The organism is Denitratisoma sp. DHT3, from assembly GCF_007833355.1.
GTDB lineage: Bacteria > Pseudomonadota > Gammaproteobacteria > Burkholderiales > Rhodocyclaceae > Denitratisoma.
Genome location: NZ_CP020914.1, coordinates 684,237 through 911,646, shown reverse-complemented (window position 1 = coordinate 911,646; position 227,410 = coordinate 684,237). Strand labels below are relative to the sequence as shown.

Annotated in this window: 204 protein-coding genes, 11 tRNA genes and 2 pseudogenes (2 of these 217 only partly in view); 119 read left to right on the top strand and 98 right to left on the bottom strand. The window is 64.9% G+C overall.

Annotation, left to right across the window (positions count from 1 at the left end):
- The 8 genes from B9N43_RS04135 to B9N43_RS04100 form a co-directional block, all read left to right on the top strand.
- Nucleotides 1-685, top strand: the 3' portion of a protein-coding gene (locus B9N43_RS04135; RefSeq protein ID WP_145841057.1) for a TetR/AcrR family transcriptional regulator. It extends 11 nt beyond the left edge of the window; the window shows 685 of its 696 coding nt (coding positions 12-696); its start codon lies off the left edge, out of view; its stop codon occupies nt 683-685.
- 114 nt (nt 686-799) lie between these two features.
- Nucleotides 800-2,071: a spinster family MFS transporter gene (locus tag B9N43_RS04130; protein WP_145841056.1), complete on the top strand. Its 1,272-nt coding sequence runs from the start codon at nt 800-802 to the stop codon at nt 2,069-2,071.
- An 18-nt stretch (nt 2,072-2,089) separates the two neighbouring features.
- Nucleotides 2,090-3,262 (top strand): sulfotransferase family protein, encoded by a 1,173-nt coding sequence (locus B9N43_RS04125; RefSeq protein WP_145841055.1) that lies wholly within the window; start codon nt 2,090-2,092, stop codon nt 3,260-3,262.
- A gap of 27 nt (nt 3,263-3,289) precedes the next feature.
- Nucleotides 3,290-4,744 (top strand): DUF1254 domain-containing protein, encoded by a 1,455-nt coding sequence (locus tag B9N43_RS04120; protein WP_145841054.1) that lies wholly within the window; start codon nt 3,290-3,292, stop codon nt 4,742-4,744.
- A 29-nt stretch (nt 4,745-4,773) separates the two neighbouring features.
- Nucleotides 4,774-5,592 (top strand): SDR family NAD(P)-dependent oxidoreductase, encoded by an 819-nt coding sequence (locus tag B9N43_RS04115; protein ID WP_145841053.1) that lies wholly within the window; start codon nt 4,774-4,776, stop codon nt 5,590-5,592.
- 124 nt (nt 5,593-5,716) lie between these two features.
- Nucleotides 5,717-7,045, top strand: a complete 1,329-nt coding sequence (locus B9N43_RS04110; protein ID WP_186453972.1) for a DUF1254 domain-containing protein — start codon at nt 5,717-5,719, stop codon at nt 7,043-7,045.
- A 136-nt stretch (nt 7,046-7,181) separates the two neighbouring features.
- Nucleotides 7,182-7,952: a sulfite exporter TauE/SafE family protein gene (locus B9N43_RS04105; RefSeq protein ID WP_315904556.1), complete on the top strand. Its 771-nt coding sequence runs from the start codon at nt 7,182-7,184 to the stop codon at nt 7,950-7,952.
- A gap of 106 nt (nt 7,953-8,058) precedes the next feature.
- On the top strand, nt 8,059-8,871 hold the full coding sequence (locus tag B9N43_RS04100) for an acid phosphatase (RefSeq protein ID WP_186453971.1): 813 nt from the start codon (nt 8,059-8,061) through the stop codon (nt 8,869-8,871).
- Nucleotides 8,872-8,885: 14 nt separating this feature from the next.
- Here the strand turns inward: B9N43_RS04100 and B9N43_RS04095 are convergent, their stop codons facing one another.
- Nucleotides 8,886-9,239: a hypothetical protein gene (locus tag B9N43_RS04095; protein WP_145841049.1), complete on the bottom strand. Its 354-nt coding sequence runs from the start codon at nt 9,237-9,239 to the stop codon at nt 8,886-8,888.
- A gap of 52 nt (nt 9,240-9,291) precedes the next feature.
- On the bottom strand, nt 9,292-10,149 hold the full coding sequence (locus B9N43_RS04090; RefSeq protein ID WP_186453970.1) for a tyrosine-protein phosphatase: 858 nt from the start codon (nt 10,147-10,149) through the stop codon (nt 9,292-9,294).
- A 364-nt stretch (nt 10,150-10,513) separates the two neighbouring features.
- Between B9N43_RS04090 and B9N43_RS04085 the strand changes: the two genes are divergently transcribed.
- The 19 genes from B9N43_RS04085 to B9N43_RS03995 all read left to right on the top strand — a co-directional run bounded on the left by B9N43_RS04085 (nt 10,514) and on the right by B9N43_RS03995 (nt 29,092).
- The gene (locus B9N43_RS04085; RefSeq protein ID WP_145841047.1) at nt 10,514-11,053 is read left to right on the top strand and encodes a glutathione peroxidase; all 540 of its coding nucleotides are present in this window, start codon (nt 10,514-10,516) and stop codon (nt 11,051-11,053) included.
- A 193-nt stretch (nt 11,054-11,246) separates the two neighbouring features.
- Nucleotides 11,247-11,999: a 30S ribosomal protein S2 gene (gene rpsB / locus B9N43_RS04080; protein ID WP_145841046.1), complete on the top strand. Its 753-nt coding sequence runs from the start codon at nt 11,247-11,249 to the stop codon at nt 11,997-11,999.
- Nucleotides 12,000-12,086: 87 nt separating this feature from the next.
- Nucleotides 12,087-12,983 (top strand): translation elongation factor Ts, encoded by an 897-nt coding sequence (gene tsf / locus B9N43_RS04075; protein WP_145841045.1) that lies wholly within the window; start codon nt 12,087-12,089, stop codon nt 12,981-12,983.
- Between the two features lie 5 nt (nt 12,984-12,988).
- Nucleotides 12,989-13,702 (top strand): UMP kinase, encoded by a 714-nt coding sequence (gene pyrH, locus B9N43_RS04070; RefSeq protein WP_145841044.1) that lies wholly within the window; start codon nt 12,989-12,991, stop codon nt 13,700-13,702.
- 9 nt (nt 13,703-13,711) lie between these two features.
- Nucleotides 13,712-14,269 (top strand): ribosome recycling factor, encoded by a 558-nt coding sequence (frr, locus tag B9N43_RS04065; protein WP_145841043.1) that lies wholly within the window; start codon nt 13,712-13,714, stop codon nt 14,267-14,269.
- 33 nt (nt 14,270-14,302) lie between these two features.
- Nucleotides 14,303-15,079, top strand: a complete 777-nt coding sequence (gene uppS, locus B9N43_RS04060; protein ID WP_145841042.1) for a polyprenyl diphosphate synthase — start codon at nt 14,303-14,305, stop codon at nt 15,077-15,079.
- Nucleotides 15,072-15,860 carry a phosphatidate cytidylyltransferase gene (locus B9N43_RS04055; RefSeq protein WP_145841041.1) on the top strand — a complete coding sequence of 263 codons (789 nt, stop codon included), beginning with the start codon at nt 15,072-15,074 and terminating at the stop codon, nt 15,858-15,860. Before uppS ends, B9N43_RS04055 begins: the two co-directional genes overlap by 8 nt.
- Complete coding sequence (ispC, locus tag B9N43_RS04050) at nt 15,857-17,044, top strand: 1-deoxy-D-xylulose-5-phosphate reductoisomerase (RefSeq protein ID WP_145841040.1); 1,188 nt, start codon at nt 15,857-15,859, stop codon at nt 17,042-17,044. Before B9N43_RS04055 ends, ispC begins: the two co-directional genes overlap by 4 nt.
- Nucleotides 17,041-18,414: an RIP metalloprotease RseP gene (gene rseP / locus B9N43_RS04045; RefSeq protein ID WP_145841039.1), complete on the top strand. Its 1,374-nt coding sequence runs from the start codon at nt 17,041-17,043 to the stop codon at nt 18,412-18,414. The genes ispC and rseP overlap by 4 nt, the downstream gene beginning before the upstream one ends.
- 4 nt (nt 18,415-18,418) lie before the next feature.
- Nucleotides 18,419-20,701: an outer membrane protein assembly factor BamA gene (bamA, locus tag B9N43_RS04040; RefSeq protein WP_145841038.1), complete on the top strand. Its 2,283-nt coding sequence runs from the start codon at nt 18,419-18,421 to the stop codon at nt 20,699-20,701.
- A gap of 15 nt (nt 20,702-20,716) precedes the next feature.
- Nucleotides 20,717-21,223 (top strand): OmpH family outer membrane protein, encoded by a 507-nt coding sequence (locus B9N43_RS04035; protein ID WP_261379385.1) that lies wholly within the window; start codon nt 20,717-20,719, stop codon nt 21,221-21,223.
- 16 nt (nt 21,224-21,239) lie between these two features.
- The gene (gene lpxD / locus B9N43_RS04030; protein ID WP_145841037.1) at nt 21,240-22,268 is read left to right on the top strand and encodes a UDP-3-O-(3-hydroxymyristoyl)glucosamine N-acyltransferase; all 1,029 of its coding nucleotides are present in this window, start codon (nt 21,240-21,242) and stop codon (nt 22,266-22,268) included.
- The gene (gene fabZ / locus B9N43_RS04025) at nt 22,265-22,711 is read left to right on the top strand and encodes a 3-hydroxyacyl-ACP dehydratase FabZ (RefSeq protein WP_222428792.1); all 447 of its coding nucleotides are present in this window, start codon (nt 22,265-22,267) and stop codon (nt 22,709-22,711) included. The genes lpxD and fabZ overlap by 4 nt, the downstream gene beginning before the upstream one ends.
- Nucleotides 22,708-23,490, top strand: a complete 783-nt coding sequence (lpxA, locus tag B9N43_RS04020; protein ID WP_145841036.1) for an acyl-ACP--UDP-N-acetylglucosamine O-acyltransferase — start codon at nt 22,708-22,710, stop codon at nt 23,488-23,490. Before fabZ ends, lpxA begins: the two co-directional genes overlap by 4 nt.
- An 84-nt stretch (nt 23,491-23,574) precedes the next feature.
- Nucleotides 23,575-24,735 (top strand): lipid-A-disaccharide synthase, encoded by a 1,161-nt coding sequence (gene lpxB / locus B9N43_RS04015; protein WP_145841035.1) that lies wholly within the window; start codon nt 23,575-23,577, stop codon nt 24,733-24,735.
- A complete protein-coding gene (gene rnhB / locus B9N43_RS04010) occupies nt 24,732-25,301 on the top strand; it encodes a ribonuclease HII (RefSeq protein WP_145841034.1) in 570 nt (189 codons plus the stop codon). Before lpxB ends, rnhB begins: the two co-directional genes overlap by 4 nt.
- Nucleotides 25,298-26,095, top strand: coding sequence for a TrmH family RNA methyltransferase (locus B9N43_RS04005; protein ID WP_145841033.1), 798 nt, complete (start codon nt 25,298-25,300; stop codon nt 26,093-26,095). Before rnhB ends, B9N43_RS04005 begins: the two co-directional genes overlap by 4 nt.
- Nucleotides 26,088-28,040, top strand: a complete 1,953-nt coding sequence (locus B9N43_RS04000) for a TonB-dependent receptor plug domain-containing protein (RefSeq protein ID WP_145841032.1) — start codon at nt 26,088-26,090, stop codon at nt 28,038-28,040. Before B9N43_RS04005 ends, B9N43_RS04000 begins: the two co-directional genes overlap by 8 nt.
- 134 nt (nt 28,041-28,174) lie before the next feature.
- Nucleotides 28,175-29,092: an ABC transporter substrate-binding protein gene (locus tag B9N43_RS03995; protein WP_145841031.1), complete on the top strand. Its 918-nt coding sequence runs from the start codon at nt 28,175-28,177 to the stop codon at nt 29,090-29,092.
- Between the two features lie 70 nt (nt 29,093-29,162).
- On the opposite strand, the gene B9N43_RS03990 is transcribed toward B9N43_RS03995, so the two are convergent.
- The 5 genes from B9N43_RS03990 to B9N43_RS03970 all read right to left on the bottom strand — a co-directional run bounded on the left by B9N43_RS03990 (nt 29,163) and on the right by B9N43_RS03970 (nt 35,790).
- Nucleotides 29,163-30,392: a DUF1015 domain-containing protein gene (locus B9N43_RS03990; protein ID WP_145841030.1), complete on the bottom strand. Its 1,230-nt coding sequence runs from the start codon at nt 30,390-30,392 to the stop codon at nt 29,163-29,165.
- Nucleotides 30,393-30,410: 18 nt separating this feature from the next.
- Complete coding sequence (gene mfd / locus B9N43_RS03985) at nt 30,411-33,854, bottom strand: transcription-repair coupling factor (protein WP_145841029.1); 3,444 nt, start codon at nt 33,852-33,854, stop codon at nt 30,411-30,413.
- 367 nt (nt 33,855-34,221) lie between these two features.
- Nucleotides 34,222-34,611 carry a polymer-forming cytoskeletal protein gene (locus B9N43_RS03980; RefSeq protein ID WP_145841028.1) on the bottom strand — a complete coding sequence of 130 codons (390 nt, stop codon included), beginning with the start codon at nt 34,609-34,611 and terminating at the stop codon, nt 34,222-34,224.
- Nucleotides 34,612-34,821: 210 nt separating this feature from the next.
- Nucleotides 34,822-35,358 carry a hypothetical protein gene (locus B9N43_RS03975; protein WP_145841027.1) on the bottom strand — a complete coding sequence of 179 codons (537 nt, stop codon included), beginning with the start codon at nt 35,356-35,358 and terminating at the stop codon, nt 34,822-34,824.
- Nucleotides 35,359-35,475: 117 nt separating this feature from the next.
- Nucleotides 35,476-35,790 carry a hypothetical protein gene (locus tag B9N43_RS03970; RefSeq protein ID WP_145841026.1) on the bottom strand — a complete coding sequence of 105 codons (315 nt, stop codon included), beginning with the start codon at nt 35,788-35,790 and terminating at the stop codon, nt 35,476-35,478.
- 272 nt (nt 35,791-36,062) lie between these two features.
- Between B9N43_RS03970 and B9N43_RS17725 the strand changes: the two genes are divergently transcribed.
- Both B9N43_RS17725 and B9N43_RS03960 read left to right on the top strand, forming a co-directional pair.
- On the top strand, nt 36,063-36,359 hold the full coding sequence (locus B9N43_RS17725; protein ID WP_145841025.1) for a helix-turn-helix domain-containing protein: 297 nt from the start codon (nt 36,063-36,065) through the stop codon (nt 36,357-36,359).
- A gap of 130 nt (nt 36,360-36,489) precedes the next feature.
- The gene (locus tag B9N43_RS03960) at nt 36,490-36,957 is read left to right on the top strand and encodes a helix-turn-helix domain-containing protein (protein WP_145841024.1); all 468 of its coding nucleotides are present in this window, start codon (nt 36,490-36,492) and stop codon (nt 36,955-36,957) included.
- Nucleotides 36,958-36,997: 40 nt separating this feature from the next.
- Here B9N43_RS03960 and B9N43_RS03955 read toward each other — a convergent pair whose 3' ends face one another.
- Nucleotides 36,998-37,756 carry an EF-hand domain-containing protein gene (locus B9N43_RS03955; protein ID WP_261379384.1) on the bottom strand — a complete coding sequence of 253 codons (759 nt, stop codon included), beginning with the start codon at nt 37,754-37,756 and terminating at the stop codon, nt 36,998-37,000.
- A gap of 326 nt (nt 37,757-38,082) precedes the next feature.
- On the bottom strand, nt 38,083-38,289 hold the full coding sequence (locus tag B9N43_RS03950; protein WP_222428791.1) for a hypothetical protein: 207 nt from the start codon (nt 38,287-38,289) through the stop codon (nt 38,083-38,085).
- 136 nt (nt 38,290-38,425) lie between these two features.
- On the opposite strand from B9N43_RS03950, the gene B9N43_RS03945 reads away from it, so the two are divergent.
- The 5 genes from B9N43_RS03945 (at nt 38,426) to B9N43_RS03925 (ending at nt 40,581) form a co-directional block, all read left to right on the top strand.
- Nucleotides 38,426-38,872 carry an NfeD family protein gene (locus tag B9N43_RS03945; protein WP_145841023.1) on the top strand — a complete coding sequence of 149 codons (447 nt, stop codon included), beginning with the start codon at nt 38,426-38,428 and terminating at the stop codon, nt 38,870-38,872.
- A 22-nt stretch (nt 38,873-38,894) separates the two neighbouring features.
- Nucleotides 38,895-39,743: an SPFH domain-containing protein gene (locus B9N43_RS03940; protein WP_145841022.1), complete on the top strand. Its 849-nt coding sequence runs from the start codon at nt 38,895-38,897 to the stop codon at nt 39,741-39,743.
- 15 nt (nt 39,744-39,758) lie between these two features.
- Nucleotides 39,759-40,301, top strand: coding sequence for a DNA-deoxyinosine glycosylase (locus B9N43_RS03935; protein ID WP_145841021.1), 543 nt, complete (start codon nt 39,759-39,761; stop codon nt 40,299-40,301).
- A 22-nt stretch (nt 40,302-40,323) separates the two neighbouring features.
- Nucleotides 40,324-40,399, top strand: a tRNA-Arg gene (locus tag B9N43_RS03930).
- Nucleotides 40,400-40,505: 106 nt separating this feature from the next.
- Nucleotides 40,506-40,581, top strand: a tRNA-Val gene (locus B9N43_RS03925).
- Nucleotides 40,582-40,627: 46 nt separating this feature from the next.
- Here the strand turns inward: B9N43_RS03925 and B9N43_RS03920 are convergent.
- Entirely contained in the window at nt 40,628-41,113 is a 486-nt protein-coding gene (locus tag B9N43_RS03920; RefSeq protein WP_145841020.1) for a DUF3016 domain-containing protein, read from the bottom strand.
- Between the two features lie 178 nt (nt 41,114-41,291).
- Between B9N43_RS03920 and B9N43_RS03915 the strand changes: the two genes are divergently transcribed.
- The gene (locus tag B9N43_RS03915; RefSeq protein ID WP_145841019.1) at nt 41,292-42,155 is read left to right on the top strand and encodes an HDOD domain-containing protein; all 864 of its coding nucleotides are present in this window, start codon (nt 41,292-41,294) and stop codon (nt 42,153-42,155) included.
- Nucleotides 42,156-42,168: 13 nt separating this feature from the next.
- Here B9N43_RS03915 and B9N43_RS03910 read toward each other — a convergent pair whose 3' ends face one another.
- The 5 genes from B9N43_RS03910 to B9N43_RS03890 form a co-directional block, all read right to left on the bottom strand.
- Nucleotides 42,169-43,392, bottom strand: coding sequence for a methyl-accepting chemotaxis protein (locus B9N43_RS03910; RefSeq protein WP_145841018.1), 1,224 nt, complete (start codon nt 43,390-43,392; stop codon nt 42,169-42,171).
- Between the two features lie 108 nt (nt 43,393-43,500).
- Complete coding sequence (locus tag B9N43_RS03905) at nt 43,501-44,508, bottom strand: quinone-dependent dihydroorotate dehydrogenase (RefSeq protein ID WP_186454046.1); 1,008 nt, start codon at nt 44,506-44,508, stop codon at nt 43,501-43,503.
- A gap of 14 nt (nt 44,509-44,522) precedes the next feature.
- On the bottom strand, nt 44,523-45,296 hold the full coding sequence (locus B9N43_RS03900) for an arginyltransferase (protein WP_409994724.1): 774 nt from the start codon (nt 45,294-45,296) through the stop codon (nt 44,523-44,525).
- 17 nt (nt 45,297-45,313) lie between these two features.
- Nucleotides 45,314-46,048 (bottom strand): leucyl/phenylalanyl-tRNA--protein transferase, encoded by a 735-nt coding sequence (gene aat, locus B9N43_RS03895; RefSeq protein ID WP_145841015.1) that lies wholly within the window; start codon nt 46,046-46,048, stop codon nt 45,314-45,316.
- On the bottom strand, nt 46,045-47,109 hold the full coding sequence (locus B9N43_RS03890; protein WP_145841014.1) for an ABC transporter ATP-binding protein: 1,065 nt from the start codon (nt 47,107-47,109) through the stop codon (nt 46,045-46,047). Before B9N43_RS03890 ends, aat begins: the two co-directional genes overlap by 4 nt.
- Nucleotides 47,110-47,192: 83 nt before the next feature.
- Between B9N43_RS03890 and B9N43_RS03885 the strand changes: the two genes are divergently transcribed.
- Nucleotides 47,193-48,839, top strand: a complete 1,647-nt coding sequence (locus tag B9N43_RS03885) for an ABC transporter permease (protein WP_261379383.1) — start codon at nt 47,193-47,195, stop codon at nt 48,837-48,839.
- 24 nt (nt 48,840-48,863) lie between these two features.
- On the opposite strand, the gene B9N43_RS03880 is transcribed toward B9N43_RS03885, so the two are convergent.
- Together B9N43_RS03880 and fabI are read right to left on the bottom strand one after the other, a co-directional pair.
- Nucleotides 48,864-49,883, bottom strand: coding sequence for a Fe(3+) ABC transporter substrate-binding protein (locus B9N43_RS03880; RefSeq protein WP_145841013.1), 1,020 nt, complete (start codon nt 49,881-49,883; stop codon nt 48,864-48,866).
- A 152-nt stretch (nt 49,884-50,035) separates the two neighbouring features.
- Nucleotides 50,036-50,833, bottom strand: coding sequence for an enoyl-ACP reductase FabI (gene fabI / locus B9N43_RS03875; RefSeq protein ID WP_145841012.1), 798 nt, complete (start codon nt 50,831-50,833; stop codon nt 50,036-50,038).
- Nucleotides 50,834-50,930: 97 nt separating this feature from the next.
- Here fabI and B9N43_RS03870 point away from each other — a divergent pair, with 97 nt between their 5' ends.
- A complete protein-coding gene (locus B9N43_RS03870; protein ID WP_222428790.1) occupies nt 50,931-53,039 on the top strand; it encodes an ABC transporter substrate-binding protein in 2,109 nt (702 codons plus the stop codon).
- 196 nt (nt 53,040-53,235) lie between these two features.
- Here the strand turns inward: B9N43_RS03870 and B9N43_RS03865 are convergent, their stop codons facing one another.
- On the bottom strand, nt 53,236-55,149 hold the full coding sequence (locus B9N43_RS03865; RefSeq protein ID WP_145841010.1) for an ATP-binding cassette domain-containing protein: 1,914 nt from the start codon (nt 55,147-55,149) through the stop codon (nt 53,236-53,238).
- Between the two features lie 190 nt (nt 55,150-55,339).
- Between B9N43_RS03865 and B9N43_RS03860 the strand changes: the two genes are divergently transcribed.
- Entirely contained in the window at nt 55,340-58,876 is a 3,537-nt protein-coding gene (locus tag B9N43_RS03860; RefSeq protein WP_186453968.1) for a PAS domain S-box protein, read from the top strand.
- A 6-nt stretch (nt 58,877-58,882) separates the two neighbouring features.
- Here the strand turns inward: B9N43_RS03860 and B9N43_RS03855 are convergent, their stop codons facing one another.
- Nucleotides 58,883-59,680 (bottom strand): enoyl-CoA hydratase-related protein, encoded by a 798-nt coding sequence (locus B9N43_RS03855; RefSeq protein ID WP_145841008.1) that lies wholly within the window; start codon nt 59,678-59,680, stop codon nt 58,883-58,885.
- A gap of 257 nt (nt 59,681-59,937) precedes the next feature.
- Nucleotides 59,938-61,473 (bottom strand): amidase, encoded by a 1,536-nt coding sequence (locus B9N43_RS03850; RefSeq protein ID WP_145841007.1) that lies wholly within the window; start codon nt 61,471-61,473, stop codon nt 59,938-59,940.
- A gap of 177 nt (nt 61,474-61,650) precedes the next feature.
- Between B9N43_RS03850 and B9N43_RS03845 the strand changes: the two genes are divergently transcribed.
- The 4 genes from B9N43_RS03845 (at nt 61,651) to B9N43_RS03830 (ending at nt 64,391) form a co-directional block, all read left to right on the top strand.
- On the top strand, nt 61,651-62,814 hold the full coding sequence (locus B9N43_RS03845; protein WP_145841006.1) for an NnrS family protein: 1,164 nt from the start codon (nt 61,651-61,653) through the stop codon (nt 62,812-62,814).
- Nucleotides 62,815-62,915: 101 nt separating this feature from the next.
- A complete protein-coding gene (locus B9N43_RS03840) occupies nt 62,916-63,437 on the top strand; it encodes a hypothetical protein (RefSeq protein ID WP_145841005.1) in 522 nt (173 codons plus the stop codon).
- 215 nt (nt 63,438-63,652) lie between these two features.
- Nucleotides 63,653-63,955 carry a DUF1778 domain-containing protein gene (locus B9N43_RS03835; protein ID WP_145841004.1) on the top strand — a complete coding sequence of 101 codons (303 nt, stop codon included), beginning with the start codon at nt 63,653-63,655 and terminating at the stop codon, nt 63,953-63,955.
- Complete coding sequence (locus B9N43_RS03830; RefSeq protein WP_145841003.1) at nt 63,924-64,391, top strand: GNAT family N-acetyltransferase; 468 nt, start codon at nt 63,924-63,926, stop codon at nt 64,389-64,391. Before B9N43_RS03835 ends, B9N43_RS03830 begins: the two co-directional genes overlap by 32 nt.
- A gap of 211 nt (nt 64,392-64,602) precedes the next feature.
- Here the strand turns inward: B9N43_RS03830 and B9N43_RS03825 are convergent, their stop codons facing one another.
- The 3 genes from B9N43_RS03825 to B9N43_RS03815 are packed head-to-tail and all read right to left on the bottom strand — an operon-like array spanning nt 64,603 to nt 69,253.
- Nucleotides 64,603-67,212, bottom strand: a complete 2,610-nt coding sequence (locus B9N43_RS03825; RefSeq protein WP_145841002.1) for a bifunctional aconitate hydratase 2/2-methylisocitrate dehydratase — start codon at nt 67,210-67,212, stop codon at nt 64,603-64,605.
- 24 nt (nt 67,213-67,236) lie between these two features.
- Complete coding sequence (locus B9N43_RS03820) at nt 67,237-68,232, bottom strand: HpcH/HpaI aldolase/citrate lyase family protein (protein ID WP_145841001.1); 996 nt, start codon at nt 68,230-68,232, stop codon at nt 67,237-67,239.
- 31 nt (nt 68,233-68,263) lie between these two features.
- Nucleotides 68,264-69,253 carry a malate dehydrogenase gene (locus B9N43_RS03815; protein WP_145841000.1) on the bottom strand — a complete coding sequence of 330 codons (990 nt, stop codon included), beginning with the start codon at nt 69,251-69,253 and terminating at the stop codon, nt 68,264-68,266.
- Between the two features lie 241 nt (nt 69,254-69,494).
- On the opposite strand from B9N43_RS03815, the gene B9N43_RS03810 reads away from it, so the two are divergent.
- From B9N43_RS03810 to B9N43_RS03750, 13 genes are all read left to right on the top strand, one after another.
- Nucleotides 69,495-70,223, top strand: coding sequence for a GntR family transcriptional regulator (locus B9N43_RS03810; RefSeq protein ID WP_145840999.1), 729 nt, complete (start codon nt 69,495-69,497; stop codon nt 70,221-70,223).
- Between the two features lie 92 nt (nt 70,224-70,315).
- Nucleotides 70,316-70,711: a succinate dehydrogenase, cytochrome b556 subunit gene (gene sdhC, locus B9N43_RS03805; protein WP_145840998.1), complete on the top strand. Its 396-nt coding sequence runs from the start codon at nt 70,316-70,318 to the stop codon at nt 70,709-70,711.
- A gap of 1 nt (nt 70,712) precedes the next feature.
- Nucleotides 70,713-71,060, top strand: a complete 348-nt coding sequence (gene sdhD, locus B9N43_RS03800) for a succinate dehydrogenase, hydrophobic membrane anchor protein (RefSeq protein WP_145840997.1) — start codon at nt 70,713-70,715, stop codon at nt 71,058-71,060.
- Nucleotides 71,061-71,062: 2 nt separating this feature from the next.
- Nucleotides 71,063-72,838: a succinate dehydrogenase flavoprotein subunit gene (gene sdhA, locus B9N43_RS03795; protein ID WP_145840996.1), complete on the top strand. Its 1,776-nt coding sequence runs from the start codon at nt 71,063-71,065 to the stop codon at nt 72,836-72,838.
- A 13-nt stretch (nt 72,839-72,851) separates the two neighbouring features.
- Nucleotides 72,852-73,562, top strand: a complete 711-nt coding sequence (locus B9N43_RS03790; RefSeq protein ID WP_145840995.1) for a succinate dehydrogenase iron-sulfur subunit — start codon at nt 72,852-72,854, stop codon at nt 73,560-73,562.
- Nucleotides 73,563-73,571: 9 nt separating this feature from the next.
- The gene (locus tag B9N43_RS03785; protein ID WP_222428788.1) at nt 73,572-73,832 is read left to right on the top strand and encodes a succinate dehydrogenase assembly factor 2; all 261 of its coding nucleotides are present in this window, start codon (nt 73,572-73,574) and stop codon (nt 73,830-73,832) included.
- Nucleotides 73,833-73,882: 50 nt separating this feature from the next.
- Nucleotides 73,883-75,172 (top strand): citrate synthase, encoded by a 1,290-nt coding sequence (gene gltA, locus B9N43_RS03780; protein ID WP_145840994.1) that lies wholly within the window; start codon nt 73,883-73,885, stop codon nt 75,170-75,172.
- A gap of 83 nt (nt 75,173-75,255) precedes the next feature.
- Nucleotides 75,256-78,105 (top strand): 2-oxoglutarate dehydrogenase E1 component, encoded by a 2,850-nt coding sequence (locus tag B9N43_RS03775; RefSeq protein WP_145843422.1) that lies wholly within the window; start codon nt 75,256-75,258, stop codon nt 78,103-78,105.
- Nucleotides 78,106-78,139: 34 nt separating this feature from the next.
- Nucleotides 78,140-79,393: a 2-oxoglutarate dehydrogenase complex dihydrolipoyllysine-residue succinyltransferase gene (gene odhB, locus B9N43_RS03770; protein WP_145840993.1), complete on the top strand. Its 1,254-nt coding sequence runs from the start codon at nt 78,140-78,142 to the stop codon at nt 79,391-79,393.
- Nucleotides 79,394-79,483: 90 nt separating this feature from the next.
- Nucleotides 79,484-80,923: a dihydrolipoyl dehydrogenase gene (lpdA, locus tag B9N43_RS03765; RefSeq protein WP_145840992.1), complete on the top strand. Its 1,440-nt coding sequence runs from the start codon at nt 79,484-79,486 to the stop codon at nt 80,921-80,923.
- Nucleotides 80,924-80,978: 55 nt separating this feature from the next.
- Nucleotides 80,979-82,055, top strand: a complete 1,077-nt coding sequence (zapE, locus tag B9N43_RS03760; RefSeq protein ID WP_145840991.1) for a cell division protein ZapE — start codon at nt 80,979-80,981, stop codon at nt 82,053-82,055.
- A 112-nt stretch (nt 82,056-82,167) separates the two neighbouring features.
- Entirely contained in the window at nt 82,168-82,680 is a 513-nt protein-coding gene (locus B9N43_RS03755; protein WP_145840990.1) for a peroxiredoxin, read from the top strand.
- Nucleotides 82,647-83,129, top strand: coding sequence for a peptidylprolyl isomerase (locus B9N43_RS03750; protein ID WP_145840989.1), 483 nt, complete (start codon nt 82,647-82,649; stop codon nt 83,127-83,129). Before B9N43_RS03755 ends, B9N43_RS03750 begins: the two co-directional genes overlap by 34 nt.
- A gap of 30 nt (nt 83,130-83,159) precedes the next feature.
- On the opposite strand, the gene mutS is transcribed toward B9N43_RS03750, so the two are convergent.
- The 4 genes from mutS to map form a co-directional block, all read right to left on the bottom strand.
- Nucleotides 83,160-85,787: a DNA mismatch repair protein MutS gene (mutS, locus tag B9N43_RS03745; RefSeq protein ID WP_261379382.1), complete on the bottom strand. Its 2,628-nt coding sequence runs from the start codon at nt 85,785-85,787 to the stop codon at nt 83,160-83,162.
- 161 nt (nt 85,788-85,948) lie between these two features.
- Nucleotides 85,949-86,025: transfer RNA gene (locus B9N43_RS03740), tRNA-Arg, on the bottom strand.
- A gap of 123 nt (nt 86,026-86,148) precedes the next feature.
- Nucleotides 86,149-88,728: a [protein-PII] uridylyltransferase gene (locus B9N43_RS03735; protein ID WP_145840988.1), complete on the bottom strand. Its 2,580-nt coding sequence runs from the start codon at nt 88,726-88,728 to the stop codon at nt 86,149-86,151.
- Nucleotides 88,721-89,521: a type I methionyl aminopeptidase gene (gene map, locus B9N43_RS03730; RefSeq protein WP_145840987.1), complete on the bottom strand. Its 801-nt coding sequence runs from the start codon at nt 89,519-89,521 to the stop codon at nt 88,721-88,723. The genes B9N43_RS03735 and map overlap by 8 nt, the downstream gene beginning before the upstream one ends.
- A 181-nt stretch (nt 89,522-89,702) precedes the next feature.
- Between map and phaC the strand changes: the two genes are divergently transcribed.
- From phaC to B9N43_RS03680, 10 genes are all read left to right on the top strand, one after another.
- Nucleotides 89,703-91,409 carry a class I poly(R)-hydroxyalkanoic acid synthase gene (phaC, locus tag B9N43_RS03725; RefSeq protein WP_186453967.1) on the top strand — a complete coding sequence of 569 codons (1,707 nt, stop codon included), beginning with the start codon at nt 89,703-89,705 and terminating at the stop codon, nt 91,407-91,409.
- An 86-nt stretch (nt 91,410-91,495) separates the two neighbouring features.
- Nucleotides 91,496-92,236 (top strand): acetoacetyl-CoA reductase, encoded by a 741-nt coding sequence (gene phbB, locus B9N43_RS03720; protein WP_145840985.1) that lies wholly within the window; start codon nt 91,496-91,498, stop codon nt 92,234-92,236.
- Between the two features lie 69 nt (nt 92,237-92,305).
- A complete protein-coding gene (locus B9N43_RS03715) occupies nt 92,306-93,046 on the top strand; it encodes a beta-ketoacyl-ACP reductase (protein ID WP_145840984.1) in 741 nt (246 codons plus the stop codon).
- A gap of 94 nt (nt 93,047-93,140) precedes the next feature.
- Nucleotides 93,141-93,707 carry a polyhydroxyalkanoate synthesis repressor PhaR gene (gene phaR, locus B9N43_RS03710; protein ID WP_145840983.1) on the top strand — a complete coding sequence of 189 codons (567 nt, stop codon included), beginning with the start codon at nt 93,141-93,143 and terminating at the stop codon, nt 93,705-93,707.
- Between the two features lie 24 nt (nt 93,708-93,731).
- On the top strand, nt 93,732-95,069 hold the full coding sequence (rimO, locus tag B9N43_RS03705) for a 30S ribosomal protein S12 methylthiotransferase RimO (RefSeq protein ID WP_145840982.1): 1,338 nt from the start codon (nt 93,732-93,734) through the stop codon (nt 95,067-95,069).
- The gene (locus tag B9N43_RS03700; protein ID WP_145840981.1) at nt 95,066-96,463 is read left to right on the top strand and encodes an FAD-binding oxidoreductase; all 1,398 of its coding nucleotides are present in this window, start codon (nt 95,066-95,068) and stop codon (nt 96,461-96,463) included. The genes rimO and B9N43_RS03700 overlap by 4 nt, the downstream gene beginning before the upstream one ends.
- Nucleotides 96,464-96,523: 60 nt before the next feature.
- Nucleotides 96,524-96,599: transfer RNA gene (locus tag B9N43_RS03695), tRNA-Ala, on the top strand.
- 11 nt (nt 96,600-96,610) lie between these two features.
- Nucleotides 96,611-96,686: transfer RNA gene (locus B9N43_RS03690), tRNA-Glu, on the top strand.
- Nucleotides 96,687-96,748: 62 nt separating this feature from the next.
- A tRNA-Ala gene (locus B9N43_RS03685) sits at nt 96,749-96,824 on the top strand.
- Nucleotides 96,825-96,835: 11 nt separating this feature from the next.
- Nucleotides 96,836-96,911, top strand: a tRNA-Glu gene (locus tag B9N43_RS03680).
- Nucleotides 96,912-96,974: 63 nt separating this feature from the next.
- On the opposite strand, the gene B9N43_RS03675 is transcribed toward B9N43_RS03680, so the two are convergent.
- Nucleotides 96,975-97,766, bottom strand: coding sequence for an outer membrane protein assembly factor BamD (locus tag B9N43_RS03675; RefSeq protein WP_145840980.1), 792 nt, complete (start codon nt 97,764-97,766; stop codon nt 96,975-96,977).
- Here B9N43_RS03675 and rluD point away from each other — a divergent pair.
- From rluD to B9N43_RS03630, 9 genes are all read left to right on the top strand, one after another.
- Nucleotides 97,765-98,739, top strand: coding sequence for a 23S rRNA pseudouridine(1911/1915/1917) synthase RluD (rluD, locus tag B9N43_RS03670; RefSeq protein WP_145840979.1), 975 nt, complete (start codon nt 97,765-97,767; stop codon nt 98,737-98,739). The genes B9N43_RS03675 and rluD overlap by 2 nt on opposite strands.
- Nucleotides 98,736-99,494: a peptidoglycan editing factor PgeF gene (gene pgeF, locus B9N43_RS03665; protein WP_145840978.1), complete on the top strand. Its 759-nt coding sequence runs from the start codon at nt 98,736-98,738 to the stop codon at nt 99,492-99,494. The genes rluD and pgeF overlap by 4 nt, the downstream gene beginning before the upstream one ends.
- A gap of 31 nt (nt 99,495-99,525) precedes the next feature.
- A complete protein-coding gene (locus B9N43_RS03660; RefSeq protein WP_145840977.1) occupies nt 99,526-100,314 on the top strand; it encodes a ZIP family metal transporter in 789 nt (262 codons plus the stop codon).
- 87 nt (nt 100,315-100,401) lie between these two features.
- Nucleotides 100,402-101,907, top strand: a complete 1,506-nt coding sequence (gene ppx, locus B9N43_RS03655; RefSeq protein WP_145840976.1) for an exopolyphosphatase — start codon at nt 100,402-100,404, stop codon at nt 101,905-101,907.
- Nucleotides 101,907-103,037, top strand: a complete 1,131-nt coding sequence (locus B9N43_RS03650) for an MlaE family ABC transporter permease (RefSeq protein ID WP_145840975.1) — start codon at nt 101,907-101,909, stop codon at nt 103,035-103,037. Before ppx ends, B9N43_RS03650 begins: the two co-directional genes overlap by 1 nt.
- A complete protein-coding gene (locus tag B9N43_RS03645) occupies nt 103,034-103,795 on the top strand; it encodes an ABC transporter ATP-binding protein (protein WP_145840974.1) in 762 nt (253 codons plus the stop codon). The genes B9N43_RS03650 and B9N43_RS03645 overlap by 4 nt, the downstream gene beginning before the upstream one ends.
- Nucleotides 103,795-104,694, top strand: coding sequence for an MlaD family protein (locus tag B9N43_RS03640; protein ID WP_145840973.1), 900 nt, complete (start codon nt 103,795-103,797; stop codon nt 104,692-104,694). Before B9N43_RS03645 ends, B9N43_RS03640 begins: the two co-directional genes overlap by 1 nt.
- Complete coding sequence (locus B9N43_RS03635) at nt 104,675-105,289, top strand: ABC-type transport auxiliary lipoprotein family protein (protein ID WP_145840972.1); 615 nt, start codon at nt 104,675-104,677, stop codon at nt 105,287-105,289. Before B9N43_RS03640 ends, B9N43_RS03635 begins: the two co-directional genes overlap by 20 nt.
- Before the next feature lie 83 nt (nt 105,290-105,372).
- Nucleotides 105,373-105,449, top strand: a tRNA-Asp gene (locus B9N43_RS03630).
- A 272-nt stretch (nt 105,450-105,721) separates the two neighbouring features.
- Here the strand turns inward: B9N43_RS03630 and B9N43_RS03625 are convergent.
- From B9N43_RS03625 to mltG, 5 genes are read right to left on the bottom strand one after another with little or no spacing between them, the layout of a single operon-like run.
- A complete protein-coding gene (locus B9N43_RS03625; RefSeq protein WP_145840971.1) occupies nt 105,722-106,357 on the bottom strand; it encodes an ankyrin repeat domain-containing protein in 636 nt (211 codons plus the stop codon).
- Nucleotides 106,354-107,130, bottom strand: coding sequence for a TatD family hydrolase (locus B9N43_RS03620; protein WP_145843420.1), 777 nt, complete (start codon nt 107,128-107,130; stop codon nt 106,354-106,356). Before B9N43_RS03620 ends, B9N43_RS03625 begins: the two co-directional genes overlap by 4 nt.
- Nucleotides 107,131-107,145: 15 nt before the next feature.
- On the bottom strand, nt 107,146-108,201 hold the full coding sequence (gene holB, locus B9N43_RS03615) for a DNA polymerase III subunit delta' (RefSeq protein WP_145840970.1): 1,056 nt from the start codon (nt 108,199-108,201) through the stop codon (nt 107,146-107,148).
- Nucleotides 108,194-108,808 (bottom strand): dTMP kinase, encoded by a 615-nt coding sequence (gene tmk / locus B9N43_RS03610; protein WP_145840969.1) that lies wholly within the window; start codon nt 108,806-108,808, stop codon nt 108,194-108,196. Before tmk ends, holB begins: the two co-directional genes overlap by 8 nt.
- On the bottom strand, nt 108,805-109,803 hold the full coding sequence (gene mltG, locus B9N43_RS03605; protein ID WP_145840968.1) for an endolytic transglycosylase MltG: 999 nt from the start codon (nt 109,801-109,803) through the stop codon (nt 108,805-108,807). The genes tmk and mltG overlap by 4 nt, the downstream gene beginning before the upstream one ends.
- A 110-nt stretch (nt 109,804-109,913) precedes the next feature.
- On the opposite strand from mltG, the gene B9N43_RS03600 reads away from it, so the two are divergent.
- The 4 genes from B9N43_RS03600 to B9N43_RS03585 all read left to right on the top strand — a co-directional run bounded on the left by B9N43_RS03600 (nt 109,914) and on the right by B9N43_RS03585 (nt 113,310).
- Entirely contained in the window at nt 109,914-110,924 is a 1,011-nt protein-coding gene (locus B9N43_RS03600; RefSeq protein ID WP_261379381.1) for a YgfZ/GcvT domain-containing protein, read from the top strand.
- A 2-nt stretch (nt 110,925-110,926) separates the two neighbouring features.
- A complete protein-coding gene (locus B9N43_RS03595; RefSeq protein ID WP_145840967.1) occupies nt 110,927-111,691 on the top strand; it encodes an NRDE family protein in 765 nt (254 codons plus the stop codon).
- 93 nt (nt 111,692-111,784) lie between these two features.
- Nucleotides 111,785-112,327, top strand: a complete 543-nt coding sequence (locus B9N43_RS03590) for a peroxiredoxin (RefSeq protein WP_145840966.1) — start codon at nt 111,785-111,787, stop codon at nt 112,325-112,327.
- 80 nt (nt 112,328-112,407) lie between these two features.
- Entirely contained in the window at nt 112,408-113,310 is a 903-nt protein-coding gene (locus tag B9N43_RS03585) for a recombination-associated protein RdgC (protein WP_145840965.1), read from the top strand.
- An 87-nt stretch (nt 113,311-113,397) separates the two neighbouring features.
- Here the strand turns inward: B9N43_RS03585 and B9N43_RS17125 are convergent, their stop codons facing one another.
- Entirely contained in the window at nt 113,398-113,562 is a 165-nt protein-coding gene (locus B9N43_RS17125) for a hypothetical protein (protein WP_186453966.1), read from the bottom strand.
- A 151-nt stretch (nt 113,563-113,713) separates the two neighbouring features.
- A tRNA-Asn gene (locus B9N43_RS03580) sits at nt 113,714-113,789 on the bottom strand.
- Nucleotides 113,790-113,984: 195 nt separating this feature from the next.
- On the opposite strand from B9N43_RS03580, the gene B9N43_RS03575 reads away from it, so the two are divergent.
- On the top strand, nt 113,985-114,365 hold the full coding sequence (locus B9N43_RS03575) for a YchJ family protein (RefSeq protein WP_145840964.1): 381 nt from the start codon (nt 113,985-113,987) through the stop codon (nt 114,363-114,365).
- Nucleotides 114,366-114,515: 150 nt separating this feature from the next.
- Here the strand turns inward: B9N43_RS03575 and B9N43_RS03570 are convergent, their stop codons facing one another.
- The gene (locus B9N43_RS03570; protein ID WP_186453965.1) at nt 114,516-114,890 is read right to left on the bottom strand and encodes a PPOX class F420-dependent oxidoreductase; all 375 of its coding nucleotides are present in this window, start codon (nt 114,888-114,890) and stop codon (nt 114,516-114,518) included.
- A 71-nt stretch (nt 114,891-114,961) separates the two neighbouring features.
- Between B9N43_RS03570 and B9N43_RS03565 the strand changes: the two genes are divergently transcribed.
- Together B9N43_RS03565 and B9N43_RS03560 are read left to right on the top strand one after the other, a co-directional pair.
- Nucleotides 114,962-115,696, top strand: coding sequence for a pseudouridine synthase (locus B9N43_RS03565; protein WP_261379380.1), 735 nt, complete (start codon nt 114,962-114,964; stop codon nt 115,694-115,696).
- Nucleotides 115,697-115,813: 117 nt separating this feature from the next.
- On the top strand, nt 115,814-117,445 hold the full coding sequence (locus B9N43_RS03560; RefSeq protein ID WP_145840963.1) for an electron transfer flavoprotein-ubiquinone oxidoreductase: 1,632 nt from the start codon (nt 115,814-115,816) through the stop codon (nt 117,443-117,445).
- A 60-nt stretch (nt 117,446-117,505) separates the two neighbouring features.
- Here B9N43_RS03560 and B9N43_RS03555 read toward each other — a convergent pair whose 3' ends face one another.
- Together B9N43_RS03555 and B9N43_RS03550 are read right to left on the bottom strand one after the other, a co-directional pair.
- Nucleotides 117,506-118,168, bottom strand: a complete 663-nt coding sequence (locus tag B9N43_RS03555; RefSeq protein ID WP_145840962.1) for an energy-coupling factor ABC transporter permease — start codon at nt 118,166-118,168, stop codon at nt 117,506-117,508.
- Nucleotides 118,169-118,288: 120 nt separating this feature from the next.
- Nucleotides 118,289-118,630, bottom strand: a complete 342-nt coding sequence (locus tag B9N43_RS03550) for a helix-turn-helix domain-containing protein (protein WP_145840961.1) — start codon at nt 118,628-118,630, stop codon at nt 118,289-118,291.
- Nucleotides 118,631-118,740: 110 nt separating this feature from the next.
- Here B9N43_RS03550 and B9N43_RS03545 point away from each other — a divergent pair, with 110 nt between their 5' ends.
- The 3 genes from B9N43_RS03545 (at nt 118,741) to B9N43_RS03535 (ending at nt 122,276) form a co-directional block, all read left to right on the top strand.
- A complete protein-coding gene (locus tag B9N43_RS03545) occupies nt 118,741-119,853 on the top strand; it encodes a transferrin-binding protein-like solute binding protein (RefSeq protein WP_145840960.1) in 1,113 nt (370 codons plus the stop codon).
- Between the two features lie 87 nt (nt 119,854-119,940).
- The gene (locus tag B9N43_RS03540) at nt 119,941-121,251 is read left to right on the top strand and encodes a surface lipoprotein assembly modifier (protein WP_145840959.1); all 1,311 of its coding nucleotides are present in this window, start codon (nt 119,941-119,943) and stop codon (nt 121,249-121,251) included.
- Between the two features lie 86 nt (nt 121,252-121,337).
- Entirely contained in the window at nt 121,338-122,276 is a 939-nt protein-coding gene (locus B9N43_RS03535; RefSeq protein WP_145840958.1) for an MBL fold metallo-hydrolase, read from the top strand.
- 19 nt (nt 122,277-122,295) lie between these two features.
- Here the strand turns inward: B9N43_RS03535 and rlmB are convergent, their stop codons facing one another.
- The 16 genes from rlmB to rpoE form a co-directional block, all read right to left on the bottom strand.
- A complete protein-coding gene (gene rlmB / locus B9N43_RS03530; RefSeq protein ID WP_145840957.1) occupies nt 122,296-123,024 on the bottom strand; it encodes a 23S rRNA (guanosine(2251)-2'-O)-methyltransferase RlmB in 729 nt (242 codons plus the stop codon).
- Entirely contained in the window at nt 123,017-124,072 is a 1,056-nt protein-coding gene (nagZ, locus tag B9N43_RS03525; RefSeq protein ID WP_409994723.1) for a beta-N-acetylhexosaminidase, read from the bottom strand. The genes rlmB and nagZ overlap by 8 nt, the downstream gene beginning before the upstream one ends.
- The gene (gene acpS, locus B9N43_RS03520; protein ID WP_145840956.1) at nt 124,069-124,446 is read right to left on the bottom strand and encodes a holo-ACP synthase; all 378 of its coding nucleotides are present in this window, start codon (nt 124,444-124,446) and stop codon (nt 124,069-124,071) included. Before acpS ends, nagZ begins: the two co-directional genes overlap by 4 nt.
- The gene (gene pdxJ / locus B9N43_RS03515) at nt 124,443-125,174 is read right to left on the bottom strand and encodes a pyridoxine 5'-phosphate synthase (protein ID WP_145840955.1); all 732 of its coding nucleotides are present in this window, start codon (nt 125,172-125,174) and stop codon (nt 124,443-124,445) included. Before pdxJ ends, acpS begins: the two co-directional genes overlap by 4 nt.
- A gap of 36 nt (nt 125,175-125,210) precedes the next feature.
- Nucleotides 125,211-125,945 (bottom strand): DNA repair protein RecO, encoded by a 735-nt coding sequence (gene recO, locus B9N43_RS03510; protein WP_145840954.1) that lies wholly within the window; start codon nt 125,943-125,945, stop codon nt 125,211-125,213.
- On the bottom strand, nt 125,942-126,823 hold the full coding sequence (era, locus tag B9N43_RS03505) for a GTPase Era (protein WP_145840953.1): 882 nt from the start codon (nt 126,821-126,823) through the stop codon (nt 125,942-125,944). The genes recO and era overlap by 4 nt, the downstream gene beginning before the upstream one ends.
- On the bottom strand, nt 126,820-127,491 hold the full coding sequence (gene rnc / locus B9N43_RS03500) for a ribonuclease III (protein ID WP_145840952.1): 672 nt from the start codon (nt 127,489-127,491) through the stop codon (nt 126,820-126,822). Before rnc ends, era begins: the two co-directional genes overlap by 4 nt.
- Nucleotides 127,488-127,856, bottom strand: a complete 369-nt coding sequence (locus B9N43_RS03495; RefSeq protein WP_145840951.1) for a DUF4845 domain-containing protein — start codon at nt 127,854-127,856, stop codon at nt 127,488-127,490. The genes rnc and B9N43_RS03495 overlap by 4 nt, the downstream gene beginning before the upstream one ends.
- 76 nt (nt 127,857-127,932) lie before the next feature.
- Nucleotides 127,933-128,733, bottom strand: a complete 801-nt coding sequence (lepB, locus tag B9N43_RS03490; protein ID WP_145840950.1) for a signal peptidase I — start codon at nt 128,731-128,733, stop codon at nt 127,933-127,935.
- A 42-nt stretch (nt 128,734-128,775) separates the two neighbouring features.
- Nucleotides 128,776-130,569 (bottom strand): translation elongation factor 4, encoded by a 1,794-nt coding sequence (gene lepA / locus B9N43_RS03485; protein ID WP_145840949.1) that lies wholly within the window; start codon nt 130,567-130,569, stop codon nt 128,776-128,778.
- Between the two features lie 59 nt (nt 130,570-130,628).
- On the bottom strand, nt 130,629-130,883 hold the full coding sequence (locus B9N43_RS03480; RefSeq protein ID WP_145840948.1) for a glutaredoxin family protein: 255 nt from the start codon (nt 130,881-130,883) through the stop codon (nt 130,629-130,631).
- Complete coding sequence (locus tag B9N43_RS03475; RefSeq protein WP_145840947.1) at nt 130,870-132,309, bottom strand: DegQ family serine endoprotease; 1,440 nt, start codon at nt 132,307-132,309, stop codon at nt 130,870-130,872. Before B9N43_RS03475 ends, B9N43_RS03480 begins: the two co-directional genes overlap by 14 nt.
- 32 nt (nt 132,310-132,341) lie before the next feature.
- Nucleotides 132,342-132,767 carry a SoxR reducing system RseC family protein gene (locus tag B9N43_RS03470; protein ID WP_145840946.1) on the bottom strand — a complete coding sequence of 142 codons (426 nt, stop codon included), beginning with the start codon at nt 132,765-132,767 and terminating at the stop codon, nt 132,342-132,344.
- On the bottom strand, nt 132,764-133,744 hold the full coding sequence (locus B9N43_RS03465; RefSeq protein ID WP_145840945.1) for a MucB/RseB C-terminal domain-containing protein: 981 nt from the start codon (nt 133,742-133,744) through the stop codon (nt 132,764-132,766). The genes B9N43_RS03470 and B9N43_RS03465 overlap by 4 nt, the downstream gene beginning before the upstream one ends.
- Nucleotides 133,745-134,254, bottom strand: coding sequence for a sigma-E factor negative regulatory protein (locus B9N43_RS03460; RefSeq protein ID WP_145840944.1), 510 nt, complete (start codon nt 134,252-134,254; stop codon nt 133,745-133,747). It lies immediately after the preceding gene.
- A gap of 2 nt (nt 134,255-134,256) precedes the next feature.
- Entirely contained in the window at nt 134,257-134,856 is a 600-nt protein-coding gene (rpoE, locus tag B9N43_RS03455; protein ID WP_145840943.1) for an RNA polymerase sigma factor RpoE, read from the bottom strand.
- Nucleotides 134,857-135,027: 171 nt separating this feature from the next.
- On the opposite strand from rpoE, the gene nadB reads away from it, so the two are divergent.
- The gene (gene nadB, locus B9N43_RS03450; RefSeq protein ID WP_145840942.1) at nt 135,028-136,620 is read left to right on the top strand and encodes an L-aspartate oxidase; all 1,593 of its coding nucleotides are present in this window, start codon (nt 135,028-135,030) and stop codon (nt 136,618-136,620) included.
- Between the two features lie 28 nt (nt 136,621-136,648).
- Here nadB and B9N43_RS03445 read toward each other — a convergent pair whose 3' ends face one another.
- From B9N43_RS03445 to B9N43_RS03390, 12 genes are all read right to left on the bottom strand, one after another.
- Entirely contained in the window at nt 136,649-137,425 is a 777-nt protein-coding gene (locus B9N43_RS03445) for a FecR domain-containing protein (RefSeq protein ID WP_186453963.1), read from the bottom strand.
- Between the two features lie 61 nt (nt 137,426-137,486).
- Complete coding sequence (locus tag B9N43_RS03440) at nt 137,487-142,478, bottom strand: beta strand repeat-containing protein (RefSeq protein WP_186453962.1); 4,992 nt, start codon at nt 142,476-142,478, stop codon at nt 137,487-137,489.
- Between the two features lie 114 nt (nt 142,479-142,592).
- Nucleotides 142,593-144,092 (bottom strand): ShlB/FhaC/HecB family hemolysin secretion/activation protein, encoded by a 1,500-nt coding sequence (locus B9N43_RS03435; protein ID WP_186453961.1) that lies wholly within the window; start codon nt 144,090-144,092, stop codon nt 142,593-142,595.
- 205 nt (nt 144,093-144,297) lie between these two features.
- A complete protein-coding gene (locus tag B9N43_RS03430) occupies nt 144,298-144,735 on the bottom strand; it encodes a protein YgfX (protein ID WP_145840938.1) in 438 nt (145 codons plus the stop codon).
- A gap of 12 nt (nt 144,736-144,747) precedes the next feature.
- Nucleotides 144,748-145,980: a beta-ketoacyl-ACP synthase II gene (gene fabF / locus B9N43_RS03425; RefSeq protein WP_145840937.1), complete on the bottom strand. Its 1,233-nt coding sequence runs from the start codon at nt 145,978-145,980 to the stop codon at nt 144,748-144,750.
- A 30-nt stretch (nt 145,981-146,010) separates the two neighbouring features.
- On the bottom strand, nt 146,011-146,250 hold the full coding sequence (gene acpP, locus B9N43_RS03420) for an acyl carrier protein (protein WP_145840936.1): 240 nt from the start codon (nt 146,248-146,250) through the stop codon (nt 146,011-146,013).
- Nucleotides 146,251-146,391: 141 nt separating this feature from the next.
- The gene (gene fabG, locus B9N43_RS03415) at nt 146,392-147,132 is read right to left on the bottom strand and encodes a 3-oxoacyl-ACP reductase FabG (protein ID WP_145840935.1); all 741 of its coding nucleotides are present in this window, start codon (nt 147,130-147,132) and stop codon (nt 146,392-146,394) included.
- Nucleotides 147,133-147,142: 10 nt separating this feature from the next.
- A complete protein-coding gene (fabD, locus tag B9N43_RS03410) occupies nt 147,143-148,075 on the bottom strand; it encodes an ACP S-malonyltransferase (RefSeq protein WP_145840934.1) in 933 nt (310 codons plus the stop codon).
- Nucleotides 148,076-148,091: 16 nt separating this feature from the next.
- A complete protein-coding gene (locus B9N43_RS03405; RefSeq protein WP_145840933.1) occupies nt 148,092-149,060 on the bottom strand; it encodes a beta-ketoacyl-ACP synthase III in 969 nt (322 codons plus the stop codon).
- Nucleotides 149,057-150,085, bottom strand: coding sequence for a phosphate acyltransferase PlsX (gene plsX / locus B9N43_RS03400; RefSeq protein ID WP_145840932.1), 1,029 nt, complete (start codon nt 150,083-150,085; stop codon nt 149,057-149,059). The genes B9N43_RS03405 and plsX overlap by 4 nt, the downstream gene beginning before the upstream one ends.
- Nucleotides 150,086-150,147: 62 nt before the next feature.
- A complete protein-coding gene (gene rpmF / locus B9N43_RS03395) occupies nt 150,148-150,327 on the bottom strand; it encodes a 50S ribosomal protein L32 (protein ID WP_145840931.1) in 180 nt (59 codons plus the stop codon).
- Nucleotides 150,328-150,350: 23 nt separating this feature from the next.
- Nucleotides 150,351-150,860: a YceD family protein gene (locus tag B9N43_RS03390; protein ID WP_186453960.1), complete on the bottom strand. Its 510-nt coding sequence runs from the start codon at nt 150,858-150,860 to the stop codon at nt 150,351-150,353.
- Between the two features lie 50 nt (nt 150,861-150,910).
- Here B9N43_RS03390 and B9N43_RS03385 point away from each other — a divergent pair, with 50 nt between their 5' ends.
- Together B9N43_RS03385 and B9N43_RS03380 are read left to right on the top strand one after the other, a co-directional pair.
- On the top strand, nt 150,911-151,489 hold the full coding sequence (locus B9N43_RS03385) for a Maf family protein (RefSeq protein WP_145840929.1): 579 nt from the start codon (nt 150,911-150,913) through the stop codon (nt 151,487-151,489).
- Nucleotides 151,489-152,259, top strand: a complete 771-nt coding sequence (locus tag B9N43_RS03380; protein WP_145840928.1) for an SAM-dependent methyltransferase — start codon at nt 151,489-151,491, stop codon at nt 152,257-152,259. Before B9N43_RS03385 ends, B9N43_RS03380 begins: the two co-directional genes overlap by 1 nt.
- A gap of 4 nt (nt 152,260-152,263) precedes the next feature.
- Here B9N43_RS03380 and B9N43_RS03375 read toward each other — a convergent pair whose 3' ends face one another.
- From B9N43_RS03375 to B9N43_RS03355, 5 genes are all read right to left on the bottom strand, one after another.
- Nucleotides 152,264-153,211 (bottom strand): S49 family peptidase, encoded by a 948-nt coding sequence (locus tag B9N43_RS03375; RefSeq protein ID WP_145840927.1) that lies wholly within the window; start codon nt 153,209-153,211, stop codon nt 152,264-152,266.
- Between the two features lie 48 nt (nt 153,212-153,259).
- Nucleotides 153,260-153,916, bottom strand: a complete 657-nt coding sequence (locus B9N43_RS03370) for an HAD-IIIA family hydrolase (protein ID WP_145840926.1) — start codon at nt 153,914-153,916, stop codon at nt 153,260-153,262.
- Between the two features lie 56 nt (nt 153,917-153,972).
- Nucleotides 153,973-154,746 (bottom strand): glucose 1-dehydrogenase, encoded by a 774-nt coding sequence (locus tag B9N43_RS03365; protein WP_145840924.1) that lies wholly within the window; start codon nt 154,744-154,746, stop codon nt 153,973-153,975.
- Between the two features lie 71 nt (nt 154,747-154,817).
- Nucleotides 154,818-155,501 (bottom strand): EthD domain-containing protein, encoded by a 684-nt coding sequence (locus B9N43_RS03360; protein WP_186453959.1) that lies wholly within the window; start codon nt 155,499-155,501, stop codon nt 154,818-154,820.
- 41 nt (nt 155,502-155,542) lie between these two features.
- Nucleotides 155,543-156,517, bottom strand: a complete 975-nt coding sequence (locus B9N43_RS03355; RefSeq protein WP_145840920.1) for an RluA family pseudouridine synthase — start codon at nt 156,515-156,517, stop codon at nt 155,543-155,545.
- Between the two features lie 448 nt (nt 156,518-156,965).
- Between B9N43_RS03355 and B9N43_RS03350 the strand changes: the two genes are divergently transcribed.
- Together B9N43_RS03350 and mgtA are read left to right on the top strand one after the other, a co-directional pair.
- Nucleotides 156,966-159,770, top strand: coding sequence for an Rne/Rng family ribonuclease (locus B9N43_RS03350; RefSeq protein ID WP_145840917.1), 2,805 nt, complete (start codon nt 156,966-156,968; stop codon nt 159,768-159,770).
- A 475-nt stretch (nt 159,771-160,245) separates the two neighbouring features.
- Nucleotides 160,246-163,011 carry a magnesium-translocating P-type ATPase gene (gene mgtA / locus B9N43_RS03345; protein ID WP_145840915.1) on the top strand — a complete coding sequence of 922 codons (2,766 nt, stop codon included), beginning with the start codon at nt 160,246-160,248 and terminating at the stop codon, nt 163,009-163,011.
- Between the two features lie 38 nt (nt 163,012-163,049).
- On the opposite strand, the gene dnaQ is transcribed toward mgtA, so the two are convergent.
- From dnaQ to B9N43_RS03330, 3 genes are read right to left on the bottom strand one after another with little or no spacing between them, the layout of a single operon-like run.
- Nucleotides 163,050-163,760 carry a DNA polymerase III subunit epsilon gene (dnaQ, locus tag B9N43_RS03340; protein WP_145840914.1) on the bottom strand — a complete coding sequence of 237 codons (711 nt, stop codon included), beginning with the start codon at nt 163,758-163,760 and terminating at the stop codon, nt 163,050-163,052.
- A 4-nt stretch (nt 163,761-163,764) separates the two neighbouring features.
- Nucleotides 163,765-164,211, bottom strand: a complete 447-nt coding sequence (gene rnhA, locus B9N43_RS03335) for a ribonuclease HI (protein ID WP_145840912.1) — start codon at nt 164,209-164,211, stop codon at nt 163,765-163,767.
- The gene (locus B9N43_RS03330; RefSeq protein WP_145840911.1) at nt 164,208-164,918 is read right to left on the bottom strand and encodes a class I SAM-dependent methyltransferase; all 711 of its coding nucleotides are present in this window, start codon (nt 164,916-164,918) and stop codon (nt 164,208-164,210) included. Before B9N43_RS03330 ends, rnhA begins: the two co-directional genes overlap by 4 nt.
- A gap of 30 nt (nt 164,919-164,948) precedes the next feature.
- On the opposite strand from B9N43_RS03330, the gene gloB reads away from it, so the two are divergent.
- Nucleotides 164,949-165,758 (top strand): hydroxyacylglutathione hydrolase, encoded by an 810-nt coding sequence (gene gloB / locus B9N43_RS03325; protein ID WP_145840909.1) that lies wholly within the window; start codon nt 164,949-164,951, stop codon nt 165,756-165,758.
- Nucleotides 165,759-165,942: 184 nt separating this feature from the next.
- Nucleotides 165,943-167,328: a transglycosylase SLT domain-containing protein gene (locus tag B9N43_RS03320; protein ID WP_261379379.1), complete on the top strand. Its 1,386-nt coding sequence runs from the start codon at nt 165,943-165,945 to the stop codon at nt 167,326-167,328.
- 145 nt (nt 167,329-167,473) lie between these two features.
- Here the strand turns inward: B9N43_RS03320 and B9N43_RS03315 are convergent, their stop codons facing one another.
- The 3 genes from B9N43_RS03315 to B9N43_RS03305 are packed head-to-tail and all read right to left on the bottom strand — an operon-like array spanning nt 167,474 to nt 171,770.
- The gene (locus B9N43_RS03315) at nt 167,474-169,456 is read right to left on the bottom strand and encodes an ABC transporter ATP-binding protein (protein ID WP_145840906.1); all 1,983 of its coding nucleotides are present in this window, start codon (nt 169,454-169,456) and stop codon (nt 167,474-167,476) included.
- The gene (locus B9N43_RS03310) at nt 169,453-170,793 is read right to left on the bottom strand and encodes an ABC transporter permease (protein ID WP_145843415.1); all 1,341 of its coding nucleotides are present in this window, start codon (nt 170,791-170,793) and stop codon (nt 169,453-169,455) included. The genes B9N43_RS03315 and B9N43_RS03310 overlap by 4 nt, the downstream gene beginning before the upstream one ends.
- The gene (locus B9N43_RS03305; protein ID WP_145840905.1) at nt 170,793-171,770 is read right to left on the bottom strand and encodes an ABC transporter permease; all 978 of its coding nucleotides are present in this window, start codon (nt 171,768-171,770) and stop codon (nt 170,793-170,795) included. The genes B9N43_RS03310 and B9N43_RS03305 overlap by 1 nt, the downstream gene beginning before the upstream one ends.
- A 130-nt stretch (nt 171,771-171,900) precedes the next feature.
- Between B9N43_RS03305 and B9N43_RS03300 the strand changes: the two genes are divergently transcribed.
- Nucleotides 171,901-171,976: transfer RNA gene (locus B9N43_RS03300), tRNA-His, on the top strand.
- 230 nt (nt 171,977-172,206) lie between these two features.
- Nucleotides 172,207-172,608, top strand: a complete 402-nt coding sequence (locus B9N43_RS17120) for a hypothetical protein (protein WP_186453958.1) — start codon at nt 172,207-172,209, stop codon at nt 172,606-172,608.
- Between the two features lie 51 nt (nt 172,609-172,659).
- On the opposite strand, the gene pgsA is transcribed toward B9N43_RS17120, so the two are convergent.
- Genes pgsA through B9N43_RS03280 form a run of 3 tightly spaced genes read right to left on the bottom strand, consistent with a single transcriptional unit; the run spans nt 172,660 to nt 175,699 of the window.
- Entirely contained in the window at nt 172,660-173,232 is a 573-nt protein-coding gene (gene pgsA / locus B9N43_RS03290; RefSeq protein WP_145840904.1) for a CDP-diacylglycerol--glycerol-3-phosphate 3-phosphatidyltransferase, read from the bottom strand.
- Nucleotides 173,233-173,259: 27 nt separating this feature from the next.
- Nucleotides 173,260-175,077: an excinuclease ABC subunit UvrC gene (uvrC, locus tag B9N43_RS03285; RefSeq protein WP_145840903.1), complete on the bottom strand. Its 1,818-nt coding sequence runs from the start codon at nt 175,075-175,077 to the stop codon at nt 173,260-173,262.
- Nucleotides 175,070-175,699: a uracil-DNA glycosylase gene (locus B9N43_RS03280; protein WP_145840902.1), complete on the bottom strand. Its 630-nt coding sequence runs from the start codon at nt 175,697-175,699 to the stop codon at nt 175,070-175,072. The genes uvrC and B9N43_RS03280 overlap by 8 nt, the downstream gene beginning before the upstream one ends.
- 129 nt (nt 175,700-175,828) lie before the next feature.
- Between B9N43_RS03280 and earP the strand changes: the two genes are divergently transcribed.
- From earP to B9N43_RS03265, 3 genes are all read left to right on the top strand, one after another.
- The gene (earP, locus tag B9N43_RS03275) at nt 175,829-176,977 is read left to right on the top strand and encodes an elongation factor P maturation arginine rhamnosyltransferase EarP (protein WP_145840901.1); all 1,149 of its coding nucleotides are present in this window, start codon (nt 175,829-175,831) and stop codon (nt 176,975-176,977) included.
- Between the two features lie 39 nt (nt 176,978-177,016).
- Nucleotides 177,017-177,574, top strand: a complete 558-nt coding sequence (gene efp, locus B9N43_RS03270) for an elongation factor P (protein ID WP_145840900.1) — start codon at nt 177,017-177,019, stop codon at nt 177,572-177,574.
- A 92-nt stretch (nt 177,575-177,666) separates the two neighbouring features.
- Entirely contained in the window at nt 177,667-179,208 is a 1,542-nt protein-coding gene (locus B9N43_RS03265) for a DHA2 family efflux MFS transporter permease subunit (protein WP_145840899.1), read from the top strand.
- Between the two features lie 21 nt (nt 179,209-179,229).
- Here B9N43_RS03265 and B9N43_RS17330 read toward each other — a convergent pair whose 3' ends face one another.
- From B9N43_RS17330 to tadA, 3 genes and pseudogenes are all read right to left on the bottom strand, one after another.
- Nucleotides 179,230-179,598: a GNAT family N-acetyltransferase gene (locus tag B9N43_RS17330; RefSeq protein ID WP_261379434.1), complete on the bottom strand. Its 369-nt coding sequence runs from the start codon at nt 179,596-179,598 to the stop codon at nt 179,230-179,232.
- A 69-nt stretch (nt 179,599-179,667) separates the two neighbouring features.
- Nucleotides 179,668-180,144 (bottom strand): annotated as a pseudogene (locus tag B9N43_RS17490) (L,D-transpeptidase family protein); the annotation flags it as partial.
- Entirely contained in the window at nt 180,145-180,591 is a 447-nt protein-coding gene (gene tadA / locus B9N43_RS03255) for a tRNA adenosine(34) deaminase TadA (RefSeq protein ID WP_145840898.1), read from the bottom strand.
- Nucleotides 180,592-180,801: 210 nt separating this feature from the next.
- Between tadA and B9N43_RS03250 the strand changes: the two genes are divergently transcribed.
- Complete coding sequence (locus tag B9N43_RS03250; protein ID WP_145840897.1) at nt 180,802-182,274, top strand: adenylate/guanylate cyclase domain-containing protein; 1,473 nt, start codon at nt 180,802-180,804, stop codon at nt 182,272-182,274.
- A 39-nt stretch (nt 182,275-182,313) separates the two neighbouring features.
- On the opposite strand, the gene ppdK is transcribed toward B9N43_RS03250, so the two are convergent.
- From ppdK to B9N43_RS03225, 5 genes are all read right to left on the bottom strand, one after another.
- Complete coding sequence (gene ppdK, locus B9N43_RS03245) at nt 182,314-184,983, bottom strand: pyruvate, phosphate dikinase (RefSeq protein WP_145840896.1); 2,670 nt, start codon at nt 184,981-184,983, stop codon at nt 182,314-182,316.
- Between the two features lie 38 nt (nt 184,984-185,021).
- The gene (locus B9N43_RS03240; RefSeq protein ID WP_145840895.1) at nt 185,022-185,675 is read right to left on the bottom strand and encodes a protein phosphatase CheZ; all 654 of its coding nucleotides are present in this window, start codon (nt 185,673-185,675) and stop codon (nt 185,022-185,024) included.
- 148 nt (nt 185,676-185,823) lie between these two features.
- On the bottom strand, nt 185,824-189,006 hold the full coding sequence (locus tag B9N43_RS03235; RefSeq protein WP_145840894.1) for an efflux RND transporter permease subunit: 3,183 nt from the start codon (nt 189,004-189,006) through the stop codon (nt 185,824-185,826).
- Nucleotides 189,007-189,016: 10 nt separating this feature from the next.
- Nucleotides 189,017-190,633, bottom strand: a complete 1,617-nt coding sequence (locus tag B9N43_RS03230; RefSeq protein WP_145840893.1) for an efflux RND transporter periplasmic adaptor subunit — start codon at nt 190,631-190,633, stop codon at nt 189,017-189,019.
- Nucleotides 190,630-191,901, bottom strand: a complete 1,272-nt coding sequence (locus tag B9N43_RS03225) for a TolC family protein (protein ID WP_145840892.1) — start codon at nt 191,899-191,901, stop codon at nt 190,630-190,632. The genes B9N43_RS03230 and B9N43_RS03225 overlap by 4 nt, the downstream gene beginning before the upstream one ends.
- Before the next feature lie 153 nt (nt 191,902-192,054).
- On the opposite strand from B9N43_RS03225, the gene B9N43_RS03220 reads away from it, so the two are divergent.
- Together B9N43_RS03220 and B9N43_RS03215 are read left to right on the top strand one after the other, a co-directional pair.
- Nucleotides 192,055-192,738 carry a heavy metal response regulator transcription factor gene (locus tag B9N43_RS03220; RefSeq protein WP_145840891.1) on the top strand — a complete coding sequence of 228 codons (684 nt, stop codon included), beginning with the start codon at nt 192,055-192,057 and terminating at the stop codon, nt 192,736-192,738.
- Entirely contained in the window at nt 192,735-194,168 is a 1,434-nt protein-coding gene (locus B9N43_RS03215; protein WP_261379378.1) for a heavy metal sensor histidine kinase, read from the top strand. Before B9N43_RS03220 ends, B9N43_RS03215 begins: the two co-directional genes overlap by 4 nt.
- Before the next feature lie 50 nt (nt 194,169-194,218).
- Here the strand turns inward: B9N43_RS03215 and B9N43_RS03210 are convergent, their stop codons facing one another.
- Complete coding sequence (locus B9N43_RS03210; RefSeq protein WP_145840889.1) at nt 194,219-195,118, bottom strand: patatin-like phospholipase family protein; 900 nt, start codon at nt 195,116-195,118, stop codon at nt 194,219-194,221.
- A gap of 183 nt (nt 195,119-195,301) precedes the next feature.
- Here B9N43_RS03210 and rsxA point away from each other — a divergent pair, with 183 nt between their 5' ends.
- From rsxA to B9N43_RS03155, 11 genes are all read left to right on the top strand, one after another.
- On the top strand, nt 195,302-195,886 hold the full coding sequence (gene rsxA, locus B9N43_RS03205) for an electron transport complex subunit RsxA (RefSeq protein ID WP_145840888.1): 585 nt from the start codon (nt 195,302-195,304) through the stop codon (nt 195,884-195,886).
- A gap of 226 nt (nt 195,887-196,112) precedes the next feature.
- Nucleotides 196,113-196,670 carry an electron transport complex subunit RsxB gene (rsxB, locus tag B9N43_RS03200; RefSeq protein ID WP_145840887.1) on the top strand — a complete coding sequence of 186 codons (558 nt, stop codon included), beginning with the start codon at nt 196,113-196,115 and terminating at the stop codon, nt 196,668-196,670.
- Nucleotides 196,670-198,385, top strand: coding sequence for an electron transport complex subunit RsxC (gene rsxC / locus B9N43_RS03195; protein ID WP_145840886.1), 1,716 nt, complete (start codon nt 196,670-196,672; stop codon nt 198,383-198,385). The genes rsxB and rsxC overlap by 1 nt, the downstream gene beginning before the upstream one ends.
- Before the next feature lie 2 nt (nt 198,386-198,387).
- Complete coding sequence (locus B9N43_RS03190; RefSeq protein WP_145840885.1) at nt 198,388-199,404, top strand: RnfABCDGE type electron transport complex subunit D; 1,017 nt, start codon at nt 198,388-198,390, stop codon at nt 199,402-199,404.
- Complete coding sequence (gene rsxG, locus B9N43_RS03185) at nt 199,401-200,108, top strand: electron transport complex subunit RsxG (protein ID WP_145840884.1); 708 nt, start codon at nt 199,401-199,403, stop codon at nt 200,106-200,108. The genes B9N43_RS03190 and rsxG overlap by 4 nt, the downstream gene beginning before the upstream one ends.
- Before the next feature lie 21 nt (nt 200,109-200,129).
- Entirely contained in the window at nt 200,130-200,810 is a 681-nt protein-coding gene (locus B9N43_RS03180; protein WP_145840883.1) for an electron transport complex subunit E, read from the top strand.
- Between the two features lie 111 nt (nt 200,811-200,921).
- Nucleotides 200,922-201,554, top strand: coding sequence for an endonuclease III (nth, locus tag B9N43_RS03175; RefSeq protein WP_145840882.1), 633 nt, complete (start codon nt 200,922-200,924; stop codon nt 201,552-201,554).
- On the top strand, nt 201,551-201,988 hold the full coding sequence (locus B9N43_RS03170) for a DUF1841 family protein (RefSeq protein ID WP_145840881.1): 438 nt from the start codon (nt 201,551-201,553) through the stop codon (nt 201,986-201,988). The genes nth and B9N43_RS03170 overlap by 4 nt, the downstream gene beginning before the upstream one ends.
- Before the next feature lie 187 nt (nt 201,989-202,175).
- Nucleotides 202,176-203,018, top strand: a complete 843-nt coding sequence (locus B9N43_RS03165) for an AAA family ATPase (protein ID WP_145840880.1) — start codon at nt 202,176-202,178, stop codon at nt 203,016-203,018.
- A complete protein-coding gene (locus B9N43_RS03160) occupies nt 203,015-204,136 on the top strand; it encodes a sensor domain-containing diguanylate cyclase (RefSeq protein ID WP_145840879.1) in 1,122 nt (373 codons plus the stop codon). The genes B9N43_RS03165 and B9N43_RS03160 overlap by 4 nt, the downstream gene beginning before the upstream one ends.
- On the top strand, nt 204,130-205,302 hold the full coding sequence (locus B9N43_RS03155; protein WP_145840878.1) for a vWA domain-containing protein: 1,173 nt from the start codon (nt 204,130-204,132) through the stop codon (nt 205,300-205,302). The genes B9N43_RS03160 and B9N43_RS03155 overlap by 7 nt, the downstream gene beginning before the upstream one ends.
- 89 nt (nt 205,303-205,391) lie before the next feature.
- Here the strand turns inward: B9N43_RS03155 and B9N43_RS03150 are convergent, their stop codons facing one another.
- The gene (locus B9N43_RS03150) at nt 205,392-207,179 is read right to left on the bottom strand and encodes a GspE/PulE family protein (RefSeq protein ID WP_145840877.1); all 1,788 of its coding nucleotides are present in this window, start codon (nt 207,177-207,179) and stop codon (nt 205,392-205,394) included.
- 120 nt (nt 207,180-207,299) lie between these two features.
- Between B9N43_RS03150 and B9N43_RS03145 the strand changes: the two genes are divergently transcribed.
- The gene (locus B9N43_RS03145) at nt 207,300-207,677 is read left to right on the top strand and encodes a hypothetical protein (RefSeq protein ID WP_145840876.1); all 378 of its coding nucleotides are present in this window, start codon (nt 207,300-207,302) and stop codon (nt 207,675-207,677) included.
- 5 nt (nt 207,678-207,682) lie between these two features.
- Here B9N43_RS03145 and B9N43_RS03140 read toward each other — a convergent pair whose 3' ends face one another.
- Complete coding sequence (locus B9N43_RS03140; protein ID WP_145840875.1) at nt 207,683-208,624, bottom strand: CysB family HTH-type transcriptional regulator; 942 nt, start codon at nt 208,622-208,624, stop codon at nt 207,683-207,685.
- A gap of 49 nt (nt 208,625-208,673) precedes the next feature.
- Nucleotides 208,674-210,572: a SurA N-terminal domain-containing protein gene (locus B9N43_RS03135; protein WP_145840874.1), complete on the bottom strand. Its 1,899-nt coding sequence runs from the start codon at nt 210,570-210,572 to the stop codon at nt 208,674-208,676.
- Between the two features lie 718 nt (nt 210,573-211,290).
- Here B9N43_RS03135 and B9N43_RS03130 point away from each other — a divergent pair.
- Genes B9N43_RS03130 through B9N43_RS03125 form a run of 3 tightly spaced genes read left to right on the top strand, consistent with a single transcriptional unit; the run spans nt 211,291 to nt 213,548 of the window.
- The gene (locus B9N43_RS03130; RefSeq protein ID WP_145840873.1) at nt 211,291-212,556 is read left to right on the top strand and encodes a DUF2325 domain-containing protein; all 1,266 of its coding nucleotides are present in this window, start codon (nt 211,291-211,293) and stop codon (nt 212,554-212,556) included.
- Nucleotides 212,537-212,698 (top strand): hypothetical protein, encoded by a 162-nt coding sequence (locus tag B9N43_RS17110; RefSeq protein ID WP_186453956.1) that lies wholly within the window; start codon nt 212,537-212,539, stop codon nt 212,696-212,698. Before B9N43_RS03130 ends, B9N43_RS17110 begins: the two co-directional genes overlap by 20 nt.
- A gap of 10 nt (nt 212,699-212,708) precedes the next feature.
- On the top strand, nt 212,709-213,548 hold the full coding sequence (locus B9N43_RS03125) for a DUF364 domain-containing protein (RefSeq protein WP_145840872.1): 840 nt from the start codon (nt 212,709-212,711) through the stop codon (nt 213,546-213,548).
- Between the two features lie 222 nt (nt 213,549-213,770).
- Here B9N43_RS03125 and B9N43_RS03120 read toward each other — a convergent pair whose 3' ends face one another.
- Nucleotides 213,771-214,895: an acyltransferase family protein gene (locus B9N43_RS03120; protein ID WP_145840871.1), complete on the bottom strand. Its 1,125-nt coding sequence runs from the start codon at nt 214,893-214,895 to the stop codon at nt 213,771-213,773.
- Between the two features lie 274 nt (nt 214,896-215,169).
- Here B9N43_RS03120 and B9N43_RS03115 point away from each other — a divergent pair.
- Nucleotides 215,170-215,298: pseudogene (locus B9N43_RS03115) on the top strand (transposase); the annotation flags it as partial.
- A 198-nt stretch (nt 215,299-215,496) separates the two neighbouring features.
- Here the strand turns inward: B9N43_RS03115 and B9N43_RS03110 are convergent.
- Together B9N43_RS03110 and B9N43_RS03105 are read right to left on the bottom strand one after the other, a co-directional pair.
- A tRNA-Asp gene (locus B9N43_RS03110) sits at nt 215,497-215,573 on the bottom strand.
- A 136-nt stretch (nt 215,574-215,709) separates the two neighbouring features.
- Nucleotides 215,710-216,525, bottom strand: a complete 816-nt coding sequence (locus B9N43_RS03105; RefSeq protein ID WP_145840870.1) for a pseudouridine synthase — start codon at nt 216,523-216,525, stop codon at nt 215,710-215,712.
- Nucleotides 216,526-216,641: 116 nt separating this feature from the next.
- Here B9N43_RS03105 and B9N43_RS03100 point away from each other — a divergent pair, with 116 nt between their 5' ends.
- Both B9N43_RS03100 and B9N43_RS03095 read left to right on the top strand, forming a co-directional pair.
- Nucleotides 216,642-217,541, top strand: coding sequence for a 23S rRNA (adenine(2030)-N(6))-methyltransferase RlmJ (locus tag B9N43_RS03100; protein WP_145840869.1), 900 nt, complete (start codon nt 216,642-216,644; stop codon nt 217,539-217,541).
- 210 nt (nt 217,542-217,751) lie between these two features.
- Nucleotides 217,752-220,094: a DNA internalization-related competence protein ComEC/Rec2 gene (locus tag B9N43_RS03095; protein ID WP_145840868.1), complete on the top strand. Its 2,343-nt coding sequence runs from the start codon at nt 217,752-217,754 to the stop codon at nt 220,092-220,094.
- A gap of 21 nt (nt 220,095-220,115) precedes the next feature.
- Here the strand turns inward: B9N43_RS03095 and B9N43_RS03090 are convergent, their stop codons facing one another.
- Nucleotides 220,116-221,561, bottom strand: coding sequence for a helix-turn-helix domain-containing protein (locus B9N43_RS03090; RefSeq protein ID WP_145840867.1), 1,446 nt, complete (start codon nt 221,559-221,561; stop codon nt 220,116-220,118).
- Nucleotides 221,562-221,847: 286 nt separating this feature from the next.
- Here B9N43_RS03090 and B9N43_RS03085 point away from each other — a divergent pair, with 286 nt between their 5' ends.
- Nucleotides 221,848-223,446 carry a methyl-accepting chemotaxis protein gene (locus B9N43_RS03085; protein ID WP_145840866.1) on the top strand — a complete coding sequence of 533 codons (1,599 nt, stop codon included), beginning with the start codon at nt 221,848-221,850 and terminating at the stop codon, nt 223,444-223,446.
- 46 nt (nt 223,447-223,492) lie between these two features.
- Nucleotides 223,493-225,511, top strand: a complete 2,019-nt coding sequence (locus B9N43_RS03080; RefSeq protein WP_145840865.1) for a methyl-accepting chemotaxis protein — start codon at nt 223,493-223,495, stop codon at nt 225,509-225,511.
- Between the two features lie 98 nt (nt 225,512-225,609).
- On the opposite strand, the gene lolD is transcribed toward B9N43_RS03080, so the two are convergent.
- Entirely contained in the window at nt 225,610-226,347 is a 738-nt protein-coding gene (lolD, locus tag B9N43_RS03075; RefSeq protein WP_261379377.1) for a lipoprotein-releasing ABC transporter ATP-binding protein LolD, read from the bottom strand.
- 106 nt (nt 226,348-226,453) lie between these two features.
- Nucleotides 226,454-227,410, bottom strand: the 3' portion of a protein-coding gene (locus B9N43_RS03070) for a lipoprotein-releasing ABC transporter permease subunit (RefSeq protein ID WP_145840863.1). Its footprint extends 297 nt past the window's final position; 957 of the gene's 1,254 nt are visible here — the last part of the coding sequence; its start codon lies beyond the right edge, outside the window; it ends in the stop codon at nt 226,454-226,456.

The following is a 227,410-nucleotide window of genomic DNA, read 5'->3' as shown; positions in this document are numbered from 1 at the left end:
TGGCAAGGCCGCTGCCGATGCCAAGCCCATGCGCGGTGATTTCGAAACCCACCGCCGTCTGCCCACCCAGCGCCGGGCCAAGCACACGGTGGACAGCATGCTCACCGCCGCCCGCGAACTGCTGGCGGAGGGAGGCGCCACGGCGGTGACGACCCGCAATGTGGCCGAGCGGGCCGGCGTCAGCGTGGGTTCGCTCTACGAATATTTCCCGAACCGGGAAGCCATCCTGGCGCATCTGGCCCGGGAGGTGCTGCTGGATGAAGCCAAGGCGGCGAACACCGATTACGCGCGGATGCGCGAGCAGTCGCTGCCCGAGTATCTCGATGGCGTCATCGGCCGCGTGGTGCAGGTGGAGCGCAAGATGCTCGCGCTCGGCGGGGATTTCCATCGCCGCTATACCCACCACTACCAGCTCTGGGCCATGAACGAGAAGGGACGCCTCAGTGTGGCGGAGATGGTGGACGGCATGATCCAGATCCTCGACGAGCGGGGCGTGGGCGGCCGTGTCGGCAACCTTCCCCTGGCTTCCCACCTGCTGGCGCGGGGCATCCGTGCCATGATCGCGGCCCTGGTGGAGGATCGGCCCGATCTGCTGGCCTCGGAGGAGCTGGACCGCATCCTGGCCCGCATCGTGCGCGCCATCGTCGATCTGCCGAATCCGAACACGACTCAGGGCCAGGATTAGTCGTTTTCGAATCAGAGGCTTGCCAGTGCATGGCGTTCCCTCGAATCCGAATTGCGGAGGATCGTCTTGACCCTTTAAGGTCCCTCCCATTCATTTTCAGGGGGCGGGATCTCCGTGTCTTCACATTCCATGCCGGCCTGGCGCTGCCACCTGGCCCTGGGCATCCTGATGCTCACCAACGTCTTCACCTTCGCCGGACGACAGGTGGTGTCGGTGTTGCTGGAACCCATCAAGCAGGAATTCCAGATTTCCGATGGCGCCTTGGGACTGGTGGCGGGCGTGGTGTTCGCCCTGCTGTTCGGGCTTCTCAGTCTGCCGGCCGGCCGACTGGCGGATCGCGCCAACCGCCGCGGGCTGATCGCCTGCGCCATGTTCTGTTGGGGGTTGGCCACCTGGGCCTGCGGCTGGGCGAGCGGCCTGGGGGCACTGGTGATATTGCGGCTCCTGACGGCGGCCGCGGAGGCCGGCGTGACGCCGCCGTCCCTGTCCCTCGTGCCCGACTACTACCCGATACGCCTGCGGGGCATGGTGATGAGCCTCTATCTCATCGGTCCCTACCTGGGCACCCTGGTGGCCCTGGGGGCGGGGGGCTGGGTGGCGGCCCACCATGGCTGGCGGCCGGCGTTCGCGGCCATCGGTATACCGGGCATGGTGCTGGCCGTGGCCGTCGCCCTGTGGGTGCCCGAACCCCGTAGACTGCGGCCCGTCGCTGTGGGTGCCGAGGAGCCGGGGGCGCCGTCCATCTTCGCCGCTCTGGCGAGTCTCTGGGCGATGCCCGCCGTGCGTTGGCTGGTGATCGGCTCCGGCTTCAGTTCCCTCATGACCGTGGCCTACGCCATGTGGCTGCCGGCCTATCTGGTGCGAATCCATGGTCTGCCGCTGGCCCAGGCGGGCCTGCTCGTGGCGGTGGTGGGCACCCTCACTTCCCTGGTGGGGGGGCTCGTCAGCAGCGGGGTGAGCGCCGCCCTGTCGCGGCGGAATCCGGCCTGGCGCCTGGGAACCCCCATCCTCAGCCTGGCCTTGAGCATTCCCTGTGCCATGGCCGTGTTCCTCTGGCCGGTGGGCTGGAACCTGGGCTCAGTTCCCCAGGCCATGGGGTTTGCCGCCTTGTTCGGCTTCGTCAGCGCCCTGTGGATGCCCGCGGTGTTTACCGCCATGAGCTTCCTCGTGCCGCCGGATCGGCGCGCCTTGGCCAATGGCCTGCTGGCCCTCTCCAATACCTGGATCGGCTTCGGCCTCGGGCCTTTCGTCGTCGGCCTGTTGAGCGACGCCCTCCAGCCGCTGGCGGGGCCGCAGGCCCTGCGCTACGCCTTGGTGACCACCATGGGGTTCGGCCTGGTGGCCCTGGGGGGCTTTCGCCGCGCCCAGCCTCATTTCCCTTCCTGATTTTGATGGTTCGCTGATATGGAAACCCATTACCCTGACTTCCGCGTCGATGATTTGCTGGCAATGGCCACCCAGGCCACCGGGCTGGAGGATTTCGGCCCCGAGACCTTCCGTGAGGGCCTGGAACGCCTCGTCTCAGCCGTCAATCAACTGCGGCTGACTGAAATGGGTCTATTGCGCGCCCGCAATATGATCCTCGGCAACCTGATCGCTCGGCTCGGGGTCTGGGACCATCGCAAGCGGCATCCCGAGGTGGCCGCGGAGACGATCCGCAAGCCGATGTTCGTGCTCGGCCTGCCGCGCTCCGGCACGACGCTCATGATCGGCCTTCTGGGGCAGGACCCGGACAACCGGGCGCCCCTGCTCTGGGAGACCTCCATGCCCTGTCCGCCGCCGGAGGCGGCAAGCTATGAGACGGACCCCCGCATCCAGATGACGAACCAGGGATTGCAGGCCGTCGACGGCCTCAACCCGAAGATCCTCGCCGTGCATCCCGTGGACGCCCAGTTGCCCCAGGAATGCATCGGCATCTTCTCCATGGAGTGCCTCAGCTACATCTACGGCGCCGGCCTGCCGATCTGGGACTATACCGACTGGGTCGATGCCCAGGATCCGACACCGGCCTACCGCTGGCACAAGATGTTCCTCCAGCATCTTCAATCCCGTTTCCGCCGGGAGCGCTGGGCGTTGAAGGCCCCGTCCCACATGGAATTCATGGGGCATCTCTTCGCCACCTACCCCGATGCCCTGGTGATCACCAATCACCGCGAACCGGTCGAGGCCGTCACCAGCCATTCCAGCCTGCACTGGCACCTCTGGGAACAATCCATGGGCGAGGTGGACAAGACCACGGCCGGCCCCAAGACCGCGGACATGCTGGAGCTCTGGCTGCACCGCTACGTGGATTGGCGCGACGCCCACCCCGAGAAGGACACCCAGTTTGCCGACATCGCGTTCAGCGATCTGGTGGCGGACCCCATCGGCACCGTGAAGGCCATCTATCGGCAGTTCGGATTGTCGGTGAGCCCACTCTTTGAATCGAGGATGGCCGCATTTCTCGAACAGAACCGCCAGGACAAATTCGGCACCCATCGTTATGCGCCGGAGGATTTCGGCCTCGACAAGGCGGCGTTGGCGGAACGTTTCCGTTTCTACCGCGAACGCTTTGCCGCCCAGATCGACCGTCGGTAACCGGTCGAAATCAACAAGGAGACTCACATGATGCATCGTGTCAAACGCGCGGTTCTACTGGCCCTGTGCCTGCTGACCAGTCTGGCGCAGGCGGCTGACAAGGGTTGGTCCGAGGAGCAGCAGAAGCACTTCGGTCAGTCGATGACGGATTTTTCCCGCTCCGTCGGCATGCTGGGCTATCTCTACGGCATCCCCTTCTTCGAATTTGCCGTGGCGGAGATGCGTCAGGTGAAGGGCATCGCCAAGGACAACAGCGCGCCCCACGGCGTGTTCGGCTACTTCAACGGCGGCCGGCTCTCCGACCACACCACCACCTGGTTCGGCGTGCCCAATCCCGACGTGCTGTATGCCTCGGCCTGGCTCTACGTGAAGGACAACCCGTATGTGATCTACATCCCGCCTATGGAAAAGATCTGGTACAGCGTCCAGTTCGAGAACTACTACACCGTGGACGAGGCCTACCTCAGCAGTCGCACCATCGGCCAGCAGGGCGGCTATTACCTGATTACCTACAAGGACTGGGACAAGCCCCTGCCGCCGGGAGTCCAGGGGCATGTGAAGCTCAGCACGCCGACCACCTGGATCCTGACCCGGATCGAGGCGACGCGGGACAACGAGCGGGAGCGACACGAGAAGTACGAGCGCAAGTTCCGCCTGATCGACCTGGCGAGCTATCTGAAGGATCCGGCCAACGCCAGGAACCTGCCCCAGACGCCCCAGAAGAATGTGCCGCCCCTGGTCGACGCCAGCTACGACATCCGCGAGAGCGTCGATTTCTTCAAGGTGGTGAACCATCATCTGCGCCAGATTGATGCACCCAGGGAGGACAAGGGGCTGATGGCCCTGTTCGACGCGGCGGGGTTCGGCCCCAACGTGGTGTTTGATTCCCAGAAGCTGCCCGGGCAGACCGTGGCGGGGCTGGAGCAGGCGGCCAAGGAGGGTTTCCGCTTCCTCGACACCATGCGGGCCCGCCCCATGGCCGGCAATGGCGGCGGCTGGGGCACGGCACCGCGACACATGGGGCTCTTCGGCCAGGACTATGTACTGCGGGCCCTGTGCGTCTTCGGCGGCCTGGGAGGCAATATCCCGGAAGAGTCGGTCTATCCCAATGCCTACAGTGATTCCGAGGGCCGCCTGCTGAGCGGCGATCACGACTACACCATCACCTTCCCCAAGGGGCAGACGCCGCCGGCCCTGGCCTTCTGGTCCATTACCCTGATGGACTCCACCACCCACTTCATGGTGGACAACCTCATCCACCGAAACCACGTGGGCAGCAACACCCGGGGGCTGAAGTACAACCCGGACGGCTCGCTGACGATCCACGTCTCGGCGAAGGAACCGCAGGATCCGATCCTGCGGGCGAACTGGCTGCCGTCCCTGCCGGGCATGGGCATCCATCTGATCATGCGCATCTACCAGCCCACCCAGGAGGCGGTGGAGGGCAAGTACACGCCGCCCCCCGTGGTGCGGGTGCGTTGAGCGGGCGCGGTTTTCATCAAGGAGGCAGCATGGGCAAGATTGCGGCAGGGCAGGGCATTCTGGCGGGCAAGGTGGCCCTGATCACCGGCGGCACCTCGGGGATCGGCGAGTGTACGGTCAGGGATTTCCTCGAACAGGGTGCGCGGGTGATGTTCTCCGGCACCCGCGCCGAGGCGGGGCAGGCGCTGGTGGATGAGTTGTCCGCACGTCATGGCGCCGATGCCATCCGTTTCTTTTGCGGCGACGTGGCTGACTACGAACAGACCACCGCGATGGTGCGTGCGACGGAGGAGGCCTTCGGGAGGCTGGACATCCTCTTCAACAATGCCGGCATGGGTTTTTTCGGCGAGACCCCGGATATCGGGGCCGCCGACTGGGAACGAGTGATCGCCGTGGACCTGCACTCGGTCTTCTACGCCAGCAGAGCGGCGATTCCGCTGATACGGCGCCAGGGAGGCGGGGCGATCATCAACAATGCGTCCATCAGCGGCATGGCGGGGGATTACGCCTTCACCGCCTACTCGGCCGCCAAGGGCGGGGTCATCAACTACACGCGGGCCATGGCCCTGGACCATGCCCGCGACAACATCCGGGTGAATGCCGTCTGTCCGGGGCTGATCGCCACCACCATCACCCAGCACAGCGTGAACATCGAAGTGCTGCGCCAAGGCTTCGAGGCCAACATTCCCCTGGGCCGCATCGGCCGGGTCGAGGAAGTGGCGAAACTGGTGCGTTTCCTGGCTTCCGACGACGCCAGTTACATGACGGGCGCGATCATCCCCGTGGATGGCGGCATCACGGCCTGGAGCGGCCAGCCCAACATGCCGAAGCTGCTGGGGCTGGTTTGATCAAGTCGATGAGAATCAGGGGGAACTCATGGTATTTCCACGGGTATTGATCGCCGGACTGCTGTGCTGTTGCGTGCTTCGATCATGGGCCATTGAGGGAGACTCCGCTCTCCAGCGGCCATCCATGGCATGGAACGAGGAGTTTGCCTACCTCACCGGCATGCAGGCCTTCATCTACGGCTATCCCATCATCACCTTCGCGGAACTGCGGGCCCAGCCGCTGCCGGGTGGGCAGAGCATGGTGAATCGGTACTTTCATACCCGACATCTAGCGGACCCCGGGCAGAAGTACGGCGGTTCGCCGAATCGGGAAACGGCCTACTCCCTCGCCTTTGCCGATGTCAGCCAGCAGCCGATGGTGCTGACCGTTCCCCCCAACCCCGAGCGGCGCTATTACTCGCTCCAGTTGTGCGATATGTACAGCGACACGATCGGCTATATCGGCGTGCGGGCAACTCATAACATTCCCGGCGACTATCTGCTGGCAGGCCCCGGGTGGAAGGGGAAGACACCCAAGGGTATTCGAAATGTCATCCGCTCCTGGACGCCCTGGGTGGCTGTTTTGGGCCGCACCTACACGGATGGAACGGAAGACGACCTGCCCAGGATGGGGACTTTCCAGGATGGCTACAGGATCACGCCTTTGAGCGTCTATCGTCGGAAAGCCCTGTTACCGCAAGGCCGGGCTCCCGTGGCAGTGGCCTCCCCGGATGATCCCCTCGGGGCGTTCAGGACCATGAACGCGGTGATGCGGGAGAACCCGCCACCGCCCGACCATGACGTGCTGATGCGGCAATTCGCCCTGGTGGGGCTCGGCCCCGCCGCCAAACAGGATATCGAACAACTCGACCCTGCCATTCAGCGGGGCCTGCGGCGGGCCATCGTCGATGGCCGCGATTTGCTGGCCCGTGTTGCCAAGGCCGGCGGGTCCATCGTCGGCGCCACCAGGGTGCGCAACGGCTGGTTCTATGGGCCCAGCAACTGGGGGCGGATGGCGGCTTCGGACGACTTCCTGGGACGGGCGGGAACCCAGGTATTTTCCGGCATAGTCGAACACCAGATCGAGGAATCGGTGAAGCTGCGTACCTTCGTCGATGCCGATGAAAAGCCGCTGAATGGTGCCAACCAGTATGTGATTCATTTCAAAAAGGAAGAAATTCCGGTCGCCTATTCCTTCTGGTCGGTGACGCTGTATGACGAGAACTTCAACCTTGTTCCCAACGCGGCGGGACGCTATACCTTTGGCGACAAGGTGCCGGGACTGAAATACGGGGCTGACGGCTCATTGACCATTTACATCCAGCCGGATCGCCCTGAAGGCGACAAGGCGGCGAACTGGCTGCCTTCTCCCAAGGACAAGGATTTCAACCTCTTCCTGCGCGCCTACTTCCCGGGGCCGGCTCTGCTGGACCAGAGCTATGCCGCGCCGCCGGTGCACAAAGCCGAGGAATAGGGCGGGATGAATACAATTTTTGCCTGGTTTCCCGGTTGCTGGCGGAGCGGTCCATCGACGATACCAAGGAATTCCGATCTGGTTTGAGGCAAGATGGCGGGCACGTAGGGAAGAGGGGAACCAGGTGGAAGTCGGGTTGAATTCGCTGGCCGGATTGATGGTCGGCATGCTGGTCGGAGCGACCGGGGTCGGCGGCGGGGCGGTGATGACGCCGCTCCTGGTGCTGCTGCTCGGGGTTGCCCCTCACACGGCGGTCGGCACCGACCTGCTCTATGCCTCGCTGACCAAGATGTTCGGTGTGGCGGTGCACGGTTCGCAAGGACGTGTGGATTGGCAGGTGGTGCGGCGTCTTTCCCTGGGCAGCCTGCCCGCCGCCCTGGGAACCTTGATGTGGCTGCACTGGGCCGGCTCCAGCGGCGTTCGGCAGGGTACGATCATCGTCGCCCTGGGCAGCGTGCTGATCCTCACGGCCTGCGCCATGGCGGCCAAGCCGTTCCTGAACCAGATCGGCAAGCGGATGCGGATCGGCGATCCGACTCATTTCAAACGGTTCCAGCCGGCCTTGACCATACTGGCGGGGATGGTCCTGGGATTCCTGGTGGCGCTGACCTCCATCGGCGCCGGCGCCCTGGGCGCGGTGATGCTGGTCTTCCTCTACCCCTTGCGCCTGACGCCGGCCAAACTGGTGGGGACCGACCTCGCCCATGCGATTCCGCTGGCCCTGGTGGCCGGGGCCGGGCACATCCTGATGGGCAATGTCGATTTCCGGCTATTGGGCAGCCTGCTGCTGGGGTCGATCCCAGGGGTCTGGATCGGCGCCCATTTCGGCGGACGGCTGCCGGATGCCGTGCTGCGCATGGGGATCGCCGTGGTGCTGGGCGTGGTGGGACTGAAGTTGCTGGTCTGAAAACCTGCCTGTTTTGAGTAGCGCGCCAAAGCCTGTGGTTCCGGGCTGTGTTAGCTTCCACGCTTTCCTCATGGTTTGGAAGATGACAATGGAACGAAAGACGACAATGAAACAATCGGTCTTTGCACTGATGCTCCTTGCCTTTGCCTATGCCCATGGGGCACAGGAGTCCGCGGGTTCTCCATCCGCCGTCGGGAAAGGCCCCTATCCCGGTTTTGCCCCCGGTTATCTCTCCCCCGGGGAGCAGCTTGACAGCAAGGCTTTGCTGCCGCCGCCGCCGGCTGCGGGCTCGCCGGCCCAGGCGGCCGACGAGGAGGCCAAGCAGGCCGCCGCCGCCCTGCGCGGTACGCCCCGCTGGCAGCGGGCGGGCAAGGATGCGGAACTGATGTTCCCCAAGGCGGCGGACACTTTTTCCTGTGCGCTGGGCCTGCCCATCGACGAGGCGACGAGCCCCAACCTGACGATGTTGCTGCGGCGCTCATTGGTGGATGCCGGTTTCGGCTCCCGGGAGGCCAAGCACCTCCACCAGCGTGCTCGCCCCTTCATGGCAAAGGGCGAACCCACCTGCACGCCGGATCATGAATCCTATCTGCGCAAGGACGGTTCCTATCCGTCAGGCCATGCCGCCATCGGCTGGGCCTGGGGGCTGATCCTGGCCGAGCTGGCGCCGGAGCGGGCCAACGCCCTGGTGCAGCGGGGCTACGAATTCGGCGAGAGCCGGCGCATCTGCAACGTGCATTGGGCGAGCGACGTGGCGGCGGGTCGGCTCTTCGGCAGCGCCGTGGTGGCAAGGCTCCACGCCAACACGGGGTTTGTCGCGCAACTGGCCGAAGCCAAGCGCGAGGTGGCTGCGGCGCGGGCTGCAGGCCTGCAGCCGAAGGATGATTGTGCGGCGGAAGCCAAGGCCTTCAATCGCTAGGGGGCGTCAAGGCGCTAGGGTGGAAGGGGTGCGGCCTTGACCGGCTCCATGGGCGGCCGGTCGGGCGCGCGCAATCTTTCACGCAGACAGCGCCCCTGCTTTTCGAGCCAGTAGACCGCGTTCCCCGCAACCACGACGCTGCCGGATACCACGGCCGTCGCCGCTGAAGCCGCTCCGGCACTCACGAGCAAGGCGACACAGCCCTCATTGACGCAACGGCCGTAGAGCGCCACTTCGGTCACGGTCAGGTGCATTTTGCGTTCGAGCACACCGCATTCCGGATCCACCGTCACTTCGGTATGGGGCAGATAGATGCAGGATGTCAGCAATGGCGCAAGCAGGACAATGGCCGCGACTGGCCGCTTCATGAGTGGGAGTCGTGGGATTCGCACTCCCTGGTTTCCCTGGTCATGGCCGCTGCTAGTCGGACGGGATGGCCTCCAAATAAAGGCTTTGGAGTGTCTTCCTTTCTTTTTCACCAACGCCCAATACGTCTTCCAGATAGCGATCCAGCGATCCGTAGCGCGCTTCGATATCGGCGATCGTCTGCTCCATTTGCCGTCTCTCCACGCCCAGGAGTCGCCGGATATCTTGTTCGTTGCCCTTGAACGATGGGTTTTTCCGGATATTCCGAAGGGTGACCTCGATGCCTTCCTTGAGAAAGGTGTTGCTGGCGACAAAGTCCTCCAATGCGATTTCCCGTGGCACGCCCAGCGTCGTTAGCAGCAATACCGCCGCCAGCCCCGTGCGATCCTTGCCCGAGGTGCAATGGAATACGCTTCCCACCGGGGCTTGCTGCAACAGCGCAAACCATTGACGGTAGGACTCCGATTGCTTCAGCGCGATATTGCTATAGGTCTGGATCTGCAGCTCACGATCCAGGTCGCCGCTCATCAGGCGCTTCCTGAAGTCCTCGATATTCATTCCCGCAAAGCCGATCGGCAGTGCTTTTACCCGGATGCCTGCGGGCGCCTGGGGTGGGGTTGCCTGTACTTCCTCTGCAGAGCGGAAATCCACCACGGTGCCGATACCGAGCTTCCGCAGGGTCTGCCAGTCCTGGACCGATAGATGGGAAAGATTGTCGGAACGGAATATCCGTCCGTAGGCGACGCGATAGCCGTTGCCGGCGGGATAGCCGCCCAGATCGCGGAAATTCCGCGCCCCTTCGAGGACGATCTGTCTTGGCGGCTCGGGCGGAGGGGGCGTTTCCGCCAGGCTGCGGCCTACGGTCAGCAGTGCCAAGAACAGGCAGATGATGGTGTTGAGGAGTTTGCTCATTGAGGTCATGGTACGAAAGTGTCGGTCGGATAAGGGGGCAATGGGGCAGGCTGCTACCCATTGTGCACGAAGTGCGCACGCTTCTGGGCGCTATGGGCGGCAGCGGCGTTCCACGGCGGCCTGCTCGCTGTGCGCTGATTGGCGCGGCTGGCGGCGTCTACCCGGGGCAGGCCGGTGAACGCAGCCACCTGATTGATGAATGAGCGTTTCTGTACGTCGGGAGGGAGGTGCTACCTACAAATTTTTCAGGCAGGTTTGGCGGAAGGGTTGCAGTAGAGCTTTGTCTGCCGATCAGCCGATCCGGTGGCTATGCCGCCGCTCCTGAATGCGCTAGATTGTCGCCTTCCCATTTGAGGAGTGCATCATGACCAGCATCTACGATTTTCAAGGCAAGACCCTGGATGGCCAGCCGCTGAATCTGGCGGACTACCGTGGCAAGGTGCTGCTGCTGGTGAATACCGCCAGCAAATGCGGCCTCACGCCCCAGTACGAAGGGCTGGAGGCGCTGCATAAGGCGCTGGCGGGCAAGGGCCTGGCGGTGATCGGCTTTCCCTGCAATCAGTTCGGCAGCCAGGAGCCGGGCAGTTCCGATGAAATCGGCGAGTTCTGCACCAAGAACTATGGGGTGAGCTTCACGCTTTCGGAGAAGATCGAAGTCAATGGCGATAACGCGGCACCGCTGTTCAAGTATCTGAAGGCCAACGCGCCGGAGGAGATTCAGAGCGAAGGGGCGCAGAAGCTGATCGACATCCTGCAGAAGATCAATCCCGAGGGACTGATCGAAAACAACATCAAGTGGAATTTCACCAAGTTCCTGGTGGATCGGCAGGGCCGCATCGTGGCGCGATTCGATCCTACGACGCCGCCGGAGCAGATTCAGCCCCAGGTGGAGCGGCTGCTGTAATCCTGCACGCCGCGGCAGCGGCCGCCAAAGTACGGCGGACCTTGCCGCCAAGTCGATGAAAACGCTATAATCTTGCGGCTGTCCGGGGTAGGTTTGCCGGACGGTAATTCACACGCCCGGCGCCGAATGGGTGATCCCGTAAGGGTTGCAATGCGGCCGGGCGGCGGTTTTAACCCATATCGGAGATATTCTGATGAGCACGACCATGCGTCAAATGCTGGAGGCGGGTGTCCATTTCGGCCACCAGACCCGTTTCTGGAACCCCAAGATGGCCCCTTACATCTTCGGCCATCGCAACAAGATTCACATCGTCAACCTGGAAAAGACCCTGGTGAAATACCAGGAGGCGATGGAGTTCCTGCGCAAGATGGCTGCCAAGAAGGGCACCGTTCTTTTCGTCAGCACCAAGCGCCAGGCGCGTGAAATCCTCGCCGAGGAAGCCCAGCGCGCCGGGATGCCTTACGTCGATGAGCGCTGGCTCGGCGGCATGTTGACCAACTTCAAGACCGTCAAGCTTTCCATCAAGCGCCTCAAGGATCTGGAGCAGATGAACCAGGACGGCAGCTTCGAGCGCCTGTCCAAGAAGGAAGCGCTGACGCTGCAGCGCGAAATGGACAAGCTGCAGAAGTCCATTGGCGGCATCAAGGACATGGGCGGCCTGCCCGATGCCCTGTTCGTGATCGACGTGGGTTACCACAAGATCGCCATCACCGAAGCCAACAAGCTGGGCATCCCGGTGGTTGCGGTGGTCGATACCAACCACTCTCCCGAAGGCGTGGATTACGTGATCCCCGGCAACGACGACTCCAGTCGCGCCATCCGCCTCTATGCCCGGGGCGCCGCGGACACCATTCTCGAAGGCAAGAGCCAGTCCCTCAACGAGGTGGTCCAGGCGCTGGCCGGTGAAGACGAATTCGTCGAGGTCGAGGAAGAGTCTGCCGAATAAGGCTAGCCAGGGCGCCGGGGTGCCGGGGCAGTGCTGCCCGGCGCCTGCGGCGCCCAATTGTTTTCAATCGATTCTGGAGTGACTTTCATGGCGGAAATCACCGCAAGCATGGTCAAAGAACTGCGCGAGAAGACCGACGCGCCCATGATGGAGTGCAAGAAGGCCCTGACCGAGGCGGCCGGCGACATGGGCAAGGCCGAGGAGATTCTGCGCGTCAAGCTGGGCAACAAGGCCACCAAGGCTGCGGCCCGCGTGGCTGCCGAGGGCGTGGTGGCGATCCATATCGGTGCCGACGGCAAGACCGGCAGTATTTTTGAAATCAATTCCGAGACGGACTTCGTTGCCAAGAACGACGACTTCCTGAATCTGGCCGCCGATTGCGCCAGGCTGGTGACGGAGAAGAACCCCGCCGACGTCGCCGCGCTGGCGGCCCTGCCGCTGGGCGATGGCACGGTCGATTCCGTGCGCCTGGCCCTGGTCGGCAAGATCGGCGAGAACATGTCGCCGCGCCGCTTCGCCCGTGTCGAAGCCAAGGGCAAGCTGTCGTCCTACATCCACGGCGGCGCCAAGATCGGCGTGCTGGTCGACGTGGTGGGCGGCGACGAGCAGTTGGCCAAGGACCTGGCGATGCACATCGCCGCTTCCAAGCCCAAGTCGCTCGACGCGTCCGGCGTTTCCGCCGAACTGCTGGAAACCGAGCGCCGCGTCGCTATCGAGAAGGCGCGTGAAGCCGGCAAGCCCGAGGCGATGCTGGAAAAGATCGCCGAAGGCACCGTGCAGAAGTATCTGAAGGACGTGACCCTGCTCGGCCAGGTCTTCGTCAAGGCCGAGGACGGCAAGCAGACCATCGAGCAGTTGCTGAAGAGCAAAGGCGCTTCGGTGGCCGGCTTCGTGCTCTACATCGTCGGTGAGGGCATCGAGAAGAAGGTGACCGACTTCGCCGCCGAAGTCGCCGCTCAGGCTGCCGCTGCCGCCGCCAGGTAATCGCCATGCCCGCCGCCTATGGTCGCATCCTGCTCAAGCTCTCGGGCGAGTCCCTGATGGGGGATGATGCCTACGGCATCAACCCCGCCATGCTGGCAACCATCGTCGCGGAAGTGAAAGCGGTGGCCGAACTGGGAGTCGAGATCGGCATCGTCATCGGCGGCGGCAATATTTTTCGTGGCGTGGCGGGCACGGCCACCGGCATGGACCGGGCCACCGCCGATTACATGGGAATGCTGGCCACGGTAATGAATGCCATGGCCCTGTCCGACGCGATGCGCCAGGCGGGCCTCAATGGCCGCGTCCAGTCGGCGCTGAATATCGAGCAGGTGGTGGAGCCCTATATCCGGGGCAAGGCGATCCGCTATCTGGAAGAAGGCAAGATCGTCATTTTCGCCGCCGGCACCGGCAATCCGTTTTTCACCACCGATACCGCGGCCGCCCTGCGCGGTTCGGAGATCGGGGCGGAAATCGTGCTCAAGGCCACCAAGGTGGATGGGGTGTATACCGCCGATCCCAAGAAGGATCCGACGGCGACCCGGTTCGCCAAAATCAGCTTCGACGAGGCCATCGGCCGCGACCTGAAGGTCCTGGACGCCACGGCCTTCGCCCTCTGCCGCGATCAGAAGTTGCCGATCAACGTGTTTTCGATCTTCAAGCCGGGCGCCCTGAAGCGCGTCGTGATGGGCGAGGACGAAGGCACCCTGGTGCATGTATAGGAGCTTGAGATGATTCCCGAACTCAAGAAGAACACCGAACAGAAGATGCAGAAAAGCCTGGATGCGTTGCGGAACGATCTGGGCAAGGTGCGCACCGGCCGCGCCCATACCGGTCTGCTGGATCACGTGCAGGTGGATTATTACGGTTCCCCGGTGCCGATCACCCAGGTCGCCAACGTGACGCTGGTGGATTCCCGCACCATCGGCGTCCAGCCTTGGGAGAAGGGGATGGTCGCCAAAGTGGAAAAGGCGATCCGCGAGGCCGATCTGGGCCTCAATCCGGCCACCCAGGGGGACCTGATCCGGGTGCCGATGCCGATGCTCACCGAAGAGCGCCGCAAGGAACTGATCAAGGTGGTCCGGCACGAGGGGGAGAACGCCAAGGTGGCGGTCCGCAACCTGCGCCGGGACGCCAACAATACGCTCAAGGACGCGCTGAAGAAGAAGGAAGTCTCGGAAGATGACGAGCGCCGCGCCCAGGACGAAATCCAGAAACTCACCGACCGCTTCGTCGCCGACGTGGACAAGATGCTGGCGGAAAAGGAAAAGGACCTGATGGCGGTCTGAAGCGTCCGCCACCGTCTCCACCATCGTCCCTTGATGTCATTCCTCAGCTCCACGCGGGATATCCCGGAAGTGCGGGCCGTGCCGCGCCACGTCGCCATGATCATGGACGGCAACGGGCGCTGGGCGAAAAAGCGCTTCCTGCCGCGCGTGGCCGGTCACAAACGGGGGGTCGAGACCGTCCGCACGATGGTCAAGGCCTGCGTCGAGCGCGGCATCGAATACCTGACCCTGTTCGCCTTCAGTTCCGAGAACTGGCGCCGCCCCGCCGATGAGGTCTCGTTCCTGATGCGCTTGTTCGTCGCGGCCCTGCAGGCCGAGGTTGAAAAGCTGCACCAGAACGGCGTGCGCCTGCGGGTCATCGGAGACCTGTCCCGCTTCGATGCGCGGACGCTCGAGTTGGTCCGGACCGGCGAGGCCCTGACGGCCGGCAATACCCGTCTGACGTTGACCATCGCCGCCAACTACGGCGGACGCTGGGACATCCTCCAGGCCGCCAATGCGCTGGCGCGTCAGCACCCGGAAAAAGCCGGGCACTGGACCGAGCAGGACCTGGCCGAACACCTCTCCATGGCCTACGCGCCGGAGCCCGATCTGTTCATCCGCACCGGCGGGGAGCAGCGGGTGAGCAATTTCCTGCTCTGGCAACTGGCCTACGCCGAACTGTATTTCACCGATTGCCTGTGGCCGGAATTCGATGGCGCGGCCCTGGATCAGGCGATCGTTTCCTATCAGTCACGGGAGCGCCGTTTCGGTCGCACCAGCGAGCAACTGACGCCGTCGCCGCGTGCGGGGACGGACGGCAATGTTTAAGCTGCGGCTCTTGACCGCCGTGGTGTTGGTTGCCGTCGTCCTGGCAATCCTGTTTCTGGCGCCGTCCTCCTGGGCCTTGGCTTTTTTCGCCCTGGTGGCGGGCCTGGGAGCCTGGGAATGGGGCGGATTCGCGGGGGGCAACCCTTTCTTCTGGCGCAAACTCTTTCCGCTGCTGGTGATGCTCGGCTGCGGCCTGCTGTATCTGTTGCCGGAAATCCGGCTGTCGCTGTGGGGCGTCGCCGCCCTGTTCTGGCTGGTGGCGGTGCCCTGCTGGTTTCGCCGGCGCTGGCCCCTGGTCGGCAACGTCCCGTTCCTCGCCATCGGCCTCTTGCTGCTGCTGCCCACCTGGGGGGCCCTGGCGCGTCTGTACGCGCTGGGTCCGACCCGGTTGCTGGCGGTGATGGGACTGGTCTGGGTCGCCGACATCGCCGCCTATCTGGCCGGCCGGGCATTCGGCCGCCACAAGCTGGCGCCCGCCATCAGTCCGGGCAAGACCTGGGAAGGCGCGGCCGGAGCGGCGCTGGCGGTCCAGGCCTATGGCTTCGGCATGGCGGCGGCATTCAAGCTGGAGGTTGCTCCGCTGATTTATGCTGTCTTGCTGCTGCTGCTGACGGCGGCGAGCATCGTCGGCGACCTGTTCGAATCCCTGATCAAACGGCAGGTCGGGGTCAAGGACAGCAGCGCCCTGCTGCCGGGGCATGGCGGTGTGCTCGACCGGATCGACAGCCTGACTTCGACTTTGCCGCTTACGGCGCTCGTGTTGACCCTCGTGAACCCATGATTCGCCAACGCCTGACCATTCTCGGAGCTACCGGCTCGATCGGCTTGAGTACCCTCGACGTGGTGTCCAGGCATCCGGATCGCTTCGAAGTCGTCGCCCTCACCGGTCATCAGCGGATGGCGGAGCTGGCCGAGCAGTGCCGCAAGCACCGGCCGCGTTACGCGGTGACCTGCGATGCCGCCGCCGCCGATCAGTTGGCGGTGATCCTGGGGACCGAGGCGCGGGGCATCGAAATCCTCTGGGGCGAGGCGGCCCTGGAACAGGTGGCGGCGCTGGCCGAAGTCGACGCCGTGATGGCGGCCATCGTCGGCGCGGCGGGTCTGAAGCCCACCTTGGCCGCGGTCCGGGCGGGCAAGCGGGTGTTGCTGGCCAACAAGGAGGCCCTGGTGATGGCCGGCCGGGTCTTCATGGGCGCGGTGAGCCAGTCCGGGGCGCAGTTGCTGCCCATCGACAGCGAGCACAACGCGATCTTCCAGTCCCTGCCCGCCGACTATGCCGGGAACCTGGCCCGCTCCGGCGTGCGCCGCATCCTGTTGACGGCCTCCGGCGGCCCGTTTCGCAGCATCCCGCTGGATCAGCTGCAACGCGTGACTCCCGAGCAGGCCTGCGCTCATCCCAACTGGGTGATGGGACGCAAGATCTCGGTCGATTCCGCCACCATGATGAACAAGGGCCTGGAACTGATCGAGGCCCACTGGCTGTTCAATGCGCCGGCCGAACTGATCGAGGTGGTCATCCATCCGCAGAGCGTGATTCACTCTCTCGTCGCCTACAGCGATGGCTCGGTGCTGGCGCAGCTGGGCAACCCCGACATGAGGACGCCGATCGCTCATGCGCTGGCCTATCCGGAACGGATCGATGCCGGCGTGGCGCCCCTGGATCTGTTCGACGTGGCGCAACTGACCTTCGAACGGCCCGACACGGCGCGCTTTCCCTGCCTGGAGCTGGCTTATCGGGCGTTGCAGGCGGGCGGCAGCGCGCCCGCCGTGCTCAATGCCGCCAATGAAGTGGCGGTGGCGGCCTTTCTCGACCGGCGTCTGCCGTTCCTGCGCATTGCCGACGTGATTGCCCGTGTACTGGATCGTGTGCCGGCCATGGCCGTCGAGGATCTGGAATCGGTGCTGTCCGCCGACCGGATCGCGCGGGAAACGGCCCAGACGGTGATTGCAGGCCTGACGGGATGAGCGCCGCCAGTCTTGCCTGGTACCTGGGGGCCTTCGTCCTGGCCCTGGGCTCCCTCGTCGTCGTCCACGAACTGGGACACCTTCTGGTTGCCCGCTGGTGCGGAGTGAAGGTGCTGCGTTTTTCCGTCGGTTTCGGCCGCGTCCTGTGGGTGCGCCGATTCGGCGCCGATCGCACCGAGTGGGCGGTTTCGATGGTTCCCCTGGGCGGCTACGTGAAAATGCTGGACGAAAGGGAGGGCGAGGTCGCACCGGACGATCTGCCCCGCGCATTCAACCGCCAGCCGGTGGGCAAACGCATCGCGATCGTGGTGGCGGGACCGCTGGCCAATCTGCTGCTGGCGGTGCTGCTGTATTGGGTGATGTTCGTCCAGGGCGTGCAGGAAGTCCGTCCCTTGCTGGACGAGCCCGTCGCGGGCAGCGTCGCCGCCCAGGCCGGCATCCGGTCCGGCGAACTGGTCAAGGCGGTGGATGGCGTGCCGGTGGCGACCTGGAGCGAGCTGCGCCTGGCCCTGATTTCCCGCGCGCTGGAGCGGGGCAGGGCGGTCCTGGAGCTGCAGTCCGAGGGGCATGCGTCGGTCGAGCGACAACTGGATTTGAGCGATCTCGGCGCGACGGAGGTGGATGAGAACCTGATGGGCAAGCTCGGCCTCGCCCTGCAGCGCCAGCGGTTGCGCCCGATGATCGGTGCGGTGGCCCCCGGCTCTCCGGCGCAGAAAGCCGGCCTGGCGGCGGGGGATGAGATCGTCGGTATCGACGAGCAACCGATCGTCTACTGGGATGAAGTGACCAGCGCCATTCGTGCCCGCCCGAGCCGGGAACTGAGTCTGCAATTCAGGCGACACGGTGAAATCCGGCGGCTGCGGTTGACCACTGAAGCGGCGACCGAGCACGGACAGGCGGTCGGTCGCATCGGGATCATGGTCCAGGTGACCGACGGGCAGCATTCCCCCTTGCTGGTGGTTGTACGCTACGGTCCGCTGGATGCGATCGGGCGGGCACTGTCGCAGACCTGGGGAACCGCCAAGCTGAGCCTCGAAATGATGGGGCACATGATCACCGGCGACATTTCCTGGCGCAACCTCTCCGGACCGGTGGCGATCGCGGACTACGCCGGCCAGTCGGCGAGGCTGGGGCTTGGCCCCTATCTGCGCTTCCTGGCGCTGATCAGCATCAGTCTCGGCGTGCTGAACCTGCTGCCAGTGCCGGTGCTGGATGGCGGGCATTTGATGTATTATCTTTTGGAGTTTTTCAGGGGCCGCCCAGTTTCGGAAGAGGCGCTGGAACTGGGTCAGCGCATCGGCATGGGACTGCTTGCCTTGCTGATGGCCGTTGCGCTCTATAACGATTTGAATCGTCTCTTATCCGGTTGAACCTATGAAGAAAACCCTGATGGCGGGGCTGTTGTCGGCACTGTTCGCTTCCTCTGCCAGCGCTTTCGACGCTTTTGTGATCCGTGACATCCGGGTTGAGGGGTTGCAGCGTACCGAGGCCGGTACGGTGTTCAACTATCTCCCGGTCAAGACCGGCGAGACCATGACGGACGAGAAGGCCTCCCAGGCCATCAAGGCTCTGTTCGCCACCGGTTTCTTCAAGGATGTGCGCATCGAGATCGAAGGCGACGCCCTGGTGGTGATCGTCGAGGAGCGGCCGGCGATCGCGTCCATCGATTTCGTCGGCATGAAGGCCTTCGACAAGGACCAGCTGCGCAAGGCCCTGAAGGACGTGGGACTTGCCGAGTCGCGCATCTTCGATCGCGCGATGCTGGAAAAGTCGGAACAGGAAGTCAAGCGCCAGTATCTGAGCAAGGGCTACTACGCGGCGAAGGTGACGGCGACCGTGACTCCGCTGGAGCGCAACCGGGTCGGCCTCAGCTTCAATGTCGAGGAAAACGACGTCGCCAAGATCAAGCAGATCAATATCGTCGGCGCCAAGGTGTTCGAGGAAAAGGAATTGCTCGAGGTGTTCGCGTTGCAGGAGCCCGGCTGGCTGACCTGGTACACCAAGAACGATCAATATTCCAAGCAGAAACTCTCGGGCGACCTGGAGGCCCTGCGCTCCTTCTACCTGGATCGGGGCTACCTGGAGTTCAACGTCGAGTCCACCCAGGTCTCGATTTCGCCGGACAAGCAGGACATCTACATCACCATCAACATCAACGAGGGCACCCAATACTCGGTGTCTTCGGTGAAGCTGGCGGGCAATCTGCTCCTGCCGGACGAGGAGTTTCGCAAACTGGTGAAGGTGCAGCCCGGCGAGATCTATTCACGCGAAAAGCTGACCGAGACGACCAAATCCATCAGCGACCGCCTGGGCGACGAGGGCTATGCCTTCGCCAACGTGAACGCGGCGCCCGAACTGAGCAAGGACAAGCGGGAGGCCGCTTTCACCATTTTCGTCGATCCGGGCCGGCGCGTGTATGTGCGCCGGATCAACGTGACCGGCAACAACAAGACCCGGGACGAGGTGATCCGGCGCGAGATCCGGCAGATGGAGTCGGCCTGGTACGACGGCGCCAAGATCAACAAGTCCCGCAGCCGCGTCGACCGGCTGGGCTATTTCGACGAAGTCACCGTCGAGACGCCGCCGGTTCCCGGCACCACCGACCAGGTGGATGTCAATGTCAACGTCAAGGAAAAACCCACGGGCAGCCTGATGCTGGGTGCCGGCTTCTCCAGCACGGAAAAGCTGGTGCTGTCGACCTCGATCAATCAGCAGAACCTGTTCGGCAGCGGCAAGAGCCTGGGTCTCCAGGTCAATACCAGCAAGGTCAACAAGGTGTATTCGGTGTCATTCACCGACCCCTATTACACCGTGGATGGCGTGAGCCGGGGCTTCGACTTCTATCGCCGGACGACGAACACCAATAACCTCAACTACATCGCCACCTACGACATCTCGTCCATCGGTGGCGGCGTGCGTTATGGCATTCCGATCGGCGAGGACGACACCATCGCCCTGGGCGCTTCGGTGGATTCGACATCGCTGGACCTGACCAGCACCAGCCCTCAGATCTACCAGGATTTCGTGGCCGCCAACGGTTCCAAGTTCAACACCCTGGTGGGCAGCGCCGGCTGGGTCAAGGATACGGTGGATAGCCGGATCTTCCCGACCAAGGGCTACATGCAGCGGGTCTTCGGCGAAATGGGATTGCCGGGCGCCAACTTGAAGTACTACCGGGCCAACTATCAGTACCAGCGTTTCTGGCCGGTCACCCGCAGCGTGACCTTCATGCTCAATGGCGAGGTCGGGGTTGCCGGTGGTTACGGCAGCAAGGATCTGCCCTTCTGGAAGAATTTCTATGCCGGCGGTATCGGCTCGGTGCGGGGCTATGAAGGATCGACCCTGGGACCGCGGGACGTGACCACGGACAACTCGCTGGGCGGCACCCGGCGTCTGGTCGGCGGCGCCGAACTGTTGTTCGCCATGCCCGGCATGGGCCAGGACAAATCGGTGCGGCCAAGCGTGTTCCTGGACGCGGGCCAGGTCTGGGGCAAGGAGCAAAAGGTTTCCCTGAGCGATTTGCGTTACAGTGTCGGTGTTGCCTTGGCCTGGACGTCGCCCATGGGTCCGCTCAAGTTCAGCCTGGCGAAACCTTTCAAAAACAAGCCCGAGGATCGCTTGCAACGGCTTCAATTCCAGATGGGCACCACTTTCTAGTATCGGAGATGTAAGTTGAAAAAGACCGTTCTGCTTTTTGCGGCTCTTGGCAGCCTGGTTTCCCTACCTGCCCTGGCCGATGTCAAGGTCGGCGTGATCAATACCGAACGCGTCATGCGCGAGTCCGACCCGGCCAAGAAGGCCATGAAGAAACTGGAAAAGGAATTCGAGAAGCGCAGCCAGGACATGCAGAAAATGGGTCAGCAGGCCCAGAAGCTGCAAGAGGAGCTGGAGAAGAACAGCCTGACCATGGCGGAGAGCCAGCGCAAGGGCAAGGAGCGCGAACTCGCCGATCTGACGCGCGAGTTTCAGCGTAAGCAGCGGGAGTTCAACGAGGACGTCAACGCGCGCCGCAACGAGGAACTGCAGTCGGTGATCGAGCGTACCAACAAGGCCCTGCGCACCATTGCGGAAAAGGAAGGCTACACCCTGATCCTGCAGGAGGCGGTATACGTGAATCCTTCAGTCGACGTCACCGACAAGGTGATCAAGGCCCTGGCCGAGCCGGCTGGCGGCAAGTAAGTCCGGCTTCCGGGAGGTGATGCTCACCTTGAGCGAGATCGTCGCCCGCCTGGGCGGCGATCTTTCCGGTGACGGCTCCCAGCCCATCCATACCGTATCCTCTCTGGAAGGCGCCGGCCCCGGCGCGGCGACCTTCCTCTCCAATCCCAAATATCGTCGCCAGCTGGCGACCACCGCGGCGTCGGTGGTCATCCTGGTGCCGGAGGCCGCGGCGGATTGCCCGGTCGCCAGCATTGCCACGCCGCAACCCTATCTGTATTTCGCCCGCCTCTCGCAGTGGCTGAATCCGCCGGCCCGGCCGCCGGTGGGCATCCATCCCCAGGCCCGGGTGGAATCTTCGCTGCCGGCCAGTGTTTCGGTCGGAGCGGGTGCCTGGATCGGTCCGGATGCGGTGCTGGGGGAGAACGTGGTGGTCGGCGCCAACTGCAACATCGGCGCTGGCGTCGAACTGGGCGAGGGCACCTGGCTTCATCCCGGCGTCAGCGTTTATGCCGGCTGCCGCCTGGGACAGCGGGTGATCGTCCATTCCGGCGCGGTGATCGGTGCCGATGGTTTCGGCTTCGCAAGGGAAACGGACGGCCGCTGGGTCAAGATTCCCCAGGTGGGAAGGGTGATCGTCGGCGACGATGTCGAAATCGGCGCCAACACCACCATCGACCGCGGCGCGCTGGAGGACACGCTGATCGAGGAGGGGGCCAAGCTCGACAACCAGATCCAGGTCGGCCACAACGTCCGCATCGGCGCCCATTCCGCCCTGGCCGGCTGCGTCGGCATCGCCGGCAGCGCCCATATCGGCCGGCGCTGCACCATCGGTGGCGGCGCGATCATCCTCGGCCATCTGGAAATCGCCGACGACGTTCATGTCTCGGCGGGTACGCTGGTGGCAAAATCGATTGCCCGCCAGGGCAGCTACACCGGTACGGTGCCTTTCATGGCCCACGACGACTGGCTGCGGAATTTCGCCAGACTGCGCCATCTGGATGCGATGGCCGATAAAATACGCGCCCTCGAAAATCGCATCGCCGAACTGGAGAAGAAGTCATGACCTCGATGGACATCCATCAGATCCTCGAACACCTGCCGCATCGCTACCCTTTCCTGCTGGTGGACCGGGTGCTCGACGTGGTGCCGGGGGAGCGCATCACGGCCCTGAAGAACGTCACCATCAACGAGCCGTTTTTCCCCGGCCACTATCCCCATCATCCGGTGATGCCCGGCGTGCTGATCATCGAGGCCCTGGCCCAGACCGCCGCCATCCTCTCTTTCCGCACCATGGGCGGCAAGCCCGACGACAAGTCGGTGTATTACTTCGTCGGCATCGACAACGCCCGTTTCAAGCGTCCCGTCAGCCCCGGCGACCAGTTGATCTTCGAAGTCTCCATCAGCGCCAACAGGCGCGGCATCTGGAAGTTCGCCGCGGTGGCCAAGGTGGATGACCAGGTGGCGGCGGAGGCCGAACTGATGTGCACGGTGCGGGCCATCGAATGAGCGGAACCCGCATCCACCCGACCGCCATCGTCCATCCTCATGCTCGGCTGGGGGCGGATGTCGTCATTGGCGCCTATACCATGGTCGGCGAGCATGTCGAAATCGGGGATCGAACCGAGGTGGGGCCCCATGTCGTGGTCGAGGGGCATACCCGGATCGGCTGCGAGAACCGGATTTTCCAGTTCGCCTCCATCGGCGCCGCGCCCCAGGACAAGAAGTACGCCGGCGAGCCGACCCGGCTCGAGATCGGCGACCGCAACGTGATCCGCGAGTTCTGCACCTTCAATCGGGGCACCACCCAGGATGCGGGGGTGACCCGCCTGGGCGACGACAACTGGATCATGGCCTACGTCCATCTGGCCCATGACTGCCAGGTGGGCAACCGCGCCATCTTCGCCAACAACGCCCAACTGGCCGGCCACACCCATGTCGGCGACTGGGTGATCCTGGGCGGTTTCACCGCGGTGCATCAGTTCGTGCGCATCGGCGCCCACAGCATGACGGCGCTGGGCACCATCCTGCTCCAGGACCTGCCGCCCTACGTGATGGCTTCGGGCAATACCGCCGAGCCTCACGGCATCAACAGCGAGGGGCTGAAGCGGCGGGGATTCGCGCCGGAAGCGGTGGCGGCGATTCGCCGCGCCTACAAGACGCTCTACAAGTCGGGGCTCAAGCTGGACGAGGCCCGCGCCGCCATCGCCGAAAGCGCCCAGACACAGCCGGAGTTGAGAATCCTGGCGGATTTCCTGGCCGAGCCGGGCCGGGGCATCGTGCGCTGAGTTCGCAGCCGAACGCCAACAGGCGGGTTTTCCCGTCTATTGGCGCATTCAGGCCGGGGACCGATAGACGAAAATCCCTTCGATATGAATGCACCCAGAATCGCCCTCGTTGCAGGGGAAGCCTCCGGCGACCTCCTGGCCGCCCACCTGATCAACGCACTGAAGACGCATCTGCCCGACGCCCATTTTTACGGCATCGGCGGCCCCAAGATGCAGGCCACGGGATTCGAGGCCCTCTGGCCCGCCGAAAAGCTGGCGGTGCGCGGTTATTTCGAAGTCCTGCGCCATTATCGGGAAATCACGCGCATCCGGCGCCAGTTGCTGAGGCAGTTGAAGCGGGACAAGCCCGATGTCTTCATCGGTGTGGATGCGCCGGATTTCAACCTGTGGCTGGAACGGCGGGTCAAGTCGGCGGGAATTCCCGCCATCCATTTCGTCAGCCCCTCGATCTGGGCCTGGCGGGGCGGCCGGATTCGCAAGATTGCGCGCGCCGTGACCCGGATGCTGGCGCTGTTTCCGTTCGAGCCGGAACTCTACGAGCGCCACCGGGTGCCGGTGAGCTATGTGGGGCACCCGCTGGCCGACGTCTATCCGATCGAAGTCGATCGCCGCCAGGCGCGCGAACGGCTGGGCCTGAGCGAGGAGACCGGGCCGCTGTTCGCCTTGTTGCCGGGCAGTCGGCAGTCGGAGTTGCGATATCTGGCTGCCACCTTCATCGAAACCGGCAAGCGCCTGCTGGAGCGCTTTCCCCAGGCGCGGTTTCTGGTGCCCCTGGCGTCGCGGGAGACCCGCAATCTCTTCGAGACCGCCCTGTGGCGCCTGGGCGCCCAGGACATGCCCTTCAAGATGCTCTTCGGCCATGCCTCGGATGCACTGGCGGCCTGCGACGCCGCCCTGGTGGCGAGCGGTACCGCGACCCTGGAGGCGGCGTTGATGAAGCGCCCGCTGGTGATCGCCTACAAGATGTCGCCCTGGTCATGGCGCATGATGCGGCGCATGCGCTACCAACCCTGGGTCGGCCTGCCCAACATCCTGGCCGGCCGTTTCGTGGTGCCCGAATTCCTGCAGGACGAGGCCACGCCCGAAAACCTGGCCCAGGCTCTGGGCAACCAGGTCGTCGATCCCGCGGTGGCGGCGCGGATCGAGGCGGTGTTCACCACCATCCATCGCACCTTGCGCCAGAACACCGTGGAAAAGGCCGCCGCCGCGATCCTGCCCCATCTGCGCCAAGGGACGGCCGGATGATCTGCGGCGTGGACGAGGCCGGGCGCGGCCCGCTGGCCGGCGCCGTGTATGCCGCCGCGGTGATCCTCGATCCTGGCCGGCCGATCGAGGGGCTGGCCGACTCCAAGAAACTGAGCGAGCGCAAGCGGGAACGCCTGGCGCTGGAAATCCGGGAAAAAGCCCGCGCCTTTCACGTGGCCTCGGCCTCGGTGGAGGAAATCGACCGGATCAATATTCTCCAGGCCTCCCTGCTGGCGATGGCCCGTGCCGTATCGGGCCTGCGGGTCGCGCCGAGCGAAGTCCTGGTGGATGGCAACCGCTGCCCGTCCCTGACCTTGCCCTGCCGGGCGATCGTCGGCGGAGATGCCAGCGTCGCCGAGATCTCCGCTGCCTCGATTCTGGCCAAGGTCGCGCGGGATGCCGAAATGCGGGAAATGCACGGCCGCTATCCGCAGTACGGTTTCGACGTGCACAAGGGCTATCCCACCGCCGCCCACCTGGCCGCCTTGAATGCCCATGGGGCGAGCGCGATCCATCGGCGCAGTTTCGGCCCGGTGCGCCGTCTGCTTGATGCCTGTCGGCCATGAAGGTCATCGTTTCCCGCGACAACCCCACTTTCAAGCAACTGCGCCTGCTGGCCGAGGATGCGCGGGAGCAGCGGCGCCAGGGGCGCACCGTGCTGGATGGTCCGCACCTGGTATCCACCTACCTGCAACGCATCGGCTTGCCGCGTCTGCTGGTGGTCAGCGAATCCGGTGTGGACAAGCCCGAGCTTCTGGCGTTGCTCGATCGGCATCGGGGCCTGGAGCCGCTGTGCCTGCGGGACAGCCTGTTCAGGGAGATCAGCGGCACGGCGGCGCCGGTCGGCATCCTGGCGGTGATCGATGTACCCGAGCCCCCGCCGATGGCGGCCGACAGCGGTTGCCTGCTGCTGGATGCGGTGCAGGATGCCGGCAATCTGGGATCGATCCTGCGCACCGCGGCGGCGGCCGGGTTGCGCGATGTATTCCTCGGCGCCGGCTGTGCCGGTGCCTGGACCCCCCGCGTACTGCGGGCCGGGCAGGGTGCCCATTTCTCGCTCGCCATTCACGAGCGGGCCGATCTGGCCGCGTTGATACGCAGCTATCGGGGCCGGGTGCTGACCACCGACGTGGATCGCGGGCAGTGCCTGTTCGAGTTGGATCTTGTCGGCCCCCTGGCCTGGCTGTTCGGCAACGAAGGCCGGGGCGTGGCGCCGGAACTGGCCGCCCTGGCGGATGCACGAGTGACCATTCCCGTGGCCTCGGCGGTGGAATCGCTGAACGTGGCGGCCGCCGCGGCAATTTGTCTATTCGAGTCGGTCCGGCAGCAGCGGATCGCGCCAGGAGTTCCCCATGCGTAAATGTCTTCCGCTTGCGGCAGCCCTGCTGCTGATCAATGGCGAGGCCGCCTGGGCCCAGGAGTCGGACAGCCCGGATTTCCCGGTCGTATTGACCGCTTCGCGCATGAAACAGTCCCAGTTGCGGGCGCCCTCCGCGGTGACGGTGATCGATCGAGGCATGATCGAGAAGTCCGGCGCGCGCCAGATCGCCGATCTGATGCGGTTCGTACCGGGGGCGGTGGTGGGCTATAACGACGGCAACTGGCCGGTGGTCTCCCTGCGCGGCATGTCCGGCGTCTATGTGTCATCCCTGCAGGTGCTGATCGACGGCGTTTCGGTCTATTCGCCGCTCTGGGGTGGAATGCAGTGGAGCGATCTGCCGCTGGGGCTGGATGACGTGGAGCGCATCGAGATCATTCGCGGCGCCAATGCGGCCCTGTTCGGACCCAATGCCTTCAGCGGCGTGATCAACATCATCACCCGTGAGCCGGGGGCGGACTGCGGTTCTAAGATCGGCGGCAATCTGGGGCAGGGCGGGATCGCCGACGTCGCGTTCAGCCATGGCGGCGCCAGCGCCGACTGGCACTATCGCCTCAGTGCCGGTCAGCGGGCGAGCGACGGCTTCACCTCCCGGCCCGACAGTCAGCGCCTGCTCTACGCCAATCTGCGCGCCGAATACCACATCAATGGCAACGACAGCCTGCAACTCACCTCGCGCTGGGACGACGTGACCAAGGACGTGGGCGATTACCGGCTGCGCGGCAACGCCATGCAGCCGCATACCGAGCAGGGCCATGGCGCGGATTTCCAGTTGCGCTGGACCCGCGCGCAGTCGGCCGACAATGAATTCTGGGTGCAGTATTACCATCAGCGGACGCAGCGCTGGAACCATGTCAATGTGGATTTGCGGGACACGTTCTCGCTGCCGCGCGTGGGGCCGTTCGCCAATCCGCTGCCCTACCTGATCGACATTGATTTCCTCACCCAGCGCGATGGCGTCGAGTTCCAGCAGACGCTGCGCCTGAACCAGGGGCTGCGCTCGGTATGGGGGCTGGAAAGCCGGCGCGACGGGGTGGTATCCACCCGACTGATGGGAACCGGCAGCGAGCGGGCGAGCATCCTCAACCGGGGTTTCGTCGGCCTGGAATGGCAGATGAACGACCAGTTGGCGCTGCACACCGCCGCCATGCTCGAACGCAATACCCTGGCCAAGACAGCCTGGTCGCCCAAGGTGGCATTGACTTACGAACCGGTCGCGGGCCACGTGCTGCGGGCCAGCGTGAGCCGAGCCCAGCGCACGCCCACGCTGCTGGAAAAATATGCCAACTACTATTTCGACGTGCCCGGTCAGGGGCGCATTCAGTATCGCCTGAGTTCCGGCGCCATGAACAGCGAGTCGGCCATTTCCGAAGAGATCGGCTATGCCCTCGAATATCACCCCGCCCGGGTTACGCTGGACATGCGCTGGTTCCGCGACCGCTACCGCGGTCTGGTCGGCATGGAGAACAAGGACGTCGTCAATCAGGATGAGGTCCGTGTCCAGGGCGGTGATCTGACCGCGCGCTGGGAGCCTCGGGATGGTACCCGCCTGCGCCTGGCCTATTCCGCGAATCGGGTCCATGCCGACGACCGGGGCGGCTCCTACAGCATCAGCGTGCCGGCGAGCACCCTGTCGGCATACTGGGATCAAGCGCTCACCCGCACGATGGATTTTTCCCTCAATTATCAGCGGGTCGGCGCCATGTTCTGGCTCGACAGCGGCCAAAAGAAACGCAGCCTGCCGCCGATCGACTACTTGAATCTGCGTCTGGCCAATCGGATGACCCTCGGCCCGCATCGGGTCGTGCTGGCCTGGGTGATGCAGAACGCCCTGGGCAGTCATTCCGAGTATTACCTTGGAATCTTCGGGACGCCGGTGACGCGGGCGACGAGAATCAGCTTTATCGAGTTCTCAGTGGAGTTCTGATTTGCTTCCGGCATGGGATAGATGATAAAAGCATCACTTCTACATCAGGCGCAGAAAGCATTCCGGCCAATGTGCAATGTGATTTGATCGGCATTGGCATCCCAGACCACTGACTGCATGCGGCCGCCATCGACGTGATCCCTTTCCGTGTCCCGCTCATCGTCATCGCACTCCTCTCGCTGCCGGGCCGGGCGGAAGGCTTGGTGGTGCGCCTGCTCAGCAGCGACGACAACAGCTATATGCAGCGCATCGGCAGTAACCTGGAGGCCCTGCTGCGCCATGCGGAGGCGCCCATCAGGGTGGAGTCCGGCAACGGCGGGCCGTTGCCCAAGGGCGTGCGGCGCCTGACGGTGACGGTGGGCATGAAGGCCTGGCGCAGCCAGGCGGCGGAATCCGGTGGCGAAGGGGCGGTGCTCGCCGTGGCCCCGACTCGAGCCGCGTTCGAGGAACTGCGCCCGCGGATGTCCGGACCGGTCGGCGTCATCTACATGGACATGCCGCCGGGGCGCTTTTTCAACCTGATCCAGACGGCGATGCCGCAACGGACCGCGGTCGGGATGCTGGCGTCGGTGGGTACCCTGGTCGGCCCGCAGTCCGCGCCGCAGCTCGGGCGATTCGAGGCCAGCGCCGCCGAGCGGGGTTTGCGTCTGGTCTCGGACAAGGTGAACAGCGAGGCGGAAGTGGGGCCGGCGATCGAACGCCTGGTGCGGCAATCCTCGGTATTCCTGGCCATCCCCGATCCGCTGGTGCACACCGTGAATACCGTGCAGCCCCTGCTGCTGCTGACCTATCGGGCCAACGTTCCGGTGATCGGCTATTCCGAAAGCTATCTGAAGGCGGGCGCGATCCTGGCGCTATACGCGACGCCCGAGCAGATCGCCCAGCAAGCCCTGGAAACCATCCTCGCCTATCGCCAAGGCAAGGCCATGCCGCCGACGCAAACGGCGCGTTATTTCACGGTCCGGATCAACGACACGGTGGCCCGCTCCCTCGGCATCGCGCTGCCGCAGGCCACCGAGTTGGAGGAGCGGCTGCGGCAGATGCGGGATTGATCGGCGGCGCGATCCAGGAAGGAGATGGGAGTGGGTGGCGCGGGCTGCGCCGCCGGACGGACGCGCCGAATCAGTCCAGCACGTGGGACACCAGGCCGTCCGCCAGCTTGGGCTCGAACCAGGTGGACTTGGGCGGCATCACCTCACCGGCGTCGGCCACGGCCATCAGGTCTTCCATGCGGGTCGGATGCAGCGCGAAGGCCACGGCCATTTCACCGCTGTCGACGCGCTTTTCCAGTTCTCCGAGACCACGGATGCCACCGACGAAATCGATGCGCTTGTCCCGACGCAGGTCGGCGATGCCCAGCACCGGCCCCAACAGATGGTCGGAGAGCAGGCTCACGTCCAGCCGCGCCACCGGGTCGGCGGTCGGGATCAGGTCCGGCCGGATGGTCAGCCGCAGCCAGCGGCCGGGCAGGTAGAGGCCGAATTCGCCGGGTTTGGCCGGATGCACCGGTCCGGCGGCGCGCTCCACGTTTTCCACCGCGAAGGCCGCGTCCAGCCGGGCGAGGAAATCGGCTTCCGACAGGCCGTTCAGATCCTTCACCACCCGGTTGTAGTCCATGATCTTCATCTCGTGATGGGGGAAGATCACCGACAGGAAATAGCCGCTGGCGCCGGCCCCTTGCCGGGCGGCGGCCACCCGCGAGGCGGCGGCGGAGCGATGGTGGCCGTCGGCGATGTACAGCGCGTGCATTGCGTCGAAACTGCGGGTCAGGGCAGCGATCAGACCGGCGTCGCGGATCACCCAGATGGTGTGGCGGATGCCGTCGTCGGCGGTCACGTCCGCATCGGGCGCGCCGGCGGCGGCGCGGGCCAGGAGGGCGTCGGCCTCGGGACAGGCCGGATAGGCCAGCAGCACCGGACCGGTCTGGGCGTTCAGGGCCTCGATCTGGCGCACCCGGTCGTCCTCCTTGTCGGGACGGGTGAACTCGTGTTTGCGGATGCGGTTGCTGTCGTAATCCCTGACGTTGGCGGCGGCAACCAGCCCGGTCTGCACGTGGCCGCCCATGGTCAGGCGGTAGGCGTAGTAGCACTCGCTCTCGTCCTGGGCGAGGATGCCGGCGGCCAGCATCTTGCCGAGGTTCTCCACCGCCTTGGCATAGACCTCGGGCGCGTAGGGATCGGTCTGCGGCGGCAGGTCGATCTCCGGCTTGGAGATGTGGAGGAAGCTCCAGGGCTTGCCGTTCGCACGCTGTCGGGCTTCGTCGCTGGAAAGCACGTCGTAGGGGGGCGCGGCGACGCCGGCGGCCTGGCCGGCGGTGGGGCGCAGGCCACGGAAGGGTTTGATCAGGGACATGGATTTCCTTTCACAGATTCAGGCGCTGAGCTTGCCGAAAAGTTCGCGTACCGCCGCCACTCGCTCCTGCAGATTGGAGGTCGGCTTGTGCCAGGTCAGCTTGTCCTGGCCGGCCAGCTTGTAGCTGCGGTCGGACTGGATCAGGCGTATGACGTTCATCGGGTCGATGGGCGGATTCGGCACGAATTGTACTTGGATGGACTGCGGGCCCGCGTCCAGTTTCGAGACGCCCAGCGGATCGCCCAGCAGCCGCAGGCGGTGGGTTTCCAGCAGGGCCAGGGCCTGCGGCGCCGGTTCGCCGAAGCGGTCGATCAGTTCCTCGCGCAGCGCGCGCAGGCTGTCCTCGTCCTCGCAATTGGCCAGGCGCTTGTAGAGCGTGAGCCGTTCATGGACGTCGGGACAGTAGTCGTCTGGCAGCAGGGCCGGCGTGCGCAGATTGATTTCCGAGGTGACGGACAGCGGCTGGGTCAGGTCCGGCAGCGCCTTGCCTTCCTTCAGCGCCTTCACCGCCGCATTCAACATGTTGGTGTACAGGGCGAAGCCGATCTCCTGGATTTCGCCGCTCTGGTTTTCGCCCAGCACTTCGCCGGCGCCGCGGATCTCCAGGTCGTGCATGGCGAGGAAGAAGCCGGAACCCAGTTCCTCCATCGCCTGGATCGCCTCCAGCCGGCGCTGGGCCTGGGCCGTGGGCTTGGCGTGCTCGTCGGTGAGCAGGTAGGCGTAGGCTTGGTGATGGGAGCGGCCGACGCGTCCGCGCAACTGGTGCAACTGGGCGACGCCGAAGCGGTCGGCCCGGTTGATGATGATGGTGTTGGCGTGGGGATTGTCGATGCCGGTCTCGATGATGGTGGAGCACAGCAGCAGGTTGTGCTTCTGCTGGGTGAATTCCCGCATCACTCGCTCGAGCTCGCGCTCCGGTAGTTGCCCGTGGCCGACGACGATGCGGGCCTCGGGCAGCAGCTCGGCCAGGCGCTCGCGCATGTTCTCGATGGTCTCCACCTCGTTGTGCAGCAGATAGACCTGGCCACCGCGCTTGAACTCGCGCAGGCAGGCTTCGCGTACTTGGCTGGCGGCCCATTTGGCAACGAAGGTCTTGATCGCCAGCCGCTTCTGCGGGGCGGTGGCGATCACCGAGAAATCGCGCAGCCCTTCGAGGGACATGCCCAGGGTGCGGGGAATCGGCGTCGCGGTCAGGGTCAGCACGTCCACCTCGGCGCGCAGGGTCTTCAGCGCCTCCTTCTGGCGCACGCCGAAGCGATGCTCCTCGTCGATGATCACCAGACCCAGGCGCTGGAAGTTCACATCCTTCTGCAGCAGGCGATGGGTGCCGATCAGAATGTCGATCCTGCCTTCGGCCAGGCCGTGGATGGCTTCCGCCTGCTCCTTGGCGGAGCGGAAGCGCGACAGCTCCGCCACCTTCACCGGCCAGTCGGCGAAGCGGTCGGAAAAGTTCTGATAGTGCTGTTCCGCCAGCAGGGTGGTGGGGCACAGCACCGCCACCTGCTTGCCGCCGGACACGGCGACGAAGGCGGCGCGCATCGCCACTTCGGTCTTGCCGAAACCGACGTCGCCGCAGACCAGCCGGTCCATCGGCTTGCCCGAGCGCATGTCGGCCACCACGGCGTTGATCGCGGCCAGCTGGTCGGGTGTCTCCTCGAAACCGAAGCCGTCGGCGAAGGCCTCCAGGTCGTGGGTGTTGAATTCGAACGTGTGGCCCTGGCGCGCCGCCCGCTGGGCATACAGATGCAGCAGTTCCGCCGCCGTGTCGCGCACCTGCTCGGCGGCCCTTTTCTTCGCCTTCTCCCACTGGCCCGAGCCCAGCCGGTGCAGTTCCACGCTTTCCGGATCGGCGCCGCTGTAGCGGGAGATCACCTGCAACTGGGATACGGGCACGTAGAGCGCGGCGCCGCCGGCGTATTGCAGATGCAGGAACTCCGTGTCGCCGTCGCCGTAGTCCATGTGGACCAGGCCCAGATAGCGGCCGATGCCATGCGACTCATGCACCACCGGGTCGCCGATCTTGAGTTCCGACAGGTCGCGCAACCAGCCCTCCAGATTGGCGCGGCGGGCCGTGTCGCGCTTGTGGCGGGGCCGCGCCGTGGCGGCGTAGAGCTCGTTCTCGGTGATGAAGGCCAGCTTCGCCTGCGGCAGCAGGAAGCCGCCGGAGAGCGGCGCCACGCCCAGCATCAGGGGCGCGTCGGCCGCGGCGAAGCCAGCGCAGTCGGCGCAGGGCTGGGAAACGACACCGTGTTCCGACAGGTATTCCTGCATCGTCTCGCGCCGCCCCGGGGATTCGGCCAGCAGCAGCACGCGGCCGCCGAAGCCGTGCAGGAAGGTTTTCAGCGCCGCCAGGGGATCTTCCGCCTTGCGATTCACCTCCACCGCGGGAAGGCGGCTCGCGAGCGCCTCGCCCTTGCCTTCGCTGCCCAGGCGCAGGGCGGGGTAGGCGTGGGTGGCGGCGAAGAACTCCTCGTCGCTCAGGAACAGGTCGGCCGGCGCCATCACCGGACGGGAACGGTCGCCGCCCAGCATCTTGTAGCGGCTCCTGGTGTCGGCCCAGAATTCGCCGATGGCCGCCGGCACGTCGCCGTGGAGCGCCAGGGTGGTCGTTGCCGGCAGATAGTCGAACAGCGTCGCCGTCTGGTCGAAGAACAGGGGCAGGTAATACTCGATGCCCGCCGGCAGGGTGCCGCTGGAGACGTCCTTGTACAGCGCGATGCGCGAGGCGTCGCCCTCGAAGGTCTCGCGGAAGCGGCTGCGGAACTTGTTGCGTCCGGCTTCGCCGAGCGGGAACTCCCGCGCCGGCAGCAGGCGGATCTTCGGCACCGGATAGAGCGTGCGCTGGCTATCCACGTCGAAGGTGCGGATCGTCTCCACCTCGTCGTCGAACAGCTCGATGCGATAGGGCAGGGCGGTGCCCATCGGGAACAGGTCCACCAACCCGCCGCGCACGCTGTATTCGCCCGCCGCCACCACCTGGGTGACGTGCTGGTAGCCCGCCACCGTCAACTGCTCGCGCAGCCTGTCCAGGTGCAGGGTCTCACCCTTCTTGATGAAAAAGGTGTGGGCCGCCAGGAAGCTCGGCGGCGCCACCCGCGCCAGCGCCGTTGCGGCGGCGAGGATCAGCACCTCGCATTCGCCGCGGGTCACCGCGTAGAGCGTCGCCAGGCGTTCGGAGATCAGGTCCTGGTGCGGCGAGAAGTTGTCGTAGGGCAGGGTTTCCCAGTCCGGCAGCAAATGGACCTTGAGTCCCGGCGCGAACCAGGAGATCTCATCCTGCAGGCGCTGGGCCTCCAGCGGACTGGCCGCCACCACCACAAGCAATTGCCCGGGCAACGCCAGTTGCGCCAAGGCCAGCGCGTCGGCGGAACCGGCGAGGAGGGGAAGATCGAGGCGGGCACCCGGCTTGGGCAGGGAAACGGGAGCAATGCGCGGCAGAGGCGCGGGCAGGGAATCCGGCACGGGAAGAGGAGATTACAGCGGGGAGATGGCCGAATTATAGCGGGGGTGTATCGGGGGGAGGGGGCGGAAAAGGTTTGTGAATGACTATGGAATTAATGGGCTCAATGTGAGCGGAGTTACTCCGCTTCTCCACAGGGGGGATGGCGGATCGGTTGTATCGGACTGAGCCAGCCCGCCAGGATTTCGAATGGTCGCCAGGGCTGCATGATGGTCCTCGGGCGTCTGACCGACGAGGAAATGCGCGTTTCTGTCGAACAGATCCTCCAGGTGCAAGAGGGGGCGGGTGCTCTTGCCGATGGGATATTCGTAGGAGATCACGCGCTAGCGGTCTGTCGAACTTGAGACTTGGCGAGCCGAAGAGGCTGCCTCAAATCATGTTGGTCGACTCGGTGAATGGAGTCGGCTCGCCGCGGTGGCAGGTCAATCGCCCCTGGATGACGACACCAGGCGGAACTTCGATAACGCCGTACGCCACGTCTCCCGTTATTCGGGAGGTGGGTCGCAGTTCCAGGTTGTCGGCCACCGCCGTGCCGAGGATCGTACCGCTCACAATCAGATGCGATGCGCGTGCGCTGCCGTCGATCAGGCCATGTTCGCTGACGACCAGCGTGCTGGATTCGTTGTCGCTGCACACGTCGCCACGAATTTCGCCATCGATGCGCAGGTCATCGTGAAACTTCACAGTACCGATGATTCGGGTTCCCGCACCGATCAGCGAGACAACGCGTTTCCGCTGGGTCAGTTGTCGAAAAAACATGGAGGCACTTTAAATAGGTCAAAACTCAAAACGGCAGGCTGGCGATCAGCCTCCTGCGGTTCTTGTCCAGCAAACCATCCTGGTCGTCGCCATCGTGTCATACCCAGGTGGCTTTCACTTTGAGGATGTGGCGGCTGCCGGCATGCGGTTGTCGACGTTCTGGGTGATACGTCCCCAGTTGTAAAAGGTGGTGAGCGTGAAACCTGCCGGCTAGGCTGTTGAGTCGATGGTGTGACCAAGAACGACAGCGTTGGCTTTGGCTTCGAAAAGGGACGATATGCTTTCGTACTGTTTGTGACAGGCGGAGGCGGGTAAGCCCAAGTTTTTGCATTTGAGATGCATCGATGCCTGTTCTGTAGGTATCCTATGCGGCAGTGGCAGAATGAGCGGCGAGAAAATTCCTATTCTGGTATCGGGGAAATTCATTCGTGATGAAACCTGGACGATTGTTCCCCAAAATTCGATGCAATCTTTTTCCTTTGTAAGGCCGGATACCTCACCCTCCCAAAGCGGGTCCGTTGCGGTCTTGATGTGTTGGATGTCGGGTATGTTCTTAAAAATTGATGTTGCATGCCGGTTGTGCAAGTCGGACATTGCATAGCCAAGGATGAGCGTGACACCCAGATTGATTCGCTTGACCATGCCAGAGCCGTCGATAACGACAACGGCTCTCTTGGGTGTCATTAAAAGCTGACTCCAAGCCCGTGCTGCTTCATCGTGGCGTAGTAGTTGCTTTTTAAGTTCCATTCGCGCCCTATTATTTTTCTTCAAGCAAGCCAATGAAAAGAACAAATGAATATGAGATGCCAAATGCTGTAGGCAGTGCCCAGGGCGTGGGGCTGTAATACCCTTGGTAGAAAGACATTACTTGAACAGTGATTTGGAATAACCAACCACATCGCCAATTTCTTCTAAGAGAGGAGTCGGCAACAGTGAGCCCTCGGGCAGGCAGGCATAGAGCCTTGCGAGGAGGCTTCTTAAGTAATTGGATTCATCCTGGATTCGCCTTATTTCCATTTCTAGAGAAAGGATCGATTTTTTTAACCCAACAATCTCCAAAATTCTGCTTTTGCTTTTAAGTGCCAGGTGGTGGTGGCAAGAAAGTTTGTTGAGCTGTGTTTTCATCGTTTTTGAAGCGCGCGCTCTACCAAGATCATTGTTGTTCCCTTTTTTGCACATACTCCGCTTTCCTTTAATTCCTTAAAGGAAGACTGCGCCTCGCCTTCTGCCAAAGCTGTTTTTCATAAGGGTTTTGCAATTGGGCCTTCGTACGAGTTTTATTTTTTGGCATGCTGGAAAATATCATGGGAGATGCAGTTGAATGCAATATCGCATGCATTTGCATGCTTGTCAACATGGCTCCCTGAAAACTCTGTAATCACACATCGGTTACGGAGCCCCAATAACGACTGGCAGTCCGTTATTGGGCTTTCCTCTGTGGGGGTGCTTTTATGGCCAACACATTGAATAAAAAGGAAGTGGTGGCGTCTCGTTTGCGTGCTGTTCGCGAGAGACTCGGATTGACACAGAGAGAAATCGCCGAAAGAAGCCAAATTCCGCTCCCTTCTTACAAGGATTACGAAGTTGGCAATCGCATGCCTGGCGGGGAGGCGCTGGGGCTACTTGTTGCAAGGAAGACTGCGCCTCGCCTTCTGCCAAAGCTGTTTTTCATAAGGGTTTTGCAATTGGGCCTTCGTACGAGTTTTATTTTTTGGCATGCTGGAAAATATCATGGGAGATGCAGTTGAATGCAATATCGCATGCATTTGCATGCTTGTCAACATGGCTCCCTGAAAACTCTGTAATCACACATCGGTTACGGAGCCCCAATAACGACTGGCAGTCCGTTATTGGGCTTTCCTCTGTGGGGGTGCTTTTATGGCCAACACATTGAATAAAAAGGAAGTGGTGGCGTCTCGTTTGCGTGCTGTTCGCGAGAGACTCGGATTGACACAGAGAGAAATCGCCGAAAGAAGCCAAATTCCGCTCCCTTCTTACAAGGATTACGAAGTTGGCAATCGCATGCCTGGCGGGGAGGCGCTGGGGCTACTTGTTGCTTCAGGTATTAATGGGAACTGGTTGCTTACTGGACGGGGTGCGATGTTGCTGGGGGAGGAAGGGCCGCAGCGGGAACCTGATCCAGAGAAAAATTCTTTTGAGGGCAAAATTGATCCGAAACGGCTCGGGTATTTGTGCCGTTTGATTGACGAAATCTGTATGGAACGATCAATCGGGATCTCAGCTGAAAAGCGTGGTTATCTTTTGGCTCTGCTGTATGAATGCACTAATGATGTTGAAAACATCGATCCCTCGATTGTTGAGAATTTCGTATCGCTGGCTTCATGAAGCCGGCAGAGCGCAGAGCGCCCTGCCAGCAGCCAAGGCGTCAGGCAGTGACTGTCAGGGAAGACGTAGAAGCATGGGTGTTCTCATGCCCGAGGCCGTAGGCATCGGCCAGCTTCATGATTTGCATCATCAACTTGGCTTCGAAGTCATTGCTGCTGGAGGCTGCCTTTCCTGCACTGCCGGAAGCAGCGGCCGTTGAGGTGCCAGATTCTGCCGTGCTTTGCGACTGCTGATAGGCGATGATTTCCTGCATGGTCACCTTGCCGTCCTGGTTGGTGTCGGCGGCGTCGAAGTTCTGAACGATATTCGTCAGCATGCTGGAGAGACCGCTGTCACTACCGCTGACCTCTGTGGCTGCGCTGGTGAGTTCTTCCTTGGTCTTGCCCGCATCCTCTCCAGCGCCAGGAGGCGGCCCGGGCGGCATCCCACCCATCGAAGGCATCGCATCCTGCATGCGGCCGCTCTGAAACTGCTGGTCCAGTTGATCGGCAAGTTTCTGTAGCGAGTCCGAGAATTCCTGCTTGGTGACCTTGCCATCGCTGTCTGCGTCGAGTTTCGAAAAGAGATCATCGACGTTGGTCGAGGTATCCGAGGCGTTGGTCTTCGATGCCGCCTGGTCGAAGGCGCTTTGCAGGTCGGCCTTCTCGATGTACCCCTGTCCCGAAGTATCCAATTTGGAAAACAGGTCATTCGCCATCTCCGTTGGATCGGGGCGTTTCATGCCACGCATTCCCTGCATGCCGCCCATCCCCTGCATCATCATCGAACCACTGCTGCCGATGCCGCTTATGCTGCTCATGATTTGCTCCTTTCAGTTGGTCGTCCAAAGTGGGTACGGACCGTGCCGCACGCCAGGTCGCTGATGCAAGACAACGGCCAGAACCCCTGTCAATTCAGGTGCTTCGGTGTAAATCTGGGTTAATTGCCGTTAAGGCGACCAGGGTATTGGGCGGGTAATGGCATCCTCCAATGTCTTTCCGAGATCCGAATCGGCAATGGCGGCATCAATTGCCGACATGTCAAGAAGCGTTAATCCGCTGCGGTTTCAGCAGGATGCGACGCGGCTGCGGCGCCTTCTATGCAGGCGCCGGCAAACTCTGCCAGCCTGGGCGTGATCAATTCCTGTTAAAGGTTGCCGCTGCGACGCCTGGCTTCCGCCGCGCCTTCGATCAGGCCGATGGTCAGCGCGCTGACGCCCAGGCCGGCCACCATGAAGGCCGGCAGCAGACTGTGGATCAGTTCGGAAGAGACATCCATCAGCAGGCTGACGCCGCCGAGCATCCAGATGGTGGCCGGAAGGCGGGATCGGTCTTGCTGAAGCGGTGTCGGCATGATCAACGGAGGCCCGGCGGCTGCGCGTCGTCCACTGGAGTCGGGCGCACAGTGTCATGCCGTTTGGCAACGGCGTCCAGCGCCGGCCGGGCATTACAATGTTGCCCGGCAGTTCATTTCAAAGGAGCGTGATTCGATGGATCTGAACCCCGAGTGGTGGCACTGGGCGGTGGCGGGCATCGTCCTGATTCTGTCGGAACTGGCGGTGCCGGCCTTCGTGCTGATCTGGTTCGGCGCCGGGGCATTGGTGGTGGCTCTGGCGTTGGCGCTGGTCGCGATCGGCTGGACTGCGCAACTGGCGCTGTGGCTGCTGGTGTCGTTGGCGCTGACGGCGGTCTGGTTCCGTTTCTTCAAGCCCGGCCAGCTCAAGACCCGCATCGGCGCCTCCGATCCCAGCGTGGTGGGGGAGGTGGGGCTGCTTTCCCGTGCCGTGGGGCCCTTCCAGCGCGGCGAAGTGCGGCTGCAGAAACCGGTGCTCGGGGCGGATATCTGGCCTTGCATCGCCGACGAGGCGATCAATGCCGGCGAGCGGGTCAAGGTGGTTGCCGTGGAAGGCAGCCTGTTGAAGGTAGCCAAAGCCTGATCGAGGCGAGAGGAGATTCGAGATGGAACTGTTTGTCGTTGCCCTGCTGGTATTTGCCATCGTCACCCTGCTCAAGGGGGTGCGCATCGTACCCCAGGGGGAGGAGTGGATCGTCGAGCGCCTGGGCAAGTATCACGGCACCCTGCTGCCGGGGCTGTCGGTGATCATTCCCTACCTGGACCGTATCGCCTACAAGCTGGTGACCAAGGACATCATCCTCGACGTGCAGGAACAGGAGGTGATCACCAAGGACAATGCGGTGATCCTCACCAACGCCATCGCCTTCATCAAGGTGACGGACCCGATCAAGGCGGTCTATGGGGTGACGGATTTCGCCGAGGCGATCCGCAACATGATCATGACCACCCTGCGCTCCATCATTGGCGAGATGAACCTGGACGAGGCGCTTTCCAATCGGGACAAGATCAAGGCCCGCCTGCGGGAGAGCATCGCCGACGAGGCCATCGACTGGGGCCTGACGGTGAAGTCGGTGGAAATCCAGGACATCAAGCCGTCCGAGTCGATGCAACGAGCCATGGAGGCCCAGGCCTCCGCCGAGCGCGAGCGCAAGGCCATGGTGACCAAGGCCGAGGGCAACAAGCAGGCCACCATCCTCAACGCCGAGGCCCAGCTGCAGGCGGCGCGCCTGCAGGCCGAGGCGCAGGTGACCTTGGCGGAGGCCAGTGCCGAGGCCATCAAGCGCGTCAGTACCGCGATCGGCCAGGAGGATGCGCCGATGCGCTACCTGCTGGGCGAGAAGTACATCGCCGCGATCGGCAACCTGTCGAAGTCGGAGAACGCCAAAACCGTGGTGATCCCCGCCGATATTCAGGAAAGCCTGAAAGGAATGCTCGGCCGCAAGGCGGGATGAATCGGCGCAGCAGCCGTGACCCCGCCGCTATTGCATGGCCTGCCGCCGATCATCGACGCCGGTGCCCGGATCCTGATCCTGGGCAGCTTTCCTTCCGTGGCGTCGCTGGAGGCGGGGCACTACTATGCCCATTCCCGCAACCAGTTCTGGCGGGTTCTGGCCCAGGTGCTGGAGCGGCCGCTGCTGTCCATGGACTATGAAGACGTGCAGGCGGCGGTGCGCCAGGCGGGCTTCGCCGTCTGGGACGTTTATGGACGCTGCCGGCGCCAGGGGAGTCTCGATACCGCGATCAGGGACGCCCAGGCCAACGACTTCCGGCGCTTGAAGGCGCTTGCCCCGTCGCTGACGCGGGTCTGCTTCAACGGCACCACGGCGGGAAAGTTCGCTCCGCAACTGGCGGCGCTGGGGTACGAGACCCGGCTGCTTCCCTCCACCAGCCCCGCCTACACGCTGTCCTTCGAGCGCAAGCTGGCGCTTTGGAAAGACGCTCTCCAACCGACCCTGGCCGCGGAAAATTTCCCTGGAGGCTTGAGCACATCATGCGGCGACACGGGGTAGAATCGCCCCCCGCGGGTCATGGGCCCTGGTAGCTCAGTGGATAGAGCAACCCCCTCCTAAGGGGTAGGTCGGACGTTCGATTCGTCTCCGGGGCGCCAGTTCAGCACTCAGGACAGGGCAGGGTCATCGTCAAGGTCCTGTCAAAATCGAGGTGGCTCCCATATAATTCGCGTCCCGCGTCTCTCGCCCGGCTTGAGGCGCATCGGGTGCTTAGCTCAGTTGGTAGAGCGTCGCCCTTACAAGGCGAATGTCGGCGGTTCGAACCCGTCAGCACCCACCAGGACAACCCGTCGAGAACCCGCTTTGCCACTGGCCTAGCGGGTTTTTTACGGCTGGTTTTTCAGGTTCGACCTGAACCACTCCTCCAGCATCAATTTTTCGTAGCGCAGCGGATCGGACTGGGGATATGTATTGACCCGCTCCAGGTAATTGATGTCCGAGACCCACTCCTCGCCCTGCCGCAGGACCTTGTCGCCCTCCGTCAGCGTGTAGCGCAATTTGACGCGCGGCCAGTCCTCCGCCTTCAGGACGCGGACGTCGTCGGTGCGGCGGAGGCGAAAACTTTCATAGCGCCCAGCGAGATCGACGTCCAGTATCTCGACTTTCATATTCTGCGTGGCGGGCAGGTATTTTTTCCCCATCTGCCGCAGATGCTGTTCCAGGCCGCGCAGGGTGCGATCGATATCGCGTTGATGGATACCGACATCCTGGTACTTTTCCGGCGAAATCAGGGAAACGCTGACTTCGCTCCGAGCCGCGGCAGCGGCGCACAGGGCGAAAATCAACAAGAACAGACCCTTAAGGGATCTCATGATGGCTCTCCTCCGGTAAGCGTTGTCGATCACGATAGCACCTGAATGGACAGAGGGGTGTATCGCATGGTTTCATCCCGTCGTGCTGGATGGTTTCATTGTCTTGCGGTTTTGCACAGGCATTGACTGACGTCGGGCTCGGTTGGTTGATACTTCTTCTCACGGAACGGTTTTTCTCATGATCGAGTCTCCCTTCGCTGACATCGAAGCCTGGTCCGCATACTACGAGGTAGCAGATTTGCCGGTGCTGCGCCATACGCTGCAGCAACTGGACGAGATGCGGGAACGTGCCGAATCCATGAATGGCCGTGCATTGGCGGTGGTGATCCTGCGGGACCCATTGTTGACGTTGCGTGTGTTGAATTACATCGAAAAGCACCGCAGCCATAGGCAGTTGACCGACATCACCACGATCGAGCGCGCCTTGATGATGATCGGCATGGGGCCGTTCTTTCGAGACTTCGAGAACCTGCCTCTGATCGAGGACAGGCTCAAGTCCCACCCTCGGGCCTTGCTGGGGCTGCTCAAAGTGATTGCCCGGGCCCGGCGGGCGGCGGGCTGGGCGCGGGACTGGGCGGTGATGCGCCATGATCTGGATGTGGATGAAATCACCGTCGCGGCGCTGCTGCGTTACTCATGCGACATGTTGATGTGGTGCTTCGCGCCCGGCCTTGCGCTGAAGGTGCGTGAACTGCAGGCCAACGACAGGCATCTGCGCTCTTCGGTTGCCCAGAGAATGGTATTCAACGTCAAACTGGACGATCTGCAGATGGCGCTGGTGAAGCAATGGCACCTCCCCACGCTGTTGACCACGCTGATGGACGCCGGGCAAGCCGACAATCCTCGCGTCCGCAACGTGATGCTGGCCTGCGATCTGGCGCGGCATTCGGGCAATGGCTGGGACGACCTGGCCCTGCCCGACGATTATCGTGCGATCGAGGAGTTGCTGCATATCGACCACCAGACCCTGATGAACAAGCTGGGGCTCGAAGCGGCTCCGTCAGCCGGTGAAACGTCGGCGACCGGAGCAGGGGAGGGGTGACTCCCCGTAGCGGTTACTGCAAACGAAAGCGCTTCACCGTCTTTTCGAGGTCTCCGGCCAGCGATTCCAGTTGCTGGGCTTCCTCGGCGACCTGAAGCGCCGCGTTGCCGTTGGATTCGGCCATGCCGGCGATGTGTTTGATACTGCCGCCGATGGATTCGCTGGAGGCGACCTGTTCCCTGACCGAGGTCAGAATCCGCTTCATGCCCTCGGAGGTCTGGGAAGCGACGTTGTTTGCTTCGTGGAGGGTTGCCGCCACATGGTCGAGATGCTGCTGCATGGTGACCAGCGCTTCCTGGCCATGCCGCAGCGACGATTCGACGATGTCCGACTGGCTCCCCAACGCATTGGTGACCGTATCGATTTCGTTGGCCGTGGCCGCGGATTTTTCCGCCAGTTTGCGCACTTCGTCGGCCACCACGGCGAAGCCCCGCCCCTGCTCGCCAGCCCGTGCGGCCTCGATCGCGGCATTGAGGGCCAGGAGGTTGGTCTGATCGGCGATCTCCTTCACCTCCTGGGTCATGGTGGTGATCGACTTCGCGCTGTCGATGAAAGCCTTGGCGGTCTGGGCGGCACCCTGCACGGCGACGCTGGCCTGGGAAAGGTCCTGAATGGTGCGGGTGAGATTGTTGATGCTGTCCTCGGAGCGCGATTTGCTGGCTTCGGCGAGACCGCTGGCGTCGGCCGCTTCGGTGGCCACGCCTTCCAGCGCGGAGGCCAGCGCGCCGACGACATCGACCGACGTGACGGCCACATCGTTCTGTACGGCGGTTTTCTGCTGGATGTCGGCGGTCATGGCGGTGAATTGGGAGGTGGTCGCGCGGACCTTGCTCGCCGCTTCGGTCAGCTGCCTGGCCATGTTGCCCAGGCTGCCCTGCAGACCGGCGATCGCCGCCAGCAGACTGTTGCTGTCGCCACGCTGGACTTCGATACGGAACGCCAGGTCGCCGTCGGAAATCCTTTTCACCACGTTGGCCGCGTATTGCGGCTCGCCGCCGAGCAGGCTGAGCAGGATGCGCACCAGTTGCACGAAAGCCGCCAGACCCACCGCGGAGGCGGTCAGGGTGACCCCGATGATCCACCATTGGGTCGATTGGGCCATCTCCATCAAACGGCCATCCAACTTGCCGGCTTCGTCGGCGAGACGCATGAACATCAGGAAGCTAAAGCCGTTGGCGACGACGGTCGCTATCGCGAGAACTGACAGGACGAGGACCAGCCGGTTGCGCAGTGACATTTGTGATGGCTCCGTGGATCAGGATAAATAGATGTCAATCTGCAAACAATAATACCCGGAAAGAATACCCATCGGATCAGGGTGGATAACCAAAAATCCATCCGCTTTCTATGCCGTTGCGCCGACGCACTCCTGGATCAGCTCCGGCCCCCGGAAAATCAGCCCCGAATAGATCTGCACCAGCGCGGCGCCCGCGTCCAGCTTGGCCTTCGCCCGTTGGCCGTCGGTGATTCCGCCGGCCGCGATGATCGGCAGTTCGTCGCCCAGGGCGATCGCCAGGGCGCGAACCACCGCGGTGGATTTCTCGAACAGGGGGGCGCCGGACAAGCCGCCGGCTTCCCCCGCGTGCGCCAGTCCCTCCACGCCGTGGCGGTCCAGGGTGGTGTTGGTGGCGATCACCGCGTCGATGCGATGCCGGCGCAGGGCGTCGGCGATCATGGCGATCTGGTCGTCTTCCAGGTCGGGGGCGATTTTCAGGGCCAGAGGCACATAGCGGCCGTGCTTGTCCGCCAGGGCCGTCTGTCGCTGCTTGAGCGCGCCCAGCAGGGCGTCCAGTTCCGATTCGCCCTGCAACTGGCGCAGATTCTTGGTGTTGGGACTGGAAATGTTGACCGTCACATAGCTGGCGGCGCCATAGACCTTGTCCAGGCAGATCAGGTAATCGTCGGCGGCCCGCTCGATCGGGGTGTCGAAATTCTTGCCGATGTTGATCCCGAGCACGCCCTTGAATCGAGCCTGGCGCACGTTGGCGAGCAGGGCGTCGACGCCGTGGTTGTTGAAGCCCATGCGATTGATGATGGCCTGCCGCTCCGGCAGCCGGAACAGGCGTGGCCTGGGATTGCCGGGCTGCGGGCGGGGCGTGACGGTGCCGATTTCGACAAAACCGAAACCCAGCTTGCCCCAGGCATCGATGCATTCGCCGTTCTTGTCGAGGCCGGCGGCCAGGCCCACCCGGTTGGGAAAGTCGATGCCCATCACCTTGACGGGCCTGCCCTGGGTCGTGGGCGGGAAAAGCAGTCCCAGGCGCTCCAGGCGCTTGAGGCCGGCGAGGGTGGCTTCATGGGCGGATTCGGCGCCCAGGGAAAACAGCAAGGGACGGATCAGGCAATAAGGCAGCATGGGTTGGATCGTCAAACAGGATTCAGAAGGTTTTCAAGCGGTTGCCACTGGCCCTTGTGCAGGATTTCCAGCGGATGGTATCTGGCCTTGTAGGCCATTTTCCGGCTGTCGCGGATCCAGTAGCCGAGATAGACGTGGGGCAGCCCCAGGCGCCGGCACTGGGCGATTTGCCAAAGGACGGCATAGGTGCCGAAGCTGCTGGGCGCAATGTCCGGATCGTAGAAGGTATATACCGAGGACAGGCCGTCGCTGATCACGTCGATGATGCTGACCATGCGCAGCTCTTCCCGCTCGCGGAATTCCACCAGATGGCTATCCACGTGACTCTGGAGCAGAAAGTGGGAGTACTGGTCGCGGCTGTCCTGGTCCATGCCGCCGCCCTGATGCCGCGCGACCTGGTAGCGCTGGTAGAGCTGGTAATGCTCTTCGCGGAAAACCAGCGGCCGCTCGATGGCGACGAGGTTCTGATGCTGTTGCCGAGCCCGGCGCTGGCTGCGGTCGGGATGGAACGCCGCTACTGGAATCCGCACCGGATGGCATTCCTGGCAGCCGTCGCAATGAGGCCGGTAGGTGAAGGCGCCGCTGCGCCGGAAGCCGGCGCGCAGCAGTTGGCCGAACAGCTCGCTGTCGATCAGATGGGCCGGCGTGGCGACCTGGGAGCGCGCGACCCGGCCCGGCAGATAGGAGCAGCCGTAGGGGGCCGTTGCATAGAACTGCAACAGGGAGAAGGCGGGAAAGTCGCGGGGATGGGTCATGGAGTTCGGGAACGTTGCATGCACCTGCATGTACCGGCCTGTCCTGGTCAGGGGCGTTGCTTCCGGCCTGCCGGATTCCGGTAGGCGTCCAGAATTCCGTCGGCCGGCCAGGGACCGGGCGACCCGCCTTGCGCCGTGAGGTCTTCCAGCAGATCGAGAAACCGGCGGCGAGGGATGGGGCGGGCGCCCATCGACGCCAGATGCGCGGTTTCCATCTGGCAGTCGATTATGCCGAATTCCCGACGTTTCAAATATAGGCAAAGATGCGCCAGCGCGATCTTGGAGGCATCGCGCCGGTGGGCGTACATGGATTCGCCGTAGAAAACCCGGCCGATCGCGATGCCGTACAGCCCGCCGGCCAATGTTCCATCGATCCAGGTTTCCACGCTGTGGGCGTAGCCCTGCCGGTGCAGCGCGCGGTAGGCGGCCCGCATCTCGGCGGTGATCCAGGTGCCGCGCTGGCCGTGGCGCGGCGTCTCCGCGCAATGCTGGAGCACTTGGTCGAAGGCGGTGTCCAGGCGCACTTCGTAGGCGCTGTTGCGCAAGGTGCGCGCCAGCGAGGTGCGGATTTTGATCTCCTCGGGAAACAGCACCATGCGGGGGTCTGGCGACCACCAGAGAATGGGATCGCCGGGCGAGAACCAGGGAAAAATGCCGCGCCGGTAGGCCGCCAGCAGCCGCGCCGAGGACAGATCGCCGCCCACCGCCAGCAAACCGTTGGGGTCGGCGAGCGCCTGCTCGACCGGCGGGAAAATGAATGCGTCGGACGGGTGTTTGCTCATGGACGCGGGGGAAAGGCCACCACGTGATCCACGTCCAGGCGAATGCCGATTTTCTCGCCCAGCGCATGATCGTGATGGGAGGGGACCAGCGACAACACCTGGTGCCCCGAGGGCAAGCGCAAGGTGTAGAGGAACTCCGCGCCCTTGAAGGTCTTGCCCACCACGACGGCGCGCACCGGCGCGGCATCGTCATGGACCACGTCATCCGGCCGCAGCAGAACGTCCAGCGCGCAGTTGCGGCCGCTGGCGACGCAGTCGGCGGCGCACTCCAAGGGCAGCCTGCTGTGCAGCAGGCCCAGTTCCATCCGCACCGTCCCGGGGCCGGCCACTTCGCCGGGCAGCAGCACGCCCTGGCCGATGAAGTCGGCCACATAGCGGGTGGCGGGGCAGTGATAGAGCTGGTAGGGCGTGTCCCATTGCTCGATGCGGCCCTCCCGCATCACCCCCACCACGTCGGCCACGGCGAAAGCCTCGTGCTGGTCGTGGGTCACCAGGACGGCGGAGGTGCCCATGGCCTTGAGAATGTCACGCACCTCCAGGGAAAGCCGTTCCCGCAGTTCCACATCCAGGCTGGAAAAAGGTTCGTCCAGGAGGATCAGGCGCGGGCGCGGCGCCAGCGCCCGCGCCAGGGCCACCCGCTGTTGCTGGCCGCCGGAAAGCTGGTGGGGGTATTTGCGGTCTTGGCCGGCCAGGCCGACTCGCTCCAGCAGTTCCTCGACGCGAATGCGCCGCTCGTCGCGCGAGGCGCGTCCCATGCCGAAACCGATGTTGTCCCGTACGCTCAGATGCGGAAACAGGGCGTAATCCTGGAACACCATGCCAATCTGCCGGTGTTCCGGCGCCACGTGGACCTGGCCGCTGACCTCGCGGCCGTCCAGCAGTATCCGCCCCCGCTGCACCGGCTCGAATCCGGCAATGCAGCGCAGTACGGTGGTCTTGCCGCATCCGGAGGCGCCCAGCAGACAGGCGATCTGCCCCTGCGCCAGGGAAAGGCTCAGATCGCGGACCACGACGTGATCGCCGTAGGCCTGGGTGATGCTGTGCAGTTCCAGCAAGGGCATGATGGAATCGCCAGTGGCGCAACAGTTGAGAGTAGCTCTCAATTATAATCAATCGGCCTTCCACGTAGCCTCATTCAGCCACCTTGCGCCTGCCCCTGACCGCCGTCTGTACCTTGATCGCCCTGCTGGTGGCCATGCCGGTGCTATCCGTGGGAACCAATCTATTCACGGGCGGCACCGGCGACACCTGGCGCCATCTGGTCGATACCGTGCTGCTGGAATACATCGGCAATTCCGCGCTGCTGTGCATCGGCGTCGGCATCGGCGTGACCAGTGTCGGCACGGGCGCGGCGTGGCTGGCGGCGCTCCACGAGTTTCCCGGCCGGCGCCAGTTCGAGTGGCTGCTGCTGCTGCCGATGGCCATGCCTGCCTATGTGCTGGCCTATGCCTACACCGATTTCCTGCAGTTCGTCGGGCCGGTGCAGACCTGGCTGCGCGAAGCGTTCGGCTGGCGCCGCGGCGACTACTGGTTTCCCGACGTGCGCAGCCTGGGCGGCGCCATCGTCCTGTTCAGTTGCGTGCTCTACCCGTACGTCTATCTGCTGGCGCGCACCGCCTTCCTGGAGCGGGCCGGCGGCATGATCGAGGCGGCGCGGGTGCTGGGCCTGTCGCCGGTGCGCGCCTTCTTCGGCGTCTCGATTCCCCTGGCCCGGCCGGCGATCGCCGCGGGGATGGCGCTCGCGCTGATGGAAACCCTCGCCGACTACGGCACCGTGGCCTACTTCGCCTTGCCGACCTTCACCACCGGCATCTACCGGGCCTGGTTCTCCCTCGGCGACCGGACCGCGGCGGCCCAGCTGGCGGCCTGCTTGCTGGGTTTCGTACTGCTGCTATTGGCGTTGGAGCAAGCCAGTCGCGGCCAGGCACGCTACCACGACACCAGCGGCCGCCGCGCCGTGCGCCAGCACTTGCGGGGGTTCCCGGCGGTCCTGGCGATCCTGGGCTGCGCGCTGCCGATCGTGGTCGGTTTCCTGCTGCCGGCCGGCCTGTTGCTGCAACTGGCCCTGGCGGACGAAGGCAGCGTCGATGGCATGCCGGGACGCCGATTCTTCGACCTGGCGCGGAACAGCCTGATCCTGGCGCTGATCGCGGCATTCCTGGCGGCCGGCCTCGCGCTGCTGGTCGCCTACGGCGCCCGCCATGCGGTCCGCACCCGGCAACGCCTGGCGCAATGGTCGGCGCGCCTGGCCAGCCTGGGCTATGCGGTGCCGGGGTCGGTGATCGCGGTGGGTGTGCTGATCCCGGTGACGCGCCTGGATCACGCCCTGGCCGGGCTCTGGCAGCAGTTTTCGGGCACGCATCCGGGGCTGATCCTGACCGGCGGCATCGCCGCCCTGGTCTATGCCTATGTGGCGCGCTTCCTTTCGGTGGCGCTGCAAACGGTGGAATCCGGCATGAGCCGCATCACCGGCAGCATGGACGACGCCGCCCGCAGCCTGGGTTGCGGGCAGGGGCAGACCCTGGGTCGGGTCCACCTGCCCCTGCTGCGGGGCAGCCTGCTGACGGCGATGCTGCTGGTGTTCGTCGAAGTGATGAAGGAACTGCCCGCGACCCTGGTGATGCGGCCATTCAACTTCGATACCCTGGCCACCCAGACCTACACCCTGGCGGCCGACGAGCGCCTGGGCGAAGCTTCCATTCCGGCGCTGGCCATCGTGGCGGTGGGACTGCTGCCCATCATCCTGCTGGCCCGGCAGATCGCCCGCGGACGGGCGGCTACCGGCTGCTGACGGGCGCCCGGCCGAGAGCGGACCTTAGCGCCAGCCGACGCGGTCGAAAATCCTCTGGGCCTCCGCGGCGTTCTTCGCCAGGGTGGATACCGGCAGCAGGTCGGCCTTGAATTTGCCCATCGCGCTCAGCGCCGGGTTGTCGGCCTTGACGCCGGGCACCACCGGCCATTCGTTGTTGCCGTCGGCGAAATGGATCTGGGCCTGGTCCGAGGCCAGGTACTCCAGGAACTTCACGGCGGCTTCCTTGTGCGGCGCGGTCTTCAGCATGCCGCCGCCGGAGATGTTGATGTGGGCGCCCTGGCGCTGCTGGTCGGGCCAGACGAGGCCCACCTGCTCCATCGCCTTGCGATCTTCCGCCTTGTCCGAACGCATCATGCGCGCCAGGTAATAGGTGTTGGCGATGGTCACGCCGCACTCGCCGGCGGCGACCGCGCGGATCTGGTCGGTGTCGCCGCCTTTCGGGCCGCGGGCGAAATTGGTGGCGACCCCTCGCGCCCAGGCTTCGGCGTTGGACGCGCCGCGATGATGGATCAGGCTGGCCAGCAGCGAGATGTTGTAGGGATGGCTGCCGGAGCGCATGCAGATCTGCCCCTTGAGGCGGGGCAGGGCCAGGTCCTCGTAATTGGCCACGTCCGCGGCCTTGAGGGTGGCCTTGTTGTAGACGATGACCCGTGCACGGGTGGAAAAAGCGAACCAGTCGCTGCTGCGCAAGTGGGCGGGAATGCGGCTCTCCAGCAGCCTGGACTTGACCGGGGCGAACAGGCCCAGTTCATCCGCCTTGGCCAGGCGCGCGGCATCGACGGTGATGAAGATGTCCGCGGGGCTGGCGGCGCCCTCGTTGCGGATACGCTCCAGCAATTCGTCTTCCTTGGCCTCGATGCGATTGATCTTGATCCCGGTCTGCTTCTCGAAGTTGCGGTAAAGGGCTTCGTCGGTCTGGTAGTGGCGCGCCGAGTAGAGGTTGAGTTCCTTGTCCGCGGCGTTGGCGGTGATGGCGATGGCGCTGAGCAGTGCCAGCAGGATCGGATGGCGTCGGGATTTCATCGCGAGGATTCCATTCAGGATAGAGAACATTCGATTCTAATGAGAATTATTCGCAATTTAAAGCGAATCAGGTTTCTCAAAGCAAAACGCCCCGCGCAGGCAGGGCGTTCGGCAGCAGTCGACAACAGCCGGAGGCCGTGTCCTGGCTGGCGTCAGGGCAGGGGGTCGGCGTTGCCCATGGCCGTGGTGTTGATGCCGCCGTCCACGTAGAGGATTTCGCCGGTGATGCCGCTGGCCAGGTCGGAGAGCATGAAGGCGGCGGCATTGCCGACTTCCTCGATGGTGACGTTGCGGCGCAGCGGCGCGTGGTGGGCGTTGTACGACAGGAGCTTGCCGAAGTTGCCGATGCCCGAGGCGGCCAGGGTCTTGATCGGGCCGGCGGAAATGGCGTTGGCGCGCACGCCCTGGGGGCCGAGGCAGAAGGCCAGGTAGCGCACCGAGGCCTCCAGGCTGGCCTTGGCCAGGCCCATGGTGTTGTAGTTGGGCATGGTGCGCTCGGCGCCCAGGTAGGTCAGCGCCAGCACCGAGGCGTTGCTGCTCTTCAGCAACATCGGGCGGGCGGCCTTGGCCAGGGCGGGAAAGCTGTAGGAAGAAACGTCGTGGGCGATGCGGAAGGCGTCGCGGGTGATGCCGTCGAGGAAGTCGCCTTCGATGGCTTCGGAGGGCGCGTAGGCGATCGAATGGACCAGGCCGTCGAGGCGGTCCCAGGTCTTGCCCAGGTCGCGGAACAGGGCTTCGATCTGGCCATCGTCGGCCACGTCGCAGGGAAAAATCAGTTTGCTGCCGAATTCCTCGGCGAACTTGGCAATCCGGTCCTGGAATCGATCGTTCTGATAGGTGAAGGCCAGTTCGGCACCCTCGCGATGACAGGCACTGGCGATGCCGTAGGCGATGGAGCGGTTGGAGAGCAGCCCGGTGATCAGGATTTTCCTTCCGGCGAGAAAGCCCATGTGTTTCTTCCCTTCAGTGATGACCGGCGGATTATATAGCAGCGCATCGGCTAAACTTTCCGCCATGTGTAAGGCGATAATATTGATGGCGAGCCTCATGTTGACTGGCCTCGCCGGTTGCAGCGGCTCCTGGAACGACCCCTATCCGGCGACGGAGCGGGAGCGCAACATCCTCTACAGCGCCTTCACCGAACGCCCCAAGCATCTGGACCCGGTGCAGTCCTACAGCGAGGACGAGATCACCTTCACTGCCCAGATCTACGAACCGCCCCTGCAATACCACTATCTGAAGCGGCCCTATACCGTGGTGCCGGCCACGGCGCTGGAAGTGCCCCGGCCCCGCTATCTGGACGCCCACGAGCGCCCGCTGCCGGAGTCCGCCGATCCGGCCGCGATCGCCTACACCGACTATGAAATCGTGCTCCGGCCGGGTATCCGCTATCAACCCCACCCGGCTTTCGCCGAGCCCATGGATGGCACTGTCGCGGATCTGTCGGCCATCCGCGCCCTGGCGGACTTCCCGCGCCAGGGCAGCCGGGAATTGACGGCCGAGGACTACGTCTACGAAATCAAGCGCCTGGCCCATCCGCGCCTGCACTCGCCGATCCTGGGGCTGATGGGGGAATACATCGTCGGCCTCAAGGAGCTGGCCGGCACGTTGCAGGATCACGACCGGGCCCATCCCGATCCGTGGCTGGACCTGCGCCAATTCTCCCTGGCCGGCGCGGTGGCGCTGGACCGCCATCGCTACCGCATCCGCATCAAGGGCAAGTATCCCCAGTTCCTCTACTGGCTGACCATGCCCTTCTTCGCGCCGATTCCGTGGGAGGCCGACCGCTTCTACAGCCAGCCGGGCATGGCGGAGAAGAACCTGACCCTGGACTGGTATCCGGTGGGCACCGGCCCCTACATGCTGACCCGGAACGACCCGAATGCCCGCATGGTGCTGAGCCGCAATCCCAATTTCCACGGCCAGCCCTATCCCTGCGAAGGCGCGCCGGGCGACCGGGAGGCCGGTCTGCTGGCCGATTGCGGCAAGGCGCTGCCCTTCATCGACGAGGCGGTCTTCACCCGCGAGAAGGAGCAGATCCCGTACTGGAACAAGTTTCTCCAGGGCTACTACGACGCCTCGGGCATCGCCTCGGACTCCTTCGACCAGGCGGTGCAGGTGGGCGCCGGCGGCGAAGTGAGCCTGACCGACGACATGCGCCGCCAGGGCATCCGGCTCGCCACCTCGGTGGCCACCTCCACCATGTACATGGGCTTCAACTGGCTCGATCCGCTGGTGGGCGGCGCCGATCCGGCCACCGCGGAGCGGGCGCGCAAGCTGCGCCAGGCGATTTCCATCGCCATCGACCAGGAGGAGTTCATCTCGATCTTCGCCAACGGCCGCGGCATCGCCGCCCAGGGGCCGATTCCGCCCGGCATCTTCGGCTACCGCGAAGGCGAGGCCGGCATGAACCCGGAGATGTACGAATGGACGGGGGAGGGACCGCGCCGCCGCTCCATCGAGGTCGCCCGCCGCCTGCTCGCCGAGGCGGGCTATCCCAATGGGCGCGACGCCAGGAGCGGCGAGCCGCTGATCATCAACCTCGACACCACGCTGAACGGCGTCGGCGCCAAGTCGCGGGTCGACTGGCTGGTCAAGCAGCTGCGCAAGATCGACGTGCAGCTGGTGGTGCGCAGCACCGACTACAACCGCTTCCAGGAAAAACTGCTGAAAGGCAACGCCCAGCTTTTCTACTTCGGCTGGAACGCCGACTATCCCGACCCGGAGAACTTCCTGTTCCTGCTCTACGGCCCCCAGGGCAAGCTGAAACACCAGGGGGAGAATGCCGCCAACTACGCCAATCCGGAATACGACCGGCTTTTCGAACGGATGAAGGCGATGGACAACGGTCCCGAGCGTCAGCTTCTGATCGACCGCATGGTGGCGATCCTGCGCCACGACGCGCCCTGGGTCTGGGGCTTCCATCCCAAGGACTACGCGCTCGCCCACCAGTGGCTGCACAACCGCAAGCCGACCAAGGTGGGCAACAACACCCTCAAGTACCAGCGGGTCGACGCCGGTCTGCGGCAGCGGCTGCGCGACCAGTGGAACCGCCCGGTCCTGCTGCCGGCCCTGGCGCTGGGCCTGCTGCTGGCGGTGACGACGTTGCCGGCGCTGATCGGCTATCGGCAGCGGGAACGGCGCCGGGGACGCTGAAAAGGGGGCCGCTGAATCGAGGGGTATTGTAGATTTTTTGACTACAATTCAAGTGGCTTTTGTTGGCATGAAATTTCAATGTCAGATGGAATCTGATTCTTCATTTTGAGGGTTTTTTAAAACCTTCAGATTGTTGCTATACAGGAAACAATCAAACAATTACCCTTTCATCGCCAGAACCGACTGACGATGGACTTTATTTCGCCGCGGCGGCCTTGGCCTCCAGCACTTCCCAGCGTTCCAGCAGGTCGAGCAATTCCGTTTCGATCCCGCCCAGGCGGGCGGCGATCCTGGCGCCTTCCGCGGCGGGACCGGCGTGGATCGACGGGTCTTCGAGGCGGGCGGCCAGGGTCGCCTGTTCGGCCTCCAGCGCGGCGATGCGGTCGGGCAGGGCTTCCAGTTCCTTCTGCTCCTTCCAGCTCAGCTTTTCCGGCCTGGCGCGCGCGGCCTGTTTCTCACCTTCCGCCTTGGCGGCGGGTTTTGCCGCGGCCGCCGCGCCGGCCGGGGCCGACTTGCGCATCCGCAGCCAGTCGTCGTAGCCGCCGACGTACTCGCCCCAGCGGCCATCGCCCTCGTAGGCGATGGTCTGGGTGACCACATTGTCGAGGAAGGTCCGGTCGTGGCTGACCAGGAACAGCGTGCCGCTGTAGTCCTGGAGCAGTTGTTCCAGCAGTTCCAGGGTCTCGATGTCCAGGTCGTTGGTGGGTTCGTCCAGCACCAGCACGTTGGCGGGACGGGCGAACAGGCGTGCCAGCAGCAGGCGGTTGCGCTCGCCGCCCGACAGCGACTTCACCGGCGAGCGGGCCCGGGCCGGGGCGAAGAGGAAGTCGCCCAGATAGCCGATCACGTGCTTGCGCTCGCCGCCGATCTCCACGTACTCGGACCCCGGCGAGATCACCTCGGCCAGCGTGGCCTCCGGGTCCAGGGCGGTGCGGAACTGGTCGAAATAGGCGATCTCCAGCTTGGTGCCCAGGCGCACGCTGCCGGCGTCGGGCTCAAGCTCACCGAGGATCAGGCGCAGCAGGGTGGTCTTGCCGGCGCCGTTGGGGCCGATCAGGCCGATCTTGTCGCCGCGCAGGATGCGGGTGGAAAAGTCCCGCACCACCGGGCGGTCGCCGAAGGATTTGCAGACGCCCCGCAGTTCGGCCACCAGCTGGCCGCTCTTTTCCCCGGCATCGAGGCTCAGCCGGGCCTGTCCCATGCGTTCCCGGCGCGCGGCGCGGTCCTTGCGCAGCTGCTCCAGGCGCTGGACGCGGAACACGGCGCGGGTGCGGCGGGCTTCCACGCCCTTGCGGATCCACACTTCCTCCTGCGCCAGCAGCTTGTCGAAGCGCGCCTGCTCCAGCGCTTCGTCCTGCAGCATCTGGCTCTTGCGCTCCTGATAGGCGGCGAAGGAACCGGGAAAGCTGGCCAATCGGCCGCGGTCCAGTTCGACGATGCGCGTCGCCAGGCGGTCGAGGAAACGCCGGTCGTGGGTGATGAACAGCAGGCCGATGCCCGATTCCAGCAGCAGATCCTCCAGCCATTCGATCGCGCCCAGGTCGAGGTGGTTGGTCGGTTCGTCCAGCAGCAGCACCTCGGGGCCGGCGGCGAGCGCCCGGGCCAGGGCCAGGCGCTTTTTCTGCCCGCCCGAGAGACTGCCCACCGACGCGTCCGGGTCCAGGTTGAAACGCTGGATCGCGCGCTCGGCCTGGCTCGCCGCGGACCAGGCGCCCAACGACTCCAGTTCTCCCTGGAGCCGGTTGAGTTGCGCCAGCAGGGTTTCGTGGTCGGCGTCCGACTCGGCCAACTGGTGCGACACCTGATGCCATTCGGCCAGCAGCCGGGTGGCGGCGCCCATGCCGGACACCACGGCGTCGAACACGCTCTGCTCCGGCGCGAAGGGCGGTTCCTGCGGCACATACGCCAGCTTCAGTCCCGGCTGGCGCCAGACCTGGCCGTCGTCCAGGCCGCTTTGGCCGGCCAGGGCGGCCAGCAGGGAGGATTTGCCGCTGCCGTTGCGGCCGATCAGCGCCACCCGCTCGCCGGCATCGAGCTGGAAATCGGCGTGGTCGAGCAGGGCCACGTGGCCGTAGGCAAGGCAGGCTTGGGACAGCGACAGCAGGGGCATGGCGAGAAACCGGGCGGGGAGCAGAGGAAAAATCGGGGAGACGCCGTGGCGGAAACACTGCGCGGTCCGCGATTATAGGCGGGGCGGGAAGCGTGACCCGGTCCGCGCAGTCGGCTTGGTTCTGGAATATCGGAGACAATATGTCGTGTCCAGTACCCGTGAAACCCACCTCATGAGTCCAGCATCGGCTATGGATGAAATCGCGCGCCCCCTTGTTCGGCACCGCTATCCGGCGACTGCCGTGATCTGGACGCTGCTGGTCATCGCCTCCGTCGGCAATGGCTGGTACCAACTGAGGAGCGGGATCGAAAGCGCCGCGGTGACCGCAGCGCGGGCCAGCATTTCGAAAGACATCAATTTCCGCCGCTGGGCATCGAGCCATGGCGGCGTTTACGTGCCGCCGGATGCGCGAACGCCGCCGAATCCCTATCTCGACGTGCCGGGCCGGGACGTGACGACCGCCGACGGCATGGCGCTGACATTGATGAGTCCGGCCTACATGCTGAACCAGCTTCAGACCGAATACGCGGGGGAGTTCGGTGCCCGGAACCGCATTACCAGCCTCGATCCGCTGAATCCGAATAACGCGCCGCAGGCATGGGAAGCCCAGGCGTTGGGGCGTTTCGAGCAGGGCGCCGCGGAGTTCCAGGAAATCGTCTATCGCGAGGACAAGGGCTACCTGCGCATGATGCTGCCCATCGTCACGGAGCGGTCCTGCCTGAAATGCCATGCCAGCCAGGGCTACCGGGTGGGGGACGTTCGCGGCGGCATCAGCGCGGTGGTGCCGCTGGAGGCTTTCGAGGTCCAGCATACCGGGGAGCTGCTGATGCTCCTGGCCTCCCACGGCGTGCTGTGGCTGACGGGGTCGATCGGACTGGGCCTGAGTTACCGCCGGGATCGACGCGCCGAAACGGCGCGCAGGCAGGCCGAAGGGACGCTGCGGCGCTACAGCGAAATCGTCAAGACCTCGGGGGACATGCTGGCCCTCGTGGACCGCGCCCATTGCTATCGGGTGGTCAATCCCGCCTATGCCCGTTTTTTCGGCACCACTCCGGAGGCCCTGGTCGGCAAGCCGGTGCGGGAAGTCCTCGGAGAGCGGTTCTACGGTGACGTCCAGCCTCATGTGGCCCAGGCGCTGGTCGGTGGCTCGCCGCACTTTCGGGTGACTCGCGCCCTGCCGGGCGGGTTCCCGCACGTCCTGGACGCGGTGTATCGGCTCTATCGCGTCGGCGGCGAGGTCGTGGGCGTGGTCGCCAGCTTGCGGGACGTGACGGAACAATCGAATGCCGAGCAGGCGCTCTCCATCAGCGAGGCCAAGTTCCGTTCCTATCTTGCCGGCGCGCCCATCGCCATTGTGGTGACCGATGGCGATGGGCGCATCGCCGAGGTCAACCCGGCGATGGAACGGCTGTTCGCCGCTTCCCGCAATCAGCTGATCGGCCTTCTGATCTCCACGCTGTACGACGCCGCGGATCTGGAACGGCTGCGGCAGGAGAACGCCAAGCTGGAGTCCCAGGGGAACATAGAGGAGGGCGAATACCGGATGCATCGCCTGGACGGCGGCGTGCTGTGGGTGGTGCTGCGGGCGGTCAGGCTCGATGATGGCCGCACCTTGGGCTTCCTGGTGGATATCTCGGACCGCAAGGCGGCGGAGCAAAGCCTGATCGAACGGGAAATCGTGTTGCGCACCATCATCGAGACCAATCCCGAATGCATCAGGGTGACCAATCCCGACGGCACCCTGCGCCATGTGAATCACGCCGGATTGGCGATGTTCGAGGCGGACAGCCTCGAACAAGTGGTCGGCAAGCCGGTGGTCGACGTCGTGGCTCCCGAATGGCGCGAGGATTTCCTGGCGCTGCATGAGCGGGTGCTCAAGGGCGAATCGGGGCGGCTGCAATTCGAGATCAGGGGCTTGAAAGGCGGCCAACGCTGGCTGGAGACCCAGGAGGTGCCGATGCGCAACGCCGAGGGCGAGATTACCTCGGTGCTGTGCGTGACCCGGGACATCACCGAGTACCGCAAGAGCGAGGAGAGCCTGCGGCTTGCGGCGACGGCCTTCGCCAACGCCACCGACGGAATCCTGATCACCGATCCGGATGGAACGATCGTCGATGTGAATGACCGGTTCGTGAGCCTCACCGGCTATTCCCGCGAGGAACTGGTGGGCGGCAACCCGCGGATTTTCAAGTCGGGCCTGCAGGATGCCGACTTCTATCTCGACATGTGGCGGGATCTGCTCACCCTCCGCGCCTGGGCCGGCGAATGCCGCAACCGCCGCAAGGATGGCTCGATCTACGTCCAGGATCTGCGGATCTCGGCGGTCCTGGATGAGGAAGGCAAGGTGACTCATTACGTGGGCATCGCTTCCGACATCACGGAACTCAAGCACAGCCAGCAGCGCCTGGAGGACCTGGCCTACCATGATCTGCTGACGCACTTGCCCAACCGCGTGCTGCTGGCCGACCGGATGCAGCAGGCGATGGCCCTGGCGAACCGCAAGAAGGAACTGCTGGTGGTCTGCTATCTCGACCTCGACGGCTTCAAGCCGATCAACGACACCTGGGGCCACGCAGCCGGTGACCAGCTGCTGATCGAAACCGCGGAGCGCTTGCGCGGCTGCGTGCGGACGGCCGACACCGTGTCGCGGCTGGGGGGCGACGAGTTCGTCATCCTGCTGGGCGGGATGAATGCGATGGAGGAGGTCGAACAGGCCTTGCGGCGCATTTTCTCGGTGCTGAATCGTCCCTACCGGCTTCCCGAAGGGGAAACCATCATTTCGGCCAGCCTGGGCGTGACCCTGTATCCGCTCGACGGCGACGACGCCGATGCGCTGATCCGGCATGCCGATCAGGCCATGTACGCGGCCAAGCAGGCGGGCAAGAATTGCTTCCGGCTGTTCGATCCGGAACACGATCGCGCTTCCCGCAGCCAGCGCGAGCAGGTCAATCGCTTTCACGCCGCCATGGCGGCCGGCGAGCTCCAGCTCCACTACCAGCCCAAGGTGGATATGCGCACGGGACGGCTGATCGGCGCGGAGGCGCTGTTGCGCTGGCAGCATCCGGAGAATGGGTTGCTGGCGCCCGGCCACTTCCAGGCCATGCTCGACAACGCCGAGCTGGCGCTGCCCCTCGGTGAATGGGTGCTGGGGACGGCGCTGCGCCAGCTTTCCTCCTGGAACGAGCAGGGGATGCAGATCAACGTCAGCGTCAATATCTCCAGCCAGCACCTGCAGCAGCGCGACTTCGTCGAACGCCTGCGGGCCCTGTTGAAGTCCCATCCCCGCGTGGCGCCAAACCAGCTGATGCTGGAAATCCTCGAATCTTCGTCGGTGGAGGACATGATCCAGATATCCCAGACCATCCGCGCCTGCCGCGCCGTCGGGGTGAGTTTCTCGCTGGACGACTTCGGCACCGGCTACTCGTCGCTCACCTACCTGCGCCAGCTGCCCACCGAGGAACTCAAGATCGACCAGTCCTTCGTGCGCGAGATGCTGACGGACCGGGAGGACTGCGCGATCGTCGAAGGCGTCATCAGCCTGGCCCGCACCTTCGGCCGCCAGGTGATCGCCGAAGGCGTGGAAACGCCCGAGCACGGTGTCCTGCTGCTGAGCCTGGGCTGCCATCTGGCCCAGGGCTACGCCATCGCCCGCCCCATGCCGGCGGCGCAATTGCCGGCATGGCGGCGGGCCTGGGCGCCGCCGGAGGAATGGCGGGCGCCGGCGTAGACCGATTCAGCGGCCCTTCCAGTCCGGGGCGCGCTTCTCGGCGAAGGCGCGAATGCCCTCGAGGATGTCCTGGCTGGTGCGCAACGCATCCAGCGCCGGATAGAAGCCGCTGTCCTGGCGCTGGATCGCGTCCTCCAGGGAAAGCCCCAGGCCGCGCTGCACGCACTGCTTGTTGGCCCGGATCGCCAGCGGCGCGCTGCGCAGGACTTTCCTGACCAGGCGGTCGGCGGCGGCGTCCAGTTCGGCGGCCGGCACCACTTCGTTGATCAGCCCCCATTCCAGGGCCTGCCGGGCGTCGATGGTGTCGCAGGTCAGCAGCAACTGCATGGCGCGCTTGTGGCTGGTCTGGCGCGGCAGGCGGTGCATGCCGCCGGCGACCGCGACGATGCCGGCCAGGGGTTCGGGCAGGGAAAAGGTGGCGTGGTCGGCGGCGATCGCCAGGTCCGCGGCCATCACGATCTCGAAACCGCCGCCCATGGCCAGGCCGTTGACCACGGCGATCACCGGCTTGTCCAGATCGAAGCGGGCGGTGAGGCCGCCATAGCCGGTTTCCGGCACCCGATAGGCCGGGCCGCCGTTGGACGCGGCGTTCATCGCCTTGAGGTCGCCGCCTGCGGAGAACGCCTTGTCGCCGCTGCCGCGCAGGACGGCGATCCAGAGATCGTCCTCGGCGGCGAAGCGGTTCATCGCGTCCTGGAGGGCGAAATTCGTTTCGGTGTCGATCGCGTTCATCTGCGCCGGACGGTTGATGGTGACGTACAGGACATGGCCGTCGACGCGGGTCAGGACTTTGGGTTCGTTCATTGAGGTTCTCCCCCCTTCGCCCCCCTCCGGGGGGTTCTCATTTGCTCGCTGCGCTCGATATCACGGGGAGCGCTGTAGCGGTTACCGATAGGTTGCGGCTGGCGCCGCGTGGCGCTTTTCCCCATCGTGGGAAAGGCGGCGCGGCGGAAAAGCTCTGTCTTCTGACAAGACGAGGAGGATTTTCGCCGTGCCCGCCGTGTCGCGGTGGTTTCCCTTGGGGCCGCCCGGTGGAAAAGCTCGTTTTTCATGTTAACGACTCAAGCGCCGATCTTCGGCGGCCGGCGGTCCTTCCAGGGCGCGGCCTGTTCCAGTTGGGCCGCCAGGCGCAGCAGGGTCAGTTCGTCGCCGAAGCGGGCGGCGAACTGGCTGCCGATGGGCAGGTTCTCCGGCGTCCAGTGCAGGGGCACCGACATCGCGGGGTGGCCGCTCATGTTGAACATGGCGGTGAACGGCGAAGCCTTCATCGCCTCGCGGGCGAACTCCTCGTAGGGTCGGTCGAGCGAGATCACCCCCAGCTTGGGCGGCAGGTCGGCGGTGGTGGGGCTGAGGATCAGGTCGTAGCGGCCGAGGAATTCGTCCAGCAGGCGGCCGGCTTCGTCGAAGGCGGCGCGGGCGCGGTAGAGCTGTTCGGCGCTGTAGGTCTTGGCCTGCCGCAGGGCGCGCCAGTTGAGGGGCTCCATTTCGTCTTCGCGGACTTCCCGGCCCAGCAGCTTTTCCCGGTTGCGCACCGTGGTCAGCATGCCGGTCGCGGTCATCACCCCCATGCCGGCGAACATGTCGCCGATGGGCAGGACCGGCGCCGCGATTTCCACGCGGTGTCCCAGGCTCTCGCACAGTTTGGCCGTCTTGCGCACCGCCGCCAGGCATTCCGGATGGATCGGGGCGCCGAAGGGGTTGGTTTCCAGCAGGGCGATGCGCAGCGCCTTGCTCGGGCGGCGAATGGCTTCGAGCAGATTCCCGGCCATGGCCGGCGGCGCGGCGCGGGTGCCGGCTTCCGGCCCCTGGCTGATCTGCAGCAGCAGGGCGGAATCGCGCACCGAACGGGTGATCGCGTGCTGCATCGATAGGCCCATCCAGTTTTCGATGGCCTTCGGTCCCATCGGCAGCCGGCCGCGGCTGGGCTTGAGACCGAACAGCCCGCAATGGGAGGCCGGGATGCGGATCGAGCCGCCGCCGTCGCTGGCGTGGGCCGCCGGCACGATGCCGGTGGCCACGGCCACGGCGGCGCCGCCCGAGGAACCGCCGGAACTGTAGGCCGGATTCCAGGGGTTGCGGGTCAGGCCCCAGAGTTTGGATTCGGTGGTGGCGGTCTGGCCGAATTCGGGGCTGGTGGTCTTGCCGAAGATCACCAGCCCGGCCTTGCGGTAGCGCTCGGTCAGGGTGCTGTCGTAATCGGCCACGGCGTCCTTGAAGAAGGCGCAGCCGTTGCTGGTGACGGTGCCCTTCAGCGCGATGCCGAGATCCTTCAGCAGATAGGGCACGCCGGCCAGCGGACCATCGAGGGGCAGCGTTTTCGCCGTCGCGCGGGCCAGTTCGTAATGGCGCAGATTGATGGGATTGAGCACCGGGCTGACGATTTCGGCGCGGGCGATCGCGGCTTCGAGCAGCTCGCCGGCGCTCACCTGGCGGCGCTTGACCAGTTGCGCCAGGGCCACGGCGTCCAGCGTGTCGTATTCCGCCATGGGCAGGCTGGCGGCCTGGGCGAGGCGGCCGACGCCCCCCAGCGCGGTGGTGAGGGCCAGGGCGCCGCCCGTCTTGAGCAGTTTGCGACGTTGCTCCTGTTCCGTACTCATTCTCGTCTCCTCCTGTGGTGATGGCCTCGTGCGATGTTAGCGAAGCTTCTCGGCGTCGGCGTCGGGCGAAGGTAACAAATAGTGTTCGCATTCCAGGTGTCGGCAAATCGTCGGCGGCGCGGGGTCCCCTGGTTATAAAATCGTCGCCTGGCGCACCACGTATGGAAAGAGAACTCAATGGCGGGCAGAAGCACACACGCGGTATGGACGGTCGGGTTCCGGCCCTTTTTCATTTTGGCCATGTTTGCCGGGCTGAGCCTGCCGCTGCTCTGGGCCTTGATTTTCGGCGGCCGGGTGACGGCGCCGGCGATGCCGTTTTCGGTGATGCAATGGCACGCCCACGAAATGTTCTTCGGCTTCGGCTGGGCGGTGCTGGGCGGCTTCCTGCTGACGGCGAGCAAGAACTGGGTGTCGATCCGCGGCTATCACGGTCCGGCGCTGGCACTGCTGGCCCTGGCCTGGCTGCAGGAGCGCGCCGGCATGTGGTTCGCGGGCAGCCTGCCGCCGCTCCTGTTCCACATCTCCAACAATCTGTTCCTGGTCGCCGTCGTCGCCATGCTGATGGCCACCCTGATCCGGCATCGCCGCAGCGACAGCTATGCGGACAATTATTTCTTCCTGCTGGTGCTGCCGACCTTTCTGCTGGCCAAGCAGCTGATGCTCAGCACCGAGTATTTCCAGATCGGCGTCAGCCTGGCCCTGGGCCTGTTCCGCATGGCCTTCCTGGTGATGCTGGAGCGCACCCTGACCCCCTTCATGAAGGCTGCCTTCCAGGTGCCGATCCTGCGCTACGGTCCGCTGGACAAGTCGATCAAGCTGCTGGGACTGCTGATGGTGGTGGAAAGCCTGCTGCCGCGCACCGTCTCCGCGCTGCTGGCGGCGGCGCTGGCGCTGCTGCTGCTGGGACGCTTCTTCCGCTGGCAGCCGCAGCTCGCCTTGCGCCGGCTCGACGTCGGCATCATGTACCTGGGCTATCTGGCCATCGTCGCCCAGTTGCTGATCCATGCCGCCGACCCGTTCGTGCAGTTGCATTGGGTGGGGACGGTCTCGGTCCATGTGTTCACCTTCGGCGTCATGGGCCTGATCATTCCGGCCATGATCGTTCGCATTTCCAACGGCCATACCGGCCGCAAGGTGGTCTTCGACGGTCTCGACAAGACGGCGCTGTGGATCATGCTGCTGGCGCTGACGGTGCGGGTCGTCGGCCCCCAGGCCGATCCGGCTGGTTACGTCCAATGGATCTACCTGGCCGCGATCTGCTGGCTGGCCTGCTTTTCGATCCTGGCCTGGCGCTACATTCCGTTCCTGCTGCAGCCCCGGGTGGACGGCAAGGAACACTGAGCCGGCTCGGTTTCGACGACAGCCTTGCGCGTTGCACGGTACCATCTGCCATCGGGCCACGCGTGGGCTCGCCGACCTATGAAAAGCGTCAGGAGGCGTATATGAACGATAGAACCGCGGCCGAGTCCGCCATGACGCCCGGCAAGGGCCTGCTGGTCCTGCTGGCCATCATCGTGGTGGTCGGTGCGTTCCTGGCGCTCGGTCACGCACTGGGCGTCGCCGAAATCTGGGCCGCGTTCCTGTTCCTGCTGTACTGGGCCGGCATCGAGCACGCCGCGGTGGATCGATTGCCGGCTTGCATCAGCGGCGCCGTGCTCGGCCTGCTGCTGGGGTATCTGCTGAAGATGCTGCCGTTGTGGCTGGGCGCGGCGACGGGTGGCGGCGTCTTTCTCGCGCTGGTGCTGCTCCTGGTGTATTGCCAGGTCATGGGCTGGCTGGTCGTGGCGGTGAATATGGTGACCATGCTCTATCTCACCGTGACGACGATACCGGCGATCCAGTCCGGGGTCGATTTCGGCGGTGCGTTCAGCGCCCTGGCCCTTGGCATCGTCTATTTCGGCGGCCTGGTCATGGCCGCGCAGTGGGGACAAAAACGCTGGGCCGCCAGCCGGATGCCGGCGTGATCCGGACCGCTGTGTGGCAGCAATTGCCCTTAACGCCCCGTAGGCTATCCGATAGCCTACGGGGATGAACGATTCCGTCACTGCGACTACCGGCCTGGTGGCATGAGCGGCTGTGCGTTGTCGTGTTCCGGTCTCGGTTGAAGCAAGGTGGTGACAAAATGACGCCACATATCTATACTGGGTCCATTGACGGATTGCCTGATCAGGAGGCTGCCATGCTGGCTCACACCGGGAAACGACTCACCACGCGAATCACCGACCATGTGCAGGAGAAACTGCAAGTGGCGGCGGACATCGTGGGGGCGACGCTGAATCAGTTTGTCGTGCAGGCGGCTTTGGAAAAGGCGGAAAGGGTCATTGAAAGCGAATCGACGATTGTCCTGACACGTCGGGAATCGTTGAGACTGCTGGAAATGATTGAAAATCCGCCGTTGCGCAACGAGAAGTTCCTTCAGGCGCAGGCTCGTTATCAGAGGATGAAGAACCATGCTGGTTCTACCGCTGAACGACGGACATGACAGAAAGGGCTTCGACTGCGGCGATGCAGAACTGAATGGTTGGCTGAGCCAAACAGCCAGGCAGCACAAAGAGAAAGGAATTTCCTCGACCTTTGTGGCGGTAGCTGACGAGACAAGCGCGGAAGTGCTTGGTTTCTACGCTATCAGCCTGGCTGAGTTGGTCAACACAGACCTCCCGGCGCAGTATCGGAAACGGTTGCCTATCAAGGCTCCTGTGTTCCGGCTGGGGAGGCTGGCAACAGCCGAACAACATCAGAGGCAAGGCATTGGGGAGTTCATGCTCTTCGACGCCATTGACCGGGTGACGCGTATCGCACAAGAGGTTGGCGGTATCGGCCTCGTGATTAATGCGAAACCAACCGCAGTCGATTGCTACAAACGCTACGGCTTCGAGCAGATGGCAGACCATCCGCTCAATCTGTTCTTGCCGCTTTAACCCAGCCCCCGCGCAGCGCTGCTGCCGGGCCTGACGGTCACTGACTTCAGGGGGCTACTTCAGGGACCGCCACATTCACGGAGCCCTTTCCGGGGTCCTGGCTAGGGATGTGGCTACCCACTCCGTCAGATCGTCCGGAACTGAAAACGCCCCCGCCTTGTGGGCAGGGGCGCGAGGGAGGCCGGCGGTTGGCCGGCGCTCCTGAAAACGCTCAGACCTCGACGGTATCGGCGACTTCCTTGAAGTCGGCGATCTGGTCGAAATTCATGTAGCGATAGACGTCGGCCGCCTTGGCGTTGACTGCCTGCACCTGTTCCAGGTACTCGGCGACGGTGGGAATCTTACCCATCAGCGCGCACACGGCGGCCAGCTCGGCGGAGCTCAGATAGACGCGGGTGTCGATGCCCAGACGGTTCGGGAAGTTGCGGGTCGAGGTCGACACCGCGGTGCTGCCCTTGCGGATCTGCGCCTGGTTGCCCATGCACAGCGAGCAGCCGGGCATTTCCATGCGCGCGCCGGACTTGCCGAGCACCGAGTAGTAGCCTTCCTCGTTGAGGATCATGGCGTCCATCTTGGTGGGCGGCGCGATCCACAGGCGGGTCGGAATGTCGCTCTTGCCGTCGAGCACCTTGCCGGCGGCGCGGAAGTGGCCGATGTTGGTCATGCACGAGCCGATGAAGACTTCGTCGATCTTGTCGCCGGCGACTTCGGACAGGAGCTTCACGTCGTCCGGATCGTTCGGGCAGGCCAGGATCGGCTCCTTGACGTCGGTCAGATCGATCTCGATCACGGCCGCGTATTCCGCGTCGGCGTCGGGGGCGAGCAGCGTGCCGTTGGCGATCCAGTCCTCCATCGCCTTGATGCGGCGGCCGAGGGTGCGCTTGTCCTCGTAGCCCTCGGCGATCATCCACTTCATCAGGGTGATGTTGGAGCGCAGGTACTCGACGATGGGCGCCTTGTTCAGGCGCACCGAGCAGCCGGCGGCGGAGCGCTCGGCGGAGGCGTCGGTGAGCTCGAAGGCCTGTTCCACCTTGAGGTCGGGCAGGCCCTCGATTTCCAGGATGCGGCCGGAGAAGATGTTCTTCTTGCCCTGCTTGGCCACCGTCAGGAGGCCCTGCTTGATCGCGTAGTAGGGGATCGCATTGACCAGGTCGCGCAGGGTGATGCCGCGCTTGCCAGCTTCCTCCAGCGAGCCCTTGAAGCGCACCAGCACCGATTCCGGCATGTCCAGCGGCATCACGCCGGTGGCGGCGGCGAAGGCGACCAGGCCCGAGCCGGCGGGGAAGGAGATGCCGATCGGGAAGCGGGTGTGGCTGTCGCCGCCGGTGCCGACGGTGTCGGGCAGCAGGAAGCGGTTGAGCCAACTATGGATCACGCCGTCGCCGGGGCGCAGCGAGATGCCGCCGCGCGCGGTGATGAAGGAGGGCAGGGTGCGGTGGGTCTTGACGTCGACCAGCTTCGGGTAGGCGGCGGTGTGGCAGAACGACTGCATCACCAGATCGGCGGAGAAGCCCAGGCAGGCCAGGTCCTTGAGTTCGTCGCGGGTCATCGGGCCGGTGGTGTCCTGTGAGCCGACCGAGGTCATGCGGGGCTCGCAGTAGGTGTCCGGGCGGATGCCCTGGCCTTCGGGCAGGCCGCAGGCGCGGCCGACCATCTTCTGCGCCAGGGTGAAGCCCTTGCCCGAGTCCTTGGGCGCCTGGGGCAGGCGGAACAGGGTGGAGGCGGGAAGATTCAGGGCTTCGCGGGCCTTGGCGGTGAGGCCGCGGCCGATGATCAGATTGATGCGGCCGCCGGCGCGCACTTCATCGAGCAGCACGGCGGTCTTGAGCTGTGACTCGGCGATCACGGCGCCGTTCTTGAGTGCGGTGACGCTGGCCTTGGCGTGGTCGATCCTGAGCTCGATCTCGTCGCCCATTTCCATCTGCGCGACGTCGATCTCCACCGGCAGGGCGCCGGCGTCTTCCTGGGTGTTGAAGAAGATCGGGGCGATCTTGCCGCCCAGGCAGACGCCGCCGAAGCGCTTGTTGGGGACGAAGGGAATGTCCTCGCCGGTCCACCACAACACCGAATTGGTGGCGGACTTGCGGGAAGAGCCGGTGCCGACCACGTCGCCGACGTAGGCCACCAGGTTGCCTTTCTTCTTCAGTTCCTCGATCAGCTTGATCGGGCCGCGCGTGCCGGGCTCGTCGGGCTCGATGCCGGGACGGGGGTTCTTCAGCATCGCCACGCCATGGAGCGGAATGTCGGGGCGGCTCCAGGCGTCGGGGGCGGGGGAGAGGTCGTCGGTGTTGGTCTCGCCGCTCACCTTGAACACGGTGATCTTCAGCGAGGCGGGGACTTCCGGCCGGCTGGTGAACCACTCGGCGTCGGCCCAGGACTGCATCACCGCCTTGGCGTTGGCGTTGCCCTGGTTGGCCAGTTCCTGCACGTCGTGGAAGTAGTCGAACATCAGCAGCGTGTGCTTCAGCGCATTGGCGGCCACGGCCCCCACTTCGGCGTCGCCCAGCACGTCGATCAGCGGCTTGACGTTGTAGCCGCCGAGCATGGTGCCCAGCAACTCGGTGGCCTTGGCGCGGGAGATCAGGGCACAGCTCTGTTCGCCGCGGGAAATGGCGGCGAGGAACTTGGCCTTGACTTCGGCGGCGTCATCCACGCCCGCCGGCACGCGATGGGTGATCAGGTCCACGAGGAAGGCTTCCTCGCCCTTGGGTGGATTCTTCAGCAGTTCGACCAGTGCGACGGTCTGTTGCTTGGTCAGCGGCAGGGGCGGGATGCCCAGTGCGGCGCGCTCGGCGACATGCTGGCGATAGGCTTCGAGCATGGCAGTTCCTCTCGTGGGGTGTGGTTAATCGAAAAAACGTTGTCGAGCTTCGGCGGGCAAGGCCATGCCCGTGTTGCGGGCTCGCTGCAACAGCTCCCAGTAATAGCGGTAGGAAGCCCGGTCGTGCAACTTGCCCTCGAACTGGGTGGGTCCCCAGTCGGCATCCTGGGCCGCGATCAGGATGGCCGCGGCCTCGGCGACTTCCTCGAAGCGGGGACGCATCGCCTCGACGATGGGCTGGATCTGGGCGGGGTGGATGCTCCACATGCGCAGGAAGCCGAAGTCCTCCCGGGCGCGGCGGGCATCCTCGCGCACGACCTCCAGGTCGCGCAATTCGGTGGTGACATTGTGGGCCGGCACGACGCCGCGGCCCAGCGCGGCGGCGGCGATCTCGGCCTTGGCCCGGGCCACCAGCGGGTGGTCGAACTGGCCGGGCGAGCGCATGGCGCTGCCCGGAATGGCGCCATGGTGGCCGCTGACGAAATCCATCAGGCCGAAGTCGATCGACTCGACGTGGGGCAGGCCGGCGATCTGCCAGGCCTCGCGCAGCGCGCCGTGGGTCTCGATCAGCACATGAACCGGGATTTCACGCTCCACGCCGTGGTGGCGGCGCGCTTCGTCGAGGGCGGTGATCTGGGTCAGCGCGTCGTCGGCCGATTCCGGCTTGGGCAGGACGATGTACGCCACACGCCGGCCGGCGCGGCCGATGATGATGTCCAGGTCCCGCCGCCAATGGGGGTGGGTGACATCGTGGATGCGGGCGCCGACGCGGCCGAAGCGGTTGGCGGTCTCATCGTTGATGATGGCGGCGACCATCTCCGCGTGTTCCTGCTCCCGTCCGGCGGGCGCGCCGTCCTCGCAGTCGCAGGTGATGTCGAAAATGGGGCCCGACTCGGCTTGGAGTTGGAGTGCCTTTCTGATCAGTTTCTCGCTACCGGCGTAATGCTCGCAGGCAGAAAGGGCGGGGAAGGGCTTGGCGCCCTGGTAGAGCACCCGGGCGGGGTGAATGGCTTGATTCACCGTGCTGGCTCCCGATCCCCGCCTGGCGGCATCAGCCCAGCAGGTCCTTGACGCCGTCCTGCTCTTCCTTCAGCTCGTTCAGGGTGAAGTCCATCTTCTCCCGCGAGAAGGCGTCGATTTCCAGGCCCTGCACGCGCTCGTACTTGCCGTTGGCGCAGGTGACGGGCACGCCGTACATGGTGCCGGCGGGGATGCCGTAGGAGCCGTCGGAGGGGATGCCCATGGTGACCCACTTGCCGTTGGTGCCCAGGGCCCAGTCACGCATGTGGTCGATCGCGGCATTGGCGGCGGAAGCGGCGGAGGAGAGGCCGCGAGCTTCGATGATGGCGGCGCCGCGCTTGCCCACCTTGGGGATGTACTCGTTCTTGTACCAGGCTTCGTCGTTCACAACGCCGGGGGCGGCCTTACCGTTGATGGTGGCGAAGCGGATGTCGGGGTACATGGTGGGGGAGTGGTTGCCCCAGACGATCATCTTCTCGATGTCGTTCACGGTGGAGCCGGTCTTGGCGGCCAGTTGCGAGAGGGCGCGGTTGTGGTCCAGTCGCAGCATGGCGGTGAAGTTCGCGGCGGGCAGGTCGGGGGCCGACTTCATGGCGATCCAGGCGTTGGTGTTGGCGGGGTTGCCGACCACCAGCACCCTGACGTTGCGGGAAGCCACCTTGTTCAGGGCCTTGCCCTGGGTGGTGAAGATCTTGGCGTTTTCCAGCAGCAGATCCTTGCGCTCCATGCCGGGGCCGCGCGGACGGGCACCGACCAGCAGTGCGTAGTCGGCGTCCTTGAAGGCCACTTCGGGATCGTCGGTGCCGACCATGCCGGCCAGCAGGGGGAAGGCGCAGTCTTCCAGTTCCATCATGACGCCCTTCAGGGCGGCCTGGGCCTTTTCCATAGGCAGTTCCAGCATTTGCAGAATCACGGGCTGATCCTTGCCGAGCATTTCACCGCTGGCGATGCGGAACAGCAGGGCGTAACCGATTTGTCCGGCAGCGCCGGTGACTGCGACTCGAACGGGGGCTTTGGCCATTTTGCGAACTCCTAGACGAAGCAGAGATGGATGATGTTGGTTGGATGGTGTTGCGGGCGTCAACGGAATGCCGGGGCTGGGGACGTGAAACGATCGCGTCGAACGCCCTGCGCCGACTCGAACCGGACACCGTGTGATGCTAGCCTGGATTCCATTACTATGTCAATTTCTATCTTATGTCTTATATAAGATACAAGTTGGATGATGGACATTTGCATGATTTTATGATCGAATGCGCGCCATGGTATCGGAGTCCCCCACATTCAGCCCCCTTTACCGCCAAATCAAGAGCCTGATTCTGCAGGGTCTGGAATCGGGTGAATGGCGACCGGGCGAGGCCATTCCCAGTGAAGCCGAGCTGGCGACCCGATTCAATGTCAGTCAGGGGACGGTCCGCAAGGCGATCGATGAAATGGCCGCCGGAAACCTGCTGGTGCGCAAGCAGGGAAAAGGGACTTTCGTCGCCAGCCATGCCGATCCGCGCGCGTTCTTCCGCTTTCTGCGTCTGGTGCCCATCGCCGGTGGCGTCGAGCAATCGACCTCGCTGCCCCTGGAATGCTGGCGCGCCAAGGCGGGGCCGGAGGCGGCCCGGGTGCTGCAACTGAAGCTGGCCGACCCGATCATCATCGTGCGGCGCCTGCTGAAGTTTTCCGCCAAGCCGGTCGTGGTCGATGAAATCTATCTGCCGGGCGAGGTCTTCACCGGTCTGTCCCTCGAGGTTCTCAAGGACTGGACGGACTCCCTCTACAGCCTGTTCGAGACCCGCTTCGGGGTGCGCATGATCCGCGCCGAGGAACGCATTCGCGCCGTGGCGGCCGATCGCGGCAGCGCGGAACTGCTGGGCGTGGTCGAAGGCAGTCCGTTGCTGTCGGTGGAGCGGGTCAGCTTCACTTATGGCGACCGGCCGGTGGAATGGCGGCGGGGCCTGTATTCCACGGCCGATCATTACTACCTCAACGATTTGGGCTGAGCAGCAAGCGGTCGGGACGATATAATCGCCGTCTTTTCGGGTTTTGTAGCGGCGGCGTTTCGGTCGCCGCCTGTTTTGGGAGAGAAAGTGATATGCCAGAAGCAATAACAAAGCAACGGCCGAAATTCCTGACGCTCACCGAGATTCGTCAGCCGGTCCCCGCCATCGTGTCGATCCTGCATCGTGTCAGCGGTGCCGGGTTGTTCCTGACCTTGCCGTTCCTGATCTGCCTGTTGCAGCTTTCCCTGGGGACGCCCGAGAACTTCCAGACATTCAAGCAGATCACCGGCCACCCCCTGGCCAAACTGGTGCTGTTCGGTTTGTGCTGGGCCTATCTGCATCATTTCTGCGCCGGCATCCGGTTCCTGCTGCTGGACGTCCACGTGGGCGTCGAGAAGGGAGCGGCCCGCGCTTCGGCCAAGGGTGTGCTGGTGGTGAGCCTCGGTCTCACCGCGATTATCGCCATGAAATTCCTGGGGGTGTTCTGAGATGAAATCCCGTATCGTCGTCGGCGCCCATTACGGGCTCAAGGACTGGCTGGCCCAGCGCATCACCGCCATCATCATGGCGATCTACACCCTGGTCGTCGCGGTGGCGCTGTGCTCCGGCGCCGCGGAATCCCAGGAAAGCTGGCGCGCCCTGATGAGCAACGGCTACATGCGCTTCATCACGCCGCTGTTCATGCTTTCCCTTTGCTACCACGCCTGGGTCGGCGTGCGTGATATCTGGATGGATTACGTCAAGTGCGCGGCTCTGCGCCTGACGCTGCATTCGCTGACCGTCCTGGTCCTGGTCGGCTATGCCGTCTGGGGTGTGCAGATTATCTGGAGGCTGTGAGAGTGAGCTATACCGTACGCAAATTTGATGCCGTGATCGTGGGCGCCGGCGGCGCCGGCCTGCGGGCGGCCATCCAACTGTCCGAGGCCGGCCTGAAGACGGCCGTCCTGTCCAAGGTTTTCCCCACCCGCTCCCACACGGTGGCGGCTCAGGGCGGCGTCGCCGCCTCGCTCGGCAACTCCGAGGAGGATCACTGGCACTGGCACATGTACGATACCGTCAAGGGCTCCGACTGGCTCGGCGACCAGGACGCGATCGAATTCATGTGCCGCAAGGCCAATGAGGTGGTGGTCGAGCTGGAACACTACGGCATGCCGTTCGACCGTCTGGACAACGGCAAGATCTACCAGCGCCCGTTCGGCGGCCACATGTCCAACTTCGGCGAAAAGCCGGTGCGCCGTTCCTGCGCCGCCGCCGACCGTACCGGCCACGCGATGCTGCATGCGATGTATCAGCGCAACGTCAAGGCCAACACCCAGTTCTTCGTCGAATGGCAGGCCCTCGACCTGATCCGCGACGATGAGGGCGATGTCCAGGGCGTGACCGCCATGGACATGGAAACCGGCGAGATCGTCGCCTTCCATGCCCGCGCCACCATTTTCGCCACCGGTGGCGCCGGCCGCATTTTCTACAGCTCCACCAACGCCTTCATCAACACCGGTGACGGCCTGGGCATGGCGGCGCGCGCTGGCATTCCCCTGGAGGACATGGAGTTCTGGCAGTTCCACCCCACCGGCGTCGCCGGCGCCGGCGTGCTGATCACCGAAGGCGTGCGCGGCGAGGGCGGCATCCTGCGCAACAGCAGCGGCGAGCGCTTCATGGAGCGCTACGCGCCCAACGCCAAGGATCTGGCTTCCCGCGACGTGGTTTCCCGCGCCATGGTGACCGAGATCAACGAAGGTCGCGGCTGCGGTCCCAACAAGGATTTCGTGCTGCTCGACATCACCCACCTGGACCCGGCCACCATCATGAAGCGGCTGCCCGGCATCCGCGAGATCGGCCTCCAGTTCGCCGGCGTGGATTGCATCAAGGAGCCGCTGCCCGTGGTGCCCACCTGCCACTACCAGATGGGCGGCATTCCCACCAACTATCACGGCCAGGTGGTGATCGGCACCGACAGCCAGGTGGTGAACGGCTTCTACGCCGCCGGCGAATGCGCCTGTGCCTCGGTGCACGGCGCCAACCGCCTGGGCACCAACTCCCTGCTGGACCTGCTGGTGTTCGGCAAGTCCGCCGGCGAGACCGCCGTCGAGGACCTGAAGCGGGGCAAGGCTCACAAGCCCCTGCACACCGCCTCCATCGACCAGACTCTGGCGCGCCTGGATCGCCTCAACAGCCAGAAGGGTGGCGCCAACGTCCATGAGTCCCGCCTGGCGATGCAGCGCGCCATGCAGAAGCACGCCGGCGTGTTCCGCTTCAACGATCTGCTCAAGGAAGGCGTCACCCAGATTCTCAAGGTGGCGGACGACGTCGCCAGGACCGAGATCAAGGACAAGTCCAAGGTGTTCAACATGGCCCGCATCGAGGCCCTGGAACTGGACAACCTGATCGAAGTGGCCAAGGCCACCATGATCTCCGCCGAGGCCCGCAAGGAGTCCCGCGGCGCCCACGTGCGCGACGACGCGCTCGACACCGCCGAGACGCCCAACGGCCGCGACGACAAGAACTGGCTCAAGCACACCCTGTGGCATCGCGACGGCAACCGTCTCGACTACAAGCCGGTGAAGATGAAGCCCCTGTCCGTGGATACCATCGAGCTGAAGAAGCGGGCTTACTGAGAGGAACTTAGCGATGACGACTCGTACCATTCAATTCAAGATCTACCGCTACGATCCGGACAAGGATGCCAAGCCCTACATGCAGGACATCTCCGTCGAGTGCGACTCCACGGACAAGAAGCTGCTGGACGCGATGGTCAAGCTCAAGGCCAAGGACGATTCGATCTCCTTCCGCCGTTCCTGCCGCGAGGGCGTCTGCGGTTCCGACGCGATGAACATCAACGGCAAGAACGGTCTGGCCTGCCTGCAGGACATCGACTCCCTGAAGCAGCCCATCGTGCTGCGTCCGCTGCCCGGCCTGCCCGTGGTGCGCGACCTGATCGTCGACATGACCCAGTTCTTCAAGCAGTACCACTCGATCAAGCCCTACCTGATCAACAATGATCCCCCTCCCGAGCGGGAGCGCCTCCAGTCTCCCGAGGACCGGGAGGAGTTGAACGGCCTCTACGAGTGCATCCTGTGCGCCTGCTGCTCCACCTCCTGCCCCTCGTTCTGGTGGAACCCGGACAAATTCGTCGGCCCCGCCGGCCTCTTGGCCGCCTATCGATTCCTTGCCGATACGCGGGACCAGGCCACCAGCGAGCGCCTGGACGATCTGGATGATCCCTACCGGCTGTTCCGCTGCCATAGCATCATGAACTGCGTCGATGTCTGCCCCAAGGGGTTGAACCCCACCAAGGCGATCGGCAAGATCAAGGACATGATGGTCCGGCGCGCGATCTGACGAACGGGCGTGGATACCGGAACGCATCAGGAAAGAAGCGCGCGGCTGGGCCGGCTGCGTTGGCACTGCCGGCGCGCGTTGCTGGAACTGGATCTGGTTTTTCAGCGTTTCTGGGCCCAGGAGGGCGATGCCCTCGACGAGCGGACAGAGGCGGCCCTGACCCGGCTGCTGGCGCTGGAGGACCATGATCTTTGGGAACTGGTGAGCGGCCGGGAAGATACCGACGACCCGGAGTTGAAAAGGATGGTCGAGCGCTTGCGTCAAGTGTGACGGAACGGGCGGCCCGAGATTAGATGGTTGAACTATAGGGATACTGAAAAATGACTCAACGCACAGCGACCTTGACTGTCGATGGCAAGAATACTGAATACCCGGTGATGTCCGGCACCCATGGCAACGATGTGATCGACATTCGTTCGCTGGGCGGCAAGACCGGCATGTTCACCTACGACTCTGGCTTCCTTTCCACCGCCAGCTGCCAATCCAAGATCACCTTCATCGACGGCGACAAGGGCGAACTGCTCTACCGCGGCTACCCCATCGAGCAGTTGGCGGAGAAATGCAACTTCCTCGAAGTCACCTATCTGCTGAAGAACGGCGAACTGCCCAACGCCGCCCAGAAGGCCGATTTCGAAAACACCATCAAGAATCACACGATGGTCCATGAGCAATTGGTGAAGTTCTTCCAGGGCTTCCGCCGCGATGCGCATCCGATGGCGGTGATGGTCGGCGTGGTGGGCGCCCTGTCGGCCTTCTACCACGACGCGATGGACACCTCCGACGCCGAGCATCGCTCCATCAGCTTCAACCGCATCGTCGCCAAGATTCCGACGATCGTCGCCATGGCCTACAAGTACTCCATGGGCCAGCCTTTCATGTACCCCCGCAACGACCTGGACTACACCGCCAACTTCATGCACATGATGTTCGGCACCCCCTGCGAGGACTACAAGCCGAACCCGGTCCTGGTGCGCGCCCTGGACGTGATCTTCACCCTGCACGCCGACCACGAGCAGAACGCCTCCACCTCCACGGTGCGGCTGGCGGGCTCCTCCGGCGCCAACCCCTTCGCCTGCATCGCGGCCGGCATCGCCTGCCTCTGGGGTCCCTCCCACGGCGGCGCCAACGAAGCCTGTCTGACCATGCTGGAGGAGATCGGCGACGTGTCGCGCGTCAACGAGTACATCAAGCGCGCCAAGGACAAGAACGACAGCTTCAAGCTGATGGGCTTCGGCCATCGCGTATATAAGAACTTCGATCCCCGCGCCAAGCTGATGGGCAAGATCTGCGCGGAAGTGCTCGGCGAGCTGGGCCTGGAGAACGACCCCCTGTTCAAGCTGGCGAAGGAACTGGAAAAGATCGCGCTGGAAGACGACTACTTCGTGCAGAAGAAGCTCTACCCCAACGTGGACTTCTATTCCGGCATCGTGCAGCGCGCGCTGGGCATCCCCACTTCCATGTTCACCTGCATCTTCGCCCTGGCCCGCACCGTGGGCTGGATGAGCCAGTGGGAAGAAATGGTGACCGACCCCGAGTACAAGATCGGCAGACCGCGCCAACTGTATATCGGCGCCGCGCGGCGGGATGTTCCGCCGATAGCGAACCGGTAAAAAACGAAAAAAACAGGGGCAGGCGACTGCCCCTGTTTTTTTCCCCCAAGAAATTCCCCTCGCCCATCAAGGTGAATCAGATGATGAAACAGATGCTCTCCAATTCGTATCTCTTCGGCGCCAACGCGCCCTTCATCGAAGATCTCTACGAAGCCTACCTGGTCAACCCGGCCGCGGTGGAGCCGACCTGGCGCGACTATTTCGACAAGCTTGCCACCCTGCCGGGCGCCGGCAGCTACACCGGTCCCGATGTCGCGCACGCCCCCATCATCGCCTCCTTCGCCCAGCGCGCGAAGGAGGGCACCCTGCAGGTGTCCGCCCAGGCTTCCGCGTCCAGCGACAAGCAGGTCAAGGTGCTGCAACTGATCAACGCCTATCGTTTCCTGGGCAACCGCTGGGCTCAGCTGGACCCGTTGAAGCGGGCGGAGCGGCCCCTGGTGGCCGAGCTGGAGCCGTCCTTCTACGGCTTCACCGAGGCCGATCTGGGCCAGACCTTCAAGACCGGCTCCTTCGCCACCGCCACCGGCACCGAACAGGCCACCCTGCGCGAGATCCTCGAGGCCGCCCGCCAGACCTACTGCGGCACCATCGGCGCCGAGTACATGTACATCAGCGACGTGGCGCAGAAACGCTGGATCCAGGCCAAGCTCGAGCCCCTGCGGGCCACGCCGCGCTACAGCAACGAAGAGCGCAAGCGTTTTCTGGAGCGCCTGACCGCCGCCGAAACCCTGGAGCGCTATCTGCATACCCGCTATGTGGGCCAGAAACGCTTCTCCCTCGAAGGCGGCGAATCCACCATCGTCGCCATGGACCAGCTGGTGCGCACCGCCGGCACCCTGGGCGTACAGGAGATCGTGATCGGCATGGCCCACCGCGGCCGCCTCAACATGCTGGTGAATACCCTGGGCAAGACGCCCTCCATGCTGTTCTCGGAATTCGAGGGCAAGCAGGCCGCCGACCTCACCGCCGGCGACGTCAAGTATCACATGGGTTTTTCCTCCAACGTGGCGACGCCGGGCGGCCCGGTGCACCTGACCCTGGCCTTCAATCCGTCGCACCTGGAGATCGTGAATCCGGTGGTGGTGGGCTCGGTCTATTCGCGCCAGCGGCGCCGCCAGGACAAGACCGGCAGCCAGGCCATGGCCGTGCTGCTGCACGGCGACGCGGCGGTGGCCGGGCAGGGCGTCAACCAGGAGATGCTCAACTTCTCCAGCACCCGTGGCTACGGTACCGGCGGCACGGTGCACATCGTGGTGAACAACCAGATCGGCTTCACCACCTCCGACCCGCGCGACTATCGCTCCTCCCTGTATTGCACCGACATCTTCAAGATGATCGAGGCGCCGATCTTCCACGTGAACGGCGACGACCCGGAGGCGGTGGCCCTGGTCACCCAGATCGCCATGGAGTTCCGCCAGGAATTCAAGAAGGACGTGGCGATCGACCTCGTCTGTTTCCGCAAGCTGGGCCACAACGAGCAGGACGAGCCGATGGTGACCCAGCCCCTGATGTACAAGAAGGTGCAGGCCCATCCCGGCACACGCCGCGTCTATGCCGACCGGCTGGTGGCGCAGGGCATCTGCACCGCCGACGAGCCGGATCAGATCATCAAGGATTACCGGGCGGCGCTGGATCGCGGCGAACTGCTCTACAACCCGGTGCTGGCCAACTATGTACGGCAGTTCGCCACCAACTGGGCGCCCTTCGTCGGCCAGCCCTACACCGACGAATGCGACACCCAGGTGCCGATGGCCGACCTGAAGCATCTGGCCGCCACCGTCACCAGCGTGCCCGCGGACTTCACCCTCCATTCCCGGGTATCGAAGATCGTCGAGGACCGCCGTCTGATGGGCGAGGGCAAGCTGCCGCTGGACTGGGGCATGGGCGAGACCCTGGCCTACGCCACGCTGGTGAAGCAGGGCTTCGGCGTGCGGATCTCCGGCGAGGATGCCGGCCGGGGCACCTTCTTCCACCGCCACGCGGTGCTCCACGACCAGAACCGCGAGCGCTGGGATGCCGGCAACTACGTGCCGCTGCAGCACGTCGATGCCGACCAGGCGCCGTTCATCGTCATCGACTCGGTGCTGTCGGAAGAGGCGGTGCTGGCCTTCGAATACGGCTACTCCACGGCCGAGCCCAACGAGCTGGTGATCTGGGAAGCCCAGTTCGGCGATTTCGCCAACGGCGCCCAGGTGGTCTTCGACCAGTTCATCGCCTCCGGCGAAGCCAAGTGGGGCCGGCTCTCCGGCCTGACCATGATGCTGCCCCACGGTTACGAAGGGCAGGGGCCGGAGCATTCCTCGGCCCGCATCGAGCGCTACATGCAACTCTGCGCCGAGCACAACTGGCAAGTGGCGATCCCTTCCACGCCGGCCCAGATTTTCCATCTGCTGCGGCGCCAGATGCTGAGGAAGCTGCGAAAGCCCCTGGTGATCATCACGCCGAAATCCCTGCTGCGCCACAAGGATGCCGTCTCCACCCTCGACGATCTGGCCCAGGGCCGGTTCCAGACGGTGATCGGCGAGACCGACGAGATCGATCCGAAGAAGGTGACCCGGGTGCTGCTCTGCTCCGGCAAGATCTATTACGAACTGCTGGCGCACCGCCGCGAGCAAAAGATCAAGAATACTGCCATCCTGCGCCTGGAGCAGCTCTATCCCTTCCCCACCCAGGTGCTGGAGGCGGAGATCGCCAAGTATCCCAAGGTCAAGGAAGTGGTCTGGGTCCAGGAGGAGCCGCGCAACCAGGGCATGTGGTACTGGTTCGCCTCGCGCAACCATCTGGTGCGCCATGTCGAGCGCCCCGGCCAGGAGCTGTTCCTGGTGGCCCGGCCGGCTTCCGCTTCGCCCGCCGTGGGCTATTACGCAAAGCATAACGCCCAGCAGAAGGCCGTCATCGAAGGCGCTTTCGGCCCCCTCAAAGTGCCAACCTAACTCACGCTAACCCCTACCGAACGAGAGACCTATCATGCTGATCGAAGTCAAAGTTCCCCAGTTGTCCGAGTCGGTCGCCGAAGCGACGCTGGTCGGCTGGCACAAGAAAGTGGGCGAGGCTGTCGCCCGTGACGAGAACCTGATCGACATCGAAACCGACAAGGTGGTGCTCGAACTGCCGGCGCCGGGCGATGGCGTGCTGGTGGAAATCGTCAAGGGTGACGGCGCCACGGTGGTGTCCGGCGAGGTGATCGCCCGCATCGATACCGAAGCCGCCGCAGCCATGCCGGGCAAGTCCGCCGCTGCCGCAGCGGAAAAGGCAGAGGCCGCGCAAAGCGCACCCACGGCGGAAAAGGCGTCGCCCACCGTGATGCCGGCGGCGCGCAAGCTGATGGAGGAGAAGGGCATCAGCGCCGCCGACGTGGCCGGCAGCGGCCGTGGCGGCCGCATCCTCAAGGAGGACGTGCTCGGCGGCGGCGCCAAGCCGGCCGCGGCACCCGCTGCGCCTGTGCCGGCCGCGCCGGCGGCACCCACGCGCCCGGCCCTGGCCCAGCCGACGGCGGTGAATGTGGAGAACATCCTCGCCGACCGGCCCGAGCAGCGCGTGCCGATGAGCCGGCTGCGCGCGCGCGTGGCCGAGCGCCTGCTCCAGTCCCAGGCGCAGAACGCCATCCTGACCACCTTCAACGAGGTCAACATGGCGCCGGTGATGGAGCTGCGCAACAAATACAAGGACAAGTTCGAGAAGGAGCACGGCGTCAAGCTGGGCTTCATGTCCTTCTTCGTCAAGGCGGCGGTCGCGGCGCTGAAGAAGTACCCGGTGCTGAACGCCTCCGTCGACGGCAACGACGTCGTCTACCACGGCTACTTCGACATCGGCATCGCCGTGGGCAGCCCGCGCGGCCTGGTGGTGCCGATCCTGCGCGACGCCGACCAGATGAGCCTGGCCCAGATCGAGAAGAAGATCGCCGAGTTCGGCCAGAAGGCCAAGGACGGCAAGCTTTCCCTTGAGGAACTCACCGGTGGCACCTTCTCCATCTCCAACGGCGGCGTGTTCGGCTCGATGCTGTCCACCCCCATCATCAACCCGCCCCAGTCGGCGATCCTGGGCATCCACGCCACCAAGGACCGCGCGGTGGTTGAGAACGGCCAGATCGTGATCCGCCCGATGAACTATCTGGCCATGTCCTACGACCATCGCATCATCGACGGCCGCGAGGCGGTGCTGGGCCTGGTGACGATGAAGGACGCGCTGGAAGATCCGGCGCGGCTGTTGCTGGATCTGTGAATCGATAGCCGCAGAGGTCGCAGAGAACACGGAGTCCGCTTCCACTTTTCTCTGAGACCTCTGTGTTCTCTGTGGCTGAAAGGATTTTCTATGAGTAAACAATTCGACGTCGTCGTCATCGGCGCCGGCCCCGGCGGCTATGTGGCCGCGATCCGGGCCGCCCAGCTGGGCCTGTCCACCGCCTGCGTGGAGTCCGAATCCTATGCCGATCCCAAGGGCGAAGTGCGCCTGGGCGGCACCTGCCTCAACGTCGGCTGCATTCCGTCCAAGGCGCTGCTCCAGTCGTCCGAGCTCTACGATCAGGCCAATCATTCCTTCGTCATGCACGGGATTTCCACCGAGGGCGTGAAGATGGACGTGGCGACCATGGTCCGCCGCAAGGACAACATCGTCGGCCAGCTCACCCAGGGCATCAAGGGCCTGTTCAAGAAGAACAAGGTCGCCCTGTTGTCCGGCCACGGCCGCTTCGTCGGTCGCGAGAACGACTTGTGGCAGGTCGAGGTGGCCGCCAAGGACGGCGGCACCGAAATCGTGGAAGCCAGGCACGTGATCGTCGCCACCGGTTCCAAGCCGCGCCATCTGGACGGCATCCCGGTGGACAACAAGATCGTCTGCGACAACGCCGGCGCGCTGTCGTTCGACGCCGTGCCCAAGCGCCTGGGCGTGATCGGCGCCGGGGTGATCGGCCTGGAGCTGGGCTCGGTGTGGAAGCGCCTGGGGGCAGAGGTCACCATCCTCGAGGCCCTGCCGGACTTCCTCGCCGCCGCCGACCAGGCGGTGGCCAAGGAGGCCTGGAAGGTGTTCACCCGCAAGCAGGGCCTGGACATCCAGCTCGGCGCCAAGATCGGCAAGGTGACCGTGGACGAGATGGGCGTCACCATCGCCTATGAAGCCGCCGACGAGGTCCACACCCTGCAATGCGACCGCCTGATCGTTTCCGTGGGGCGCGTGCCCAACACCGACAACCTGGGCGCCGACAACGTCGGCCTGAAGATCGACGCCCGTGGCCGCATCGAGGTGGATGACCACTGCCAGACCAACCTGCCCAACGTCTGGGCGGTGGGCGACGTGGTGCGGGGCCCGATGCTGGCCCACAAGGGCATGGAGGAGGGCGTGATGGTGGCCGAGCGCATCGTCGGCCAGGCCGGCCACGTCAATTACGACGCCATCCCCTGGGTCATGTACACCCATCCGGAAATCGCCTGGGTGGGCAAGACCGAGGAGCAACTGAAGAACGAGGGCGTCGAATACCGCGCCGGCCAGATCCCGTTCGCCGCCAACGGCCGCGCCCTGGGCCAGGGCGACACCACCGGCTTCGTCAAGGTGCTGGCGTGCAGCAGGACCGACCGCATCCTCGGCGTCCACGTGATCGGCAACAACGCCTCGGAGTTGATCGCCGAAGCCGTGGTGGCCGTCGAGTTCGGCGCCTCCAGCGAGGACCTGGCGCGGATCTGCCATGCCCACCCGACCCTGTCCGAGGTGATGCACGAGGCAGCGCTGGCGGTGGACAAGCGCCCGCTGCATTTCTAGAACCTGTTTTGCCAGGGAGGCACCGGGCTCAAGGGCTGGTGCCTTCATCGTTTTCATGCTCAAAGTATTCAACAGGATTTGCGCCGAGCGCGGCATCGTTCCCGACCCGGCCCAGCAGGCGGCGGCCGAGCGGCTGAACGACCTGCATCGGCGTCTGCTGGCCTTCAAGCAGGCCCGCAGCAACCGTTTCAAGAAGCTGATCTCCCGCGCCGCGCCGCCGCGCGGCCTGTATTTCTGGGGCGGCGTCGGCCGCGGCAAGAGCTTCCTGATGGACGCCTTCTACGAGGCCGTCCCCTACCGGCGCAAGCGGCGCGTGCATTTCCACGCCTTCATGCACGAGGTGCACGAGGCCCTGAGGCGCCACAGGAAGGAATCGGACCCGCTGATGCGGGTGGCCGCCGACATCGCCCGCCAGGTGCGCCTGCTCTGTTTCGACGAGTTCCACGTCTCGGACATCGCCGACGCGATGATGCTGGGCCGGCTGTTCTCCAGCCTGCTCGAAAACGGCGTGGTGGTGGTCACCACCTCCAACTATCCACCCGACGGGCTCTACCCCAACGGCTTGCAGCGCCACCTGTTCCTGCCCACGATCGAATTGCTCAAGCAGCACCTCGACGTGCTGGAAGTCGACGGTGGCATCGATTACCGGCTGCGCACGCTGGAGCGGATCGAGACCTTCCTGGTGCCCGCCGACGCGGACGCGGAGACCAAGATGGCGGCGGATTTCCGCGAGATCGCCGGCGGCGAGGGGCAGCGCTCGGCGATCGATATCCTGGGGCGCAGCGTGCCGGTGCGGCGCCGCGCGGACGGCGTGATCTGGTTCGACTTCAATACGCTGTGCGGCGGCGCGCGTTCCCAGAACGACTATCTGGAACTGGCGCGCGAGCATCACACCCTGCTGCTGTCCAACGTGCCCAGGCTGAGCAGCGAGCAGGCTTCCGAGGCGCGGCGCTTCACCTGGCTGGTGGATGTGCTCTACGACCATCGGGTCAAGTTCATCGTCAGCGCCGCCGTCGAGGCGGACCAGTTGTACACCGAGGGCACCCAGGCCGAGGAGTTCAAGCGCACCGTCAGCCGGCTGGTGGAAATGCGCTCGCGCGAGTACCTCGCCGAAGCGCACCGGGTGGCTTGAACGCGGCTGCGGTCGAGCGGCAACGGGCGCGGCGGCAGGCTTCTGCGGCGGTGGACTTTTTTCCGAAAGCGTCAGTTAGAATCGGGCCACGCCTGCCTTCCTCGGAGGGAACATGTTGCACGCAGGAAAGCCCGCACCCGGTTTCAGTCTGCCCGACTCGGACATGGAGTATTTCGATTTCGAGTCCGTCAAAGGCCGCCATGTCGTGCTCTTCTTCTACCCGCGGGACGGCACGCCGCTGTGCGCGATGGAAGCCATCGATTTCAGCGACCATGAAGACGAGTTCAAGCGCCTCGGCTGCGAAATCATCGGCATCTCCCGCGACGACATGCTCAGTCATGCCGAGTTCCGCGATCGCTTCGGCCTTTCGGTACGCCTGCTCTCGGACGTGGACGGGGAAGTCTGCCGGAAGTACGGCGTGTGCCAGATGCGCGAAAAGGACGGTCATCGCAAGCTCTGCGTGATCCGCTCCACCTTCATCATCGATCGCGACGGCATCGTCCGTCACGCTTTTTACGACGTCGCGCCCAAGGGGCATGCCGCCACGGTCTATCAACTCGTCAAGGAACTCAACGGTTCCGGAAAGAACTCATGCAAATCCAAAAAAACACTGTCGTCACACTGAACTACCGGGTCATCGATAGCGACGGCAATCCGGTGGACGAGGGCAGCGAGCCCATCGTCTATCTGCATGGCGGCTACGGCGGCATTTTCGACGTGATCGAAGAGGCCCTGCAGGGCAAGGCCGAGGGGGACCAGTTGTCCATCCATCTCGAACCCGAGGACGCCTTCGGCGACTACGACGCGGAACTGGTGCTGATCGAGCCGCGCAACCTGTTCCCCGACAACATCGAAGTCGGGATGCAGTTCGAGCGCGCCAGCGAGGATGGCGAGGACGACGAGCTCTACACCATCACCGACATCGCCGACGACAAGGTCGTGGTCGATGGCAACCATCCGCTGGCCGGCATGGCGCTGAACTTCTCCTGCACCGTGGCCGAGGTGCGGACGGCCACCGAGGAAGAGATCGGTCACGGCCACGTGCACGGCCCCCACGGCCACCACCATCACTGAACCTTCCCGGCGGTCCGCGCCGAAAGGCCGTCAGACCGCCAGTTTCTTCAGCGCGTAAAGCCGTTCCAGCGCCTCGCGCGGGCTCAGATTGTCCGGATCGATCTCCTCCAGCGCCGCCAGCGCGGGATGCGGGAGGGCGGCCGCTTCGGCCGCCGGCTCGACCAGGGGCGCGAACAGGTCCGGCTGCGGCCCGGCGGCGACCTGGGCATTTTCCAATTGCGTCAGGCGCCGCTTGGCGTCGCGCACCACGGCGGCGGGAATCCCGGCCAGCGCCGCCACCTGGATGCCGTAGCTCTGGGACGCCGGGCCTTCCTCCACCGCGTGCATGAAGATGATGCGGTGGCCATGTTCCACCGCATCGAGGTGCACGTTGGCGCAGTCCGGGTAGTCCTGCGCCAGGCGCGTCAATTCGAAGTAGTGGGTGGAGAACAGCGTCAATGCGCGGTTCTTTTCGATCAGGTGGCGGGCGATGGCGAAAGCCAGCGCCAATCCATCGAAGGTCGAGGTGCCGCGGCCGATCTCATCCATCAGCACCAGGGAGCGCTCGCTGGCGCCGTGCAGGATCGCGGCGGCCTCGGTCATTTCCACCATGAAGGTGGAACGGCCCGATGCCAGGTCGTCCGAGGCGCCGATACGGGTGTAGATGGCGTCGAGCGGCCCCAGCATGCAGCGCCGGGCCGGCACGAAGGCGCCGCAATGGGCGAGCAGCGCGATCAGCGCGGTCTGCCGCATGTAGGTGGACTTGCCACCCATGTTGGGGCCGGTGATCAGCAGCAGCCGGCGATCGACGCCGAGCCGCGCATCGTTGGCGATGAAGCTCTCGCCGCCGGCGCGCACCTGCGCCTCCACCACCGGGTGGCGGCCGCCCTCGATCTCCAGGCCCGGCTGGGCGCGGAACTCCGGCCGGCAATAGTCGAAGCGCCGGGCCGCCGCCGCAAAGGCGGCGAGGCCGTCGAGCAGGGCCAGCGCCCGGGCGATCGCCTGCAAGGACGGGATGGCCGGCGCCAAGTCCCCCAGCAGGGCCTCGAACAGTTGCTTTTCCAGGGCCAGCGCGCGCTCGTTGGCGGAGAGCGCCTTGTCCTCGAATGCCTTCAGTTCCGGCGTGATGTAGCGTTCCGCGTTCTTCAGCGTCTGGCGCCGCCGGTAGTCGTCGGGAATCTTGTCCACATGGACGTGGGTGACCTCGATGTAGAAGCCATGGACCTTGTTGAACTCCACCTTGAGGCTGGCGATGCCGGTGCGTTCCCGCTCGCGGGCTTCCAGGTCGAGCAGGAACTGGCCGCAATTGGCCTGGATGCCGCGCAATTCGTCCAGCGCCGCGCTGTAGCCTGGAGCGATCACGCCGCCTTCCCGCAGCAGGGACGAAGGCTCGGCGGCGACCGCCTGGGTGAGCAGGGCCAGACAGTCTTCCGGCGCCGCCAGGCGCGTCTGGGTTTCGGCCAGGAGCGGAGCGCGGGGCGCGGCCAGGACGGCGTGCAGCGCGGGCAGGCGCGCCAGGCCGTCGCGCAGCGAGGACAGATCGCGCGGCTTGGCGCTCTTTAACGCGATGCGGGCGGTGATGCGCTCGATGTCGGCGATACCCTTCAATTCATCGACCAGCGCTGCCAGGGCGCCAGCGCTGTCGCCTTCGCCGAGCAGCTCCGCCACCGCCTCATGGCGGGCGGCTGCCGCGGCGCGGTCGGCCAGCGGATGATGCAGGCAGTGGCGCAGCCAGCGCGAGCCCATCGAGGTGACGCAGTCGTCGAGCAGGGAGAGCAGGGTGGGCGCCGGCTCGCCGCGCAGAGTCTCGGTGATTTCCAGATTGCGGCGCGTGGCGCCGTCCAGGCGCAGATAAATCCCCTCATGCTCGACGGCGAGGCTGGTGACGTGCGCCAGCGCCTGCATCTGGGTGCCTCGCGCGTACTGGTAGAGCGCGCCGGCGGCGGCCACCGCCAGATTCAGGCCGTCCGCGCCGAAGCCGCTCAGGTCGCGGGCGCCGAAGTGCTCGGAGAGTTGCCGGACCGCCGATTCGCGGTCGAAATGCCAATCCGGCAGGCGCTTCACGGCCGCGCCGCGGGACTCCGGCAGCGCTGTGCGCAATCCGGCTTCGAGTCCATCCGGCAGCAGGATTTCCGCCGGACGCAGGCGCTCGAACTGGGAGGGCAGGGCATCCAGGCCGGTTTCCAGCAAGCGGAAATCGCCGTTCGCCAGATTGAGCCAGGCCAGGCCGACCTGCTGCCGGTCCGCGATCAGCGCCAGCAACAGACTGTCCGAGCGGTCGTCGAGCAGTGCCGAGTCGGTCAGCGTGCCGGGCGTGACGATGCGCGTCACCGCCCGCTCCACCGGCCCCTTGCTGGCGGCCGGGTCGCCGATCTGCTCGCAGATCGCCACCGACTCGCCGAGCTTCACCAAGCGCGCCAGGTATGGTTCCAGCGCATGGAAGGGCACCCCGGCCATCGGGATCGGCCGTCCGGCCGACTGGCCGCGGCTGGTCAGCGTGATGTCCAGCAGGCGCGCGGCCTTCTCCGCGTCCTCGTAGAACAGCTCGTAGAAATCCCCCATGCGGTAGAAGAGCAAAACGCCTTCCTGCTGCGTCGCCTTGAGCCGCAGGTACTGCTGCATCATTGGCGTGTGGCCGCTCAGCCCCTGGTCGTCGCTTGGTTTCTTATCGTTTTTCATTCATGCACTCATCCTGGAAACCATATGACCGCACGGACTCGAAGGAAATTAAACGTGCCCTGGACCCGAACCGAATGGCATCTTCCCGGAAAATCGGGCATCCAAAGTAAAAAGGCCAATCCGAAGATTGGCCTTTTTATACTTACTTCCCGAATCCTTTTTGGCGCGCCCGGAGCGATTCGAACGCCCGACCCCTTGGTTCGTAGCCAAGTACTCTATCCAACTGAGCTACGGGCGCGCTGAAAGAAGCGGAATTATACTTAAAACTCGAAGATGGACAAGAGTCCGGATGAATTTTGTTGCGGAATGCTCCGTGTCCAATCGCTTACACGGTCGCTCCTGATTTTGCAGACGTTCCGGCTCATGTCTGCAGTGCTTCCAACAGCTCTTGCTCGATGCGGATCAGGGTCGATGTCTGTCCGAGTCCTGGACCGCTCAGCAGGAATGTGTCCTCCACCAGTTCGCCCAGGGTGGCGATTTTCGCGGTTTCCAGATTGACGCCGTGGCGGCCGAGTATCCGGGCGATGCCATAGAGCAGGCCGGGGCGGTCGGCGGCGGTGATGGACATGATGTAGCGATTGCCTTTTTCGTCGGCGCGTACGTCCACCCGCGGGGTGAAGGGAAAGTGCTTGACCTGACGCGACAGGCGGCCGGGAGAGGGCGGCGCGAGCGGCGGCAGGGTCTGGAGCTGGATCACCAAGTCGTGTTCGACCAGGGCCACCATGTCCCGATAAGGCAGGTGCTCCTGCGCATCCAGCAGCACGAAGCTGTCGAGTGCATAGCCGTGGCGCGTGGTGTGGATCTTGGCGTCGACGATGGAATAGCCCAGGCGTGAGAAATAGCCGCAGAGGCGGGCGAAGAGTTCCGGCTGGTCCCGGCAGTAGACCATCACCTGCAAGCCCTCGCCAAACGGATTGAGGCGCGCCTTCACCACCGGCTCCGCACTGTCCGCCCGATAGTAGAGGGTGCGGGTATGCCAGGCGATTTCCTCGGCGTCGTGGCGCAGGAAATAGACGCCGTCGAGATGGCGCCAGAAGGGGGCTTCCGTATCGGGACGCAGGCCGTGGTAGCGCAATATCTGACGCACCTCCTCCTGTCGGGCCGCGCTGCCGGCCAGCGGCAATACCGCATTGCCCCTCAGGTGCTGCAGGGTCATGCTGAACAGATCTTCCAGCAGCTTGCCCTTCCATGCGTTCCAGACCTTGGGACTGGTGCCCCGGATGTCGGCCACCGTGAGCAGGTAGAGGGCGGAGAGTCGCCGTTCAGTTTTCACGACGGCGGCGAAATTCTCGATCACTTCCGGATCGGAGAGATCCTGCTTCTGCGCGACGGCCGACATGGTCAGATGCTGGCCGACCAGGAACACCAGCAGTTCGGTGTCTTCCGCGCTGATGCCATGGTCCTTGCAGAAGCGGCGCGCGTCGACCATGCCCTTTTTGGAGTGGTCGCCGCCGCGCCCCTTGGCGATGTCGTGGAACAGGGCCGCGAGGTACAGCAACCAATGGCGTTCGAAATCGGCCATCAGGCGGCTGCACAATGGATATTCGTGGGCGAAGTCGGGCATCGCGAAGCGGCGCAGGTTGCGCACCACCTGGAGGATGTGCTGATCGACGGTGTAGATGTGGAACAGGTCGTGCTGCATCTGGCCGACGATGCGGCCAAAAGCCGGCAGGTACTGGCCCAGGATGTCGAACTGGTTCATCCGCCGCAGTTCGTGGATCAGGTGCTTCTGCTGGAACAGTTGCAGGAACAACGCCCGGTGTTCGGGATTGCGCCGGAATTCGCTGTCGATGCGCCCACGGTTCATCCACAGGGCGCGCAGGGTCCGGGTGGTCATCCCGTTGAGTTCGGTGTGCTGCTCCAGCACCAGGAAGCCGCGCAGCAGCGCGGCGGGCTTGCGCTCGAACAGGTCCTCCTGGCGCATGTCGAGCAAGCCCCGGCTGGCCTGGAAGTCCTCGTCGACGATGAAGGTGTTTTCCTGTTCCTGGGGAAACAGGAAGGCCTCGATGTTCTGCAACACCAGGGTGTTCAGTTGCGTGACCAGCTTGGCATTGCGGTAGTAGCGCTGCATCAGCACTTCCGAGGCGCGCTTGGCGGCGGTGGCGCGGATGCCCAGGGCCGCGGCCAGGCCTTCCTGGTGGTCGAACAGGATGCGCTCTTCCTGGCGTCGCGCCAGATAGTGCAGGCGGATGCGCAGCCGGCGCAGAAACTGTTCGGCACGGGCCAGCTGGCGGGCCTCTTCGGCGGTGACCACGCCGCCTTGAGCCAGATCCCGCCACTGCGGTCCGAGACCCGCGGCGCGGGCCACCCACAGGATGGTGTGGAGATCCCGCAAGCCCCCCGGCCCTTCCTTGCAATTCGGCTCCAGACTGTAGGGCGTGTCGGTGTACTTGGCGTAGCGCTCGGTCTGTTCCAGCAGTTTGGCCTTGAAAAACTCCAGCGGGTTGCACGCCGTCACCAGTCGGCTCGCCATGGCGCCGAACAGCGTCCGGTCGCCCGCCAGATAGCGCCCTTCGAGCAGGGTGGTCTGCACCGTGATGTCGCACGCGGCTTCTTTTTCGCATTGACGCGGAGAGCGAACGCTGTGCCCCACCTCCAGACCGATGTCCCAAAGCAGGCCGACCATGCGCTCGAGCCGATGCTCGCAGGTCGGATCGCAATCCTCCGGGACCAGCAGTAGCAGGTCGACGTCCGAGCAGGGGTAGAGCTCGCCCCGGCCGTAGCCGCCCACCGCCACCAGGGCGAAGTCGGCGGGCATTTCCAGGCGGCGCCAGATCTCCAGCAATACGTCATCCACCAGGCGGGTCCGGCCCTTGAGCAGGGCGGCGGCATTGCCGCTGCCTTCATAGCGTTCCCGCAGGCGCGCCTGCTCCTGGCGCAGCCGGTCGCGCAACTCGGCCGCCAGGCCCGCGCAAACGTCCTGGTGCGTCGCTTCAGGCATTGAGCGTCGGGCGAGGCGGCATTTCCGGCGAAAGGGTCAGGACCTCGCAGCCGTTCTCCGTCACCAGCACCGTGTGCTCCCATTGGGCGGACAGGCTGCGGTCCTTGGTGACGATGGTCCAGCCGTCGGGCAGTTCGGAAATGGCCGCCTTCCCGGCGTTGATCATGGGTTCGATGGTGAAGATCATCCCGGGCAGCAATTCGATGCCGCTGCCGGCCTTGCCGTAGTGCAACACCTGGGGCTCCTCATGGAAGCTGCGACCGATGCCGTGGCCGCAGAATTCGCGCACCACCGAATAGCCCTGTTTTTCCGCATGGCGCTGGATGGCCGCGCCGATGTCGCCCAATCGACCTCCGGGCTTCACCTGGTCGATTCCCAGCCACAGGCATTCATAGGTGATGGCGCACAGGCGCCGCGCCAGGATCGAAGTCTCGCCGACCAGGAACATGCGGCTGGAGTCCCCATGCCAGCCGTCCTTGATGGTGGTGATGTCCAAGTTGACGATGTCGCCCTTTTTCAACGGCCGGTCGTTGGGTATCCCGTGGCAGACCTGATGATTGACCGAGGCGCAGATTGACTTGGGGTAGGGCGTATAACCCGGCGGCGCATAGTTCAGGGGAGCGGGAACGCATCCCTGGACATTCACCATGTAGTCGTGGCAGAGCCGGTCCAGTTCCTCGGTCGTCACGCCCGGCTTCACGAAGGGCGCGATGTAGTCGAGTACATCACCCGCCAGGCGGCAGGCGATGCGCATTTTTTCTATTTCTTCCGGGGTTTTGATGATGATGCCCATGGATGGTAGGAATTGAGAGTCGGGCCGCCCATTCTAACGCTGCGGCCGCAGTGGGGACGGATGGAGGCATCGTAATCGGCGCACATGAATTGCCTTGACAGCCGTGAATTGTGCATTGCAAAATTCGCCCAGTTCATCGCCGTAATGACCCACGTCGCGGCAGCCGCCAGGAGATATGTTGATGTCCGCGCCGTCGGATTCCGCCCCCTCGTTCTTGCAACAATTGCTGCTGCAAACCAGCCAGGCGATGATTCAGGGCATGGCGCACTGGGTCGTCCAGCAGCAGACCGCGCCTGAAGCCGATGGCGGCGTCCTGGGCGCGCTGCAGCGCGACTGGCTGGCCCAGCATGGACAACTGTGGCAGAACATGTCGCAGGCGGGCGAAAAGGGCGGTTTTCCCTCCATGTTCGCGCCGGCGCCCGGCGACCGGCGCTTTTCCGGCCGGGCCTGGTCGGAGAGTCCCGTCTACGATTATCTGCGCCAGGCGTATCTGCTCAATGCCGGCTATCTGAGCCGTCTGGCCGAGGTCATGCCGCTGGAGAACGAGCAGGATCGGGGGCGCGTGCGCTTCCTGGTGCGGCAGACGGTGGAAGCGTTGGCGCCGTCGAATTTCGCCGCCACCAACCCGGAGTTCATCCAGAAAGCCCTGGACACCAAGGGCGAGAGCATCCGGCGCGGCATCGCCAATCTGCTGGCGGATCTGGACAAGGGCCGCATCTCGATGACCGACGAGAGCGCCTTCGAGGTGGGCCACAATCTGGCGGTGACGCCGGGGGCGGTGGTGTTCGAGAACGAACTGTTCCAGCTGCTCCAATACTCGCCCCTCACCGACAAGGTCGCACAGCGCCCGCTGCTGCTGGTGCCGCCCTGCATCAACAAGTTCTACATCCTGGATCTCCAGGCCCACAACTCCTTCGTGCGCTATGCGGTGGAGCAGGGCAACACGGTGTTCCTGATTTCATGGCGCAACGTGAAGGCGGATGGGGGCCATCTGCGCTGGGACGATTACATCGAGCGCGGCGTGCTCGAAGCCATCGAACGCGTGCGCGCGATCTGCCGCATCAAACAGATCAACCTGCTCGGTTTCTGCGTCGGCGGCACGTTGCTGAGTTCGGCGCTGGCGGTGGCACGGGCCCGGGGCGATGCGCCGGCCAAGTCGCTGACCCTGCTGACGACGCTGCTGGATTTCGCCGAGCCGGGCGAGATCGGCTGTTTCGTGGATGAAAAATCGGTCGCCATGCGCGAGGGTTCGATCGGTCAAGGCGGACTGCTGCCGGGGCGTGAGCTGGCTTCGGTGTTCGCCAGCCTGCGCGCCAATGAACTGATCTGGCAGTACGTGGTCGGCAACTATCTCAAGGGCGACACGCCGCCGGCCTTCGATCTGTTGTTCTGGAACTCGGATTCCACCAACCTGCCAGGGCCTTTCCTCGCCTGGTATCTGCGCAATATGTATCTGGAGAACAATCTGCGCGTGCCGGGGCGGCTGGAGATGTGCGGTGTCCGGGTCGATCTGGGGCGGGTGGATATGCCGGCCTTCGTGCTGGCGACGCGGGAGGACCACATCGTTCCCTGGCATGGCGCTTTCGCGTCGAGCCGCCTGCTGGGCGGTGAAGTGACGTTCGTGCTCGGCGCCTCGGGCCATATCGCCGGCGTCATCAATCCCGCGGCGGCCAACAAGCGCAGCCACTGGGTCAATCCTCATGGCGCGGAACAGGCCGATGCGTGGCTGGCGGCGGCGGAGGAAGCCCGCGGCAGTTGGTGGCCGCGCTGGGCCGAATGGCTCAAGGCTTTCGGCGGCCGGCGGATCGCGGCCCGGACGGTACTGGGCGATGCCGAGCATCGGCCGGTCGAGCCCGCGCCCGGACGGTACGTCAAGGAACGGGCATAATCCGCGGAGGCGCTGTGGGGCGCGCCGCTACCAAATCGCTGCCACACCAATGGAAGCCCCGTGTCGAGTCGTCGGAGGAAACGATAATGCAAAGAGTTGCGTTGGTCACTGGAGGAATGGGCGGGCTGGGCGAGGCGGTCTGCATCAAGCTGGCGGCCCTGGGTTACAAGGTCGTCACCAGCTACAGTCCCACCAACACCAAGGCGCAGGACTGGCTGCGGACCATGAACGACATGGGATACGGCTTCAAGGCCTATCCCTGCGATGTCGCCGACTACGAGTCGTGCCGCGACTGCGTGGCGCAGATCGAGAAGGATCTGGGGCCGGTGGACGTGCTGGTCAATAACGCGGGCATCACGCGCGACATGACCTTCAAGCGCATGACCAAGCAGGACTGGGACGCCGTGATCCGCACCAACCTGGATTCGGTGTTCAACATGACCAAGCAGGTGATGGACGGCATGATCGACCGCAATTGGGGGCGGGTGATCAACATCTCCTCGGTCAATGCCCAGAAGGGCGCCTTCGGCCAGACCAACTACGCGGCCGCCAAGGCCGGGATGCACGGCTTCACCAAGGCCCTGGCGCTGGAAGTGGCGAAGAAGGGCGTCACGGTGAACACCATCTCGCCGGGCTACATCGGCACCAAAATGGTGACCGCGATTCCGAAGGACGTGCTGGACGGCAAGATCCTGCCCCAGATTCCGATGTCGCGCCTGGGCAAGCCCGAGGAAGTCGCCGGACTGGTGGCCTATCTGGCCTCCGAGGAGGCGGCGTTCGTCACGGGCGCCAACATTTCCATCAACGGCGGTCAGCACATGTACTGATCGCCCGGGAGCGTGGGACTTGCAGACACGCTCCCCATATTTTCTGTGTGCTCAAGGGGAAACAGCGAGATGTCGAAGAAGGTAGCATTGGTAACGGGGGGGATGGGCGGTCTGGGCACCGCGATCTGCAAGGCGCTTGCCCAGAGCGGCCACGTCGTCGTGGCGAACTGCCTGCCCGGCTTTCCGCCCAAGGACGAGTGGCTGACGAAGCATCGGGCCGAGGGCTTCGACTTCCACATCGCCGAGGGCGACGTGTCGGATTTCGATTCCTGCGCCGCCATGGTCGGGAAGATCGAGTCCGAGATCGGTCCGGTGGATGTGCTGGTCAACAATGCCGGCATCACGCGCGACGGCATGTTCCGCAAGATGGACAAGGGACAGTGGGATGCCGTGCTCGCCACCAATCTGGATTCCGTTTTCAACGTCACCCGCCAGGTGCTCGAGGGCATGGCGGAGCGGGGTTGGGGGCGGGTGATCAACATCTCCTCGGTCAATGGCGTCAAGGGCCAGTTCGGCCAGGCCAACTATGCCGCCGCCAAGGCCGGCATCCTCGGCTTCAGCAAGTCCATCGCCCAGGAAGTGGCGAAAAAGGGCGTCACGGTGAATGCCATCGCGCCCGGCTATATCGCGACGGAAATGGTGATGGCGATCAAGCAGGAAGTGCGCGATTCCATCATCGCCACCATCCCCGTCGGCCGCATGGGGACGCCGGAGGAAATCGGCGGCCTGTGCGCCTATCTGGCGTCCGATCTCGCCGGGTACATCACGGGGGCGACAATGAACATCAACGGTGGCCTGCACATGTATTGAGCCCTGCCGTGGATGAAGCACCCCTGCTTCGGCGGGGGTATTCTTTTGCAGCACGATATAATTATTACAAAGCAAGTATGCGGAGGTGGGAGTGATGGCCGGACAAAACCGTCTGATCAAGAAATATCCGAATCGCCGTCTTTACGATACCAAGACCAGCAGCTACATCACGCTGGCCGACGTCAAGGACTTGGTATTGCATCATGAAGAGTTCCAGGTGGTGGATGCCAAAAGCGGAGAGGATTTGACGCGCAGCATCCTGCTGCAGATCATCCTCGAAGAAGAGGCGGCCGGGACGCCCATGTTTTCTTCCGAAATCCTCTCCCACATGATCCGCTTCTATGGCAATGCCATGCAGGGGATGATGGGCAAGTATCTGGAGAACAACATCAAGGCATTCACCGAAATGCAGGCCAGGTTCAACGAACAGGCTCGCAGCCTCTACGGCAACGACAATTCCGCCGCGAACCAGGAGCTGTGGTCCCAGTTTCTCAATTTCCAGGGGCCGGCCATGCAGAGCATGATGGGCGCCTATGTGGACCAGAGCCGCAAGATGTTTCAGCAGATGCAGGACAATATGCAGGAACAGACCCGCAAGATGTTCTCCGGCTTCCAGTTCCCCAATTTCACGCCCCCCGGTTCGGGCGACGACAAGAAGTGAACGTGCCCTGAGCGCGGTTTTTCCATGGCAAAACAGAAACAGACGAAACCGCCCACCGTGGGTTTCGTATCCCTCGGCTGTCCCAAGGCTTCGTCGGACGCCGAGCAGATCCTGACCCGGCTGCGTGCCGAAGGTTACGAGATCTCGGGCAGCTACGATGGCGCCGATCTGGTGGTGGTGAATACCTGCGGCTTCATCGATGCGGCGGTGGAAGAGTCGCTGGACGCCATTGGCGAGGCCCTGGCCGAGAACGGCAAGGTGGTGGTGACCGGCTGTTTGGGCGCCAAGGGCGATGTGGTGCGCCAGCATCATCCGCAGGTGCTGGCGGTCACCGGCCCTCACGCCACCCAGGAGGTGATGGCGGCCATCCATGCCGAACTGCCGCCGCTGCACGACCCCTTCGTCGACCTGGTGCCGGCCCAGGGCATCCGCCTGACGCCGGACCATTACGCCTATCTGAAGATATCCGAAGGCTGCAATCATCGCTGCAGCTTCTGCATCATTCCCTCGTTGCGCGGTGATCTGGTCAGCCGCCCCCTCGGCGAAGTGATGCAGGAAGCCGAGAACCTGGCCCGCGCGGGCGTCAAGGAACTGCTGGTGATCTCGCAGGACACCAGCGCCTACGGCGTGGATGTCAAATATCGCACCGGCTTCTGGGGCGGGCGCCCGGTCAAGACGCGGCTGCTGGAGCTGTGTCGGGCGCTGGGCGAGTTGGGCGTCTGGGTACGGCTGCACTACGTCTATCCCTATCCCAATGTGGATGACCTGATTCCCCTGATGGCCGAGGGCAAGATCCTGCCCTATCTGGACGTGCCCTTCCAGCACGCCAGTCCGCGCATCCTCAAGCTGATGAAGCGCCCGGCCTCCGCCGAGAAGGTGCTGGACAGGATCCAAGCCTGGCGCCGCGCGGTGCCGGACCTGACCATTCGCAGCACCTTCATCACCGGCTTTCCCGGCGAGACCGAAGCTGAATTCAACGAGCTGCTGGATTTCCTCGACGAGGCCCGGATCGACCGCGTGGGCGCCTTCGCCTATTCGGCGGTGGAGGGCGCGACGGCCAACGAACTGCCGAACCCGGTGCCCGAGGCGTTGCGCGAGGAGCGCCGGCTGCGCCTGATGCAGCACCAGGAGGACATCAGCACCCAGCGCCTGGAGCGCCGCATCGGCCAGCGCATCCGTGTCCTGGTGGATGACATCGACGAGGAGGGCGCCATCGCCCGCTCCGAAGGCGACGCCCCGGAAATCGACGGCCTGGTGTACGTCACCGACGGTCACGAACTGGAAATCGGCGAGTTCGCCGAGGTGACGGTGCGGGATTGCGACGTGCACGACCTCTACGCGAGCATCGCCACGGAGGAATGAACGCCCTGCTGGAGGCGCTGCGAGGCGTCGTCGGGGCGCCTTACCTGCTCGCCGAGACGGCGGAGATGGCGCCCTACTGCCGCGACTGGCGCGGACGCTATCAGGGGCAGGCGCTGTGCGTGGTGCGCCCCGGCCATACCGAGGAGGTGGCGGCGGTGGTGCGGCTCTGCGCCGATGCTGGCGCCGCCATGGTGCCCCAGGGCGGCAATACTGGCCTGTGTGGCGGCGGCACTCCGCGTGGCGGCGAAGTCGTGATCTCCCTGTCCCGGCTGAACCGGGTGCGAGCCGTGGATGCGGCCAACAACACCATCACCGTGGAGGCCGGGTGTACCCTGGCCCAGGTACAGGCCGCCGCATTGGCCGCCGGCCGTTTTTTTCCGCTGTCGCTGGCTGCCGAGGGCAGCGCCACCATCGGCGGCAACCTATCCACCAACGCCGGCGGCGTCCAGGTGCTGCGCTATGGCAATGCCCGCGACCTGGCGCTGGGCCTGGAGGTGGTGCTGCCCGATGGCCGCTGCTGGGATGGCCTGCGCAGTCTGCGCAAGGACAACACCGGCTACGATCTGAAGCACTGGTTCATCGGCGCCGAGGGCAGCCTGGGCTTGATTACCGCAGCCGTGCTCAAACTCTATCCGCCGATCCACGCCACCGCCACCGCCTGGGTGGCGGTGGCCGATCCGGCCCGCGCCGTGGCGCTGCTGGCAAGACTGCGGCAACGCCTGGGGGATCGCATCAGCGCCTTTGAACTGATCGGACGCTCCGCCCTGGACATGGTCCTGCGGCACATTCCGGGCAGCCGCGATCCCCTTGCCGAACCCCATGCCTGGTATGTCCTGGTGGAACTGACGGACACCCTCGCCGCCGATCTGGCGGCGCCCCTGGCCCAGGCCCTGGCCGCAGGGGCCGAGGCGGGGGTGGTGGCGGATGGCGTCGTCGCCGCCAGCGAAACCCAGGCCGCGGACTTCTGGCGCCTGCGCGAAAGCATCTCCGAGGCGCAGCGCATCGAGGGCATCTCCATCAAGCATGACGTGGCGGTACCCTTGTCGCGCATCGCCGAATTCATCGAGCGCGCCGATCGTGCGTTGATGCAGGCCTTTCCCGGTGTGCGCGTCGTCTGCTTCGGCCATGTCGGCGACGGCAATCTGCACTACAACCCGTCCAAGCCGACGAGCCAGGACAACGCCGGCTTCATCGCCCGGACGGCCGCCGTGAACCGCATCGTGCATGACCTGATTCATGATCTCGGCGGTTCCATCTCCGCCGAGCATGGCCTGGGTCAGTTGAAGCGCGAGGAAATCCGACATTACAAGTCCGCGCTGGAAATGGAATTGATGCGCCGACTCAAGCAAGCTCTGGATCCGCGCGGTCTGATGAACCCCGGCAAGGTTGTGTAAAAAATTTTGCGAATCGGGTTCACATCGCCGACGCGAGTCCCTATAATTCGCGCCTCGTTTGGGGGTATAGCTCAGCTGGGAGAGCGCTTGCATGGCATGCAAGAGGTCAGCGGTTCGATCCCGCTTACCTCCACCAACGAAGGCCACGTCCCTATCGTCTAGAGGCCTAGGACAACACCCTTTCACGGTGTGAACCGGGGTTCGAATCCCCGTGGGGACGCCAGTATTACCGGCGTCGAGCGCAGTAGTCGGGTGCTTCGCCAAGCAGTGTCAAGCAGTAGCAGTGGGGGTATAGCTCAGCTGGGAGAGCGCTTGCATGGCATGCAAGAGGTCAGCGGTTCGATCCCGCTTACCTCCACCAACGAAGGCCACGTCCCTATCGTCTAGAGGCCTAGGACAACACCCTTTCACGGTGTGAACCGGGGTTCGAATCCCCGTGGGGACGCCAGCATCAAGAGAAAAAAGGCTGCCGATCGGCAGCCTTTTTTCGTTCACTGTGAGAGCGGCCGAGCTACCAGAATTTCCACCAGGCACCGCCTTCTTCGATATTCGAGAAGTACTTGCTCTTGGGAAAGTTCTTGCGCATCACCCGCTCCGCGTCGTTGCGCAGATCCTTCATGTCGAGCGCATCGTACGCCTTGACCATGATGAACAGCGCCTCCTCGTTGGCCGGCGCATCGGGGTAGGTGCGGATGGTCTCCTGGGCCCGGTTGGCGGCGGCCACATAGGCGCCCCGCTTCAGGTAGTAACGGGCGACATGGACCTCATGGGAAGCCAGGGCGTTAAGCAGGTAGGCCATGCGCTTGGCTGAGTCCGCGGCGTACTTGCTCTCGGGGAATTTGGCCACCAGCTCGCGGAAAGTCGAGAACGACTCGCGCGCCGCCTTGGGGTCGCGCTCCGATTGGTCCTGTTCGCTGAGGAAACTGAAAATGCCCAGGTCCTCGTTGAAGTTCACCAGCCCCTTCAGATAGTAGGCGTAGTCGACGTTCGGATGATTGGGATGCAGACGGATGAAGCGGTCGCAGGCGGAAATCGCGGAGGCCGGTTCGTAGTTCTTGTAGTAGGCATAGGCGATTTCCAACTGGGCCTGTTGCGCGTAACGGCCATAGGGATAGCGAGACTCGAGCTTCTCGAAAAGCTTGATCGCCTTGTCGTAGATGCCTTCGGACATGGCGCTGCGCGCCTCCGAATAGAGTTTGGCCGCGGACCAGTTGGCCTCGGGCTCTTCGGGCTTGTCGGGAAACAGCCCGCAACCAGCCAGCAGAAGGGAAAGCAATGCGGCGAGAACGGCTAAACTACGCATGATGAAGGCCTTGGAAACAAACGCGGGCGATTATAGCCCATGCCCTGTCGCGCCCCGTTGCGCTACGATCCCCCGGGAATACGCCGGGCTGCGTCTGGACGCGGCCCTGGCCCGGCTGTTTCCCGACCTCTCGCGCAGCCGACTCCAGGCCTGGCTGAAGGCGGGGAAAGTGAGGGTGGCCGGCGCCGCCGCCGATCCCAAGTCCAAGGCCTGGGGCGGCGAGCAGGTCGAGGTGGACGCCACGCCGGAAGCGGCCCAGACCACCCATGCCGCCGAGGCCATGGCGTTGCCGGTGACGTACGAGGACGAATCGATCCTGGTGATCGACAAGCCGGTGGGCCTGGTGGTGCACCCGGGCAGCGGCAACTGGTCCGGCACTTTGCTCAATGCGTTGCTGCACCATGCCCCGGACTTGGCCCAATTGCCCCGTGCCGGCATCGTCCATCGGCTGGACAAGGACACCAGCGGCCTGATGGTGGTGGCCAAGACCCTGGTCGCGCAGACCGATCTGGTGCGCCAGCTCCAGGCGCGCACGGTCAAGCGCCATTACCTGGCGCTGGTACACGGCGTTCTGGCGCGGGACGGCACGGTGGACGCGCCCATCGGTCGCCATCCCAGCCAGCGCGTCAAGATGGCCGTGGTGCCGGGCGGCCGCGAAGCCCGCACCCATTACCAGGTGCTGGAGCGCTTTCCCCGCGCCACGCTGGTGGAGTGTCGTCTGGATACCGGCCGCACGCATCAGATCCGGGTCCATATGGCCACGCTCGGCCATCCCCTGGTGGGGGACGAGACCTATGGTCGGGGGCGGCGCAAGAGTGGCGATCAGACGCTCGATGCCTTCCCCCGCCAGGCCCTGCATGCCTGGCGCCTGGGCCTGATCCATCCGGCCAGCGGCGCCGCGCTGCACTGGGAAAGCCCGCTGCCGGACGATTTCACCGGATTGCTGAGCGTCTTGCGCAGCCGGACGTCATGAGCGGCGCAACCCTCCTGTATCCGGACTGGCCGGCACCACCGCGGGTGCGGGCTGCGGTCACCACCCGGCTGGGCGGCGTGAGCCAGCCGCCCTATGACTCGCTCAACCTGGGCGGCCACGTCGGCGACGACCCGGCGGCGGTGGCAAGCAATCGCCGACGTCTGGGAACGCTGATCCCCGATCTGCCGGCGGAGCCGCTCTGGCTGAATCAGGTCCATGGCACCCGTTGCCTGAACGCCGACAGCGCGCAAGCGGGAACGGAGGCCGACGCCGCGGTGACCGAAAAGCCCGGCGTGGTCTGCGCCGTGCTAACCGCCGACTGCCTGCCGGTGCTGCTCTGCGACCGGGCCGGCAGCGTGGTGGGCGTCGCCCACGCCGGTTGGCGCGGGTTGCTGGCCGGCGTGATCGAAAGCACGGTGACCGCGATGCACCGGCCCGGGGCGGAATTGCTGGCCTGGCTGGGGCCGGCGATCGGCCCGGCCGCCTTCGAAGTGGGGGAGGAGGTGAGGGCGGCTTTCCTGGTCCGCGATCCGCGGGCGGCCACGTCATTCCGCGCCGGTGCGGAGGGCAAATGGCTGTGCGATCTCTACGCCCTGGCCCGGCAACGCCTGGCCGCGCTGGAAGTCACGGCGGTGAGCGGCGGCGGTTCATGCACTCATGAGGATGTCCGGCGTTTCTATTCCTTCCGCCGCGACGGCGTCACCGGCCGCATGGCCAGCCTGATCTGGCTGGCACCGGCGCTGCAACGCGTATAATCCGCCGCCCCCGCCGAGGCCGTCCGCCCCCATGAGCACATTGTCCTGGATCATTGTCATGTCCCTGCTGGGTGGTGCCCTCAGCGTCATCATGGCGGCGGCATTCGCCTTTTCCGCCCGGGCGGCCTGGGTGCCTCACCTGATCAGCTACGCCATCGGTGCCTTGCTGGGGGCCTCATTCCTGGAAGTGCTGCCCCATGCCATGACCTCGGGCGGCGACGCGGAGACCAGCGCCGGTTTTGTGCTGGGCGGCATTCTGGTGTTCTTCGTGCTGGAAAAACTGGTGCTCTGGCGCCACTGCCACATTGAGCACTGCGAGGGGCACGAATCCATACCCGAGCACATCCACGGTCACGACCATGGCCGCAGCGGCCTGCTGATCCTGGTGGGCGACACCTTCCACAACTTTGTCGACGGCGTGCTGATCGCCGCCGCCTTCATGGAAGACACGCGGTTGGGCGTGGTCACCGCGCTGGCCATCATCGCCCACGAGATTCCGCAGGAAGTGGGGGATTTCATGATTTTGCTGCATTCCGGCTATTCACGCGGCAAGGCTTTCGCCTTCAACCTGCTCTCCAGCTTTGCCACGCTGGTCGGCGCGCTGCTGGCCTACTTCGCACTGTCGACGGCCCAGAGCGCGGTGCCTGCGATGCTGTCCATGGCGGCGGCCAGCATGATCTATGTGGCCGTGGCCGACCTGATCCCCGGTCTGCACAAGCGTACCGAACTGCGCGCCACCGTTCAGCAGGTGATCCTGATCGGTCTGGGCATCGCTTCGATCGTATTGACCCATCACTTGGTCGAAGCTTCCGGCATATAGCAAGGGCGGCGGCCTCCGCAGCGCAAACTCGCTAGAATCGGGCATGCTCCGGCAAGCAGATATTCCTCTCCGACCGCGTCCCGATTCATGAGCCAGCACCTCATCGCCGCCGTAGACCTCGGCTCCAACAGCTTCCGGCTCCAGGTGGGGCGGGTGGTGGGCAATCAGATATTTCCTCTCGACTCGATCAAGGATCCGGTGCGCCTGGCGGCGGGACTGGGAGCGGACAAGCGCCTGGACGGCGCCTCGCAGTTGCGCGCCATCGATGCCCTGGCACGTTTCGGCGAACGACTGCGGGGCTTTCCCCAAGAGCGGGTGCGGGCGGTGGCCACCAATACCTTGCGGGTGGCGAAGAACACGCCCGACTTCCTGGCCGAAGCCCAGGCGGCGCTGGGTTTTCCGATCGAGGTGATCGCCGGGCGCGAGGAGGCCCGCCTGATCTATCTGGGGGTGGCCCATACCCTGCCCAATCCGCGCACCCGGCAGTTGGTGGTGGATATCGGCGGCGGCTCGACGGAATTCATCATCGGCAGCAATTTCCAGCCCGCCCAGCTGGAATCCCTCTACATGGGCTGCGTCAGTTTCAGCCTGCGTTTCTTCCCCGACGGCCGGGTGGACAAGCGACGCATGAAGGAGGCCGAACTGGCTGCCCGCAGCGAGATCCAATCCATCGTCCAGACCTACCGGGAGTCGGGCTGGGAGGAGGCCGTGGGTTCGTCCGGCACCGCCAAGGCCATCGCCGACCTGATCGAACTGAACGGCATGGGGCAGGGGGGAGAGATCACTCGCGCAGGACTGGAGCAACTGCGCGGCCTGCTGCTGCGCGCCGGCGATCCGGCACGGCTGGTCTTGCAGGGAATGCGTCCGGACCGGGTGCCGGTGCTGCCGGGCGGCATCGCCATCATGTCGGCGGTGTTCTCCGAATTCGAATTGGAGCGGATGACCTTTTCCGAAGGCGCGTTGCGCCTAGGCGTGCTCTACGATCTGCTGGGGCGTTATCACCATGACGACCTGCGGGAGGCCACGGTCGGACTGTTCATGCAGCGCTACAGCGTGGACCGGCGCCAGGCGGCCCGGGTCAGCCAGACCGCGCTGGGGTTCCTGCAGCAATTGGAACCGGCATGCCGCGATCCCGAGCACATCGACAGCCTGTTCCTGGTATGGGCGGCGCGCCTCCACGAAATCGGCATTTCCGTGGCCCATGCCGGCTACCACAAGCACAGCGCCTACATCCTGGCCAATGCCGACATGCCCGGCTTCTCCCGCCAGGATCAGGCACGCCTGGCCCGCATCGTCCAGGCCCACCGGGGCAAACTGGAGCGGATGCAGGGAGAGCACATCGAGTTGCACGATTGGCGGCTGATTTTCTGTCTGCGCCTGGCGGCGGTGCTGCATCGCTCCCGTACCGACGACAGCCTGCCGGAAATCGACGTTTTCATCAGCGGCGACAATTTCCACGTCGTGCTGGAGCAGGGCTGGCTGGATGACGCTCCCCTGACCGGCAACGCCCTGGCGGACGAGCGTCAGCACTGGGCGGCACTGGGCATGAACCTCAAGATCAAGGAGCGGCGCCCGGCCGCTGTCGGTCGCTGATGGACCTTCGGCCCGCCCGGCTTGAGATCCTGGAACATGGGACCGGGCGCCAGGTGGCGCTATCGGGGGCCTGGACCGTGGCAGGAATTGCGGCGGGCGGCGAGCTGTTGCGCCAGTCGCTCGAATCCGTGGCCCGGCAACGCATCGAAGACTGGCGCTGTCTTGACATAGACGCCATGGACAGTGCCGGCGCGGTGCTGATCCTGCACAACTGGCGGGAGCGGCGCCCTCTGGCCCTGGCCGCGCGGGACGAGCATCTGCGTCTGCTGGAGCGTCTGGATGCCGTGGCCCATAAGCCGGAACCGCCGGCAGTGCGCGGCACCTGGACCCGTTCACTGGCCATCCTGGGCCGCTACCTGTTTCACATCCGCCGCAGTCTGGCGGATTTTCTCGCCACACTCGGGCAGACGACACTCGATGCGCTGCATGTGCTGCGCCATCCGACCGACATGCCCTGGCGGGAAGTTTCGGCCAATCTCTACAAGACCGGTTTTCGGGCGTTGCCCATCACCACCCTGGTGGGCTTCCTGATCGGCGTCGTGCTGTCCTATCTGTTTGCGCTCCAACTCAAACAACTGGGAGCCGATGTGTTGATCGTGAACGTGCTGGGCCTGGGCATCATCCGCGAAGTGGGCCCGGTGTTGACGGCGGTGCTGGTGGCCGGCCGCTCCGGTTCGGCCATCACCGCCCAGATGGGCGTGATGCGGGTGACCGAGGAAATCGACGCCCTGGCGGCGATGGGCGTGCCGCTGGGGTTGCGCGTGGTATTTCCGAAGGTGCTGGCGCTGGCCATCACCATGCCGCTGCTGGTGCTGTGGACATCGGCCATCGCCTTGCTGGGCGGCATGCTCTCGGCGTGGTGGCAATTGGACATCAGCCACGACCTGTTCCTGGATCTGCTGCCCAAGGTGGTGCCCATCGCCAATTTGTGGATCGGCCAGCTCAAGGGTGTCGCCTTCGGCCTGGCGGTGGCGCTCATCGCCTGCCATTTCGGCTTGCGCGTCAAGCCGAATACCGAAAGCCTGGCGGCCAAGACCACCGCCTCGGTGGTGATCTCCATCACCGCGGTGATTCTGGTGGATGCGATCTTCGCCATCGTCACCCGCGGTATCGGAGTCCCCAAGCTATGAACCCGCCGGTGATCGAGGTGCGGGGGCTCCACACGCGCTACGGCGAGCGCTGGGTCCACCAGGGGATCGACCTGCGCGTCGACAGGGGAGAGGTGCTGGCGCTGGTGGGTGGCTCGGGCAGCGGCAAGACCACCTTGCTGCGGCAGATGATCGGCCTGCTGCAACCCACGCAAGGCAGCGTCCGTGTTTTCGGCGAACCCCTGTTCGGCGGCGGCCGATGGCGCGAACGGGCGCTGCGCCGGCGTTTCGGCGTGCTGTTCCAGCAAGGGGCGCTGTTCTCGGCGCTCAACGTATTCGACAACGTCGCCTTTCCGCTGCGCGAACTGAAGCTTTTCAGCGAGGCCGAGATCCGCGACATGGTCCGCTTCAAGCTGGATCAGGTGGAACTGTTGCCCGAGCATGGCCAATTGATGCCGGCGGAGCTTTCGGGCGGAATGGTGAAACGCGTCGCCCTGGCTCGCGCCTTGGCGCTGGTACCCGAGTTGTTGCTGCTGGACGAGCCGACGGCAGGACTGGATCCCGATCGATCGGAAAGCTTTGTGCAACTGATCCGGCAACTGGATCGCGAGCTGGGGTTGACCGTCGTCCTGGTCACTCACGATATCGCGACTGTCGCCGCGCTGGCGACACGGGTCGCGGTTTTGGCGGAGGGCCGTATACTGGCTCTCGACAGCCTGGATGGAATCATGCGCAGCGACAACCCATTCATCCGCAATTTTTTCCATAGCGACCGCCTCCAGGCGTCGGAGGGAGCGTGATGGAGAATCGTGCTCATGCCCTCGCCGCAGGCGGTTTCGTGCTCCTGTTGGTGCTGACCCTGGCGCTTGCCGCGTGGTGGATGGAAGAGCGGCATAACGACACTCGGGAATACCTGCTGGTGACGGCGCGCAGTGTGGCCGGCCTGAATCCCCAGGCCCAGGTGCGCTATCGCGGCATCCGCGCGGGCAAGGTCCTGGACATCGACCTCGATCCTCGCGACGCCCGCTTGATCCTGGTCCGAATCAGTCTGAACGCCGACCTTCCGGTCACGCGCGCGACGCGCGCCCGCCTCAATGCCCAGGGCGTGACGGGGCTGTCCTATGTCATGATCGAGGACGACAACAGCGATCCCACGCCGATGACGGCGGCTCCCGGCGAATTGCCCCGCATCGCCCTGGAGTCGTCCGGTACGGATGCCATCGGCGAGATGGCGGCTCGCATCGGCCGTGCCTTTGACGAACGCACGGTGCAGGATTTCAAGCGCACCCTGGCGAACCTGTCGTCGGCTTCCGAAGGGCTGAAGGAGTTGCCGGCGATCCTGGCCGCGCTGCGCGAGGCATTGAGCGAAACCAATCTGGCGCGACTGCAAAAGCTGCTGGCCCATCTGGAGCACGCCGCAGGCGAAGCAGCGCCGCTGACCGCCGAATTGAGAGGGCTGGTGACCTCGATCCAGGGGCTCGGCCAACGCCTCGACCGGCTGACGGTGGAGGCGGGCGGCGAACTCAGCGAGGAAACCCTGCCCCGTTTGCGGGCCTTGTTAGGCGATCTGCAACGAAATTCACGACAACTCAACCGTGTTCTCGAGCATCTGGATGATGCCCCCCAGGCGGTGATCTTCGGCCCTGCCGCATCGGCGCCGGGACCAGGCGAACCAGGCTATGTCCCTCGGCCCCATTGAAAGATTGACCATGCGGATCTTGATTCTCGGCGTATCGAGCTTGCTGTTGTGGGGCTGCGGCATCGGAGGAGGGCAGCGGCCTGAAATCGCGCTCTATGACCTGGAGCCGGCCGGACCGATTGACGCATCGGTGCCGCCGGGGCTCATTGGACGGATCGAAGTCCAGGCGCCATCCTGGCTGGCCACTTCAGCCATGCAATATCGCCTGGCAGCGGAACCCGGTCGCCGCCGCGACTTCGCCCAAAGCCGCTGGGCCGCGCCGCCGGCCGAATTGCTGGAAGGCAGTCTGCGGCGCCACCTCACAAGCAGTGGCACTTGCCGGCTGCGGCTGGAACTGGACGAATGGATCCAGGCCTTCGACACCGCCGGAGACAGCCAGGCACATCTGGCTGTGCGCACCGTCCTGACCGCCCGGCGCGGCACGGAACCGCTGGCCGTCCATCGTTTTGACATGGCGCAGGATGCCGGGCGCAATGCCATTGCCGGAGCCTCCGCTTTCGCCACATTGGGGCGGCGACTCGCCGCCGACGTTGCAAAATGGGCAGCTGACCAGGAACGGCGGAACCCCAGGCTAGCGGCTGTCTGCGCTCAATGATTGGTTCTGGAATCCTTGAAATTCCCGCTTGAATTCTTGCGCCAAGCCCGGAACCGTGGCAGAATTCGCACCTCTTCCGCAGTGGAGCGGTAGTTCAGTTGGTTAGAATACCGGCCTGTCACGCCGGGGGTCGCGGGTTCGAGTCCCGTCCGCTCCGCCAAATATCAGACGTAAAAGCCCCGGTTTTTGAAATAAACCGGGGCTTTTCTGTTTCTTAAAGACCAAACAAACTGATTTTGGTCTGAATGTCACGGCTTTATTTGTCGAACGACGTCTGATTTTCGTTGGCGTGTCAAAGTGGCGGCGAGGGGATCATCGCCGAAAACCTACGCCACGAGCAGCGCAAACTTATCAAGTACAATCTTATATTTTACATAATGCACATTATTAAGCACAAAGGTGACGCCGAGAATCTACCCATTGCTTTTCCTCCTATGGACGATCAAGCCGCCTGATCACTTCTGCAATATCCGTGTTGTTGGCTTTAAGCGCAATATCTAGTGCGGTTTGGCCCTGGTCGTCTTGGAGCGCGGTGTTTGCCCCGTGAGTGAGCAGCAATTTGACCACCGCTAAATGTCCATTTCGTGCTGCAAGCATGAGCGGAGTCTGTTGGTTGGGGGATGCTCTGTTCACTTGCGCCCCGCGATCCAACAGAAAATTCACCACGGTTTCGTGGCCATTGAATGCTGCATAGGCCAAGGGCCCCCAGCTATTTGCCAGCAATGCTTCTATCGGTGCGCCGGCCTCGGCTAGCTGTCGTACCGTAGCCAGGTGCCCGTTGAGCGCCGCCAAGGCCATTGCATTGTCACCATATTTATTTACTTTCAATAAATTAGGGCGATATCTTAAGATTGTTTCCAATGTCCGGGTATGGCCATCCCGGGCTGCGAACATCAGCAGACTGGTCCCATCGCGATCAGCGGTATCGACGTCCATGCCCCGCTGCAGAAGGGCCGCCACGTCCTCGGTATGCCCCTGCTGGGCAGCAAAAATAATGTCGTCGTAGACACCGGCTTGAGCCAGGTGTACGCCCAATATCGACAAGAACAGCGCCAGCCAGTATTTCATTCAGGTGCTCCGGGAATCCTGAACAGTTCGAAGAAATTTCGAGTGGTGGCCGCAGTGATGACGTCCAGTTCCACATCCCGCAGCCTGGCGATCTCCTCGGCCACATAACGTACATAAGCCGGTTCGTTGCGTTTGCCCCGATGAGGGACAGGCGCCAGATAAGGGCAGTCGGTTTCCACCAGCAATCGATCCAGCGGGACTTGCCGGGCCACAGCTTTCAGGTCGATGGCGTTCTTGAAGGTGACGATCCCGGAAAAGGAGATGTGGAAGCCCAGATCGAGCGCTTGGCGGGCCACGTCCATGGACTCGGTGAAGCAATGGAACACGCCCCCCGCCGCCTCGGCTCCCTCCTCCCGCAGAATCGCCAGCGTATCCGCAGCGGCGGAGCGCGTATGGATGATCAGGGGCTTGCCTGCCCGTAGCGCCGCCCGGATATGGCGGCGAAAGCGTTGCCGCTGCCATTCCAGATCGCCTTCCAGCCGGTAGTAATCCAGGCCGGTCTCGCCAATGGCGACCACCTTCGGGTGGGCCGCCAATTGCACCAGCTCATCTTCGGTGGGGTCGCGCCCTTCCTGATGATCGGGATGCACGCCGACAGCCCCGTAAATATTGGGATGAGCCTCAACGAGCGCCAGCAGCGCAGGAAAGTCCTCCAGCGTCACGCCGGCGCATAGCCCCCAGCCCACTCCCAGGGTACGCATGTTGTCCAGCAATTGAGGGATTTCGCTGGCGAAATCGGGGAAATTCAGGTGGCAGTGGGAGTCGACAAGCAGCATGGGAATCGAAAGTCAGTTTCTGTTCGGCGTCACGGCGACTGCGCAACGGGCCGCCAGATCCTCCAGAAACAGCATGGTGTTCAGAGGGTGTCGCGCCGTCGCACGAATTTTCAGCAGACTGGCATGGCAACGCTGGAGCCGGATCGGGTCGGCATTACCAGCGATCCGAGCGACCTGGCTGGCCTTGCTGGAAAGGTAGCGCGGCGATGCGGCGGCATTGACCCGGATCAGGTCGTAGAGCCATTTCTGCACCGTATCCACCAGAATCTCGAGCGTCAGATCGGAATTGGCCCGCAATTGCGCATCCCAATGAGCGGCGAGGGCCAAAGGGTCCAATGGCAGTTTGTCCATGGGTGCCAGAATCTGCGTGGTGCTGTCCTTGGCGCCCCGCTCGCTGCGCAGCTTGGCTTTCAGGGGGGCGCCGCCTGCCAACGCGAGTTCCGATTCGGCATCGGCAACCCCGGCCTGCTTCAGCCAGGCGGCCGCCTCGGCAGCTGCAGGAGTACCGAAAAGCACCTTGCGACAGCGGCTGCGCAAGGTTGGCAGAAGGTTTCTCCACTTGGATGAAACCATTATGAAATAAACAGATGCCGGAGGTTCTTCAAGTATCTTGAGAATTGAATTGGCCGCTGCCGTATTCATCGCATCAGCTGGATCGACAATCACTACCCGGTTGCCGTTGCGGTGGCTGCCGATGAATATGAAATCTTCCAGGGCTCGAATCTGGTCGACCTTGATCTGGGTGGCAGGTGCCGTTTTTTTCGCGGAGGTTTTGCCGGTTGCACCCTCCTCGCCTTCGGGCTCATCGACTTCCAGTGTCACTTTGCGAAAGTCGGGATGATTTCCTGTCGCAAGCCAGTGGCAGGCTTCGCATCGGCCGCAGGCGCGGTTGTCCTCGGGAGATTCGCATAGAAGACGGGCCGCCAGCGCTTGGGCAAAGCCGCTTTTACCGATGCCGCCGGGACCCGCCAACAGCAGGGCATGGGGCAGATTGGCAGAGTTGGCAAGTAGGGAGTCCCATTGCGTTACATGCCACGGAAGAATATTACTTTTAATTAAATTAGACACTTGAGATTCTTACCTCAAGTATTTCTTGAATATTTTGGATGGACTGGCTGGCGTCGATCAGGCAAAAGCGTCCGGCGCATTCGGCAGCGCGCCGATGGTAAGCCGCCCTCACCCGCTCGAAAAATGCCTGTTGCTCCCGCTCGAAGCGGTCCAGCGCATTGCCGGTTCCCTGGAGACGCTGCCGAGCGACGCCGGCGTCCAGATCGAACAGCAAGGTCAGATCCGGTTGCAGATCGCTTTGCACCCATTGTTCCAACTGGGCGAGTTTCTCCCAGGCCAGTCCCCGTCCGCCGCCTTGGTAGGCGAAACTGGCATCGGTGAAGCGGTCTGAAACCACCCAATCTCCACGCGCCAGGGCCGGCGCGATCACTTCGGCGATATGCTCGCGACGGGCGGCGAACATCAGCAGGGCTTCGGTTTCCAGGTGCATGGGTTCCGTCAGCAACAGCCCGCGCAGCTTTTCACCCAGCGGCGTGCCGCCGGGTTCGCGCGTGGAAACCACGGTATGTCCGCGCGCCCGCAGATGCTCGACCAGCCAGGCATGGTGGGTACTCTTGCCAGCCCCGTCGATGCCCTCCAGGGTGATGAACTTGCCTCTTGCGCTCATCCGGCGCCTCTCTTGCGTTTCTGGTAGCGCACCACGGCCCGGTTATGCTCGTCCAGGGTGCGGGAAAACTCGCTCGAACCGTCGCCCCGCGCCACGAAATAAAAATGGTCGCCGCCGGCCGGACTCAATGCGGCCCGCAGCGATGCGAGGCCAGGCATGGCGATCGGGGTCGGCGGCAGGCCGGGCCGGGTGTAGGTGTTGTAAGGGGTATCCGTTTGCAAGTCCCGCTTGCGCAAATCGCCGTCAAAGACTTCCCCCAACCCATAGATCACCGTCGGGTCGGTTTGCAGCAACATGCCTGCCCGCAATCGATTGACGAAAACCCCGGCAACCCGCGGGCGATCGGCCGCCTGCCCGGTCTCCTTCTCGACAATCGAGGCCATGATCAGCGCTTCATAGGGTGTGCGGTAGGGCGTTCCCGCCGGGCGGCGCGCCCATTCGTCCTCCAGGCGCTGCTGCATGGCCCGGAAGGCGCGCCGCAACACGTCCAGATCGCTGGATTGCTTGGATGCCAGGTAGGTGTCCGGAAAGAACAGCCCTTCCGGATGTGCTTCCCTGGCCCCCAGCCGGGACAGTATCTCGGCTTCGCTCAGTCCCTTGGTATCGTGGCGAAGGTCCGGATGGGCATCCAGCACCGCCCGCCACTGACGAAAAGTCTTGCCCTCCAGCAGCACCACTTCCACCTGGGATACGTCGCCCCGCGTCAGCTTGGCCAGTAGTTGCCAGGGCGTGACGCCCTGCTCCACCTCATAACTACCGGCCTTGATGTCCGCCGCCTTGCCCAGCAAACGCCCCAGCAGGGAAAACTGCCAGGGCATGAAACCGGCGCCGGCCTCCGCCATCAGTCGAGATGAGGCCGCCAATCCCGTGCCGGGGGGAATGGTGAATTCCAGCGGCGTCGACTTGAGTTCCAACGGGCGGATCGCAAACCAGCCGATGGCGATGACGGTAGCCAAGCCGGTCGTCACCAGCAGCAGGAACAGACGCTTGAGCATGGGAAATGGCGAAAGGAAAGCGGGAACCGGCGAGAGGGATCGGTGGGCGTGGGAAGAAATACCGGTGCCTATAATAGCCGAACCCAACCCCTGATTTTCCTGAAAAAACCATGACACAAGACTGGAATTCCCTACTCCATCGGCTCCGTGACGGCGCCGACAACCTGGGCGATGCCCAGGCCGAAGCCAAGGCCGCCGCCGAAGGCACGGTGGTCGCCCTGTTGCCGGACCTGGGGCTGTTGCGGGCAAGCGGCCCGGAAGCCGCCGATTTCCTGCATCGCCTGCTGACCAACGACATCGAGAACCTGCCCCCCGAGGGGCTGCGGCGAGCGGCCCTCTGTACGCCCAAGGGAAGGATGCTGACCGATTTCCTGTGCTGGCGGGAAGGCGAAGACTATCTGCTGCAAAGCGGCGCCGACCTGCTGCCCGGGATGCTGAAAAAACTCTCCATGTACATCCTGCGCAGCAAGGTCACGCTCCGCGACGTCAGTGCGGAACGGCCGCTGATCGGCCTTTCCGGTCCGGATGCGACGGCCCTGTTGGCTGAACTGGGGGTGACGCCCCCGCCCACCATGGGCCGCGTCGACGTTCGCGGCGGCAGCCTGCTGGCGCTGGACGCTCAGCGCTTCCTGCTTGCCTTGCCGGCGGCCGAAGCCGAAACGGCCTGGCAGGCACTGGCGCAACGTGCCCGCCCGGTGGGGCCCGCTGCTTGGCGTTGGCTGGAAATCGCGGCCGGCGTTCCCCGCATCTGCCTCTCCACCCAGGAGGCTTTCGTACCTCAGATGGCCAACTTCGACGCAGTGGGAGGCATCAGTTTCAAGAAGGGCTGCTATCCAGGGCAGGAAATCGTTGCCCGCACCCATTACCTGGGCAAGGTCAAGCGCCGCATGTTCCACGCCCGCATCGATGGCGAGGCGTTGCCGCCCGGGACCGGCGTCTTTGCGGCGGAAACCGGCGACCAGGCGTGCGGTATGGTGGTCAGCCTGGCCCCGGCACCGACCGGCGGCCATGAGTTGCTGGCGGTGATCCAGATCAGTTGCGCCGAGGCCGGCGACATTCGCCTGGGCAGCCCGGAGGGACCCCGCGCCGTACTGCTGCCGCTGCCCTACGCAATGGATTGAGCATGTGCCTGATCCTCGTCGCCTGGCGCGTCCACCCCGACTACCCCTTGGTGGTGGCCGCCAATCGGGACGAGTATCACGTGCGTCCCACCGCGCCGGCGGGTTATTGGCCGGAACACCCGGACATTCTGGCCGGACGTGATCTGCAGGGCGGCGGAACCTGGCTGGGCGTCAGCCGCAGCGGGCGTTTCTCCGCCCTGACCAACTTTCGCAGCCCAGACCATCTGAAACCCGCGGGGCCTTCCCGCGGCGGCCTGGTCTCTGGATTCCTTACCGGTACCGACTCCGCATCTGCGTACCTGGCCGCCGTCGAACCCGATGCCTTCCGCTACAGCGGATTCAACCTTCTGGTGTGCGACGGCGCGACACTGGGTTGGCTGAACAACGTCGATGGGCACCGGCGCCTGCTGACGCCGGGCATCTACGGACTTTCCAACGCCTTGCTGGACACCCCCTGGCCCAAGGTCGAACAGTCCAAATCCGCCCTGGCGCGGGCTCTCCATGCCTTGCCCGACTGGCAGGCGCTGTTTCATCTGCTGTGGGACGACACCACCTACCCCAACGATCGGTTGCCCCGCACCGGGGTTGATCCCGAATTCGAACGGCTGCTGTCGGCCGCCTTCATCCGCAATCCGGATTACGGTACCCGCAGTTCCACCGTGCTGATCGAAGATGCCCGCGGGCGGCGCCTGTTCATGGAACAGGGCTGGCTGCCTTCGGGCGAGCCGGGAGAGCGTCGCCAATTCGAATTGCCGGGACCAACCTGAATATCCTCATCCCAAAGTCCCTGTCGGCAATACGCTTGAATCTCGCGACGGGAAAGCGCAGTCTCCAATGAATCTCAGCACAAGGAATCCGTCATGAATCTCTGGAAGCGGCCGGTCCGCCTGATCTGCACATTTCTAGGATTGTCGGCGCCCTCCGCCTGGGCCGGGGAACCGCCCGCCGTCGATACGCCGGCTCCCGCCTTTGCCCTGCCGGACCAGGCGGGAAAGACCCGCGCGCTGGAAGAATGGCGCGGCACATGGGTGGTGCTGTACTTCTATCCCAAGGACGACACGCCCGGCTGCACCACCGAGGCTTGCGCTTTTCGCGACGACCTGCACAAGCTCGCCGCCCTCGGCGCGCAGGTGGTGGGCATCAGCGTGGACGACAGCGCGTCCCATAAGGCCTTCGCCGAGAAATACCACCTGCCCTTCCCACTGCTGGCCGACAAGGACGGCGCGGTGGCAGGCCGTTACGGCGCGCTCTACGATCTGTGGCTGATGAAGTTCGCCAAGCGATACACCTTTCTGATCGATCCGCAGGGCAATATTGCCCGCCGCTATTTGTCGGTCAAGGTTTCCCGCCACTCGGCGGAGATCATCCGCGATCTGCAAACCCTGACGGCCGCGGCGCAATGAGGCGAGAGGCGGATATCTGAAGACGGACATCCACCCCGAGGCGATAGAATCGCTTCCTTTTTCGCCAGGGCTTCCCGACGATGTGGTTCCGTAATCTGCAAGTCTTTCGCATTCCCGGCAATTGGACGCTGCCTCTCGCCGAGTTCGAGCAACAGCTTTCCCGCCAGCTATTCCAGGCCTGCGGCAGCCAGGATGCCCAAAGCCGAGGCTGGATTTCGCCGCGCGGCAACGATCAGTTGGTGCACAGCCTGAATCGCCAATGGCTGATCACCCTCGGCAGCGAACAGAAATTGCTGCCAGGCGCGGTGGTCAAGCAGGAAGCGCAGGAACGCGCCCGTCACTTCGAGGAAGAACAGGGCTATCGCCCGGGCCGCAAGCAGATGCAGGAAATCCGCGACCAGGTGACCATGGAACTGCTGCCCCGCGCCTTCAGCCGCTACCGTTCCACGTCGGTGTGGCTCGATCCCGTCAACGGCTGGCTATGCATGGACGCCGCCAGCATCGCTCGTGCCGACGAGATCCTCGATGTATTGGGCAAATCCCTCGACGAAGCGCCCATTTCCCGCCTGCGCACTCAATTGTCGCCGGCGGCGGCAATGGCCGACTGGCTTGCCTCGGGAGAGGCGCCCGCCGGCTTCACCGTGGACCGGGATTGCGAACTGCGCGCGCACGGCAACGAGCAGGCCACTGTCCGCTATGTGCGCCATGCGCTGGATGGGGACGAGATCCGCGCCCACCTGGAACAGGGCAAGCAGCCCACCCGCCTGGCGCTGACCTGGAACGACCGCATCTCCTTCATCCTGACGGACAAGCTGGAGATCAAGCGACTGGCCTTCCTCGACATCCTCAAGGAAGATGCCGAAAAACAGGCCCAGGACAACGACGAACTGTTCGATATCGAGTTCACCCTGATGACGGGAGAACTCACTCACCTGTTGACGGATCTAGTCCAGGCCCTGGGCGGGGAAATCGAAGAGGACTGACGGCGCCCGCCATGACACCACCGCGACACCGCGCCGCGCCCATCGGTGGAGCGGACGGTGCGCTACGTGCTGCAGGGAAGGCGCGGATCAGCGCTCGGCGTTGACCAGGCGAGCCTTGCTCTTGGCTTCGGCCTTGTTCGCATCGGTGGTCTGACGACCAAAAGCCTCGCGGGCGAGGCGCCCGCCCTTGGTGGCTTCAATACTCTTGATGCAGCGCCAGCGCTTGCCAGTCTTGGTTTCAATCTGGCGCATCTCCTCTTTCGGGTGATGGCGCTGACAGTGGTAACAGTATGCAGTATCGGACATGGATCGAAAGGCCGCTCTTCCAAGTATCTCGGCAATCTTGCCTGTCTTTTTGACAAATAGAAAGGGGCGACCCGTCTGGAATCGCCCCTCTTATTTTTGGCTCCCCGACCTGGGCTCGAACCAGGGACCTACGGATTAACAGTCCGGCGCTCTACCGACTGAGCTATCGGGGAACAGCAGAGGCGCGCATTATAGGCAGAACTTTTTTCTGGCGCAAGGACAAAGGGTGAAATTCATTTCAGTGCGCTGGCGCTCGGTCCGACGTTGCCTCGATTACGAGTCATCGGACTGGAGAACTGCGGGAACGACTTCCGGCCCGGACGGCGTTATATGATCGCGCCCCACGCCCTCCCCCGTGTCACCGCGCCATGTCCACACCAATTTCTTGTCCCTGCGGCAGCGGCAAACCCTACGCCGACTGCTGCGGCCCCTGCCACGCCGGAAAACCGGCCGCCACCGCGGAAGCCCTGATGCGCAGCCGCTACAGTGCCTATGTGCTGGCGCTCGAATCCTATCTGCTCGGCACCTGGCATCCGACCACCCGGCCGGTCAGTCTCGATCTGGCGCCGGCGCCGAAATGGCTAGGACTGAGCGTGAAGCGCCATGAAACCCTGGGGACGGACAATGCCGTGGTGGAATTCGTCGCCCGCTACAAGGTGGGCGGCCGCGCCCACCGCCTTCACGAATCGAGCCGCTTCCGCCGCGAGGATGGCTGCTGGTATTACGTGGATGGGGAGTTCCCGGCCTGACTGGAAAGGCTCGCCCCCTCCGGGGGGGGGGCGATAGGGCTCGCTGCGCTCGATATCACGGGGAACGCTGTAGCAGCACCGATAGGTTGCGGCTGGCGCCGCGTGCCGCTTTCCCTTGGGACGGCCCGGCGGGAAAGCTCATTTTTCACGCTAAGAGAGTTCGATGCGGATCAACTGCCGCTGCCCGATGCGGCCGCCCAGGCGCGAAAAGAAATCCAGCAGCGCCATCTGCCAGCCGTACTTGCGGCGCAGGGCGGCGTAGCCCCGGGCGCATTCCTCCGCATCATCAACCAGATGGGCCCGCGCGTCCTGCCAGTGTCCGAGCAGGCGGCCCCGTACGTCGCAGGGCGCCACACGGACCTGCGGCGAATGGCGGATCCGCTTCACCTTGCCCGCCTGTCCCGCCGAAAAGACATACAGCCCTCCGGCTTCGGCGGCGAACCAGACCGGCGTGGCGACGCTCTCGCCATTGCGGCGGGAGGTGGCCAGATTCAGATAGCGGGCGGAGTCCAGATTGTGATTCACGGCGATCTCCTGATAGGGTGCGAGGCTTCGGATAGTACGAGAATATCGCGCCCGCCATTGTCCGCAAACCCATGAGTTCCACGGAAATCCTGCCCATCCTGTACCGGGACGAGACCCTGGTCGCCGTCCACAAGCCCGCCGGACTCCTCGTGCACCGCTCCGACCTGGCCCGCCATGAGACCCGCTTCGCCGTGCAGATGCTGCGCGACCAGCTCGGCATTCCGGTCCATCCCCTGCACCGGCTGGACCGCGGCACGTCCGGCATCCTGCTCTTCGCCACCGTGCGCGGCATAGTCCTGGACTGGAGCGGCGTGCGCAAGACCTATCTCGCCGTGGTGCGGGGCCATCCCGCTGTGGCGGGAGAAATCGACCATCCCCTGAGCCGCCAGCCCGATGCATACGAACGGGCGCCGGACACGCCGGCCCCGCCCCAGGCGGCCTTGACCCGCTACCGGCGCCTGGCCAGCGTGGAACTGCCGATCGCGGTGGACCGCTATCCCACCAGCCGCTACGCCCTGATGCAACTGGAGCCGGTCACCGGCCGGCGCCACCAGTTGCGGCGCCACATGAAGCACATCGCCCACCCCATCATCGGCGACGCCACACATGGCAAGGGCCGCCACAACCGCATGTTCGCCGAGCGCTTCGACAGCCGCCGGCTGCTGCTGGCGTGTGTCGAACTGGAATTCCGCCATCCCGCCAGCGGCCGGCCCCTCGCCATCACCGCGCCCCTCGACGGTGACTTCGCCCGGCTGGTCGAGGCCCTCGGCTGGCGCGATGCGCTGCCGCCGGCCTGGCTTCCTTGAAGGAGAAGAAACAGGTGCGTGGTCGGCCCTGTTTGGCAGTGCGATTGCGAACGGATGTTCGAGCCTATCAACGTATAATTATGAGTTCTGTATTGGCACTTATCTAGCGAGGACCCCATGGAACGCGAATCGATGGAATTTGACGTGGTGATCGTCGGCGGCGGCCCGGCCGGGCTGGCAGCGGCGATTCGCCTGAAGCAGCTCAACGCCGAGATCAACGTCTGCCTGATCGAGAAAGGCTCGGAAATCGGCGCCCATATCCTTTCCGGCGCGGTCATGGATCCTCAGGCGCTGACCGAGTTGATCCCCGACTGGAAGGAACAGGGCGCTCCCCTGGACACCGAGGTCACCGAAGACCGTTTCGTGTTCCTCACCGAAACCGGCGGCTTCCAGGTGCCCAACGCGCTGCTGCCCGACTGCTTCATCAACCACGGCAACTACGTGATCAGCCTCGGCCAGGTGACCCGCTGGCTGGGCCAGCAGGCCGAAGCGCTGGGCGTGGAAATCTATCCCGGCTTCGCCGGCGCGGAAGTGCTGTTCGACGAGAACGGCGCGGTCCGCGGCGTGGCCACCGGCGACATGGGTGTCGGCAAGGACGGCCAGCCCACCGACGCCTATCAGCCCGGCATGGAACTGCTCGGCAAATACACCCTGTTCGCCGAGGGTTGCCGTGGCCACCTGGGCAAGCAGCTGGAAGCCAAGTTCAACCTGCGCAACGGCGCCGATCCCCAGACCTACGGCATCGGCATCAAGGAGTTGTGGGAGATCAAGCCCGAGAAGCACGTCAAGGGCTTGGTGATGCACACCGCCGGCTGGCCCCTGTCCTCCGACACCTATGGCGGCTCCTTCCTCTACCACTTCGGCGAGAACCTGGTGGCGGTGGGCTTCGTCGTCGGCCTGGGCTACAGCAACCCCTATCTCTCCCCGTTCGAGGAGTTCCAGCGCTACAAGACCCATCCCAAGATCCGCGGCTTCTTCGAAGGCGGCAAGCGCCTGTCCTACGGCGCCCGCGCCATCGCCGCCGGCGGCCTGCAGTCGCTGCCCAAGCTGATCTTCCCGGGCGGCGCCCTGATCGGCGACGACGCCGGCTTCCTCAACGCGTCCCGCATCAAGGGCTCGCACGCCGCGATCAAGAGCGGCATGATGGTCGCCGAGTCCATCGCCGAAGCCCTGGGCGCGGAGCGCCAGCTCGACGAGCTGACCACCTATCCCGAGAAGTTCCGCCAGTCCTGGCTCTATCAGGAACTCCACAAGGCGCGCAACTTCAAGCCCTGGATGAGCAAGGGCACCTACCTGGGCGCGCTGATGGTGGGCGTCGACCAGATCCTGTTCAAGGGCAAGGCGCCCTGGACCCTGCGCAACAGCGCCGACCACGCCAAGCTCAAGCTGGCCTCCGAGTGCGAACCGATCCAGTACCCCAAACCCGACGGCGTGCTGACCTTCGACCGGCTGTCTTCCGTGTTCCTCTCCAACACCAACCATGAGGAAAACGAACCCTGCCACCTGACCCTGAAGGACGCCAGCGTGCCGGTCCAGGTGAATCTGGCCAAGTACGACGCCCCCGAGCAGCGCTATTGCCCGGCCGGCGTGTACGAGATCGTGCGCAACGACGACGGCAGCAACCCGCGCCTGCAGATCAACGCCCAGAACTGCGTGCACTGCAAGACCTGCGACATCAAGGACCCGACCCAGAACATCAACTGGGTGGTGCCGCAGGGCGGCGAAGGCCCGATCTACACCAACATGTAAGTCCGGCAGATGGCCCGTTCGCTCGGAACGGGCCACCCCTGCCCCACTCCGTCCCGCCAGCTACTTCGACAGGTAGCGCCGTTCGTCGAAGCTTCCCACCAAATGGGGACGATAGACCACCATCAGCGTGATCGCGGCGCCGTTGAGCCAGGCTTCGGCAAACCCCAGCAGCAGGAAATACGGCAGGAACTCACCCAGCAGCGTCTCGGCGCCATAGACATCCGCCGTCCAGAGCAGCAGTGCCGCCAGGACACCCGTGGCGGCCGTGACCAGCGCCGCGCCGAGAAAGGCCGCGCAAAACACATAGACGAAAAGATTGGCCGGCAGGCGACGCGTCACCAGGCGCATCAAGGCCTGCGATACCAGCACCGGGAACACTACCATCACCAGGCCGTTCAAGCCGTAGCTCTGCCAGCCCGCGCCGCCGTTGACGGTCACCGCCGCCAGCACCACGCACAGCCCGAGCACGGCCAGTTGCCAGCCGAACATCAACGTCAGCGCGGTGACGCCCAGGAGATGCAGGTTCAGCCCCGGCTTGACGCCGGCCTTCATGCTCCAGAGCAGCATCAGCACGACGATGGCGCCCGCCCAGACATTGAGCTGGTCGTCCTCGGCCAGACGCCTCCAGGGCGCGCTCCAGGCGCTCGCCAGAATCAGCGCGCCGAGCAACGCCCAGGCCGCGACGGACCATGGGAAGGTGAACAGGGCATCGGGGAAATTCATTGCAAATGCCTGGGAGGAAGGTCGCGGGCGATCAGTCTATTGGAAAATCGACCACGCCAAGAACGAAGCGCGTGAGGAAGCGGGACCGACCCCGACCCCCTCCGCACTCCTCATGCTCGCCTACTGGGTTGTAGAACTCTGAGCGAAATGCTCCGCCACTTCCAGGAGCAAGCGGCGCCGGTCCATTCTCATTCCCCGGAAGTGATTCAACAAGACTTTCTCGTCTTCATTGTCCGGCTGAATCCTGGCCGGTAAACAAATCCCCTCGGCCCTCGCCATCAACTCATAGACCCGGATACCAAGCGCAACGGCCAGCATATCCAGCAACTGTTCGCCGGGGTAATGGCGATCCGTCTCGATTCGGGAAACTGTACCTGCCGTCGCGTTGCAACGAAACGCCAGCTCTTCCTGGGTCATCCCATGCTCCAAGCGAAGGTTTCGTATGACTGCACCGATTTTCATGGTGCAGAGCGTAAGGCAGCATTCGCATCACGAAAAATCGTATTGCGAATTAATATTCGCTATGCGAATATATTACCTTTCCAACATACGTCAAAAAGGGGATATTTCAAATGATCGCGGTTCGTTCCGTCCTTCGCACCTCTCTGGTCATGACCACGCTCAGTCTGGCACTTTCCGGCTGTTTCGGCAGCGGTTCCAACCCCGCCTCTCCGAGCCCACAAACACCTGTAACGCCAGCCAACCCTGACCCGGCCACACCAACCAATCCGACCAATCCGACGACCCCCACCAACCCCACCACGCCCACGGGGCCATCGAATGCGGGTATTTCGACCAGCTTTACCGTAACCGCCACGATCGTTGGCGACGTGGTGAGCAACGTCAACGCCGGAGAGGTCAAAACCGACCAAAACATGACCCTGACCACCACGGGCTCGGTCGGACGTGGGGAGTCTGCCGGTAACGTCACCTCCGCCACGATCAATGCCATCCACGCCAGCGAAAGCGGCGCCGCCAGCATGACGATAACGGACGGCGTCAATGGCGCAAAAATTCAAAATCACACCGGTGGAGCCTGGGCAAATGCATCGGGCGGCGCGGTCGAGAACGACATATCGCTCCAAACATCCATGGAGAAAACTGTCGTCAACGGCAGCTACGCGCCCGGCGAGGCGCATGAGTCGTATGCCTACATGACTTTCGGGACCTGGTTCGAGGATCGAACGACCGGCAGCACGGCCCAAGGTGTGAACGGTTCATTCGTTTATGGCAGCGCAACCGATCCCGCCAGCATTCCCTCGACCGGCACGGCAAGCTACGCCGGCAATATCAGTGGGACCTACTTTCTCGCCAACGGCGCCGAACCGCCGGATACTCATGCCAGCATGAATGCCACGGTGGATTTCTCGGCGCGCTCGCTGAGCTTCAGCACCCAGAACAGTCGAATCTACAACAGCTACGACAACACGTATGACCAGGCCACCAACAAGGTGACCATCGTCAACAGCAATGCCACGGCGGCGCCCGAACTGAACATGAACGGTACGCTGACCTACGCGGCCGGCTCCAACGTGTTTTCCGGCACGGTCACCGATGCCGGCGGCCGAAGCGGTACGGCGACCGGACGATTCTTCGGCCCGGCCGCCGAGGAAATCGGCGGTGCATTCGGACTGTCAGCCGCCGGAAAAGGGACGCATAGCGGGTATTTCGTCGGCAAGAAATAACACCTCGGCCCCACCATCCCATCCCATTTCATTCCTTCGTAACAAGCGCCCCACGGACGAGTCCGTGGGGCTTTTTTATATCTTTCCATGACTTTCACATTTTTATCCATCATCCGCCATGGTCTGCGCAGTCTGGCTTTGGCGATCACGGTATTTGCCGGTACTGCCCAGGCCACAAAAGTCGATGCCGATCCACGAGTGAATGAAGCCTCGCGTCTGTTTGCTCAACAGAACTACACAGACCTTCAACCCTTGATCGATGGATTGCGGGCCGCCCCCGAGCCGCACCAGGAAGTGCTGTTCATTTCTGGCATGTTGCACGCGCAAGCCGGACGTTTCGACCTGGCCGCCAGGGAATTCCGCTTGATGCTGGCTCGCGATCCCTCCCTCATCCGGCCGCGCCTGGAACTTGCGCTTGTCCTTCAGAAGTCCGGCGACCGTCAAGGGGCCAAATATCACTACGAACAAGTGCTGGCCATGGACCTGCCGACACCCGTCATGCGCAACATCTATCGTCAATTGTTCGATATCCAGGAACGGGAGCCCTCAGTTCGACTGACCCTGGAGCTTTCTTCCGACTCCAATCCCAAGCAGGCCACACAGAATCGGGTGGTCAACATCGGCGGCCGCCCCTACACCCTGAATGAAAACAGCCGCGCGGAGCAGGTGTGGGGCATTGCCGCGACCGCCGACGTGCATCTGCCCATCACGTATGACCCCACCTGGTTCGTCCATGCTTACGGGGAAATGTATGAATATCCGGGACGTACGGTCGATTCCCGTTACACCCAGGCAACCGTGGGCAAGCGCCTCGAATGGGGCCAACACCACATGTCGATCGAAGTGGGGGGACACGCCAATTGGCGTCAAGGAGAACGGCAATACACCGGCGCGACGGTGCAGGGCACGGGGTTTCTGCGTTTGTCCCCACACCTGGCGCTGTCCGGCGAAGTCGTACTGAAAACCCTGGACTACCCCGACCTGCCCTATCTCACCGGCACCATGCGTTACATGGGCGCCATCGGCACCTACGTTCCCATGTCCACCCAGCGCTGGGATTTCGGTCTGGGCATCAACCAGTACCAGGCAAAGGAAGCGGCGTACACCTATCTTCAGCCCAGCATGACGGCGCGTTACATGCGCGAATGGCCCGGCGGATGGATTACCGGTGCCAAAGTGCAGATATTGAACGCCCGTTTCGACGCGCCCGATCCATTTTTTGGAGAGACGCGCCGGGACAAGGAGCGCCGCATCGAGTTCGACATCCTCAATCGCAAATTGAAGTGGTGGTCATTTTCACCGCGCCTCATGGTCGGCTACGCCCAGCGTGACTCCAATCTGACCTTGTATGATTACAGGCGCACCTATACCCGCATCGGACTCACACGGGAGTTTTGATCCTCGAAACGCTCAAGGTCTGAGGGTCTCAGGGCGAACGGTTCATACATCACCGTGTCGGACAAAACATAGTAGCCAGGCCCCCCATGAAAACTCTGACATCCTACGACCACGGCATCCATGCCATCGACTCCGGCTATGGCGGCGAGCGTTTCGACGCCATCCATCTGATCGAGGAAGGCGGCCGCGTCGCCATCGTCGACACCGCCACCAACGCCTGCGTGCCGCGCCTGCTGGATCAACTCGACAAGATGGGCATCGGCCGGTCGCAGGTGGATTACGTGATCCTGACCCACATCCATCTGGATCACGCCGGCGGCGCCGGCCGGGTCATGGCCGCCCTGCCCGAGGCCCGGCTGGTGGTTCATCCACGGGGCAGCCGCCACATGGCCGATCCGGGCAAGCTTTTCGCCGCCGTGCAGGAAGTCTATGGCGAGGAAGAGGCGGACCGGCTCTATGGCGAGCTGCTGCCGGTGGCGGCGGGCCGCATCATCGAGGCCGCCCACGGCAGCACCCTGTCCCTGGCCGGGCGGGAATTGCTGTTCCTGGATGCGCCGGGCCATGCCAAGCACCACCTGGTGATCCGCGACGGCCGCAGCGGCCACATCTTCACCGGCGACACCTTCGGCCTTTCCTACCGCCATTTCGACGCCGGCGGCCGCCAGTTCGTGATCCCGACCACCTCCCCCAGCCAGTTCGACGCGGCCGCCCTGCACCGCACGGTGGACATGATCGCCGGCTACCAGCCGGCCGCCCTCTACCTGACCCACTATGCCCAGGTGGTGGACGTCCCCCGCCTGACGGCGGACCTGCACCGCCTGATCGACGCCCACGTGGCGGTCGCCGAACGTTGGCGCGATGCCGGCGGCGAGCGCCACGAGCGTATCAAGTCCGGGCTGGCAGAACTTTTCCTGCGGGAGGCGCGCGACCAGGGCTGGGCGATGCAGGGCGACGCCATGCTGGAGTTCCTCGCCATGGACATCGACCTCAACGCCCAGGGCCTGGACATCTGGCTGGGTAGCTGAGCCTCCTGAGAGGCTGGCCCTAGCCGCGCTGGCGCCGCGCCTCGAACAGGCAGATGCCGCTGGCCACCGAGACGTTGAGGCTTTCGACGCTGCCGTGCATCGGAATCCGCGCCAGCTCGTCGCAGGTTTCCCGGGTCAGGCGGCGCAGGCCGTCGCCTTCCGCCCCCAGCACCCAGGCCAGCGCGCGGCGCTGGTCCACCGCGTAGAGATCGCGTTCCGCCTCGCCGGCGGCGCCGACGGTCCAGATGTCGCGCTCCTTGAGTTCGCGCAGGGTGCGCGCCAGGTTGGTGACGGTGATGTAGGGCACGGTGTCGGCCGCGCCGCTGGCGACCTTGATCGCCGTGGCGTTCAGCCCCACCGCGCGGTCCTTGGGCGCGATCACCGCGTGCGCGCCGGCGCCGTCGGCCACCCGCAGGCAAGCGCCGAGGTTGTGCGGGTCCTGGATGCCGTCCAGCACCAGCAGCAGGGCCGGCTCCGCCAGGGTGTCGAGCACGTCGTCCAGGGCCACGTGGCGCTGGGCGGCGCTGATCCGCGCCACCACGCCCTGGTGGCGCTGCGCCATGCCGTCGAGGCGGGCGGCGGCCACCGGCAGCACGCGCACGCCGCAGTGCTCGGCCAGTTTCAGCAGATCGCGCATGCGGCCATCGTGGCGGTCCTCGGCCAGGTAGATTTCCTTGACGCCTTCCGGATCGTGGCGCAGCTTCGCGGTGACGGCGTGAAAGCCGTGGATCAGGCGGGTTTCAGCCATGGCAGTTTGCCTCTTCATTGTTTGCGCCCAGTTCCCGGGCGGCGGCCAGGCCGGCCTGGTACAGGGGCTGTTGCGCCAGTTCCTCCCGCGACAGGGCGCGGGCAGCGGACAGCAGCCGGCCCAGCCGCGCCGCGCGGACCGGGTCCGGTTGCGGCTGCCAGCGCGCGAGCAGCTCGCCCACCGCGGCGGGCGCGTTGCACACCAGCAGCACGTCGCAGCCCGCTCCCCAGGCGGCTTCGGCGCGGGCCACGATGTCGCCGGCGACGGATGCGCCCTCCATCGACAGGTCGTCGCTGAAGATCACGCCGTCGAAGCCGAGGCCGCGCCGCAGCCGGTCGATCCAGACCGGCGAAAAGCCGGCGGGCCGGGCATCCACCTTGGGATAGATCACATGCGCCGGCATCACCGCGTCCAGCTTGAGTTGGGCGTAGGGCCGCATGTCCCGTTCGATCTCGTCCGGTTCCCGCTCGTCGACCGGAATCGCCACGTGGGAGTCGGCCTCCACCCAGCCGTGACCGGGGAAGTGCTTGCCGCAGGCGCCCATGCCGGCGGCCTGGAGGCCCTCGATCAGGGCGCCCGCCAGGCCGGCGACCGCCGCCGGCTCGCGATGGAAGGCACGGTCGCCGATCACTCCGCTGCGGCCCCAGTCCAGGTCCAGCACCGGAGTGAAGGAAAAATCCACGCCGCAGGCGCGCAGTTCCGCCGCCAGCACGTACCCCAGCGCCCGCGCCGACTCCAGCGCGGCGTCGCGATCCTCGTCCCAGCGCCGCCCCAATTCGGCCATCGCCGGCAGGCGGGTGAAGCCTTCCCGGCAGCGCTGCACGCGGCCGCCTTCGTGGTCGATGGTGATCGGCAACGCCGGCGTGCGCAGGGCGTGAATCGCGGCGCAAAGCTCGGCCAGCTGTTGTGGACCCTGGTAATTGCGGGCGAACAGGATCGCGCCGCCCACCAGGGGGTGGGTCAGCCGCTCCCGGTCCAGGTCGGACAGGGCGGTGCCGGCGATGTCGATCATCAGGGGGCCGAGGGGAATGGCGGGCAAGGAGGTCATGTTTGTTCCAGGATCACGAAAGCCAGGGCGTAGCCGCCCTCGTCGGAAAGGGAAAGGTGGGCGGTCAGGCCGCGCCGGGCGAACAGGGCCGCCAGTTCCGCATTGAATTCGAACGTCGGCTTGCCCAGGGCGTCGTGGCCGACGGCGACGGCCGGCAGCAGCAGGGGCGCGCGCACGCCGCTGCCCAGGGCTTTGCCCAGCGCCTCCTTGGCGGCGAAGCGCTTGGCCAGGAAGCGCGCCGGATCGGGGCTGGCGCGGCAGGCGTCGCGCTCCGCCGGCGCCAGCAGTTTCGCCAGCGCCCGCTCGCCGTGGCGTTGGAACAGCGCGCCGAAGCGGGCGATCTCGGCCAGGTCGGTGCCGATGCCGTGGATCACGGCTGCCGGTTCCCCGCGGCTTCTCGCATCACGCGCTTCATTTCGCGGATCGCGTTCTCCCAGCCCATGAACAGGGCGTCGGCGACCAGCGCGTGGCCGATGTTGAGTTCGGCCATGCCGGGAATCGCGGCAATCGGCGCCACGTTGCCGAAATGCAGGCCATGCCCGGCATTGACCCGCAGGCCCAGGTCGAGGCCATGGGCCACGGCGCGCCGGATACGCTCCAGTTCGGCCTGGGCGGCGCCCTCGGCTTCCGCGTAGGCGCCGGTATGGATTTCCACCACCGGCGCCCCGGCCGCCCTGGCGGCATCGAGCTGCGCCGGGTCGGGGTCGATGAACAGCGAGACGCGGATGCCGCCGTCGCTCAGGCGGCCCACCGCGTCCTTGACCCGATCGAAGCCGCCGATCACGTCGAGGCCGCCCTCAGTGGTCAGTTCCTGGCGCTTCTCCGGCACCAGGCAGACGTCCTGCGGCTTGATGCGCAGGGCGAAGGCCAGCATTTCCCCGGTCACCGCCGCTTCCAGGTTCATCCGCGTTTTCAGCAGGGGGCGCAGGGCCTCCACGTCGCGGTCCTGGATGTGGCGCCGATCCTCCCGCAGGTGCAGGGTGATCAGGTCGGCGCCGGCCTGCTCCGCCAGCAGCGCGGCCCGGATCGGATCGGGATAGGCGGTGCCGCGCGCCTGGCGCAGGGTGGCCACGTGGTCGATGTTGACGCCGAGATCGATCATGGAAAGCTCTTTCAAATCTTCAAATCAAAAAATCTTCTACAGTTCCTGCAAATCGACGAACACCCGCCGCGATTGCAGCACGTGCCCGTTGAGGTGATGGGCCAGCAGTTGGCGCATCAACAGTTTGCTCTCTGCCAGGGTGCGCGGGTCGCGGTAATCGTCGGCCGCCAGGTCCAGCAGGGTCTTGCCGGCCAGGGTGGGCACGCCCTCGTCGCCCTCGGCGGCGACGGCCCCGCGCTCCACCAGGTAGAGATAGCGGCCGTCGCCCCGGATCGGCGTGCCATCGGCTTCCCGCTCCAGGCTCAGGCCGTAGCCGATTTCCTTCAGCAGCGATTTCTCGAAGCGGCGCAGTTCGGGCGCGTCCGCCGCGCCGCCGGCCAGCGCCGCCAGGGCTTCGGCATAGGCGTCGAACAGGCTGGGATGGGCATCCTCGCGCGGCAGCAGCTTTTGCAGCAGTTCGTTCAGATAATAGCCCAGCATCAGGCAGCGCCCTTGCAGCAGGGGCGTGCCGCCCAGCCATTCGGCCTTGGCCAGGGTCTTCACTTCGCCGCCGCCGAACCAGCCCAGTTCCAGGCGCTGGAAGCCGATCAGCACGCCGCGCAGCGCGGAGCGGGGACGGCGCGCGCCGCGCGCCAGCAGGGCCAGGCGGCCGTGCTCGCGCGTGAATGCATCGAGGATCAGGCTGGTCTCGCTGTAGGGGTAGGCATGGAGCAGGAACGCCACCTGATCGTCATGCCGCGTCCTCGATTCGGCTCGGCGGACGCTGCTCACTCGTAGCCCAGCGACTTCAGCGCCCGCTCGTCGTCGGCCCAGCCGCTCTTGACCTTGACCCAGGTCTCCAGCCAGACCCGGCCGCCGAAGAGTTGCTCCATCTCCTTGCGGGCGTCGGTGGAGATGCGTTTCAGGCGCTCGCCGGACTTGCCGATGACGATGCCCTTGTGGGCCGCCTTGTCCACGATCACCGCCGCGTGGATGCGGCGCAGGTCGCCTTCCTGCTCGAATTGCTCGATCTCCACGGCGATGCCGTAGGGCAGTTCCTCGCCCAGGTTGCGGAAGAGCTTTTCCCGCAGCATTTCGGCGGCGAGGAAGCGCTCGGAGCGGTCGGTGATGTCGTCCGCATCGAAGACCGGCGGCGCCTCGGGCAGATGGCCGGCGGCCACCTTCAGCAACTCCGCCACCCCCTGCCCTTTTTCCGCGCTGATCGGCAGGATTTCGGCGAAGGGATAGGTCTGCGCCATTTTCTCGATGAAGGGCAGCAGGCGCCCCTTGTCCTCCAGGCGATCGACCTTGTTGATCACCAGCAGCACCGGCCGGTTCCGCGGCAGCACCTTGACGATCTCGTCCTCGCCGCCGCCCCAGCGCCCCGCCTCGACCACGAACAGCACCACGTCGACGGCGGCCAGGGTCTGGGTGACGCTGCGGTTCATCATGCGGTTCAGGGCGTTGCGGTGCTGCATCTGGAAACCGGGGGTGTCGACGAAAATGTACTGGCAGTCGTCCGTGGTCAGGATGCCGTGGATGCGATGGCGCGTGGTCTGGGCCTTCTTCGAGGTGATGCTGACCTTGGCCCCCACCAGGCGATTGTTGAGGGTGGATTTGCCCACGTTGGGGCGGCCGACGATGGCCAGGTAACCGGTATGAAAACTCATTTTGACTTTGTCGTCTCCAGGGCGATGCGGGCCGCCGCCTGCTCGGCGGCGCGGCGGCTGGGGCCGCTGCCCCTGCTGGCGATGCCCAGTTCGGGAATGCTGCACTCCACTTCGAATTCCTGCGCATGGGCCTCGCCGCGGGTGGCGCACAGCACGTAGCGGGGCAAGGGCAGGCGCCGCGCCTGCAGCAGTTCCTGCAACGCGGTCTTGGGGTCCTTGCCCGCCTCGCTCGGGTCCACCCGCTCCAGCAACGGCCGGTAGAGCCCGGTGATCACGCCGGCGACGGCATCGAAGCCGCGATCCAGATAGACGGCGCCGAAAATCGCCTCCAGGGCGTCGGCCAGAATCGAAGGACGACGGAATCCGCCGCTCTTCAACTCGCCCTCCCCCATGCGCAGGAAGTCGCCCAGTTGCAGGCCCTGGGCGACTTCGAACAGGGTTTCCTGGCGCACTAGGCTGGCGCGCAGGCGGGACAGCTCGCCTTCGCGCAACTGCGGATGCGCCTCGAACAGCAAGGCGGCCACCACGCAATTGAGCAGGCTGTCGCCGAGAAATTCCAGGCGCTCGTTATGCGGCGAACCGAAGCTGCGATGCGTCAACGCCTGGATCAGCAGTTCTTGCCGGGCGAACGCGTAGCCCAGCGCCCGTTGCAGCGCCTCCGGCTTCATTGGGCCGCGGAAGTGCCCTCGAAATCGATCAGCAGGCTGACCTTGCCGAAGAGGGAAATTTTCTTGGGGTAGGCGAAGGTGATCACGATCTGGCCGCCCTCCTTGGAAATGTCCAGGTCCTCGCCCTTGATGCTTTCGATGCGATCGATCGGCGCCCGTTTGTCGAAGGATTTGCGCACGTCGGAAACGCCCGCGTCCTTCAGGGCCGGATCCTGGACCATGGCCTTGATGGTTTTCTGGATCGCGAAATATTCCAGCACGTCGGGCGTCACCTTCATGCCCAGCATCGCGACCAGCCCGATCACGACGCAGCCCATCAGCATGCCGCCCAGAGTCAGCCCCCGCTGAAACTTGCTTCCTCGCATCACTGCACCCTCCTAGACCGGCCAAGCCGGAACCAGCTCGACTGTTTGACTTGCCGTTTCAATTTGTTGTTTCACGTCAATGAAACGACCCGATGCGCTTCAGGTCACTGAAGTTGAACCAGATGAAGAAGGCCTTGCCGACGATGTTCCGATCGGGAACGAAGCCCCAGAAACGGCTGTCCTGGGAGTTGTCCCGGTTGTCGCCCATCATGAAGTAGTGTCCCGGCGGCACCTCGCAAACCACGCCTTCGCTATTGTAGTGGCATCGATCCCGGTACGGGAATTGAGCGGCCTGGACCACGAACGGCGGCACCTCGGACGGCGCGTCGTCGGCGACCAGGATCGAGTGCTCTGCCTTGCCCAGTTGCTCGACGTAGCGCGGCGTGTAGTAGAGCTTGTCCTTGTCCAGATAATCCTCCACCTTGCGGGTCGCCACTTCCTTGCCGTTGATGGTCAGCCGCTTGTTGAGGTAGGCGATCCTGTCGCCCGGAACGCCGACCACCCGCTTGATGTAGTCCAGCGACGGATCGACCGGCCAGCGGAACACCATCACGTCGCCGCGCTGCGGCGTGTTCAGCTCGACCACTTTCTTGTTGATCACCGGCAGGCGGATGCCGTAGGTGTATTTGTTCACCAGGATGAAGTCGCCCACCAGCAGCGTCGGAATCATCGAGCCCGAGGGAATCTTGTAGGGTTCGACCACGAAGGAGCGCAGCAGGAACACGACGATGATGATGGGGAAGAAACTGGCGCCGTATTCCACCCACCAGGGGTCCTTGGCGCCCGCCGGCCGTTTTTTGCGGAAGACGTACTTGTCCGCCAGCCAGAGCGCGCCGGTGGCGATGGAGAGCAGGAACAGGATCAGGGCGAAGTTCATGATGACGAAATTCCGGAATTGAGGGCTGGGCGCCGACGCGCCTTACTTGTCGGCCACGCGCAGCACGGCGAGGAAGGCCTCCTGGGGGATTTCCACCCGGCCCACCTGCTTCATCCGTTTCTTGCCGGCCTTTTGCTTTTCCAGCAGCTTCTTCTTGCGCGTGATGTCGCCGCCGTAGCACTTGGCCAGCACGTCCTTGCGCATGGCCCTGACGTTCTCCCGCGCCACGATGGTGGAGCCGATCGCCGCCTGGATCGCGACTTCGTACATCTGGCGCGGGATCAGCTCGCGCATCTTGGCCGCCAGTTCGCGTCCCCGATAGGCGGCGTTGGCGCGGTGCACGATCACCGACAGCGCATCCACCTTCTCGCCGTTGATCAGGATGTCCAGCTTCACCACGTCGGCGGCGCGATATTCCTTGAACTCGTAGTCCAGCGAGGCATAGCCGCGCGAGACGGACTTCAGCTTGTCGAAGAAGTCCATCACCACCTCGGCCATCGGCATGTCGTAGGTGAGCTGCACCTGGCGGCCGTGGTAGGCCATGTTCACCTGGGTGCCGCGCTTCTGCTCGCACAGGGTGATCACCGCGCCCAGGTAGTCCTGGGGCACGAAGATCTTGGTGGTGATGATGGGCTCGCGGATCTCCTCCATCTTCTGCGTCTCGGGCAGCTTGGAGGGGTTCTCCACCTGGATCACGGTGCCGTCGCGCATCACGACTTCATAGACCACGGTCGGCGCGGTGGTGATCAGGTCCTGGTCGAATTCCCGCTCCAGGCGCTCCTGCACGATCTCCATGTGCAGCAGGCCGAGGAAGCCGCAGCGGAAGCCGAAGCCCAGCGCCTGGGACACCTCGGGTTCGTATTGCAGCGAGGCGTCGTTGAGTTGCAGCTTTTCCAGCGCGTCGCGCAGGCCGTCGTACTGGTTGGCTTCCACCGGGTAGAGGCCGGCGAAGACCTGCGACTTGATTTCCTTGAAGCCCGGCAGCGCCTCGGCGGCCGGCTTGTCGGCCAGGGTGACGGTGTCGCCCACCTTGGCGGCCTTGAGTTCCTTGATGCCGGAGATGATGAAGCCCACCTCGCCGGCGTTGAGTTGGACGCGCGACTGGGACTTGGGCGTGAACACCCCGACCTGATCGCACAGATGGGCCGCGCCGGTGGACATCAGGCGGATCTTGTCCTTGGCCTTGAGGCAGCCGTCCACCACGCGCACCAGCATCACCACGCCGACGTAGTTGTCGAACCAGGAGTCGATGATCAACGCCTTCAGCGGCGCCTTCGAATCGCCCTTGGGCGGCGGGATGCGGGCGATCACCGCCTCCAGGATGTCGTCGATGCCCATGCCGGTCTTGGCCGAACAGGGGATGGCGTCGGTGGCGTCGATGCCGATCACGTCCTCCACTTCCTGCCGCGCGTTGTCCGGATCGGCCTGGGGCAGGTCCATCTTGTTCAGCACCGGCACCACCTCGACGCCCAGTTCGATCGCGGTGTAGCAGTTGGCCACGGTCTGGGCCTCGACCCCCTGGGAGGCGTCCACCACCAGCAGCGCGCCTTCGCAGGCGGACAGGCTGCGTGAGACCTCGTAGGAGAAATCCACGTGCCCCGGGGTGTCGATCAGGTTCAGGTTGTAGACCTCGCCGTTCCGCGCCTTGTAGCTCAGCGCCGCGGTCTGCGCCTTGATGGTGATGCCCCGTTCCCGTTCCAGGTCCATGGAGTCGAGCACCTGGGCCTCCATCTCGCGGTCGGAGAGGCCGCCGCAACGCTGGATGATGCGATCGGCCAGGGTGGACTTGCCGTGGTCGATGTGGGCGATGATCGAAAAGTTGCGAATGTGGTCCATCGGAGCAATAAAAAAGGCGCTTTTTCAGCGCCTTGCGAGGCTAGCAGAGGGGCGGAATTCTAGCGGAAAGAGGCCAAATACTCACGCACTTTGGCCTCGTCGAGGAAGTAGTGGCAGAGTTCGCGCCCGCCGCCTTCCAGCACCGGCACCCGTTCGTCGTAGCGAGCCTCCAGCGCCGGATCGGCATCCACGTCGACCACCCGGACCTCGAACGGGTGCTGGTCGCGCAAGGGTTGCAGCGCGGCCAGCATGTCGTCGCACAGATGGCAGTAGGTTCTGCCGTAGAGCGTCAGCAGCGGCTTACTTGGACTCACCGAAGCCCCGGATCGACAGGAAGGTCTGGTTGTCGCCGCGCTTCACCAGCAGGGTGAAGGTGGCCGTCTTGTCGAGATTGGACAGCAGGCCGTTGAACTGTTCGACGGACTTGATCTCGGTCTGCACGCCCTTGACGATCAGGGCCAGGATCACGTCTCCCGGGCGCAGTTCGCTGCGGGCATTGCGCACGTCCTCGACCACCACGCCATGGGCCACGCCCAACTGCTTCCTTTGCTCGGCGCCGGGTTCGGAGAGCAGCAGGCCGAGGCGATTGACCGCCGGCTCCATCGACTTGCCGCGCTGCCGGCCGCCGCGACCGGCTCCGGGTTTGTCCTCGTCGATCATTTCGCCCACCGCGACGGTCAGGTCGCGGGTTGCTCCCTTGCGCCAGACCTGGATCGGGGCCTTGCTGCCGGGCCGTGTGGAACCGACGATGCGCGGCAGGTCGGCCGACTGATTGACCGGCTTGCCGTCGAACTTGAGGATCACGTCGCCCTCCTCGATGCCGGCCTTGGCGGCCGGACCGCCGCTTTCGACCTTGGCCACCAGCGCGCCCTGGGTTTTTGGCAGACCGAAAGACTCGGCCAGCTCCCGCGTCATGTCCTGGATCACCACGCCGATGCGGCCGCGGCTGACCCGGCCGTGGGCCTGCAACTGCGCCTTGACCTCCATCGCGATGTCGATGGGAATCGCGAAGGAAAGGCCCATATAGCCGCCGGAACGGGAATAGATCTGGGAATTGATGCCGACCACCTCGCCCCGCATGTTGAACAGGGGACCGCCCGAATTGCCCGGATTCACCGCCGCGTCGGTCTGGATGAAGGGCACATAGTTCTCCTGCGGCAGCGAACGGCCCTTGGCGCTGACGATGCCCGCCGTCACGGTGTTGTCGAGCCCGAAGGGCGAGCCGATCGCCACTACCCATTCCCCGACCTTCAGTTTGTTGGGGTCCCCCAGCTTCGCCACCGGCAAACCGCTGGCCTCGATCTTGATCAGGGCCACATCGGTGCGCCGGTCGGAGCCCAGCACCTTGGCCTTGAACTCGCGCCTGTCGGTCAGGCGGACCACCACTTCGTCGGCATCGGCCACGACGTGGGCGTTGGTCAGAATGTAGCCCTCGGCGCTGACGATGAAACCCGAACCCAGCCCCTTGTTCTCGAACTCCCGGGGCGTTCCGGGCATTCCCGGCGTGCCCCGGGGAAAGCCGAAGCGGCGGAGAAAGTCGAACATCGGATCGTTCTCATCGAACGGCATGCTACCGGGATGATTCTTGATCACCTGGGTGGTGCTGATATTGACCACCGCCGCTCCCTGCTTTTCCACCAGATCGGTGAAATCGGGCAGGTCCCGCCCTTGCGCCGAGGCGCCCGTCCCCAGGAAGGCCATGCAAGCCAGCCCGAAGGAAACCATCAATCGTTTGATCATGTTCGGTTTTCCTCTACCTAGAATCTATGCCGTCACTGTTTGAAACGAATCGACAACTGCCCGTCGCCCGCCTGTTCCCAGCGTCGCCGACCGCGGCGCAGCAGCATCAGGCCAAGCCCCAGGCCCGCCAGCGCTCCCACGGCCGCGCCGCCATCGCCAGCCCCCGTCGCCGTCGCCAGCCAGGCGCCGCCAAGGGTCAACAGCGCGCAGAGGCCGTACGAGGCCAGCGCCGCCTTGAGCAGGATTCCTTCCGGAACGCTCAGCAGCACCTGGTCCCCGACCCGGGCCCGGATGGAATTGGGGACCCGGTATTGACGCACCGCGCAGGCCGAAGTTCCACCCATCACGCCGCCGCACCCGCCCGCCTCGTGACAACGCCCGCAGCCCTGCATGCGCGCCACGTCGACGATCGCCATATCGGCATCCAGGCCGGAAACCACCGCCTCGACCATGCTCATTTCCTGCGCACCTCGACGCCGTCCGCGAGTTTGACCAATGTCGCGAGGGGCACATCGCCCATCGCCATCAGGAGATGATCGGCCAGCAGACGTTTGTAGACATTGACCGTCCCCATTGCAAAAGCCCCTGTTTCGGGCTTGGGCCGAGCGTTGTCGAGCGGTTCGATGAACAGGGACACGGCGGCCAGACCATCGGAAAACACCAGATGCGTGATCGAATGCCCGTCGCGCGGCGATTGCCGCTTCATTCCCGAGATTTTCACGAATCCCGGCAACTGGGCGCGGAAGGTCCAGTTGCTGTCCTCCATCGACATTTCGCGGGAACGGATGTCGTGCACCCGCCATTCGCCGTTCTGGAACTTGGCGTGGGCCTTGAGTGAATCCCGGGGCACGGGGCCGCCGATATGCACTTCGGTGAAGGCAAAGCTCTCCCGAGGGTTCCCCTGTTCGTCGAGCAGGCTGGCCTTGAGCATCAGGCCACTCTGCGTTTCGATCCAGAACTGCCGGCGGTAACGCAGCTCGTCCTTGGGCTCGACGACGATGGACTGCGCGTCGAAACCGGCAATCCGCCCCGGAGGTCCGCGCCGCACGCTGTAATAGTCGGTCAGGCCGACGATGCCTTCCGGCAATAGCGCCGCGGGGAAACTGCGCTGCCCCTTGCTGCGTTCCAGAACCAGCAGACGCTGGTCAGGGATGTAGCACTTGATCTCGTCCCCTTCCCGCACCACCTCGCGCGGACTGCCGTCCAGGGCCTCGATCCGCTCCAGCTCGCGGCCGTTCTCCATGACGTGGGCGATTCTCGAGGCTTCCGAGCGATCCCCCCCTTGATATACGAATACGCCGCTGTAACTGAGCTTGCGCGTCGAGCTGGCGCCCCTCTGCAGCCATTGCAACGCGTCGGGAACCGTATCCGCCGCGGCATTGGCCAAGCCCGAGAGTCCCACCAGACCAACCAGGACCCAACGCCGGACCATCATTTATTTCCCCGCGCCGGCATCGCCATAGGAGACGGTGCGGATCTGGTGGGCGCCACTGTTGAGGTGCAGGCTGGCGCTCAATGCCTGGTGGGCGATCAGATATTCCTGCATTTCAGCCGATGGGGCCTGGACCGCCAACGTCGGTACCGCCGGCGTCTTGGTTGAAACGGTGGAACGTGCCAGGAGCGGACGATCCTCCTGCGGCGTCGCCAGCGCCAGCCAGCCCACCACCGCCACCCCGGCGAGCGAAGCCGCCACGGCCAGGGCCGGCCCGGCGCGATGGCGGCGGGTGCGCGGCGCCAACACGGTCGGCTCATCCGCGAGCCGCGCCATCACGTCGGCGGTGAAATCCACGTCGAGCCGTTCATCGCCCCGGAGGGCATCGCCAATCAGGAAGTAGATGCGTGCCGCCTCGCGGGCGTCCATCTGGCGGTGCGAATCCGCGATGACCGTCGCGGACTCCTCAACATCCAACTCGCCATCCAGCAGGGCTGAAAGTCGTGTCTTCATCCTTACCACCTCCTATTCGGCGCCGTCTCGAGCAAGGGGCGCAATTCCTTGGCAATCACTTCTCGTGCCCGGAAAATCCGGCTGCGTATCGTCCCGATGGGGCAGTTCATCACTTGGGCAATTTCCTCGTAGGCCATCCCGTCGATCTCCCGCAGCGAAATGGCGGTGCGCAGATCATCGGGCAGACGCTCCATGGCCCGATTCACCGTCTCGGCGATCTGCTTCGACATCAGCACCCTTTCCGGCGTGTTCACATCCCGCAGCAGATCGGCGCCTTCATAGGTTTCCGCCTCGTCGCTATCCACCGCAGCGGTCGCCTTGGCGCGCTGCCCCTGCGAGGCAAGCCAGTTCTTCGCCGTATTGACGCCGATGCGATACAGCCAGGTGTAAAACGCGCTGTCGCCGCGAAAATTGGGCAAGGCCCGATAGGCTTTGATGAATGCCTCCTGCGTCACGTCTTCCGCCTCACCTGGGTCACGCACCAGGCGTGACACCAGCCTCAGCAACTTGCGCTGATACTTGGCCACCAGCAGCCCGAAAGCCTGCTTGTCGCCTGCCTGAACGCGCTCCACCAGCGCCTGATCCGCCTCGCGGTCTCCCATTTCACCTGTACGTTCGTGCGATCCTCATGGACCGGCCCCGAAGTATACCTCCCGGCACCCTGCACCGCTCCGACCGCAGGTCGGCATCAGTCACTCGCAAGGAAGACAGGCCGCGGCGCGGATAGTTCCAATGGGATCAAGGTCATTCGGCAGTGGTATATTCGCCCGGCCATGAATTCCTCGTCCCACGCCCATTTCGACGTTCTGATCCTCGGCAGCGGCCTTGCCGGTCAGTCCCTGGCGCTGCGCCTGGCGGAAAGCCACCGGGTTGCCCTGGCGACCAAACGCTGTCTCGACGACTCGGCCTCCGCCTGGGCCCAGGGCGGGATCGCCGCCGTGCTCGATGAAACCGACTCCATCGACAGCCATATCGAAGACACCCTGATCGCCGGCGCCGGCCTGTGCGATCCGCTGGCCACGCGCTTCGTGGTGGAAAACAGCCGGCGGGAAATCGAGTGGCTGATCGACCAGGGCGTGCCTTTCACCCGCGACGACTCCGAATTCGGCTTTCACCTGACGCGCGAGGGCGGCCACAGCCAGCGCCGCATCATCCACGCGGCCGACGCCACCGGCGCGGCGGTGCAGCACACGCTGAGCGGCAAGGTCCGGGCGCATCCCAACATCACGATCCTGGAAAACACCATCGCGATCGACCTGATCACCGGCGGCAAGCTGGGTCGTTCCGACAATCGCTGCTGGGGCGCCTATCTATTGGACATCGCGAATGATCGGGTGATCACCGTCGGCGCCTCGTTCACGGTGCTGGCGGCTGGCGGCGCGGGCAAGGTCTATCTCTACACCACCAATCCGGACACCTCCACCGGCGACGGCGTCGCGATGGCCTGGCGGGCCGGCTGCCGGGTGGCGAACATGGAGTTCATCCAGTTCCACCCCACCTGCCTGTATCACCCCAAGGCCAAGTCCTTCCTGATCTCGGAGGCGGTCCGCGGCGAAGGCGCCCTGCTGCGCCTGCCCGACGGCACCCGCTTCATGCCGGACCACGACCCGCGGGCGGAGCTGGCGACCCGCGACGTGGTGGCGCGCGCCATCGACTTCGAAATGAAGCGTCATGGCCTGGATTGCGTATTCCTCGATATCACCCACAAGCCGGCGGATTTCCTGAAGAGCCATTTCCCCAACATCCACGCCTACTGCCAGGGACTGGGCATCGACATCGCCCGTGAATGGATCCCGGTGGTGCCCGCCGCCCATTTCACCTGTGGCGGCGTCGTCACCGACCTGGCCGCCCGCACCGACATCGAGGGGCTCTACGCCATCGGCGAAACCGCCTGCACGGGCCTCCACGGCGCCAACCGGCTGGCCAGCAACTCCCTCCTGGAATGCCTGGTGCTGGCCAAGGCCGCGGCCGCCGACATCCGCCACCAGCCGCTGGCGCCGGTGCCGGCGCTTCCCCTCTGGGACGAAAGCCGGGTCACCGACGCCGACGAGGAAGTGGTGATCTCCCACAACTGGGACGAACTGCGCCGCTTCATGTGGGACTACGTGGGCATCGTCCGCACCAACAAGCGCCTGGAGCGGGCCCAGCACCGCATCTGCCTGCTGGAGGACGAGATCGACGAGTACTACGCCAATTTCCGCGTCAGCAACGACCTGATCGAATTGCGCAACCTGGTGCTCACCGCCCATCTGATCATCCGCAGCGCCCAGCAACGCAAGGAGAGCCGGGGCCTGCACTACAGCCGGGACTACCCCGACACGCTCGCCACGGCCAGCAACACCGTTCTGTCGCCGCCAGGGTTTTGAGATTCCCGCCGGTGCGGCTTGCCAGCGGTCATCTCACCACGCATTCCTTCTTGTCCTGTCCCTGTTTTTCCTGCTTTTCGTCCTTCTTGCCGTCGTCCTTTTTCTCGTCCTGCTGGGTTTCGTCCTTCGGCGCGGCCTTGTCATCATTCTTGGCCGTCGCATCGCCACCGGAGGGCTTCTGCCCATCGTTGCCGCTGCCGGACTGGAATGAGGGCGGCGGCGTGAAGTTCTTGTTCACGCCCGGATCGGCCGGCAACTGCTGGGGCGGCCCGGCCGGCGGCACAAAACCGAACTGGCCGGCGGTCAGCAGGATGGGCGGCGGTGGCGGCGGCAACGACACGCCGGGCGGGACCGGCGCCGGCGGTGGCGGCGCGACCATCACCTTGCCGTCGATCACATCGACATAGGTGCCATCGGGCAAGCTGCCGCAACTGCCGCCCACGCAGGTGGCGGCGCCGAAAATGGTGCCCCGGATGCCGATCGTGGCGGTCACCGTCTGGAGCCGGTAGGCATCCTGGTTGCCCCGCTTGCCCACCAGGCCGGTGATGGTCCGCAGCGCCCCTTTCAGCAGGCCGAAGACCGCATTGTCCTTCTCCGGCGCCTTCTGATCGAAGTTGAACCTGTCGATCCGCATCTGGCTGTCCGGCTTCAGGGTCACTTCCGCCTGATCGGCGAACTTGATCTTGGCGTAGGTCTTGTCCGCCGTCACCAGCGTGTCGCCCTGCTCCACCGTGGAGGATACCGAGAGTACCCGCCTCGAACCATCGCCCTTGACGGCAAACAGAGGCCCGGAAATATTGGTCACCCGTCCCGCCTCCTCTCCGTGGACGGAGGCCGCCCACAGCGGGAGCATCAGCAACAGCAGCTTAATTGCAGTAAGACGTCGCATTGCTCTCGCTCCCCTGTGTGCCTTCGGATGCAGCTCCGCTCTGCTGACTGTCGGCTTTCTTGTCCTTGTCGTCCTCATTCTTCTTGCCCGAAGGCTGGCCCTGGCCCGAGCCGCTGCCGGAGCCATTGCCGCTTGCAACGCCGAACGGCGCACCGCCGCCGCCACCGCCGCCGGCAAGCTGCTGAGGCTGCGTGGATGAGACCGTGGTTTCCTTCGCGATCGACTGCTCGGTCTGGCTGACCTGGGTGGTAATCGTCTCGACCGTACTGTCGCTGCCACCGCTGCAACCCGTGCTGCCGACCAGACAGGCAAGCTGTTCGATCGTCGACTGGGTCGATGACGGCAGGACCGCGGAGCAGCCGGCCAGACTCGGATTCGTCACACAACTTGCCAGGGAAGGCAACACGACGCTGCAGCCGGCCGTGGTCGGAGCGGTGGTGCAACTGTCAAGCGACGGCAGCACCGCTGAACAACCTGCCGTTGTCGGCGCCGTGGTGCAGGCACTCAGTGTGGGCAGCACGGCGGAGCAGCCGGCGGATGTCGGACTCGTCGTGCAGGTACTCAAAGACGGCAGCACCGCCGTGCAGCCAGCCTGGGTCGGGTTGGCCGTGCAACTGCTCAGGCTCGGCAATACCGCCGTGCAGCCGGCCTGGGCCGGGTTGGTCGTGCAACTGCTCAGGCTCGGCAATACCGCCGCGCAGCCGGCCTGGGTCGGGTCGGTCGTGCAGCTGCTCAGGCTCGGCAGCACCGCCGTGCAGCCGGCCTGAGCCGGGTCGGTCGTGCAACTGCTCAGGCTCGGCAGCACCGCCGTGCAGCCGGCCTGGGCCGGGTTGGTCGTGCAGCTGCTCAGGCTCGGCAGCACGGCTGTGCAGCCGGCCTGGGCCGGGTTGGTCGTGCAGCTGCTCAGGCTCGGCAGCACCGCCGTGCAGCCGGCCTGGGCCGGGTTGGTCGTGCAGCTGCTCAGGCTCGGCAGCACCGCCGTGCAGCCGGCCTGGGCCGGGTTGGTCGTGCAACTGCTCAGGCTCGGCAGCACCGCCGCGCAGCCGGCCTGGGTCGGGTTGGTCGTGCAACTGCTCAGGCTCGGCAGCACCGCCGTGCAGCCGGCCTGAGTCGGGTTGGTCGTGCAGCTGCTCAAGGTTGGCAGCACCGAGGTGCAACCGGACAATGCCGGATTCGCTATGCATGCATCCAGTGTCGGGGGCGGCGGGGTTGTTGCTCCACCGCCTCCACTACTCGGAGCCACGAAATTATCTGCACTGCCGCTTGTCAGAATCAGGCTGCTGCCAACAACGGCGGGAGTTCCACCAAATCCCGGGGTACTGAAAAAACCCATATTGCCTGAAGTCGTCGCGGTTGCCTGCGTGCCGTTGAACAACACCTTGCCCGCAGCGCTGGTGAAGGTCAAATGGGTAGTCGTTGGCTGTGTCGGAGAAACATAAGCCTTGAACGAACTGGGGGCAGTGAAGGCGATATCTCCGCCCAGGGTGAGATAAACATCGGGATTGCCCTGGAGATAGGAGTCCGCGCTGGTTGCTTTGATGGTGATGCCGCCGCTGGCAGAGAGCGTGGTGCTCCCGCTGTAGACCGATGAGACCTGGGCGCTATCGACGACGATGTCCCCACCATTGTTCGCAATGGTCAGCCCACTTGCAGCCCTTACCGTTCCCATCAATACCAACGACGGTACGCTGGTAGTCACCTCGATCGTGGAGCCAGAAGATTTGAACGCATAACCGAGGTGATCGATCTCATTTGTCGACTGAGTCAGAGTAATCGCCCCGCTGGCGATCGCGTCCAGCATCCCATGGATGGTCGTGCCCGCGGACTGACTGATCGTCGTGCCCCGTAGATTGGAATACATGCCGCCGGGCGCGGTGAAATCACCGGTGAAGGTGATCGGTCCGGACCCGTCGCCGATCAATATCGAGCCGCCGGTGATGCCGCTGCTTGCTGGATTGATCTTCGCCAGGTCCGACTGCGTGATGCTGAGCGCGTCGGAATTGGTCGCGCCTGCGATTTCAATGGATCGCCCCGAGGTCAGCGGCTTGATGTCGACACAACCGGCGCTCCCGCTCGCCGAGCACTTGCCCAGCATGGTTGCGCCGAAAGAGATGTTGTCGGCAATGATGGCCAAGTGATTGCCGGCCGTGACCGGACCGGTACTGGCGATCGTAGGCGCCTTCAGGGTGACGGGACCGGCTCCCGCCGCGACATTGCCACTGATGGTCAGGGTGTCGTCACTGGACAATGCGGTGCCAGCCGTGCTCGCGCAGGTTGTTGCCGGCGGCGTCGCCCCGCACACGGAACTGTCGGAAAGCGCGGTGACGGTCAAATTGCCGGTGTTTCTGATACCGATGCCGTTGGCGTTGCTGGCCGTGTTGGTGGCGCTGAGGGAGGACACGGCGGTATCCAGACTCAACCCGTTCGCGGCATTCACGGTCAGCGTGCTCGCGGTGACGTTGGTTCCCGAAGCGTTCGCATCGATGATGGACCCCGCCGTGGTCAGCGTCACCGTGCCGCCGCTGGCCGTAATGGTCCCCACACTCAGGCCGCCGCTGGTCGTCTCCAGATTGATGGTCTGGCCGGAACTGCTGCTGCTCAGACTGGAAACGCTTAGAGCCTTGCCGTTCTTGAAGGCGATGTTTCCGCTTGCGGACCCTGCCAGCGAATTCACCGAATTGGCGGCAACATTCAGCGCAACCGACCCGGCATTGGCGAGAAGATCGACATGATCCGCAGTGATTGCACCGTCAGTCGTCTGGGTAATGCTGGCTCCCGAAAGGGTCGCGCTGCTGGCGGCGATGATCGGTTTGTCGACAGTCAACGCTCCCGACGCCACGACGATTTCCAGGACTCCCGACGATTCCTGTTTCACGCCGTAACCCAGGGTAACGGTATCGTCGAACGACAACGCACCACTGTTGGCGATCCTGACATCGCCGCTGCCCATATTATGGATGTTGTCGAGTTTTGCGACCTGGGTGCTGACCGCGCCGCTCGCCCCGTCGGTGATGCCGCCAGTGGCGGCCATCTTCAGATTGTTGCCATAGATGGTCTTGCTGGTTTGCACGGAGATGGCGCCGCCGGAGTTGAGCGTGACGTTACCGGTGGTGCCGCTATTTCCTCTGGCATCAATATTCGCCCCACCCAGCGTCATGTAGCCACCCGAAGTGAGATTGATGTCTCCGCCGGCCCCGGTACTGATTGGCGTAGTCGTTATGCCTCGAATCACGACGTTGCCTGTGGCATTGACCGTCACCTGCCCGCCACCCGTGGTGAGTTTGCCGGCGTCAATGGTAGCCATCTGCGGGCTTGAGCCGGTACCGGTTTGCAGCGTAATCGTGCCGCTACCTTGCGTCCTGATCTCGAGATTGCTGGAGTCCGTACTGTTGGCAAGATTGATGCCGATGGTGCCGCTGCCATCTGTCGAAGCGTTGCGCGTGCGCATCGTCAGATTGGAGTTATTGGGCAGTATCAACAGATTGCCAAAGGTACCGGTCGCGCCAATGTAGTCGGTTGCTTCGAGAATGATGTTGGTGCCAGGAGATAATCCTTGGAGTTCCGATTGGTAGATATTGGAAACTCCGGCCGACGTAATGTCGCCATCGGCGAAGTTGACCGTACCGGGTGTCGCACCTCCCTGGAATGTGGTGTTGCCATCCGGGGACGCAGCACCCTCGCCACTCCCACCCACCAATGTGATCGTGGCGGGGTCGAGCAACAACGTGCCACCACGGCCGGCTGCCGCACCGACATCCACTCTCGCGTGATAGTCCAGATACTTCTTGCCCGACGTTTCCACGAAACCACCGTCACCGCCATTGACGCCGCCCTTGGCGGAGATGCTGCCGTAGGCGCGCGTCGTGTCGTCGGCCCAGACGATCACCTTGCCGCCGTCCCCCACTCGGGTCGCATCCGCCCGGATGCGGGCATCCTTGCCGAAATAGGTGACCGAGGCGTTCTGTACCTGGGTGCTCTTGCCCTGGTAGTCGCCGCCGACCAGTATCGTGCCGCCGCCGCTTCGGCCGGAGGCGTCGACCACGGCATTCCCGATCAGCGCCACCTTGTCGCCGAGGACCTGGATGCTGCCGCCCTTGCCTTCGCTGCCGGCGGCGCCGACGGTGCCGGCCACCTGGGTCAGGTCGGCGGATTGCAGGGTGATGTCGCCGCCGGCGTTGCCGTTGGCGGTCGTCACGCTGCCCGCCTCCAGCGAGACCGACTTGCTGGCGCGGAACACGATGCGACCTTGCGCGTCGGTTCCCGCCGTGTCGGCCGAGATGAGCCCCTTCTGCTGCAACACCGCGCCAAAGAGGCCGGTGCGGCCCGCTTCGGTGACGATCTGCCCCAGGTTGACGGCCTTGTCGGCCGGTGCCGAAACCACCACCTGGATATCCGGGCGGCCGGCCTCCACCAGTTGCACCTTGCCGCCGGCGGCGAGGATCACCTCGCCCTGAGGGCTGCGGATGATGCCGGCGTTCTCGATGTCCGGCGCCACGAGGTAGATCGCGCCGCCGCTCGGTGTTTGCAGCACGCCTTCGTTGCGGATGCCGCCGGCCACGGCGCCAGCCTCGAAGTTGAGCCGGCCGGCGAGGAAGTCCTTGTCCGAGATGTTGAGGGTGGAGGCGATCAGGCCCTGGGTATCCACCCGGGCGCCGGGGCCGAAGGCGATGCCGTTGGGGTTGATCAGGTAAACCCGGCCGTTGGACTGCAAGGCGCCGAGGATCTGCGAGGCGTCCGGTCCCGTGACCCGGTTGAGAACGGCGGAAAGATTGGTCTGCTGCAGGAAGCGGGCGGTTTCCAGCGGAGCGACCGAGAAGCTCTGCCAGTTGATGATGGTGCCGGGGACGTTGGTAATGCTCAGGGTGTTGCCGCTCTGGCTGAACGTCGCCGAACCGGCCACCACCTGGGGCGCGACGGGCAGCGCCCTGGCCAGGGGGGCGGCGAAGCAGGACGCGATCGCCAGGGCCATCAGGCATGGTCGGACGGAACCGCTCATGCGCTGGAGTGCGGCGGACTGTTGTTTGGCTGACCTGTGTTTCATGGCCACTCCCCTACCCTGAACCGGCCGAGCCGGAATCGAACTTCAGAAAAAATAACCGAAGCGTGCATGCACCCGCCAGTCGCCCCGCTTGGCCGTGCCGCCGGGATTCTGCACCTTGGCATAGTCGGCCTGGAACGCGGCGTCCCTGGCGTAGGTCCAGCGCAAACCGAGACCCAGACTGGAGATGTGCTCCCGCGCCTGCTCCACCGGCAGCGGCTTGATCCGATGGACCGAACCGAGGTCGTAGAAGGCCAGGGCGCGGCAGCGTTGGGCGACGGAAAAACCCGCGCACAACTCCGGCGAATACAGTTCGAGACTGGCCTGGTGGCCCTTGTCGGACGCGACCTCCCGCTCCAGGAAACCGCGCACCGAACTGGAGCCGCCGACCCCGAACTGCTCGCCCGGAATCATCGGCTTGTCCGTCCATTGGGCGGTCATCACCAGTCGCGCCTGCCAGTCGGCGCCCAGGGTACGGCTCAAGGTCAGGCCGCCGCGCACCGCCTGGTATTCGGCGTCCGCCCCGGCCCGGGCCTTGCTGAAGGCCGCCTGGCCGCCATTGCCGCCGCCGGGAAGGTTGTGCGCATAACTTCCGTAAAAGCTGAATTCGCTGTCGGGTCGGGCCAAGCGTCCCTGATACTGAACCGATGCGGGACGAACCGTCAGGTCGTTGCCCAGTTGCAGGGCGCCTACGCCGATGTTGCTCTGGAATTTCTTCTCCTCCAGGCCGAAGACGACGTTGTGCTCATAGTCGCCCCGGCGCTTGAGATTCCAGGTGTAGCGGGCGCCGAAGGACGAACCCTTGCCGGTGATCGCCAGGTCGAAAGGCCCCACGGCGATGGAGCCTGCATTCACATTGGAGTCCGTGGCGTAGAAATCCAGGCTGTCGCCCGTCCCGTAGAGGGGAAGGCGATAGGCCACGGCATACACCTTGACGTCGCTCATCTGGCTGGGCGAGGTCTGGTATTGCAGGGTCAGGACATGGTCCCGGTTCCACAGGTTGGAATATTGGTAACTGATGCCGAGCCGGTTCAGGCCGGTCTGGGGCGTGCCGGTATTGTCCAGGGTCATGCCGGCTTTCCAGGGCTTCTCGTCCGTCACCTTGATCTTGGCGATGACATCGTCCTCTTTTTCGCCCGGAGAAAGCTGCAAGGCGACCTTCTTTGCCGGGTTTTCGTTGGCGACCCGCAGGCTGGCGGACAGATCATCCACCTGGGGGGCGGTTCCCTCCTTCAAACCCGGCAGGGAAGCGCGGATGTTGTCCGCATCGAAGAATCGATTGCCCTGCACCTCCACTGTGCGGAGCTTGCCTTCCACCACCTGCAACAGCACTTCGCCCCGTTCCAGCACCTGTTCGGGCAGCAACACCGAAACGGTGGTGTAGCCCAGCTTCCGATACCCCTCTTCCAGCGCTTCCAGGGCTTTTTGCACGTCGCCGAAGTCCTGTTGCTGGCCGATGAACGGTGCGACATAGGCATCGATCCGGGATTGCGGCAGCAGCGTGTTGCCTTTCACGTGGAATTTGGTGATCGCAAACTTGGGCACCTCCTGGGCTCCGCCCGGGAGTGCGGTCAATGCAAACCACAGGCCCCACAGAGCACGACGGCCGAACAGTACAGACGGCATAGAAGCTTCCTTCCCAAGGGCAATCGATTCGCGTCTGAGCGCGATTCAGCCGATCAGCATAAATCCTTTCAGGTCACCGAATTATTGTAATTCAATCAGCAGCATAGTCATGCTAAATTTAACTTTAGTTATATGCTGTGGTTCGCCAGTTCAACCAGACGCGAAGTTTGCGATGACATCCGGCATCCAGCGCGTCGGGCGGCAGCACCAGGGTCAGTCGTCGCTTGTCGGAGCGCAGGCGCAGCACGACGCCCACGACATGTACCGACGTCTCCGCGTCGGGTTCCAGCGTTGGGGCCGTGCCATCCCCCGCTGACGGACCGGCGATCAGATCGACCTTCCCGTCCTGGCGCAGGATGAGCGCCCTCACGCCGCCCCGATGCAGCGCATGGCGCCACAGGCTGTGCGCGCAGGAAACGCCGATCAGACCGATCAGCGCCCACTTCGCCGGCAGCGGTAATTCACAGGGCAGCACTGCCGCCACGGCCAGACCGTGGCCCAAAAGCAAAACGGCCGCCAGCGTGGCTGACGGCCGCAGACGAAGGGTGACGGGCAGATCCACTGCCCGACGCGCCTACACCCGACGGAAGGCGAGCGTACCGTTGGTACCGCCGAAACCGAAGTTGTTCTTCAGCGCCACGTCGATCTTCATTTCCCGCGCGGTGTTGGCGCAGTAATCCAGATCGCATTCCGGGTCCTGCTCGAAAATGTTGATGGTGGGCGGAGACACCTGGTGATGCACCGCCAGCACGGTCAGAGCCGATTCGAGGCCGCCCGCACCGCCCAGGAGGTGGCCGGTCATGGACTTGGTGGAATTGACCACCAGATTCCTCGCCACATCGCCGAAGGCCAGCTTGATGGCCTCGGTCTCGTTCTTGTCGCCCAGCGGCGTGGAAGTGCCGTGGGCGTTGAGGTACTGCACTTCGCCGGGATTGATGCCGGCATTCTTCAGTGCGTTCAGCATGCTGCGCCGGGGGCCGTCGGTATCCGGCGCGGTCATGTGGAAGGCGTCGCCGCTCATGCCGAAACCGGCCAGTTCGGCGTAAATCCTGGCGCCGCGCTTTTTCGCGTGCTCGTATTCCTCCAGCACCAGCACGCCGGAGCCCTCGCCCAGGACGAAGCCATCGCGCCCGGTGTCCCAGGGGCGGCTCGCCGTGGCCGGATCGTCGTTGCGGGTGGACAAGGCCTTGGCCGAGGCGAAGCCGCCCACCGCCAGCGGGGTGACCGTGGATTCCGCGCCGCCGCAGACCATCGCGTCGGCGTCGCCGTACTCGATCATGCGGAAGCTGGTGCCGATGGCGTGCAGGCCCGTGGTACAGGCCGTCACCACCGCCAGATTCGGCCCCTTCAGCCCGAACATGATCGACAGGTTGCCCGAGATCATGTTGATGATGGTGCCGGGAATGAAGAAGGGAGAAATCTTGCGTGGGCCGCCGCCGAGGAAGTCGTTATGCGTATCCTCGATCATCGGCAGGCCGCCGATGCCGGAGCCGATGTTGACGCCGATGCGGTCGGCATTGGCTTCGGTCACTTCGATCCCGGAGTCCTTGATGGCCTGGATGCCTGCCGCCATGCCGTAATGGATGAAGGTATCCATCCGGCGGGCTTCCTTGGGCGACAGGTAGTCGGCGACGTTGAAATTCTTCACCTCGCCGGCAATCCTCGCCGAAAACAGCGAAGCATCGAAACGGGTGATCGGACCGATGCCGCTCTTGCCGGCAAGGATGTTGCCCCAGGCTTCGGATACGGTATTGCCCACCGGCGAGATGATGCCAAGACCGGTGACGACGACTCTGCGACGCGACAAGGCGGACTCCTGCGAGATTGGTATGGATTATTACTTCTTGACGTTGTTATTGACGTAGTCGATCGCCTGCTGGACCGTGGTGATCTTCTCGGCTTCCTCGTCGGGAATCTCGCACTCGAACTCTTCCTCCAGGGCCATCACCAGTTCGACGGTATCCAGGGAATCCGCGCCCAGGTCATCCACGAAGGAAGACTCGTTCTTGATGTCGGCCTCGTTCACGCCCAGCTGGTCGGCGACGATTTTCTTGACGCGCTGTTCGATATTCTCCATTTGCAGCTCCTTCCCTGATTGATCGGGTGTAGTGAGAAAAAGAAGTCGGGGCTGGCGCGAGAAACCCGCGTTGCTCCACAACTGTAAAACCTGGCTAGTTTACCAAAAAGCGTCGCCGTGCCAGTCGCGGCAACAGGAGGGTCAACACATGTACATACCGCCATTGACATGCAGCTCGGAACCGGTGACGTATCCGGCCTTGGGGCTGGCGAGGAACGCCACCGCCGCCGCCACCTCGTCGGCCTGGCCGAGGCGGTTGAGCGGAATCCTGCCCAGCAGGGCGCCCCGCTGCGCGTCCGGCAGAGCGCGGGTCATGTCGGTATCGATGAAGCCGGGCGCCACGCAATTCACCGTGATGTTGCGGCTACCCAGTTCCTGGGCCAGGGCGCGGGTCATGCCGGCCACGCCGGCCTTGGCGGCGGCGTAGTTGGCCTGCCCCGGATTGCCGGCGGCGCCGACCACCGAAGTGATGTTGATGATGCGGCCGGCGCGGGCCTTCATCATGCCGCGCATCACCAGCTTGCACATGCGGAACACCGACTTCAGGTTGGTGTCCGCCACGGCGTCCCATTCCTCGTCCTTCATCCGCATCGCCAGGTTGTCGCGGGTGATGCCGGCGTTATTGACGAGGATGCCCACCGGACCATATTTCTTCTCGATTTCGGCGAGCAGGGACTCGCCCGAAGCGGCGTCGGTCACATTCAGCACCGCGCCCCAACCGACGATGCCGGCGGCGTCGAGCGCATTCTGGATTTCGGCGGCGCCGGCTTCGGAGGTCGCCGTGCCGACCACCGTCGCCCCCTGGGCGCCCAGTTCCAGCGCAATGGCGCGGCCGATGCCGCGGGAAGCGCCGGTCACCAACGCGATCTGGCCTTTCAACATATTCGCTTCCTCAACCTGCAACGGCAGCCAGTGCCGCCTCGATACCGGCCAGATCGGCCATGGCGCCGCCGGTCAGGCCGTCGGCGCAACGTTTGGTGACGCCGGCCAGCACCTTGCCGGGCCCGCATTCATACACTTGGCCGATACCCGCCGCCTGCATCGCCCGCATGATCTCCACCCAGCGCACCGGCGCGGCGGCCTGGCGCACCAGGGCATCCTTGATCGCGGCCGGATCGCCGACCACGGCCACGTCGACGTTGTTCACCACCGGAATCGCGGGAACGGCGAATTCCAGTTCCGCCAGCCGCGCCTTCAGCTTTTCCGCCGCGGGCTGCATCAGGGAGCAATGGAACGGCGCCGACACCGGCAGCATCACGGCCCGCTTGGCGCCCTTCGCCTTGCAGGCGTCGGCCGCGCGCTGCACGGCCGCGGCATGGCCGGCGATGACGGTCTGCTCCGGCGCGTTGAAATTCACGGCCTCCACCACCTCGCCCTGGGCGCATTCCGCGCAGACGGCCTTGATCGCTTCGGCATCCATGCCCAGGATCGCCGCCATCGCGCCGGTCCCGGCGGGCACGGCTTCCTGCATGGCCTTGGCGCGCAGTTCCACCAGCGGCACGGCGTCCCGCAACGACAGCACGCCCGCGGCCACCAGCGCCGAATACTCGCCCAGGCTGTGTCCGGCCACCATGGCCGGCTGGGCGCCGCCCATCTCCCGCCACAGACGCCAGGCGGCGATGCCCGCGGTCAGCATCAGGGGCTGGGTATTCACGGTCTGGCTCAGGGCCTCGGCGGGCCCCTCCGCCGCCAGTTGCCAGAGGTCGCGGCCGAGGGCGGCAGAGGCTTCGTCGAAGGTGGCGCGGATCACCGGGCTGTCGCCATAGGCATTCATCATGCCGACGGACTGCGAGCCCTGGCCGGGAAAAACGAGCGCAAATTTCATGTCGTTCTCGGAAAATTCAGAAAGTAAGAAGGGCGGCGCCCCAGGTGAAGCCGCCGCCGACGCCCTCCAGCAGGAGGGTCTCGCCGCGTCGGACGGTGCCGGCGCGGACCGCCTCGTCCAGGGCCAGGGGGATCGACGCCGCCGAAGTGTTGCCGTGGCGATCCACGGTGACGATGCACTTCTCCGCCGGCAGGCCCAATTTCTTGCCGGTGGATTGAATGATGCGGACGTTGGCCTGGTGAGGGATCAGCCAATCCACCTGATCGACGGTGCGACCGGCCTTGTCCAGCACCTCGTGGGCGACCTCGGCGAGGACCCGCACGGCGAACTTGAACACCGCCTGGCCGTCCATGCGCAGGAATGGATCGCCGATCGGCAGGCCGCCGCAGAGATGGCCGGGCACCGAGAGAATGCCGTGGTGTGAACCATCGGCATGGAGCGCCGAGGACAGGATGCCCGGTTCGTCGCTGGCTTCGAGCACCACCGCGCCGGCGCCGTCGCCGAACAGGACGCAGGTGCCGCGGTCCTTCCAGTCCAGGATGCGGGAAAACACCTCGGCGCCCACCACCAGGGCGCAACGGCTGCTGCCGGACTGGATGAACTTCTCGGCGATCGACAGGGCGTAGGCGAAACCGGTGCACACCGCCTGCACGTCGAAGGCCGGCGACTGGTTGGTCACACCCAGCTTGGACTGCAGAATGGCCGCCGTGCTGGGGAAAATATAATCCGGGGTGGACGTGGCGACGATGATCAGATCCACTTCCTCCGGCTTGCGGCCCGCGGCTTCCAGGGCGCGGCGGCAGGCTTGCGCCGCCAGGTCGCTGGCGGCCATGCCGGCGGGTGCCAGGTGACGGAAGCGGATGCCGGTGCGCTCGACGATCCACTCGTCGTTGGACTCCAGTCCGTGGGCGGCAATCAGATCGCTGTTGCTGATCGGCTCTCCCGGGAGGTAGCTGCCGGTGCCGGTAATCTTGGCGTAACTCATAAAGTGGCGGAATCCGGTGATGCCGTCATGACGGCCATGCGGCTGACGATCTTGTCCGTCAGCTGGTTGCGCGCCGCCTCGGCGGCACGGTTCAGGGCGCAGCGGAAGGCATAGGCGTCGGCCGAGCCATGGCTCTTGAAGACGATGCCGTTGAGCCCCAGCAAGCCGGCGCCATTGTATGCGCGGTGATCGAAACGCTGCTTGAACGCCTTGATCACCGGCATCGAGATCAGGGCGGCGAGCTTGGACCAGGGGCTGCGGTAGAACTCTTCCTTGAGGCCGCCGGCGATCATCGTCGCCAGCCCTTCCGCCGCCTTCAGCACCACGTTGCCGACGAATCCGTCGCAGACCACGATGTCGGCGGTGCCGCGGAAGATGTCGTTGCCTTCGACATTGCCGATGAAATTGATGTCGCTGTCCTTCAGCAGCTCGGCCGCCCGCTTGACGACATCGTTGCCCTTGATGTCCTCCTCGCCGATGTTCAACAGGCCGACGCGGGGGCGCTCCTTGTGCTCCAGGGCGGAAACCAGCACCGAACCCATGATGCCGAACTGCAGCAGGTGCTCCGGCTGGCAGTCCACATTGGCGCCCAGATCGAGCACATAGACATGGCCGTCGTGGGTGGGCAGGATGCCGGCGATCGCGGGGCGGTCGATACCCGGCAGCGTCTTCAGGACGAAGCGGGAGATCGCCATCAGGGCGCCGGTATTGCCGGCCGACAAGGCGGCATCGGCGACGCCTTCCTTGACCAGGTTGGCGCAGACGCGCATCGAGGAATCGCGCTTGTTGCGCAGGGCCGAGGCGACGGGCTCGTCCATGGCCACGACTTCGCTGGCGTGGCGCAGCACCAGACGCGAACCGAACTGTCCCTGGATCGTGGCGACCATGGGGCGCAACACCTCCTCCTGGCCCACGAGGATGACTGCGCTGTCGGCATCGCGCCGCAAGAACTCCAATGTCGCGGGAACGGTGACCGACGGTCCGTGGTCACCCCCCATGCAATCCACTGCGATGGTGATCGCCATCGTTTCGAATCAAGAAAAAGGCCGAATGCGTTCGACGCATTCGGCCATTTCGATCCTGGGAGTTATTCGCCCTTGGCCTTCAGCACCTTCTTGCCGCGATACACGCCGGACGGGGAGATGTGGTGACGCAGATGGACCTCGCCCGTGGTGGGCTCGACCGCCAGCGGCGGGTTGGTCAGGAAGTCGTGGGCACGATGCATGCCACGCTTGGAGGGGGATTTCTTGTTCTGTTGAACGGCCATTTCAGACTCCTTGCATTAAATCGTTACTGCTTCTTCAGCTTTGCCAGCGCCGCGAACGGCGATGGCTCCTGTTCATCCCTCAACGGCGCCGGCGGCTCGCAATGCTCGTGGCGGGGCGCCAGCGGCAAGGCCAGCAGCACCTCGTCCTCGACCAGGGGCAGCAGGGCCAACGCCTTGTCCGCCTCGATCGCGTCGGCGCTGTCGTCCTCCAGGTCGTCTTCCGGCCACGGCGCGCCGGGAGCCACCAGACGCAGCCGGGCCGCGACATGCAGCGGCACCGCCATTTCATGCAGACAACGCTGGCAGCGCAACATCACCTCGCCATCCGCCTCGACCACCAGATAACTCGCGCCCTGATGATCGCGCTCGCCGCGAATCCCGTAATCCAGGACCCCGCTATCGTTCGCCAGCATATCGCCCAGCCGCGCCAGCGCCGCCACTGGGATCGAGCCGGATATCCGGCCCGCGTCCCGGGCGAATTCGAGACTGTCGATGACCGTCCCGGCGAGATCCTGTCTGAGCTTCTGCGACATAAAGGGCGCGAATGCTATCATGCCGGCCCTTTTCTAGTCAAAACAAAAACATGCGCCGGCTGGTTCTCGCATCCACTTCAGTCTTTCGCCGGGAATTGCTGTCCAGGCTCCAGCTTCCCTTCGAAACCGCCGCCCCCGACGTCGATGAAACACCACTGCCCGGCGAAGCGCCGGCGCTCACCGCGGAGCGCCTCGCGCTGGCCAAGGCCCAAGCAGTCGCCGGCCGGTTTCCCGATGCGCTGATCATCGGCAGCGACCAGGTGGCCTTCCACGGCGAACAACGCTTCGGCAAACCGGGGACGCGAGAGAATGCCAGCAGACAGCTGCGCGCCATGAGTGGAAAAACGGTGATTTTCCATACCGGTTTGTGCTTGCTCAATGCCGCCACCGGGCGTAGCCATCTGCGCGGCATCCCCACCGAGGTGCATTTCCGCGAACTCTCGGACGCCGAGATCAGCCGCTACCTGGACAAGGAGGATGCCCTCGGCTGCGCCGGCAGCGCCAAATCCGAGGGACTGGGCATTTCCCTGATGGAGGCCATGCGCGGCGACGACCCCAACGCCCTGGTGGGCCTGCCCTTGATCGCCCTGTGCCAGATGCTGCGCGCCGAAGGGGTGGAACTGCCCTGATGGCCGGCACGCTGTACCTGATCCCCGTCGCCCTGGGGGATGTTCCCTGGCCGCAGTTCCTGCCCGCCGCGACCCGGGATCGAGCCTGCCGCCTGACCCACTACGTCGTCGAGAACGCCAAGACCGCCCGCGCCGAACTCAAGCGCCTGGAGCATCCGACGCCCCTGCGGGACATCGCCATCGAAGAACTCCCCGAACACCCGACCGCGGCCGACCTGGAGCGACTGCTCGCGCCGGTACGGGCCGGGCATGACCTGGGGCTGATGTCCGAAGCTGGTTGTCCAGGCGTGGCCGACCCCGGCGCCCTGCTGGTGCGCCGGGCCCATGAACTGGGGATCGCGGTGCGCCCCCTGGTGGGCCCCTCCTCCCTGCTGCTGGCCCTGATGGCCTCCGGCCTGGACGGCCAGCGTTTCGCCTTTCACGGCTACCTGCCGGCCCGGGAACCGGAACGCGGCCAACGGATCGCCGAACTGGAACGCGACTCCCAACGAAACAACCAGACCCAGTTGTTCATCGAGACGCCCTACCGCAACGCCGCCCTGTTCCAGGCCCTGCTCCAGGGGTGCCATGCCTCGACCCGAATCTGCCTGGCGACGGACCTGACGCTGCCGACGGAAGCCATCGCCACCCGGACCATCGAGCAATGGCGGATCGCACCAGCACCGGACCTGGAACGGCGCCCCACCGTCTTCCTGCTGCTCGCCGAAGCGACCGCCCGGCAGCCGGACAAGACGCAGCGACGGGCGGAACCCCGACCGCGCCGCCGCTGAGCGACTACCTCAGGGAAAACCGCGCCAAGGCGCCGGCCATGCCCTCGGCCACGTCGGCACCGAAGCGCTGGGCAAATTTCTCGGCGAAATTGGGCTTGACGGTGTAGTCCCGGATGTCCTCGGCCTTGATCACGTCACGGGCCACCGACTCCACGGTGCCGTAGGCGTCGGCCAGGCCCAGTTCGATGCTCTTGCTGCCGGTCCACATCAGGCCGGAAAACATCTCCGGAGTCTCCTTCAGCCGCTTGCCACGCCCCTGGCGCACCACGTCGATGAACTGCTGGTGGATCTCGTTGAGCATCCGCTGGGCGTGCTCCTTGTGCTGGGCGTTCTGCGGCGAGAAGGGATCGAGGAAACCCTTGTTGGCGCCGGCGGTCAGCAGGCGACGCTCCACGCCCAGCTTGTCCATGGTCCCGGTGAAGCCGAATCCGTCCATCAACACGCCGATGGAGCCGACGATGCTGGCCTTGTCTACATAAATCCGGTCGGCGGCGGCGGCCACATAGTAGCCGCCGGAGGCGCAGATGTCCTCCACCACCGCATAGACCGGTATCTGCGGCGACCGGGCGCGCAAACGGCGCACCTCGTCATTGATGATCCCGGCCTGGACCGGGCTGCCGCCCGGGCTGTTGATCAGCAGAACCACCCCGGCCGTGCCCTTGCTTTCGAAGGCCGACTGCAAGGCGCTGACCACATGCTCGGCGCTGGCGTCGGATTTCGCCGAAATCACGCCGGCGACCTGGACCAGCGACGTGTGGCGCTTGCTCTCCGCCAGCTTTTCCGCCTCGCCGCCCCAATCGGCCACCATGGCCAGCACCACGCCCAGATAGATGAAACCCAGGGTCTTGAAGAGAATGCCCCAGCGGCGCCGGCGGCGCTGCTCGGCCAGGGTGTCGAGGGCGAGTTTTTCGAGAACCTGGCGTTCCCAGCGGAGGTCGTTGTTGTCGCTCACGGCGGCATCGGCGCAAAAAAATCAAGGGTGCGCAGTATACCCGTCGCGTCAGCCGTTCGTCCGCAACCAGGCGGCCAGATCGACCACGGTGTCGGCGCAAAGCAACGGCGACTCCGCCTCCAGCGTCCGCCGCGGATGCGCGCCGTAGCTCACGGCCAGCGCCGCCACCCCGGCATTCCGTGCCATTTGCAGGTCATGGGTGGTATCACCGATCATCAGCGTGGCCTCGGACCGGGTGCCGAACTCCGCCATCAGCTCTTCCAGCATCTGCGGGTGGGGCTTGGAAAAACACTCGTCGGCGCAGCGGGTGCCTTGAAAGAATCCGCCCACGCCGCTGGCTTCCAGGGCGCGATTCAGCCCCAGGCGGCTCTTGCCGGTGGCGACCGCCAGCATGTGTCCGGCCCCGCTGAGTTCCGCCAGCAACTCGGCGATGCCGGTGAAGAGGCTGAGATCCCGGTCCTGCGACAGATAGTGGTAGCGATAGCGCTCGCTGATCTCCGCGTAGCGATGCGGCTCCAACTGCGGCAGTGCCTGCGCCAGCGCGTCCTGCAGCCCCAGGCCGATGACGTGGCGGGCCTGCGCGTCGCTGGGCGGTTCCAATCCGAGATCCCGTGCCGCGGCGCGGATGGCGGAGGCGATGGCGGCGGCGGAATCCATCAGGGTTCCGTCCCAGTCGAAGACAATCAGATCGAAGGTTTTGGGCATGGGAATCGAGAAAAGCGGGTGGGAGGCACGGACCGCCCCTCCCGGATCAGGGCTTATTACGAAGTGGGCAGCGCGTCGTTGCGCAGGCCGGCCGCCCAGCCGCCGTCGGCCAGGAATTCGGCGCCGGTGGTGTAGGAGGCTTCGTCGGTGGCCAGGAACAGCGTGACATAGGCCACTTCATGGGGAAGACCGACGCGGGGAATCGGTATGGCGCGATAGAAGGCATCCATGGACCGGGGATCGCTGTTCTGCTCGGAACGGCCACCCATGTCGGTGAAGATGCCGCCGGGATGCACGGTATTCACGCGGATGCCATAGGGCCCCAGTTCGATGGCCGCCGCCTTGGTCAGCCCGCGCACCGCCCATTTGCTGGAAGCGTAGGCGGCGAGGCCATTCTTGGCCTGGAAACCGTCGATGGACGAAATGTTGATGATGGAACCCTTCCCCGCAGTCTTCATGGGCTCGAGAACGGAGCGGATGCCGAGGAAGGGACCCAACTGATTCACCCGGATCACGGCCATATAGTCGTCCTCGGTCATATCCTTGATGGCCTTGGCATTCAGGATTGCCGCGTTGTTCACCAGCACGTTGAGGGAGCCAAAGGCCCGGGCCCGGGCCACTGCCTTGTCCCAGTCGGCCTGCTGGCTGACATCCATGTGCACGAAGGCGGCATTGGGCCCCAGCTCTTGGGCCAGAGCCTCGCCGGCGCTGTCGAGCACATCGCCGATCACGACCTTCGCACCGTTTTCAACGAACAGGCGAACCGTCGCCTCCCCCATCCCTCGAGCGCCACCGGTGACGATAGCGACCTTGCCATGCAATCTGTCCATGTACTTTATTCCTCCGTGGTTTTTGTAGTCATCTCAAACATATCAGCAGCGAAATTGCGGCAAAAACATGTTCAATCGAAATTGAATTCGCTCATCGGACCGGTCACCATGCGGGTGTGGTCGCAGAAGTGAGGCAGATCCGCATACATCTGCTGCACCACGTCAGGTAAACCGAAATAGCGGCTTTCATCGGTGAAATCGCGCAGTTCCCTGAAGTGCTCCGACACGATGGCGCGGTAGGGCGGCGCCCCCGCCGTCAATGGCCGGGCCACGGCGTGGCGGATGTAGGACCAGCGCAATGGGTGGAGATCAAAGGAAATCCGCGAATGCTCCGCTTGCCAGTGATGGTAGAAATCCTCGTCACTCACGCCCTCCGGCTTGGCATGGGCGGTGAACTGATTCACGCCCGGCCTGCGAGTTCCCTCCTGCCAATCCCGAACGTAAGGCTGAACGACGGACTCGGTCACAAGATAGCCATCCAACCGTCCCGCGACTGCCGCAAGCACCGTCTCCGCGTCGCTGCGGCGGTCGACGTTGTCGAGCCAGAACTGGGCCACGCCGGCCAGGTCGTCCCAGGGACCAGCGATCCGCGCAGGACAGGCTTCCCGAACCGGATCGTTCAGGTCTGCCACCAGAAGATCAATACGCTTGGCGCCGATGGCCCGCAGGGCGGGAACGGCACCGATCAGCACCGGACTGAAAGCGGCCGCCGAAACGCCATGGCTGCGCCCCAACAGATATACCAGTTTTTCCAAAGGCCTCCTCCTGTGCTCTGTATTTGAATCTGAATCGACCGTCACGCAGTATCGGGACGCGGCCAAGCTCCGGTTCGCGTCTCGTGCAGATCCAGTTGCTCAAGGAACGCAGCCAGTTCCGGCGGCAACGGCGCCGACAGCACCAGAGGCGCTCCACTCAACGGATGCGCCAGGGCCAGATGGGTCGCATGCAGGAACATCCGTTTCAAGCCGGCCTTCTGCAGGGTTTTGTTGAGGGTGAAATCACCGTACTTGTCGTCCCCGGCCAAGGGGAAACCCAGGTGGCTCAGATGGACGCGGATCTGATGGGTGCGGCCCGTTTTCAGTTCCACTTCCACCAGACTGAAGTTTTCCCAACGGGCCACCAAGCGGACGATGGAATGGGCGTCCTTGCCCTCGGGCGAAACGCTCACCCGCCGTTCCCCATCCTCGGTCAGATATTTGTGCAGGGGCAGGCGGACGTGCTGCTTGGGATTGAGCCAGCGCCCTTTCACCAGCGCCAGGTAGCGCTTGGCGATAGTGCCATCGCGAAACATGTCGTGGAGACGGGTCAGGGCCGCCCGCTTCTTGGCAACGATCAGCAGACCGGAGGTTTCCCGGTCCAGGCGATGCGCCAGTTCCAGGAATTTGGCCTGCGGGCGGGCGCGCCGGATCTGTTCGATCACGCCGAAATCCACGCCGCTGCCGCCATGGACGGCCACGCCGGCCGGCTTGTCGATGACGATCAGAGCCTCGTCTTCATGGACGATCGCGAATTCCCGGGCCGGGGCGGCCGGCCGCGATGGCTTTTCGCTCAAGCGGATCGGCGGGATGCGCACCACGTCTCCCGCACGCAAGCGATAGTCGGGACCGATCCGCCCCTTGTTGACCCGCACTTCCCCGCTGCGCAGGATGCGGTAGATATGGCTTTTGGGCGCTCCTTTGGCGAGCCGAATCAGGAAGTTATCCACCCGTTGCCCCGCCGCCTCCACGTCAACTTCGAAAAGGGTTGCGGAATCTTTGCTTAAGCCATTCATTTTGAAATACAATGCCTGCGCCGTTTCTTGACGGTGTGCCCGACGACCCGAAGTGGCGGCGGCGGCGCCAGTCCAGAGATGTTGTCTTGCCCGACGGTCGATCGATCAATCGATCAGAAGAACGGCCGGCGGATGTGGCAACGGAGTGAAGAGGCGGACGGTGCGACTTGTCGCGCCATCGCTTACTCCGGCAAACCCAGGGTATCTCGCTCGCCCGAAGCAGCGATACTACTTCATATTGCGCGCAATACAGGCACCCCCGATTGCTTTGCGCTGCTGCCGTCCAGCGACGGAAGCAGCACGATCGAACATCAGACAAACCCGAAACCGCTTGCTCACAGGCCCATGAACCAGCCTTCAACATCGCAAATCCGGTCCGCGCCGTCAGCCCTTTAAACAGCCTGGCGGCATGCGGTTTGTCGTGCCCTGCTTGCGCGCGGGAGCACACATGAAACGCATGCTATTCAATGCGACGCAGGCCGAGGAACTCCGCGTCGCGATCGTCGATGGTCAGAAACTGATCGACCTCGACATCGAGTCGGCCAACAAGGAGCAACGCAAGAGCAACATCTACAAGGCGGTGATCACCCGCATCGAGCCCAGCCTCGAAGCGGCCTTCGTCGATTACGGCGCCGACCGCCACGGCTTCCTGCCGTTCAAGGAAGTCTCCCGCGCCTATTTCAAGGCCGACATGGAACCCGGCCGCGCCCGCATCCAGGACGCCCTGAAAGTCGGCCAGGAACTGATCGTCCAGGTGGAAAAGGACGAACGCGGCAACAAGGGCGCGGCCCTGACCACCTTCGTCTCCCTGGCTGGCCGCTATCTGGTCCTGATGCCCAACAACCCACGCGGCGGCGGCGTCTCGCGCCGCGTCGAGGGCGAGGAGCGCCAGGAACTGCGAGAGATCATGGACCAGCTGGAAGTGCCCGGCGGCATGAGCCTGATCGCCCGCACCGCAGGCATCGGCCGCGGCCTGGAAGAACTCCAGTGGGACCTCAACTACCTGCTGCAACTCTGGCGCGCCATCGAGGGCGCCGCCCAGGGCCAGTCCGGCGCCTTCCTGATCTACCAGGAGTCGAGCCTGGTGATCCGCGCCATCCGCGACTACTTCCAGCCCGATATCGGCGAAATCCTGATCGACACCGACGACATCTTCGAGCAGGCCCAGCAGTTCATGGCCCACGTGATGCCGGCCACCGTGAATCGAGTCAAGCGCTACCACGACGACGTGCCGCTGTTCTCGCGCTTCCAGATCGAGCACCAGATCGAGTCGGCCTACTCGCGCCAAGTGAACCTGCCTTCCGGTGGCGCCATCGTCATCGATCACACCGAAGCGCTGGTCTCGGTGGACGTGAACTCCGGCCGCGCCACCAAGGGTTCCGACATCGAGGAAACCGCCTTCCGCACCAACTGCGAGGCCGCCGACGAGATCGCCCGCCAGCTGCGCCTGCGCGACCTGGGCGGCCTGATCGTGATCGACTTCATCGACATGGAAAGCAGCAAGAACCAGCGCGAAGTCGAAAACCGTCTGCGCGACGCCCTGCACCATGACCGCGCCCGGGTCCAGACCGGCAAGATCAGCCGCTTCGGCCTGCTCGAACTGTCGCGTCAGCGTCTGCGCCCCGCCCTGGCCGAGACCAGCTACATCACCTGCCCGCGCTGCACCGGCACCGGCCACATCCGTTCCACCGAATCCGCCGCCCTGCACATCCTGCGCATCCTCGAAGAAGAGGCGATGAAGGAGAACACCGGCGCCATCCACTGCCAGGTGCCGGTGGATGTCGGCACCTTCCTGCTCAACGAGAAGCGCAGCGACATCGCCCGCATCGAGATGCGCCATCGCGCCAGCCTGCTGATCGTCCCCAACCGCCACCTGGAAACGCCGCAGCACGAAATCGTGCGCCTGCGCCACGACCAGTTGAACCAGGAAGACGTGGTGCTGGCCAGCTACCAGATGGTCGATAAACCCAGCGAAGAGGGATATCGCTCCCCCGCCGCCCAGGCCGAAGCCAAGTCTTCGCCCAAGCAGGAGGCCGTGGTCAAGGGCATCACGCCCGAACAGCCGGCGCCCATCGTCGAACCCAAGGCGGCGGCGCGGGCAACGCCCGCGAGCAAGCCGCAGCAGGGCCTGCTCGCCAGGATCATCGCCTGGCTCACCGGTGGCACGGAAGAACCGCAGCCCGTGGCGGAGAAGAAATCCGAGAAGTCGGGCCGCCGCGAGCGGGGAGAACGTGGTGAGCGCGGCGAACGTGGCGGGCGGGACCGAAACGGACGCGGCCGCCGGGAAGGCAAGGAAAATCGCGAGGAGCGCCAGCCGCGCGAAGGCGGCGAACGCAAGGAACGCGGCGAGCGGCCCAAGCGTGAGGAAAGCCAGCCTGAAGGAACACGCGAGCCCCGGCGCCAGCGTGGCGAACGCGGAGAAAAAGCCGAGCGTGGCGAAACCGCCGAGCGCCCGGAAAAGGCCGAGCGTGGCGAGCGCCGCGAAGAGCGCCAGCCGCGGCCGCCCCGTGCCGAACAGCCACCCAAGGCTGAGACGCCGGCAGGCACGCCTGCCGAAGGCGCCTCCGCCGTCGAAGAGGGTGAAACCCGCCGTCGTGGCCGCCGCGGCGGTCGTGGTCGCGGCGAGCGCCGCGGCGAGGAGGCAGCGCCCCAGGAAGCCGTGGTCGCCGCTGTTGACACGGCTCAGCCAAAGACCGAGGCGATCGCCGAGGTGATCGAAGCGGTCGAGGCGGTCGAGGCGGCGGAAACGCCCCAGGCACCCGCAGTGACCGAAGCCGAAGTGACTCAGCCGGCCCCGCCGCCCGCCGCACCCGTGGCGGTGAGCGAAGCCGCCACGGTCGAAGTGGCGGAGGCCGCAGCACCTGCGACCCCTGCCGTACCCGAGACGCCCGCCGAGCCTCCCGCCCCGGTCGCTCCTGTGGTCGAGCCTTCTGCTCCGGCCGCTTCTCCCGCAGTCGAACCCCCTGTCCCGGCCGAGCCCGTGCCGGCTGCGGCCACCGCCATTCCGCAGACGGAGTCCGTTGCCGTACCGGAACCGGAACCCGTTGCGCCGGAACCCGAGCAGCCGGCGCCAGCCAAGCCCGAGTTGGCGGCTCCCGCCAATCTGGAGCAGGTCGGGCTGGTGATGATCGAAACCAGTGCCCACCGCTCGGCGCCGGCGCCCGTATCCGCTGCCCAGCCTCTGGGACGCAAGCCCAAGCCCGTGCCGGTCGTGGCCGAGGAACCGCTGCAGATGGTGGAAACCCGCCACTGAGCCATTGCCGGTCGAACCAGCTCACACGGATTTCGGGATTTCCGATTTCCCTGTGGGCCACGCAACAAAAATGCCGCCGAAGATCTTTCGGTGGCATTTTTGTTTTCGGGATGCCGATTTTTCGGACCTGCCGTGCCAATGCCATTCAGGCGTCCCGCGCGAACTTGTCATCACACCGTGTCGATGCTAGAGTCCGCGCCGTTTTCATTTCTCGGAGTTCCTCCGTGGACAGTCCCAGTTGCCGACGCCTGGTCGGCGCAACTCGGGCAAGGTAATCAACGGGTAACACCCGGTCACTACCTTGCCGACATGGCGGGTAGTGGCATTCCGACGACCGATTCCCGGTCGTCCCGTCTGCTTCCCACAAGACATATCCCGGGCATCCCGTGCCCGAAACTACTGGTTGGGCGCCGCCGCGCCAGGCCCAGGGGAAAGACATGCGCTGCATCTTCATCAATCGGCCAAGGAGAAGAACATGAACCTTGCCATCCTCAAGCAACTCTTCGCGAGCTTCGTCCATACCCGCGGTTTTGGCCGGCACTTCCGCCGCCTCGCCTTGCTCGACAGCCTCTCCGGCACCACGGTCAGCCGCGAGGTGCCGCCATCCCTGGCGCAAACCCTGGTTGCCGCGGCCAGGAGCGATGCCGCCGCGCTATTGGAGCGGCTCGAAAGCCATCCGGACGGGATCAGCGCCGTCCAGGCGGAACGGATACGCGAACGGGTCGGCCTCAACCAAGTCGAGCAGGAAAAGCCCCTGCCCTGGTGGCTGCACCTTTGGCACTGCTACAGGACGCCCTTCGATCTGCTGCTGACCCTGCTGGCGGTGATTTCGTATGTCACCGAGGACATGAAGGCGACCATCGTCATCGGCACCATGGTCGTGCTTTCCGTCGCCATCCGCTTCTGGCAGGAACGCAAGTCCAATATCGCCGCCGACCAGTTGAAGGCCATGGTCCGCAACACGGCCACCGTGATCCGCCGCGATCCCGCCGGGAATGCTGCCCCAGCCGGATCGCGCAATTTCGACATTCAGTCCCAGCCCAAGCCCGCCCATCGCGAAGAACTGCCGATCACCCAGCTCGTCCCCGGCGACGTGGTGCTGCTTTCCGCCGGCGACATGATTCCCGGCGACTGCCGCATCCTCATGGCCAAGGACCTGTTCGTCGGCCAGGCGGCGATGACCGGCGAGTCCCTGCCGGTGGAAAAGTTCGCCTTCCAGCGCCACGCTGCCGCGACCAATCCGCTGGAACTGGACAACATCGTCTTCATGGGCACCAACGTCGTCTCCGGCTCGGCCAGCGCCGTGGTGGTGCACACCGGCGGCCGCACCTATTTCGGTGCCCTGGCCCAGCGCGTCACCACCACCGACCGCGCCCCGACCCAGTTCCAGGCCGGGGTCAACAAGGTGGCCTGGCTGCTGATCCGCTTCATGTTCGTCATGTCGCCGCTGGTGCTTTTCATCAACGGCTTCACCAAGGGCGACTGGACCGAGGCGTTCCTCTTCGCGATGTCCATCGCCGTCGGCCTGACGCCGGAAATGCTGCCCATGATCGTGACCTCGACGCTGGCCAAGGGCGCCGTCATCCTTTCGCGCCAGAAGGTCATCGTGAAGCGTCTCGACGCCATCCAGAACTTCGGCGCCATGGACGTGCTGTGCACCGACAAGACCGGCACCCTGACTCAGGACAAGATTTTCCTCGCCCGGCACACCGATGTCTGGGGCGAGGACTCAGACGACGTGCTGGAGGCGGCCTATCTCAACAGCTACTACCAGACCGGCCTCAAGAATCTGCTCGACGTGGCGGTGCTGGAGCATACCGAGGTGCATCGGGAGCTCAACCCGGCCACCAACTTCCGCAAGGTGGATGAAATCCCCTTCGATTTCCAGCGGCGCCGCATGTCGGTGGTGGTGGCCGAACATGAGGAGCATCACATCCTCATCTGCAAGGGCGCGGTGGAGGAGATCCTGGCCGTCTGCGAGCGGGTGCGGCACGGCGAGATCGACGAGCCGCTGACGCCGGAACTGCTCGCCCGCGTGCGCGCGGTCACCGCCGACCTCAACGAGGACGGTCTGCGGGTCGTGGCGGTAGCCTCCAGGGAATTGCCGCCGCTACAGGAAACCTATGGCGTCGCCGACGAGGCGGGGCTGACCCTGGTGGGCTACGTCGCCTTCCTCGATCCGCCTAAGGAGTCCACCGAACCCGCGCTCCAGGCCCTGGCCGCCCACGGGGTGAAGGTCAAGGTGCTGACCGGCGACAATGAGCTGGTGACGGCCAAGATCTGCCGCGAAGTGGGGCTGGCGGCGGAATCGGTCCTGCTCGGCGCCGACGTCGAGCGCATGGGCGACGCCGAACTGGCCCGGGCCGTGGAGACGCACGACGTTTTCGCCAGGCTGACGCCGGCCCACAAGGACCGCATCGTCCATCTGCTCAAGGGCAACGGCCATGTGGTCGGGTTCATGGGCGACGGCATCAACGACGCGCCGGCGCTGCGCACCGCCGACATCGGCATCTCGGTGGATACCGCGGTGGACATCGCCAAGGAGGCCGCCGACATCATCCTGCTGGAGAAGAGCCTGATGGTGCTGGAGGAAGGCGTGATCCAGGGCCGCAAGACTTTCGCCAACATGCTCAAGTACATCAAGATGACGGCCAGCTCCAATTTCGGCAACGTCTTCTCGGTGCTGGTGGCAAGCGCCTTCATCCCCTTCCTGCCGATGCTGCCGATGCACCTCCTGGTGCAGAACCTGCTCTACGACTTCTCCCAGGTGGCGATTCCGTTCGACAACGTGGACGCGGAACTGGTCGAGGATCCCCAGCGCTGGAACCCGGCCGACATCGGCCGCTTCATGCTGTTCTTCGGGCCGGTGAGTTCCGTGTTCGACATCACCACCTATCTGGTGATGTGGTTCGTCTTCGGCGCCAACACGCCCGAGCACCAGACGCTGTTCCAGTCGGGCTGGTTCGTCGAGGGCCTGATGACGCAGACCCTGGTGGTGCACATGATCCGCACCCGCAAGGTCCCGTTCATCCAGAGCCGGCCCGGAACGCCTCTGCTTATCGCCACCGGCCTGATCATGGCGATCGGCATCTTCATCCCGATGGGGCCGGTCGCCCATTACTTCAAGCTGCAAGCATTGCCGTGGCAGTACTTCCCGATCCTGGCCGTCATCCTGACCGGTTACATGATCCTGACCCAGCGCATGAAAAGCTTCTACACCCGGCGCTTCGGCTGGCAATAGGGCGCACCAGGATCACGGCGTGGACCGCGCCGTGATTCCTACTGCGGAGCGGACTCGGGCGTGCGCCACAAGCAGGCGCCACGGCACTCCTTGTCCAGTTCCGCCAGCACCCGCTCATGCTCCTGCAGCTCCTCGGCGCTCGCGCGCAGCACCCGCAACGGGCCCCGCTCCGCCAGGCTGCCGTCCGCCTGCAAACCGGCCGCGGGCGCCTCCAGGTCCATCATCAGGCTTTCCTGGCCGCGGGTCATCGACAGATAGACTTCGGCCAGCAACTCCGCGTCCAGCAAGGCGCCGTGAAGCTGACGGCCCGAATTGTCTATCCCGTATTCATTGCACAGGGCGTCCAGGGAATTGCGCTTGCCGGGCCGCAGTTCCCGCGCCATGCGCAGGGTGTCGATCACCCCGCCGCAGACCCCGTCCAGGCTGCCCCGCTGCAGCAGGCCGAGCTCGTGATTGAGAAAGCCCACGTCGAAGGCGGCGTTGTGGATGATCAGCTCGGCGCCATGGATGAACTCCACGAACTCGTCCACGATCTCGGCGAACACCGGCTTGTCCGCCAGGAACTCATTGGTCAGGCCGTGCACCGCCTGGGCGCCGGCATCGATCTCACGCTCGGGATTGATGTACTTGTGGAAGCGGCGCCCGGTCAGCTTGCGGTCCGCCAATTCGACGCAACCCACTTCGATGACGCGGTCTCCCAGACGGTACTCGAGGCCCGTGGTTTCCGTATCGAGAATGACTTGACGCATCTGGCTATCCCCTTCGCACCGAGTCGACGCCGCGCCGCGCCAGGGCATCGGCCCGTTCGTTCTCCGCATGGCCGGCGTGGCCGCGCACCCAAAGCCATTCGACCTGATGGCGACTGGCCTCCTGATCCAGCGACTGCCACAGATCCACGTTCTTCACCGGCTGCTTGCTGGCCGTCCTCCAGCCTTTTCGCTTCCAGCCGGCGATCCATTCACTGATCCCCTTCTGCACATACTGGGAGTCGGTATGCACCCGTACCCGCACCGGCCGTTTCAATTGGCGCAGCGCCTCGATCACCGCCTTCAGCTCCATCCGGTTGTTGGTCGTCGCCGGCTCGCCGCCGAACAGTTCCTTTTCCTTCTCGCCGTAGCGCAGAATCGCGCCCCAACCACCGGGTCCGGGGTTGCCGCTGCACGCCCCGTCGGTAAAGATATCCACCACTTCGTCGATCATTGACCATTCCTATGAGTAACCGTGACCAGGGCCTTGGCCCGCGCCTTGCGGTCGTGCCAGGCCGGCATCACCAGCCGCATGCCGACTTGGCGCTTGATCGCCTGCATCACGTAGACCGCGCCCCCGTAGGGCCACCAGCGATCGCCCGCCGCTTCGAGAAAGTGGCAGCGGCGCAGCCATTTCTCCTGGCTGAAGGGCGGCGCATAGCAGCCGAAGGCGCCGCCGCGCGTTTCGAAACCCAATAGCGCAAACCAGTCCTTGAGCCGCAGCACGCTGATATAGCGGCCATTCCAGGGGGCCGCCGCGGACTGCCGGAACAGGCGGCGGTGGATGCTCCACAGGCTGAAGGGATTGAACCCCGTCACCACCACCTGCCCTTCAGGCACCAGGATCCGCTCCACCTCCCGCAGGATGGAATGGGGATTTTCCGCGAACTCGAGCACGTGCGGCAGCACCACCAGATCGACGCTATGAGTGCCGAAAGGCAGATGCCAGGGCTCGGCGCGGACCTCCACCGGTGGCTCGCTACCGCAACGGAAACGGAAAGGCATCCGGTTGCCGCGCAGGTAGTCATGACCGGGCAGGCCGATCTGGACCGCATTGAAACCGAACACGTCGGCCAACAGCAGTTCGTGCTTGGCCAACTCCCAGCGCAGCACGTAGCGCCCCTGGGGTGTTTCTAGCCAGTTCTGGAAGTGCATTGACATCGGGCAAGGGTCGGGGAGAATAGCTCCGCTATGGACATCGTTCGTTTGCGCGCGTTCAGCGACAACTATATCTGGCTGCTGCGCCACGGCGGCCACGTGGCGGCGGTGGATCCGGGAGACGCCCAGCCGGTCATCGACCACTTGGCGCAAAGCGGCGACCGGCTCGGCGCCATCCTGCTCACCCACCATCACCCGGATCATACGGGCGGCGTCGCCGAACTGGTCCGCCGCCATCCCGTTCCGGTCTTCGGGCCCGCAGCGGAAGACATCCCCGGCGTCACGCATGCCTTGTCCGGCGGCGAACGCATCGAGCTTCCCTTCCCGGCAGCTCCGCTTGCCCTGGAAGCGCTCGACGTCGCCGGCCACACTCGCGGGCATCTCGCCTACCGCTATTTCGGCGACACTGCCGAGCGTGGGGATTATCGCCGAAACATTTTATTCTGTGGCGATACCTTGTTCACCCTGGGTTGCGGCCGCCTCTTCGAGGGCAGCGCCGAGCAGATGCATCGCGCCTTGCAACGCCTTGCCGCCCTGCCCGGCGACACCTTGGTCTACTGCGCCCACGAATATTGTCATTACAACCTGCCCTTCGCCCTTGCCGTCGAGCCTCGCAACCCGGCCCTGCTCCGGAGAGCCGAAGAATTGCGGCGCCTGCTGGCTGCCGGGCAGGCCACCGTCCCCATGCGCCTGGAAGATGAATTGGCGACCAATCCCTTCCTGCGCTGTCACCTGCCGGCCGTCATCGACGCGGCCAGCGCGCACGTCCAGCGGCATCTGACGGGCGCGACCGAAGTGTTCGCCGTCTTGCGCGAGTGGCGCAACGACTTCAAAGCCGCCTGATTTCCTCGGCTCCGCGGCAGCGGCCCGAGGAGGCATTCCGCCACGGCCCGGCAAGCCGGCGAATTTGACGGGCGGCGGCGGGCTCCGTTAACATTGCCCGGCTATGAAACGCAGGCCCCCCCACAGTGCCGCACGCCTGCGTGCGTCCAGCCGATTCCTCCGATTCCTTTTCGTCGCCCTCGCCTTGCAGTCCATCCTCGTTGCGCCGTCCGTGCGCGCCGAGGTGGTCGCGGTAGTCCGGGACAGCGATCTGCGCCTCAGCCCCGACCTCGCCCTGCCGCGACAGACGGTCTTCGAGGTGGCTCCAGCGGCGCCGCTGCGCGCCACGCTCGAAGAGGACCTGCCGCGCATCGCCACCATCGATCTGACGGCGCCGCCGCCGGATGTCTGGCAGCGGGTGCGCAACGGCTTCGCGATGCCCGACCTGCACAGCCCCCTGGTGGCCGACCGCCAGGCCTGGTACCTGAACCGGCCGCAGATGCTGCAGCAGATCTTCCAGCGCAGCCGCCGCTACATCTACTACATCGTCCAGGAACTGGAGAAACGTGGCATGCCCACCGAACTGGCGCTGCTGCCGATGGTGGAAAGCGCCTTCAATCCCCTGGCCTACTCGTCGGCCCGTGCCCTGGGCATGTGGCAGTTCATCCCCTCCACCGGCAAGACCTACAACCTGGAACAGAACTGGTGGGGCGACCAGCGCCGGGACATCGTTGCCTCCACTGGCGCCGCACTCGATTATCTGCAGAAGATCTACGAAATGCACGGCGACTGGCACCTGGCCCTGGCCTCCTACAACTGGGGCGAGAATGCGGTGGCCAAGGCGGTGGTCCGCAACCAGGCCAAGGGCTTGCCCACCGACTACCTGAGTCTGACCATGCCGGGGGAGACCCGCTATTACGTGCCCAAGCTGCAGGCGCTGAAAAACATCCTGGCCAATCCGGAACTGTTCGGCATTCACCTTCCCTCCGTTCCCAACGAGCCCTATTTCGCCACCATCGACATGCCGGCCACCATGGACGTGGCGATGGCCGCGCGCCTGGCGGAAATCCCCCTGGACGAATTCATCGCCCTCAACCCCGCGCACAGCCGCCCGGTGATGCGCGACACCGGGACATCCACTCTGGTCTTGCCCACCGACAAGGTCTCGGTGTTCCAGACCAACCTGGAGCGCTACGAGAGCGAGGACCGTCCGCTTTCCCTGTGGCGCACCCATACGCTGAGAAAAGGCGAAAAACTGGATGCCGTCGCCAACCGCCACGGCATCACGGTGGCCCACCTCAAGCAGATCAACAGCATCGGCCGGAAGACCCGCGTCGCACCCGGGCTCAACCTGCTGGTGCCGGGGCCGGCGGCGCGCATCAGCTCCGAGCTGATCGCGAAACTGCCGCAGACGCCGGCCGATTCGCCAAAAACCGCCGGTAAACGCGGCAAGGGCGGCAAGAAGGTCGTCGCGACCAAGGGCTCCCGCGGGGCCAAGGGCCAGAAAGCGGCGGCCGGAAGGCCCCGCGCCAAGGCCGCCGCCAAGCCGCTGCGCATTCCCGCGACGGCGAAGAACCACCGAAAGCGCTGATTTCCATGATGCGGAAAGAACACTCCGCATCGTGGGAAGGCTCGCCCCCCCTCCGGGGGGGTCGATAGCTCGATATTACGGGGAACGCTGTAGCGGCACCGATCGGTTGCGGCTGGCGCCGCGTGCCGCTTTTCGCATTAAGCGCCTATCCGTCCGGGTACAAGTGGCAGCGCACCACCCGGGTCGGCGACAGCCGGCTCTCGCCGGGATACTCCCGGCGGCAAACGTCCATCGCCCGGGGGCAGCGGGGGTGGAAATGGCAGCCCGGCGGCGGCGCCGCCGGCGACGGCGGATCGCCGGCCACGGTCAGGACTTCGCCAAGCGCGCCATCGATGCGCGGCACCGCGGCGATCAGCGCCTTGGTATAGGGATGGAAGGGCTGGCGCAGGATCTCGTCGACCGAGCCGCGCTCCACCACGCGCCCCAGGTACATCACCGCCACCTCGTGGGCCAGATAGTCGACCACCGCGATGTTGTGGGTGATGAACAGGTAGGCCAGGCCCAGGCTTTCCTGCAGATCCTGCAACAGATTCAGGATCTGGGCCTGCACCGAGACATCCAGCGCGCTGGTGGGTTCGTCGCAGATCAGCAGCCGCGGATTCACCGCCAGCGCGCGGGCGATGGCGATGCGCTGGCGCTGCCCGCCGGAAAACTCGTGGGGATAGCGCTGCGCCATTTCCGGTCCCAGCCCCACCTGGCCGAGCAGGCGTTCCGTGAGCGCGCGGTGATCGCCCGGCACATGCAGGGCTTCCATGCCTTCGGCAATGACGCCGCCCACCCGGATGCGCGGGTTGAGCGACGCGAACGGGTCCTGGAACACCATCTGCATCGCGCCGCGCAACGGCCGCAGCGCGCCGGGCTTGAGACGGGTCAGTTCCGTTCCGGCCAGGCGCACGCTGCCCGCCGTCGGCTTGATCAGCTGCAGAAGGGCCTTGCCGGCGGTGGTCTTGCCGCAACCCGACTCCCCCACCAGCGCCAGGGTGCGCCCCGGCCACAAATCCAGGGAAACGCCATCGACCGCCCGCACCTGACCGACGACCCGCTGCAGAAGGCCGCGGCGGATCGGGAAATGGACCTGCAGATCGCGCACCTCCAGCAACGGTGCCGCCACTGCGGCCGGCTCGGGCAGCGGTGCCGCCTCTTCCCGGCCAAGGTCCGGGCCGGCGGCCGGCGCGGCGTCTTCCAGCGGCAGATGGCAGCGGACCCGCTGGCCGTTCTCGGCTTCCCGCCAGGGCGGCGCCTGCTCGCGACATTGTGGCAGCACCCGATCGCAGCGGTCGGCGAAACGGCAACCGGCAATGCGGGCGTCGGCCGGCGGCACCCGCCCCGGAATCATCGTCAGGCGCCCGCGCCGGCGGCTGGCGTCGGGCAGGGCCGCGAACAGCTTGCGGGAATAGGGATGGCGGGGACGGGCGAAAAAATCCGCCCGATTCGCCACTTCCACCAATTGTCCGGCATACATCACGCCGACGCGGTCGGCCATCCGCGCCACCACGCTCAGATCATGGGTGATCAGCAGCATCGCCATGCCGCGCTGGCGCTGGAGTTCGGTCAGCACGCCGAGCACCTGGGCCTGGATCGTCACGTCGAGCGCCGTGGTCGGCTCGTCGGCGATCAGCAGCCGCGGCTCGCCCGCCAGCACCATCGCGATCATCGCCCGCTGCTTCATGCCGCCGGACAACTGAAACGGGTATTCGTCGTAGCGCCGCGCCGGATCGGGGATGCCCACCGTGCGCAGCAGTTCCTCGCCCCGCCGGCGGGCGGCCGCGCCACGGAGGCCGCGATGCAGGGCCAGGGTCTCGGCGATCTGGCGGCCGATGGTCAGCACCGGATTGAGGCTGGTGGCCGGCTCCTGGAAGATCATCGCCATCGCGCCACCCCGCCGTTCGCGCATCTGCGCTTCGGTCAGGTCCAGCAGATCCGCATCCTCCAGGACCACCGCGCCGCGAGTGATCCGAGCCCCCTCGGGCAACAGGCGCATCATTGCCAGCGCCGTCATCGACTTGCCGCAGCCCGATTCGCCCAGCAGGGCGAAGGTCTCGCCGGCGCCGATCTCGAAGTCGATGCCGTCCACCGGCCGCGCCGGGCCGATGGTCAGCGCCAGGTCTCGCACACGGATCAGGCTCATGGCGCGGTCCGCGGATCGAAGGCTTCCCGTACGGCATCGGCCAGCAGATTGGCGGCCAGCACCAGCAGGAACATGAACAGGAAGGCGCCGACCAGGGTCCACCAGACCATCGGTTCGCGCGCCAGTTCCATGCGCGCCGCGTTGATCATGGTGCCGAAACTGATCGTCGAGGGATCGACGCCGATGCCGACGTAGGAGAGCACCGCCTCCGCCAGCACCAGGCCGGAGAAGTCCATCACCAGCGCGATCAGCACGATGTGACCGAGGTTGGGAACGATGTGCCGGACCATCACCGCCAGCGGCGCGATGCCGAAGGCCCGCGCCGCCTGGACGTATTCCAGCTCCCGCAGCTTCAGGGTCTCGGCCCGCAACAGCCGCGCCAGGCCGGTCCAGCTGGTCATCCCGAGAATCAGGCAGAGGGCCAGCAGGCGCGCGTCGGCCCGCTCCGCCGCCGTGGAAAAGGCGTCCGGATGGGTGTCGATCAGCACCTGCATCATCAGGATCGCCGCCGCGATCAGCAGCACGCCGGGAATGGAGTTCAGGGTGGTGTACAGATACTGGATCGCGTCATCCACCCAGCCTCCCGCATAGCCCGCCAGCACACCGAGGAAGATCGCCAGCGGCAGGGTCACCAAGGTGGTCAGGGTGCCGATCAGGAGGCCGGTGCGAACGCTCTTCAGGGTCAGGTAGAGCACGTCCTGTCCCACCTTGTCGGTGCCCAGTACATGGTAGCCCTGGCCCAGCATCACGACCGTTCCTCCGGCCAGGGAAGTCAGCAGCAACACCGTCAGCACGCTGCGCCAGGCCATTTCACGCCGCTTCAGCGCCGGCGCCAGGACGGCGGCCAGCAGCGCCCAGAGCGCCGCGCCGGCGCCCAGGCCGAACAGGGCCCGGCGGCCCACGTCCGCCGCCCAGCCGGCCTCGTCGGCCAAATGTGCGCCGCCGTGCTTCAGGCGCGGAAATTCCCGGCCGCCCTCCAGGCTCTCCTTGGCGAAAAGGCGGGTCGCCAGCGGCGCCGAGTAGGTTTTTTCCGTGTTCTCCTTGAGCGACAGCAACAGGCCGTCCAGGACCGAGTACACCTCGATGCCATAGACCGGCCGCTCCCGTTCCCCCGCGGCGGGCAGCAGGGTCCGGTAATGCAATGAATCGAGCACGCCGACCAGCAGGAACAGCGCCAGCGTCACGGCTGAGGCCATGCCCGTGGCGCTGCGCGCGACCCGCCCCCAGGCGGCGCGCTGGGGCGGACTGCGGCGGCACGCCCAGGCCGCCGCGACACAGGCCGCCAGCAGCAGGAACAGCAGCAGGTCGGACCAGAGCAGGACGGGCTTGATGTCGATCACGACAGACGCACCCGCGGGTCCACCAGGGTGTAGGACAGATCGGTCAGCAGCAGGCCCAGGATGTAGAGTCCGGCGCCGATGAACACCATGGCCCGCACCACGGCGAAATCCTGCGCGTTGATGGCCTCGATGGTGTAGCTGCCCAGGCCGGGGATGCCGAAGAAGGACTCCACCAGCAGGCTGCCCATGAACAGGCTGGGGATCAGCACCACCACACCGGTGAGAATCGGAATCAGGGCATTCCTCAGCACATGGCCGAAGAGCACGGCCGTCTCCGTCAGCCCCTTGGCGCGGGCGGTGCGCACGTAGTCGCGGCCGGCCTCCTCCAGGAACAGGGTGCGGTACCAGCGGGTGCCGGAACCGATGCCGCCGATCACGCTGACGATCACCGGCAGCACCAGGAAGCGGGCCGTATCCAGTCCCTGGCCGTAGCCCGAGATGGGCGCCAGGTGCCAGATCTTGCTGATCAGCCATTGGCCGCCGATGATGTAGAACAGTCCGGAGATGGACATCATCGCGACGCACAGCACCGTGCCGGCCAGATCGAGATACGTCGCGCGAAAGAACACCAGCATCAGGGCGAAGCTGATCGTCACCCACAGTCCCAGCAGGAATACCGGCAGCGCCACCGCCAGCGAAGGACCCATGCGCTGGCGGATCTCGGCGGCGATGTCGCGGCCGTCGTCGGCCCGGCCGAAATCGAAGGCGAACATCCGTACCGACTTGGCGAAAAACACCGTTTCGGTGAATCGGCCGCCGCCCGCCGCCGCCTCGTTCCACAGCAAGGGTTTGTCGTAGCCGCGCTCGGCCTTCCACTTGGCGATGGCCTCCGGCGTCACTCGCTTGACCCCGAGCTGCATCCGCGCCATGTCGTCCGGCGTGTTGACCACGAAAAACAGGGCGAAGGTAATCAGGTTCACACCGAGCAGGATCGGTACGGCATAGAACAGGCGGCGCAGAATGTAAGCCAGCATTGAGGGAAGACAGGCCGATCCGTCGGAAGCAGACGCCCCGGATTGTATCGTCTCCACCACCGCGCGCCGAGAGCGCCGCGGCGCTTTCGCACTTCGGCCGGACTCATGTATAATTCGCCGCTCTTCTGCGGTGGCCGTAGCTCAGTTGGTAGAGTCCTGGATTGTGATTCCAGTCGTCGTGGGTTCGAGTCCCATCGGTCACCCCAAAAATATTTTCAAGAAAAACCGCTCCGGGCGGTTTTTTCGCGCACCGGGATGGTCGGCGCGCGGCACCATGGCGATGTCCATGGAATAGCGATGATGCGTGGCCTTGACGTCCTCGAAGTCCTCGGCCTCCCCCGATAACAGCAGTACGGCATGTCCCGCGTACCGGCCGTCAGTCAGGCGGTACGCCCATTTGCCCCAGCCAGACGAATCTGACGAAAACAATCAGGCCATGACGACGAACGATCCCGCCAATTTCAATCCCCGCGCCCGGCTCAAGGAACTGCTGGCGATTCACGAATACGACCGCACCGACGCGCAATGGGACGAAATCGTGGAACTGGAAATCCAGCTTGCCCCCGGCAACCGGATCGGCGCGCCGCCCATCCACCATTCCCCCAAACAGCGTCACATGCCTGGCCAGTCCAGGGGCGGACAAGGCGGCCAGAGCGGCTACGGCAATGCCAATCCGCATGGCGGCGGCCCGGGCAATCCGCAGCACAAGCCAAAGAAGGCCAAGGGTCCGTTCAAGCCGAGAAAGAAGCCTCAGGGTCAGGGCGGCGGACAAGGCGGCCAGGGTGGTGGTCAGCAGGGCGGCGGCACGCCGCAGCCTCAGCGCGACCCCGCCGCCTGAGGTCGATAACGCTCAGCGGCGGTTCCCCTGTTGCAGCTCAGGCTGCCCCGCTCAACCGCCGTGCGCGGAGATGTCGGGCCAGGCCTTCCATAGGTAGTAAGCCATCGACCACAGGGTCAGCACGGCCGCCACGTCCAGCAGCACGCCGCCCCAGGCCTGGAGGTCGAATCCTCCCAGCCGGCCGTGATGGAGCAGCATCGGGATGGAGATCATCTGCGCCGCGGTTTTCAGCTTGCCGATGAAGGACACCGCCACGCTGCGCGACGTGCCCACCTTGGCCATCCATTCGCGCAGGGCCGAGATGGCGATTTCCCGTGCAATGATGATGAAGGCGATGATCGCGTCGGCCCGCTCCAGCTTCACCAGCAGCACCAGCGCCGCCGCCACCATCAGCTTGTCGGCCACCGGATCGAGGAAGGCGCCGAAGGCGGACGTCTGCCCCAGCTTGCGCGCCAGCCAGCCGTCGAACCAGTCGGTGATCGCGGCGACGATGAAGATCAGCGTGGCCAGCAGATTCTCCTCGTCCGGCGACAGCCAATCCGCAGGCAGATAGAACACCCCGACGAACAGGGGAATCAGGAGAATGCGGGCCCAGGTCAGCAGATTCGGGATATTCGATGGCATGGATGGTCTTTGCGTGCGGCTCTCGGTTCAGTGTAGTTGTCGGTAAATTTCCTCGGCCAGCTTGCGGCTGATCCCCTCCACGCGGCAAAGATCCTCCACCGCCGCGGCCTTGACGCCGTCCAGGCCGCCGAAGTGGGCCAGCAGCCTGCGCCGCCGGGTCGGGCCGATGCCCGCCACATCCTCCAGGGCGGAACGTCCCCGCGCCTTGGCCCGGCGCGCCCGATGACCAGCGACGGCGAAACGGTGCGCCTCGTCGCGAATTTCCTGGATCAGATGGAAGCCTGCGTGATCGGGCGCCAATTGTAGCGGCTCCGGATGTCCGGAAACGAACAGCGTCTCCAGTCCCGGCCGCCTTTCCTCGCCTTTGGCGACGCCAATGGAAAGCAGGTGGTCGAGCCCCAGTTCCTCCAGCACCTCGCGGGCCATCCGGTGCTGGCCCTTGCCGCCGTCGATCAGGATCAGGTCGGGCGCCACGCCCTCCCCGGCCGCGACCTTGCCGTAGCGCCGCTCCAGCGCCTGTCGCATCGCGGCGTAATCGTCCCCCGGCTTGATGCCGGCGATGTTGAAGCGGCGGTACTCCGACTTTTTCATCGCCCCGTCCATGCAGACCACGCAGGAGGCGACGGTGCCCTCGCCCATGGTGTGACTGATGTCGAAGCACTCGATGCGCCGCGGCGGCTCCGCCAGTTCCAGCGCGGAGCGCAGCGCCTCCAGCCGCTCCCCGGTGCGGGCGCTGGCCTGGCTGCGCGATGCGGCGGCCAGTTCGGCGTTCTTCTCCGCCATCGCCAGCCAGGCGCGCTCCATCTCGTTGCGCGGCAGGGACACCGCCACCTTCTTGCCTTCGAAGACGGCCTCGCACTCCTCCGCCACCTCGAACCCCACCACCAGCCGGGCCGGCGGCGGGTGCTCCAGGTAATGCTGGGAGATGAAGGCCACCAGGGCCTCCGCCGGGTCCGCGTCGCCCACCGCATCGCGGGGGAAGAAGGGCCGGTCCCCCAGATGCAGGCCGCCCCGCACCATCGCCAGATTGATGCACAGCTCGCCGCGCAGGCTGGCCACGGCCAGGATATCCACGTCCTCCTCGCGGGTGCTGCTGACGTACTGCCGGTGCAGCACACCCTGCAACGCCCGGATCTGGTCGCGCAGGGCCGCCGCCGCCTCGAACTGGAGCTGCTCGGCCGCCGCCTCCATCCGCTGCGTCAGTCCCTCGATCACCTCGCCGTGGCGGCCGCGCAGGAACATCTCCGCCATCCTCACGTCGCGGCCGTATTCCGCCGCCGACACCAACTCCACGCAGGGCGCCTTGCAGCGCTTGATCTGGTGCATCAGGCAGGGACGCGAACGGTGGGCGAAGACGGCGTTCTCGCAGGTGCGCAGCAGGAAGGTCTTTTGCAGCAACTGGATGCCTTCCCGCACCGCCAAGCTGCTCGGGAAGGGGCCGAAATAGCGGGAGTGGCGCTCGAAGCCGCCCCGATGGAACGCCAGTTGTGGAAACTCGTCCCCCGACAGACGGATGTAGGGATAGGACTTGTCGTCGCGGAACAGAATGTTGTACTTCGGCGCCAGCTTCTTGATCAGGGTGTTTTCCAGGATCAGGGCTTCGGCCTCGGAGCGGGTGGCGGTGATCTCCACCTGCGCCACCTGCTGCAGCATCAGGCTGATGCGGGGACTGTGGCCGGTCTTCTGGAAATAGCTGCCGACACGCTTCCGCAGGTTCTTGGCCTTGCCCACGTAGAGCACCTGGCCCTGCGCGTCCAGCATCCGATAGACCCCCGGCGCCTCGGTCAGGCCGGCCAGGAAGGTCTTGGCGTCGAAGGACGGAGCGCCGGCTGCCGGATCAGGCATCGAGTTCGGCGCGGATGAGGCGGAAGACATCGTGGAAGCCGGCCTCGGTGAGGCGGCCGGTGTTGGTGTTGTAGCGGCTGCAATGGTAGCTGTCGATCAGCACCCGGCCGTCGGGCAGTTCGTGGCGGGCGCCGTGGGCGAAGGTCCGCGCGCTCTGCTTCAGACCCAGCGCCATCAGCACCGCCTTGTGCGCCACCAGGCCCAGCGCCAGGATCACCCGCACCTCGGGCGCGGCACTCAGTTCGTCGGCCAGATAACCGTTGCAATTGCGGATCTCCGCCGGCTCCGGCTTGTTGTCGGGCGGCAGGCATTTCACCGCGTTGGTGATGCGGCAGTCGGTCAGGATCAGGCCGTCGTCGGCCGCCACAGAGACGGACGCCGAGCCGAAGCCGAAGCGGTGCAGGGTGTCGTACAGCAGGATGCCGGCGTAATCGCCGGTGAAGGGGCGGCCGGTGCGGTTGGCGCCATGCATACCGGGTGCCAGTCCCACGATCAGCAGGCGCGCCCGCGCCGCGCCGAAAGGCGGCACCGGTTTGCAGTGATAGCCGGGATTCTCGTCGGCGACGCGGCCCAGGAAAGCGGCCAGGCGCGGACAGTCGGTACAGGTCAGCAGTGAACTCATTGCGTTACAAAGCCGGCCGTGGGCGGCCGGGAGGGAGGACCTTCTTGCGTTTTTCCGGCCAATCGGCACCGCCACTCATCGAAGCTTCCTCTGTTGGGTTCCGGCTTGGCCGGCTTATGATACCGACCCATGGAACAGCGCTGGGACATTTTCTGCCGGGTCGTCGACAACTTCGGCGACATCGGCGTCTGCTGGCGCCTGGCGCGGCAACTGGCGGCGGAGCATGGGCTCGCCGTGCGCCTGTGGGTGGACGACCTGATGCCCTTCGCCCGGCTCTGCCCCGACATCGATCCGGCGCGGGGTGAACAGACGGCGGCCGGCGTGGCGGTCCGGCGCTGGCCCGATCCGTGGCCGACACCGATGTCTGCCGCCGCGGCGGACGAGGTCGCCGCCGTGGTGATCGAAGCCTTCGCCTGCGAACTGCCGCCGGCCTATCTCGCGGCGATGGCCCGACGTCCGGTGGCGCCGGTCTGGATCAACCTCGAATATCTCTCCGCCGAAGACTGGGTCGAAGGCTGCCATGGCTTGACCTCGCCCCACCCCACCCTGCCGCTGACCAAGCATTTTTTCTTTCCCGGCTTCACCTCCGCCACCGGCGGTCTGCTGCGGGAAGCCGATTACGACCGGCGCCGCGCCGGCTTCGACGGGCAGGACCTGCGCCGTCGCCTGGGCCTGCCTGCCGCGCTCGACAATCCTCTGACCGTATCCCTTTTCGGCTACGAAAATACAGCCCTGCCCGACCTGCTGGAGACCTGGGCCGCGGATGAGCGGCCCATCGAGCTTCTGGTGCCGGAGGGCCGGCTGACGCCTGTGGTACAAGCGTTCTTCGGTTCCTCTTCGTGGCGACGCGGCCGGCTCAGCGCCCACCCACTGCCCTTCCTGCCGCAGCCCGAGTACGACGAACTGCTCTGGCTGTGCGACCTGAATTTCGTGCGCGGCGAGGACTCCTTCGTCCGTGCCCAGTGGGCCGAAAAGCCCTTCGTCTGGCACATCTATCCGCAGGCGGACGATCACCACCAAGTCAAGCTGGCGGCCTTCCTCGACCGCTATCTGGCCGGCCTCGGAGGAAATCAGGGGGGCGGCGGGGAATCCTGGACGACGGCCTTGCGCCGTTTCTGGTGGGCCTGGGAGTCCGGCGCCGATGCCGGCGCCGCCTGGACCGCTTTCCGCGTCGCGCTGCCGTCCGTCCGGGCTCACGGCCGAAGGTGGTCCGGGCAGTTGCAGCGGCAAGGGAATCTGGCACGCAATCTGCTGTCTTTCGCAATGGAATCAAGGTAAAATCGCGGGCTTTACTTCTCTTTCCAGGCTAGCAAGATCATGAAAACCGCACAGGAACTCCGCGCCGGCAACGTCGTGATGGTGGGCAACGACCCCCTCGTCGTGCAAAAGACCGAATACAACAAGTCCGGCCGCAATGCCGCGGTCGTCAAGATGAAGTTCAAGAACCTGCTCACCGGCGCCAATTCGGAAACGGTGTACAAGGCCGACGACAAGTTCGAGGTGGTCCAGTTGGAGCGCAAGGAGGTGTCCTACTCCTACTTCGCCGATCCCCTCTACGTCTTCATGGATGCCGACTACAACCAGTACGAGGTGGAAGGCGAGAACATGTCCGACGCCCTGAAGTACCTGGAAGACGGCCTGGCCTGCGAAGTGGTGTTCTACGACGGCAAGGCCATTTCCGTGGAACTGCCCACCACCGTGATCCGCGAAGTCACCTACACCGAGCCCGCCGTCAAGGGCGACACTTCCGGCAAGGTGATGAAGCCCGCCAAGATCGCCACCGGCTTCGAGCTGCCCGTGCCCCTGTTCGTGGACATCGGCGACAAGATCGAAATCGACACGCGCACCGACGAGTACCGCAACCGGGTCAAGTGATTCCTTTCCCGGCTCGTCCAAGGGCGGCCGCGGCCGCCCTTTTTCATATCCGGGCGCGTATCCTCACGACTTGTACCGCTCTTCCGTAACGCATGATGGACGAACGCCCTCCACTCTCCGGCCTCCCGCTGCTGCTGGTCACGATCTTCGTGTCCCTTGGCGCCTTCATGCAGGTGCTGGACGCCACCATCGCCAACGTCTCGGTCCCGACCATCGCCGGCGATCTGGGCGTCAGCCCCTCCCAGGGAACCTGGGTCATCACCTCCTTCGGCGTCGCCAACGCCATCGCGCTGCCGCTCACCGGCTGGCTGGCGCGCCGCTTCGGCGAAGTGCGCATGTTCGTGCTGTCCACCCTGGGCTTCGTCCTGACCTCCTGGCTGTGCGGTTTCGCCCATTCCCTTGAGTTCCTGGTCATGGCCCGCGTGCTCCAGGGCGCCTGCGCCGGTCCGATGTTTCCCCTCGCGCAGAGCCTGCTGATGTCGTGCTACCCGCCGCAGAAGCGGGGTCTGGCGATGGCGATTTCGATGATGGTGATCGCCGTGGCCCCGATCGTCGGCCCGCTCCTGGGCGGCTGGATCACCGAGCAGCTTTCCTGGTCCTGGATTTTCTACATCAATCTGCCGGTGGGCCTGATCTGCGTCGGGGTCTGCTGGCCGCTGCTGCGGCACCGGGAAAGCCAGACCACCCGGATGCCCATCGACGGCGTCGGCCTGGGGCTGCTGATCCTCGGCGTCGGCAGCCTGCAGATCCTGCTCGACAAGGGCCACGAACTCGACTGGTTCGCCTCCAATCTGATCGTGACCCTGGCGGTGGTGGCCGCCATTGCGCTCTGCGCCCTGATCGTCTGGGAACTCACCGACCGCCATCCGGTGGTGGACCTGAGCCTGCTGGGGGAGCGCAACTACCTGGTGGCCGCGGTGGTGATCAGCCTGGGCTACATGACCTTCCTCGGCGGCGTCGTGGTGCTGCCGCTCTGGCTCCAGACCAATATGGGCTATACCTCGACGTGGGCGGGGATCGCCACGGCGCCGATCGGCATACTGCCGGTATTGCTGACCCCGCTGCTGGGCAAGTATCTGGACCGGCTGAACCTGAGGCTGATCGTGACCCTGGGTTTTCTGATCTTCACCATGACCTTCTGGTGGCAAAGCCATTACGCCGACAACGTCGACCTGTTGTCCATCTCCCTGCCCCGTCTGGTGCAGGGTTTCGGAATGGTGGGCTTCTTCACTCCGATGATGGTGATCCTGGTCTCGCGCACCAACCCGAACCACATGCCCAACGCCATGGGGCTGGTGAACTTCATGCGGGTGCTGGCCGGCAGCTTCGGCACCTCGCTGGCAGTGACGCTCTGGGACGATCGCACCAGCTTCCACCATCAGCGCCTGGCGGAAGCCGTGCATCAGGCCAATCCCGCAGTCGCCCAGGGGCTGGACGCGATGGGGTCGCTCGGACTGTCGGTCCAGCAAGGCATGATCCAGGTGGAAAGGCTGCTCAGCCGCGAAGCCATGACGATGGCCGTCAACGACACCTTCTGGATCGCGGGATGGATCTTCTTCGGCCTGATCCTGCTGGTCTGGCAGGCCCGCCCACCCTTCGGGCACCCCGGCAGCCCGCCGCCGGTGGTGGAATAGCTGGCTGGAATAGGGGCGCGGCTAGGCGCGGTCGCCCGGCGGTGCCAGGCGGCGCTCCATCAGCACGTGGGACGTTCCCACCTCCTGGAACGGTTCCCCCTGCTGCACAAAGCCCTGTTGCCGATAGAACGTCGCCGCCGACTGCCGCGCGTGCAGCCGGACCTTCGCCATGCCGGCCCGCGCGGCCGCCTCGAGCAGACGATCCAGCAGCGCGCTCCCCACACCCTTGCCGCGCCAGGGCGCCAATACCGCCATTCTGCCGATGCGTCCATCGTCCAGCAGGCGCCCGGTGCCGATGGGTTCCCCCGCCGGCCCGTAGGCCACCGCATGATGCGCGGCGGCGTCGAAACGATCCCATTCCTCGGCCGCGGCGATCCCCTGCTCGCGCACGAAGACCGCTTCCCGCGCCGATCTGGCGCCCTCCGCCAGATCGTCCCAACCGCCGTCCTGCACCCGGAATTCGACGATATCCACCGGCGTGTACGGCGGCACCAGGTCGAACAGTTCGACGATGTCGCGGTTGCGCATGCGCACGCAGCCGATGGAACCCGGCTGCCCCATCTCCACCGTGTCCGGACTGCCGTGGAGATAGATGTAGCGGCGCATGGTATCCACCTCGCCCAGGCGATTGAACCCCGGCTCCCGCCCGGAGAGCCAGAGAATCCGGGTCAGCATCCAGTCCCGACCGGGATGGGCGGCCGCCAGTTGCGGCGTCCAGATTTCTCCGGTCGGGCGCCGCCCCACGAAGACCGTGTTCTCCGGCTGGCCGCCGCCGATCTTGGCCCGGATCAGGTGCCGGCCACGCGGCGTCCGATAGCTTCCCCGCTGCTCGCCAGCGCCATTCTTCGCGGTGGAGATCAGGTAGCGCCTTGAAAGAAGGCCGCTATCATCATAAATTTCAATCTGTTGTGATGGAATGCTAATTCTGATTCTCATCTAGACCACCAGGGATTTGTGGCGCCGGGCGGCAAAAAAACTGGACAGCAGCGCGCTGCATTCCTCGGCCATCATTCCACCCTCGACCTGTGCATGGTGATTGAGCCGGGCCTCGCCGAACAGGTCGATCACGCTGCCCGCCACGCCGGTCTTGGGATCGCGGGCACCGAATACCACCCGCGCGATCCGGGCGTGCATGATGGCTCCGGCGCACATCGCACAGGGCTCCAGCGTCACGTACAGCTCACAGCCCGGCAGGCGGTAATTGCCCAGATTCCGGGCCGCGTCGCGCAGGGCCACGATCTCCGCGTGCGCGGTGGGGTCGTCGCGACCGATGGGCTGGTTGCAGCCGCGGCCGACGATCTCGCCGTCCCGCACCACAACCGCCCCCACCGGTACCTCGCCCAGACTCCCCGCCTCCCGCGCCAGCGCCAAAGCGGCTTCCATGAATTGCTGCACTCTACCGTTCCCTCGTCGATCTCGATTGCCCGCTCCGTCCGGAGCCCGCAGATATTACGGAAATATCAATGCATTATGACATGTCCCAATTTCCTCTTGACAAATCATCTGGACAGATTAAATATACACATGGACTGTCCAATAAAAAGCTTTCCCAGGACGCAAGAATAAAGGGAATAAAGGGAATAAAGGGGCGACATGCTTTCCAGCAAGGAAATACTGGATGCGACCGGAATCTCGAGGGCGACACTCAACAACTACATCGCCCAGGGATTGGTATCCAGACCGGTCGTGATGAACCCGGGCGCCGCGCGTGGACCGCGCCAATTGGGATTCTTCCCCGAAAGCACCATCGAACGGGTACGTCATATCCAGAAGCTGAAACAGGAAGGGGTCAGCATGGTCAATATCGCCTCCCAACTGCACTCCGAGGTCGCCAGCAGCGAGGCCCCGGCGCCGAGCGCAAGCTCAGCGCCGATCCCCGTCTCTCCCGGCATCAAGGTCACGTTGGACGAGCTGCCGCATCCGGCCTACATGTTGAGCCCCAACTTCGAACTGACCTGGCTCAACGAGCACGCCCGGACCCAACTGTTCGCCGGGCTCGCCTCCCTTCCCGCAACCAGCGAGGAGCGGGGCCTGTTCCGGCTCCTGGCAGCGCGGGGCTGCTGGGACGACTGGCGGGACTTGCTGGATTTCCATCTGGGACTGGCCAAGGGCCGGTTGTCGCCCAGAGGGGTGGTCCAACTCAGTCAAGGCATACCGATTGAACTGTCCAATCAATTGCAGCAGCGCCTCCAGCAAATCGACGACATCTCCGTCAGGCCTGTCGCCGAGGCCTCCATCAGCCTGGCGGACGCGGCCGGGAGGCAGCAGCGTTACAAGGTCTATGCCTCCTTTTTCCGGGAAGGCATTTTCATCGTTTACGTGCCGGATCATTCGCAGCATGACTCCCTGCTCGAATTCCTCTCCCGACGCGACGAAGTGATACGCGGCCTGCTCCAGCGCCGCCTGCCGGTGCTCACCCCGCTGGCGGTGGTGGTGGCGGACCTGCAAGGCTCGGTCAAAATATGCTCGGAACTGCCTCCCGAGGAATATTTCGAGCTGATCAACGAAATCTGGACCGCCATGGGCCCCATCTTCCGCAAGTACCGCGCCACCTGCGGCAAGCATGTGGGCGATGGCCTGGTCTACTATTTCTTTCCCCAGCCCGACAGCGACTATCTGTCCAACGCCATCGCCTGCGCCCAGGAAATCGGCCAGGAGATGCAAAAACTCAGCAAGGCCTGGCAGTTGCGCAAGAACTGGCTCAACGAGTTGTACTTGAACATCGGCATCACCGAAGGCCAGGAATGGCTGGGCACCTTCCAGACGCCGACCAGCATCGAATTCGTGGTCCTCGGCGACACCATCAATCAGGCGGCGCGGATCTCCGACCTGGCCCGCCACGGCGCCATTTGGGCCACCAAGAGCCTGATCGGCAAGATTTCCAGCGAGGATCGGCAGAAAATCCGTTATGGGGTGCGACGCAGGACCGCCGATGGCCGCGACATCTTCGTCCCCACCAGCTTCTGCATGGTGTCGTCGCTGCTGGAGCAGAATGGCGCCCGGACCGAAAAGCTCAGCGACATCGCCACGCTGGCCGTTACCGAGATCGTCAATACGCCCCTGTAGAACCTGTCCCCGTAGAACCGCCGCGTCCCGCCAGTCGAATCAGGCGTCGCTGCGGTGGCCGCCGCCCGGCTTGTCCTTCAGCCGCGCCTGGGCCGCGGCCAGCCGGGCGATCGGCACCCGCGGCGCCGAACAGGACACGTAGTCCAGGCCGATGCGGTGGCACAGGGCGATGGATTCCGGATGACCGCCATGCTCGCCGCAGATGCCGACGTGCAGACCCGGACGCGCCTGCCTCCCCCACTCCACCGCCATACCCATCAGGCGGCCGACGCCCTTGACGTCCAGCGCCTCGAACGGGTTCTCCGGCAACAGACCCTGCTCCACGTAGAACGGCAGGAACTTGTTTTCCGCATCCTCGCGCGAGAAGGAAAAAGTGGCCTGGGTCAGATCGTTGGTGCCGAAGGAGAAGAACTCCGCCACGCCGGCCATGTCCTCGGCGCGCAGGCAGGCCCGCACCACTTCCATCATGGTGCCGAAGTGGTAGTCCACCGCGATGCCGGTGGCCGCCTCCACTTCCTGATGGATCGTCTCCACCTGCTTCCTGACCCGCGCCAGCTCTTCCACCGCCGCCACCTGCGGCACCATGATCTCCGGTTCCACCGGCACGCCGTCCCGGATGCACTCGGCGGCCGCCTCCAGCAGGGCGCGGATCTGCATGGCGTAGATCTCGGGGTGGGTCAGCCCCAGGCGCACGCCCCGATGCCCCAGCATCGGATTCACCTCGGCCAGTTGCCGCACCCGCTCCAGCATCGCCTCATGGCGCGCGCATTCCGCCTTGTCGCCGCTTTCCCGCAAGCGGCCCAGATCGAACTGGAGTTGCTTCTCGCTGGGCAGGAACTCGTGCAGCGGCGGATCCAGCAGCCGCACCGTCACCGGCAGGCCGGACATCTCGCAAAAGATGGCACGGAAGTCGGCGCGCTGGATCGGCAGCAACCGGTCCAGCGCCGCCTGGCGCGTTTCCGGCGTGTCGGCCAGGATCATCTCCTGGACGATGGGCAGCCGATCCGAATCGTTGAACATCCGCTCGGTGCGCGCCAGGCCGATGCCCTGGGCGCCGTATTTGCGGGCCTTGGCCGCGGCGTCGGCCGTGTCGGCGTTGGCCCGCACCTTGAGCCGGGCCACGTCGTCGGCCCAGCTCAGCAGCCGGATCAGCTCCGGAAAGAACTCCGGCTCCCGGGTCGGGATCTGGCCCGCATAGACGTTGCCGGTGCTGCCGTCGATGGTGATCACGTCCCCTTCGGCCAGCTCCACGCCGCCGATGCGGGCGTGGCGCGCGTGATGATCGATGACGATCGCGGCGCAGCCTGAAACGCAGGGCTTGCCCATGCCCCGGGCCACCACCGCGGCGTGGGAGGTCTTGCCGCCGCGGCTGGTGAGGATGCCCTGGGCGGCGAAAAAGCCGTGGATGTCCTCGGGCTTGGTCTCCTCCCGCACCAGGATGATCCTCTCCCCGGCATTGCCGCGCGCCTCGGCGCTGTCGGCATCGAACACGATGCGGCCGGACGCGGCGCCGGGCGAGGCCGGCAGCCCCTGGGCCAGCGCCTCGCTGTGGGCGGCGGGCGCCAGCTGGGGCACCATCAACTGCTCCAGCAACTGCGGATTCACCCGCAGCAGCGCCTCGTCGCGGCTCAGCAGGCCGCTGTCGGCCATGTCCACCGAGGTCGCCACGGTGGCCCGCGCGTTCATCTTGCCGTTGCGGGTCTGCAGGCAGTAGAGCGTGCCCCGCTCGATGGTGAATTCGAAATCCTGCACCTCCCGGTAATGGGCCTCCAGGCGATTCCTGAGCTCGATCAACTGCCGGTGCAGTTCCGGCATTTCCCCAGCCATCTCGGCGATGGGTTTGGGCGTCCTGATGCCGGCCACGACGTCCTCGCCCTGCGCATTCACCAGATACTCGCCGTAGATGACGTTCTCGCCGGTGCCCGGATTGCGGGTGAAACCCACGCCGGTACCGGAATCGTTGCCCATGTTGCCGAACACCATGGTGACGACGTTCACCGCCGTGCCGTTGGCCATCTCCTTGGTGATCTTGAACTGGCGCCGGTAATCCACCGCCCGCTTGCCGTTCCAGGAGCGGAATACCGCGCCGATGGCGATCTCAAGCTGCTGGTAGGGGTCCTCGGGAAAGGGGCTGCCCGTCTCCCGCAGGACGATGGCGGCGAACTCATCGGCCAGTTCCTTGAGCTGCTCCGCCCCCAGGTCCACATCCTGGGCCGCGCCGACGCGCTGCTTCAGTGCCGCCATGGCGGCGTCGAAATGCTCGTCGGCGACGCCGAGCGCGATCTTGCCGTAGAGCTGGATGAAGCGCCGATAAGCGTCGTAGGCGAAGCGCGGATTGCCGGTGAGGCGGATCAATCCCCGCAGCGTGGTCGGGTTGAGCCCCAGGTTGAGGATGGTGTCCATCATGCCCGGCATGGACATCGCGGAACCGGAGCGCACCGAAACCAGCAGCGGATTCTCGGCGCCGCCGAAGACCTTGCCGGTCTTCCGCTCCACCGCCGCCAAGTGCCGGCGCACGTCGTCCATCAAGTGCTCGGGCAGGCGGTTGTGGCCCAGATAGGCGAGGCAGGCCTCGGTGCTGATGACGAAGCCGGGCGGCACGTTGAGGCCGATCTGCGTCATCTCGCACAGATTGGCGCCCTTGCCGCCCAGCAGCATCTTGTTCTTGCCGTCGCCTTCCTCGAAGGCGAACACGTATGGCCTATGCATCGCTTTCCCTCCTCAGCAAGGCCGGAAACCGCACCGGCCTATTTGTTCAGCACGTCCAGCAGCTTGTCCACCTCGGACTGGGAGAGCCGTCCGTCATCGGCGGCATTGCCCTCGACGACGATGATCGCCCCCACCAGGGCCTTCATCGCCTTGCGGATGGCCTGCCCGGCCAGATCCTGGAACTCCTGCGCGACGATGATGTTGGTCAGATGGTCGCTGGTGGAACGCAACGCGGCCTCCAGTTCCTTGCGGCTCCAGTCCTTGCCCAGGGAGTCGCGGGCCGCGGTCAACTGGTGCTTGGCGGCCTCCGCTTCCTGCAGCGACCTGGTGGCGGCATCCGCGGTCATGCGTTCCACATTGCCCAGGATATTGGCGACCGCCGCCGGATTGCTCGCCCCGGACTTCGTGCCCAGTCCCTTGGCGGTACGGCTCAATTCCTTCGCCAGGGACTTCAACTCCTTCAACACGTCGCCGGTCGCCCCCGTCTTGCGCGCCGGCGCGGCGGCAGGCGCCTTCGCCTTGGCGGCCGTCCCGGACACGGAACCCCTGCTCGCCGCGCGGGTCCCGGCATTCGGTTTCGCAGCGGTCTTGCGCGCCGCCGGCGCGCCGCCCCCCTTGGGTTTTGCCGCCGTCCGGACGGTTGCCGACCTGGCGGATGATTTGACGGGGGTCTTGCCTGCTGCCTTTTTCATTATTTGCTCCCTTGGCGTCTGCCGTTTGTCTTGGTCGGGAGGTTAGCAGAGAGTCCGCTTCACGTCATGACGACAGCCTCTCCTCGGCGAGAACGCATCCCGAAAACACCATGCGGTCCTCATTTGCCATGGCAACACCCACAGCGCATTACCCTTCCAGTCCCCGTTCCAGTCGCCACTGCTTGACCAGGGCGTAGATGGCGGGAATCACCGCCAGGGTCAGCACGGTCGAGGAGATCATGCCGCCGACCATGGGCGCGGCGATGCGGCTCATCACCTCGGAGCCGGCGCCCGTCCCCCACATGATGGGCAGCAGGCCGGCCATGATCGCGGTGACGGTCATCATCTTCGGCCGCACCCGTTCGACGGCGCCCTCCATCACGGCCGCGTAAAGATCGGCCATGCCGGGCCGCCTGGCCTCGGCGGCACACTGCCGCCTCACCGCCGCCCACGCATGGTCGAGATAGATCAGCATCACCACGCCGGTCTCCGCCGCCACGCCGGCCAGAGCGATGAAGCCGACCGCCACCGCCACCGACAGGTTGTAGCCGAGCAGCCACATCAGCCAGATGCCGCCCACCAGCGCGAACGGCACCGAGAGCATGACGATCAGGGTCTCGGTCAGGCGCCTGAAATTGAGATAGAGCAGCAGAAAGATCAGCAGCAAGGTGATCGGGACCACGACCTTAATCTTCGCGATGGCGCGTTCCATGGATTCGAACTGGCCGCTCCAGGTGGCGTAATAGCCGGGCGGGAAATCCACCTTTTCCGCCACGGCCCGCTTCGCCTCGGCGACGTAGCCGCCGATGTCGCGGCCGTGGATGTCCACGAAGATGTAGGCCGAAAGCAGCGCGTTCTCGGTGCGGATGCCCGGCGCGCCGCGAGCCACCTCGATCCGTGCCACCTGGCCGAGCGGAATCATCGCCCCCGCCATGGTCGGCACCAGCACCTCGCGCGCGATCTGCTGCGGATCGGCGCGCAGTTCGCGCGGGTAGCGCACGGTGACGGCGAAGCGCTCGCGGCCCTCGACCGTGGTGGTGACCGCCTCGCCGCCCAGGGCGCTGCCGATCACCTCCTGCAAATCGCCCACGGCCAGGCCGTAGCGCGCCAGTTGCGCGCGATCCGGCTCGATGTTCAGGTAATAGCCGCCGGTGATGCGCTCGGCGAAGGCCGAGGTGGTGCCGGGCACCGTCTTGACCACGGCCTCGATGCGTCGCGCCAGCCGTTCCATCTCCTCCAGGTCGCGGCCGAAGACCTTGATGCCGATGGGCGTGCGGATGCCCGTGGACAGCATGTCGGTGCGGGCCTTGATCGGCATGGTCCAGGCATTGGCGATGCCGGGGAACCGCAGGGCCTTGTCCATTGCGGCGATCAGCTTGTCGGTGGTCATGCCGGGGCGCCACTCCGTCTCGGGCTTGAGGTTGATGACGGTCTCGAACATCTCGGTCGGCGCCGGATCGGTGGCGGTATTGGCGCGCCCGGCCTTGCCGTAGACCGACGCGACCTCGGGGAAGCTCTTGATGATCTTGTCCTGGGTCTGCAGCAGTTCGGCCGCCTTGGTGATCGACATGCCCGGCAGCGAGGTCGGCATGTAGAGCAGCGTGCCCTCGTTGAGGGTCGGCATGAACTCGATGCCCAGTTTCATCGCTGGATAGATCGAGACGACCAAGGCCGCCAGCGCCGCGCCGATGGTCGCCCGCTTGTGGCGTATCACCCCGGCGATGATCGGGCGGTAGACCCGGATCAGGAAGCGGTTCACCGGGTTCTTCGCCTCCGGCATGACGCGCCCGCGGATGAACAGCATCATCAGCACCGGCACCAGGGTCACCGAGAGCAGCGCCGCCCCGGCCATGGCGAAGGTCTTGGTGTAGGCGAGCGGCGAGAACATCCGCCCTTCCTGGGATTCCAGCGTGAACACCGGCAGGAAGGAAACGGTGATGATCAGCAGCGAGAAGAACAGGGCCGGCCCGACTTCCTTGCACGCCGCGATGATGGCGGCGCTGCGCGCCGCTATCCCCGAACCTTGTTGCGCCCCCCCCGCCGGAGAGTCTGAGGGCATGGGAGGGGACGTTCGTTCAATCCGCTCCAGATGCTTGTGCGCGTTCTCGATCATGACGATGGCCGCATCCACCATCGCGCCGATGGCGATGGCGATGCCGCCCAGGCTCATCAGGTTGGAGTTGATGCCCAGAAGGCGCATGGCGATGAAGGCGATCAGCACGCCCACCGGCAGCATCAGGATGGCGACCAGGGCCGAGCGCACGTGCAGCAGGAAGGCGACGCAGACCAGAGCGACGATCAGGCTTTCCTCGACCAGCGTGCGTTTCAGCGTATCGATGGCGCGGTGGATCAGGTCGGAACGGTCATACACCGGCTCGATCGCGACGCCCTCGGGCAGCCCGGCGGAGACTTCCGCGATCCTCTGCTTCAGATTGCGGATCGCCTCCAGGGCGTTCTGGCCGTAGCGGGCAATGGCGATGCCCGACACCACCTCGCCCTCGCCGTTGAGCTCGGTCAGGCCGCGCCGCTCGTCCGGCGCCAGTTCGACGCGGGCGATGTCGCGGATCAGCACCGGCGTGCCCTGCTCGCTCTTGACGGCCAGGTTCCCGATGTCGGCCGCGCCGCGCAGGTAGCCGCGGCCGCGCACCATGTACTCGGTCTCGGCCATCTCGATCACCCGGCCGCCGACGTCGCGGTTGGAGTCGCGCACCACCTGCGCCACCCGGGCCAGCGGAATTCCGTAGGCGCGCAGTTTCACCGGATCGACGGTGATCTGGTAGGTCTGTACGAAACCGCCGATCGAGGCCACCTCGGCGATGCCATGGGCCTTGGTCAGCGGGTAGCGCAGGTACCAGTCCTGCAACGTGCGCAGCTCCGCCAGAGTCTTGTCCCTGGCCAGCACCGCGTATTGATAGACCCAGCCGACGCCGGTGGCATCCGGGCCGATCTGCGGCGTCACGCCTTTGGGCATCCGCCCGGCGGCGAAATTGAGGTATTCGAGGACGCGCGAACGGGCCCAGTAGATGTCGGTGCCGTCCTCGAAGATGACGTAGACGAAGGATGCGCCGAAGAACGAGAAGCCGCGCACCACCCTGGATTTCGGCACCGAGAGCATGGCCGTGGTGAGCGGATAGGTCACTTGGTCCTCCACCACCTGCGGCGCCTGGCCGGGATACTCGGTGTAGACGATGACCTGGGCGTCGGACAGGTCGGGCAGCGCGTCGAGCGGCGTTCCGACGACGGCGACGATGCCGCCGACGATGACGAACAGGGTGGCGAGCAGCACCAGGAAGCGGTTGCGGCCCGACCAGTCGATGATTTCGGTCAGCATGGAGTCCCCGTCAGTGGCCGCCATGCGCCCCGGCGGCCGGGTGGACCGCGGTGATCACCCATTCCCCCTGGCCGCGTTCGACGAACTCGAAGGCGACGCTGGCGCCGGGCCGCAACGCATTCAGAATCGCATCGTTCGCCGCCGCGAACTCCATGGTCATCGCCGGCCACTTGAGGCTGGCCACCGGCCCGTGGCTGATGCTGACCGTGCCGGCCTTGGCATCGACCTCCTCGACCCTGCCCTGCGCCAGATGGCCGACGGCCCGCCCTGCCGGCCCGGTCCCCGTATCGGACGAACCGTGCAGTCCGCCGTGCCCGGCACTGGCCGGCCCAATCGGCCCAACCGGCCCGATCGCCCCGCCCAAGCCCCCCAGCGCCGCCTTGAGATTGCTCTCGGCGTCGATCAGGAAGTTGGCGGCGACCACCACCGCCTCGCCCTCGCGCACCCCGTCCAGTACCTCGACGTAATCCTCGCTGCGGGCGCCAAGCCGCACCGCGCGCGACTCGTAGCGCCCTTCCCCGATCTGCACCAGCACCACCTGACGCACGCCGCTGTCGATCACGGCCGACGTCGGCACGGCGAGCACCGCACCCCTGGCGCCGACCGGCAGCTCGACCTGGGCGAACATGCCGGGCTTCAACAGCAACCCCGGATTGGCGAGTTCGACGCGCACCGGTACGGTGCGGGTTTCCGCCTTCAGCGTCGGATAGACGTAGGCGATCGCGCCCTCGAAGGTCTTGCCCGGATAGGCGTCGATCCTCAGCCGCGCCCTGGCGCCGGCCTTCACCAGTCCGATGTCCTGTTCATGGACATCCGCCAGCACCCACACCGTCGACAGGTCGACCACCTGATACAGCACCTCGCCCGGCATGAAGCGCATGCCCTGCAACGCCTTCTTCTCGGTGACGACACCACTGACCGGCGCACGGAAGGTCAGGGTGCGGCGCGACTGGCCGGACCTGGCCAGTGTCTTGATCTCCCCCTCGGCGATGTCCCAGTTGCGCAGCCGCGCCAGGCTCGCCTCGGCCAGTTGCCGCATGCCGGCCTGGGTCTCGCCGCCGGCCTCCTGGAGCGCCTCGACGCCCTGCGCGGCGATCGCGTATTCGCGCTGGGCGGAGACCAGTTCCGGGCTATACACCTCGAACAGCGGCTGGCCCTTGCCCACCGGCTGGCCCGTGGCATTCACGTGCAGCCGCTCGACATAGCCTTCGAACTTGGGCGCGATCGCATAGATGCGGCGCTCGTCCGGCTCGATGCGGCCGGCGGCGCGGACGATCCGGTCCAGCGCGCGCAGGCCCGCCGCCTCGGTGCGCACGCCGAGTTTCTGCACCTTCCCGGCGCCGATCGCCACCTGGCCTGCCTGACCATTCGCAGCCGGCCCGGTCTCATGCTCGCCTTCGTAGACCGGGACGTAGTCCATGCCCATCGGGTCCTTCTTCGGCGTCGGCGAGGTGTCGGGCAGGCCCATCGGATTGCGGTAGTACAGCAATTTCTTCTGCGCCTCGCCGGCCGCCGCGCTCTGCGTTGCCGCTTCCTGCACCGGATGGCCGCGCCCGCCCAGCCAGTAACCCGCGCCCGCGGCCAGCAGCACGGCCATGCCCACCACCAGCGCCATTCCCCGTTTCATAGGTCTTCCCCGAGCAGTCGTTCGATTTCGGCCAGGCGCACCTGCGCCTCGACCTGGGCCTTGAGCCGTTCCTGCCGGGCCTGACGGATCTGGCGCTGGGCGTCGAGCACGGTGGCGAAATCCACCTTGCCCGTTTCGTAGCCAGCCAGGGCCGCCTGGAAGGTCAGTTCGGCCTGGGGCAGCAGGCTGCCGCCCAGCAGCGATTCCGTGCGCCGGGCCGCCTCGATGCCGGCCAGGTTTTCCGACAATTCCGCCAGCGCCTGATTGGCGGCGGCCTCCTGGCGCGCCTGTGCCGCGCTGAGCAGCGATTCCGCCTCGCGTTCCTGGGCGCGGCGCGAGGACTGCTGGAGCGGAATGTTCAGCTCCACCATCAGTTCCCATTCCTTGACCGCGCTCCCGTACTGGATCGGCGACACGCCGACGGTAAAATCCGGGTAGCGGTTCTTGTAGGCCAGGTCGCGGCTCTTCTCGGCCATCCTGACGCGCGACGCCTCCGCGAACAGCTGCGGATTGCGCGCCCGCACCCGGTCCGCCAGCGCCGCAGGGTCGAGCCGGGCGGGCGCGGGCAGCGGGCGCAGCCTTTCCGGCGTGGCCAGCGGCGCCCCGCCCGGCCGCGACAGCAGCGCGTTCATCCGGGTGTGGAGATGGTGCCGTTCCATGTCGAGGGCGATCAGTTCGTTCTGCAGGCCGGTCTGTTCCACCTGGGCGCGGATCACGTCCTGCTGCGCCGCCAGCCCACCCGCATAGCGCGCCTGGGCGATCTTTTCCAGCCGCGTCATCAGGTCGAGGAGTTCCCGGTTCAGGCGCTCGCTGCGCTGCACGTAATACAGCTGGGCGAAGGTGGTCTTGATGCGGCCGGCGATCTCCGCCCAGATGCCCTGCGCCCGCCCCTGGGCGCCCGCGGCTTCGAGCTCGGCCACTTCGCGCTTCAGGTCGCGCTTGCCGAACCAGGGCAGGTCCTGCATCAGCAGGTAGCGGGTGCTGCCCACCCGGCTGGGCGCCAGGGTGGCGTTCTGTTCTCCCATGCGGGTGATGTCGCGCCATTCGGTGCGCAGCCTCGGATCGGGCAGCGCGCCGGCCGAGAGGGAACGCGCCTCGGCCGCCTCGGCCTCGTGACGCAGGGCGGCGTAGTCCGGATTCCGGGACTGTGCCTGGCTCAGCAACGCGTCCACGTCGGCGCCCGGCACGCCCTGCCCCGGCTGCGCCCGGGCGGCCAGGCAAAGCCCGAGCGCCACGGCGCCAGCCATGCCGAGAACGATTTTCCTCATCGCGGAATCCTCAAACCTGTCCGCCGGCGATTGTCGATCGCCACGCATGACGGGCCGCTGACCGGAAGATTACATTTCCGTAATCTTCCGGAATCGAATACGCTCCCGGCGCAGAATGGCGGCCACACGAGGCATCGCCCGCGGAATATCGACATGAAGATACTGGTCGTCGAGGACGAACCGAAAACCGGGGACTATCTGAGGCAGGGGCTGGCCGAGGCCGGCTTCGTGGTCGACCTCGCCCGCGACGGCATCGATGGCCTGCATCTGGCGCTGACCGAGGCCTACGACCTGGCGATCCTCGACGTGATGCTGCCCGGCATCGACGGCTGGCAGCTGCTGCAGGGCATCCGCCGCGCCGGCAAGGAAATGCCGGTGCTGTTTCTCACCGCCCGCGACGCGGTGGACGACCGGGTCAAGGGACTTGAGCTTGGCGCCGACGACTATCTGGTCAAGCCGTTCGCCTTTTCCGAATTGCTGGCCCGGGTGCGCACCCTGCTGCGGCGCGGCGGCAAGGCGAAGGAGTCCGACCTGCTGCGCGCCGCCGATCTCGAACTGGACCTGGTGCGGCGGCGCGTCAGCCGCGGCGGCAGGAAGATCGACCTCACGTCCAAGGAGTTCGCCCTGCTGGAGCTGCTGCTGCGGCGCCAGGGCGAAGTGCTGCCGCGCTCGCTGATCGCCTCCCAGGTCTGGGACATGAATTTCGACAGCGACACCAACGTGATCGAGGTCGCCATCCGGCGCCTGCGGCTGAAGGTGGACGACGGCTTCGAGCCGAAGCTGATCCACACCGTGCGCGGCATGGGTTACGTGCTGGAAGTGGATCGATGCGATTGAGCAACCAATCGAGCGGCCGTCAGTCCCTCACCCTGCGGCTGACCCTGCTCTTCGCCACGGTGTCGACCAGCGTGCTGTTGCTGCTGGGACTGCTGATCGGCGCCCTGGCCGAACGGCATTTCGTCGAACAGGACCACGACCTGTTGAGCGGCAAGCTGGAGCTGATCGCGCATCTGCTGGCACAGGTCCGCACTCCTGGGGAATTGAACGATCTGCCGCGCAGACTCGATGACGCCCTGATCGGCCATCACGATCTGGCGGTGCTTCTCCTGGCCCCCGACGGCGCCGCCTTGTTCGCGACGCCCGATGCCGAGTTCCCGGCCGCCCTCCTGAAAACCGGCAGCGCCGAGCCGTCGGCGCACCCGACCGCCTGGAAGGACGGCGCGGGACGTCAATTCCGCGGCATGGCGCTGCACGCCCGGACCGGCATCGAGAACGCGCCGCCGGCGCTGGCCGCGGTCGCCACCAACATCTCCCATCACCAGCATTTCATGGGTTCGTTCCGGACCACTCTCTGGTCGGTGGTGGGGCTGGCCGCCCTGGCGACCGGTCTCCTGGGCTGGGTTGCCGCCCGGCGCGGCCTCGCTCCCTTGCAGGCGATCAGGCAGGGCGCCGCCGGCATCACCGCCCGCCGGCTCGACTATCGCCTGCCGCTGGGGGCGGTGCCCGCCGAACTGGCCGAGCTGGCCGAAACCCTGAACGCGATGCTGGCCCGCCTGGAGAGCTCGTTCCAGCGGCTTTCGGACTTTTCCTCCGACCTCGCCCACGAGCTGCGCACCCCGGTCAGCAACCTGCTCACCCAGACGCAGGTCACGCTCTCCAGGAGCCGCGACGCCGAGGAATACCGCGAAGTGCTGGCCTCGAACGCCGAGGAACTGGAACGCATGGCGCGGATGATCGCCGACATGCTGTTCCTCGCCCAGTCGGAAAACGGCTTGATCATCCCCGAACGGGAACCGATCGATCTGGCCGCCGAGGTCGGGGAACTGTTCGAGTTCTACGAAGCGCTGGCGGAGGAGAAGCGGATCGCGCTGAGCCGGGAAGGCCAGGGGCTGGTCACCGGCGACCGCATCATGTTGCGCCGGGCCATCAGCAATCTGCTGTCCAACGCCATCCGCCACACGCCGCCCGCCGGCTGGATCCGGGCGCGACTCGGCACCGCCGTAGATGGACGGATCAGCCTGTCCATCGCCAATGCCGGCACTCCGATCCCGGCGGAACACCTGCCCCGGCTGTTCGATCGTTTCTTCCGCGCCGACGCCTCCCGGCGTCGCGCCAGCGACGGCGCCGGACTGGGATTGGCCATCACCCGCTCGATCCTCGCGGCGCATGGCGGCGAGGTGCGGGCGAGCGCGATGGCGGACGCGAACGTATTCGAAATGATCCTTCCCGCCGCCGAATCCGCCCGCCCGTCAGCGCCGGGCCGCTGATTCTTCGTGGTGCCCCCGCCCGGCGGGGCAGGATTGCCGGCTCGGGCGCGTCAACGCAACGCGGCCTGACGGGCGGCGAGGCGCGCCTTGATCTCGGGAATGGCGGCCATCGCCGCCTTCTCGCCTTCCAGGATGGCCCGGTGCCGCGCCTGGAAATCGGCGGCCGGCAGGTCCGCGGTCGGCGGCCGGATCACCACGTCCGCCTCCTTCAGTTCGTGACGGCTGATCGTCTGGCCCATGATGGTGAACGTCTGCAGCAATACGCCCAGCGTGTTCTGCGTCTGGTGATCGCGCGGCTTGGCGGAAATATCCACCGCGATCACGAAATTGGCGCCCAGGCCGCGCGCCACCCGCACCGGCACCGGGCTGACCAGGCCGCCGTCCACGTACTCGCGGCCATTGATCCTCACCGGCTGGAACACGCCCGGCACCGTGCTCGACGCGCGCACCGCCATGCCCGTGTTCCCCGTCTGGAAAACCACCGGCTCGCCGCTGGCCAGATCGGTCGCCACCGCCGCGAAAGGCTTGGCCAGTTTTTCCAGCGGACGGTTGCCCACCGCGCGGTTGATGAAATTCTGCAGCGCCTCGCCCTTGAGCACGCCGCGATCCGGCAACGACCAGTCGCCGACCTGGCTCTGCTCCATTTCCAGGGCGATCTTCTGCAGCTCGAAACCCGAGTGGCCGGCCGCGTAGAGGGCGCCCACCACGGAGCCGGCGCTGGTGCCGACCACGATGTCGGGCACGATGCCCTGCGCCTCCAGCACCTTGATCGCCCCGACATGGGCGAAACCGCGCGCCGCGCCACCACCCAGCACCAGGGCGATCCTCGGCGGCGCGACGGATGTCGTGGCGGGTGCCGAAGCCGTGGCGGGCGGAACAGGTTTTTCGCCCAGCAGCGCGCAGCCCGAGAGCGCTGACAGCAAGGCGGACAAGACAATGACGAAACGCATGGAATGGCGCAAAGAGATGAGGCGGCGAAATCGCGGAGCGGTGCCCCGCGGTCGAATCCGCCGCGGATTTTACCCTCCGGCCCGCATGGAAACCCGGAGCGGGGCAGGAAGAGATTGTCCGATTTCCCGCAAGCGGCGATAATTCGGCCCTTTCCCCGGTCCGATAGACCCGCTTCGTTCTCCATGACCAGTTATCTGTTCGTCCTGCTCGGCGCCGTGCTCGTCAATAACGTGGTGCTGGTCCGCATTCTCGGTCTGTGCCCCTTCATGGGCGTATCCAAGAAACTGGAAACCGCCATCGGCATGGGCGCCGCCACCACCTTCGTGCTGACCCTGGGCTGCGGCGCCAGCTACGTGCTGGATCATTGGCTGTTGCAGCCTTTCGACCTGGATTACCTGCGCACCCTGTCGTTCATCGTCACCATCGCCGCCATCGTCCAGTTCACCGAACTGGTGGTCCAGAAGACCAGCCCCGGCCTGCATCAGCTGCTGGGCATCTACCTGCCGCTGATCACCACCAACTGCGCGGTGCTGGGCGTGCCGCTGCTCAACATCGCCCTCAAGCACAATTTCCTCGAGTCCCTGCTGTTCGGCTTCGGCAGCTCGGTCGGCTTCACCCTGGCGCTGGTGCTGTTCGCCGGCGTGCGCGAGCGCCTGGAGGGCGCCGACGTGCCGCTGTATTTCCGCGGCGCCGCGATCGGCTTCGTCACCGCCGGCATGATGAGCCTGGCCTTCATGGGCTTCGCCGGACTGGATAAATTCAAATGACGCAGCGCCGTCGGGCCGCCCCAAGGCGCTGCCAGCCACAAAACCGGAAGCCGCGCCAGCGGCCGAACCATGGTCGCCCCCTTCCCTGGGAAGGGGGATGGGGGGCTGGCTTCGCCTGCCCCCCTGGGGGAAATGGGATAACACCCCCTCCCATCCTCCCCCGCCTGGCGGGGGAGGTGACTAGTCGCCCCCTTCTCTGGGAAGGGGGATGGGGGGAAGGTCCGCAATGATCTCTGCAATTCTCGTCATGGTGCTGGGCGCCGTCGTGCTGGGCGCCGCCCTGGGCTACGCCTCGATCAAGTTCAAGGTCGAGGGCGACCCGCTGGTGGAAAAGATCGACGCCATCCTGCCCCAGACCCAGTGCGGCCAGTGCGGCTATCCCGGCTGCAAGCCCTATGCCACCGCGATCGCCAAGGGCGAGGCGGAGATCAACCAGTGCCCGCCGGGCGGCGAGGAAGGCATCCGCAAGCTGGCCGACCTGCTGGGGCGGGAGTTCAAGCCGCTCTCCGCCGAGCACGGCCAGGAAAAACCCAAGAGCGTGGCCCTGATCGACGAGAACACCTGCATCGGTTGCACGCTGTGCATCCAGGCCTGTCCGGTGGACGCCATCGTCGGCGCCGCCAAGCAGATGCACACCGTGGTCGACAGCCTGTGCACCGGCTGCGAACTATGCCTGCCCCCCTGCCCCGTGGATTGCATCTCCATGGAACCCATCCCGGAAACGGTGGAGTCCTGGAAGTGGAAGTACCCCACCTTCACCATCAACGAGCGGAAAGCCGCCTGATGCTGCGCCAGCTGTTCAAGTTCAACGGGGGCGTGAAGCCCCAGACCCACAAGAACGAATCCACCCGCGAACCGATCGGCACGGTGCCCCTGCCGGCCGAACTGGTGATCCCGCTGCACCAGAGCGTGGGCGGCCCGCCCCGCCCGCTGGTCAAGGCCGGCGATGTCGTGAAAAAAGGCCAGCGCATCGGCGCCGCCGACGGCAACGTCTCCTCGGCGGTGCACGCCTCCACCTCGGGCCGCGTCAAGGCCGTGGAAATGCGCACCATGGCCCATTCCTCCGGGCTCGCGGCACTGTGCGTGGTGATCGAGCCCGATGGCAAGGACGAGTGGATCGACCTGGAGCCGGTGCGCTGGCGCTCGCTGCCGGCGGACGAGCTGCGCGACATGCTGCGCGACGCCGGCGTGGTGGGCCTGGGCGGCGCGGTGTTCCCCTCGCACCTGAAGGTCAAGGCGGGCAAGGAGGGCCTGAAGCATCTGGTGATCAACGGCGCCGAATGCGAGCCCTTCATCACCTGCGACGACATGCAGATGCGCGAGCGCGGCGAGTTCGTCCTGCGCGGCGCGCTGATCCTGGGCGAGCTGCTGCACGCCGCCGAGATCCTGGTCGGCATCGAGGACAACAAACCCGAGGCGATCGCCGCCCTGCGGGCCGCCAAGGCGGCGCTGGGCGAATCGGCCGCGCGTCTGTCGGTGGTGCCGATCCCCACCCGCTACCCGGCCGGCGGCGCCAAGCAGTTGATCCGGGTGCTGACCGGCATCGAGGTGCCCCATGGCAAGCGCTCCACCGACTACGGCGTGCAGTGTTTCAACAGCGGCACCGCCCATGCGATCTACGAGGCGCTGGAGCTGGGCCGCCCGATGGTGTCGCGCATCGTCACGGTGGCCGGCAACGTGGCGCGGCCGCGCAACTACGAGGTGCTGTTCGGCACGCCGATGAAGGACCTGATCGCCCTGGCCGGACCGAAACCCGACAGCGACCGGGTGATCATGGGCGGGCCGATGATGGGCTTCCTGATGCCCAACGACGCGGTGCCGGTGATCAAGGCCGCCAACTGCGTCCTGGTCGGCTCGGAGGCCCTGTTCCCGCCGCCGCCGCCGGAAATGCCCTGCATCCGCTGCGGCGAGTGCGCCAAGGCCTGTCCGGCCGACCTGCAACCGTTCGAGATGTACTGGTTCTCCCGCGCCAAGCTGTTCGGCAAGGCCCAGGAATACCATCTGTTCGACTGCATCGAATGCGGCTGCTGCGCCTACGTCTGCCCGTCGCGGATTCCGCTGGTGGATTACTACCGCTTCGCCAAGAGCGAGATATGGTCGCGGGAGACGGAAAAGACCTCCGCCGACGCGGCGCGCGACCGCTACGAGTTCCGCCTGCTGCGGGAAGAGCGGGAGAAGCAGGAGAAGGCCGCCAAGCTGGCCGCCAAGGCTGAAGCCACCAAGGCCAAGCTGGCGGCCGAGGCGGCCCAGCAGCAGGCCGCGGGCGACAGCGCGGCCGACGTCACCGAGATCCAGAAGAAAACCATGATTTCCGCCGCCCTGGCCAGGGCGGCCGCACAGAAGGCCGAGGTCACCCCGGCCAACACCGACCACCTGACCCCGGCCCAGGCCGCGGAAGTGGCGGAGGCCGACGCGCGCCGCACGGCCCTCACCGCCGCTGCCACGGCCGAGCTCGCCCCCGCGGCCGCACCGTCGTCGTCCGAAGGGGACAAGTCCTGACCATGCTCAACAACTCCCCCTACTTCCGCCAGCCGGCCAGCGTGCGCAGCGTCATGCTGCGGGTGCTGGCCGCCCTGCTGCCCGCCATCGCCGCCTACATCCACTTCTTCGGCTACGCCATCCTGGTCCAACTGGCGCTGGCCTCCGCCGCCGCCCTGGCGGGCGAGGCGCTGCTGCTGCGCCTGCGGAAGAAGCCCGTCTGGCTGTTCGTTTCCGACGGCTCGGCGCTGGTCACGGCCTGGCTGATCGCCCTCACCTTCCCGCCCATCGTCCCCTGGTGGCTCACGGTGGCGGCGGCCCTGTTCGCCATCGTCGTGGTCAAGCACCTCTACGGCGGCCTCGGACAGAACCCCTTCAACCCGGCGATGGCGGCCTTCGCGCTGATGATCGTGGCCTATCCCCTGCTCATGTCGCAATGGCCGGGGGCCGGGTTCACCGACTTCCACGCCCAACTGGGGCTGATCTTCGGCCAGCGTCAACTGGATGCGGTGACCATGGCCACACCCCTGGATGCGCTGCGCACCGCGCTGCATTCCGCCGAAACCCCGACCACCGTGGCCGCTGCCCTCGCCGGCAGCCCCGGCTTCGGCAGTCTCGGCGGCAAGGGCTGGGAATGGGTGGCGGCGGGCTATCTGCTGGGCGGCGCCTGGCTGTTGCAGCAGCGCATCATCACCTGGCACATGCCGGCGGCTTTCCTCGCCGCGCTGAGCCTGACCGCCGGGGTCTTCCATCTCTACAATCCCGACCAGTTCGCCGCGCCGCTGTTCCACCTGTTCAGCGGCGGCACCCTGCTGGCGGCCTTCTTCATCGTCACCGACCCGGTCTCGGGTGCCACCACGCCGCGCGGCAAGCTGATCTTCGCCGCCGGCATCGGCCTGTTGACCTGGGTGATCCGCACCTTCGGCGCCTATCCCGACGGCATCGCCTTCGCGGTGCTGCTGGCCAACATCTGCGTGCCCCTGATCGACATGTCCACCCAGCCGCCGGTCTTCGGCCACAAGCAGGGAGAGGGGAAATGAGTTCCAGCACGCCGGAAACCCCGCTCGCCCCCGTCCCCGCGGCGGCGCCCAGCATCACCCGCATTTCCGTGCGCACCGGCGCCATCCTGGCGGTGTTCTGCGCGGTGTTCACCATCCTCATGGCGGCCACCTACCTCGGCACCAAGCCGGCCCTGGATGCCAGCGCCCTGGCGGAGAAGCTGGGGCTGATCGACGCCGTGCTGCCGCGCGGCGGCTACGACAACGATCTCCTGGCCGACTACGTCACCCTGCCGCCGCTGCCCGCCCTCGGGCTGGACGAAGCCACCCGGCTCTACCGCGCCCGCCAGGGCGGCGAGCCCCGCGCCCTGGTGCTGGAAGCCGCCGCGCCGGACGGCTACTCCGGCCGCATCAACCTGATCCTGGCGGTCGATACCGACGGCCGCCTGAAGGCGGTGCGCGTCACCCAGCACCGGGAAACCCCGGGCCTGGGCGATTACATCGATCCGAAGAAGGACCGCAACAAGCGGCGGCCCTGGATCACCCAGTTCAACGACAAGGGTTTCGGCGACGTCGTGCCGGAACACTGGAAAGTGAAAAAGGACGGCGGCCAGTTCGACCAGATGGCGGGCGCCACCATCTCGGCCCGGGCGGTGACCAATGCCACCCGCCGCGCCCTGGAATGGGCGGCCGCGCGCCGCGAGCGGCTGTTCGCCCTGCCGACCCAGGGCAGCTATCAGGAATAGTCCCCACCACTGAGTCCAGCCATGAGCACATACCGCGAGATCACCCATAACGGCCTGTGGAAGCAGAATTCCATCCTCGCCCAGGTGCTGGGGCTGTGCCCCACCCTGGCCGTCACCACCACCCTCACCAACTCGGTCAGCCTGGGACTGGCCACGGCGCTGGTGATGGCGCTGTCCAACCTGACGGTGTCGGCGCTCCGGGCCTTCATTCCCTACGAGATTCGGATTCCGGTGTTCATCCTGATCATCGCCACCCTGGTGACCATGGTCGACCTGGCCTTCAACGCCTGGCTGCACGACCTGTATCTGATCCTGGGCATTTTCATTCCCCTGATCGTCACCAACTGCATCGTGCTGGCACGGGTGGAAGCCTTCGCCGCCAAGAATCCGGCCTGGCGCTCGACCTGGGACGGTTTCATGATGGGCGTGGGCCTCACCGGCGTGCTGGCGGTGCTGGGCGCGGTGCGGGAATTCGTCGGCCAGGGCACGGTGCTCTCCGGGATCGAGATGATCATTCCCGGCGCCCAGGCCATCCATGTCCTGCCCGAGGACTATCCCGGCTTCCTGATCAGCATCCTGCCGCCCGGCGCCTTCATCTTCCTGGGGCTGATGATCGCGGTGCGCAACTGGATGGATGCCCGCGCCAACGCCCGCGCGGCGGAACTGGCCCGGCGCCAGCACCTGGAGGCGCAGGCCGCCTGAGGAGCTCGCGCTTTATCCCATCGGGCGGCCCATCAAAACGATGGAAGTCTTGAGGTTCGCTCTGCCCGCCGTGCCCGCCGTGTCGCCGTGGTTCGAACCGAGGTTTCAAGGATGAATCAGACCAAACGCGCCGAAATCTTCGCTCGCCTCGCGGCGACGGACCCCCACCCGGTCACGGAACTGGAATACCAGACCCCCTACCAGCTCCTGGTGGCGGTGGTGCTCTCGGCCCAGGCCACGGACAAGGGCGTGAATCGCGCCGCCCGCCCGCTGTTCCGCGCCCATCCGACGCCCCAGGCGATCGCCGCGCTGGGCGAGGAAGGTCTGGCCGAGTACATCCAGACCATCGGCCTTTACAAGACCAAGGCGAAGAACGTCGTCGCCCTCTCCCGCCTCCTGCTCGAACGCCATGGCGGCGAGGTGCCCCACGACCGCGCCGCGCTGGAGGCGCTGCCCGGTGTCGGGCGCAAGACCGCCAACGTGGTGCTGAACGTCGTCTTCGGCGAACCGACGATCGCGGTGGACACCCACATCTTCCGCGTTGCCAACCGCACCGGGCTGGCGCCGGGGAAGGATGTCCGGGCGGTGGAGGACAAGCTGCTGAAGTTCGTGCCTCCGGAATATCGGCTGCACGCCCACCACTGGCTGATCCTGCACGGCCGCTACGTCTGCAAGGCCCGGAAGCCCGACTGCCCCCGCTGCCCGATCCGGGATCTCTGCGAATACAAGGACAAGACCCCGTGAGCCTTTTCAACCCCAGCCGCGACCAGGCGCGCCAGTTCCTGGTCGACGCCTGGAAGAAACGCATCGACAAGCTGCCGGCCACCGCCCTGGAAATCATGGCCGCCGACGTGGTACAACTGCACCCTGAATACCACGCCCTGCTGGGCGGCGGCGAGGAGGCCCTGGCCCGGGACTGGACGCCGGAACAGGGGGAGACCAATCCCTTCCTCCACCTCTCCCTGCACCTGGCGATCGAGGAGCAGTTGCAGATCGATCAGCCGCAAGGCATCCGCGCCGCCTACGAGCAACTGCTCATCCGGCGCGGCGACCGCCACGAGGCGCTGCACGCCATCCTCGACTGCCTGGCCGAGGCCATCTGGCGTTCGCAGCGGGACCGGGCGCCGATGGACGGCGAGGCTTATGTGGAATCGATCAGACGCGCGGCCGGCCGATGAATCAGGTGCAGCCGCATTGTTTCCAAAATGAATACAATGAATCATGCAGAATAAGTATCAAAAATTGAAGGCCAGACAGCGACTGGCATGATTTATTGAAGACTTGAATCCATCTGCTGATTGTTTCCGTTTTAGCTACAAACAGCACCCCATAACGCTCATCCTCATTCACTTCAGGACTCTCCCCATGCGTTTCGAAGGTACATCCAGCTACGTCGCCACTCCCGATCTGATGCTGGCGGTCAATGCCGCCATCACCCTGCAACGGCCGCTCCTGATCAAGGGCGAGCCGGGCACCGGCAAGACCATGCTGGCCGAGGAGGTCGCCGCCGCCCTGGGCCTGCCGCTGCTGCAATGGCACGTCAAATCCACCACCAAGGCGCAGCAGGGCCTCTACGAGTACGACGCGGTCTCGCGCCTGCGCGACTCCCAGCTGGGGGACGACAAGGTCAAGGACATCGGCAACTACATCGTCAAGGGCGCCCTCTGGCAGGCGCTGGAGTCGGACCAGCCGACCGTGGTGCTGATCGACGAGATCGACAAGGCCGACATCGAGTTCCCCAACGACCTGCTGCGGGAACTGGACCGGATGGAGTTCTACGTCTACGAGACCCGGCAGCTGGTCAAGGCCAGGCACCGCCCCATCATCATCATCACCTCCAACAACGAAAAGGAACTGCCCGACGCCTTCCTGCGCCGCTGCTTTTTCCACTACATCAAGTTTCCCGACAAGGAGACGATGGAGAAGATCGTCGACGTCCATTTCCCCGACCTGAAGCGGGAGCTGCTCAAGGAAGCCCTGGAAGTGTTCTTCGAGCTGCGCCAGATTCCCGGCCTGAAGAAGAAGCCCTCCACCTCGGAACTGATCGACTGGCTCAAGCTGCTGATGGCCGAGGACATCCCGCCCGAGGTGCTGCGCGCCCAGGACCGGAAGGCGGCGGTGCCGCCCCTCCATGGCGCGTTGCTGAAGAACGAGCAGGACGTGCATCTGTTCGAGCGCCTGGTCTTCATGGCCCGGCACAATCGGTGATTCCATACCTCCTGTTCATCGCCGGTCTACTGGCGCTGCTGGCGCTGATCGTCGGCTATTTCGGCCGACTCAATCAGCGCCTGCGACAGGTCTTGAAGCAACGCGACGAGGCGCTCCAGCGGAGCCAGGACAGCGAGGAGCGGCTGCGCCTGGCCCTGGAATGTGCCGGCGACGGCGTCTGGGACTGGAACATCGTCGAAGACTCGGCGCACTACTCCGACGGCTGGTGGGCGATCATCGGGTACCCGCCCGATTCGACGCGGAAGGACGACTCGACCTTCGCCTCCCTGGTGCATCCGGAGGACATGCCCCGCGTCCAGGAGGCGCAGCAACGCCACTGGCGCGGCGAAACGCCCATCTATCGCTGCGAGTTCCGGATGCGCTCGCGCGACGGCAGCTGGCGCTGGGTGCTCTCGCGCGGCATGTTGTGGGCACGCACCCCGCAGGGCGACCCCTTGCGGATGCTGGGAACCCACCTCGACATCACCGAGCGCAAGCTCGCCGAATCGGCCCTGGCGAAGGCCAACAGCTGGCTGCACATCCAGTTGCAGAAGATCCAGGAATTGCAGACGCAGCTGGCCAACCAGGCGATACGGGACTCGCTCACCGGCGTCTTCAACCGTCGCTACCTGGACGAGACGCTGGAGCGGGAAGTGGCCCGCACCCGCCGCGACGGCCATCCCCTGTCGGTGGTGATGGTCGACCTGGACCATTTCAAGACGCTCAACGACAGCTACGGCCATCTGGCGGGCGACCAGATCATCAAGACCGTCGCCGATCTGCTGCGCGCCGACACCCGCGCCGAGGACGTGGTCTGCCGCTACGGCGGCGAGGAATTCCTGGTGGTCCTGCCCGGCATGACGCTGGACCACGCCCAGGCACGCGCCGAAACCTGGCGCGAGCGCTTTGCCGACGCTGAATTGAGCTTCGGCGATTTCACCCTCAGGATCACCGGCTCGTTCGGCGTTTCCAGCTATCCCCAGCACGGCAAGACCCCGGACGATCTCACCCACGCCGCCGACTCGGCCCTGTACCAGGCGAAACACCTGGGCCGCAACCGGGTCGAAATTTATAGCGGCGAATCCATCGCCTTCGTGGCCAAAACCTCATCATGCTGATCGACTTTTTCCTGCACCTCAAGGCGCGCAAGCTGCCGGTCTCGACCCGCGAATTTCTGACCCTGCTGGAAGCCATGCGGGCCCGGGTGGCGGGACACAGCATCGACGACTTCTACTTCCTCGCCCGCGCCTGCCTGGTGAAGGACGAGACCCAATACGACAAGTTCGACCAGGCCTTCGGCGAGTACTTCCGCGGCGTCGAGCAGATTCCCGGCCTGGCGGCCGAGCTGCCCGAGGATTGGCTGACGGCCATGGCGAAGAAGATGCTGACGCCGGAGGAGAAGGCCAAGCTTGAAAAACTGGGCTGGGACAAGCTCATGGAGGAGTTGAAGAAGCGCCTGGAGGAACAGAAGGGGCGCCACCAGGGCGGCAACAAGTGGATCGGCACCGGCGGCACCAGTCCCTTCGGCAACAGCGGCTACCATCCGGAAGGCATCCGCGTCGGCGGTGAATCCGCGGGCAACCGCACCGCCGTCAAGGTCTGGGAAAACCGGGAGTTCAAGAACCTGGACGATTCGATGGAGCTGGGCACCCGCAACATCAAGGTCGCGCTGCGCCGCCTGCGCCGCTTCGCCCGCGAAGGCGCGGCGGAGGAACTGGACCTGGACGGCACCATCCAGGGCACGGCGCGCAACGCCGGCTGGCTGGACCTGAAGATGCGCCCCGAGCGCCACAACAAGGTCAAGGTGCTGCTGTTCCTCGACGTCGGCGGCTCCATGGACGACCACATCCAGGTCTGCGCCGAGATGTTCTCCGCCGCCCGCGCCGAGTTCAAGCACCTGGAGTATTTCTACTTCCACAACTGCGTCTACGACCACGTCTGGCGCGACAACAACCGGCGCCGCGACGAGCGCATCCCGCTCTGGGACGTGATGCACAAGTACGGCGAGGATTACAAGCTGATCTTCGTCGGCGACGCGACCATGAGCCCCTACGAAATCCTCCAGCCCGGCGGCTCGGTCGAGTACAACAACCCGGAGGCCGGCGCCGTCTGGCTGGACCGGCTGCTGGAAGCCTATCCCTCGGCCGTCTGGCTGAACCCCGAACCGGAGCGGCTCTGGGATTACCGCCAGTCGATCCAGATCCTGCACGGGATCATGGGCGGCCGCATGTTCCCCCTCTCCCTGGCGGGCCTGGAGCGGGCGATGCGTCAGCTCAATAAATAAGGAAGCACTGAACAAGTCCCCTTCCGTTCGGGCTGAGCCAAGACGAAGGGCTCAGTGCGGACGGACTCAATCAGTGTTTCCATAACAGTTCACTCCAGCGGCGGCGCCACCTTGAGGATTTCCTTGATGGTGGTGAAGCCCGCCGCCACTTTCGCGGCGCCGGCGATGCGCAGCGGCTTCATCCCCTCCCGCACCGCCTGCTCGCGCAACCGCGACTGATCCGTCCGCTCGCCGATCAACTGCCTGAGTTCGGGTGACAGCGACATGATCTCGTAGATTCCAATCCGCCCCTTGTAGCCGGTGCGGCGGCATTCCAGGCAGCCTTGCGGGTGGTACAGCGTCTCCGGCTTGCTGGACTTCCAGGGCGCGACCAGGGCGCTCCAGGTCAGATCGTCGTCGGTGCGCAGGCCGCCGGCCACCTTGCAGTGGGGACAGAGCGTGCGCACCAGGCGCTGGGCCATCACGCCGATCACCGTGGCCTGCAGCAGATAGGGCGGCACCCCCAGATCCAGCAGGCGGGTGATGGCGCTGGGCGCGTCGTTGGTGTGCAGCGTGGACAGCACCAGATGGCCGGTCAGCGCCGCCTGGATCGCCATCTCGGCCGTCTCCAGGTCGCGGATTTCGCCCACCATGATGATGTCCGGGTCCTGCCGCATCAACGCCCGGATGCCCTCGGCGAAGCCCATGCCGATTTCCGCCTGGACCTGCACCTGGTTGAAGGCGGGCTCGACCATCTCGATCGGGTCTTCCAGGGTACATACATTGACGTCGTCGGTGGCCAGTTGCTTCAGGGTCGAATACAGGGTGGTGGTCTTGCCCGATCCGGTCGGGCCGGTCACCAGGATGATGCCGTTGGGCCGGCTCGTCATCTCATGCCAGCGCGCGGCATCGCTGGTGCCGAAGCCGAGTTCGGAGAAGTCCCGCACCAGCACCTCGGGATCGAAGATGCGCATCACCAGCTTTTCGCCAAAGGCGGTGGGCAGGGTGGACAGGCGCAGCTCCACTTCCTGGCCATCGGGATTGCGCGTCTTGACCCGTCCGTCCTGGGGGCGGCGCTTCTCCACCACGTCCATCCGCCCCAGGATCTTGATGCGGCTGGTCATCGCGTTCAGCACGGGCATCGGAATCTGATACACCTGATGCAGCACCCCATCGATGCGAAAGCGGACGACGCCGAGCTCCCGCCGCGGCTCGATGTGGATGTCGGAAGCCCGCTGATCGAAGGCGTATTGCCAGATCCAGTCCACGATGCGGACGATGTGCTGGTCGTTGGCGTCGAACTGGCGGTTGGTCTTGCCCAGCTCCACCAGCTGCTCGAAGTTGGAGGCGCCGGCGGCGGACATGTCGCCCCGCGTCATGGCGCTCTTGACCGACTTGGCCAGGTTGTAGAACTCCACCTGGTAGCGGGCGATGTCCTCCGGGTTCGCCACCACGCGCCGTATCTCCTTGCGCAGCACCGGCGCCAGCTCGGCTTCCCAGCCGCGCTCGAACGGCTCCGCCGTGGCGACGACCACCTCGTTGGCCCGCACTTCCACCGGCAGGATGCGGAAACGGATGGCGTAAGCGTTGCTCATCACATCGGTCACGGCGGCGAAATTGATTTTCAGCGGATCGATGTGGAAGTAAGGCAGCCCGGACCAGGCGGCCAGCCAGTGGGTCAGGGTCTCCAGGTCGAGCACGCGGCCGGGTGATTTGGCGGATTTCCAGTGCTGGCCGGCGATGACCGCCAGCGGATGGGATTCGCCCTTGTAATAGCGGCGTTCCCGCTTGAACTTCTCGGCCTCCGGCACCGCCAGATGCCCTCCCTCCACCAGGGCATCGACAACCTCCATCAGGGTCAGACGATGTTCAGACGGGTTGACTGCGACGTTGGTCATGGCGCGGCGTTTCTGTTGTCCAGCGAGCAATATAGCCGAACTCCTCCGGCCCGGCCCACCACGATACATACTGGTTATGATGGCGGCGTTGCAAAATCCTCACGAATGAAAAAATCACCGATGTCACGCCTGCTCTCCCAAATCACCGGCCGCGCCATGGCCATGCTGTTCCTGCTCGCCCTCGCCGCTCCCGGTACAAGTAGTGCCGCGGAACCCATCGCACGGGAGAGCCAGGGCTGCACCCAGGCGCGCGATCCGGAGCGCTGCGCGGCGCGCCTGATGGCCCGCCGCATCTGCGCTCGCTACAAGGGGGACGAGTTGCGCCAGTGCATGGAGGACCGCATGCCGGCGCCCGACTGCCGCAAGGCCCGTCGTCCGCAACGTTGCGTTGCGCTGGTGAAGGCCCGCCAGGCCTGCCGGGACAAGCCGGCCGCGGAGCGGCGCATTTGCCTGCAGGCGCAGCGCGCCCGGCCGGCCAGGATCGCGACGGCGAGGTGAGCCGTTCAGATCTGGTAGGACTGGCCGTCTTCCCGAATCGACGCCGCCACCACGTCGGCGGTCAGTTGCGGCGCCAGCAGCTCGACGAAGGCCATGGCGAAGCGCCGCGGCAACGCGCCCTGCCGCAGCGCCAGACGGGTGATGTTGGCGCCGAACAGGTGCCCCACGTCCACCGCCACCAGACCGCTGTCGCGCTGGGGATCGAAGGCCATCGCGGCGATGATGCCGACGCCCAGTCCAAGACTGACATAGGTCTTGATCACGTCGGAGTCCACCGCGGTGAGCGCCAGATTGGGCTGGATGTCGGCGCGGCGGAACGCCTCGTCGATCCGGCTGCGGCCGGAAAAGGCCGGGTCGTAGGTGATCAGCGGATAGCTGGCCAGGGTTTGCAGGGTCAGGGCATCCTTCTCCAGGAGCGGATGGCCGGCCGGCGCGATCATCAGGTGATGCCAGGAATAGGCCGGCAGGGACACCAGGTCCGGCGCGCTGGCCAGCGCCTCGGTGGCGATGCCGATGTCGGCCAGGCCGCGCTGCAGATTCTCCACCACCCGGTGCGGATCGCCTTCCTGGATCGACAGCCGCACCTGGGGATAGCGCCGGGTGAATTCGGCCACCACCCGCGGCAGCACATAGCGGGCCTGGGTGTGGGTGGTCGCCACGGTCAGGGTGCCGGCGGACTCGTCGCGGAACTCGTCCGCCACCCGCCTGAAATTCTCCGCCTCCAGCAACACCCGGCGCGCCGCCCGCACCACCGCCTGCCCGGCCGGGGTGAGGCCGGTGAAGCGCTTGCCCGAGCGCTCGAAGATGGCGACGCCGATCTCGGCTTCCAGGAGGCGGATCTGCTTGCTGACGCCCGGCTGTGAAGTGAACAGCCGCTCCGCCGCGACGGTGACGCTGAGGCCGCTGTCGACGACCTCGATCAGAAAGCGCAATTGCTGGATCTTCATGATCCGCGAGACTTGCGCGCTAGATCAGCGCATCCGGCCGGCCAAGGGATCAGTGCTCCTTGGCGTCCAGCACCTTCTGGTGAATTTCCACCTTGTAGCGCTGACGCAAGGTGCTGAGCCAGGCGCTGAACTCCTCGCCGGCGACGATCTGGCCGTACTGCTGGCGCAGCATCTGGGCGCGGCTGTCGTCCTCGCCCTTGAACGGCTTGACCTGGGAAATCCGGTACAGGGCATAGCTGCCGTCCGGCCGCACGGCGCCGGCATAGGCGGGCAACCTGGCGACATCCGCCCTGAACACCGCCTGCAATTCCTCCCGGCCGACGTCCGCCGCACCCAGGCGCGGCACGCTGCGCGCGGCGCCCCACTTGATCTCGGCCCCGCCCTCGGCCTTGGCCGTCCGCGCCAGCGCCGCCTCGCCGGCCTGACGCGCCAGCCTGGCGGCCTCCTCCTGGATCAGGCGCTTCTCGATCTCGCCCTTCACCTCGTCCAGGGCGCGCATGCTGGCCGGCTTGTGCTCCAGCAGGCGGGCGGCGACCAGGACGTCCTGCCCCATTTCGACCGCCTCGGTATTGCGCTTGTTCTTCAGCACGTCGTCGGAGAACACCGCCGCCAGCAGCTTGGGATTGTTCAGGGGACCGGCGCCCTGCCCGTCCCGGGTGAGCCAGCCGCTTTGCATGGGCTTCAGCTTGAACTTGTCCTCCACCGGCTGCAGGCTGTCGGCCTGCTCATAGACCATGTTGGTGAAACTCTCCACCGCCTCGGTGAATTTGCGGCCGGCCGCCTGCTGGCTCAACTGGGCGACGATCTCGCCCTTCACTTCCTCGAAGGGGCGCACCCGCTCCGGACGCACGCCGGTGAGCCTGATGATGTGGAAGCCGAAATCGGAACGGACCACGGTGCTGACCTCGCCTTCCTTGAGCGCGAAGACCGCGTCGTCGAAGGGCTTGACCATCATGCCGCGACGGAACCAGTCCAGATCGCCGCCGTGGGCGGCGGAACCGGGGTCCTGGGAGTGCTGCTTGGCCAGGGCGGCGAACTCGCCGGGCGCCTTGCGAATCCGCGCCAGCAGCTCGTCGGCCTTGGTGGCCGCGGCCTTGACCGCCGCCTCGGGCGCGTTCTTCTCCGCCAGGATCAGGATGTGGCTGGCCCGGCGTTCCTCGGGCTGCCGGTATTGCTCGGCGTGGCCCTTGTACCAGGCCATCGCCTCCTCGTCGCTGACGCTGACCTGCCCCAGCAGGCCCTGGCGGGTCAGCGCCACGTACTCGACGCGCACCTGCTCGGGCACCTGGAAAGCGCTGGCATGGCTGTCGTAGTAGGCCTTCGCCGCATCGGCGCCGAGCTTCACCTGCGATGCGAACTGCTCGGGCTTGAACAGGGCCTCGGCGACTTCCCGCTCCTCCAGTTGCGCCGCCAGCCAGCGGTCAGCGCCGCCCTTGCCCGGCAGCGAAGCGCCCACCGCGCCCAGCGCCTGCTGCATTGCCATGTCCTGGCGCAGGCGCGCCTCGAAACTGTCGATGGTCATTCCCTGGGCGGCGACCAGAGCCTCGTATTTTTCCTTGGAAAACTTGCCATCGTCCTGCAAGGAGGGCACCGAGGCGATGAACTGCGCCAGTTGCGCGTCGCTCACGCCCAGCCCGGACTTGGCGGCGTGCAGCAGCAGCAGGCGCTGGTCGATCAGGCCGTTCAAAACGTCCTGGCGGATCTGCGGCGTGTCCAGCAGTTCCTGGGGCACCGGCCGTCCGGCCGCGCTCCGCATCCGATTCTGCTGCTCCTGCAAGCTCTGCTGAAACGCCTGCAGGCTGATGGCGCTGCCGCCCACCGTGGCAACGTCGTTGCTGGAGCCCATGTGATTGATGTAGGAATCCACGCCCCAGAAGGCGAAAGGCAGGATGATGCCCGCCAGGACGACCTGGACGATGCGGCGATTGTTGCGAACGAAATCGAACATGACGGAAACGATGGCTCAGATGTGAATTGAAAAAGGCGAACCCGTTTGCCGGTTCGCCTTTTTTCGTTGGAAAACAAATGGCTGATTGGCCCAGACGCGCCGAAGGATACCATCAAACACGGCGAACCATGGCGCATGGAACCGGGCGCAACCGATATCCCATCGACGCACTACGCATAAAGCAAAACACCTTGTAGGTCCGCGCGCATCGCGGCTCCACAAGGTGCTGGTAAAGGCATGAATTTGGCGGTGGCCGTAGTCAACCGCGAACCTATCTCAGTAAGAAATTCCCTGAAGCGAAAAAAGATACAGGGAATTTCAGCATGTTGGGCGGCAATTTAATGCCCTCCTCTCCACCGTTAAAAGCTGACCAGGTCCTGGGATTGCAGAGAACCAGCTCATCTGGACGGAAAAATCAAGCAGGGGATTTCTGTCATGGGGAGGTGGTTCGTTGCCTTGCCGGACTTCATGTCGAACGAGTCCTTTACAGCGTTATATTATGTTGTATATTACGATGCAGATTACGAACCTCCTGCCAATCATCGACTGCAATCACCGTCGTGCGCTCTCTTTGCCCCCTCCCAATACTCAGCGAGCAACTCGCATTTCCCCGAGGGGATGGGTTGCTCGAGCAGGACGGTGATGGTTTATTGACCACACCAGGGCTCCTGCGGGATGCCGAAATCAGTCTCGAGCCGGCATGAAACCCATTGCACGCTTGTTCGAGGACACCTTCGGCCCGGTAGCCCTGCTGGCGGCTCCCAAAGTACCGCCGACACCCCATCGTCGCCTTCGGATCTGGCAATTGCCCAGTACCTGGCATTGCCCACTGATCGGCACTTGCCTGACCATCGCCGAATTGCGCCAACTGGCCAGGCGGGCCGGGTTTGATGAGTCCAGGATGCCGGACTACGTGCTTCATTCCGCTGTCGTCGGCCATTGCGACGAACGAACCGAAATTGCCGAGCTGATCCAGCGGTTTCTCGATCGTCGCTACGCCGCGTCGATCCAGCAGTTTGCCCAGGCGAAAGGCAGTGACGCAGTCCTTGCCCTGTGGCGGGTCGCCTACGCTGAAGGCCGCGTCGAGGGAAGCCTGTGGGCGGCCTGGACCCACCCCGATACCAACGATTACACCGGGACCGTCATCTATGGCGAGATGCACATGCTGTCGCATCGCCTCGGAGCGACGGAACGGACAGAAAAGCAGCGCCTGCATACCCTCGAACAAGACAGTGCCAGGCTGCATGAGGAAATCGCCACCCTGCGGCAGAACCTCCTGGTCGTCCAGCAGGAACGGGATCGTAGCGTCATCTTGTTGGAGGGGCGTCTGGCCGAAAGCGAACGGAAAGTTGCCCAGTGCCAACGGGAAGCGGCGGTTGTCGCGGCGGCGGAAAAACTCAAGGCCGCAAACGCCGCGCTGCACGAGCGCAACGAAGCCCTCGGCGAGCGCTTGGCGGCCTCCCAGAGCCTGATCGCCGACCTGGAAGACGAGCTGGCCCAGACCCGCCATGTATTGCGCAAGACTGTGACGCCTCTCGAGGCAACAGCGCTTCCCGGTACCTTCCCGGTCAGTGCCGCCGATCATCCGGACGGACCGGCAGAAGTCCGCCTGAACGGCTACCGTATCCTTTGCATCGGCGGCCGCCCCGGCTTGATCGACCATTACCGACGACTCGTCGAAGCCGGCGGCGGGCATTTCCTCCACCACGACGGCGGCCTGGAGGACAACGAACACCGCATCGACGCCGCGGTTGCGGGCGCCGATGCGGTGGTTTGTCAGATCGGCCATATCTCCCATTCTGCCTATTGGCGGATCAAGCAGGCCTGCAAGCAACAGGAAATGCCCTGCATTTTCCAGAAATCGGCGGGCGTCACCACCTTTGCCCGCAGCCTGGAAATGCTGGCCCTGGAGACCAGCCAGCGCAGGACCGGATTCCTGGTGACGGGGAAGGAGCGAAAGCGCCATGACCACCTCCGCCGTTAGCGCCGGCCATCCGCTGCGCCACGTCGAGCAGTCCTGCCAGCGTCTGGAAGAAGCCGGACTGATCGACACCGAACGCGGCGACCTGGCCGGCGAGTACGGCAACACTGAGCTGCATTTCGCGTGCCGCTCCGACGGCCGTTGAGGAGACGGACATGCCGACCACCAGCCTGCTCGCCGAACTGCACGCCACCGTAGTAGATCGCCTCGGCCCCGAAGCCGAGGCGCTGACCCTGGAGCGTGCGGTGCTCGGCATTTTCTTCACCGGAGTCAAGCTGTCCAACGGGGCCGGCGGTCTCTGCGCGACACCGATCAAGAACGTACCCGAAGCGGTGTGCTGTCCGAGTTCTGCCAAGGCCATGCCGACGCCGGGAAAAATCGCCGGCCGCAAGGTGCTGTCGGTGCTGGACGACCTCTACCGGCCCCAGGACCTGCGTCGGGGACTGGCCATCGCCACCCTCAACGCGTTGGCCGAAAGTCTCTGGCTGCGGGACGGCCCGCCAGCAGGCATCGACCTGCGCTTCGGCGACGCCTTCGAGGCGCTGCCCCTGTCGCCTGGCCAGCGGGTGGCGCTGGTCGGCGCCTTCCCACCTTACATGCGGGAGCTGCGCCGGCGAGAGCAGCCCTTCAATGTCCTCGAACTCGACCCAGCCACGTTGAAACCGGAAGAGTTGCCCTATTACGTTCCGGCCGAGCGGGCACCGGAAGTGATTCCCGGGGCCGATGTCTTCATCACCACCGGCACCACCCTTATCAACGGCACCCTCGACGGCCTTCTCGGCCTGCTGCGGCCCGGTGCCGAAGCGGCGGTGATCGGGCCGACGGCGACCCTGGTGCCCGAGCCATACGCTCGGCGCGGCGTCACCGTTGTCGGCGGGACGCGGGTGACGGCCCCGGACGAACTGCTTGAACTCCTGGCCGAAGGCGGTTCCGGCTATCACTTCTTCGGCAAGACGGTGGAGCGCATCACTCTACGGCTGCCGCCCACATGCTGATGCAGTCGGTGGAGGTATAGCTGTCTCTAACCCGACACATCCTGAACACGACGACCTTCCATCCGGCAGACTTTCCTCCCCCTCCTCTCGATGTTCGTCTGGACGAACCCGAGAAGAGTTTAACCGCCCTCAAGGGCGGTTTTTTTCTTCAAAAACTCTCCCCTTGCTGGCGAAGCGGTAGTGGGAATGCATGGCCGCATGCTGCTGATTTTAAATGGGAGCTTACTCGGCAGTTCCTGGGCAAATAACCCGTGAAGCGAAAATCCGACGACTGATGATGCGCCGGCCCCAATTGATCCCCGGCTGCTCAATCAGGCGAAAAGCTGCATAGGATATCGGCACCAGCGCACCAAGCGTCAGTACCGTGCAAGCCAGGAACTTGAACGAGACTGCAACTGGCCAAGAGTAAATCTCGGTATACATCGGCATTAACAACACGATGATTGGAGAATGCAGAAGATATGTCGAATAACTGATCTTGCCGAAGAATACGGTCATCCGATTGACAAGGATTGACGTCGGCGAAAGCGCCAGCCCGACGACGAAGGCGCCGAAGATAATACCTTGCCAGTAATAAGGTTCGACCAGCGCTGTCCTGTTGTCCAGCAGGGCAAAGTATAGAACTGCCGCCCCCGTGACCAGTGCCAGTCCCACGTCGTTTTTTGATGAATGTTCTTTGAGAGACTCGTAAAGCCGAAATGCCACTACTCCGTTTACAAGAGTCGGCAGGTGATGAAAAAATGACAGCAACCAATAAGTCTCCGGATCGTTAACCAATCTAGGGAGCATATTTTCGAACACTCTGGCGATGATGATCGAAAGCATCATGGCAGTGACCGCCCGCCAAACGTTTCCACTTGTCAAATAGAGGGCGGGAAATATCAGATAAAAAATCATTTCCACGCCGATCGTCCAACCAGCGGGAACGATGCTCCACTGGTGCGCAGGGAAAATGTTGAAGGTGAATAGGACATTGTCGAGAACCTCATTCAGCGGTCTCGTCATGCCATTGACGGCCCACATACGTAAGAGCATGAAGGCGAGCACAGCATAGAACAACGGAGCGATGCGAAAAAAGCGTCTGATATAGAACGCGATCCATCCTTCCTGGTGAAGGCGCGATGTGTAGCACAGGGAAAATGCGCTGGCGACGAAAAATAGCATCACGCCGGCATGCCCGTTTTCCGCATACCGACCCCACATGGGTGTCGCTAGATGTGGTGCTGGCATTTGGGTCATATGGTAAAGAACAACCCATACCGCAGCAATTCCCCTCACGGCATCAAGGAACGCCAGCCGAGGTGGCGGTGACGCGGACTTTAAGAATTGAGGCTCAATGAGTTCCATGTGGCAATGGTATAAAAATATACTAATGTAATTCTAAGGTCGGCTCTGAATTTTGAATGAAGCTGCCCCTACAAATGTTGGTGAAGTAAAATTTTTCAGCATATTCATATGATTATGTCGTAGTACATTTTCCGCAAGTTAGGAGGAGCTCATGGTCTCTCGTCTTTGCTTTGCTATTCAATACAGTTGCTGCCTTCGCGACCCCTGACCTGCCCCCCGCCAGCCGTACCAGGCTGAAGTAGAGAAGTCCGTCAAACCATGGAGAATGACGGACATGAAGAAGAGCAGATTTAGCGAAGAACAAATCATCGGCTTCCTAAAGCAGGCCGAAGCGGGGATGCCGAGCAAGGAGCTATGCCGCAAGGGAGGCTTCAGCGACGCCACGTTCTACAAATGGCGTTCCTGGCCCCGGACATCGTGCAGCGAATCCTACGCGGTGATCATCCCCCGGATTTGACGGTGACTCGGCTGGTCCGGATGGCGCCTTTGTCGATGGCTTGGACGGGAAATGCCAAATAGAGAATAGCGATATGCGCGAAGGCCCCCATGGTGCGGACCTTGAAAAAGAAAAAGCCCCTCAAAACGAAGGGCTTAGACTTTGTGGCGGAGTGGACGGGACTCGAACCCGCGACCCCCGGCGTGACAGGCCGGTATTCTAACCAACTGAACTACCACTCCATATCGACTGGGCAACGAAGCCTTGCTGCGCTGCTTGCGACGGGGGCGAATTCTGCCGGCTTTGGTCGCCGGCGTCAATCCGGATCGACGATTTTTTCAGAGTTTTTTTTCCGCAAGCCATCGCCATGACGGCAAATCAGAATTCCTCGTCGGCGCGCAGGTAGCGCCATTGCCCCTGCGGCAAGTCGCCCAGGCGCACGCGGCCGATGCGCACGCGCTTCAGCCCCGCCACACGCAGTCCGACCAGCTCGCACATGCGGCGGATCTGGCGCTTGCGGCCTTCCCTCAGCACGAAGCGCAACTGGTCGTCATTGAGCCATTCCACGCGCGCCGGACGCAGCGCCTTGCCGTCCAGGGACAGGCCATGGTTGAGCAGCGCCAGACCGTTGGCGGCGATGTGGCCCTCGACCCGCACCAGATACTCCTTGTCCACCGTTGAATCCTCGCCGATCAGTCGCCGCGCCACGCGGCCGTCCTGGGTCAGCACCAGCAGGCCGGTCGAGTCGATGTCCAGCCGGCCGGCCGGCGCCAGGCCGCGCAGATGCGCAGGATAGAAGCGCTGGGTTTTGTCGCCGGAAAAATGGCTGCGCTCGGAGATCAGCGTCACCGCCGGCTGGTGGCCGTCCTCGGCCTGGCCCGAGACATAGCCCACCGGCTTGTGCAGCAGGATGGTGACGCGCTTGGACTGGCTGAGCCGGGCCGCCCCGCCCAGCGTGATTTCGGCGTCGGGCGCGGCGCGGGTGCCCAGTTCCGTCACCCGCTGGCCATCGACATAGACCAGGCCCTGCTCGATGTAGCTGTCGGCCTCGCGCCGCGAGCACAGGCCGCGCTCGGCCATCAGCTTGGAAATCCGCACGCCGGCGGGATTCGCTTCCGCCGCGGCGGCCGGTTTTGCCGCCGGCTGCGAGATGGCCTTCGCCACCCGCAGCCGGCGTTGGGGTTTGTCGTTCATGTTCATCGGTAAGGCAGGCTGACGCCAGGCGGTGCGCTGGCGGGCGCCAAGGATAACCCGTTACGGCGGGCTTGGCCGTATAGTGTGACGCCCCGATCGATCCGCCTTCACGCCCGATGCTCAGTTACCGCCACGCCTTCCATGCCGGCAACCATGCCGACGTGCTCAAGCACTTCGTCCTGGTGCAGCTGCTGCGCCATTTCAACTTGAAGGACAAACCCTATTGGGTGGTGGACACGCATACCGGCGCCGGCCTCTACGATCTGCGTTCGGTCTATGCCAGCAAGAACGCGGAGTTCGCCGGCGGCATCGCCCGGCTCTGGGAGCGCGGCGACCTGCCGCCAGCGCTGGCCGATTACGTGGATCAGGTGCGGCGTTTCAATCCCGATGGCACTCTGCGCACCTACCCCGGCTCCCCGGTGCTGGCCCTCAATCTGATGCGGGAGGCTGACCGGCTGCGCCTGTTCGAGCTGCACAGCACCGATGCGCGACTGCTGATGGAGAACCTCGGCCGCGCCTTCCCCGGCCGGGAAAAGCATTACGCCCTGCGTCAGGCCGACGGTTTCAGCGAGATCAAGTCGGTGCTGCCGCCGCCGCCCCGGCGCGGCTTCACCCTGATGGACCCGGCCTACGAGGACAAGCGCGACTACCTGCGCGTCGTGGCCGCCGTGAAGGAGGGCCTGAGCCGCTTCGCCACCGGCACCTTCGTCCTCTGGTATCCCCAGTTGCAGCGCGGCGACTCGCGCCAGTTGCCGGAAAAGCTGAAAAAGCTGCCTGCGGCGAGCTGGCTCCACGCCAGCCTCTCGGTCCAGGCCCCGGCGGCCGACGGCTTCGGCATGCATGGCAGCGGCCTGTTCATCGTCAATCCGCCATGGACCCTGGCCGCCACGCTGCGCGACGCCCTGCCCCTGCTCACCGAAGCCCTGGCCCAGGACGGCCAGGCCCGCCACCAGCTGGAATATCAGGACGGCGCCCCCGCCACGCCGGCGGCCAGACCGCACAAACCGCGCTCCTGAGCCTCGACCGACGCCCATAACGTCAACCCGCCCCTCTCCCCGCAAGCGGGACGAGGGAGCATTCGCGCAAGCGCCGTCCGCTCTTCACAAGCGGAGTTCCTTGAAAAAGTAGTTAACCACGGCGGCACGGCGGGTACGGCGAAAATTCTCGGTTTCACCTATTGGGTGATCCATCAGGTTCGAACCGAGGTTTTAAGGTTTAATGGCGATATGACATTGTCGATTATCGCCTTTACCATCGGCGTCCTCTGCCTGCAATGGCAAGCGCAACTGCCCGCCGCCGCGCTGCTGGCGACGCTGGCTGCGGTCGGCGTCCTGGCGCTGGGGCTCGGCCGCTGGCGGCCGCGGCTGCGCGCCCTGGCGCCGCTCGGCGCCTTGCTGCTGGGCTTCGCCTGGGCCGGCACGCTGGCCCAGCAGCGGCTGGACGAGGCGCTGGCGGCGGACCTGGAGGGCCGCGACCTCCAGGTCGTCGGGGTCGTCGCCAGCCTGCCCCAGGCGTTCGACAACGGCTGGCGTTTCGACTTCGCCCCGGAGCCCGGCCCTGGGCGCGCAGAATTGCCGCGGCGGCTTTCGCTGGCCTGGTACCGCGGCTTCCGCCCGCAGGACAAAACCGGCCTCGGCAACATACCCGAGCTTCATGCCGGCGAGCGCTGGCAACTGACGCTGCGCCTGAAGCGTCCCCACGGCAACCTCAACCCGGGCGGTTTCGACTATGAAGCCTGGCTCTTCGAGCGCGGTGTGCGCGCCACCGGCTATGTGCGCCCGGCGCCGGACAACCGCCGCCTGGCCGCCTTCGTGCCGAGTCTCGGCAGCTGGATCGAGCGCCTGCGGGAAAACGTGCGCCAGCGCTTCCAGGCCACGCTGGGTCCGCAGCGGCCCTATGCCGGCGTGCTGGTGGCGCTGGCGGTGGGCGACCAGAACGCCATCGACAACGGCCTCTGGCAGAGCTTCGCCCGCACCGGTCTGACGCATCTGATGAGCATCTCGGGCCTGCACATCACCCTGGTGGCAAGCCTGGTCTACGGCGCCGTCGGCTGGCTGTGGCGCCGTTCGCCGCATCTGCCCCTGCGGCTGCCAGCCCAGCAGGCTGCGGCGCTGGGCGGCTTTCTCGGCGCCTGGGTCTACTGTCTGCTGGCCGGGTTCGCGGTGCCGGCCCAGCGCACCCTGTACATGCTGGGCGTCGCGGCGGCGGCGCTGTGCCTGCGGCGTCCCCTCGCGCCGCGCCAGGTACTGGCGCTGGCCCTGCTGCTGGTACTGCTGATCGATCCCTGGGCGGTGCTGGCCGCCGGTTTCTGGCTCTCGTTCGGCGCCGTGGCCCTGCTGTTCCTGGTCGGCAGCGGCCGCCTGCATCCCGGCCATTGGCTGCGCCAGTGGGGCCGTGCCCAATGGGCCATGACGGCGGGCATGCTGCCGCTGCTGCTGGCGCTGTTCCAGCAGTTTTCGCTGGTCTCGCCGCTGGCCAACGGCGTGGCGATTCCGCTGATCAGCTTCGTCGTCACGCCACTGGCGCTGCTGGCCGCCGTGCCCGGACTGGAATGGCTGCTCTACCCGGCCCACTGGATCATGGAACTGCTGATGATCGGCGTCGAATGGCTGGCGCGGGCGCCCTGGGCGGTCTGGCAGCAGCATCAGCCGCCGCTCTGGGCGCTGCTCCTGGCGCTGCCGGGCATCGTCTGGCTGCTGCTGCCGCGCGGTTTCCCCGCCCGCTGGGTCGGCGCGGTGCTGCTATTGCCGCTGTTCCTGGCGCCGCCTGCCCGGCCCCTGGCGGGCGAAGCCGCCGTCACGGTGCTCGACGTCGGCCAGGGGCTGGCGGTCCATGTGCAGACGGCCAGCCACGACCTGCTGTTCGACACCGGCCCGGCCTACTCGCCCGACGCCAACAGCGGCAATCGCGTGATCCTGCCCTATCTGCGCGCGATCGGGGTCCAGCGCCTGGACCGGATGGTGATCAGCCACGAGGACAAGGACCATGCCGGCGGCGCGGAATCGGTGCTGGAGAGTGTGCCGGTGGGGGATTTGCTGAGTTCCCTGCCCTTCGAGCATGATCTCTCGGCACAGGCCCTGCCCCAGCGTCCATGCCTGGCGGGCGAGCATTGGCGCTGGGACGGAATCGAGTTCGCCATGCTGCATCCGAGCGCGGCCGACTATGCCCGGCCGACCGGCAAGACCAACGACCTGAGCTGCGTGCTGCGCCTGACCACGCCCCACGGGAGCCTGCTGCTGTCCGCCGATATCGAGGCCCGCTCCGAGGCCGGGCTGGTGGCGCGGCTGGGCGCCGGCCTGCGCACCGACGTGCTGCTGGTGCCGCATCACGGCAGCCGCACCTCGTCCAGCGCGACGTTTCTGGCCGCCGTGGCACCACGCCAGGCGGTGATCCCGGTGGGCTACCGCAACCGCTTCGGCCATCCGAAGGCCGACGTGCTGGCCCGCTACGGCGACATTCCACTGCACCGCACCGATCGCGACGGCGCGGTGGAAATCTTCTTCCGCCAGGGCGGTATCGAGGTCGGCCATGAACGGCAGCGGCGCCGGCGTTACTGGCACGGCCTGTAGCGCCGGCGTGCCCGGCGGGACTCAGTTCAAACGATTCAATGCATTGCTCCATCCCAAGGATTCGACCATTCCTCGGTGCATGGAGCTCCAGTCCAACTCCAGTTGCCCCGCAATCGCCGTTGCGCTCTCGAAGTTCTGGGTGTCGAGTGCCTCGGCCAACGCAAGCAATTTCCCCAGAATGCCTTCCCTGTGCAGAAGAGCGTCATGGACCTCGTCGGTGAGTTGGAGGTGTCGAAGAATCGTCGCCAGGGGGACTCTCAGGAGCGCTTCCAGATAGGACAGCAGCCCAATCATGAAAGCCTTGTCCTTCAGGCCGATACATCCGGGAAGAATCGTGACGAGGTGTTCAAGAAATCGCCCGCGGAAAGCCGCCAATTGCATGAGGGGATTCGGCAGGCCCGAAAACTGTTCGTCATCGGCGTAAAGCAGCAGCTGAATCCAGCGGCAGAGATTTTGCCGTCCAAGTAAAAGCAGAACCTCCCGCAAAGTGTCTACGCGCCTGGGGATGCCGGCCGCCGCCGAATTGACCAGCCGCAACAGATTCAGACACAGGGCGGGTTCCAGCTTCAGTCGCTTCTCGATCTCCGCGTTGCTTACGTCGGCGGTCAGCATCAAGCGCAACAAGTCGAGCAATGCGGCTCTTTGGGGAGATATCTGCCGTCCGCGATCGATTTTGGGGTGCGCGAAAAAATATCCCTGAAAGTAGTTGCAGCCGAAACTCCTGGCGGCTTCGTAAGCCTCTTCGGTTTCAAGCTTGCCCCCCACCAGCTTGACTTGTCCGAATATGTTCGGGTATTGCCTTGCATCGAAATCAAGGCCATCCCGCAGATCCAGTTTGACGAAATCGGCCACGGAAAGAAGCCGCTCCGAACTCCTTCCAGGATGATAATTTTCGAGCAACAGCTGAAAACCCGCGCGCTTGAGGAACACGCAGCGTTCCAATAAACGCTCCGTCGGAGGGGTGCTTGCCGGCAACTCGAGCACGATGCGTTCCGGCTCCAGCGCCATGAGCGTATCTTCGTGGAGCACGTCCTCCGTCACGTTGATGAAGCAAAGCGCATCGCCGATGGCGCCGAGATAACCCAGCTCACCAAAGGCGACCCGGATGACTTGAGCGGTGGCGCGAATCGGATCGGCGAAATTCGCTGTCGTTTGCCCGCGATCGCGGTAAAGCAGCTCATAGCCGAAAATCCGCCCATTGCCCCCGAAAATGGGTTGATTGGCAAGAAAGAATTCGCCATCGCCACCCACGTGCATGGTGTCCGAATGCACTGACAGGCGACCTTTTTGCAGCGCTTCGATGGATGCCCGACTGACACGGCGATGCCCACCGGCTGTTTTCCACGCATCGAGAATGCCGCTGTCGACCCAAAGCTGCACCGTCCGAAGGGACACGCCAAGGATGTCTGCGGCCTCGCGGGTGGAACATACCTGTTGGTAGGCGTGAGCGTTGAGATGTGATCCCATATTGCAGCGATTCTATCGAATTTTTCATATCGGGGTGAGATTTCATCTTGCCCAGGCGTTCTGGCCGAATGATCCCCCTCCCTGACGCTCCGCCTCAAAATATCGTCATAGAGCTTACTCCGGTTGTCGTGCCGACAGATAAGCGAATGAAACAAGCATGACTTCGAAGTGATATATTTTCAATTTATGAAGTATTATTTTGATAAAAATGATACCTGACCATGTGGCGTATCCAGGTCAATAAATTCGGGCTGAGGGCCTAAATAAAGCCAATACGAGGTTTTAAGTGGAAGAATCGTTGCCGCTGCGACAGATGGAGAACCATGTGCAGAAGAAATTGAAGAAGATCAACGTCATGAATCTGCGCATTGACATGCATATCCATGAATTCTGCACGCCGTGGATGAATCACCCCTTCTGGCGTGAGAATTTTCTTTTGCAGAAACAAGAGGATCTTCGTCAAATTCAGGAAAGCGGCATTGATGAAGTCTGGATCGATGTCCTGAGGGGACACGACATTGATGACGGTAAGAGCGAGGAAGAAAATAAATTAGCCGTCGATCAAGTTTTGCAGCAGGCGATGTCGCCTTCAACAGTGATTGCTCATGTGTCGATCACAGATGAATTGCAGACCGCGATGAAAATCTGTGAGACCGCAAGGAGCGCGGTGATTTCAATGTTTCATGAAATTCGCCTTGGCCAGGCCATCAATGCCGAGTCGGCAGGCGAACTGGTGGAGAGCATTTCAGCCTCGGTGAGGAGAAATGCAACGGCACTGGTAAGTCTGGCCCGCTTGAAGTCGATCGACGACTACAACCGCGCTGTTTTCGTCGACATTCTAGTTTTCGTGCTTGGTTTGGCTGGAGCGATGGCCGTCTCCTTTGCGCTGTCCGGAAAAATCGTCGGTCCCCTGCTCAATGCGATTCGCACAGCCAAGTCGGTGGCGGGCGGGAACTTGACCAATCGCATCGAGACTGGCGGAAAGGACGAAACGGGCGAATTGCTGCGGGCGCTTGCGGACATGCAGGCCAACCTGCGCGATTTGATTGGTCAGATTGGCGCCAATGCCCGCCAAACCGTAACTTCTTGCAGTGCGATGTCTTCGGAACTGAAACACATCACCCAGTCGGTTCACGGCCAACATGACGCCACTTCGGCTGTCGCCGCCGCAATCGAAGAGATGAACGCCAGCATCAACAACATTCACGTGAATGCCGACCAGGCGCTGGATGCCAACCGTGAGAGCGCCGAGCTTGCCTCGGAAGGCGTCAACGTCATTCAGAATGCCTCGAACGAGATGCTGAAAATCTCGGCCATCGTCAAGGATGCGGCCGACGTCATCGAGCGCGTGGGGCAGCAGACCGATGAAATATCCAGCATCGTCAATACCATCCGTGACGTTGCCGATCAGACCAATCTGTTGGCCCTGAATGCGGCCATTGAGGCGGCACGCGCCGGAGAACAGGGCCGGGGTTTTACCGTGGTCGCGGACGAGGTACGCAAGCTTGCCGAAAAGACGACCAGTTCTTCGGAAGAAATTCGTCAAATGATCGAGGCTGTCCAACTGAGCTCCAAGAATGCCGTGGATAACATCCACCAAATCGTCAATCAGATGGAAACGGCGGCTGGCTATGCCGCCAGCGCGCGCAAAGCAATCGAGTACATTCAGAGAAGCTCGAAACAGAGCGAGGGGCATGCCAAAGGCATCTCTGTCGCCCTGAGTGAACAATCCTCGGCCAGTCACCTGATTGCGCAGCAGATCGAAGGTATCACGCGCATGAGTGACGAAAATGCCCAAAGCGTGGCTCGGGCGGGGAGTGCGATGCATGAACTCGAAGAACGGTCGGGATCTCTGAGCACTACCGTGGAAAACTTCAAAGTCTAGTATCGGCCCACCAGCTCCTCACCCTCGAAATTCGGAAACCTAATAAATGATGCAGACTTTTTTCAGTCCGGCCCTGGCGCTGTCCAACCGGTTGCGGTATTCCCAAAAATTCCTGCTCGCCGCGCTGCTGGCGGCGATCTCCATCGGCGCCCTGTTTTTCAGTCTCCATCGCCAGTTGCAAAGCGGGATCGACAGCGGACGCAATGAGCTCAGGGGCATCGCCGTCGCCAGCTCGGTCAACCACCTGGTGCAACTGACCCAGGAGCACCGCGGACTCTCCTCCGGCGTACTGAACGGCAATGAGACGCTGAAGGCCCCGCGCAATACCAAGTCCGGCGAGGTGGCCGCCGCCCTGGCGGAAGTGGATGCCGCGCTGGCGCCGGCATTGCGCGCCAGCCAGGAATGGCAGCGCGTCCGCGACGACTGGCAGAAGATCCAGGCGGATGGCCTGAACTGGGCGCAGAGCGCCAACTTCTCGGCCCATACCGACCTGGTGGGCCGCATGCTGAATACCGCCGTGACGGTGGCGGACCACTACGAAATGACGCTGGAACGGGCGCTGGGCACCTATTACCTGATGGACATCGCGATCCACAAACTGCCCAGCGCCCAGGAACGCATGGGACAGTTGCGCGCCCTGGGCACCGGCATCCTGGCCAAACAGGAACTGACCGAGGAACGACGGACGCAACTGCTCAAACTGATGGCGGAACTGGAAGACGACGTGCGCAAGCTCAAGCAGAATGCGGAGAAAGTGCGGCGCCATGCGACCGCGGCGGGGGATGAGGTTGCGGCCGGCGTGGACGGCTTCGCGCAGACCAGCCGCGAAGCCACCCGCACCATCGAACAGGCCATCCTTTCCGGCGCCTTCAACATGGAGCCGAAGGCCTATTTCGAGCAGATGACCACGGCCATCGGCAAAGGCAACCAGTTGATCAACGAGACGATTTTCCCGTCCCTGGCGCGGCTGGTGGAGGACCGGGTGCAAAGCCAGCAGCGCAGCCTCTATGTCCAGCTGGCCGTGCAAGCCGGATTACTGTTCCTGCTGTGCTACTTCATGACGGGCATGTACCTGTCGATCACCGAAAACATCGGTCGGCTGGCCCGCGAAGCCGACCGGATGGCGCAAGGCGACCTGACCACCCGCGTGACCCTGAGTTCGCAGGACGAACTGACCCGGGTATCCACCGCCTTCAATCACATGGCGGAGTCGGTCGGTCTGGTGATCAAGGCCGTCGGCGCCGACGTCGAGCATCTGCGCCTGGCCTCGCACGACCTCTCCCGCTCCGCGGCGGAAATCGCCATCGCCAGCAACCACCAGAGTTCGGCGGCGGCGAACATGGCGGCCGCGGTCGAGGAGATGACGGCCAGCATCGATTCCGTGGCGCAAAATGCCCAACAAGCGCGGGACGCCACCCGCCAGGCGCGCGAGTTGTCGCACAACGGCAGCAGGACGGTGAGCGAGGTGGTCAGGGACATCCAGGCCATCGCCGGTTCGGTGAATGATTCGGCCCAGGACATCACCTCGCTGGAGCAGCACTCGGTACGGATTTCCTCGATCGTCGAATCGATCCGCGAGATCGCCGACCAGACCAATCTGCTCGCCCTCAACGCCGCGATCGAGGCCGCCCGCGCCGGCGAACAGGGACGAGGGTTCGCGGTCGTGGCCGACGAGGTCAGGAAGCTGGCGGAACGTACCACCCACTCCACCAGCGAGATCAGCGGGATGATCTCGGCCATTTCGGAAGGCACCCAGTCCGCCGTCCGCAGCATGGAGACCGGCGTCGCCTCGGTCCACCAGGGCGTCGCCGCCACCCAGAACGCCGGCGCGCTGATGGGAGACATCGAAAGCGGAGCCGAACAGGTCCTGACCATGGTGAGCGACATCTCCGCCGCGCTCAGCGAGCAATCGGTGGCGGCGGCCGACGTGGCCCGCAACGTCGAGCAGGTCGCGCAGATGGCCGAGGAGAACAGCGGCATGGTGGCGGGCAACGCCGACACCGCCCGGCGGCTGATGGATCTCGCCGACACCCTGAGCAGGGAAGTGGGCCGCTTCCAGGTTTGACAAGGCTCGCCGCGTCCCCCTCCGGGGGCGTCGGCTCGCTGGCGCCGTTTCGCCTGGTGCCGCTTTGCCGGCCCACGGCGCAACGGAAATGCCGCGCTTCAGGCCATGGGAACCAGACGGCCATCCTCGATCCGCAAGCGGCGCCCGGCGCGCGCGGCGAGGGCCGGGTCGTGGGTCACCAGGATCAGGCCGGCGCCCCGTTCGCGGTTGAGACGCAGCATCAGCTCGAACACCGCCTCGGCGGTATGCCGATCCAGATTGCCGGTGGGTTCGTCGGCCAGCAGGCAGGCGGGCCCCGCCACCAGCGCGCGGGCCACGGCGGCGCGCTGACGCTCGCCGCCCGACAGTTCGCCGGGACGGTGGTCCAGGCGGTGTTCCAACCCGACCTCCTTCAGCATCTCCCCGGCCCGCTCCAGCGCCTGCGTTCGCGGCAGGCGGCGGATCAGCAAGGGCATGGCGACGTTTTCCAGGGCGCTGAACTCGGGCAGCAGATGATGGAACTGATACACGAAGCCCAGCGCCTGGTTGCGCAACCGCTCCCGTTCGCGCTCCGACACGGCCGCCAGATCCCGCCCCAGCAACGCCACCCTGCCCCGGCTGGGCGCGTCCAGCCCACCCAGCAGGTGCAGCAGCGTGCTTTTGCCCGAACCGCTGGCGCCGACGATGGCCACGCTCTCGCCGCCGCGCAGTTCCAGATCCACGTCGGCCAGCACCGGCACTTCGACGTTCCCCTGCCAGAAGGACTTCGCCAAACCCACGCAGGACAACACCACCTCGCCGCCGGAGGACACCCTCTCCCGTCCTCCCCCGCCCAGCAGGGGAGCCGACTCAGTCACCCCCGCCCTTGGGGCGGGGGAAGGGGGGTGGGCACTCCTGTTCCCCTGGGGTTCGCCCAGCGAACCCCCGCCCTCGGGGCCGGGGATGGGGGGTGGGTATCTCTGGTCACTCATAGCGCAGCGCCTCCGCCGGATTGACGCGCGAGGCCCGCCAACTGGGATACAGAGTGGCCAGCAGGGTCAGCACGAAGGAAACGCCGCTGATCACGCCGACGTCGTTCCAATGCAGATCGGACGGCAGGTCCGAGATGTAATACACGTCCCTGGCAAGGAAATGGATGCCCAGCAGGCGCTCGATGAAAGGCACCACCACGTCGATGTTCAGCGCCAGGGCCACGCCCCCGGCGACGCCGGCGACCAGGCCGACGACGCCGATCACCATGCCCTGGATGATGAAAATGCGCATGATGCTGCCCGAGCCGGCCCCCATGGTGCGCAGGATGGCGATGTCGGCCTGCTTGTCGGTGACCGCCATGACCAGGGTGGATACGATGTTGAAGGCCGCCACCGCGACGATCAGCAGCAGGATCAGGAACATCATGTTCTTCTCGATCTGCACGGCGCGGAAAAAATTGGCGTGGCTGCGGGTCCAGTCGATCACGTAGGCGTCGGCGGGCAGGAAGCGCAGCAGTTCCCGCGACACGGTGGGCGCCGCGAACAGGTCGGCCAGCTTCAGGCGCACGCCGGAGACGCGCTCCCCCATCCGATACAGTTTCTGCGCGTCCTCCATCTGGATCAGCGCCAGGCCCGAGTCGAATTCGTACATACCGGCCTCGAAAATCCCCACCACCCGGAACTGCTTCAGCCGCGGCAGCACGGCGGCCGGCGTCACCATGCCCTGCGGCGCGATCAGGGTCACCTTGTCGCCCAGCGTCGCCTGCAGCGCCCGCGCCAGGTCGGCGCCCAGGATGATGCCGAACTCGCCCGCATGCAGGTCCGTCAGCCGGCCGAGCTTCATGTGGCGGGCAAAATCCGCCACCTTGTCCTCGGCCTCCGGCAACACGCCGCGCACCATCACGCCGCGCACCTGGTCGCCCCAGGACAGCAGCCCCTGGGCCTGGAC

What these genes read in the sequence shown, in the direction of transcription:
- B9N43_RS04125 (WP_145841055.1), top strand. Translation starts at nt 2,090, where the DNA reads ATGGAAACCCATTACCCTGACTTCCGCGTCGATGATTTGCTGGCAATG.
- B9N43_RS04120 (WP_145841054.1), top strand. Translation starts at nt 3,290, where the DNA reads ATGATGCATCGTGTCAAACGCGCGGTTCTACTGGCCCTGTGCCTGCTG.
- B9N43_RS04115 (WP_145841053.1), top strand. Translation starts at nt 4,774, where the DNA reads ATGGGCAAGATTGCGGCAGGGCAGGGCATTCTGGCGGGCAAGGTGGCC.
- B9N43_RS04110 (WP_186453972.1), top strand. Translation starts at nt 5,717, where the DNA reads ATGGCATGGAACGAGGAGTTTGCCTACCTCACCGGCATGCAGGCCTTC.
- B9N43_RS04100 (WP_186453971.1), top strand. Translation starts at nt 8,059, where the DNA reads ATGAAACAATCGGTCTTTGCACTGATGCTCCTTGCCTTTGCCTATGCC.
- B9N43_RS04095 (WP_145841049.1), bottom strand. Translation starts at nt 9,239, where the DNA reads ATGAAGCGGCCAGTCGCGGCCATTGTCCTGCTTGCGCCATTGCTGACA.
- B9N43_RS04090 (WP_186453970.1), bottom strand. Translation starts at nt 10,149, where the DNA reads ATGAGCAAACTCCTCAACACCATCATCTGCCTGTTCTTGGCACTGCTG.
- B9N43_RS04085 (WP_145841047.1), top strand. Translation starts at nt 10,514, where the DNA reads ATGACCAGCATCTACGATTTTCAAGGCAAGACCCTGGATGGCCAGCCG.
- rpsB (WP_145841046.1), top strand. Translation starts at nt 11,247, where the DNA reads ATGAGCACGACCATGCGTCAAATGCTGGAGGCGGGTGTCCATTTCGGC.
- tsf (WP_145841045.1), top strand. Translation starts at nt 12,087, where the DNA reads ATGGCGGAAATCACCGCAAGCATGGTCAAAGAACTGCGCGAGAAGACC.
- pyrH (WP_145841044.1), top strand. Translation starts at nt 12,989, where the DNA reads ATGCCCGCCGCCTATGGTCGCATCCTGCTCAAGCTCTCGGGCGAGTCC.
- frr (WP_145841043.1), top strand. Translation starts at nt 13,712, where the DNA reads ATGATTCCCGAACTCAAGAAGAACACCGAACAGAAGATGCAGAAAAGC.
- uppS (WP_145841042.1), top strand. Translation starts at nt 14,303, where the DNA reads ATGTCATTCCTCAGCTCCACGCGGGATATCCCGGAAGTGCGGGCCGTG.
- B9N43_RS04055 (WP_145841041.1), top strand. Translation starts at nt 15,072, where the DNA reads ATGTTTAAGCTGCGGCTCTTGACCGCCGTGGTGTTGGTTGCCGTCGTC.
- ispC (WP_145841040.1), top strand. Translation starts at nt 15,857, where the DNA reads ATGATTCGCCAACGCCTGACCATTCTCGGAGCTACCGGCTCGATCGGC.
- rseP (WP_145841039.1), top strand. Translation starts at nt 17,041, where the DNA reads ATGAGCGCCGCCAGTCTTGCCTGGTACCTGGGGGCCTTCGTCCTGGCC.
- bamA (WP_145841038.1), top strand. Translation starts at nt 18,419, where the DNA reads ATGAAGAAAACCCTGATGGCGGGGCTGTTGTCGGCACTGTTCGCTTCC.
- fabZ (WP_222428792.1), top strand. Translation starts at nt 22,265, where the DNA reads ATGACCTCGATGGACATCCATCAGATCCTCGAACACCTGCCGCATCGC.
- lpxA (WP_145841036.1), top strand. Translation starts at nt 22,708, where the DNA reads ATGAGCGGAACCCGCATCCACCCGACCGCCATCGTCCATCCTCATGCT.
- lpxB (WP_145841035.1), top strand. Translation starts at nt 23,575, where the DNA reads ATGAATGCACCCAGAATCGCCCTCGTTGCAGGGGAAGCCTCCGGCGAC.
- rnhB (WP_145841034.1), top strand. Translation starts at nt 24,732, where the DNA reads ATGATCTGCGGCGTGGACGAGGCCGGGCGCGGCCCGCTGGCCGGCGCC.
- B9N43_RS04005 (WP_145841033.1), top strand. Translation starts at nt 25,298, where the DNA reads ATGAAGGTCATCGTTTCCCGCGACAACCCCACTTTCAAGCAACTGCGC.
- B9N43_RS04000 (WP_145841032.1), top strand. Translation starts at nt 26,088, where the DNA reads ATGCGTAAATGTCTTCCGCTTGCGGCAGCCCTGCTGCTGATCAATGGC.
- B9N43_RS03990 (WP_145841030.1), bottom strand. Translation starts at nt 30,392, where the DNA reads ATGTCCCTGATCAAACCCTTCCGTGGCCTGCGCCCCACCGCCGGCCAG.
- B9N43_RS03980 (WP_145841028.1), bottom strand. Translation starts at nt 34,611, where the DNA reads ATGTTTTTTCGACAACTGACCCAGCGGAAACGCGTTGTCTCGCTGATC.
- B9N43_RS03975 (WP_145841027.1), bottom strand. Translation starts at nt 35,358, where the DNA reads ATGGAACTTAAAAAGCAACTACTACGCCACGATGAAGCAGCACGGGCT.
- B9N43_RS03970 (WP_145841026.1), bottom strand. Translation starts at nt 35,790, where the DNA reads ATGTGCAAAAAAGGGAACAACAATGATCTTGGTAGAGCGCGCGCTTCA.
- B9N43_RS17725 (WP_145841025.1), top strand. Translation starts at nt 36,063, where the DNA reads ATGGCCAACACATTGAATAAAAAGGAAGTGGTGGCGTCTCGTTTGCGT.
- B9N43_RS03960 (WP_145841024.1), top strand. Translation starts at nt 36,490, where the DNA reads ATGGCCAACACATTGAATAAAAAGGAAGTGGTGGCGTCTCGTTTGCGT.
- B9N43_RS03955 (WP_261379384.1), bottom strand. Translation starts at nt 37,756, where the DNA reads ATGAGCAGCATAAGCGGCATCGGCAGCAGTGGTTCGATGATGATGCAG.
- B9N43_RS03950 (WP_222428791.1), bottom strand. Translation starts at nt 38,289, where the DNA reads ATGCCGACACCGCTTCAGCAAGACCGATCCCGCCTTCCGGCCACCATC.
- B9N43_RS03945 (WP_145841023.1), top strand. Translation starts at nt 38,426, where the DNA reads ATGGATCTGAACCCCGAGTGGTGGCACTGGGCGGTGGCGGGCATCGTC.
- B9N43_RS03940 (WP_145841022.1), top strand. Translation starts at nt 38,895, where the DNA reads ATGGAACTGTTTGTCGTTGCCCTGCTGGTATTTGCCATCGTCACCCTG.
- B9N43_RS03920 (WP_145841020.1), bottom strand. Translation starts at nt 41,113, where the DNA reads ATGAGATCCCTTAAGGGTCTGTTCTTGTTGATTTTCGCCCTGTGCGCC.
- B9N43_RS03915 (WP_145841019.1), top strand. Translation starts at nt 41,292, where the DNA reads ATGATCGAGTCTCCCTTCGCTGACATCGAAGCCTGGTCCGCATACTAC.
- B9N43_RS03910 (WP_145841018.1), bottom strand. Translation starts at nt 43,392, where the DNA reads ATGTCACTGCGCAACCGGCTGGTCCTCGTCCTGTCAGTTCTCGCGATA.
- B9N43_RS03900 (WP_409994724.1), bottom strand. Translation starts at nt 45,296, where the DNA reads ATGCAGGTGCATGCAACGTTCCCGAACTCCATGACCCATCCCCGCGAC.
- aat (WP_145841015.1), bottom strand. Translation starts at nt 46,048, where the DNA reads ATGAGCAAACACCCGTCCGACGCATTCATTTTCCCGCCGGTCGAGCAG.
- B9N43_RS03890 (WP_145841014.1), bottom strand. Translation starts at nt 47,109, where the DNA reads ATGCCCTTGCTGGAACTGCACAGCATCACCCAGGCCTACGGCGATCAC.
- B9N43_RS03880 (WP_145841013.1), bottom strand. Translation starts at nt 49,883, where the DNA reads ATGAAATCCCGACGCCATCCGATCCTGCTGGCACTGCTCAGCGCCATC.
- fabI (WP_145841012.1), bottom strand. Translation starts at nt 50,833, where the DNA reads ATGGGCTTTCTCGCCGGAAGGAAAATCCTGATCACCGGGCTGCTCTCC.
- B9N43_RS03870 (WP_222428790.1), top strand. Translation starts at nt 50,931, where the DNA reads ATGTTGACTGGCCTCGCCGGTTGCAGCGGCTCCTGGAACGACCCCTAT.
- B9N43_RS03865 (WP_145841010.1), bottom strand. Translation starts at nt 55,149, where the DNA reads ATGCCCCTGCTGTCGCTGTCCCAAGCCTGCCTTGCCTACGGCCACGTG.
- B9N43_RS03860 (WP_186453968.1), top strand. Translation starts at nt 55,340, where the DNA reads ATGGATGAAATCGCGCGCCCCCTTGTTCGGCACCGCTATCCGGCGACT.
- B9N43_RS03855 (WP_145841008.1), bottom strand. Translation starts at nt 59,680, where the DNA reads ATGAACGAACCCAAAGTCCTGACCCGCGTCGACGGCCATGTCCTGTAC.
- B9N43_RS03850 (WP_145841007.1), bottom strand. Translation starts at nt 61,473, where the DNA reads ATGAGTACGGAACAGGAGCAACGTCGCAAACTGCTCAAGACGGGCGGC.
- B9N43_RS03845 (WP_145841006.1), top strand. Translation starts at nt 61,651, where the DNA reads ATGGCGGGCAGAAGCACACACGCGGTATGGACGGTCGGGTTCCGGCCC.
- B9N43_RS03840 (WP_145841005.1), top strand. Translation starts at nt 62,916, where the DNA reads ATGAACGATAGAACCGCGGCCGAGTCCGCCATGACGCCCGGCAAGGGC.
- B9N43_RS03835 (WP_145841004.1), top strand. Translation starts at nt 63,653, where the DNA reads ATGCTGGCTCACACCGGGAAACGACTCACCACGCGAATCACCGACCAT.
- B9N43_RS03830 (WP_145841003.1), top strand. Translation starts at nt 63,924, where the DNA reads ATGCTGGTTCTACCGCTGAACGACGGACATGACAGAAAGGGCTTCGAC.
- B9N43_RS03825 (WP_145841002.1), bottom strand. Translation starts at nt 67,212, where the DNA reads ATGCTCGAAGCCTATCGCCAGCATGTCGCCGAGCGCGCCGCACTGGGC.
- B9N43_RS03815 (WP_145841000.1), bottom strand. Translation starts at nt 69,253, where the DNA reads ATGGCCAAAGCCCCCGTTCGAGTCGCAGTCACCGGCGCTGCCGGACAA.
- B9N43_RS03810 (WP_145840999.1), top strand. Translation starts at nt 69,495, where the DNA reads ATGGTATCGGAGTCCCCCACATTCAGCCCCCTTTACCGCCAAATCAAG.
- sdhC (WP_145840998.1), top strand. Translation starts at nt 70,316, where the DNA reads ATGCCAGAAGCAATAACAAAGCAACGGCCGAAATTCCTGACGCTCACC.
- sdhD (WP_145840997.1), top strand. Translation starts at nt 70,713, where the DNA reads ATGAAATCCCGTATCGTCGTCGGCGCCCATTACGGGCTCAAGGACTGG.
- B9N43_RS03790 (WP_145840995.1), top strand. Translation starts at nt 72,852, where the DNA reads ATGACGACTCGTACCATTCAATTCAAGATCTACCGCTACGATCCGGAC.
- gltA (WP_145840994.1), top strand. Translation starts at nt 73,883, where the DNA reads ATGACTCAACGCACAGCGACCTTGACTGTCGATGGCAAGAATACTGAA.
- B9N43_RS03775 (WP_145843422.1), top strand. Translation starts at nt 75,256, where the DNA reads ATGAAACAGATGCTCTCCAATTCGTATCTCTTCGGCGCCAACGCGCCC.
- odhB (WP_145840993.1), top strand. Translation starts at nt 78,140, where the DNA reads ATGCTGATCGAAGTCAAAGTTCCCCAGTTGTCCGAGTCGGTCGCCGAA.
- lpdA (WP_145840992.1), top strand. Translation starts at nt 79,484, where the DNA reads ATGAGTAAACAATTCGACGTCGTCGTCATCGGCGCCGGCCCCGGCGGC.
- zapE (WP_145840991.1), top strand. Translation starts at nt 80,979, where the DNA reads ATGCTCAAAGTATTCAACAGGATTTGCGCCGAGCGCGGCATCGTTCCC.
- B9N43_RS03755 (WP_145840990.1), top strand. Translation starts at nt 82,168, where the DNA reads ATGTTGCACGCAGGAAAGCCCGCACCCGGTTTCAGTCTGCCCGACTCG.
- B9N43_RS03750 (WP_145840989.1), top strand. Translation starts at nt 82,647, where the DNA reads ATGCAAATCCAAAAAAACACTGTCGTCACACTGAACTACCGGGTCATC.
- mutS (WP_261379382.1), bottom strand. Translation starts at nt 85,787, where the DNA reads ATGAAAAACGATAAGAAACCAAGCGACGACCAGGGGCTGAGCGGCCAC.
- B9N43_RS03735 (WP_145840988.1), bottom strand. Translation starts at nt 88,728, where the DNA reads ATGCCTGAAGCGACGCACCAGGACGTTTGCGCGGGCCTGGCGGCCGAG.
- map (WP_145840987.1), bottom strand. Translation starts at nt 89,521, where the DNA reads ATGGGCATCATCATCAAAACCCCGGAAGAAATAGAAAAAATGCGCATC.
- phaC (WP_186453967.1), top strand. Translation starts at nt 89,703, where the DNA reads ATGTCCGCGCCGTCGGATTCCGCCCCCTCGTTCTTGCAACAATTGCTG.
- phbB (WP_145840985.1), top strand. Translation starts at nt 91,496, where the DNA reads ATGCAAAGAGTTGCGTTGGTCACTGGAGGAATGGGCGGGCTGGGCGAG.
- B9N43_RS03715 (WP_145840984.1), top strand. Translation starts at nt 92,306, where the DNA reads ATGTCGAAGAAGGTAGCATTGGTAACGGGGGGGATGGGCGGTCTGGGC.
- phaR (WP_145840983.1), top strand. Translation starts at nt 93,141, where the DNA reads ATGGCCGGACAAAACCGTCTGATCAAGAAATATCCGAATCGCCGTCTT.
- rimO (WP_145840982.1), top strand. Translation starts at nt 93,732, where the DNA reads ATGGCAAAACAGAAACAGACGAAACCGCCCACCGTGGGTTTCGTATCC.
- B9N43_RS03700 (WP_145840981.1), top strand. Translation starts at nt 95,066, where the DNA reads ATGAACGCCCTGCTGGAGGCGCTGCGAGGCGTCGTCGGGGCGCCTTAC.
- rluD (WP_145840979.1), top strand. Translation starts at nt 97,765, where the DNA reads ATGATGAAGGCCTTGGAAACAAACGCGGGCGATTATAGCCCATGCCCT.
- B9N43_RS03675 (WP_145840980.1), bottom strand. Translation starts at nt 97,766, where the DNA reads ATGCGTAGTTTAGCCGTTCTCGCCGCATTGCTTTCCCTTCTGCTGGCT.
- pgeF (WP_145840978.1), top strand. Translation starts at nt 98,736, where the DNA reads ATGAGCGGCGCAACCCTCCTGTATCCGGACTGGCCGGCACCACCGCGG.
- B9N43_RS03660 (WP_145840977.1), top strand. Translation starts at nt 99,526, where the DNA reads ATGAGCACATTGTCCTGGATCATTGTCATGTCCCTGCTGGGTGGTGCC.
- ppx (WP_145840976.1), top strand. Translation starts at nt 100,402, where the DNA reads ATGAGCCAGCACCTCATCGCCGCCGTAGACCTCGGCTCCAACAGCTTC.
- B9N43_RS03650 (WP_145840975.1), top strand. Translation starts at nt 101,907, where the DNA reads ATGGACCTTCGGCCCGCCCGGCTTGAGATCCTGGAACATGGGACCGGG.
- B9N43_RS03645 (WP_145840974.1), top strand. Translation starts at nt 103,034, where the DNA reads ATGAACCCGCCGGTGATCGAGGTGCGGGGGCTCCACACGCGCTACGGC.
- B9N43_RS03640 (WP_145840973.1), top strand. Translation starts at nt 103,795, where the DNA reads ATGGAGAATCGTGCTCATGCCCTCGCCGCAGGCGGTTTCGTGCTCCTG.
- B9N43_RS03635 (WP_145840972.1), top strand. Translation starts at nt 104,675, where the DNA reads ATGTCCCTCGGCCCCATTGAAAGATTGACCATGCGGATCTTGATTCTC.
- B9N43_RS03625 (WP_145840971.1), bottom strand. Translation starts at nt 106,357, where the DNA reads ATGAAATACTGGCTGGCGCTGTTCTTGTCGATATTGGGCGTACACCTG.
- tmk (WP_145840969.1), bottom strand. Translation starts at nt 108,808, where the DNA reads ATGAGCGCAAGAGGCAAGTTCATCACCCTGGAGGGCATCGACGGGGCT.
- mltG (WP_145840968.1), bottom strand. Translation starts at nt 109,803, where the DNA reads ATGCTCAAGCGTCTGTTCCTGCTGCTGGTGACGACCGGCTTGGCTACC.
- B9N43_RS03600 (WP_261379381.1), top strand. Translation starts at nt 109,914, where the DNA reads ATGACACAAGACTGGAATTCCCTACTCCATCGGCTCCGTGACGGCGCC.
- B9N43_RS03595 (WP_145840967.1), top strand. Translation starts at nt 110,927, where the DNA reads ATGTGCCTGATCCTCGTCGCCTGGCGCGTCCACCCCGACTACCCCTTG.
- B9N43_RS03590 (WP_145840966.1), top strand. Translation starts at nt 111,785, where the DNA reads ATGAATCTCTGGAAGCGGCCGGTCCGCCTGATCTGCACATTTCTAGGA.
- B9N43_RS03585 (WP_145840965.1), top strand. Translation starts at nt 112,408, where the DNA reads ATGTGGTTCCGTAATCTGCAAGTCTTTCGCATTCCCGGCAATTGGACG.
- B9N43_RS17125 (WP_186453966.1), bottom strand. Translation starts at nt 113,562, where the DNA reads ATGCGCCAGATTGAAACCAAGACTGGCAAGCGCTGGCGCTGCATCAAG.
- B9N43_RS03575 (WP_145840964.1), top strand. Translation starts at nt 113,985, where the DNA reads ATGTCCACACCAATTTCTTGTCCCTGCGGCAGCGGCAAACCCTACGCC.
- B9N43_RS03565 (WP_261379380.1), top strand. Translation starts at nt 114,962, where the DNA reads ATGAGTTCCACGGAAATCCTGCCCATCCTGTACCGGGACGAGACCCTG.
- B9N43_RS03560 (WP_145840963.1), top strand. Translation starts at nt 115,814, where the DNA reads ATGGAACGCGAATCGATGGAATTTGACGTGGTGATCGTCGGCGGCGGC.
- B9N43_RS03555 (WP_145840962.1), bottom strand. Translation starts at nt 118,168, where the DNA reads ATGAATTTCCCCGATGCCCTGTTCACCTTCCCATGGTCCGTCGCGGCC.
- B9N43_RS03550 (WP_145840961.1), bottom strand. Translation starts at nt 118,630, where the DNA reads ATGAAAATCGGTGCAGTCATACGAAACCTTCGCTTGGAGCATGGGATG.
- B9N43_RS03545 (WP_145840960.1), top strand. Translation starts at nt 118,741, where the DNA reads ATGATCGCGGTTCGTTCCGTCCTTCGCACCTCTCTGGTCATGACCACG.
- B9N43_RS03540 (WP_145840959.1), top strand. Translation starts at nt 119,941, where the DNA reads ATGACTTTCACATTTTTATCCATCATCCGCCATGGTCTGCGCAGTCTG.
- B9N43_RS03535 (WP_145840958.1), top strand. Translation starts at nt 121,338, where the DNA reads ATGAAAACTCTGACATCCTACGACCACGGCATCCATGCCATCGACTCC.
- rlmB (WP_145840957.1), bottom strand. Translation starts at nt 123,024, where the DNA reads ATGGCTGAAACCCGCCTGATCCACGGCTTTCACGCCGTCACCGCGAAG.
- nagZ (WP_409994723.1), bottom strand. Translation starts at nt 124,072, where the DNA reads ATGACCTCCTTGCCCGCCATTCCCCTCGGCCCCCTGATGATCGACATC.
- pdxJ (WP_145840955.1), bottom strand. Translation starts at nt 125,174, where the DNA reads ATGATCGATCTCGGCGTCAACATCGACCACGTGGCCACCCTGCGCCAG.
- era (WP_145840953.1), bottom strand. Translation starts at nt 126,823, where the DNA reads ATGAGTTTTCATACCGGTTACCTGGCCATCGTCGGCCGCCCCAACGTG.
- rnc (WP_145840952.1), bottom strand. Translation starts at nt 127,491, where the DNA reads ATGAAGCCGGAGGCGCTGCAACGGGCGCTGGGCTACGCGTTCGCCCGG.
- B9N43_RS03495 (WP_145840951.1), bottom strand. Translation starts at nt 127,856, where the DNA reads ATGCGAGGAAGCAAGTTTCAGCGGGGGCTGACTCTGGGCGGCATGCTG.
- lepB (WP_145840950.1), bottom strand. Translation starts at nt 128,733, where the DNA reads ATGAACTTCGCCCTGATCCTGTTCCTGCTCTCCATCGCCACCGGCGCG.
- lepA (WP_145840949.1), bottom strand. Translation starts at nt 130,569, where the DNA reads ATGGACCACATTCGCAACTTTTCGATCATCGCCCACATCGACCACGGC.
- B9N43_RS03475 (WP_145840947.1), bottom strand. Translation starts at nt 132,309, where the DNA reads ATGATCAAACGATTGATGGTTTCCTTCGGGCTGGCTTGCATGGCCTTC.
- B9N43_RS03470 (WP_145840946.1), bottom strand. Translation starts at nt 132,767, where the DNA reads ATGAGCATGGTCGAGGCGGTGGTTTCCGGCCTGGATGCCGATATGGCG.
- B9N43_RS03465 (WP_145840945.1), bottom strand. Translation starts at nt 133,744, where the DNA reads ATGATGGTCCGGCGTTGGGTCCTGGTTGGTCTGGTGGGACTCTCGGGC.
- B9N43_RS03460 (WP_145840944.1), bottom strand. Translation starts at nt 134,254, where the DNA reads ATGAAGACACGACTTTCAGCCCTGCTGGATGGCGAGTTGGATGTTGAG.
- rpoE (WP_145840943.1), bottom strand. Translation starts at nt 134,856, where the DNA reads ATGGGAGACCGCGAGGCGGATCAGGCGCTGGTGGAGCGCGTTCAGGCA.
- nadB (WP_145840942.1), top strand. Translation starts at nt 135,028, where the DNA reads ATGAATTCCTCGTCCCACGCCCATTTCGACGTTCTGATCCTCGGCAGC.
- B9N43_RS03440 (WP_186453962.1), bottom strand. Translation starts at nt 142,478, where the DNA reads ATGGCCCTGGCGATCGCGTCCTGCTTCGCCGCCCCCCTGGCCAGGGCG.
- acpP (WP_145840936.1), bottom strand. Translation starts at nt 146,250, where the DNA reads ATGGAGAATATCGAACAGCGCGTCAAGAAAATCGTCGCCGACCAGCTG.
- fabG (WP_145840935.1), bottom strand. Translation starts at nt 147,132, where the DNA reads ATGTTGAAAGGCCAGATCGCGTTGGTGACCGGCGCTTCCCGCGGCATC.
- fabD (WP_145840934.1), bottom strand. Translation starts at nt 148,075, where the DNA reads ATGAAATTTGCGCTCGTTTTTCCCGGCCAGGGCTCGCAGTCCGTCGGC.
- B9N43_RS03405 (WP_145840933.1), bottom strand. Translation starts at nt 149,060, where the DNA reads ATGAGTTACGCCAAGATTACCGGCACCGGCAGCTACCTCCCGGGAGAG.
- plsX (WP_145840932.1), bottom strand. Translation starts at nt 150,085, where the DNA reads ATGGCGATCACCATCGCAGTGGATTGCATGGGGGGTGACCACGGACCG.
- rpmF (WP_145840931.1), bottom strand. Translation starts at nt 150,327, where the DNA reads ATGGCCGTTCAACAGAACAAGAAATCCCCCTCCAAGCGTGGCATGCAT.
- B9N43_RS03390 (WP_186453960.1), bottom strand. Translation starts at nt 150,860, where the DNA reads ATGTCGCAGAAGCTCAGACAGGATCTCGCCGGGACGGTCATCGACAGT.
- B9N43_RS03385 (WP_145840929.1), top strand. Translation starts at nt 150,911, where the DNA reads ATGCGCCGGCTGGTTCTCGCATCCACTTCAGTCTTTCGCCGGGAATTG.
- B9N43_RS03380 (WP_145840928.1), top strand. Translation starts at nt 151,489, where the DNA reads ATGGCCGGCACGCTGTACCTGATCCCCGTCGCCCTGGGGGATGTTCCC.
- B9N43_RS03370 (WP_145840926.1), bottom strand. Translation starts at nt 153,916, where the DNA reads ATGCCCAAAACCTTCGATCTGATTGTCTTCGACTGGGACGGAACCCTG.
- B9N43_RS03365 (WP_145840924.1), bottom strand. Translation starts at nt 154,746, where the DNA reads ATGGACAGATTGCATGGCAAGGTCGCTATCGTCACCGGTGGCGCTCGA.
- B9N43_RS03355 (WP_145840920.1), bottom strand. Translation starts at nt 156,517, where the DNA reads ATGAATGGCTTAAGCAAAGATTCCGCAACCCTTTTCGAAGTTGACGTG.
- B9N43_RS03350 (WP_145840917.1), top strand. Translation starts at nt 156,966, where the DNA reads ATGAAACGCATGCTATTCAATGCGACGCAGGCCGAGGAACTCCGCGTC.
- mgtA (WP_145840915.1), top strand. Translation starts at nt 160,246, where the DNA reads ATGAACCTTGCCATCCTCAAGCAACTCTTCGCGAGCTTCGTCCATACC.
- dnaQ (WP_145840914.1), bottom strand. Translation starts at nt 163,760, where the DNA reads ATGCGTCAAGTCATTCTCGATACGGAAACCACGGGCCTCGAGTACCGT.
- rnhA (WP_145840912.1), bottom strand. Translation starts at nt 164,211, where the DNA reads ATGATCGACGAAGTGGTGGATATCTTTACCGACGGGGCGTGCAGCGGC.
- B9N43_RS03330 (WP_145840911.1), bottom strand. Translation starts at nt 164,918, where the DNA reads ATGTCAATGCACTTCCAGAACTGGCTAGAAACACCCCAGGGGCGCTAC.
- gloB (WP_145840909.1), top strand. Translation starts at nt 164,949, where the DNA reads ATGGACATCGTTCGTTTGCGCGCGTTCAGCGACAACTATATCTGGCTG.
- B9N43_RS03315 (WP_145840906.1), bottom strand. Translation starts at nt 169,456, where the DNA reads ATGAGCCTGATCCGTGTGCGAGACCTGGCGCTGACCATCGGCCCGGCG.
- B9N43_RS03305 (WP_145840905.1), bottom strand. Translation starts at nt 171,770, where the DNA reads ATGCTGGCTTACATTCTGCGCCGCCTGTTCTATGCCGTACCGATCCTG.
- B9N43_RS17120 (WP_186453958.1), top strand. Translation starts at nt 172,207, where the DNA reads ATGACGACGAACGATCCCGCCAATTTCAATCCCCGCGCCCGGCTCAAG.
- pgsA (WP_145840904.1), bottom strand. Translation starts at nt 173,232, where the DNA reads ATGCCATCGAATATCCCGAATCTGCTGACCTGGGCCCGCATTCTCCTG.
- uvrC (WP_145840903.1), bottom strand. Translation starts at nt 175,077, where the DNA reads ATGCCTGATCCGGCAGCCGGCGCTCCGTCCTTCGACGCCAAGACCTTC.
- B9N43_RS03280 (WP_145840902.1), bottom strand. Translation starts at nt 175,699, where the DNA reads ATGAGTTCACTGCTGACCTGTACCGACTGTCCGCGCCTGGCCGCTTTC.
- earP (WP_145840901.1), top strand. Translation starts at nt 175,829, where the DNA reads ATGGAACAGCGCTGGGACATTTTCTGCCGGGTCGTCGACAACTTCGGC.
- efp (WP_145840900.1), top strand. Translation starts at nt 177,017, where the DNA reads ATGAAAACCGCACAGGAACTCCGCGCCGGCAACGTCGTGATGGTGGGC.
- B9N43_RS03265 (WP_145840899.1), top strand. Translation starts at nt 177,667, where the DNA reads ATGATGGACGAACGCCCTCCACTCTCCGGCCTCCCGCTGCTGCTGGTC.
- tadA (WP_145840898.1), bottom strand. Translation starts at nt 180,591, where the DNA reads ATGGAAGCCGCTTTGGCGCTGGCGCGGGAGGCGGGGAGTCTGGGCGAG.
- B9N43_RS03250 (WP_145840897.1), top strand. Translation starts at nt 180,802, where the DNA reads ATGCTTTCCAGCAAGGAAATACTGGATGCGACCGGAATCTCGAGGGCG.
- ppdK (WP_145840896.1), bottom strand. Translation starts at nt 184,983, where the DNA reads ATGCATAGGCCATACGTGTTCGCCTTCGAGGAAGGCGACGGCAAGAAC.
- B9N43_RS03240 (WP_145840895.1), bottom strand. Translation starts at nt 185,675, where the DNA reads ATGAAAAAGGCAGCAGGCAAGACCCCCGTCAAATCATCCGCCAGGTCG.
- B9N43_RS03235 (WP_145840894.1), bottom strand. Translation starts at nt 189,006, where the DNA reads ATGCTGACCGAAATCATCGACTGGTCGGGCCGCAACCGCTTCCTGGTG.
- B9N43_RS03230 (WP_145840893.1), bottom strand. Translation starts at nt 190,633, where the DNA reads ATGAAACGGGGAATGGCGCTGGTGGTGGGCATGGCCGTGCTGCTGGCC.
- B9N43_RS03225 (WP_145840892.1), bottom strand. Translation starts at nt 191,901, where the DNA reads ATGAGGAAAATCGTTCTCGGCATGGCTGGCGCCGTGGCGCTCGGGCTT.
- B9N43_RS03220 (WP_145840891.1), top strand. Translation starts at nt 192,055, where the DNA reads ATGAAGATACTGGTCGTCGAGGACGAACCGAAAACCGGGGACTATCTG.
- B9N43_RS03210 (WP_145840889.1), bottom strand. Translation starts at nt 195,118, where the DNA reads ATGCGTTTCGTCATTGTCTTGTCCGCCTTGCTGTCAGCGCTCTCGGGC.
- rsxA (WP_145840888.1), top strand. Translation starts at nt 195,302, where the DNA reads ATGACCAGTTATCTGTTCGTCCTGCTCGGCGCCGTGCTCGTCAATAAC.
- rsxB (WP_145840887.1), top strand. Translation starts at nt 196,113, where the DNA reads ATGATCTCTGCAATTCTCGTCATGGTGCTGGGCGCCGTCGTGCTGGGC.
- rsxC (WP_145840886.1), top strand. Translation starts at nt 196,670, where the DNA reads ATGCTGCGCCAGCTGTTCAAGTTCAACGGGGGCGTGAAGCCCCAGACC.
- B9N43_RS03190 (WP_145840885.1), top strand. Translation starts at nt 198,388, where the DNA reads ATGCTCAACAACTCCCCCTACTTCCGCCAGCCGGCCAGCGTGCGCAGC.
- rsxG (WP_145840884.1), top strand. Translation starts at nt 199,401, where the DNA reads ATGAGTTCCAGCACGCCGGAAACCCCGCTCGCCCCCGTCCCCGCGGCG.
- B9N43_RS03180 (WP_145840883.1), top strand. Translation starts at nt 200,130, where the DNA reads ATGAGCACATACCGCGAGATCACCCATAACGGCCTGTGGAAGCAGAAT.
- nth (WP_145840882.1), top strand. Translation starts at nt 200,922, where the DNA reads ATGAATCAGACCAAACGCGCCGAAATCTTCGCTCGCCTCGCGGCGACG.
- B9N43_RS03165 (WP_145840880.1), top strand. Translation starts at nt 202,176, where the DNA reads ATGCGTTTCGAAGGTACATCCAGCTACGTCGCCACTCCCGATCTGATG.
- B9N43_RS03155 (WP_145840878.1), top strand. Translation starts at nt 204,130, where the DNA reads ATGCTGATCGACTTTTTCCTGCACCTCAAGGCGCGCAAGCTGCCGGTC.
- B9N43_RS03150 (WP_145840877.1), bottom strand. Translation starts at nt 207,179, where the DNA reads ATGACCAACGTCGCAGTCAACCCGTCTGAACATCGTCTGACCCTGATG.
- B9N43_RS03145 (WP_145840876.1), top strand. Translation starts at nt 207,300, where the DNA reads ATGTCACGCCTGCTCTCCCAAATCACCGGCCGCGCCATGGCCATGCTG.
- B9N43_RS03140 (WP_145840875.1), bottom strand. Translation starts at nt 208,624, where the DNA reads ATGAAGATCCAGCAATTGCGCTTTCTGATCGAGGTCGTCGACAGCGGC.
- B9N43_RS03135 (WP_145840874.1), bottom strand. Translation starts at nt 210,572, where the DNA reads ATGTTCGATTTCGTTCGCAACAATCGCCGCATCGTCCAGGTCGTCCTG.
- B9N43_RS17110 (WP_186453956.1), top strand. Translation starts at nt 212,537, where the DNA reads ATGACCACCTCCGCCGTTAGCGCCGGCCATCCGCTGCGCCACGTCGAG.
- B9N43_RS03125 (WP_145840872.1), top strand. Translation starts at nt 212,709, where the DNA reads ATGCCGACCACCAGCCTGCTCGCCGAACTGCACGCCACCGTAGTAGAT.
- B9N43_RS03120 (WP_145840871.1), bottom strand. Translation starts at nt 214,895, where the DNA reads ATGGAACTCATTGAGCCTCAATTCTTAAAGTCCGCGTCACCGCCACCT.
- B9N43_RS03105 (WP_145840870.1), bottom strand. Translation starts at nt 216,525, where the DNA reads ATGAACGACAAACCCCAACGCCGGCTGCGGGTGGCGAAGGCCATCTCG.
- B9N43_RS03100 (WP_145840869.1), top strand. Translation starts at nt 216,642, where the DNA reads ATGCTCAGTTACCGCCACGCCTTCCATGCCGGCAACCATGCCGACGTG.
- B9N43_RS03095 (WP_145840868.1), top strand. Translation starts at nt 217,752, where the DNA reads ATGACATTGTCGATTATCGCCTTTACCATCGGCGTCCTCTGCCTGCAA.
- B9N43_RS03090 (WP_145840867.1), bottom strand. Translation starts at nt 221,561, where the DNA reads ATGGGATCACATCTCAACGCTCACGCCTACCAACAGGTATGTTCCACC.
- B9N43_RS03080 (WP_145840865.1), top strand. Translation starts at nt 223,493, where the DNA reads ATGATGCAGACTTTTTTCAGTCCGGCCCTGGCGCTGTCCAACCGGTTG.